This window comes from Microbispora bryophytorum (assembly GCF_043197435.1).
In the GTDB taxonomy this organism is placed as follows: Bacteria; Actinomycetota; Actinomycetes; order Streptosporangiales; family Streptosporangiaceae; genus Microbispora; species Microbispora bryophytorum.
In genome coordinates, this window is record NZ_JBICTF010000006.1 from 286,313 (window position 1) to 512,624 (window position 226,312).

Genomic DNA, 226,312 nt, shown 5'->3' on the forward strand with positions numbered 1-226,312 from the left:
CCTACTACGACGGGGTCCACCCGATGTCGGTGGCGCCCGCGGGCCCGGCCGTGGTGCTGTTCGAGAACAACGGATTCCTGGGCAGCCTGCCCGAGGCGCTGCGGCGGCTCAGCCGTGACGGCCGGGTGTGCGGCGTCTACTGGAACGTGGAGGGCGACAACAGGCTCAGCTACGCGGCCGACGGCGCAGTGCTGGTCAACCTCGACGCGATGTTCTGGGACGAGTGGACCGGCGACGACGTCGCGGTGCTCGAACCCGAGTTGCGTGCCATGACCGACCTGCTCGCCGGGGACGAGGACGACTGGCAGGCCGCCGCGATGACCGTGGTCGAGCTGGTGACGGGGGTGCGCCTCACCGCCGAGTGGCTGTCCGGAGCGCATCCCTACCTCACCTTTCAGTGGCCCCTGGCGACGGAGCCGCCCTCACCCGAGGAACTCGCCGCATACCGGAACGACCCGGAGGTGAAACTGAGGGACGCGGTGCGGGCCGCGCCGGAGTCGCGGCAGTTCACCGCTCTCACACACCTGGCAGGGCTGCTCGCCACCCGGTTCCGCCTGGGCGAGTTCCCCGTCGTACGAGACGTCCTGGTCGACCTCGCGTCGGGGCGGCGCGCCGGGGCGCAGCGGGTCGTGGAACTGCGTGAGCAGCTCGTGGCGCCGCTGGCCCAGGAAGTTTTCACAGACGACGATGACGACGATGACGACATGGACGACACGGACGACCCGTCGTTCGAGCAGGACCCGGCGTGGCAGCGGATGCAGGCGGCGATCGCCCTGCAGATCGCCGCACGCGGACCGAAAGGCGCCGCCCTGACGGACGTCGACATTCCGATGGTGTTCGACGCCTACCATCACGCCGGTCTGGCCCTGGGCGACGACTGGCCGGCGGTCCGCGAGACCATTCGCGGGATCCTGTCCGGCACCGACGCCTGACCGCCGCGCACGCGGCTACGCCTCGTCTGCGGCGTCGTCGATCGGGCGGCCGAACGTGACCGCGTCGCGGACGGCGCCCGGCACGGTGGAGCGAAGAGGCGCGTCGGGGCGCAGACCGAGCGCGTCGTTGACCGTCGAGAACGCCACGCGGAGCGCCACGAACACGGTGATCGTGAAGATCTGCGCATCGTCGAATCCGGCGTCACGCAGCTCCTGCACATCCGCCGCGGTGGTGCCGTTGGGGTCGCGCGCCACCTTCCGGGCCCACGCCGCCATGGCCCGCTCGCTGTCGCTCAGGCCGTCGTCGACGCCCCTGAGCACCCCTGCGGCGGTCCGCGCGTCGCTCGCCTCGGCCAGCCTGCCTCCCCACACGAGTGAGCAGTAGGAATCGCCGAACGCCGACGCGCAGGCGGTGACGAGTACGGAACGCTGACGCGGGCTAAGACGGTCCCCGGTGTTCACCTGCCGCAGCAGGGCGAACAGCCCGGTCACCGTCGCCGGTTGATAGGCCCACAGGCGTGAGACGCTCATCACGTAACCGACCTCGGCGACGTCCTCGTCGAAGATCTGCCGGGCCTCCGCGCTGACGTCGGGCACGCCGAGAAAACCGATTCTGTCCATGGTCTCTCTTCACGGGTCGTCGCTCGCTTGCGAGGCAAGCGTCGCCGTTCGCCGGCCCCGGCTCATCCGTGCGACGCACGGATTTTCGTACGGACGCGGTCTCGGTGTCGCCTCCTTCGTATCGCCGGGCGCCCGTGCCGAAGGACAATGCGGGGATGAGGCACCACGAGGGCGGCCTGCCCGACCGGCTGGCTCGCGCCGGGGTCACCGTACGCGAGGCCGAGGTTCTCCGGGCGGTCGCGGAACGGCTGCGCAATCGCGAGATCGCCGAACGGCTGCACGTCTCGGTGCGCACCGTGGAGAGCCACATCGCCGCCCTACTGCGCAAGCTCGACGCCCCGGATCGGGCGGCGCTGGCCGAGACGGGTGCGCGACTGCGACGTTCCGCACGGACCGGCTCCGCGCTGCCCGCGCCCCTGACCAGCCTCGTCGGCCGGGCGGAGGAGACGAGCGAACTCCTCGCGCTGCTCGGCTCCCATCGTCTCGTCACACTCGTCGGTCCGGGGGGTGTGGGCAAGACCCGGCTCGCGCTCCACGTAGCCGAATCCGCAGGGGCCGAATCCGCAGGGGCCGAATCCGCAGGGGCCGAATCCGCAGGGGCCACGGCCCGCGCCGACCGGTTCCCGGGAGGCGTCCGGATGGCCGATCTCGCTCCGGTGGAGCCGGAGTCCGTCGGCGACACCTTCGCCCGGGCGCTGGGCGTCGTGCCGGAGCCGGGATGGCCGCTACGCGACATCATGCGGGAGGTCGCCGCGGTTTCCGGTTGCCTGCTGCTCGCGGACAACTGCGAACACGTCGTCGCGGAGGCCGCCGAGATCGTCGCCGACCTGCTCGGCGCCGGCGGCACGCTGCGGGTGCTCGCCACCAGCCGCGAACCGCTCGGCATCCCCGGCGAGGTCGCCTACCAGGTGCGGGCGCTGCCCCTGCCCGCCACAGACGCGTCCGAGCGGGCCGAGAGCATCGCGCCCTACGACGCCGTACGCCTGTTCGTCGACCGGGCGACGGCCGCGTCACCCGGCTTCGCCCTCACCGACGCCGTCGCCCCGGCCGTCGCGGCGCTGTGCCGGCGCCTCGACGGGCTGCCGCTGGCCATCGAACTGGCCGCGTCGCGGCTGCGCACCTTCGGGCCGGTCGAGCTCGTGGAGCACCTCGACCGGCGTTTCGAGCTGCTGTCCGCCGGAGCCCGTACGGCCCCGCCGCGGCACCGCGCCCTGCGCAGCACCATCGACTGGAGCTACCGGCTGCTGGACGACGGCGAACGAGCCTTGTTCGAGCGGCTCGGTGTGTTCCCCGCCGACTTCGACCTGGCGGCCATCGAGTCGGCATGCGGGGGCGAGGATCTCGGCGGCGAAGCCGTGATCACGCTGCTGCCCAGGCTGGTGGACAAGTCGCTCGTCGCCACTTCAGGGCGCGGCACCGGGCGCTACCGGCTGCTCGAGTCGATCCGGGCGTACGCCGCCCAGCGGCTGGCCGGCTCGGGTCGTGAACCGGCCGCGAGGGGCCGTCACGCCGCCCACTACCTCGCCTTCGCCGAGCAGGCGGCCGAGCGATTACGCACCTCGGAGCAGCGCGCCTGGCTCGACCGCATGACCGCCGAGCAGCCGAATCTGCACGCCGCGCTGGCACACGCCATCGGCACCGGCGACGTCGAGTCCGCATGGCGGATGATCGCCGCGCTGCAGCGGTTCTGGGACGTCACGGGACGGCGCCGCGAGGCCCACAAGTGGGTTAAGCAGGCGCTGGCCGTCGCCGACCCGCCCGCCACGCCCGCCGTCGTCGCCGGGCTCACCGAGGCCTGCCTGATCCTCGACTCCCGGGACGCTCGCGCCGCGTTCGACCTGGCCCGTAAGGCGGCGAGCCTGGCAGCCGGCCTCGACGGTCTTACCCGTGCCAGGGCGGCACGCGCGGTCGGGACGAGCGCCACCTGGATCCGGCCGGAGCTGGTCGCCCCGGCGTTGCAGGAGGCGCTCGCCGGGTTCGGCGACGAGCATCCGTGGGACAGCGCGCTGACGATGCAGGACCTCGCGATCGCCACGGCCGACCTGAGCCGGGCGCTCCAGTGGGGACGAGAAAGCGCGGCGTTCTTCCGCAGGGCCGGCGATCAGATATGCGCGGCCAACACCTTGTACGTCATGGCGCAACGGTCGATGTCGGCCGGCGTCGCCGACGACGAGGTGCAGGAGTGGCTCGGCGAGAGCCACGCCCTGGCCGAGGCCGCGGGCAGCGAGGCGGACATCGCCCACGCGGTGGTCGGTTTCGCGCAGTTGGCGTGGCTGCGGGGCGATCACGACCGGGCCGCCGAGCTCATGACCGAGTGTCTGCCCACCCTTCGCCGGCTCGGTGACCGCCGCTGCACGGGCCGGGCGCTGCACATGCTCGGTCAGCGGGCGTACGAGAGGCAGGAGCCGGCCCGGGCCGAAGAGCTGTTGCGCGCCAGTGTCGAGGCCGTCGCGCTCGCCGGCCAGTCGTTCGTGCTCGTGTCGGCGATCGAGGCCCTGGCCGCCGTGTACGCCGCGCAGCGGCTCCCCCGCAGCGCCGCCGTGCTTCTCGGCACGGCGCACAGCGTGCGCGAGGCGGCCGGCGCGCACATGCGCCCCCGGCGACCACCCGACCAGGAGCTGCGCCACGCTCTCGTACGGGTCCTCGGCGCCGGGCCCTTCGACAGCGCACACACCCGAGGTGAGCGCCTGTCGCCGGCGGCGGCGCTGCGGCTCATACCGCTCGACGAGCGACCTCTCCTCACGACGCCGTGACACGGCCTCCCACGCGGCGCAGCGCCTCGGGCGTGAGGTCCTTGAGGGTGGGGTATCCGTCGACGGCCATGATGAGGTCCGCTTCGGCCAGTATCGAGCGCAGCACGTGCACGACACCGTCGACGCCGCCGACCGCCAGCGCGTACGCGTACGGGCGGCCGATCCCCACGGCGGTGGCGCCCAGCGCCAGCGCCTTGACGACGTCGGCGCCGCTGCGCACACCCGAGTCGAACAGGACCGGCAGCCCGTCGGCGGCCTCGACCACGCCGGGCAGGCACTCCAGGGCGGGCAGTCCTCCGTTGGCCTGCCGTCCCCCGTGGTTGGAACAGTAGACGGCGTCCACGCCGTGGTCCTTGGCGCGACGGACGTCCTCGGGGTGGCAGATGCCTTTGAGCATCAGCGGCAGTCTGGTCTGCGACCGCAGCCAGTCCAGGTCGTCCCACCTGAACGGTCCGCCGAAGATCGGGAATCTGCGCACGAACGCCTCGGTGGTGTCCTCGCCGGGTCGCAGTCCCCGCCGGAACACGGGGTCGCTGGTGTAGTTGCTCAGGCATCCGCTGGGCACCTGCGGATAGCTCGATGCGCGCAGGTCCCGGGGCCGCCAGCCGGTGACCCAGGTGTCCAGGGTGACGGCGATGCCCGTGAAGCCCACCGCCTCGGCGCGGTGCACCAGGCTCGCGGCCAGGTCCCGATCGGGCGGCGTGTAGAGCTGGAAGAAGCCGGGCGTGTCGCCGAGCGCCGCGGCCACGTCCTCCATCGGATCCGCGGAGAGGGTCGCCGCGAAGAACGGAACGTGCGTACGCGCGGAGGCTCGCGCGCACGCGAGGTCGCCGTGGCCGTCCTGGGCGCACACCCCGATCACTCCGATGGGCGCCATGAACACCGGCGAGGGCAGCCGCGTCCCGAACAACTCGATCGACATGTCGCGCTCGGCGGGAGCGACCAGCATGCGCGGATACAGGCCCCAGTGCGTGAACGCCTCGCAGTTGGCCCGCTGGGTGTGCTCGTCGCCGGCGCCGCCGGCCACGTATCCCCAGACCTTCGGCGGCATCGCGGCCGACGCCCGCTCTTCCAGCTCCGCGAAGGTCATCGGATAAGGCGGCTGATGGCCGGTCTGTCCCTGGGCGTACAGCTCGTCCTGATACTCCGCGAAACTCATACGTGCGCGTTACCCCTGGCCGGATGCACTACCCGAGCCGGGCGGCCAAGTATGCGGAAAGGAGCCGGTGGCCCGTCCGCGGCGGACGCATCAGGAGGCGGCCGAACAGGACGAGTTCAGCTCCTTGTCGAACCAGTCGATCGTGCGGCGCAGGCCGGTGACGGGATCGACGCGCGGACGCCAGCCGAGCCGCTCCTGCGCGAGCGAGGTGTCGGGACGGCGGACGGCGGGGTCGTCCACCGGCCGCTGGACGAACCGGATCGGGGAGGACGAGCCCGCCAGATCGCGGATCGTCTCCGCCAGCTCGGTCATCGACATCTCCGCCGGGTTGCCGATGTTCACCGGCCCGGCGAAGTCGCTCTCGGCCAGCGCGAGCACGCCGTCGATCGTGTCGTCGACGTAGCAGATCGACCGCGTCTGGCTGCCGTCGCCGGTCACGGTGATCGGCTCGCCCAGCAGCGCCTGACGGATGAACGTGGGGATCGCCCGGCCGTCGTGGGGCCGCATCCGCGGGCCGTACGTGTTGAAGATCCGCACGATCGCGGTGTCGGCGCCCCGCGAGTCGCGGTAGGCCGTGGACAGCGACTCGGCGAACCGCTTGGCCTCGTCGTACACGCTGCGCGGCCCGACCGGGTTGACGTTGCCCCAGTACGTCTCCTTCTGCGGGTGTTCCAGCGGGTCGCCGTACACCTCGCTGGTGGAGGCGAGGACGAACCGCGCGCCCTTCTCGGCGGCCAGCCCGAGGGCGTGCAGCGTCCCCATGCTGCCGACCTTCAGCGTCTCGATCGGATGGCGCAGGTAGTCGGCGGGAGACGCGGCCGAGGCGAAGTGCAGCACCAGGTCGACCTGGCCCGGAACGTGGACGAACCCGGTGAGGTCGCACTCCACCAGCCGGAAGGCCGGCCGCCCGATCAGATGCTCGACGTTGCGCGGCGACCCGGTCAGGAAGTTGTCCAGGCAGACGACCGCCGCACCACGCTCCACCAACCGTTCGCACAGGTAGGAGCCGAGGAACCCGGCTCCCCCGGTGACCACGACACGGGATCCCTTCACCGCACTCCCACCCTTCGCAACCTTCCGACGGCGTCGAGCACCTCGGGCACCCCGATCTCGAGCAGCCCCTCCGACGGCCGGTCGCCGTGCGGGTCGCCCCTGCGCCCGGCCCACAACGCGATGTGCGGGCGGCCCGGCGGCGGCCCCCACAGGGCGGGCGGCACCGGGCCGTAAAGGATGACCGAGGGCGTGCCGACGGCGATGGCCAGATGCGACATGCCCGTGTCGCCGCAGACGACGAGCGCCGCGTGCGCCGTCAACGCGGCGAGCTCGGGCAGGTTCGTACGGCCGGCCAGCACGGACTCCTCCGGCAGACCGGCGAGCACGGCGACGTGCCGGGCCAGCGCGATCTCGGTCATGCCGCCGGTGACGACGACCCGGTGGCCCTGGCCGGCCAGTTCCGCGGCCACCTGGGCGAAGCGGTCCGGCGGCCACTGCCGTGCCCGGAACGCCGCCCCCGGGTGGATGATCACCTCGCCGCCGGCGAGCGGGCTCGGCCCCGGGTCGCGCAGCGCGAGGTCCTCCGGGTCGGCCGGGACGCCGTACCACTCCAGCAGGGCGCACCACCGCCGCCTCTCGTGCGTCTCCGGCTCCCAGGGCGGCCCGTCCGGGCCCGGCACCAGGTGGTGGGCGTGCGTGAGCATGCGGCCCGGCCGGGTGCGGCGCAGCGCCTGGATGCTCTCCGGGCCGCTGCCGTGCAGGTTGACCGCGACGTCCGGCGACTCGTACGGCACGGGCCCCGGCCCGGACACGTCGAGCAGCTCGTCGACGCCGCCGATCAGCGGCAGCAGCCCGCCCAGGTAAGCAGGGGCGGCCAGCACCAAATGGTGCTCCGGGTGCGCCCGCCGCAGCGCCCGCAGCGCGGGCACCGAGGTCAGCAGGTCGCCGAGCCCGAGCCCGCGCAGGGCGAGCAGGACCGGTCTTCGCGGATCTTCTAGGGCCATGACGTCTCCGTGGAGGCGCACACGACGAGCTCCCTGACCTCGCAGTCCCGCGGCTGGCCGAGCGCGAACAGGATCGCCGAGGCGACGTCCTCCGGCTGGTTCAGCCGGGCGTCGGGGCCGGGCTTGTACTGGTCGGGGCGGTCGTCGAAGAAGTTCGTCCGCATGCCGCCGGGGATCAGCAGGGTCACTCCCACCTGCCCGGCCAGCTCGGCCGCCAGGGCCCGGGTGAAGCCCACGACGCCGAACTTCGAGGCGCAGTAGGCCGTCGCGTCGCCGAGCGCGCGCACCCCGAGCGTGGAGGCGACGGTGACGACCCTGCCTCCCGACTCGCGCAGATGCGGCAGGGCCGCCCGGACCACCGCGGCGGTCCCGAGCAGGTTGACCCCGATCACCCGTTCCCACTGCTCGGCGGCCACGTCCTCCAGCCGTCCGCAGGCGTCTATGCCCGCCGCCGTCACGACGCCGTCGAGCCCGCCCGCCCGGTCGGCGAGCTCGCGCACGGCCCGCTCGGCCTGCTCACGGTCGGCCAGGTCGGCCCGGACGTGGTCGAACCCGCCGTCCGGCTCGTTCACGTCCACGACCAGCGGACGTCCGCCCGCCTTGGCGACCGCCGTGGCGGTGGCCCGGCCCAGGCCGGACGCGCCACCGGTGATCAATACGTTTCCCACCATTGAGGTCGATCCCTTCGATAGGCGGCCGATGTCACGAAGCGGCTCGGGCGGCGGCGATCAGGCCGGTGGTGGAGTAGCCCGGCACGGTCGGCAGGATGACGACCTCCCCGCCGGCCCGGCGCACGGCCTCGGCCTCCGGCATCGACCGCTCGTCGTAGTCGCCGCCCTTCACCCACACGTCGGGGCACAGGCGCTCGATGACCCACGACGGCGTGTCCTCGCCGAAGACCGTCACCGCGTCCACGCAGCCGAGCGCGCGCAGCACCTCGACCCGGTCGCGCTCGCTCACCAGCGGCCTGCCCGGCCCCTTGAGCCGCCGGATCGAGTCGTCGGAGTTCACACAGACCACCAGGGCGTCGCCTAACGCCCGGGCCCGCCGCAGCAGGCTCACATGCCCAGCGTGCAGCAGGTCGAAACATCCGCCGGTCGCGATCAGGCGGCCTCCTGCGGCGCGCACGGCGGCGGCCACCTCGAAGCCGGACGCGCCGGGCGCGAACGGCGCCGGCGACTCGCCGGCGGGACAGTGCCGGTCGGGATGGTGCTGTCGAGAATGGTGCAGGCGCAGCGCGGCGGCCCCGCCCTCCGCCACGAACCTGGTGGCCTCGCCGACCGCGCGGGCGACGGCGTCCTCCGTGGACGCGCCGTCCGCCAGTGCGAGCGCCGCCGCCGCCGCGAAGCGGTCGCCCGCGCCGCAGGCGTCCGGGCCGGACGCGACGTGCGGGACGGGGACCGGTCCGAACCTGCCGCCGCGGCGGGCCAGCATCGCGCCGCGCTCCCCCAGGGTGATCGCGACGGCCTCGGCGTCGAGGTCGCGCACCAGCCTGCGGGCGGTGCGCTCCGGTGAGACGTACGGCTCCTCGCACATGCCGCGCGCCTCGGCCTCGCTGGGCGTGACCAGCGCGCATCCCGGCACGGGCAGCGAACCCCGGGGATGGGGGTCCCAGACCAGCGGCACGTCGAGGCCGCGCAGCGGCTCGCGCAGCAGGTCGGCCACGCCGCGCCCGTAGTCGGCGACCAGGACCGCGCTCGCCGCGCCGAGGGCGTCGGCCGCGCGGGCGAACGCGGAGGCGGAGGCCACCTGGCCGGGCCGCCCCATCGCCCGCCCGTCGCCGGTGTCGATCCTCACCAGCGTCTGCCCGCGGGCGCGGACCCGCGTCTTGCGCACGGTCGTGCCGCGCAGCGGCAGCCGCACGATCTCGACGTAGGGCGACAGCAGACCCTCCAGGCAGCGGCCGGAGGGGTCGTCGCCCAGGGCGGTGATCAGCACCACCCGCGTGCCGTCGCGGGCGGCCAGCAGCGCCGCGAGCCCCGCGCCGCCAGGACGGCGGTGCTCCGCCCGCCCATCCACGACGGGGACAGGGGCGTCGGGGGCCAGCCGGTCGGCGGTGCCCTCGACGTCGACGTCGAGCAGGGAGTCTCCGACGATGACAAGTGGTCCGCTCACGCGAGAGCCTTCTCGATCACGTCACAGAGCATGTGGATCACCGTGAGATGCACCTCCTGGATGGTCGCGGTGTCGTCCGCGGGCACGGTCAGGGCCTCGTCGCACAGCTCGGCGAGTGGGTTCGGCCCGGGGCCGGTCAGCGCCCAGGTCGTCAGGCCGCACTCGCGGCCGGCCTCGGCCGCCTCGGTCACGTTGCGGCTCGTCCCGCTGGTCGACAGGCACATCAGCACGTCGCCGGGGCGGCCGTGCGCCCGCACCTGCCGCGCGTACAGCTCGGCGATGCCGAAGTCGTTGCCGATGGCGGTCAGCGACGAGGTGTCGGCGTGCAGCGGGATCGCGGCGTACGGCCGCCGGTCGACGCGGTAGCGCCCGACCAGCTCCGCGGTCAGGTGCTGCGCCTCGGCGGCGGAACCGCCGTTGCCGCAGGCGAGCAGCCGTCCGCCGCCGCTCAGCACGGCCGCGAGCTTGTAGCCCCAGGCGTGGATCTTGGGCGTCTCCGGGTCCACCGCCGTCAGCGCGGTGCTCAGCCGGGCCAGATGAGGATGCATCGCTCAGCCTCCCGCGGCGGCGAGGGCGCCCAGGCGCCCGCCGGTCAGGTTCCGGAACACGGACTCGGTCTGCTCGGCGATCCTGGGCCAGCCGTAGCGGGCGCGGGCCCGCCGGGCCCCTGCGGCCGACAGCGCCGCCCGCAGGCCGGGCCGGACCAGCAGATCGCAGAGCGCGCGGGACAGCGCGCTCGGCCGCCGGGGCGGCACGAGCACGCCGCATCCCGCGACGGTGTCGAGGTGGCCGCCGACCGCCGAGGCGACCACCGGCACCCCGCAGGCCAGGGCCTCCAGCGGCACTATGCCGAACGGCTCGTACCACGGGACGGTCACCAGGACGTCCGCGGAGCGCATGAGGGCGGGCACCTCGGCCCGGCTCACGCTGCCGATCAGCCGGACCCGGTCGCCGAGGCCGAGGCCGTCGGCCAGCGTGCGCAGCCGCGTCCCCTCCTCGTCGCCCGGGTCGCCGCCCGCGATCACGAGCTCGGCGCCGGGCACCTGCCGCATCGCGCGCACGACGGTGTCCACCCCCTTGCGCGGCACCATGCGGCCGATGCTCAGCACCCGGAGCCGGTCGCCGCGCGGGGCGGCCGGGCCGTCCGGGTGGAACAGGCCGAGGTCGACGCCGCACGGCACGACCGCGATCCGGTCGCGCGGCACGCCCATCGCGACGAGTTCGCCCACCTCGTCGGAGCAGGTCGCGATGACCGCGACCGCCCGGCGGCCGATGTCGCGCTCGATCGCGAGCCGGCTCGGCGGGCTGGTGTCGGCCTCGCCCTGCCAGCGCCGCTTCACGGTGCCGAGCGCGTGGTAGGTCTGCACGACCGGTATCCGCAGAGGCTCCGCCGCCGTCAGTGTGGCCAGCCCGCTCATCCAGAAGTGCGCGTGCGCCACGTCGGGCGGCTCGGCCTTCCACCTGCGGGCCAGGTGCTCCCCGAACTCGGGCATGTGCGGCAGCAGCTCGTCCTTGGGCAGCGGCTCGGCCGGTCCGGCCGGCACGTGCTCGACGGTGACGCCGGGCGCCATGGGCACGGTGTCCGGCTGGCCGGGGGAGGTCCGCCGCGTGTGCACGACGACCTCGTTGCCCCGTTCGGCCAGGGCCAGGGCCAGCGCCGCGACGTGCACGTTCTGCCCGCCGGCGTCCACACCGCCGAGGGTCGCCAGCGGGCTGGCGTGCTCCGACACCAGGGCGATCCTCATGGCACCCTCTCCTTCACCGCCTCTTCGGCCGGGATGAGGCGGCGCACCGCGTCGACCACCTGCTCGCCGCCGATCGAAGTCAGGCACGGGTGACCGGGCAGGGGGCAGATCCTCGCCCTGCTCCCCCGGCAGGGGGCGCCCTGGTCGCCGAGCACCACCGTGGGCACGCCGTACGGCGCCCAGCGGGCGGCGGGCACGACCGGCGCGAACAGGCTGACCACGGGCGTGCCGACGGCGGCCGCGAGGTGGGCCGGGCCGGTGTTGGCGGCGACCACCGCCGACGCCCCGGCGAGCACGGCGGCGAGCTCGGCGAAGGTGGTCGCCCCGCCCAGATCGAGCGGGAAACCGGGGCCGAGAGGGAAACCGGAGCCGAGCGCCGGCCCTGAGACGAGCGCGGTCAGCGCCCGCTCGCCCGGACTGCCGGTGACGACGACCCGCTCGCCCGCGGCCAGCAGCGCCTCGACCGCCTCCGCCCACCTCTCGGCGGGCCACGCCCTGGCCGGCGCGGTCGTGCCGGGATGCACCACCACGTAGCCGGGCGGACCGGTGAGGTGCTCCACGTCCGGCAGCGGGCCGCGCACGGCGAGCCGCCCGTCGTCGCCCGGCGGGAGGTCGAAACCGGCGGCGCGGGCGAGGCCGAGCATGCGCTCCGGCTCGGGGACGTCCACGCTCTCGTCCACGACGTGACGCACGTCGAGCAGGGAGCCGGGGTAGTCCTCGCTGATCGCGGCGATCCGCGGCACTCCGGCCAGCCGCAGCAGCAGGGCCGCCGGCAGCGCCGACTGGTGGAAGGACGTGAAGACGACGGCCACGTCCGGGCCGACGGCGCGGACCTGCTCCACCAGGCGGGCCGCGTGCTCGGAGGTCATCGGGACCGGTTCGGGGTCGATCCACGGGGCGCGCCACTCCAGGACGCGGTCGACCCCGGGCAGCAGTTCGGCCGCGGCCCTGCCGTGCGGGCCGGCGAGCATCACGACCTCCCGCGCCCCGGCGGCGACGGCGCGCACGGCGGGCCCCGCGAGCAGCACGTCGCCCGCGTTGTCGGGCCGGACCACCAGAGCGGTCCCGATCACGAGCGCCTCCCCGTCGTGCCCGTCCGCACCCTCGCCTCTCCTGCGATCCGCTGCGCGCAGGCCACCGGTGGGATGACCACGCTGGTCACGGCCATCCGCACGATCTCCTCCGGCGTACGCGGGCCGGGGGCGATGCGGGCGCGGGCGAACTCGGCCGTGAGGCCGAGCCACGCCAGCCCGGCGGCGGCGGCGAGCCGCCTGCGGCGACCCCCGGTGGCGGCGAGCGTGAGCGCGAGCAGGCCCATGCCGGTGGTGAGGGCGTGCCGCCTGAGCCTGCCCGGGTGGCCGCCGATGATCACCCGCCAGTCGGGGCCGTGCACGTGCCGCATGAGCGCGTCGGACGCGTTGCCGCGCTGGAGGCGCACGCTCGACCAGAAGCCGTCGTCGCGCACCGGGTGGCGGGTCAGCCGCTCCCCCTTGACCAGCGAGAACCCCGCGCGCTCGACCCGCAGCGCGAGATCGGCGTCCTCGCGATACGCCCCGGGGAAGCGCTCGTCGAACCCGCCGGTCGTCTCCAGGGCGGTCCTGCGATACGCCATGTCGGCGGTGATCCAGTGCGCGCCTGCCAGGCCGGCGGTGTTGCGCTCGGCGTCGGTCGGGCGGCGGTCCGCGGGCAGCGGCACCTCCAGCCGTCCCTGGCTCCCGCCGACGTTGTCCGGCAGGCGGGCGAGGTCGTCCGTCAGCGCGCGCGCCCAGCCGGGGCCGGGCACCACGTCGTCGTCGAGGAACACCACCCACGGCGTCGTCGCGGCGCGCCATCCGGCGTTGCGCGCGGCGGCCGGGCCGCGCCCGCCCGACCTGAGCACGCGCACGCGGCCGGGCACCGGCAGCGGCTCCGGACTCTCGCCCGGCCGGTCGTCCACCACGATCACCTCGGGCCCGTGACCATGAACGCGGCCGACGGCGGCGAGTGTGGCGGCCAGGCTCGGCCGGCCGATCGTCGGGATCACGACCGTGACGGCCGGTCCCGTCTCTCGGTGCGGCTCCCCGGGGGAAGCCGCGTTCATCTCCCGGGTCGTCTCAGTCGTCATCCGGCGAACACCGCCCCCCTGCGCACGACGTACGGACCGAGGACGAGCACGTCCACCGGGGCCGAGCCGAAGCACTCCAGCGCGTCGCGGGGGTCGTCCACCATCGGGCGGCCGGCCGTGTTGAGGCTCGTGTTGACCACCACCGGCAGCCCGGTGCGCGCCTCGAACTCCTCAAGCAGCCGGGCGAGCAGCGGGTCGCGGCCGCGCTCGACGGTCTGGATCCGGGCCGTGCCGTCGACGTGCACCACCGCGGGGACGCGGTCGCGCCACTCCGGCCGCACGTCGTGGACGAACAGCATGTACGGGCTCCGCATCGGGCCTCTGCCGAAGATCGTCGGGGCGCGTTCCGCCAGCACCATCGGGGCGATGGGGCGGAACTGCTCACGGCCCTTCACGTCGTTGAGCCGCTCGGTGTTGCGGGGGTTGCCAGGGTGGGCGAGCAGAGAGCGGCGGCCGAGCGCGCGGGGGCCGTACTCGGCGCGTCCCTGGAACCAGGCGACCACGCGGTCGGCCGCGAGCTCGGCGGCGACGGTCGCGGCGAGGTCGGCGGGGCGTTCGTACGGCACGCGCGCGACGTCGAGCCAGGCGCCCAGCTCCTCGTCGGTCCACCCCCGCCCGAGGTCGGCTCCGGGCATCGGCGTGACGGGGTCGCCGCCGGCCTGCGCGAGGTGCAGCGCACCCCCGAGCGCGGTGCCCGAGTCGCCCGCCGCGGGCTGCACCCACACCTCCTCGAACGGGCCCTCGGCGAACAGGCGGGTGTTGGCGACGCAGTTGAGCGCCACTCCCCCGGCCATCGTGAGGTGGCGCGCCCCGGTGCGCTCGTGCAGCCACGTGGCGAGGTCGAGCAGCACCTCCTCAAGGCGGATCTGCACGCTCGCGGCGAGGTCGGCGTGGTCGGCCGTCCACTTCTCGCCCTTGCCGAGCGCCTTGGCGTAGACGCTCCAGTCGATCGCCTCGACCCGGAAGCCGCCGTCGCCCGTCGGGTAGATGAGCTCGCGCATCTCGCGCAGGAAGCGCGGCTCGCCGTAGGAGGCGAGGGCCATCACCTTGTACTCGTCGCTCGACCGGAGGAAGCCGAGGTGCTGGGTGAGGTCCTCGTACATCAGCCCGAGGGAGTGCGGCAGCGCCTGGCTCGCCAGGACGGTCAGCTCGCCGTCCCGGTAGTGCCCGGCCAGGTGCGAGACGGCCTCGCCACGGCCGTCGCAGACCAGCACCGCCGACTCGCGGTAGGGCGCGGCCAGCCCGGCCGACGCGGCGTGCGCGATGTGGTGGGGGACGAACCGCACCTGGGCGGCGTCGAGGCCGGGCAGCGCGGTGGCCAGGAAGGCGGGAGCGCGGAGTGCGTAGGCGGTGCGCAGGTCCTCCCAGCGCTCGTCCTGCCCGGGGCCTGCGGGAACCACGAGCGCGGGGTCGTAGGAGTAGGCGACGCCGTCGAGGTCCTCGGGCCGCAGGCCGGCCTGTTCGAGGCACCACGCGGCGGCCAGCTCCGGCAGCTCCCAGGCGGAGAACGGGACCGGGCGCTTGCCGTGCTTGCGGCGGCTGAAGCGCTCTTCCTCCGCTGCGGCGATCACCTCACCGTCCACGACCAGCGCGGCGGCCGGATCATGGAAAATCGCGTTTATCCCCAAGAACCGCATCGGTTTCCCTCCGTGGCGCAGTGGAGGTCTGGTTACCGAGAGAAGCGCTTCCAAACACTGCTTTGTAGAGAAGTCGACGTGAGTGGGGGATGCACTCAATAACTACTACTCCGCGTAGTCGCGGGCGGAGTTGTGGCAGTGTTTGCCGATCTGTCCCTCGGGTAGCCCGGCGGGCGATTCGTGCAGGAGGTTCCTTGTGCCACAGGCCGCTCGTCCACCCGCCGCGGTGCTTTTCGACCGCGACGGAACGCTCATTCACGATGTTCCCTACAACAGTGATCCCGAGCGCGTGCGGCCCGTCGCCGGGGCCCGGGAGGCGCTCGACCGGCTGCGCGCGGAGGGCATCCCCATCGGGATCGTGACCAACCAGTCGGGGGTCGCCAAGGGCCTGATCGCCCCGGAGGACCTGCGCGCCGTGAACGACCGGGTGGACGCCCTGCTCGGCCCCTTCGAGGTGTGGGAGATCTGCCGGCACGACGACGGCGACCGCTGCGACTGCCGCAAGCCCGCGCCCGGTCTCGTGCTGCGCGCGGCCCGGCGGCTCGGCGTGCGTCCGGAGGACTGCGTGGTGATCGGCGACATCGGCCGGGACGTGGAGGCGGCCCGTGCCGCCGGCGCCCGGGGCATCCTCGTGCCGACCCCGGTGACGCTGCCGGAGGAGGTGGCCGCGGCCCCCGAGGTGGCGCCCGACCTCACCGCGGCGGTCGATCTGGTGCTCGGGGGGCATTCAGCTCATAGCGGAGGATGAAGAGGAGAGGGCCAGGGCAGGTGGGTGAGGCGCCCGCGGACGGAGGGCAGCGGTGTGGCGACACGGTGTTGCGACACGGTGTGGCGAGGTCGGCGGAACGACGGACGGGGAGCGACGCGATGAAGATCATGGTCTGGCATGTCCACGGTTCGTGGACCACCTCCTTCGTGCACGGGCGGCACGACTATCTGGTGCCACTCACCCCCGACCGCGGGCCCGACGGGCGGGGCCGGGCCGACACCTATCCCTGGCCCGGCACGGTGCGGGAGGTCCCGTACGACCGGCTGGCCGGCGAGGACGTCGACGTGGTCGTCTACCAGCGGCCGCACGAGCTCGGCCTGGCCCGCGAATGGCTGGGGCGCGACGTGCCCGGCGTCTACGTCGAGCACAACACGCCCGCGGGGGACGTGCCCAAGACCCGTCATCCGCTGGCCGACCGCGACGACATCCCGATCGTCCACGTCACCCACTTCAACGACCTGTTCTGGGACTCCGGCCGCGCCTCCACCCATGTCATCGAGCACGGCGTCGTCGACCCCGGCTACCTTTACACGGGTGAGCTGGCCCATGCCGGCGTGGTCGTCAACGAGCCGATCAGGCGCTGGCGGGTGGCGGGCACCGACCTGCTGCCCACGTTCGCCGCGACGGCCCCGCTCGACGTGTTCGGCATGAAGGTGACGAACCTGCCCGCCAAACTCGGCCTGTCCGGGGAGATGGAGGCGTTCGAGGACCTGCCGCAGGCCGTCATGCACGCGGAGCTGGCCCGGCGCCGGGTCTACCTGCACCCCTACCGGTGGACCTCGCTCGGACTGTCGCTGATCGAGGCCATGATGATCGGCATGCCGGTCGTCGCGCTCGCCACCACCGAGGCCGTGGAGGCGGTGCCGCCGGAGGCGGGGGTCGTCTCGACCAAACTGCCGACGCTGCTGCGGGCGCTCGACCGGTACGCCAACGAACCCGAGCTCGCCGTCCAGGCGGGCAAGGCCGCCCGCGCGGCCGCACTGGCCCGCTACAACCTCGACCGCTTCCTCGCCGACTGGGACAGGCTGCTCGGCTCGATCGTCCCGGGATGACTCCGCCGCGGGCACGCCGCAACGGAAGAGCCGAAATCTAGAAAGTTACTGTCCGTAATATGGTACAAACCATGTCAATGTTTCCATTGAGGCGATCAGTGCTTAAATAGCAATAGATCGCGGGATTGCCTTCTCCTCCACCATCAGGCCGGACTCCGTCTGAGGCAACACGATCGTTTGAGCGAGGCGTATCGAGAGGAGGTCCAGTGGGCGAAACCCCTGGGCACCGCGCGTGACGACGGTCCGGAATTCGCCGAGTCTGGGGTTTCGATGGAGAACGCGTCGTTTGGGGTCGCACTCCGGAATCTACGCAGGGAACGTGGCCTGTCCCTGGCATCCCTGTCGGCGTTGACCCATTACAGCAAGGGCTACTTGAGCAGGATCGAGACGGGCGAACGCCCGCCGACGCCGCTGGTGGCCAGGCGCTGCGACGAGGTGCTCCGGGCCGAGGGCGCCCTTGCCGGGCTCGTTCCCGCGCGACATCGGCATCACGGACGTTTCCTTCGTCCGGCGCAGCTTCCGGCGGCCCCGCGCGCCTTCGCCGGCCGCTCGGCCGCGCTCGCCGAGATCGAGGACGCTCAGCTGGGCCATCAGGTGGTGATCGTCTCCGGCCCCGCCGGTGTGGGCAAGACGGCGACGGCGCTGCACTGGTCCCATCGCGCCGCCCGCCGATTCCCCGACGGATGCCTGTTCGTGGACCTGCGCGGCTTCGACCCGACCGGCACTCCGGCCGAGCCGGCCGACGTGCTCGCCCGGTTCCTCCGTGATCTCGGGTGCTCCCCCGCGTCCATACCGGCCGGCCTGGAGCCGCGCTCCGTCCTGCTGCGCACCCTTCTGGACGGCAGACGTACGCTGATCGTCGTCGACAACGCGGCCACGTCCGGCCAGGTACGTCCGCTGATCCCCGGCTCGGCCGGATGCCGGCTGGTGGTGACCAGCCGGAGCCGGCTGTCCGGCCTGGTCGCCAGGGACGGCGCCGCGCGCGTCGTGCTCGCGCCGCTGCCGGAGCACGAGGCGCTGGACCAGCTCAGCCGTGCCATCGGCGGCCGGCGCGTCGTGGAGGAGCCCAAGGCCGCGGCGGAGATCGCCAGGAGGTGCGGCTATCTTCCGCTGGCGCTGCGGATCGCGGCGGAACGGGCGCAGGCACGCCCGTCGCTGCGGCTGACGACTCTCGCCGCCGAGCTCGCGGCCACCCGCGGGATGCTGGACCTGCTGGCCACCACCGAAGACGAGGCGACCACCCTCCGTTCGGTGTTCTCCTGGTCCTACCGCACGCTCGATCCGGACACCGCTCGCATGTTCCGGCTGCTCGGCCTGCATCGCGGAGGCGATCTCGCTGTTCCGGCGGCTGCCGCGCTGGCCGGGATCGGCCACCGGCACGCGCGGCGTCTGCTCGACGCGCTGGCCGCCGTCCACCTGCTGGAGGAGACCGGCGGCGCGCGATACCGCTTCCATGACCTGGTCCGGCTGTACGCCGCCGACTGCGCCGAGGCCGACGAATCGCCCGAGGACCGGTCCGCCGCGGTGCGCCGGCTGGTCACGTGGTATCTGCACGCCGCCGCCGGCGGGCGGCCGGCGGCGTCCGCCGGTGGTGACGACGGTCCCGGCTGGTTCGACGCCGAGTGCGGGCGTCCGGCCGCGGCCCATGACGACCTGGACGATCTCGACCAGGCACTGGGATGCTGCGAACAGGCCCTGGCGATCCTGCGGCGCGTCGGCGACCGGGCGGCCGAGTGTGCGTGCCCGAACCACCCGGACGACATCTGACACCCGCTGGGTGATCTCCTCCTCGTCGCCGGTCTCCGTCCTCAGGCGTTCCTCCTGGCGAAGAGGCGGGCGCCGAGCGCCAGGCAGCACGCGGCGGTGGCGAGGGCGACCCCGGCGCCCGCCACGACGACCGAGCTGCCGTAGTCGCCGTACAGGGCGGTACGCATGCCGTCGATGACGTAACGGAACGGAGTGAGCCGGGAGAGGATGTCGAGCCATTGGGGCGCGAGCGTCATCGGGAGCAGGATCCCGGACAGGAGCAGCAGCGGGATGGCCGCCGCGTTGAGCAGGGGGGTGAACGACTCCTCGTTGCGCACGAGCAGGCCGAGCCCGTGGGACAGGGCCGACAGCCCGACCGCGATGGCCGCGACGAACAGGAACATCAGGAGAAGGCCGAGGGCGGGAGCGCGCAGGCCGAACGCGTACGCCACGGCGAGCAGGACCGCCGTCTGGACGAGCAGGACCACGGTGTCCCTCATGACCCGGCCGGCGAGCAGGGCGAACCGGCTCACCGGGGTGACCCGCATCCGCTCGAACACACCCGATCGCAGGTCGGCGATGATGGACAGGCCCGCGAACAAGGGCCCGAACAGGCCGAGCTGGATCAGCAGGCCGGGCACGAAGAAGCGCCATGCCGCCCCGGCCGGCAGGCCGTCGACTCCCGCACCGGCCACCCTGACCAAGAGCGGGCCGAGGAACGCCAGGTAGAGCGCCGGCTGGAACAGGCCGATGACCGGCCACGCCGGGGAGCGCAGCGACAGCCGCATCTGTCGCGCGAAGATCAGCAGGCTCGCAGGGATGAGGGACACGCAAGCTCCTCCACGGTCGGGGACCGCCGCAGCGCCACGGTCACGAATGGTTCTCGCTGAGCGAGGACCCGGTCAGGGCAAGGAAGACGTCGTCCAGCGTCGGCCGGGCGATGTTGACGGATCGCAGGTCGAGGTCCGCCTGGTCCGCCGCCCGCAGCAGCCAGACGAGCGCCTTCTCGCCGCCGCGCGCCGTGAGCCGGACGGTCTGCCCGGACACGGCGATCTCGTCCAGACCGGGGCACTCGGCGAGCACCGCCTTCGCCCGGTCGGCGTCGCCGCCCAGGGTCAGGCTGATCACGTCGCCGGAGATCCGGCGTTTGAGAGCGTCGGGGGTGCCCTCCGCGATGATCCGCCCGTGGTTCATCACCAGGATCCGGTCGCAGAGCGTGTCGGCCTCGTCGAGGTAGTGCGTGCTGAGGAAGACCGTCGTGTCGAAGTCGTCCCGCAGCCGGCGGATGTGCGTCCACAGGTCGCTGCGGCTCTGCGGGTCCAGGCCGACGGACGGCTCGTCCAGGAAGACCAGCGGCGGCTGGTGGACGAGCCCGAGGGCGATGTCGGTGCGCCGCCGCTGCCCGCCCGACAGCGTCCTGATCGGCCGGTCCGCGAGCCCGGTCAGATCGAGGCGCTCGCACAGGTCGGCGGCACGGCGCACCGCGTCCTGCTTCGCGATGCCGTACAGCCGCGCCTGCAGGATCAGCTCCTCGGCCACCCGGCAGTTGCCGTCGGTGCCGCCGGACTGCGCCACGTAGCCGATGCGCCGGCGGACGGCGCCGGGGTCGGTGTTCACGTCCGCGCCGACGACGACCGCCCGGCCCGCGCTGGGTTTGAGCAGCGTGGTGAGGATGCGCAGCGTCGTGGTCTTCCCGGCGCCGTTCGGCCCCAGGAACCCGATGATCTCGCCGGGACGCACCTCGAAGTCGACGCCCCGGACCGCCTCGACCTGCTGGCGGCCGACCCTGAACGTACGGGTCAGCCCGGTGGCCTGGATGATGGGCACGGCCGCTCCCGATGTGCTCATGACCAGCCCGCCGCCACCGCGACGACCAGATCGCCCTTGTGTGTTATCGAGACGTCGAGATGCCGCACGCCGGCGGCGTCGGCGGCCGTGCGGGCGGCGCCGAGCAGCGTGACCTCGGGCGCTCCGGAGGAGGCGCGGGCGACCACGATCTCGCGTGGCGCCACGCCCTGGAACAGTCCCATCCGGAACGCCTTGAGCACGGCCTCCTTGGCGGCGAACCGGCCGGCCAGGAACTCTACGGCGCGCGCGTCCGACAGACTCTCGGCCTCCGAGAGTTCCGCCGGGGCGAACGCGTAGCCGTCGAACCAGCGGCGCGCACGCAGCCGCTCCAGCTCGCCGACGGACATCAGGTCGACACCGACACGCATCACATCACCCCTTCGACGGCACGTCCGGGACGGGCGTCCCGGTCTCGCGGCGTGAAATAGTCATCCCTCAACAGCCCCTGGAAGACGCCGCGGCGGTGGATGTTCCCGGTGCCCTCCATGAACTCGAACGCGCGTACGTCCCGGTAGAGCTTGTCCAGCCACGGATGCTCGACCAGCGACGCCGGGCCGAGCAGCCGGGCGGCCAGCATCGTGGCGTCCTCCGCGAGGTGCGCGGCGCGCATCTTGACGCCGCTGACCCGGAACGTGTTGGGCGAACCGGCGTCGATCTCCGCCGCGACCTCGTGAAGGAGGCGGCGCAACCGGCGGATCCGGTCGGCCAGGGCGTCGATCCGGGCGCGGTCGGCGCCGGCGAGCGCGGGGCGCTGCTCCAGCACGTAGTCGCAGGCCGCCCGCCCGGCACCCAGGGCGAACGCGGCCACACTCGGCCGGAACCACAGCATGGCCTGGAGCGCGCCCTGCAGCCCGCGCCGGCTGCGTGGCCGGTCCCGGCCGAGTATCCGCTCGGGCGGGATGTACATGCCGTCGAACCGCAACCGGCTGATCCGCGCGCCGCGCAACCCGATGATCGGGAGCGTCTCGGCGTGGAAGCCGGGATCGCCAGTGTCCACCATGACGGCCTCGATTCCCCACGGTCCCGGGGCCCGCCTGCAGAACACCACTCCGGCCCGCGCGTGCGCGCCGTTGCCGATGTACATCTTCTCGCCGGTCAGCACCCAGCCGTCGCCGCCGGGGGCGGCGTCGAGGCGGGTCGTGAGCTCGGTCGCCGCCGAGCCCTTCTCTGGTTCGGTCAGCGCGAAGAAGGCCCACGAGGGCCAGTCGGCGGTCTTGGTGAAGAACCAGTCGCGCTGCGCCTCGTCGGCCAGGGCGCGCAGGACCGCGGTCGACAGGGCCGGACCCGGGCTGGCCAGCGTCATGCCCGGGTCGCCGTAGGCGAGCCACTCCGCCGCGAGTATCCACTCCGCGCACGAGGCCTCGGCGGGCACGAAGGACGGCAGGAGATCCCCGCCCCCGGCGTACCGGGCCGGGGTGAGCATGTGCTGCTGGACGCGCACCGCGGGCAGGTGCAGGAACCGGGAGACGGCGTCCGGATCGGCGTCGAGCTCCTCGCCCGGTCCGCGCAGATCCCGCGCGGCCTCCCGGAGGAAGTGTTCGAGCTCGCCCGCCCGCCCGCCGTACCTGTCCGGGTGGTACGCCGAGGCCGTCCGGCCGGAGTCAGACATCGCCGTCACCCGCCTCGGGCTGGAGGTAGACGTTCCCCGTCACCTCGGCCAGGTACAGATCGACGCCGGGTCCCTCGGCGAGCATGCTGTAGCCGCCGAGGAGGCGGAGCAGGACCCGCCCCGCGCGGGTCAGGCGCATGTGGCGAGCCCAGCGGACGTCACGGCCCGTCTCCTCCGCCGGTTCCGCCGCCGCCTCCTGCAGCTCCATCGCGACATCGGCCAGGTCGGCCTGGAGCTGAGGCCGCGTCAGCAGGCTGGTGCCCTCGCTGGCCCGCTCGCCCAAGCGTGCGATCGTGTGCGTCAGCGTCCGGTGGACGACCTCGCGCTGCAGGGTGAGCAGCCCCTCGCCGAACCGGCCGGCCGTCACGTCGTCCCGGGCGCTGCCGCCGGGTGCGGGCACGCACGCGAGCCCGAAGCGGGTGAACCTCCGCGTCCCGTCCCCGCCGAGCGCCCGCGCCGACGCGAGGACGCGTCCGGAGGGCGAGGCGACGAAACGATCGGACGCCACGTCGGCGTGCAGGGCGTCGAGCAGGGCCGGATAGTCTCCGAACCCACCGGTCGTCGATGCGCCTGTGGTCAGTGCGCCCGTCGTCACTGCGCCTGTCGTCATGGGTGCCCTCCCCGCCTGTCTCCGGCGGCGACGGCACGCTCGCGACGGGTGAACGTCGCCACGTGGCCGGCGCCGGTGCGCGGATCGACATCGCCGAACACGATCGTCCGGTAGGCGTCGCGCCACTCCTCGTGGTGTCTGGCGAACTCCAGCCAGACACCGGTGCAGTAGGAGCCGGGAGGCGCCTGGTGGGCCTTCGGCCCGGCCGGCCCCAGGTCGAGGGAGTCACCCCACGAGCCGGTCACCACCAGCCGGTCGCCGGGCCGCTCGTCGCCCGGCAGTCCCGGCGGCTTGTCGAGCAGGGCGGCGAGGTCCGCGGTGGTGGGCGGCGAGTGCGGGCCCGAGGAGCCGACCCCGGCCAGCTCCCAGCCGCCGGCGGGTCCGAGCGCCAGCAGCACCGCCGAGTCCACCAGGCCGCCGTCCTGGACGAACGGCTCCGGGTAGGGGAACGACGTCTGTTCGAGGATCAGCAGGACAACGCTGCGGCAGCGGCCGGAGCGCAGGTAGGCGTCGGCGATCCGCAGTGCCGTGAACGGGGCGCCGAGTCCCTGCTCGGAGACCGCGAAACTCAGGGGACGGCCGTCGAACACGCGGGTGAGGTGCGCCGCCAGGGTCTTCTCCGGCGCGTGCGGGTCGGGCAGCGCGTAGGCGACGATCAGCAGGTCCGGGGCGGGCAGCGGGCCGGGGGCCTCCCGCAGCACCCCCTCCGCGAGTTCGAGGAAGGTGGTGTTGCTCCCGCCCGCCGCGTACGACGGATCGAACCGCATCCCGTACGGCGCGAGCACGCCCTGGTTGAACTCGAGGATGTCGGGTTCGAAGTGGCACGGACGGGCGGCCCGCGGCACGTAGGCGACCGCGGTCTCCAGTGACAGGGACATGACCGTGCGTCAGCCGGCGTTGCCGGTGGCGACCAGGTCCACGAGCCCCTGAAGGTAGTCGACTAGGGTGCCGACGGTCCGGAAGCTGTCCATGTCCAGGCCCTCGGGGTCGATCTCGACGTCCATCGTGTCCTCTACGGCCATGAGCAGTTCGAGGATCGACGTGGAGTCCAGCTGGAGGTCGTCGAACAGCCGGGTGTCCTCCGTCACGCCGGGGATCTCCCGCTGGAGGACCTCGCCGATGGACCGGACGACGGCTGCGACGATCTCGGATCGGGTCATTGCCGGGTTTCCCTTCTCACTGTGGGACTGATCACTGTGGAGCTGTCTCTGCGGTGCCCGTCTCCGGGCCGCCGGCCGCCATAGTCGGTGGGTCGACGAGGATCTGCCGGCCCAGCAGGTCCTCCACCGTGTCGCGGTGCCGGACGAGGTGTGCGGTGGCGCGTGAGACGAGGACCTCGGCGGGATAGCCGTGGCTAAGGAACAGCACCGGTGACGAGGTGGGTCCGTAGGCGCCCGAGCGTTCGACGCCGATCAGGTCGCCCGGCCGCACCTCGGGCAGGGCCACCTTGCGGCCGAGCACGTCGTCGGGGGTGCACAGCGGCCCGGTGACGGTGTACCGGCGGTCGGCGAGCGCGTCGTGGTGGTCGATCGACCGGATGGGGAAGTTGCGCTTGACGAAGCCGCCCACCCCGACGGCGGCCATGTGGTGGTTCATCCCGCCGTCGGTGACGACGAACCACTCCCCCTTGGACTGCTTCACGTACCGGGCCCGGACGACGTACGTGCCGCAGCGGCCCGCGAGGTAACGGCCGAGTTCCATGATCACCCGGCAGCCCGGGTGCTCGGCCGCGAATTCCGCGACGACCGCGTTGACCCCCTCGGTCAACTGGTCGAGATCGAGATCCTTCTCGTTCTCGAAGTACGCGATGCCGAGGCCTCCGCCGATGTCGACGGTCTCGAGCGGGAAACCGAGCTCGGCGCTCAGCTCGCGCGCGGCGGCGAGAATGCCGGCGGTGTTCTGGACGATGCCGTCCGGGTCGAGGATGCGGGTGCCCATGTACGCGTGTATCCCGATGACGCGTACGTTGCGCAGGGCGCGCAGCGCCGCCCCGCTTCGCAGCAGCAGCTCGTGGTCGATGCCGAACTGCCGGGGCTTGCCGCCCATGGACAGCCGGGCGCCCTTGGTGCTGAACGCCGGGTTCACCCGCAGCAGGGCCCGGGTCCCCGGGCGGCTGATCCGGTCGAGCGCGGCCAGCTCGTCGAGCGACTCGCAGACGACGGCCGCGATCCCGTACTCCAGGCAGGCCCGCAGCTCCTCCTCGGACTTGCCCGGCCCGAGGAAGATGACGTCGGACGGCTGCGCCCCGGCCCAGCGCGCCGTGGCGAGCTCCGCCAGGGAGGACACCTCGAGGCCGGCGCCGAGCGACCGCATGACGGCGCAGACGCTGACGTTCGGGTTGGCCTTGGCTGAATAGAAGACGTCGACGGCCGGATGGAGGCGGCGCCGGAGCGCGGTGTAGGTCTCGGCCAGCACCTCGGCGTCGTAGACGTACAGGGGGGTGCCGAACCGATCGGCGAGATCCGCGACCGGGATGCCCTGGACTGCGTACGCGTCGGTCATGAGCCCTCCCTGGGCTGTAGCACACCGGACAGGGCGGCCCGAGCGGCTTCGTCGAGCGCCGCCAGCCGGTCGTGGTCGGGAGCGGTGAGCAGGGTGTAGAGCCGGCCCTGGTACGGCGGGCCGTCACCGGTCCCGGCGTTGACGGTGCCGGCGTTGACGGTGCCGAAACAGGTGACGACGACCCGGCCGCCCGGCGCCGGGGACAGCAGCGGGCCGAGGACCCGGCGCAGGTCGTCGAAGACGATCGGCGCCGCGGTCCGCACCGGATAGTGCCGGGCCAGGGCGACGTGACCCGGCTGATGGAACAGCTCGGTCATCCCGCCCTGGTAGGTCGACATGTTGAGCCTCGCGTTGATCTCCAGAACGGGGTGGACCCGTTCGTCTTCCGCGACGATCGCGTCGATGCCCGCCACCCCGAAGAACCCGTCGGCGGCCAGCCGGCCGCCGACCTCCGCGGCGGCGCGGCGCAGCAGCGCGTGCTGGTCCGCGCCGAGATCGGGAGGCATGAGATGCCCCTGGTGGACGCCGCGCTCGGTCAACGCCTGCTTGACGAAGTCGAACCGCACGTCGCCGCGGCGGTCGACGGTGATCTGGTAGTTCAGGTCGGCGCGCTTGGGGATCCAGCGCTCGACCACCACCGCGAGCCGGTCGTCACCGGTGCGGGCCGCGCGCCGCTCCACGATGCGCAGCAGCCGGTCGGCCTTGGCCGGGGTGTCGAGCACGACCAGGCCCTTGCCGGAGACTCCGTAGGCGTCCTTGACCACCACCGCCCCCGGGACGCCGGCGGCCTCGGCGAGCGCGTCCCGCAGCTCGCCGAGCGACTCGCAGCACCATCCGGGCACGGCGGGCAGCCCGAGCTCCTCGGTGATCCTGCGGCTGTAGATCTTGCTGTTGACTCGCTCGAACGTCGTCGCGTCCGGCACGGCCAGCGGCACCTGGGCGGAGACCGCCAGTTTCTCCTCGGACTCCGAGGTCCCCATCGGCATGAGCCGTGCCCCCCGCCGGCCGAGAAGGCTCAGCCGGTCGAGCGCGCGCGGAGAGTTCAGCAGATCCTCCGCGGTCGGCCTGTCCTCGGTGGTCGTCTCCGGCACGAGCACCGCCGGGAGGCCGACCCCGAGATCCTCCTCCAGGTAGCGGAGGTAGCCCTCGTCCGGCGCGTGTTTGACGACGAGGACGTCGCCGGGCCCGGCGAGCAGGATGCCGAGCTCCTCCATCCGCTGGACGATCGCCGTGGGCGTCGCCGCGGGCGCCGGCAGGCCGACATGGTGCCGGGCCCACTGCGCCTCCACCTCGAAGTTGCACAGGAACGCCAGAGGCGTGGCCGGGTCCCCGGTCAGCGCGGTCTTCAGCCGCCGGAGGTAGTCCGTGCTCTCACGTGTCACAGCGTGTTCCCTCCTATCCGCCGATCACCATCGCGGCGTACGTCGCGCCCAGGCCGACGGCGGCGAGCAGGTACACGCCGTCGTCGCGCAGCCGGCCCTCGTCACGCATGCTGGCGAGATTGATGAACGGATCCGATCCGAAACAATGGCCATATCGGGGCACGTTGTCGAGATATATTCGCTCGACCCCGAAACCCAGCTCCCGAATCACGCCCCGCCACGACGAGTTGTTCACGTTGTGCGGCACGATCATTGTTATTTCCTGCGGGCTCAGGCCCGCCTCGTGAACGGCCTGGCGAATGATCTCGACGACGGCCGGCGTGTAGGAGGTGAAGAATTCCGCGAGCACGTCGGGTTGCGGGCGGTACAACTGCGCGTATTCGCCACGGGTCCGCACCGCGTACGACCGGATGCGCCGGCCGGCGCCCGCCACGCCAACCAGGCAGGCGGCCGACCCCTCCCCCATCACCGTCGTGTTGGGGATCACCGAGAAGATCCGCGACGACGCCTTCTCCCCGGTCACAACGAGGGCGCGCCCGTCGGTGTCTCCGTCCGCCAGCAGCAGTTGCACCGCGATGTCGACGGCGGCCAGCCCGCTGGCGCAGTTCTGCTGCGTGACCGCGAACGCCTCGGCCCTGGGCAGGTCCAGCCTGCGGCACAGCTCCTGCGCCGTGCTGACGTGCGCGGGCGCGACGTCCGGGGCGGTGTGCGCGTAGACCAGGTAGCGGATCCGGTCGCGGTCGGCCGCGGTGGGGACGAGTGCCCGTGCCGGCGCGACGAGCAGATCGATGAGGTCGAGGTCCGGATCCATGGGCAGCCGTGCCAGACCGTGGACGCGCTGGAACACCCGTAGCTGGTGCCGGTTGATCCCGAGCCGGTCGGCCACCTCCTCGATGGCGACCGACCGGCTCGGGACGAAACCCTGCACCGCCTCTATGGCCGGGACGGGGGCGGTGGGCATGAAACGCGCCTCCACTGCTCACGTGATCGAAACGATGCACACGCTAGGCCCGACCACCCCCGGAGCAATATTGGGGTTTTCCCTACCGTTGCCCGCCGGACGGCGGGACGGGAGATGTAGGGGTTTCCCCAATAGGCCTCCGATCCGCCGGATAATTACTCTCCGCATGAAATTCGTCGAACGCCCGGGTGCTGAGTGCTCAGGAGGCGGCATGGGTGACCTGACTTTCACCGAACGCATGCTTGTTAAATACGCCGGAGAACGCGCGGTGGAGGCGCCGTTGACACTCGGGCAGATCAACACCCTGGAATGGCTCGGCGACGACACGCGGGCCGGGCTGTACCGGATGATGGAGTGGGCCGTCACGGTGCCGGACGGGACCACGCTGGACGACGTGGCCGAGACGCTCGCCGTCCTGGTCGAGCGCCACGAGTCGCTGCGGACGTCCTGCGTCACCGGCGATTCGGCACGCCAGCGCGTGTCGGGCTCGGGCCAGGTGGCCGTCGACGTGTACGAGACCGCGGCCGGCGCCGGCTCGCCCATCGACCCGGTGGAGGTCACCGATCTCATCTCGGCGCTCCAGGCCAGGCCCGTGGACGACGTGGGGGATCCGATGCTCCGCGCGGCGGTCGCCGTACGCGACGGCGCCATCCGGCTGGTCCTCATCGCGTGCAGCCACCTGGCGGTCGACTGCGAGAGCCTGGCCGTGGTCGTCCGGCAGTTCAACTGGTTGATCCGCCATCCCGCCGAGCGCCGCGCCGGGCCGCTCACGCACCAGCCCGTCGACCAGGCGGCCGCCGAGCACTCCCCACGCGGCCGGCGCCGCGCCGAGGCGTCGCTCCGATACTGGGGGCAGCACATGTCGCGGATGCCGCAGAGCGTGTACGCGATGCCCCGGCCGACCGGTGGCGGCGAACGCGAGGTGCGCCACGACTACGCGGTGCCGGGCGCCGCCTCCGGCGAGGGTGACCCGCTCGGCTGCTGGCTCGACTCGCCCGCGCTGCGGCTCGCGCTGCCGCACATCGCGGCGCGCACCCAGACCACCCTGCCCATGGTGCTGTCGGCCGCCTTCTGCGCGGTGCTCGCCTGGCGCACCGGCAGCACGGACCTGGTCTTCGCCTCGCTGGCGAACAACCGGATCGGCCGGAACCTGCACGACTACGTCGGCACCCTGGCGCAGGACACCCTGCTCGCGGTCGACGCCGGCACGACCAGCTTCGACGAGCTGATCCGGCGGGCCGGCAGCGGGACGCTCCGGGCGGCCATGCACGGGCTGTACGACGTCAAGCTGCTCCAGAGCCTGCAGTCCGAGATAGGCGACCGCCGCGGCGTGCTGTTCCAGCGGGACTGCGCCTGCAACATCAACCTCTTCGACTTCGACGGCGAGACCCGGCCGGCCGGGCCGCCGGAGGCGGCGCGGGACGCGCTCGCCCGGACCGCCCTCCGCTGGCACGTGCCGCCGTACTTCCGGGTGCTGCTCCTGCTGCGGGTCATCGACTCCGACGGCGAGCCGCTGCTCGGCCTCACCACCGGCCACGCCGATCTGGTGCCCGCGGCCGAGATCGAGTCGCTGCTGCTCGGGATCGACCGGCTGCTGGCCGCGGCCGCCACCGGGGACGTGGATCTGCGCCGGATGACCGAGATCACCGGGCTGACACCGGTCACCCGCGGCCCGGAGTGGCAGCGGGTGGACGGCTGCTGGATCGAGTTGCCGGAGGTGCAGCGACTGGTCGACGACGCCGTCCGGGTCCCGGCCCGGGTGATCGCCGTCCCGGACGACGACGGCCGCCCCGTCCTGACCGCCTACATCACCGCCGGCGGCCCCGTCCGGACACCGCGGGAGGCCCATGACGCCTGCATGAGCCTGCTGACGGGCCGGTACACCGCGATGGCTCCCGGCCGGTACGTGATCTGTGCCGGGCCGCCCGGCGATCCGGACGACCCGGCGGCCTGGCGCCGCAGACCCGTCCTCGCCGAAGGCGACGGCCGGGAGGAGCAGCGGTGAGCCACGCCGAACCGATCGCCGTGCTCGGCCTGGCCTGCAGGCTTCCCCAGGCGCCCGACCCGGACGGATTCTGGCGGCTGCTGCGGTCGGGCACGGACGCGATCACCGATCCGCCTCCCGGCCGGCCGGAGGCCGCACCGGGACACCGGCGAGGCGGGTTCCTCGAAGGGATCGACGAGTTCGACGCCGAGTTCTTCGGGATCCCGCCGATCGAGGCCGCCGCCATGGACCCGCAGCATCGGCTCATGCTGGAGCTCGCCTGGGAGTCGCTGGAGAACGCCCGGATCGCGCCCACCTCGATCAAGGATCACCCGGTCGGCGTGTTCGTCGGCACGATGTCCGGCGACTACGACACGGTGCTTCACCGCAACGGGCCGTCCGGGATCACCCACCACACCCTGACCGGCTCCAACCGCGGCGTCATCGCCAACCGGATCTCCCACCACCTCGGCCTGCGCGGGCCGAGCTTCGCCGTGGACAGCGGCCAGTGCTCGTCGCTGCTGGCCGTCCACCTCGCCTGCGAGAGCCTGCGCGACGGGGAGGCGGAGCTGGCGATCGTGGGCGGGGTCAACCTGACCATCGTGCCCGAGAGCACGGTCGGCGCGGAGCGGTTCGGCGCCCTGTCACCCGACGGCCGCTGCTTCACCTTCGACTCCCGCGCCAACGGGTACGTGCGCGGCGAAGGCGCCGCGGCCGTCGTCCTCAAGCCGCTGCGCCTCGCCGAGGCCGACGGGGACCGCGTCCACTGCGTGATCCTCGGCAGCGCCGTGAACCACGACGGGAGCGCCGGCGCTCTCACCGTCCCGAACCGCGAGGCGCAGGAGCGGGTGATCGAGCTCGCGACGCGCCGCGCGGGCGTCGGCCGGACCGAGGTCCAGTACGTCGAGCTGCACGGCACCGGCACCCGGGTCGGCGATCCGATCGAGGCGGCCGCGCTCGGCGCGGCCCTGGGGACGGGGCGGCCGGACGGCGACCGGCTGGCGGTCGGCTCGGCCAAGACCAACGTCGGGCACCTGGAAGGCGCGGCCGGAATCGTGGGGTTGCTCAAGGTGGCCCTCAGCCTCGCCCACCGGGAGCTCCCGCCGAGCCTCAACTTCGTCACGCCGAATCCCGCGATCCCGCTGGAGCGGCTGGGCCTGCGGGTCCAGACCGGGCTGTCCCCCTGGCCGAAGCCCGACCGGCCGCTGGTGGCGGGCGTCTCCGCGTTCGGCATGGGCGGCACCAACTGCCACGTCGTGCTGGGCGAGGCTCCGGCACGGCGTCCGGCGCGGAGTCCGGCACAGCGTCCGGCACGGCGTCCGGCGGCGCGCGCCGCCGCCGACGGCCTGCTCCTGCCGTGGGTGCTGTCGGCGAGGACCGGGCAGGCCCTGCGCGCCCAGGCCGGACGGCTCATGGAGTTCGCCGAGGCCGACCCGCGGCTCCTGCCGATGGACGTCGGGCGCTCGCTCGCCGTGACGCGGGCGCCCCTGCGGGAGCGCGCCGTCATCCTGGGCGCCGACCCCGCGGAGTTCCTGACCGGCCTCGCGGCGGCGGCGCAGGGCGCACCGGCCGGGAATCTCCTCCGCGGGGACGCCGGCGAGGAGGCCGGGCTGGTCCTCGTGTTTCCCGGGACGGCACCCGGCGACGTCCTCGACCGGCTCACCGCGCCGGGCGGTTCGATGGACGCGGCCACGCCCCTCGGGCGGATGTTCCGCCGCCACCTGGACGAGTGCGCCGAGGCGCTCGCGCGGCTCACCGGCCGCTCGCCCCTCGACGTGTCGCGGAGCGCGCCCGGAGCGCCCCGCTCCGAGATGCCGGAGGCCGCCCGGTCCGCGTCGTGGGCCGTCGCGGTGGCGTTCGCCGCGACGCTGCGGTCGTTCGGCGTCCGGCCCGACGCGGTCGTCGGCCACCTCGACGGAGAGATCGCGGCCGCCTGCGCGGCCGGTCTGCTGAGCCTCGACGAGGGCGCCGAGCTGATCGCCGGCGGCGCGGATCGCGGACGTGGCACGCCCTCCCCGGCCCTGCCCGGCGACGGCGCGATCCCCTGCCACTCGACGCGTACGGCCGGCCTGCTCGACCGGGCCGCCGTCGGCTCCGCACCCGCGGACGCCCCCGATCGGCTCGGTCCACTCGTCGGCGCCCTGGTCCGCGAGGGACACCGGGTCTTCATCGAGGTCGCGGCGGAACCCCTGCTGAGCGGCGCGATACAGGCCGCACTCGACGCGTCCCGCGAGAGCGGCACGGACGGCGGCACGGACGGCGGCACGGACGGCAGCACGGTCCTCGCCGCCGGGCCCGACCGCGCCGGTGTGCTGCGCTCGATGGCCCTGGCCCACGTCCACGGGGCGGACGTCGACTGGTCCGCCGTCTTCGCGGACGAGGCGGCCCTGGTCGACCTGCCGACCTACGCCTTCCAGCGCACGTCGCACTGGATCGCGCCGGCCGCCGGGGCGACCGGCCCCGGCCACTCCCCCGCCGCGGCCACGCCGCCGGCCGGCGACGCCGGCGCGTGGAGGCACATGATGTCCGGCCTGCCGGAGGCGGAACGGCGCGAAACGGCGATCGCGCTGGTACGCGCGCAGGTCGCCGGCGTTCTCGGCCATTCGTCGCCGGAGGCCGTCGCCGTGCGGCACACTTTCGGCGACCTCGGCCTCGACTCCGTCACCGGCGTCGAGCTGAGCCACCGCCTGAGCGCCGCGACCGGGCTGCGCCTGCCGGAGACGCTGATCTTCGACCATCCCACGCCGATCGCGCTCGCCGAGTATCTGGCCGAGCATTCGGCCGGGCATCTGGCCGCGCCTTCGGCCGGGCTGACGCCGCACGCCGCGGACGACCCCGCGCCGCCGGCCACCACTGCCGCCGCCACCGCCGCCGCCGCGGCCGAGGCCGGCGAGCCGATCGCCGTAGTGGCGATGGCCTGCCGGTTCCCCGGCGGCGTACGCTCGCCGGAGGATCTGTGGCGGCTGGTGGAGTCCGGCGTCTGCGCCGTCTCCGGTGTGCCCGCCGACCGTGACTGGCAGATCCCCGCCGTCGGCGGCTTCCTGGCGGACGCGGCCGGCTTCGACGCCGGCTTCTTCGGTATCTCGCCGCGCGAGGCGCTGGCGATGGACCCGCAGCAACGGCTCATGCTCGAAGTCACCTGGGAGGCCCTGGAACGGGCCGGGATCCCCGCCGAGACGCTCGCGGGCAGCGACACCGGCGTCTACGTGGGCGCCATACCGCAGGAGTACGGCCCGCGCGCGCACGAGGGGCCCGACGAGCTCAAGGGCTACCTCATGACCGGCGGCACCGGCAGCGTCATCTCCGGCCGCATCGCCTACACGCTCGGCCTCGGCGGCCCCGCGGTGACCGTCGACACGGCCTGCTCGTCGTCGCTGGTCGCGGTGCACATGGCCTGCCAGGCGCTGCGACTGGGCGAAAGCGATCTGGCCCTGGCCGGCGGCGTGACCGTCATGGCCTCTCCCACGATGTACACCGAGTTCGGACGGCAACGCGGGCTCGCGGCCGACGGCCGGTGCAAGCCGTTCGCCGCCGCGGCGGACGGCACGAGCTGGGGTGAGGGCGCGGCGCTGCTGGTGCTCGAACGGCTGTCCGACGCGCGGCGCAACGGCCATCCGGTCCTGGCGCTGGTCCGCGGCAGCGCCGTCAACCAGGACGGCGCCAGCAACGGGCTGACCGCGCCCAGCGGCCTCGCCCAGCGGCGGGTGATCCGCGCGGCCCTGGCCGCCGCCGGGCTCGGACCCGCGGACGTGGACGCCGTCGAGGCGCACGGCACCGGCACCTCGCTCGGCGACCCGATCGAGGCCGAGGCCCTGCTGGCCACCTACGGCCGGGACCGGCGGGCCGACCGGCCGCTGCTGCTCGGCTCCGTGAAGTCCAACATCGCGCACTCCCAGGCCGCCGCCGGCGCCGCGGGAGTCATCAAAATGGTCATGTCCATGCGCGCGGGACTCCTGCCCAGGACCCTGCACGTCGACGAGCCCACCCCCCGTGTGGACTGGTCCTCCGGCGCCGTCCGGCTCCTGACCGAGCCGGCCGCCTGGCCGGACACCGGCCGCCCCCGCCGCGCGGCGGTCTCGTCCTTCGGCATCAGCGGCACCAACGCGCACCTCATCGTCGAGCAGGCCCCGGCCGCCGGGCCGCCGCGGACCGCGCACGCCGACGACGACCCGCCCGCGGCCTGGCTGATCTCGGCCAAGACCGAGCCGGCCCTCCTGGCGCAGGCGCAGCAGCTCAGGGACTACGTGGCCGCCCGACCCGGGCTCGACACCGACGCCGTCGCGCACGCCCTCGCGTCGGGCCGCACCGTCTTCGAGCACCGCGCCGTGATCACGGCGGCCGACCGATCGGGCCTGCTGGCCGGCCTCGGTGCGCTCGCCGCCGGTGAGTCCGCTCCCGGCGTGCTCCGCGCCGCCGGCCCGGTCGGCAGGACCGCCTTCCTGTTCGCCGGGCAGGGCAGCCAGCGGCCCGGCATGGGCCGTGAGCTCTACGAGGCGTCCGCGGTCTTCGCGGCCGCGCTCGACGAGGCCTGCGCGCACCTCGACGCACACCTGGACCTGCCGCTGCGCGACGTCATGTGGGCGCCCGCCGGATCGGCCCGCGCGGAGCTGCTCGGCCAGACCCGCTACACCCAACCGGCGCTGTTCGCCCTGGAGACCGCGCTGTACGCGATGGCCCGGGAGCGTGGCATCACCCCGGACTATCTCATCGGCCACTCGATCGGCGAGCTCGCCGCCGCGCACGTCGCGGGCGTGCTCTCCCTGGCCGACGCCGCCACGCTGGTGGCCACCCGCGGGCGGCTGATGCAGGAGTTGCCGCAGGGCGGCGCGATGGTGTCCATCCGGGCCTCCGAGGACGCCGTGCTCGGTCTGCTCGCCGGGCACGAGGACAACGTCGGCCTGGCGGCCGTCAATGGCCCGGCCTCGGTCGTCGTCTCCGGCGACACCGACGCCGTGCTCGCCGTCGCCCGGCGCTGCGCGGAGCTGGGCTGGGCGACCCGGCGGCTGGACGTCAGCCACGCCTTCCACTCACCGCACATGGACGGCATGCTCGACGGCCTCGTCGACGTCGCGGCCGGCCTGACCTTCCGGCCGCCCGCGATTCCCGTCGTCTCCAACCTCACCGGCCGGATCGCCACCCCGGAGGAGCTGTGCTCGCCCGCGTACTGGGCGCGGCACGCGCGCGAGGCGGTGCGTTTCCTCGACGGCGTCCGCCGGCTCGCCGAGCAGGGCGTCACGTCCTACCTGGAGCTGAGCCCCGACGCCGTGCTCGCCCCGCTCGCACGGACCGCGCTCACGGCCCCGATCCACGACGGCGCGGCACCCGAACCAGGCGCGGCGCCGGCGGTCATGGCCGTCCTGCAGCGCGGGCGCCCCGAGGCCGAGACCGCCGACCGGGCCGTCGGCTGGGCACGCGCGCGCACCGCCGGCGTCACGCGGCCCCCGGGCCGCGCAGGGCGGCCGGACGCCTGCACCGACCTGCCGACCTACCCCTTCCAGCGCCGGAGGTACTGGCTGACCGGCACGTCCGGATCACGGCCGTCCCCGGCCGGCCCCGCCGAAGCGCGCTTCTGGGCCGCCGTCGGCGACGGCGACCTCGGCGCCGTCGCGGACGCGCTCGGGATCGCCGGCGCGGACGAGCGGTCGTCGCTGCGCGCCGTCGTGCCGATCCTGTCGGACTGGCATCGGCGGCAGCGCGGGCAGGCGGCCGCCGACGGGTCGCGGTACCGCGTCGCCTGGCGGCCGATCCCCATGACGGCGGCTCCCGCTCCACGCGGCACCTGGCTCGTGGTGGTTCCGGCCGGGTACGCCGGCCACGAGTGGGTGACCGCGTGTGCGAGCGCCCTCGGCGACGGAGGCGCGGACGTCCGCGTGATCGCCGACGGCGACGGCGACGGCGAGACCGGCCCGGAGGCGCTCGCGTCGCGGCTGCGCGCCGCGCTCGGTGACGGCGCCGCGGCGCCGGGCGGGGTGCTGTCGCTGCTGGCGCTCGACGACCGCCAGGACCCGCGTCACCCGGAGATCTCGCGCGGCCTGTCCGCGTCGCTGACGCTGGTGCGGTCCCTGGCCGGCGCCGCGCTCGGCGCCCCGCTGTGGCTGCTCACGCGGGGGGCGGTCGGCACCGGTCCCACGGATCCGGTGGAAAACCCCGCCCAGGCGCAGATATGGGCACTCGGCCGATCCTTCGCCCTGGAACACCCGCGGCTGTGGGGCGGCCTGGTCGACCTTCCCGCCGACATCCGGTCCGCGCATCTGGTGCGTACGGCCCTGACCGCACCGGGTCACGAAGAGGAGATCGCGATACGCCCCGCCGGGCTGTTCGGACGCCGCCTGGTGACCGCGCCGCGGCCGGAGCCGGCCGCCGAGCCCTGGCGTCCCCGCGGGACCGTCCTGGTCACCGGCGGTACCGGCGGCCTGGGCGCGCACGTCGCCCGCTGGCTGGCCGCCGCGGGCGCCGGCCATCTGGTGCTGGTCAGCCGCCGGGGCAGGTCCGCGCCCGGCGCCGAGGCCCTCGAAACGGAGCTCACCGCGGCCGGCGCCGCCGTCACCATCGCCGCCTGCGACGTGGCCGACCGCGCCGCGCTGGCCGGCCTGATCGCCACCGTGACCGCCGGGCACGGCCCCATCAGGTCGGTTTTCCACACGGCGGGCGTCGGACGGCGCGTACCGATCGCGGAGCTCACGGCGGATGAGCTCGCGGCGGCCTGCACCAAGGCGGCCGGCGCCGCCAACCTGGACGACCTGCTCGGCGAGAGCGCGCTGGACGCGTTCGTGCTGTTCTCCTCGATCGCCGGCGCCGGCGTGTGGGCCACCACCGGCCAGGCCGCCTATGCGGCGGCCAACGCCTTCCTCGACGCCCTGGCCGAGCGGCGCCGCGCGCTGGGCCGCACCGCGACCTCGCTCGCCTGGGGACTGTGGGCCGGGCCGGGAATGGGCGCGGACCCCGCGTTCGCCCGCCACCTCGCCCGGCACGGCGTCGAGGCGATGCCGCCCGAGCGGGCGATCGCCGCCCTCCAGGCCGCCCTGGACGACGACGCCACCTGCCTGACCGTCGCGGACATCGCCTGGGAGCGGTTCGTGCCGCCGTTCACCGCGGGGCGCACCCGTCCGCTGCTCGACGACCTCGCGGCGGCGCGGGAGGCGCTGAGCCCTCCGGCGGACGCCCCGGACCAGGCGTCCGGTCCGGGGCTGCGGCAGGAGCTCGCGGCCCTGCCCGCCGTCCGGCGGCGCCCGCGGATCCTGCAGGTGGTGCTGGGCCACACGGCGGCGATCTCGGGCGACTCCGCCGGGGCGACCGACCCGAGCCGGCCGTTCCGCGACCTCGGGTTCGACTCGCTGATGACCGTCGAGCTGCCGGAACGGCTCACCGCCGCCACGGGCCTGGCGCTTCCCGCCACGCTCGCCTACGACCACCCGACGCCGGCCGCGGTCGCCGATCACCTGTACGCCGAGCTCACCGGCGAGCGCTCCCCCGTCGCGGGCCCGGCCGGCGCCACCGCCGCGTCCGAGGACCCCATCGCGATCGTCGCCATGTCCTGCCGGTATCCGGGCGGCGTGCGCTCCCCCGAGGACCTGTGGGACCTGCTCGCCGCCGGCACCGACGCGGTGTCGGAGTTCCCCGCCGACCGTGGATGGGACCTCGACGGCCTGTACGACCCGGAGAGCGCGCGCCCCGGCACGTCGTACACGAACCTCGGCGGCTTCCTCCACGACGCGGGGGAGTTCGATCCCGCGTTCTTCGACATCACCCCGCGCGAGGCCGTCGCGATGGACCCGCAGCAGCGGCTACTGCTCACGCTCACGTGGGAGGCCCTGGAGCGCGCCGGAATCGACCCCGCCACCCTGCGCGACAGCGACACCGGCGTCTTCGTCGGAGCCTCGTCGCACCAGTACGGCGGCGGCGGCGCGCACGTTCCCGAGGACGTCGCCGGTCACCTGCTGACCGGCACGGCGGCGAGCGTGAACTCCGGCCGCGTCGCCTACAGCCTCGGCCTGCGGGGACCGGCCCTGACGGTGGACACCGCGTGTTCGTCGTCCCTGGTCGCCGTGCACCTCGCCGTCCGGGCGCTCCGTTCCGGGGAGTGCGGCATGGCACTGGCCGGCGCGGCCGCGGTGATGGCCACTCCCATGGTCTTCACCGAGTTCAGCAGGCAGCGCGGGCTGGCCGCCGACGGCCGGTGCAAGCCGTTCGCCGCGGCCGCCGACGGGACGGCGTGGGGTGAGGGGGCCGCGATGCTCCTGCTCGAACGGCTGTCGGACGCCACCCGCAACGGTCACCGGGTCCTCGGACTCATCCGCGGCAGCGCCGTCAACCAGGACGGCGCGAGCAACGGGCTGACCGCGCCCAACGGGCCGGCGCAGGAACAGGTCATCGGCCAGGCCCTCGCCGCCGCCGGGCTCGAACCGGCCGAGGTGGACGTCGTGGAGGCGCACGGCACCGGCACCACGCTCGGCGACCCCATCGAGGCCGGGGCGCTGCTCGCCGCCTACGGCCGGGACCGGGACGCGCGGCTGCCGCTGCTGCTGGGATCGGTCAAGTCCAACATCGGGCACACGCAGGCGGCGGCCGGAATGGCCGGCGTCATCAAGCTGGTCATGGCGATGCGACACGGCGTGCTGCCGAAGACCCTGCACGTCGACTGGCCCACCCCGCACGTCGACTGGTCCTCGGGGGCGGTCCGCCTGGTGACCGAGCCGACCGCCTGGCCCGGCACGGGCCGGCCGCGCCGCGGCGCGGTCTCGTCGTTCGGCATCAGCGGCACCAACGCCCACGTCGTCATCGAGCAGTCTCCGCCGGAGGAGGCGCCCGAGCGCGTGTCCGGGACGCGTCCGGAGGAACCGGTCCCGGTGCCGTGGCTCGTCTCGGCGCGGTCCGAGACGGCGTTGCGGGCGCAGGCCGGCCGGCTGCGGGAATTCGCCCGGCGTCGCCCGGAGCTCTCCCCCAATGACATCGCCCACGCGCTCGTCACCACCCGGCACGCGTTCGAGCATCGCGCCGCCGTGACCGGCCGGACCCACGCGGAGCGCGTCGAGGCGCTGGACCGTCTCGCCGCCGGCGAGGAGCATCCCGGCATCGTGCGCGGGGTCGCGAAGACCGCGCCGACGGCCTTCCTCTACTCCGGGGGGAGCGCCGGGGAAAGCGCCGGGGAAAGCGCTGGGCAAACCGGTGCCGCGCTCGACCTGTACGACGCGTTCCCCGTGTTCGCCGCGGAGTTCGACGCCGCCTGCGCCGCGCTGGACGTCCATCTGGACGCGCCCCTGCACGACGTGCTCCGCGACGCCCCGGACACGCTCAGGGACGGCCGCTCCGCCCACGCGTACGCCGCGCGGTTCGCGCTCGACGTCGCGCTCACCCGGCTGCTCGAACACCTCGGACCGGTGCCCGAGCACGTCCTCGGCGTCGGAAGCGGCGCGCCGGCCGCCGCGTACGTCGCCGGCGCCCTGTCCCTCACCGACGCCGCGGCTCTGGCCACCGCCCTCGGCCGGCTCAGCCGGCGGCCCGGCGAGGAGGCGGCGCTCGGCGAGTTCCGCGCGATCGTCGAACGCATCCGGTTCGGCGAGCCCGCCATGTCGATGGTCTCCCCCTCGACCGGCCGGCTCGTCACCGCCGCGGATCTGGCCGTCCCCGAGCACTGGACCGGCCGGGAGGCGACCGCGCCTTCCGACGTCGTCCGGCTGCTCGCCGAGAGCGGGGCCGGCCGCGTCATGGTCCTCGGTCCCGCCGCGTTCGCCGACCAGCCGGACACGGCGATCCCGGTCGTACGGCCGGGGCACGGCGCGGTGCGGGGCCTGACCGCCGCGCTGGCCGACGCGTACTGCCAGGGCCAGGCCGTCATGTGGCGCGACCTCCTCCCCACCGAGACGGGCGCGCCCGTCGACCTGCCCACGTACGCCTTCGACGACCGGCGGTTCTGGCTGCCGGTCTCCGGCCGCGGCCGGGCCGCCGACGGACCGCCGGCGGCCGAGCGCCATCCCCTGGCCGACCAGGCCATCGAGCTCGACGACGGCGGCATGCTGTTCACCGGTGGCTTCTCGGCGCGCACGCAGCCGTGGCTCGCGGACCACGAGGTGCACGGTCATGTCGTCGTGCCGGGTGTGACGTTCCTGGAACTCGCCGCGTGGGCGGCCCGGCAGAGCGGCTGCGCCGGGGTCGTCGAGCTGACCCACAAGGCTCCGCTGATCGTGCCGCAGGACGGCAGGGTCGAGCTACAGCTGCGGACCGGGCCCGCCGACCCTGCCGGGCGGCGGGGGTTCTCACTGCGGTGCAGGAGCGAGACCGCGGCACGCGGGCGTCCCTGGTCGCAACTGGCCACCGGCGTCCTCGGACCGGCCGGGACCTCCGGCGTGCCGTCACCGCACGCCGTCGTCCCCGACGGCGCGGTCCCGATCGAGGTCGGCGACTTCTACCAGCGGTTCAACGCCCACGGCCACTACGGCTGGGGTCCGGTGTTCCAGAGCCTGCGCGCCGCCTTCCGGCACGGCGACCATCTCTACGCCGAGCTCCGGCTGCCGGAGGACCCGCGCCTTCGCTCCGGCCCGTTCGACCTGCATCCGGCCCTGCTGGACGCGGTGATGCACGGGCTCGGCCTCGACGGCGCGCCGGAGTCGCTCATCGACCTGATCAGCGACGGCGGAGACGGGACCCTACGGCCGCGCATCCCGTTCATCTGGAACGGGGTCGCCGTATCCGGGCACGGCGCGCGCGAGCTGCTGGTGCGGATCTCACCCGCCGGCCCCGGCGCGGTGTCGATCACCGCGTGGGACGAGGCCGGCCGGCCGGCGGTCGTCGTCGAGTCGCTGGTCATGCTGCCCGTCTCGCCGAAGCAGCTCGGAAGTTCGTCCGGCCGCCGGGGGGCGTTGCACCGCGTCGCCTGGCAGGTCGCCGAGCCGCCGCGCGAAAAGCCGCGCCCCGTCGTCACGGTGCCCGGTGGCGAACCGTCCGCCGCGCGGGCGGCGATCGCGGCGGAGGCGGAGCCGCCGGCCGCGGTGGTCGTCCCGCTGCCGCCGGACGACATGACGCCCGCCGCCGCCCGCCGCGCGACCCACCGCACGCTGGAGATCGCCCAGCGGTGGCTCTCCGACGACACCCTCGCCGGCGTCCGGCTGGTCTTCCTCACGCGGCACGCGGTCGCCGCCCTCCCCACCGACCCGGTCGAGGACCTCGCCAACGCGGCGTCATGGGGCCTGATCCGCTCGGCCCAGGCCGAGAATCCGGGCCGGTTCACGCTCGTCGACCTCGACCGGACGCCCGAGTCCGAGGACGCGATCGCGGCGGCGGTGGCCACCGGTGCGCCGCAGGTCGTCATACGCAACGCGACCCTGTACCGGCCGGAGCCCACGCAGGTCCCGCTCATCACGGGCCGGACCGGCCGGCCCCTCGACCCGGGCGGCACCGTGCTCGTCACCGGGGGAACCGGCGGTCTCGGCGCGCTGTTCGCCCGGCACCTCGTCACCGAACACGGCGTGCGCCACCTGATCCTGGCGAGCCGCCGGGGCGACGCCGCGAAGGGCGCCGGCGCGCTCGTCGCCGAACTGGCCGGCCACGGCGCCGAGGTCAGGGTCGTCGCCTGCGACGTCGCCGACCGCGCCGCCGTGCAGGCCCTGCTCGCCGCGGTCGCGGCGGACCACCCGCTCACCGCGGTCGTCCACGCCGCCGGCGTGCTCGACGACGCCGTGGTCACCGCGCTCTCCCCGGAGCAGGTCGACGTCGTCATGCGGCCCAAGGCGGACGGCGCGTGGCATCTGCATGAGCTCACCCGCGGGCTCGACCTGGACGCCTTCGTGCTGTTCTCCTCCGTGGCGAGTGTGCTCGGCACCGCGGGCCAGGCGAACTACGCGGCGGCCAACGGTTTTCTCGACGCCCTCTCCCACCACCGCCGCGCCCTCGGACTGCCCGCGACGTCACTCGCCTGGGGGCTGTGGGACACCGACGGCATGGGCGGCGGCCTCGGGCAGGCCGACCTCGAACGGATGCGGCGCGCCGGGATCAGGCCGCTCTCGGCGGAGGACGGACTGGGGCTGTTCGACGACGCCCTCACGGTGGCCGAACCGCTGCTCATGCCGGCCGATCTGGACCTCGCGGCGACACGTACCGAAGGGGTGACCTCGCGGGACCCCGCGGCCACGCCGATGCCGTCGGGCCTGTCGCCGGACGAACGCGACGCGTTCCTGCTCGACCTGGTCGTGGGGCACGTCGCCGAGGTCAGCGGCCATTCCGACGACGTGATCGAGCCGGACGCCACCTTGTTCGAACTCGGCCTGGACTCGCTCATGATCGTGGAACTGCGCAACCGCCTGGCCTCCGCCAGCGGGCTGGCGCTGCCCGCGAACGTCGCGTTCGACCATCCGACGCCCGCGGCCCTGGTCGATCACCTGCGCGACCGGCTGCTCGGGGAGCGCCGGCCGGTGGACGCGTGACGTCACGAGGACGGCGCGTCCACGCACACGTCGGTTTCGGGCACGGGGTAGTGGAACCAGCCGCGTTCCGCCGCCTGTGCCCCGGCCTGGAACCGGCTGCGGGCGCCCAGCCGGTTCATCAGGTCGGCCGTGATCCGGCGGCACGTCCTGGTGGAGATCCCGAGTTTGCGCGCGACCACCTCGTCGGTGTGCCCCTCGTACAGGAACCTCAGCAGTTCGCGCTCCTGGCCGGTGAGGCCGTGGCGGTCGCGTGCCCGGGGCGCGCCGAAGTCCCGGCCGCGTTCCCACAGCAGGTCGAACAGCGTGCGCATCGCCACGACCATGCCCGCGCCGCGGACCAGCACCGCGCCCAGCGCGGTGTGCTCGGAGTCGACCGGGACCATCGCGACCTCCCGGTCCACGATGATCATCCGGATGGGCAGCACGGGAACGGTGCGCACCCGGGCGCCGAGCCGGGTGAGCCGGCGGGCATAACCCGACGTGGCCGGATCCCGATCGATCGTGTCGAGGCAGAGGGCGCGCACATCCACCCCGCGTTCCAGCATCTGCCTGTCCGCCGACCGGCTCGCCGTCATGCTCTCGGCGGACTGCGCGCCGATCGGCATCAGGGACAGGAACTCATGGCGCGCGTCACGCGCCAGTTGCACCGACCGCTCTCGGACCGCGTCGATGTCCGCGAGGCGTTCGAGGACATCGCCGGACGCGTGACGGGTGATCGCGTACTCGGCCGCCAGCACGGCGATCGCCGCCCGGCTCTCCGCGATCTGGTTCTGCTGCCGGACCAGCTCGGCCTCTTGGTGTTTGACGAGGGCTTCCAGCGCGATCTCCGGGCTCACCGGGCACAGCGCACCCGGGCTCTCCCGCGACGGCCGCAACAGCGAGAGCCGTTGCAGACAGTCCAGTGCGGCCCGGACGTCGTCCTCGTTCAGGTCCAGCCGCAGCCCCAAATCGGCGACCGTGCTGTCCGGCTCCGCCAGGACGGTAAGGTAAACCGATTCGCTGGTAGCGTCCAAACCGAAACCCTGGAGCACGCTGTTACGGCAATGCCTGCGAATCAACATGCCATTTCCCTCGCACACCGCCGGCAGTTCGCTGTATCGCGTCACATGGCAGTTATCCGGCGCTGAGCATCGCGGCAGCCTGCCAGGCACCGTCATATTAAGGCTGCCCTGCCAACTCGTCTCCGCGGCGCCGGTTGCCATCTGCTTTGGCAACCGGGCAGGTCGGCGGAGCGTGTGGACCGGTCCGACGGGAAGTCGTCAAACGCTCACGGAGCGTGGACGCGCGGGTGGCGACGCCATTTCAGGAGCGGGCGGCGGCTGACAACATCCTGCCAGGACACCTCTTGCCAGTCGGCGGCCGCTGACATTCCGGCGACCATTCTGTAAAAGTTGTGGGAGCGCTCCCATTGCAATCCGCCGATCGTTTCACAGCTGCGCCCGAAAGCCGGCCAGCAAGCACCGGACAAGAGTGCGAGGCAGTTGAGTGACAGATATGAGTGCGCTGCCGCGGTGGTATCCGGCGCCCGGAAACACGGCTGCCGCCGCGGCGCCGGATCGATGTCGGCCGACGGGTCCGCTCATCGGACGGGAGGCACAACACCGGGAGATCGAAGCCGCCGTTTCCCGCTTGTCGAAGGGCCGCCCCGCGCTCATCGAAATCAGCGGGGATCCCGCGATGGGCAAGACCGCGTTACTCGCCGAGGTGACACGCGTCGCACGGGTGGCGGGAATCGCCGCGTTCACCGGCCGGCCGCACCCGGCCGACGGCGATCTGGCGTTCGGAGCGATCGTCGACGCTCTGGACGGTCCGCTCTCCGCCACGCGGAGCGGACGGCTCGAAGGGCTGACGGCGGTCCATCTGGACGTGCTGGCGGCCGTCTTCCCCTCCCTGGCCGCGGGCGCCGGCGCGCCTCCGGAGGCCACGGCGCCCCACCGCACCGGTCACGCCGTTCGCGTGCTCCTGGAGGTGCTCGCCGCGTCCCGGCCGATCGCCCTCGTCCTCGACGATCTGCATCACGCCGACGCGGGCACCGTCGACGTGGTGTCCCGGCTGATGGCCACGCCGCCGCGCGCCCCTGTGCTCCTGGCCTTCGCGCACCGCCCCCGGCAGGCGTCCCCGCGACTGCGCGCCGCCGCGGACACGGCGCGGGAGGTCACCCGTCTGCGCCTGCAACCGCTGGCCGAAAGCGACGCCCTCACTCTGGTCGACGAGGACCTGCCCGCGGAATGGCGCAGGGATCTGTATCGCGCGAGCGAGGGCAATCCGGGTTATCTCGGAGCCCTGACCGATCTGCTGCACGGCGGCCCGCCCGGCATCGACGAGGCCGACATCGCCCCGGTGCCGCCGTGGTTCGCCTCGCTCGTGACCACCGAGGTCGCCCGCCTGTCGGCCACGGGGAGACTGGTCGTCGCCGCGTGTTCCGTGCTCGGCGACCCTCTCACCGTGCCGTTGGTGGCCGCGGTCGCCGAGCTAAACGAGCAGGACGCCTATCCGGCCATCGACGAGATCGCCTCCCACGACCTCATCCGTCTCGTGGCGGGCACCGGGCGGTTCGAGTTCCGGCACTCGCTGGTGCGTCGCGCCGTCTACCACGACGTGAGCCCCGGCTGGCGGCTCGGCGCCCACGCGCGGGTGGCTCGGCTGCTGACCGGCCGTACGTCCGGCGTCGCCGGGAGTGCGATCGAGGGGGCCGTCGAGAGGGCGCCGCACGTCACGCGGATCGCCACCTCGCGCGACCTCGGCGCGGCCGCGCTGCTCGCCGCGGCCGCCGACGACATCGAGACGGCGTGTCCTCGGCGGGCGGCCCAATGGCGGCGGGCGGCCCTCGACATGCTTCCAGGTGATCTTCCCGGCGATGACGACGAGCGTGCCGGCGGCCGCGTCGGCCTGCTGCTCGCGCTCGGCAGAGCCTGCGCGTCGGCGGGGCAGCCGGAGCAGGCGTCCGACGCCTTGGCCGAGGCCCTGCGGCTGCTCCCCCCCGGCGTCCACGGCCTGCGCGCCGCGGTGGTCGCGGAGCGCGCCCACCTTCTGCACGACCTGGGCCGATCCGGCGAGGCCCGCGTCCTGGTGGGCGCCGAACTGGCGCACACCCGGCATGAGGCCGATCGCGCGGCCCTGTCGTACGAGCAGGCGTGGCTCGAAACGGTGAGCGGTGACCCCGCCACGGCGTGCGACGACGCCGCGCGGGCCGGCCGCATGGCCGATCGGCTCGATCTGCGCCTGCTGGACTGCGCGGCGCGAGGGACTCTCGCCGTCGCGGCGGTGCTCTCGGGGACACCGTCGGCGGGAAGACTCGACGAGCTCCCCCGAGCCGCCGCGGTCCTCGGCGCCCTCACCGACGACGAACTGGCCATGCGCCCCGACGCGCCGCTGTGGATCGGCTGGGCCGCGCTTCTCCTCGAACGCCCGCACGACGCGATACAGCATCTCGATCGCGCCGTGACCGTCAGCCGGTCGGCGGGCCGGTGGGCCGTCGAATGCCACGCGCTGGTGGCGCGGGTCATGGCGCTGTGCGCCGGCGACCGGCTCACGGCGGCCCAGGAGAGCGCCGACGAGGCCGCGCAGGCGGCCTGGCGGTCGGGGAGCGCCACGCTCCGCTCCTACGCGCAGGCGGCGCGCTGCCTGGTCGCGGCCCGCATGGGCGACCTCGACACCCTGCGACACCGCCTGGCGGCCTCCGGCCCGCCGGTGGTGCGTGGCTGGCCCGGGGCGCTGGCCGCCGAGATGGTCGCGGAGGCGAGGCTGGCCGCGGGCGATCCCGACGGCTGCCGGAGCCTTCTCGAGATCGCCGGTGAAGAACGCGCGGCGGGTCCGGCGGCCGGGGTCCGGCGATGCGGGCTGCTCGCCCGCGCGGCGCTCGACGCGGGGCGGCCCGACGTGGCCGGCCGATGGGCCGCCGCGGCCGAGGCGCTCGCCGCCCGGTTCGAAGCCCCCGCGCCGGCGGCCGTCGCGCTGCTCACCCGAGCACAGGTCCTTGCCGCCGCCGACGCGACGGCCGGAGCGAAGGCCGCGTCCGACGCCGCCGCCGCGCTGGACGCCGCCGGGCTGACGTGGGACGCGGCGCGGGCCAGAAGCGTCGGGGAGGCGCTGCGGCGCTGCGGCCCGCCCGGGGACCGGCCGGGCGCCGCCCCCCTCACCGAACGCGAACGGCAGATCGCCGGGCTGGTCAGTGAAGGGCTGAAGAACCGGGAGATCGCCGACCGGCTCTACGTGACCCAGAAGACCGTGGAGATGCACCTGTCGCGCATCTTCGCCAAGCTCGGCGTGTCCAACCGGGTCGGCGTCGCCCGCGCGCTCTACGCGACGTCCGTGAAGCCGGGGTGACGCGCCGCCGCGACACCGGCGTCCCGCGGCCGGGCGGACCTTGATTGTTTACCGAAGACGGGGCACCGCGAGGGCAGGTGATCCGATCCGGGTGGGAAAAGGCTCCTCATGATGCGCAACCTGGTGAACGGCGCCGTCGGCGGCGCGCTCGCGACGGCCGTGTACAGCGCGATGCTGATGGCGGCGGACAGGGCCGGCCTGCTGGAGGAGCCGCCGCCGCGGCGGTTCGCGCGGCTGACCCTCTCCGGGCGGGACAAGCCCCGGAGGGGGGAGAACGTGCTGGGCACGATCGCGCACTTCGCGTTCGGCTCCTCCTGCGGCTCGATGCTCGGCCTGCTTTCGGCCGGACAGCGGGTGCCCGTTCCGATCGGCACGGCGTACGGGTTGCTGGTGTGGTATTTCGGCTACCAGGGCCTCGCGCCGAGCATCGGCGCCTACCCGCCCTTGCCGAAGGACCGCGCGGGACGCCAGGCCGCGCTGCTGGCGGGACACCTGCTGTGGGGCACCGCGCTCGCCCTCGCGCTCAACCGGCTGCGTAGCGAGAAGGCGCCGATGACCGCCGGGCTCGCGCCCCGAGCGCGCGAGCAGGTCCGGCGCATCATGCCCACCCCCGAGCCCGTCCCGGCGCGGTGACGTTCACCAGAACCTGACTTCCGGATATTTCGCCGACGGCCCGTCCAGCAGGGGCCGGCGCCTGCCCTTCAGGTGGGTGTCGAGGAAGGCGGTGACGTAGTCCCGGGTGATCCGGAGGGAACGCTGTCGTGCTCATGGACGTCCGGATGCCCGGCATGGACGGCCTGACCACCGCGGGGCGGCTCCTGCGCGCCGCCGGCGCCCCGAAGGTGGTGATGCTGACCACCTTCGATCTGGACGAGTACGTCCACGAGGCGCTGCGTCTCGGCGCCGTGAGGTTCCTCCTCAAGGACACCCCGCCACGCGAGCTGATCACCGCGGTCCGCACCGTCGCCACGGGGAACGCGATGCTCTCCCCGGCCGTTCTGAAGCGGCTCATCGGCTCGTTCGTCCACAAGGCGCCCTCGCGTGCCGAGGCCGCGCGCGAGCGGCTCGCCGCCCTCACGGCCCGGGAGGAGGACGTGATCAGGGCGCTGGCGCGCGGCCTGTCGAACGCCGAGATCGGACGGGAGCTGAAGCTGTCGGAGCCGACGGTGAAGGCGCACGTGAGCCGGCTGCTCGCCAAGCTGGGCCTGGCCAACCGAGTGCAGGCCGCGATCCTCGTCCACGACGCCGACCTCTCCTGAGGCCGGCGTTTCCCCATACGAAAGTAGGGACTGACGCCCGCCGATCGTCCGATGTGCCGTGACCTGCCGAGTGTCTAGTTTCATGCCGTGTCGGCCCTGACCCCTGTGCCGGGGATGCGCCAGCGTCCCATCCGGGACCTCCCGGATGTCCCCGATGCTCCCCGGCCGACACGGTGTACCCAAGCCCTGACGGACGATCGGAGTCACGCTGATGTCGCACGCGATCCTCGACCTGGTCCAGCAGGTGATGTCATCGCCCTGGTTGTATGTGGCGCTGTTCGCCCTGGCGCTGCTCGACGGGTTCTTCCCGATCGTGCCGGCCGAGACCTCGGTGATCACCGCCGCGGTGTTCGCCGCGTCGGGCGAGACCAACCTGGCCCTGGTCATCGTGGTCGCGGCTCTCGGCGCATGCGCGGGTGACCACGTCTCCTACCTGATCGGCAGCAGGTCGGCGGGCAGGCTGCGGGAGAAGAAGCCGTTCGTCTGGGCGCGGAGCGCGCTGGCCGAGCGGGGTGGTCTCGTCCTGGTCATGGCCAGATACATCCCCGGTGGACGCACCGCGACGACGCTCACCATGGGCGCCGTACGGCATCCGCTGCGCTCGTTCACGTTCTTCGACGTGATCGCGGCGTGCTCGTGGGCGGTGTACTCCGGGCTGATCGGCTTCTTCGGCGGGACGGCGTTCGAGAGCGACCCGATCAAGGGTCTGCTCCTCGGCCTCGCCATCGCGCTGTCGATCGCCGCGCTCGCCGAGCTGGTGAGATGGCTCAGGAAACGACGCGCCGCCCGGCTCTGCCTGGAGCGTCTTCCCGCTCACGCGGCGGCGCGCAGGTAGGCGAGCACGGCGAGCACCCGGCGGTGGTCGTCGGCGTCCGGAGGCAGGTCGAGCTTGGCCAGGATGCTCGCGATGTGCTTGGCGACGGCCGCCTCGGAGACGAACAGCGCGCGGGCGATCGCGGCGTTCGACCGCCCCTCCGCGACGAGGGCGAGCACCTCGCGCTCGCGCGGCGTGAGCCGGGCCAGCGGGTCACGGCGCCCGCGCAGCAGCTGCCGGACGACCTCGGCGTCGATCACCGTGCCGCCGCCCGCGACCGTCGTCACCGCGTCGGCGAACTGCGTGACCTCGCCGATCCGGTCCTTCAGCAGGTAGCCGACGCCGCCCCCGCCCGAGGGGCGGGCCTGGTCGAGCAGTTCGGCGGCGTAGGTCTGCTCGACGTACTGGCTGAGCACCAGCACCGCGAGGGACGGCCGCGCCGCCCGCAGCTCCAGCACGGCCCGCAGTCCCTCGTCGCTGTAGCCGGGCGGCATGCGCACGTCGGCGACCACCACATCCGGGTCCTGCTCGGCGACCGCCGCGATCAGCGCGGGGGCGTCGCCGACGGCCGCGACGACGCTGTGCCCGAACCGCTCCAGCAGGCCGGCGAGGCCCTCCCGGAGCAGCACCGAGTCTTCGGCGATCACCACTCGCACGGGATCTGCGCCCTCACCGTGGTCGGGCCGCCGCACGGGCTCTCGACGGTCAGTGTGCCGCCGACGGCCGCCACCCGGTCGGCGAGCCCGGTCAGGCCGGTGCCGCCCGCCGGGTCCGCTCCCCCGATCCCGTCGTCGGCGATCTCCAGCACGAGCCTCCCCCGGCGCAGCCGGCCGCGCACCGCGCAGGAGCCGGCCCCGCTGTGCTTGGCCACGTTCGCCAGCGCCTCGCAGGCGACGTAGTAGGCGGCGGCCTCCACCCGCTCGGGCAGCCGCCGGTCCAGCTCGACGTGCACCTGCGCGGGCACCGGCGACCTGCCGGCCACGTCGCGTACGGCGGCGGGCAGCCCGCGGTCGGCGAGCACCTGTGGATGGACGCCGCGGATCAGCTCGCGCAGCTCCGCGAGCGCCTGCCCGGCCAGCTCGCGCGCCTCGTCGAGCCGCACGGCCGCGGGCGAGGCCGGCGGAAGGTCGAGCCCGGCCAGGCCGAGCTTCATGGACAGCGCGACGAGCCGCTGCTGCGCGCCGTCGTGCAGGTCGCGCTCGATGCGGCGGCGCTCGGCCTCGAAGGCGTCCACCAGCCGAGCCCGCGACCGCGCGATCTCCCGCATCTCGGCCTCCTGCGGGACGATCATCGCCCGCGCCATCGCCGCCCTGGCGCCCGCCCAGGCGGTGAGCGTGTACGCCGCGACGGGCACCAGCAGCAGCCCGACGGCCGAGGCGACGAAGGTCTGCCCCAGCGTGGCCTCGCCTTCGGGAGCGGTCGGCTGCACGACCGGGGAGAGGATCAGCACCGCCGGCCCGGCGATCGCGGCCGCCACCACCAGCAGGTCGGCCCACCAGAGCGCGACCAGCGCCACGAGGGCGTGCCCCGCCTCCCGCCACCCCGGCCACCAGCCGTCCGGCAGTCCGCGCACCGGCTGCCGGTCCGCGAGGCGCAGCCGCCATCGCTCGAACCTGGCCATGGGCGTCAGCAGCACGGCGGCCACCACGAGGGACAGCGGCGCGGCCGCCAGACTGCCCACCACACGTACGGGCGCCAGGACGGCGGCGAACGCGAGGCTGGGGACGACCCCGGCCAGCAGGTACGCCAGAGACCTCCACGGCCAGGCCGAGGCGAGGAAGCGCTGGGGTGGTCCGCCGAGCGCGTCGAGTGCGGTCCGGGGCACAAGGGTCACGGGGGCGGGGGCGAGAAGCGGGGTGGCCACGGCACCGACGGTAACCGCCGGGCGCGCCGGTGTCGGTAGTGCTGGGGATACCTCTGGTTCTCGCCCCAGTGCCAGTGCCTCGCGGTCCCGCCGCCGGTTGGCTGAGCGACATGACACAGACCGGCATGACACCAACCGGCATGACACAGACCGGCATGACACAGACAACCGGGCAGGCGGTCCTGCTCGACGAGGTCCGCGTGGTGTACGGCTCCGGGCCCGGCGCGGTGACCGCTCTCGACGGCGTGACCCTCGGCTTCGGCCAGGGGACCTTCACCGCCGTGATGGGGCCCTCGGGCTCCGGCAAGTCCACGCTGCTGCACTGCGCCGCCGGGCTCGACCGGCCGACGTCCGGGACCGTGCTGATCGGCGGCACCGACCTCGGCCCGCTGGACGAGAGGGCGCTGACCCTGCTGCGCCGGGAACGGGTCGGTTTCGTCTTCCAGGACTACAACCTGGTCGACGCGCTCACCGCCGAGGAGAACGTGGCGCTCCCCCTCCGCCTGGCCGGGCGCCGCCCCGGCCGGGCGGAGGTGCGCGACGCGCTCGCCGAGGTCGGCCTGGAGCGGCGCGCCGGGCACCGGCCGGCCGAGCTGTCCGGCGGCGAGCGGCAGCGGGTGGCGATCGCCCGCATGCTCATCGCGCGGTCACTCGCCGCGCGATCAGGGGGAACCGGGCCCGCCGTGCTCTTCGCCGACGAGCCCACCGGCGCGCTCGACAGCGCGGCGTCCCGCGTGGTCATGGAACTCCTGCGCACGCTGGTCGACGCCCGCGGGCAGACCGTCGTCATGGTCACGCACGACCCCGCCGCGGCGGCGTACGCGGACCGGGTCGTGCTGCTGGCCGACGGCCGGCTCGCCGGGGAGCTGGGCCGGTCGAGCGCCGCCGAGATCGCCGCCCGCATGGCTCTCCTGGAGGAAGGATGCTGAGCCCGTCCCTGCTCCGCTCTCTCCTCCACGGCCGGTGGACCGGGCTCGCGGGCACCTTCGTCGCGCTCTGCCTCGGCGCCGCGGTCCTCACCGCGAGCGCGCTGCTGCTGACCTCCGCGGGCCCGCGGGTGCCCGCGCGGTACGCCGCCGCGCCCCTGCTCGTACGCACTCCCGGCACGCCCGGGGACGGCAACGCCTTCGCCGAGAACCGGCCCTGGTCCCCGGAGACGGTGGAGGCGCTGGTCCGCGCGCTGACGTCGGTGCCCGGCGTCGCGGCCGCCGTCCCCGACCGCGCCTTCTACGCCCAGGCCGTCGTCCGGGGTGGACCGGCCGGCGCGCACGAGGCGCGAGGCTGGAGCACCGCGGCGCTGGCGCCGCACCGGCTGGTGGCGGGCAGGCCGCCGGTCCGCGCCGGAGAGGTGGTGCTCGACCGCGCGCTCGGCCTCGCGCCGGGCTCGCCCGTCACGCTGCTGACCGCCGGGGGACCCGCGCCGTACACCGTCAGCGGGCTCGCCGACGGCCCCGGGCCGTACGTCTCGGACGGCGAGGCCGCGCGTCTCGGGGGCGGAGTGCGCGTCATCGGACTGCTCACCCGGCCGGGGTTCGATCGTGCCGCTGTACGGGCCGCTGTACGGGCCGCTGTACGGGCCGCCGTGGGGGACGCCGCACGCCGCGTCGCCGGCGGCTCCGGGCAGGTGCTCGCCGGGCCGGACCGGGCGGCGGCCGAGCCCGCGGCCGACGCGCGGACCCGCTGGATCGGCATGCAGGTGCTGACCGCGATGGCGCTGCTCGGCGGGTTCGTGTCGGTGTTCGTGGTGGCCTCCACGTTCGCGTTCCGGGTCACCCAGCGGCGCCGGGAGTTCGGTCTGCTGCGGGCGGTCGGCGCGACCCCGCGCCAGGTGCGGCTGATCGTGTACGGCGAGGCGCTCGCCGTGGGAGCCGCCGCCGCGGCGGCCGGGGCGCTGCTGGGTGCGGTCGTCGCGCCCGCCGTGGGCGGGGTGCTCGTCGCGGCGGGCTTCGAGCCCGCGTCGTTCGGCGTGCGGCCGGCCCCGCTGCCCGTGGCCGGAGCGGTCGCGGCCGGGATCGCGGCGGGCCTGCTCGGCGCGTGGTCCGCCTCGGGCAGGGCCGCCCGGGTCCGCCCGCTGGAGGCCCTTCGCGACCACGCGGCGGGCGGCACGCCGATGACCCGCGTGCGGTGGGTCGCGGGCGTCGTGTCGCTCGCGGGCGGCCTGGCCCTGGCGGCGGCGAGCGGGTCCGCCGCCGAGGACGCCCTGGTGAACGACGTCCTGCTCGCCGCGATGGCGCTGATCGCCGGGCTCACCCTGCTCGCGCCGGTCGTCCTCCCGGCGCTCGTCCGCGTCCTGTCGTGGCCGATCTCCCGGCCGGCCGTGGGCATGCTGGCCGCGCGGAGCGCGATGACGGCCGTGCGGCGCACGGCCGCGACGGCGGCCCCGGTGCTGCTGACGGTGGGCTTCGCCGTCCTCGTCACCGGCATGGTGCGCACGACCGCCGCGGCGTACACGGCGGGGCGGGCGGCCGACGTCTCCGCGGCGGCGGTGCTCGTGCCCGACGGCGCCCCCGGCCTGTCGGACGCGGCGCTCGCGGCGGCGTCGGCCCCCGCGGCGATCACCGCTCCGCTGCCCACCACCGTGTACGGCGACCGGCCGCTCACCGCGCTGGGCGACGGTGACCTCGCCGGGGACGAGGCGGCGGTCGCCGAATGGGTCGCCCGGGACCACGGCTGGCGGAAGGGAGACGTCGTGCCGCTCACCTTCGAGGACGGCAGGGCCGTGCGCCTGCGGATCGCGGCGGTCCTGCCCGGCGCGCCGGCGGAGGTGCTGGTCGCCAGGGACACGGTCCGGGCGCACGACCCGTCGGCGCTGACCGCCGAGGCGTACGTGTCCCGGCCGGCCGGGATGGTCTTCCCGGGGGCGCGGACGGTGAGCGTCGCCGACCGCGCGGCCGGCGACCAGGCGGAGGAGGACCGGCTCGTCTGGCTGTTCACGCTCCTGCTGGTCGGGGTCTCGGCCGGTTACTCGGGCCTGGCGATCGTCAACACGCAGGTCATGGCGGCGTCGGCGCGGGCACGCGAGTTCGCGGTCCTGCGTCTGTCCGGCGCGACGCGGCGGCAGGCGACCGCGGCGGCCGCGGCCGAGGCGGCGCTCGTCACCGGGATCGGCAGCCTGCTCGGTCTCGCCGTGGCCGTTCCGGCGCTGCTCGCGATGCGCGCCGGGCTGGCGCAGAAGTCCGGCGCGGACGTTCCGCTGGTCGTCCCCTGGCCCACGGTCGCGGCCGTCGTCGCCGCCTGTCTCCTTCTCGCGGCCGGAGCGAGCGCGATTGTCACAGGAAAAACAGCATTCACTTCCGTCAGGACACCATCCAGGCCGTCTACCTGCGCAGACGCTTGATCGGGCAAAAGGAACGTCGATCCTTCGCCTTGTTCTCGCAAGTATTGCGATCCCACACGTTCAGATGGCCCGATTTCCGGACACGCCTTATTAACATTCTTTTCCTGAGCATTGCACAACGGACACGAACGGAGGGGTCATGGCGGGCCGGCATATGCCTTCCCTTTTACGCCCGCGCTCGATCCAGGCGCGGACCGCCCTGATGAGCGCGGTCCTCTCCCTCGTCTTCCTCACGGTGATCGGTTTCAGCCTGGACATCGCCATCCGCAACCGGATCCACGACCACCTCTTCATGGAAACCCAGCGGGTGGCCACCGACTGGATCTCCTCGATGGGCTCCGGCGGCGTCCCCGAGCCGCCCGCCACGCACAAGGACCTGGTGCAGCTCGTCGACTCCCGCAACCGGGTGATCACCGCCAGCCGGGCGGCGCGCGGCCTGCCCCCGCTGACCACACCCTTCCCCACGGGCCAGGACCCGCTGCAGTACCGGATCGAGTGCCCGGATGAGGGCCGGTGCGTCGTGCTCACCGCCGTACGGCTCCTGCCGATGCAGTCCCGGCTGTTCTGGGACGGCGAGCCGCACGCCGTCTACGCGGGGAGGACCGAGCCCGGCCTCCTGGCCTCGCGACGGCTGGAGCTGTTCATCGGGATCGGAGTGCTGCTGATGACCGCCGGATGGACCTGGGCGAGCTGGCGCGTCGCGGGCCGCACGCTGCGCCCGGTCAGGGAGATTCGCGAGAGGGTGACCGAGATCAGCGTCCGCGACCTGACCCTGCGCGTCCCCCAGCCGTCCGGGCGCGACGAGATCGCCGAACTCGCGCGGGCCTCCAACCACCTGCTCGAACACCTCGACACCTCGGTGCGCCAGCAGAAGCACTTCGCCTCGATGGTCTCCCACGAGCTGCGCAGCCCGCTCGCCGGGCTGCGCACGCAGCTGGAGGAGGCCCTGCTCTACCGCGAGGAGACCGATCCGTACGAGACGATCCGTACGGCGGTGCGCACCACGGAGAGGTGCCAGGCGATCATCGACGAGATGCTCACGGTCGCCCGCGTCCGCACGGCCGCGACAGGCGAACCCGAGCTGGTCAGCCTCGGCGCGCTCGCGCGGGAGGAGGCCGCCGCCCGGACGGACGGCGTGCCCGTGCACGTCGATGTCGAGGACGAGGTGACCGTCCTCGGCAACCGGGTCCAGCTGTGCGGCGTGCTGACCAACCTGATGGTCAACGCCCAGCGCCACGCGTGCAGCAGGGTCGACGTCACGGTGGGGCGGGCCGGGGGCGAGGCGATCATCACCGTGCTCGACGACGGCGACGGCATCGCGCCGGAGGACCGCGAGCGGGTCTTCGAGCCGTTCGTCCGTCTGAAGGAAGGCCGCCGTCGCGACCCCAAGGGCACCGGGCTGGGCCTCGCCCTGTGCCGCGTCACGGCCGACACGCACCACGGGACGCTGCGCGTCGAGGACTCCCCGCGCGGCGCCCGCTTCGTCCTGCGCCTGCCGCTGCCCGCGGGCGTGTCACCCGTGGGCGCCGGGCAGGCGCTCAGCCGGTGACACCGCGGCCAGGGTCACCGCGAAGTCGGCGGCGCCGTCGGTGTACCAGCGGCAGACCGCGAACCCGGCCCGGGACAGCTCGTCGAGCACGCCCTCCCTGCGGAACTTGGCGCTGATCTCCGTGCGCATCTCCTCGCCCTCGGCGAAGGCGACCGTGAGGCCGAGCGCCCCGATCGGGACCTCCATGGGCCGCGTGGCCCGCAGCCGCATCTCGATCCAGTCGTTGTCCTCGTCCCACAGCGCGACGTGCTCGAACGCCTCCGGCTCGAAACCGGCGTCCAGCTCCCGGTTGAGCACGTGCAGCACGTTGCGGTTGAAGGCGGCCGTCACACCTCCCGGGTCGTCGTACGCCGCGACCAGCCGCCTCCTGTCCTTCACCAGGTCGGTGCCGAGCAGCAGGGTGTCGCCCGGCCGCAGCGTGGCGCGCAGCTCCTTGAGGAACACCTCCCGCGCGGCGGGAGGGAGGTTGCCGATCGTGCCGCCGAGGAAGGCCACCAGCCGCCGGCCGGTCCTCGGCAGCAGCGCCAGGTGCTGCTCGAAGTCGGCGCGCACCGGCCGCATGTCGAGGCCGGGATAGCGTACGGCGAGCCGCTCCGCCGCCGCCTCCAGCGTGACGTCGTCCACGTCGACCGGCGTGTAGGCCCGCAGCGTGCCCGCGTTGGCCAGCGCGTCGAGCAGGAGCACGGTCTTCTCGCTGGTGCCCGAGCCCAGCTCGACGAGCGTGTCGGCGCGGCTCAGGCCGGCGACGTCGACGGCGCGGCGGCGCAGGATCTCCAGCTCGCGCCGGGTGGGGTAGTACTCCGCCAGCCGGGTGATCCGGGAGAACAGCTCGCTGCCCGCCGCGTCGTAGAACCACTTGGGGGGCAGCCACTTGGGTGACGAGGTGAGCCCGGCACGTACGTCGCTCTCCAGAGCCTGGCGCAGGTAGTCGCCGCCGAGATGGTCCGTGACGCTCATGGTCGCCTCTCAATCGATGGGTGTCACCGAAACGCCGTCGGGGGACGCGAGCAGCAGGCTTCTGTCGGGCACGGCCCGCCAGCCCGGCCGGTCGTCCAGCGGCTCGCTCGCGACGAGCACCCCCTCCTCCAGGTGGGTGAACAACGTGTCGCCCCACGCGACCGCGGCCAGGTGGGAACCTCCCGTGACGAGCAGGTTGAGCCGGGCCTCCGGATCGCCCTCGGCGGCCGCGCCGACGACGGCGGACAGGACGTCGGCGAGCGGCAGGCCGTCCCGCAACCGGGTGAACACGGCCGCGGCGAGCCACGCCGAGTCGCACACGCTCTCCGCGTCGGCCGCGAGGGGCCGGACGGCCTCGCGCCCGACCCTGCCGTTGTGGCTGAGCAGCCAGGGCCCGTCGGCGAACGGCGCGGTGGCCGTCTCCTCGATCGGCATCCCGGCCGTGGCCGACCGCACCGCCGCGATCAGGCAGGTCGAGCGGGCCGCCGCGGCGAGGCCGGGCAGGTTGGCGTCCGCCCAGACGGGCACCGTACGGCGGTAGCGCACGGGCCGGGACCCGTCGTACCAGCCGAAGCCGAACCCGTCGGCGTTCACCGTGCCGTACTTCTGCAGGCGCGGCGCGTACGACTGGCGCAGCAGGCCGTGCTCGGGGTCGCTGATGAGCGTGGTCAGGGACCGCGCGGGGCCCAGCCACGCCGCGTGGCGGCACATTTCGTCACTCCTCCGAGCGGGCGCAGCGGAACCCGGCGAAGATCTGCCGCCGGATCGGGTAGTCCCAGTTGCGGAAGGTCGTGCGGACGGCGGAGGGATGGGTGGCCCACGATCCGCCGCGCAGCACCCGGTGGGTCTCCCCGAAGAAGACCTTGCTGTACTCCTCGTAGGGGAAGCACCGGTAGCCGGGATAGGGCTGGAACCAGGAGTCGGTCCACTCCCACACGTCCCCGATGAGCTGCTCGACGCCATAGGGGCTCGCGCCGTCCGGGAAGGCCCCGGCGGGGGCGGGCCGGGCCGCGCGGTGGCCGAGGTTGGCCCAGCGCCCGTGGTGGCCGGGGTCGGCCTCTCCCCAGGGGTAGGTGCGGCCGCCGCACGCCTTCTCCCACTCGGCCTCGGTCGGCAGGCGCTTGCCCGCCCAGCGGGCGTACGCGTCCGCCTCGTACCACGAGACGTGCTGCACCGGCTCCTCCGGCGGCACGGGCTCCTCCCGGCCGAACCGGACCCGCCACCAGACGTCGCCGTCGCGCGTCCAGAACAGCGGGGCCTCCACGCCGTTCCGCTCGACCCACTCCCAGCCCTGCGGCAGCCACCAGCGCGGGTCGCGGTAGCCGCCGTCCTCGACGAACTCCAGGTAGGCCCCGTTGGTGACGGGGTGGCGGTCGATCCGGTAGCCCGGCAGGTACAGCCGGTGGGCCGGCCGCTCGTTGTCGTAGGCCCAGGCCACGGTGTCGGTGCCCCCGCCGGTGCCCATCGTGAAGACCCCGGCGGGGATGTGCACCTCGGGATCGGCGCCGGGCCGGCCGGGCGGCAGTTCCCCGTCGCGAACCAGGCCTGGCCGCCGGGACAGCTGGAGCGTGGCGAGCATGGTCTCGTCGTGCTGGTGCTCGTGCTGCAGCACCAGCCCGAAGACGTAACCCCCGGACCGCAGCGGGTCGGGGGCGGTCAGGTCCACCCGGTCGAGCACGTCGAGCACCCGGCCGCGCACGCCGGAGATGTACTTCCTCGCCTCGGCCGGGTCGAGCAGCGGGAGCGACGGCCGGTCCTTGCGCGGATACTTGAACGCGTCGTAGAGGTGGTCGATCTCCGGGCGCAGCGGTTCGATGCCGCCCACCTCGCGCAGCACCCACAGCTCCTCGTAGTTGCCGACGTGGGCGAGGTCCCAGACCAGCGGCGACATCAGGAGGGAGTGCTGTCGCACGAGCATGTCGTCGTCGGCGTCGGTGTAGGCGAGCGACCGCTCGCGTACGGCGGCGAGCTCGGCCGCGATCCGCTCCTTCAGGCCGGTCGGGCCGGTCAGGCCGGCGGCGCCCAGGGCGGCGTCGAGATCGGTCACGCGAACATCTCCTCCATCTGGTCGGCGGCCGGCGATCGGCCGGATTCGATGTGCCGAGAGGCGAACGCGCGGACCCGGGCGACCAGCGAGGGCTCGGCCCCGAGGCGGGGCAGGGCCTCGGCGGCGGCGGCGAAGCAGACCGAGGCGGAGCGGCGCAGGTCGGGGTCGGCGAGACCGAGACGGGCGGCGTCCGCCCACCGGTGGGCGCTCGGCCGGGCCGCCTCCATCGCGATCCCGGCGGCCCTGTCGTCGGTGACGAGCGCGTGGACGACGGCCACGCACACGGGCCACTCGGTGGCCCCCTGCGCGTCGAGGTAGCGCACCTCCAGCCAGCCCCGGGGCCGTACGGGCGGGAAGAGCGTGGTGGCGTGGTAGGCGAGGTCGGCGTGCCCGGGGGGCCGCCCGGCCACGCGGGCGAAATCGCGGAACGCCGAGCCGTCGAGGACCGGCCGGAGACCGCCGGCCTCCCGGACCAGCATGAGGCGGGCGTCGAGGAGGTAGCGCGCCCAGTCGCCGGCCGGGTCGCCGCTCTGCGCGACCGGCGCGGTCCTGCTCGGGTCGAGCCTGCCCCACACGGCCTGGCGTCCGCAGGCCCACCCGTCGGCGGGCGAGTTGGCGAAGGCCGCGACCAGCACCGGGCCGAGCACGTGGGCCCGTTCCCAGCGGGCGTGGTGATCCTCGCCGAAGTCCAGGTTGACCTGGATCGACGCCGTCGAGCACATCATCGTCAGGCCGTGCGGCCGCTCCAGGACGGCGGCCATCGCCTCATATCTGGGCTCTCGTAACTGCCGCAGGCGCGGGCGCAGGGTGTCCAGGCCGCGGCCGCCCAGGCGCAGCCCGGCCCGGGCGAGCGCGAGCCGTACGGCGTCGACGTCGGCGGCGAGCTTCGCGACGGCGGCGGGCAGGACGTCCGGCGGGGCGGACAGTTCGAGTTGCCCGCCGGGCTCGAACGTCACCCGGCTGCCGCCCGGAAGGGCGGGGAGCGCGCTCGCGGTCCGGGCGATGGGGACATGAAGGGCGGGGTTGTCCGCGTCGAAGACCAGGAACTCCAGCTCGACGCCCAACCGGTCGGAGGTGACCCCGCGGAAGCAGTCCCGGGCGTACTTCTGCACGTCGGTCTTCTGCACGTCGGTCATTCGCCCCCCATCGGGCCGATGTTTACGCGACTCAGTCGTGCCGAGTCAACTTTCCCCGTAATGCCCCCTTTCAACCTGAAACCCACGGAAACGGCGCGTTGACACAGGTCACGCGGGGGCGGCGGAAGGAGTTCGTACCGGCATACGGGGACTCCGCCGACATCGACGAGAGCCCATGGTGGCCGTACGGGACAGCAAGGACCGCTCGGGCCCGGTCCTGGCCTTCACTCCGAGCGAGTGGAGCGCCTTCGACCGCGTCCAGGCCGTGCGTTACGCCTGCGAGCCAGGCGTCGTCCGCCCCCGGAACGCCCCTCCGTGAGCCGGTAGCGTAGGTGCACATGACAGCTTTCGACTCCACCTCGGGTGCGTACGGCATCGGCCTCGCCACGATCGCCGCGGACGGCACCGTGCTGGACACCTGGTTCCCCTTCCCGGCGCTGGGCGAGCCCCCGGCCGTGGGCACCGAGCCGATCGCGGGCGACGACCTCGGCGAGGGCATGGCGGACCTGGTCGGCCCCGACCCCGCCCGGGGCGTCGAGGTCGTGGCCGTGCGCACCGGCATCGCCGACCTGTCGGCCCCGCCGGCCGACGCGCACGACGTGTACCTGCGCCTGCACCTGCTGTCCCACCGCCTGGTCCGGCCGCGCGCGCTCAACCTCGACGGGATCTTCGGGCTGCTGGCCAACGTCGTGTGGACCAACCACGGCCCGTGCAGGGTGGAGGGCTTCGAGGAGGTGCGGCTGCGCCTGCGCGCCCGGGGCCCGGTGACCGTGTACGGCGTGGACAAGTTCCCCCGGATGGTCGACTACGTGCTGCCGGCCGGGGTGCGGATCGCCGACGCCGACCGCGTACGGCTCGGCGCCCACCTGGCGAGCGGCACCACCGTCATGCACGAGGGCTTCGTCAACTACAACGCCGGCACGCTCGGCGCCTCCATGGTGGAGGGCCGCATCTCGGCGGGGGTCGTCGTGGGCGACGGATCCGACGTGGGCGGCGGCGCCTCGATCATGGGGACGCTGTCCGGCGGCGGCAAGGAGGTCATCTCGATCGGCGAGCGCTGCCTGCTCGGGGCCAACTCCGGCATCGGGATCTCGCTCGGCGACGACTGCGTGGTGGAGGCCGGGCTGTACGTCACGGCGGGCACCAAGGTCACGCTGCCGGACGGGACGGTCGTGAAGGCGAGGGAGCTGTCGGGCAAGTCGGGTCTGCTGCTGCGCCGCAACTCGACGACAGGCGCGGTCGAGGCGGTGTCGCGCGACAGCAGGGGCATCGAGCTCAACGCGGCGCTGCACGCCAACGACTGACCCACCCTGAGATGACCCTGAGTCTGCCCTGAACTTGGGCTTCAGCCCTGGGAACGGCGGGAGGGCGGACCGTACGGTGAAGGCATGGGACGCATTCTCCTCATCGCCGCCGCCGTCATCGTCGGGTTCTTCCTTCTCGGTTCCGTCATCGGGCTCCTCTTCGGCGCCCTGAAGTGGGTTCTGATCATCGGTGCGATCGCGCTGATCGTGTCGGTGGTGTTCAAGCTCACCCGGAGCAGCAGGTCGAACCACTACTCCTGACCGGCCCCATGGCCGGAGAACAGGACCGGAGAACAAGGACCGGAAAACAAGGACCGGAAAACAGGGGCGGGCCCCGCCGCGGATGCGGCGGGGCCCGCTGTCACTCGCGCCTCGTGTTACGAGAGGGGCGGGTAGGCGTTCTGCATGAGCTGCTGGAACTGGGCGGAGAACCAGTGGCCCGAGACCGGAGCGTTCGGCAGAGCACCGGACATGTTGTTGCCGTTCAGGCTGTTACCGGTGTAGGTCGGGTCACACATCCGGTCGAAGCCCTTGCCCTCGTCGTTCTCGATCGCCGAGCTGGCACCGTCGGACTCACCCGGCGGCTTGATCCAGACGTAGGCGTCGAAACCGGTGGCGGGGTTCGCCCTCGGCCGCTCGCCCATACCGGCGCCGGACTGGTTGCACCAGTTGCCGGCGTGGATCCGGCGGTCGACGCGCGACTCGTTGACGAAGGTGTCCACGTTGGTGGACGTGCTCGGCCCGGTCGGACGGGCCGAGCCGCCCCAGCCGTTGCGGGAGGTGTCGACCAGCATGCCGATGGTGTTCGGGAAGCCCTTCGCCACCAGGGCGTTGCGGAGACCGGTCGCGAAGGACGACTCGTCCACGTACCAGTTCCAGTCGATCCAGTGGGACTGGCGCACCGACTGGCCGTTCACCGTGGTGTTGATGTTGAAGTACGGCTCGGTCAGCGCGGAGGCGTTGGCCGTGTTGACGATGAAGCCGTCAATGCTGTTCACACCGGCGGTGGTGCCGGTGGCGACCTGGTGGAAGAGGTTCACCATCGGCTGGAAGTTGGTGTCCCAGCCGAGCCAGGCGTGGTGAGCCGCGTCCACGTAGGTGTACACGTTGCTCATCGCGTGCAGCTTGTTCAGCGCGTACTGCACACCCTGGACGTAGGCGCCCGAGGACTGGGCCTCCTGGCACGCCTGGAAGTTGTTGACGTTGGTGATCAGGTTCGGCAGCGAGTCGGGCTCGATGATCGTCACGATGCGGAGGTTCGAGTACTTCGAGTCGGCCATGATGCCGGCGATCACGTCGATGTACTCGCTCTTGTACCGTGCGAGGCCGTTCTGCGAGACCTTCAGCTCGCCGTTGGAGGCGAGCGCCGAACAGTCGCGGTTCGGCAGGTCGTAGATGACGACCTGGATCGTGAGAGGCGCGCTGCCGTTGGCCGCGTCCTGCTCGACCGCCTCGTCGAGGTGGTCACGCAGGCCCATGCTGTTGTTGCCGGCCGAGCCGGAGCTGATCGCGGCGATGCGGTCCAGCCAGATCGCCGTGGAGACGTTGGCCACCCGCGAGCCGCCCGGCTCGGATCTCGCGCTGGCCGACCAGTCCGGGTTCACGTAGCCCGTGGCGCCGGCGTACGGGTTGTCCACGTGGGTCCCGGGCGGCTGCGGCGAGGCCGACGGGGAGGGGGACGCCGACGGAGAGACCCGCGGCGAGGGCGAGGCCGACGGGGAGACCCGCGGCGAGGGCGAGGCGGACGGGGAGACCCTGGGGGAGGGCGAGGCGGACGGAGAGGCCGAGGGCGACGGCGACGGCGACGGCGACTGCGGGGTGCCGTTGCAGGACACACCGTTGATCTTGAAGTCGGTCGGCGCCGGGTTGCTTCCGGACCAGGTGCCGTTGAAGCCGATGCTCGTCGAGCCGCCGGTGGACAGGGACTTGTTCCAGTCCATGGCGGTCACGGTCACGTTGCTGCCCGACTGGCTCCAGTTGCCGGACCAGCCCTGGCTGACCTTCTGGCCGCTGTTCGGGAACGTGAAGGCGAGGGTCCAGCCGTTGAGGGCGTCGCCCAGGTTCTGAATGGTCAGGTTGACGGACATGCCGCCCTGCCACTCACTGGCGGAGTAGTTGACTTTGCAGGAGACCGCGGCACTCGCCGAGGTGGCGGTTGCGACGGCCGCCGTGGAACCGAGCGCGAGCACGGCCGCCGCGACCAGGCCGCGGCGCACCGTGGAGCTCACGGCTCCCGGTCGGGGGGTGGATCTCATTGGGAAGGTCCTCCTGGCGATGAATTCTGCGCTTGGGAGCGCTCCCACGAACCATAGGCACCACCTCCGGCGCCGTACAGAGACGCGTCAAGGGCGGATGTGCGGATAAGTCGCGCCCCGGCGTTCACCCGGCGTCCGAGCAGGGATTCCGTCGCGCCGTTACGGCTGAAGTCACCTGCGTGTTTCGTGAAAGTTTCACCCATTCGCAGCGAAACGCGTGGCCAGGGGCCGGATATCCCCGTCCAGACCGCTCCCGACGTGCGGCGGCGGGAAACCGGACACGCCGGTGCGACCCGGCGAATGCGCGCGCCCCGGAAGGCGATGCGGGGAACACCGCCCCTCCCTGCTCACAAGGGGATGCGGGCCGGCGGGTAACATCCGTGAGTCACACATATCGCGAATGGGGATCGTCATGACCGTCAAAGTGACCGTCACCGGCGCAGCCGGCCAGATCGGTTACGCGCTGCTCTTCCGCGTCGCCTCGGGCCAGCTCCTCGGGCCTGACATCCCGGTGAAGCTCAGCCTTCTGGAGATTCCACAGGCCGTCAAGGCGGCCGAGGGCACCGCGATGGAGCTCGACGACTGCGCGTTCCCGCTGCTGCAGGGCATCGAGATCTCCGACGACCCGGCCAAGGCCTTCGACGGCGCCAGCGTCGCGCTGCTCGTCGGCGCCCGCCCGCGGACGAAGGGCATGGAGCGCGGCGACCTTCTCGAGGCCAACGGCGGCATCTTCGGCCCGCAGGGCAGGGCCATCAACGAGCACGCGGCCGACGACATCCGTGTGCTCGTCGTGGGCAACCCCGCCAACACCAACGCGCTCATCGCGCAGTCCGCGGCCCCCGACGTGCCGGCCGAGCGGTTCACCGCGATGACCCGCCTCGACCACAACCGCGCGCTGTCGCAGCTCGCGGCCAAGTTGAACGTGCCGGTGGCCGAGATCAGGAAGATGACGATCTGGGGCAACCACTCCGCCACGCAGTACCCGGACCTCTTCCACGCCGAGGTCGGCGGCAAGATCGCGGCCGAGCAGGTCGAGCAGGAGTGGCTGCGCGACACCTTCATCCCGACCGTCGCCAAGCGCGGCGCCGCCATCATCGAGGCGCGCGGCGCGTCCTCGGCGGCGTCCGCGGCCAACGCGGCGATCGACCACGTGCACGACTGGGTGAACGGCACCCCCGAGGGCGACTGGACCTCGGCCGCCATCCCGTCCGACGGCTCCTACGGCGTGCCGGAGGGTCTCATCTCCTCCTTCCCGGTGGTGTCCCGGAACGGCCGCTGGGAGATCGTCCAGGGCCTGGAGATCGACGCGTTCTCCCGCGAGCGGATCGACGCCTCGGTGAACGAGCTGGTCGAGGAGCGCGACGCCGTGCGGGCTCTCGGTCTCATCTGACGAACGCGCACACGCGAGGGGCGGGCCCGCACGGGCCCGCCCCTCGCGTCGTCCCGGGTTCCCCGCGCGTGGTACGGCTCCGCCTGCCTGGGCAGTTGACGGGCATGGACGGGATGTACGACGTGGTGGTGCTCGGGCTGGGACCCGGCGGGGAGGACGTCGCGGGACGGCTCGCCGAGGCCGGCCTCAGCGTCGCCGGCGTGGAGGCCGGCCTGATCGGGGGCGAGTGCGCCTACTGGGGCTGCGTCCCCTCCAAGATCATGGTGCGCGCCGCGGGACTGCTGGCCGAGGCGCGGCGGGTGCCCGGCATGGCCGGCTCGGTCCGGGTCTCCCCCAGGTGGGCCCCGGTGATCGAGCGGATCAGCGCAGAGGCCACCGACGGCTGGAGCGACGACGCCAGGGCGGAGCATTTCGAGAGCGCGGGCGTCCACCTGGTGCGTGGCCGCGGCCGGATCACCGGGCCGCGGGAGGTGACCGTGGACGGCCGGGTGCTACGCGCGCGGCGCGGGATCGTCCTCGCCACCGGGACCAGCCCCGCCATCCCCCCGATCGACGGCCTGGAGGGCACGCCGTACTGGACGAACCGGGACGCCGTCGCGACGCGGCAGGTGCCCGAGTCGCTGATCGTGCTCGGCGGCGGGGCGGTCGGCTGCGAACTCGCCCAGGTGTTCGCCCGGTTCGGCACGCGGGTGTCGGTCGTGGAGGCCGCCGACCGCCTGCTCGCGCAGGAGGAGCCGGAGGCCGGCGTGCTGCTGGCCCGGGTGTTCGCCGGCGAGGGCCTCGAAACGCACACCGGCGTCGCGGCCGAGCGGGTGCGGCACGACGAGGACGGCTTCACGCTCACGCTGGAGGACGGCCGGACCCTTCGCGCCGTACGGCTGCTGGTCGCCACCGGGCGCAGCACCGACCTGGCCGCGATCGGCGCCGGCGACGCCGGCCTCGACGAGAACGCCCGGTTCGTCGCCGTGGACGGACGGATGCGGGCCGCCGACGGCGTGTGGGCGGTGGGCGACGTCACCGGCCGGGGGGCGTACACGCACGTCGCCGTCTACCAGGGCAGGATCGCCGCCCGCGACATCCTCGGCGAGGGCGGCCCGCCGGCCGACTACCGGGCGGTGCCCCGGGTCACGTTCACCGACCCTGAGGTGGCCTCGGTCGGCCTGACGGAGCGGGCGGCCCAGGAGGCCGGGATCGACGTGCGGACGGGCATCGCCTCCGTCAGCGAGTCGGCCCGGGGCTGGATCCACGGGGCCGGGCACGAGGGCTTCGTCAAGCTGGTGGAGGACGCGCGGCGCGGCGTGCTGGTCGGCGCCACGAGCGCCGGGCCGGCCGGTGGGGAGGTGCTCGGCGCCCTCGTGGTGGCGGTGCAGAACGAGATCCCCACGGCGCGGCTGCGGCACATGATGTACGCCTATCCGACCTTCCACCGGGCCATCGAGGACGCGCTCGAAGCGCTCGGCGGCCAGGCGTACGCGGCGGACCTGTGACGGAACCGGCCTCGCCGCCGACACGGACAGGGCCACCAGCGCCGCCATGTCGGAGACGACGGTGATGCGCTGGGTGAGCCCGGCCGGCACCGCCCCGGGGTCGAGATGCAGCATCTGGAAGGCGTACGGCAGGACCACGAGGAGCAGCGAGCCGAGCGCGACGGCGCACAGCGCGCGCACCAGGCGCGAGTGGGTGGCCCGGGCGACGAGCAGCCCGGCCACCGGCAGGCTGGCGAAGGCGACGAAGGCGGCATAGCGGTGGATGTTGCCGGAGAGCGACAGTGGCAGCCCCAGCGGGTCGGTCGGGAACCCGGCCACCAGCAGCAGACAGGCGCTCCACATGCCCACCAGTAGCGTCGCGCGCCGTTCCAGCCGCCCCAGCCGGTCCAGCCGTACGGCCAGCACGGCCGAGCCCACGGCGATCGACGTCAGCGAGGCCGGCAGCAGCCAGCCCTGCGGCGCGTAGAAATACTGGCTGATCGTCGCCGTGAGCGGGTCGAGCCCGCCCACCAGATGTAACGCGAGCATCGCGGTGGCTCCGAGTGCCACCAGTGCGTATCCCAAGACCATCCCCATGGCTCTTCACTGTGGCCGCGGGGAGGGCGCGGGCCCATCGGAGATCCACCCGAGCCGCCCCTGAGGGATCCCCTAGGGATCTCAGGAGACGTCGGCGGAATCGGCCGGGGCCGTCTCAGGGGTGGAGGCGCGGAACCAGCGGCAGCCGTACCCGCCCATGGGGAAACGGGCCCGCCCGGAGTCGGAGATCTCGACCGTGCCGTCCACCAGCAGGTCGGTCAGCACCTTGGACGAGTCGAGCCCGTCCAGCGTGATCTCCACCTCGACCTCGGTCTCGGCGAGGTTGTGCACGGCCACGACCGTCTCGCCGTCGCAGTCGGCCCGGTGGGCGAACACGGCGTCCACGCCGGCGTCGAGCACGGTGTACTCGCCCCACGCGAACTCCGGGCAGTCGCGGTAGTGCCGGATCAGCCGGGTGATCCACGACAGCAGCGAGTCGGGGTCGCGCTCCTGCGCGCTGACGTTGACCTTCTCGGGTCCGTAGTCCCCGGTGGGCATGGGGATCTGCACCTTGGAGGGGTCGGCGTCGCTGAAGCCGCCGTTGCGGTGCGGGGTCCACTGCATGGGGGTCCGGACGGCCTGGCGGCCCTCCAGCTCCAGGTTCTCCCCCATGCCGATCTCCTCGCCGTAGAAGAGCACCGGGGTGCCCGGCAGGGAGAACAGCAGGCTGTAGACCATCTTGATCCGTTCCAGGTCGCCGCCCAGCATCGTGGGCAGGCGCCGGCGCAGGCCCCGGCCGAACAGCTGCATGTCCTTGTCCGGGCCGAAGGCCGCGAAGACCTCCTCGCGCTCGGCGTCGTTCAGCTTGTCGAGCGTGAGCTCGTCGTGGTTGCGGACGAACGTCGCCCACTGGGAGTCCTTGGGCGCCTTGGGGCGCTCCCGCAGGGCGGCGGCCAGCGGGCCGGCGTCGTTGCGGGCCAGCGACAGGTACGTCCGCTGCATGGTGATGAAGTCGAAGCACATGGTGATCTCGTCGCCGAGATCGTTGCCGAAGTATCGCACCAGGTCGTCGTACGGCAGGTTCACCTCGCCGAGGAGGATGGCGCTGCCGTCGCGGCGGCTGAGGAAGGCCCGCAGGCAGGCGAAGAACTCGTGCGGGTCGGGCAGATCGCCGCTGTCGGTGACCTGCTCGACGAGGAACGGCACGGCGTCCATCCGGAAGCCCGAAAGGCCCAGCTCCATCCAGAACCCGAGGATCCGGGAGATCTCGTCCTGCACCTCGGGGTTCGCGGTGTTCAGGTCGGGCTGGAACCGGTAGAACCGGTGGTAGTAGTACTGCTCGGTCTTCTCGTCGTACTCCCAGAGGCTGTCCTCCTTGTCGGGGAAGACGATGCCCTTGGGATCGTCGGGCTCCGGCTTGTCGGACCAGATGTACCAGTCCCGATAGCGGGAGTCCCGGCTGGAGCGCGCCTCCTTGAACCAGGGATGTCTGTCGGAGGTGTGGTTGACCACGAGATCGGCGATGACCCTGATGCCGCGGTCCCTGGCCACCCGCATGAACTCGACGAAGTCGCCGAGCGTGCCCAGGCGTGGATCGACGTTGTAGAAGTCGGTGATGTCGTAGCCGTCGTCCTTGTCCGGCGTCGGGAAGAACGGCATCAGCCAGATGCACGTCACGCCCATCCGGTCCAGATGGTCGATGCGCTGGATCGCCCCCCTGAAGTCACCGATCCCGTCGCCGTTGCCGTCGGCGAAGGTCTCGATGTCCAGGCAGTAGACGACCGCGTTCTTCCACCACAGATCGGAGGTCATGCTCAGTCTCATGACCGTTCCCGATGCCCGGCAAAGGGACGGTAAAACATCGGGCCCGCGCCGCCGGAGCGGCGCGGGCCGACGTGGTACCGCCGGCGCGGCCGGTCACAGCCGCGATGTCACCGTGAGTCACGTCTTAGAGCGGCGTGACCTGTTCGGCCTGCGGTCCCTTGTTTCCCTGAACGGTCACGTAGCTGACTCTCTGGTTCTGGTCCAGCGTCCGATAACCGTTCGAAGTGATCGCCGAATAATGAACGAACACGTCAGCGGTGCCGTCGTCCGGAGCGATGAAACCGAAGCCCTTTTCGGCGTTGAACCACTTGACGGTGCCTTCAGACAACTGCTTCTCCTTCTTGGAAGCTACGCCATGTTCCCAGGTCGGGAGCATGAGGCTGCGTAGCGGATTCGTCGCGCGACCGCGTGAGACGCTGAAATGCGCGCATATCCGCCGCCGGGGCGAACCCGGGTGCGCTTTTTACAAACCATGTTTTCAGGGATTGTCCACTGCGACACTCACAGCCTGTACGGACAGTACCCGCGATTACCCGAGGCTATGCCGGTGCCGCCATGTACCAGCGAGCGTGCCCGTCACCGCGCGTGAGCGAGTCGAGCCGCCGGGGCAGCTCCTGCCGGGAGAACGGGTCGCCGGAGGCGTTCCGGATATGGATGCCCACGGCGTACATGTCCCGCACCTCCATCAGCGTGCCGTAGCCGGGCCACAGCCGCAGGTCCGAGCCGTACGCGCGGGCGAACTCGTCCACGTCGGACGCCGACAGGCCGAAGCGGCGCTGCCCGTGGTAGGTGTGCACCAGGTCCCACTCACGGGGACCGACGGCCACGCCGTCCCAGTCGCACAGCACCACGTGCCCGTCCTGGCAGCGCAGCAGGTTGTCGATCCAGGCGTCGCCGTGCAGCAGCACCGGCGAGCCGGTGTCCAGGTCGCGCCAGCGCCCGGTGAGCTCCTCGATGCGGTCGCTCAGCCAGGACCGCTGGGTGGCGGTGAGCACCTCGGCCCGGTGCTCCACCGCGTGCCGCACCTCGGCGAGGGGGTCGGTGAGCGTCCGCAGCCCCACCGGCGGCACCGGCTCGCGGTGCAGGCTGCGCAGCACCCGGCCGAGCTGCCGGGTCGTCGGGCGGCCGCGGGAGGGGACGTACCGCCAGAAGGTGACCACCCGGCCGTCGTGCACGATCGGCTGGTCGACCTCGTCGGCGGGCCGCACGGTCGGAAAGCCCCGGTCGGCGAGCCAGCGGGCGACCTCCACGACCACCGGCAGCCGGGTCAGCGCGTCCGGCGCGGTCGCGATCCGCACCACCATCTCCCCGTCGGCCGCTCTGTTGCCGGCGACAGCGTTCCCGCTCAGTTTGAAGACCGCGTTGCTGCGCAACCGCAGGAGCCGCGCGCCCCGGGCGTCTATTCCGATCTTCGCGCAGACCTCACGCAGGACCCGGAACGCCTCCTCCGCCAGCGGTGCCGTCTCCATCGTCCTCATGGCGGTTTCAGGCGTTCTCGGCGGGCTCGGCGGTCTCGGCGACGGCGAGGTCCGCAGCCGGGAACAGCCCGCTGAGTGCCAGCGTGGGCGACGACTCCGACAGCACCCGCCGCAGGCGCCGTACGGCGGGCAGCGCGGGGTCGGCGTCCGCCAGCAGGGCCCTGGCCCGGGTGACGACGATCGAGGTGCGGTGTTCGGCGGGCACCTGCCGCAGCGCCTCCGCGGCGATCCTGCACGACTCCTCGTGGTCGCCGTGCCTGGCCAGGTGGCTCGCCTGGTCGAGCAGGATCAGCGCCGGGTCGATGGTCTGGAAACCCGGAGGGAACCCGTCGATGCCCTGCACCTGCTGGGCGTCCCCCAGCTCGATCAGGGTGCCGGTGCGGTAGAACTTCATCCGCTTCTCGGTGAAGACGAAGGCCAGGTCGTCCTGGCTGATGCCGCGCATGCGGGCGAAGATCTGCTCCGCCTCGGCGAGCGCGATCCTGGCCGCCTTGCCGTCGCCCATCCTGGCCAGCGCGCGGGCCTCGGCCGCCGCCGCCAGCGCCGCCGGCGAGCTGGGGGCCGAGCCGGCCAGCATCCGCGCCTCGCGGGCCAGCCGCACCGTCTCGTTCAGGTCGCCGTAGTAGTAGAGGAGCATGGTCTGCTGGGCCCGCACGAGCGCCCGCAGCCGCAGGTCGCCCACGTCGTCGGAGGCGGCGCGGGCGGTGCCGTACCACGCGTGGGCCTGGCGGGTGTCGCCCAGCTTCATCAGCGCGTCGGCGGCGAGCAGAGTGAGCATCGTGGTCGCGGTGAGAAGGCGGCGCTGCACCGACGACGGCTGGCGGACCGCGCTCAGCCGGCGCACGTCGGAGATCTCCAGCATGACCCGGCTGAGCATCGGCGTCGGCGGGGTCGTCATGTACTCCCTGCGGTAGCGCAGCACCTGCTCGTCCAGCCGGTCGAGCTGGTCCTCGTTCACCGTGCCCGCGGCCAGCGTGCGGTCGAGGTCGTGGCGCAGGCCCTCGACCTCGGCGAAGAACCGGCCGCTCGGCGTGCCCATCAGCATCGCCTGGTGGAACAGCGCCCGGCGCTCCGCGTCGTCGGCGGCCGGGTCCTCGGCCCTGGCCTGCTCGGCGGTCTGGCCCGGGCCCACCACGACGATCTTCTGCCCGCCCTGGTCCTCGCAGTAGTCGGCGGCCAGGCCGAGCCTTACGGCGTTGCCCCGGTAGAGCCGGGCCAGCAGGTCGATGGTCTGCGGGCGCGGGCGGGCCCGGTTGTTCTCCCAGGCGTTCAGCAGGTCGATGCTCGCCCGCGGGTGGCCGAGGTTCTGCTGCTCGCACAGGTGCTCCAGCTCCTCGATCGCCTGCCGGGCCGACCACCCGCGGCCGAGCCTGTGCGCCTTCAGCAGGCTGACGCCGCAGCACCCGTGGATCGCCTGGACCGTCTGCCAGAGCGTCCACTGCCGTAGTTGTGCCTGTTCGCGCCAGCGACGCGCGCAAGCGGGTGAGTGCTCTCCGCGGGCCATGTGCACGCCCTCCAGTGGTGAACCGATCCCCGTTCAGGTTGTTTCCCCAAGGTAAACGCGCAGGCACACAACCCCCGGGACTGTTATGCCTTCGTGTTCGCGAACCCGCGTGTCTTCCACGGAATCCCGGTGGGTTACCTGGTTATTGCACGGTTTCGGGAGATCGGGGCGATTGCCGGTGGGTCGTTGCGGGTTCACCCTTTCCGGTGATAGGTCCTGACGTTCCGGAGGCTGACCATGACGACGGTAGAACGCAGCGAGGCGATGGACCACCTGGAGCGGCTCGCCGCGCAGCTCGAGGCCCACTCCTTCCAGGTGCGCCTGACGGCGCCCGCCGGCCTCTATCCACGTCTGCGCGTCGTCAACCCCATGGAGCCCACGATGGCCGAGGACGTGCTCGCCTCCAGCGGCGGCGACGGCGAGTGGTGGTACTGGCTGTCCTGGGCCGGCCGGATCGGGCACGCCTCCGACGTGGTCACCGCCGCCGAACGCATCGCCAGCGTCCTCCACGTGATCCGCCGCTGAATCGCCGGATCGCCGGGGGTCACGCGAACTTCGACTTCGGGCGGTCCTGGAGGACGCCGTCGACGTACACGTCCACCTTCTCGTCGTAGAAGGCGACCAGCCCGGCGATCTTCTGGGACTCCGGGAGCGGCGTGGGGTACGACCAGACGAGATCCCTGCCGGACTCCTCCTCCCCGACCGACCAGTACACCGCGCGGCCCTTGTACGGGCAGTGCGTGACGGTCTCGGACGGGCGCAGCAGGTCCAGCCGCACGTCGGTCTTCGGCAGGTAGTAGCGCGGCGGCAGACCGGTCTCGAACAGGATGCGCGGGCCGCGCGAGTCGGCGACGGTCACGCCGCCCACCTCCACGCGGACGTGGCGCGAGCTGGGCAGGATGTCCACCCGCGTGTACGGGTCGCGGGCGTGGACGAAGACCTCCTCGTCCTCCTCGAACCAGTTGTCCACCGCGTTCCAGTCGAACCGGACGTGGCCCCGGATCTGCTCCAGCGGCGCGTCGTCTCCGTACACCAGGGCGGCGCCCGCCCGGCCGGCCACGTCGTGGACCGCCGCCTCGCCCCTGCTGGGCGAGTGCCGCGTCTCCCCGGTGGCCTTCAGCTCCTCCACCCGGACGTCGTCCGCCGGGAAGTAGTAGGCCGGGTAGTAGGGAACCTCCCAGACCAGCAGGGCCCGGGTGGTGTCGGCCACCGCCCGCCCCTCGACGTAGACACGCACGCGCTTGGCCGTCGTCTCCACCCGGACACGGCCCCGTTTCGTCTCCTCCATGCCTGCGCCAACCGACGGGCGGATCGTCCTTATTCCCCGGCCTCACAATCGCCATTTCCCGGTGTGCGGGGCGGGGCCGGCCCGCGCTATCGACAGCGAGCGGATAAGTCGCTTACCCTCGGCTAGGTGGGTCTTCGCCTTCACGATACACATCGCCGCGCCCTCCGCGATTTCGTCCCCCGAATTCCCGGAACGGTGTCGATTTATCTCTGCGGTCCCACCGTCGTCGTCCCGCCACACCTGGGACAGCTCAGATCTCAGGTGAATTTCGACATCCTGCACCGCTGGCTGAAAAGCAGTGGATACGAGGTGTTGCTCTGCCGGAACGTCACCGACATCGAGGACAAGATAATCCACAGGGCCATTTCCGAGGGAGTTCCCTGGTGGCGGATCACCGATCCCGTCCACCGCGCCTTCGTCCGCACGTACACCGCCCTGGGATGCCTTCCGCCCAGCGTGGAGCCGCGGGCGACGGGACACATCCCGGAGATGATCGAGATGGTGGAGCAGCTCGTCGCGTCAGGGCACGCCTACGAGTCCGACGGTGACGTCTATTTCTCGGTCGGCTCCTACCCGCATTACGGGTCCCTCTCCCGGCAGCAGACAAGGCATCTGCGAGCGGCCGAGGACAACGAGCACGGAAAGCGCGACCCGCGCGATTTCGCGCTGTGGAAGAGCGCCAAGCCCGGCGAGCCGGTGTGGAACTCACCCTGGGGCGACGGGCGCCCGGGGTGGCACCTGGAATGCTCCGCGATGGCCCGCAGATATCTGGGCACGGAATTCGACATCCACGGCGGCGGAGCCAATCTCATATTCCCGCACCACGAGAACGAGATGGCCCAGTCGCGGGCCGCCGGGGATTCGTTCGCACGCTTCTGGCTGCACAATGGACCGGTGACGCACCGGGGCGAGAAGATACGCAAACATCTCCGCAACCCACTGGCCGTCCCGGCCCTGCTCGACCGCGTACGGCCGGCCGAACTCCGCTATTACCTGGCGGCCGCCCATTACCGGTCGCCGGTGGAATTCAGCCCCGACGCCCTCGATGAGGCGGCGGCCGCCTTCCGGCGGATCGAGAGGTTCGTGCTGCGGGTGGCCTCAGACGCCGCCGCGTCCCTTCCCCCGCAGTTCAGCGAGGCCATGGACAACGACCTGAACGTGCCGCAGGCCCTCGCGGCCGTCCACGGCGCGGTGGCCGAGGGCAACGCCGCACTGGCGTCCGGAGATCACCGGAGGGCGGCCGGGAAATGCCGCGCGGTCCGGGCCATGCTGAATGTGCTCGGCCTGGATCCGCTCAACGACAGCTGGCATCGGGAATCGCATCTCCAGGAAGTCGCCGGGGGCGTGCTCCGGGTGGTCCGGAATCTCGCCGCCGCCAGCGCCCGGCAGGGAGATCACGAGCGTGCGCGGATCACCGAGCAGCACATCGAGAGGGCGCTCGCTAAACGGCGCCAAATCGAGCACCCCGCGCTTATCAGATAGATCTTGGTCGTCCAGCGGCCTCCCTGGAGCAGGGACACGACCACGGCGTGACGCGTCGCCCCGACGGGCCGCCGGCGACGCGCGGATGACCGGCGGGCGCATGTTACAAGAACAAGAACTGACGCGCGGAGGATAATTTCGGCCGATTCATGGGAATCATGACGGCACCAACTGACGGACACCGCCGAAAGGAGGGCCCCGATGAAGAAGGTGCAGATCGTGCCGCGACCGCGGCCACCGAGAACTCCCGCTCCGGTCGACCTGCGCACCCCCTCAGGAAGGGTCCTCCCCTTCTAACCGGGCACGCCCCTGGCCAGCTCGTAGCAGTGGGCGAAGCCCTCCAGGACCGCGGGCCAGGAGCAGCGGACCGGCTCGGTCTCCCTGTTGTGCTCGGCGATCGACTGACGCAGGGCGGAGTCGCGGGCCAGCCGCGCGACCGAGGCGACGAGATCGTCGAACGTGCGGCCCAGCAGGCCCTCCTTTCCCGGCCTGACGAAGTCGGCCACGCCGCTCTGCGCCCGTGCCACCACCGGCACGCCGGCCGCGCGGGCCTCCAGCGCGGCCAGGCCGAACGACTCACGCGGAGCCGGAGCCACGAACACGTCGGCCCCGGCCAGCAGGTCCTTGATCTGCTCCCGGCTGTACCTGCCCGGCAGCGACACCCAGCCCATCCGGCGGGTCCGCAGGTAGCGCTCCATGCGCCCGCGGGCCGGGCCGTCGCCCACGATCGTGGCGCGCATCGCGATGTCCCTCGGCACCCTGTTGCGCACCGTCTCCAGCAGCTTGAGCAGCCGCAACGGCTGCTTGCGCGGCGCCAGCCTGCCGACCGCCACCACATGGACGACGTCGTCCGCCGGCCCGTCCCCGGCGTCCCGTACGGCGTCGGGCCCCGGCCGCCACGAGGTCACGTCCAGGCCGTTCGACACCACCTGTACGGGCACGCGGGGCCCCGCCACGGCGCGGATGGGGCGCGCGGCGGCCTCGCTGACGGCGGTGAGGACCAGGCCCCAGCGCCGCCACGCGAAGGCCGCCTGCAGCGCCCGGTAGACGCCCCGGGTGACCGGATCCCACATACTGTGGACGGTCGCGACCACCGGCAGCCCGGACCGGACCGCCGCGCGCACTCCCATCCAGGCGAACGGCGAGACCGCCCCCGTGTGAACGTGCACCACGTCGAAACGTCCGCTCGCCATGATCCGGAGGAGGTGGGCCGTGCCGCGCGGATGGACCGGCAGGTCGAACGGGAGGTTCGCGACCACCCGGTGCACCCCGGGCAGCCGCTCGCCCGGCGTCGCCGTCGCCACCTCGACCGTGTGGCCCGCCTCCCGCTGGGCCCTGACGAGGTCGGCGACCTGCACCTCGATCCCCCCGAGGCGCGGCAGATAGCAGTCGCTGACGTGAAGAATCCTCACCGGTTCAGCCTGGCAGAGCGCGCCACGCCCATCAAACCGCACGCCTGTTCCGACTGCTCACAGGGAGGGCGACGTCACGCGACCCGGGCCACGTGGGATCATGGGCGGAACTGGCCGCGAGGGGCCTGACGAGTGGAGCACGCGATGACGACGTTCCGTGGGGCGCGATGAGGACGGCGGTGTTCTTCCACGCCCATCCCGACGACGAGGCGCTGCTGACCGCCGGGACCATGGCCATGCTTGCCAACGAGGGGCATCGCGTGGTGCTCGTCGTCGCGACGGCCGGCGAGCGCGGCCTCGCGGAGCTCCCCCACGGCGAGGAGCTGGCCAGAGCCCGCATGGACGAGTTGCACCGGTCTGCCGCGGCCCTGGGCTGCGCCCGGGTCGTGCTGCTCGGCTACGGCGACTCCGGCCTGGCCATCGACGGCGGCGTGGCCGACGACCGGCCGGACAACGCGTTCATCGACGCCGACATCGAGGAGGCGGCGCAGGCGCTGGCCTCGGTGCTCAAGGAGGAGACCGCCGACCTGCTCACGATCTACGACCCGGCCGGCGGCTACGGCCACCCCGACCACGTGCAGGTCTACCGGGTCGGAAGCCGGGCCGCCGAGATCGCCGGGACGCCCATCGTGCTGGAGGCGACGGTCGACCGCGACCTGCTGCTCAAAGGGGTGCGGCTGGCCTCCCGGTTCTACCCGGCGATCGACGTGCGGAGCTTCGAACGGGCCTACTCGCCCCGGGACGCGATCACCCACCGGGTCAACGTGCGCAAGTACGCCAAGGCCAAGCGGGCGGCGATGGCGGCCCACGCCAGCCAGGCCACCGGCGGCGACGGCGACCGCACGCTGGGCGCCATGCTGAAGATCCCCGGGTTCGCCTACCGCTTCGTCTTCGGCACCGAGTGGTACGTACGCCGCGGCCTGCCCCGCGGCACCCGCCTGCGGCATCCCTTCGACGGCAGCCCGCAGGCCACCCCCTAAGGGTCGTGATCCTCCGCCGGGAGGATTCCGCCGCCCCCCGGGCCCGGCAGACTGGAGGGGACCGACACCGGACTGGGGGCGTACGCGGGTGAACAGGAAGTGGCTGCAGATCACGCTGTCTGTGGTGTCGCTCGGGCTGGCCGCGGCGCTGGTGCTCTATCTCCCGGAGATCGTGCACACGCTGACCGGCGCCACGGTGAGCTGGACGGAGATCGGCCACCGGTTCGGCGGTCTCGGGTGGCAGATGATCGCGCTGATGGCCGTCCTGTGGCTGGCGAGCCTGTGGGCCTACACCTTCGTGATGACCTCCGCGCTGCCCGGCCTCACGCACACGCAGGCGCTCACGCTCAACGCGGCGGGAAGCGCGGTCAGCAATCTGCTGCCGTTCGGCGGGGCGGCGGGCGTGGCCCTGACGTTCGGCATGACCCGCGGCTGGGGCTTCGCCAACCGGCCGATCGTCGTCTACACGCTGGTCACCGGCATCTGGAACTCGCTGTTCCGGTTCATCCTGCCCGCCGTGGGGATCGTGTGCCTGCTGATGGCGGGCGAGACCACCGATCCCACGGTCACCAAGGCGGGCTGGGCCGGGGCCGTCTCGATCCTCGTCCTCGTCGCCGTGGTCGCCACGGCGCTGTACTGGGACCGCGCGGCCGCCGTCCTCGGCCGCGTCCTCGACGGGCTCGTACGGCTCGCGCCCCGGCGGTTCCGTCCGGCGGAGCACGCGGCGTCGACGGCGATCGAACGGCTGCGCAGGGACACGGCCGACATCATCCACAGCCGGTGGGCGGGCCTGTCGCTCGGGATGGTCGCCTTCCTCGCCCTGCAGTGCCTGATCATGGCCGCCTGCCTGGTCGCCACCGACTCGTACCCGGGGCCGGCCGAGACCGTCGCCGTCTTCGCGCTCAGCCGCGTCCTCACCACCGCCCTGGTCACGCCCAGCGGAGCGGGGATCATGGAGGGGGGCGTCGCCACGCTGCTGATCGGGGCGTTCGGCCAGCCCGCCGGCGGGGCCACCGCGGCCGCCGTGCTGTTCGGCTTCTGGACCTACACCATCGAGATCCCCTGGGGCGGGCTCGCGCTCGGCGGGTGGGCCCTGCTGCGCAGGCGGGGGGCCCGCGCAGCGAACGCGGAGGCGGGAACGGCCGCCTCCCCGCACCGCACCCGGGTCCGCTGATCAACTGCGAGTCACTGCGCCGATCTCCTAAACTCGCGGGGCGAGAAGGTGAGGATGTCCGGGTTGGTGAATGCCTTGTGCCCCTTCGCGGGCGCGCATACGGTGACGCCTGGGATAGGACGACCAGCGGCGGCCGGCAGGCACGGCGCACGACAGCGGAGGAGCGCCCGATGAGCCCCCCGACGAGCCCGGTGGCGTTCCGGGTCCTCGGGCCGGTGGGGGCGCACGACGGCACCGACGAGCTCGACCTCGGCGGGCTGCGGCAGCGCGCGGTGCTGGCCCGCCTCCTCGCGGCGCGCGGCCAGGTCGTGCCCGTGGACACCCTGCTGTTCGACCTGTGGGACGACGACACCGCCAAGGGCGCCCAGTCCGGGTTGCAGGTCTACATCTCCCGGCTGCGCCGCGTGCTCGAGCCCAACCGCCCGCGCGGCGGCCCCAACCGCCTGCTCGTCACCGTCGCGTCGGGATACGCCCTGCGCGCCGCCCCGGAACAGGTGGACGCGCTCCGCTTCGAGGCCATGGTCCGCTCGGCCGGGGAGCGGCTGGAGGAGAGCCCCCAGGCCGCCAGGGCCCGGCTGGATTCGGCGCTCGCGCTGTGGCAGGGCACGCCGTACGCGGACTTCGCCGACCAGTCCTGGGCGGAGGCGGAGGTGGCGCGGCTGAGCGAGCTGCGCCTGGTGGCCAGGGAGCGGCACGCCGACGCCGGGCTGCGGATGGGCCTGCACGCCGAGACCGTGCCCGATCTTGAGGCGCTGACGACCCAGCACGCCCTGCGTGAGGAGGGCTGGCGGCTGCTCGCGCTCGGGCTGTACCGGTGCGGGCGGCAGGGCGACGCGCTCGCCGCGCTGCGCCGGGCCCGCACGATCCTGTCCGACGAGCTGGGCATCGACCCCGGGCCTGCGCTGCGGAAGCTGGAGTCGGACATCCTGGCCCAGGCCCCCGGGCTCGACCTCGTGCTCCCCTCGCCCCGGCGGCCCCCCGAGATCACCGCGACCTGGCCGCCCCGGCCGGTCGCCACCGGCGACGCCCCGCCGCTGGAGCCCGAGCCGTTCGTCGGGCGTGACGCCGAGCTGGCCGCGCTCGCCGCCGCCGCGCCCCGCGCCCAGGCGGGCCGGTTCACGGTCACCGTGGTCAGCGGCGATCCCGGCGCGGGAAAGACCACGCTGGTGCGGCGGCTGTTCGAGCGCCTGGAGGGCGACGGCTGGATCGGCGCGACCGGCGGCTGCCCCGACAGCACGGCGACCCCGCCCGGCTGGGCCTGGGTCGAGGTGCTGCGCGCCCTGGTCGCCCGCAGGGGTGCGGGCGAGTACGCCGCGCTGCTGGCGCCGCTGCTCGACGACGCCGCTCCCGACATCGCCGACGACGAGGCGTCGGGCGGTTTCCGGCTGCACCGGGCCGTCGGCGGCTACCTGTCGGCCGTGGCGCGCGAGGCACCGTTGCTGATCCTGCTGGAGGACCTGCACTGGGCCGACGACCAGACGCTCGCGCTGCTGCGCGCGCTGCCCAGCCTGCTCGCGGCCAGCCGCGTGCTCGTCGTGGTGACCTGCCGCGACGGTGAGCTGAACGACCAGCAGCAGGACGTGCTGGCCGCGCTGGCCCGGCTCGACCCCGTACGCGTGGGGCTCGGCGGCCTCGACGACGCCGCGGTGGCGGAGCTCGTCCGGGCGACCTGCGTGCACGAGGTGGACGACGAGGTCGTCAGCACGATCGTCGAGCGGGCCGGGGGCAACCCGTTCTTCGTCAAGGAGACGGCACGGCTGTTCGAGGCCGAGGCCGACATCTCCGAGGTGCCCTCGGGCGTGCGCGACGTGCTGCGGCGGCGGATCGCCCGGCTGCCCGAGCGGGCCCAGCAGGTGTTGCTGCAGGCCGCCGTGATCGGCCGCGACGTGGACGTGGACGTCCTGGTCGACGTGTCCGGCGACGAGGACGCCGTGGTGGACGCGGTCGAGGCGGCGCTGCTCGCCGGGCTGGTGACCGAGCCGGGGCCCGGCCTGCTCAGGTTCGACCACGACCTGGTCAGGGACACGATCTACTCGGACGCCTCCCGGTTGCGCCGTTCGCGCCTGCACGCCGCGGTCGCCTCGGTGATCGAGCAGCGCAGCCCGAACGACGTGGCCGCGCTGGCCCACCACTACGACGCGGCGGGCACGGTGGAGACCGCCGCCAAGGCCGTGCGGTACGCCGGGCTGGCCGCCGAGCAGGCCGAGCGCAGGTTCGCCCACCGGGAGGCCGCCACGCTCTGGCAGCAGGCCATCACCGCCTTCGACCGGGCCCGCGCGGGCCGCGGATCGGTACGCGACCGGCTGGAGCTTCAGCTCCGGATGATCAGAGCGCTGGCGCTGTGTGGGGACATGACCGCCGCCCGCGCGCACCGGGGCGAGGCGATGTCGGTCGCGCTGCCCCTCGGCGATCTTGAGCTGACCGCCCGGGTCGCGGCGGCGCTCGCGGTGCCGCACAAGGGCATCGCCCGCGACTTCACCCGCACCGCCTGGGAGATCGTCGACGTCACCGAGAAGGCGCTGGTCGAGCTGCCGCAGGGCGAGCAGTCGCTGCGGGCCAGCCTGCTCGCGACGCTGGCCCTGGAGCTGGAGGGGTCGGCCACCGAGCGCGGCTACCAGGCGTCGCTGGAGGCGGAGGAGCTGGCCAGGTCCAGCGGCGACCCCGCGCTGCTGGCGATGGCGCTGAGCGGGCGGCTGCGGCAGTCGTACACGCTGACGCAGGTCGACGAGCGCGAGACCATCGGCCGTGAGCTGCTGCGGGTCGGGGCGGAGTCGGGCCAGATCGCGGTGCAGACGCTGGCGCACCTCGTGCTGCTGGAGTGCGCGGCGGCCCGCGGCGACTTCGCCGAGGCCGACGAGCACCTCGCGCAGGCCGAACGCCTCGGGCGGCAGTACGCCCTGCCCGCCCCGGCGGCCGTCGGCGCGTGGTACGCCGGACAGCGGTTGATGATCACCGGGGACTACCCGGGGGCCGAGCGGGCCTACCGGAACGCCGCGCGGCTGACCGCGCGGGCCGGCATGCTCGAAGGCCGCCAGGACCTACCGCTGATCGCCACGTTCTGCCTGCACCTGGTGGACGGGCGGGCCGCCGAGATGACCGAGCCGCTGGGCGAGGCCCACCTGCGCGGCGCGAAGTGGACGCTCGACGCCTACGCGGTGGCGCTCGCCTCGGCCGGGCACGTGCGGGACGCCCAGGTGGTGGCCACGAGCCGGGAACCGGTCCGCACCGACTTCCTCTACGAGCTCGCCCTCAACTGGCGGGCGCTCGCCGGGATGCTGCTGGACGACGAGGACCGGATGCGGGAGGCGTACGAGAAGCTGGCGCCGTTCCACGACCGCATCGCCGGGGCCGGCACCGGCGTGGTCGCCCTGTGGCCGGTGGCCAAGACGCTCGGCGACCTCGCCGTACGGCTCGGCCTGCCGGCCCGCGACCACTACGAGAAGGCGCTGGCCGTGGCCGAGCGGGTGGGTGTGCCCCGCTGGGTCGCCGAGGCCCGCGGGGCCCTCGCGAACAGGTGAGTCAGCAGGTGAGTGAGCAGGTGAGTGAGCAGGCAGGCACCGAAAGGGCGGATTGATCAGTCGCTGACATCGGCGTGCAATCAGGGCGTTGGGGGGCGCTAGGGTAAGGCTCGCTGATGGCTGCCCCGACGACCGGCGGTGAGAGCACGTGCGGATCCCCGACCCTACGGCCGCCTCCGTGTTCGGCCTTCCTCTGTGGCTGGTCGTCGCGGTCGGCGCGGTCGCCCTGTTCGGCGCGTTCCAGGTGTACTACTGGGTCGGCCGCAGGCTCGGCGAGGCGCTCTACCGCTCGCGGGTGGGCCGCAGGATCGGCCGGGAGCGGATCGAGCGCGTGGAGAACGTGGTGCGCCGGTGGGGCGCGCTCGCCGTCTACGGCTGCTTCTGGGTGCCTGGCCTGCGGCACACGCTGCCGTGGGTCGCGGGGGCGCTGCGCGTGAACTACCGCTGGTATGTGGTCGCCAGCGCGCTCGGCTGCCTGACCTGGGTGCCGGTGGCGTCCTTCGGCCTCTACTCGCTGCTGTGGGCCTGGCTGTCGCTGGCGGCCCGGTCCCCCGGGCTCGCCGCCGCCGTCGTCGCCGTCGTGGCCCTGGCCGTCGCCCTCCTCCTGCGGCGCCGCAGGAGGGGCGGGAACGGGGACGCGCCCGCCGCGCCCGAAGCCGTGCGATCATGTCGAGATGCGTAACGGGGTACTCATCGCGCTGACCGCCGCCCTCGTCACGGCAGGGACCGCGGCCGTGCCCGCACAGGCCGCTCAGGCCGCCCAGGCCGCGCAGGCTCCGCCGGTCACGGCCCGGGAGGCCTACCTGGTGGACACCACGCAGGGAACGGTCCAGTTCGCCAAGCGCGAGACGCGCCGGGTGCCGATCGCGAGCCTGACCAAGGTCATGACCGCCTACGTGGTCCGGCGGCAGGCCAGCCTGAACGACGTGGTGACCGTCACCGCGGCCGACATACGGCACGCGACGGCCGGCGGGGCCACGACGGCGGGCCTGCGGGCGGGCGAGCGGCTCACGGTGCGCGACCTGCTCTACGGGCTCATGCTCCCCTCGGGAGCCGACGCCGCGCACGCCCTGGCCGAGCGGTACGGCCCCGGGACGGCGAAGTTCGTCGCCAGGATGAACGCCGCGGCGCGGGCTCTCGGCCTGCGCGACACCCGCTACGCCAACCCCGACGGGCTGCCGTCGAAGGGATACTCCACCGCTCGCGACCAGGCGACGCTGGCCGTGGCGGCGCTGCGCGACCCCGTGATCGCGTCCGTGGCCAAGACGCCCAAGCGGGTGGTCGGGAAGTCGGCCGTCCACCGGGCGCACGTGTGGCGCAACACCAACGACCTGCTGGACGACGGCGCGGTGGGGCTGAAGACCGGCTTCACCAGCCAGGCGGGCTACTGCCTGTCGTTCGCCGCCGTCCAGGACGGGCACACGTACGTGGGCGTCGTGCTGGGCGAGCGCAGCGAGAAGGCCAGGCTGGCGACCGCGCGCAAGCTGCTCGACTGGGCCGAGACGGGAGCCTCCGAGGAAGCAGAGCCCGGGGTCACGATCCCCTGAGCAGGCCGTGGCAGGCGATGGCGGCGGCGGCCACCACGTTCAGGGAGTCGACGCCGAGGTCCATCGCCTGTGCGCTCATCGGGATGCAGACGGGCTGGTCGGCATCGTGCAGCCAGTGGGACGACAGCCCGTCGCCCTCCGAGCCGAGCATCAGCGCGACCCGTCCGGACAGCGGGGCCTTGTCCAGCGGCACGGCCGACTGGTCGGGCGTGAGCGCGAGCAGGCGGAACCCGGCCGCCCTGAGCTCCGCCAGGCCGCCGTGCCAGTCGGTCATCCGGGCGTACGGGATGGCGAAAACCGCCCCCATCGACACCTTGACGGCCCTGCGATAGAGGGGGTCGGCGCAGCGCGGCGACAGCACGATCGCGCCGACGCCGAGCGCCGCCGCGCAGCGGAAGATCGCCCCCACGTTGCCGTGGTCGACCAGGTCCTCCAGGACGAGGATCCGCGACCCCGCGTCCGCGAGGAGCTCGCCGACCGAGGGAAGCGGGGTGCGCTCCATCGCGGCGAGCGCGCCCCGGTGCACCTGGAAGCCGGTGATCCCCTCCATCACGCGGTCGGAGACCACATAGACGGTGGCCTCACCGACGACGTCGGCCAGCGCGTCGAGCCACTTGGCCGTGGTCAGCACCGAGCGCACCGGATGGCCCGCGCCGATCGCCCGCCGGATGACCTTCTCGCCCTCGGCGACGAACAGCCCGCGCTCGCTCTCGACGCTCTTGCGCAGGTCGACGTCGCGCAACCGCACGTAGTCAGACAGCCGCGGATCGGCGGCGTCATCGACCGAAATGACCACGGGCCTCAGCGTACGGCCAGGTAGAACACTCGCGCACACCCGGGCGCAAGATATGACTTTTGCCAGTATCGTTCCCTAAACCTGTTACGGCCAGTCGACACCGGAGAGAGCACCGTGGGCGGACGACACCGCACAGACGAACTCGATGGCGGCTTCGACCCCCAGTACGAGCCCCCGCCGCCGCCGCGGCGGCGAGCCGGGCGGGGGACGGTGTTCGTCCCACTGGCCGGAGCGGTCGCCTTGGCCGTGCTCCTCGGCGTCGCCGCGTACGTGGTGGTGAACAAGAGCCCTGGCTGCGCCGGCGAGAAGATCCAGCTGTCGGTCGTCGCCGCGCCGGACATCCAACCCGCCATCCAGAAGATCGCCACCAGGTTCGGCAAGTCGGGCAGGGCCGTCGACGGCAGGTGCGTCGCCGTCACGGTCAAGGCCGCCGAGCCGGCCGACGTCGCCAACGCGATGGCGGGCACCGGTCCCACCAGCGGCAAGCTGGACCCCGACCTGTGGATCCCCGACTCCAGCCTGTGGCTGAGCGGCGTCAAGAACGCGCCCGAGCCCACCGGGAACGCCGCGAGCACCCCCGTCGTGCTCGCCGCGTCCAAGACCGGCGCGGGCAAGCTCCAGTCGGCCTTCAGCCCGAGCTGGACCGGCCTGATGAGCGCGGCGAACGCCGCCAACCCCGACGGCCTGGCGCGGAAGGTGCGCGTGCTCGCGCTCGATCCCACGCAGAACGCCTCCGGCCTTGGCGCGCTGCTCGCCGGGGCCGCCGTGCTCAAGCAGGGAGGCGGCAGCGAGGAGACGCTCGTCGGCGTGCTGCGCCAGTTGTCGGAGTCCACCGTGTCGACCCCCGACAGCTTGTTCGCCACGCTGACCAAGGCCGCGGCCCGCATCCCGGTCGGCGTGACGTCCGAGCAGGCCGTGTGGTCGTACAACACGACGACGACCCCCTCGAACCCGGCGGTCGCGCTCTATCCGGCCGAGGGCACGGTCAGCCTCGACTACCCGATCATCGTCACGGCGAAGGACGCCGCGACGCGCAAGGCCGCCCAGGCCCTGGCGACCGAGGTGACCTCGCCCAACGGCAGGAAGACCGTCCAGGACTACGGCTTCCGCGCGCCCGACGGCAAGGGCGGCAGCCTGCTGAAGCCCGACAACGGCGTGAGCGCCAAGAAGCCGGCCGCGATCCCGCTGCCGGACGCCGCGACCGTCACCCGCCTCTCCCAGGCGTGGCACCAGATCAAGCTCGGCACCAGGCTGCTCGCCCTCATCGACATCTCCGGGACCATGGCGCTGCCCGCCGACAAGACCGGCGTCACCCGGATGCGCGCGATCGCCGACCTCACCGTCGAGGGCCTGAAGCTGTTCCCCGACAAGGCGGAGATCGGCATCTGGGCCTTCTCCGACAACCTGCGCGGCGAGGGCGTGGACTGGAAGCCCGTCGTGCAGATCGGGCCGCTGGCCCAGCAGATCAACGGGGTGACCCGCCGCGACGTGATCAACCAGGCGCTGCAGCGGGCGCAGGCCATCCCCACGGGCAACACCGGCCTGAACGACACCCTGTGGGCCGCCTACCAGAAGATGACCAAGGAGTACGAGCCCGACAAGGTCAACACGATCCTGCTGTTCACCGACGGCGTCGGCAACGACGACCCGAACGGCGGCATCTCCAACACCGAGATCCTGTCCAAGCTGAAGGACGCCTACGATCCCAAGCGGCCGGTGAGCCTCCTGATCATCTCGTTCAACACCCAGAAGGACGAGGACCAGGCGCAGATGACCTCCATCGCCAAGGCGACCGGCGGCGCCGCCTACTTCCCGCAGACCATCCTGGAGATCCGCAACATCTTCCTCAAGGGCATCGCCCGCCGACTCCAGTAACAGCAGCCGCTGTTTTCGCAGGTCATACCCGTTGGGCATGACCCTGTGATCCGTAAACGACGCCAGAGGGGACGGCGTCCCACTCGTGTGGGGACCGGCAGAACCAGGTTCCGTCACACGGGGAGGAATGTTCGTTGCCCGAATGGCCCGGCGTCGGGCGAGCCGACGACCACCGACTGCTGGAGGCGCTGCGCCGCGGCGCCGACGCCCAGGCCCCGGCCACGCTGTACGACGCCTACGCCGACCGGCTGAGCGACTACGCGTACGCGCTGGTGGGCGATCTCGACGCGGCGGAGCGTGCGGTGCACGACGCGCTCGTCGCCGCGTCCTGCTGCGCCGACCGGTTGAAGGAGCCGGCCCGGCTGCGGGCGTGGCTGTACGCACTGACCCGGTTCCACAGCGCCAGCCGAAAGAGTGCCACCCAAAAGAGCGCCACCCGGAAAAGCGCCGCCGGACCCGTCATCGCGGTGGAGGAGTCCGCGGACCCTCCACTCGCCGCGCTGGTGCGGGAGGCGCTGGAGGAACTCGGCGACAACGAGCGCGAGGTGCTCCAGCTCGCCGTACGGCACGGCCTGACGACGGCCGAGATCGGATCGGTCCTCGGGCTCGCCTCCCGGCAGGTGTCGGCGCGGCTCACCCGGGCCCGCGACCACCTGGAGAACGCCGCCGCGGCCCTCGTGCTGGCCAGGGCTGGCCGGGCCCACTGCCCGGAGCTGTCGGCCCTGGTCGACCACGGCGTGGGCGCCGCATGGCAGGACGGCCCCCTCGGTCCTCCCGTGCGCAAGCGGTTGAGCAAGCACATCGCGGCCTGTGAGATCTGCCGCGAGGGCCGGGGCAGGCACGTGTCGGCCGCGCGGCTGCTCGACATGGTCCCGGTCGCCTACCCCCCGCTCTCGCTGCGCCGCCGGGTGATCGAGTCCGCGCTCCAGGCCGACCGGCGGGGCGCCGCCACCGCCGCTACCACCGCTGCCACCACCGCCGCTACTGCTGCCGCCGCCGCTGCCACCACCGCGTTCGACCGGCGCGGTTTCCCCGCGACCACCGGCAGGCAGGCAGGACACGGGCGGCCAGAGCAGGGGCGGGCAGGGCACGGGCGGCCAGAGCAGGGGCGGGTCCGCTCCCGCCCGCTGCGGACCGCTCCCGTCATGCTCGCCGCCGTCTGCGTGTTCGGTGCGGCCGGCGGGCTCGCCCTGGTCTCCGGTCAGGCTCCGGCCGGGCGGCTCGACGCGATACACGTGCCTCCCACGTCGGCGCCCGCGGACCCTGCCCCCGAGGATTCGGCCCCCGGAGATCCGGTGCCGGACCCGGAGGACAGTGACCTGCCCACCGCGACCCCCACCGTCACCCACACCGCGACCCCCGCCCCATCCGGACACGAGACACCAACACCGGACGCTTCCCCCCGATCGGCCGCGACCGCCCCGCCCCACACCAACGCACCCTCGGGGCGGTCGCGGCCCACTCCCACCCGTACGCGACCCGCGCCCAAGCCGGCGCTGACGGCGCTGTGCCCGGGAGACCTGGGCGGCGCGACGGGCGCATCGGTCACGCTGGCCGCGCGCAACGCCGTGATCGAGTGGACGGCCGTCACCTCGGGCGGGATCGCGGTCTCGCCCCGGCACGGCAGGCTCCGCGCGGGCGCGAGCGGCCGGATCACGCTCACCGTCGTCGATCCCGGCGTCGCGGGCAGGGGCGTGGTGACCTTCACGTCCTCAGCCGGCCGGCCCTCGTGCCGGATGGCCTGGGACGGCCAGGAAGGGAACGACGACGAGGCCGGGGCTGGGCCCGGCCCGACCTCCGACATCACGGCCGGTCCCCCCTCCGATTCCGGCGGCGAGCCGGGCGACGGCCCGCCTTCGGCCGGCGAAGCCGCCGCCACGCCCGCCGGCTGACGCATCCGTCACAGCATCACCAGTTGTTACACCCTTGTCGGAAGATTGGCGCTCGCCAGTAACAATCAGGATTCGCGAGGTGTCAGCGGAAGTTTGAAAGGGGAAAAACGACGCGACCGAGGATTTGAGGGGGCATTGTGGCCCAAGCATGGCTGCCCGGCGCAAGCCGACTTCCCTCCCCCGGGGACTCCGGAGCGATGCTCGGAGGAGCCCCGAGGACCGTCTGGTTCATCTGGCCCGCCGACCCCCAAGGGGTCTCGGCCAGATCCGTCGCCCAGCGGCTGATCCAGCTCCGCCGGCCCTCCCACCTGGTGTGGAACCCGGTGACCGGGGAGATCGTCCAGTTGCTCCCGCCCATCAGGGCGGGCGGCGGGCTCGCCGCGGACCGCGGCAGGAACGGACGGGTCTGTGTGCAGATCCAAGTCATCGGCTCGGCGAGGGAACCGTTCACCGACACCAAACTCGACGGTCTGGACGACATCCTGGCCTGGCTCGACTCCTGGGAGGTGCCGCGCCGCTGGCCGGCCGGCCCTCCACTGCCCTATCCGCACTCCCTGGCCGCCGAGCGCAGCAAACGGCTGTGGGCCCTGGGCGGCCACTTCGGCCACTCCCAGGTGCCCGGCACCAGGGAGGGAGACCCGGGATCGATCGACATCGCCCGCATCATCGGCGAGGAGGCGCTCAACCTGAAGGTCCCCCTGTCCGGAAGTGAGCTCAGGCTTCTGCAGGGGGTATGAGCTCCCGGATCACCGCGCACCCGCGCCGCACGTCGGCCCGGGAGGCCGAGCCGTAGCCCAGCACGAGGCCGTGCACCCGAGGCGGCCCGTGGTGGTGGGCCTCGGTCGTGTCCAGGAGCACGCCGCGTTCCCCGGCCCGCCGTACGAGGCCGGGGACCACGCCGGCGGGCAGGGCGACCATGACGTGGAGCCCGGCCGTGTCACCCCGCACGTACGGCCCGAGCTCCTCGACGATGACGGCCCTCCGGCGGGCGTACTCCAGCCGCATCCTGCGCAGGTGCCGGTCGAGGTCGCCGCGTTCCAGCAGGGTCGCCACGGCCCGCTGGACCGGCCCCGACGTGCGGTCGGCGAGCTGCGTCCGGCGCTCCGCCACGGCGTCGAGCAGGTCCGCGGGGGCGACCAGCCAGCCGAGCCCGACGTCGGGACCGAGCGACTTCGACAGCGTGCCGAGCAGCACCACCCGCCCGGGGTCGAGCCCGTAGAGCGCGGGCAGCGGCGCGACGTCGTAGCGGAACTCGGCGTCGTAGTCGTCCTCGACGACGATCGCGCCGGTCCTGCGCGCCCAGGCGAGCAGCCGCTCCCTGCGCGGGATCGGCAGCCTGCCGCCGACCGGGAACTGGTGCGCGGGCGTGGTGTAGAGCACCCGCAGGTCGTCGGGGAGCGCCTCGACGATCACGCCCTGCTCGTCCACCGGGCAGGGCACGACCTCCGCGCCCCGGGAGGCGAAGATCCGCCGGGCGGCCCGCCAGCCGGGCTCCTCCACCCCGGCCCGGGTCCCCGGGCCGAGCAGCGTGGCGGCGATCAGGTCGAGCCCGTTCCCGGTGCCCCTGGTGACCATGACGTTCCCCGCGCCCACGGGCACGGCCCTGGCCCTGCGCAGGTGGTCGGCCAGCAGTTCGCGCAGCTCCGGATGGCCGTAGGGGTCGGGGAACGCGTTCAGCGCCAGCTCGCCCGCCGAGCGCCAGGCCCGCCGCCAGGCCGCCGTGTCGTACCCGAACACCCACGGCCGCCCCGGCCGCAGGTCCACCCATCCCGGGGGCGCCGGCTCGCGACGGACGGCTCCGCGGACGTCGACCGCCCGCGCGCCCGGCTTTTCGTACGGCAGCGCGTCGTCGGCCACGTAGGTGCCCGAGCCGTGCCGCCCGTCCAGCCACCCCTCGGCGTACAACTGCTGGTACGCGTCGGTCGCGACGGTCCTGCTGACCCCCAACAGGGCGGCGAGGGCCCGCGTGGACGGCAGCCGCTCCCCCGCCCTGAGCCGGCCGGTGCGCATGGCCTCCCGCAACTGACCGGCCACCTGGACGGCCAGCGGCACCGGGGACTCGCGGTCCACCGCCAGCGGCAGATCTATGGTCAGGCGCACAGTGTTCCCCGCACAGTGTTCCCCCGCAGAGTGGTCTCCCAGTATGGGCACTGAGTGGACGTGTTCCGGCAGTCCACTTCGGCCTAACGTATCGGACATGCTCTCCACAACCGCCCGTACCACCCTCAGGCGGTCGAAGGACCGCGCCCGCACCGACCGCGCCGACCTGTACGCGATCCTGGACGCTGGCCTCGTCTGTCATCTCGGCGTGCTGGCCGGCGGGTCCCCCATGGTGATCCCCACCGCCTACGGCCGGATCGGCGACACCCTCTACCTGCACGGCTCCACCGGCGCGACCTCGCTGCGGGCCGCGCTCGGCGCCCCGGTCTGCGTCACCGTGACCCACCTCGACGGCGTCGTGCTGGCGCGCTCCGCCTTCCACCACTCCGTGAACTACCGGTCCGCCATGGTCTACGGCCTCGCCCGGCTGGTGGACGACCCCGAGGAACGGCTCGCCGGCCTGCGGGCCGTCACCGAGCAGCTCGCCCCCGGGCAGTGGGACGCCGTACGCCTGCCGGACCGCAAGGAGACGGCCGCCACGGCCGTGGTCGCCCTGTCTCTGGAGGAGGCGTCGGTGAAGGTCAGGCAGGGGCCGCCGAAGGACGACGAGGAGGACTACGACCTGCCCGTCTGGGCGGGCGTGCTGCCGCTCACCGTGTCGTGGGGCGCTCCCGAGCCCGACCCGCGCCTCGCGCCCGGCATCCCGGTTCCCCCGCACATCGGGAACCGTCAGCCGCGGCTGTAAGCGACCTGCAAGCGGTTTCACCGACACTGCGGCCGAGCCTTCATCAGCCGGCCGGCGAGCGGCGCCTCCACGATCGCCCGGCAGACCGATCCCGACATTCATTCTGACTAAACGGTGACTTTTCAACGTAATCGTAAAGTCGCCACTAAACTTCGGTCTCGTCATTTGGCGGGGGCCCCAGGCGATGAGGAGACAGACCGTTATGCACGGCCAGACGGGCGCCTGGCGCGTCCCCGGCTATACGGAAGTTCGTGAGCTCGGCACGGGGGGCGCCGGGCGAGTGATGCTCGCGCGGCATGACGCCGACGACATCCCTGTGGCGATCAAGTACCTGTCCGACGAGATGATGGCGGACCTCCACTTCGTGGCCCGGTTCCGGCACGAGGCCCGCCTGCTCGCCGCCATGGATCCCAGCCCGCACGCGGCGCGCTTCTACGAGTACGTCGAGACCGCGCGCGGCGCCGCCATCGTCATGGAGCTCATCGACGGCGTCTCGCTGCGCGCGATGCTCCGCTCGGAGGGCCCGACCGGTCCCGAGGCCGCGCTCACCGTGCTCAAGGGCTCACTGCTCGGGCTGGCCGTGGCGCACTCCATCGGCGTCGTCCACCGCGACTACAAGCCCGAGAACGTCATGGTCGAGGCCGACGGCGCCAGCAAGCTCGTCGACTTCGGCATCGCGGCGCAGGCCGGCGAAGGGGTCAGGGCGGCCGGGACACCGCCGTACATGGCGCCGGAGCAGTGGTCGGGCGGGAAGGCCGGGCCGGCGAGCGACGTCTACGCCGCCACCGTCGTCTTCTTCGAGTGCCTCACCGGCGGACGGCCGTTCCGGGCGCAGAACATGGCCGCGCTGGCCCGCCAGCACCAGGCCACCCCTCCTCCGGTCGACGAGGTGCCGCCCCCTCTGCGCGACCTCGTGGAGCGCGGCATGGCCAAGCGGCCCGAGGAGCGGTTCGCGTCGGCCGAGGAGTTCGTGCGGGAGCTCGAAATCGTCGCCGCGGGCGCGTACGGCCCGGCCTGGGAGGAACGCGGACGGCGCCGGCTCGCGGCGCTCGCCGGGCTGCTTGTGCCGTTCTTCCCGCTCAAGGAGAACGTCTCCGAGACCGGCACCGCACTGGCCGAGACGAAGCTCGGCGGGCTGCTGAGCCGGACCCGCATGAAGATCGGCCTGACCCTGGCCGGGATGGTCGTGATCGCGGGCGGAACGGTGGCGCTGGTCCAGACCATGAGCGGCGGCACGACTCTGCAGGCCGGGACGACGATCGCGACGCCGCCCGCGGTCGATCCCTCGTCGATCGAGGTGGAGGACGACTCCGCCGACGACCCCACCGAGGACCCGGAGGATGCGACGCCCGCCCCGGCGACCCCCACCCCTGCGGGCACCAGCCCGGCGGCCACCAGCCCCGAGCCGAACCCCTCGCCGCCACCGGTCGTCCAGCCCAGCGCGACCGGCCGGGCGACCCCCCGGCCCTCGGCGAGCGCGAAGCCGAAGCCCACGCCGACCATCAGGCGCACCCCCAGGCCGAGGCCCTCGCCCAAGCCCGTGCCCTCGGAAGACGCGGTCACGGTCGACCCGCGCGGCAACTCGCAGACGACCCCGCGGCCCAGCCCCGCCCAGACCAGCAGGCCGCCCACGACCCGGCCCACCACACAGCCGACCACCCGGCCCACGACGCGGCCCACCACCCGCCCCACGACAGACCCCACGCCGACGACCCAGCCGACCCGGCCGACGACGCCGCCCAGCACCCCCGACGGCCAGCCGACGCTGACGCGCTCGTCCGGGTCGTCGGTGATCCTGTGAGCGCGCTCACCGCGGCTGACATCACCAAAGGCGGCCGTAGATGCGAGAAGGCCTGACGGTCGCGGGGCACCGGCTCACCGGCCGCACCCGGCCCAGCGAGGTCGGCACCTGGGCGGACGCCGTCTCCCCGGACGGGCGGCCGTCCGGTGTGCTGCGGTTCGATCCCGCGGCCGTCGCGACGGCCGCGGCACGCGAACGGCTCGTCGCCGCGGTCGGCGCCGACGTGCGGCTGCAGGAAGGCGGGCCGATCGGGCTGCTGCCCGTGATCGACCTGGTGGCCGCGCGTGACGAGGTCTGGCTGATCACCGCACGGGCGACGCCGGCCGTCGCCGACCTGATGGCCGCCGGCCGCCTGGACCCGGGCGGCGCGGCGACCGTGCTCCTGGAGACCGCGCAGGCGCTGCTCGCCGTGCACGCCGCCGGGCCGGCCCACGGCTCGCTGCACGCCGGCACCGTCGTGATCGGGGAGAACGGCTCGGTGCTGCTGGCCGAGCGCGGCCTGCTGCGGGCGCTACGGGGCGAGACCGCGTCCGCGGAGCAGGACGTGGCGGCCTGGGCCGCGCTCGCCGGCGCGCTGGCCGCGCACTGCGGTCAGGGACACGCGGCGGCGGCGCTGCGGCGCGCGTCCGGCGCCGCGGCCCACGGGCTGGCCGCCGCCCGAGACACCCTGCTCGCCGAGCGCGACGCGTTCCCCGGCATGGGCCGGGAACGGCTGGCTCACTCGGCACACAGCGCGGCATACGGCTTCGCCGCGCCCGTGTCCCCTGCGTCCCCCGAGCTCCCCGCCGGCCCGGCGGCCGGCTCTTCCGGCGGGGAGGCGGTGACCCTGCTCGACCTGCCTAACGCTGGGGACGGCCCCGGCGACGTGATGATGCGGTTCGGGCCCGGGGTCCCGACCGAGACCACGGCGGCGCAGATCTGGCGGGCCGGGCAGACCCACGACGCCGTCACGGCCGCCCACACCGGCGGTCCGGCCCCCCGGCGGCGCCGGAGGCGTACGACGGCGTGGGCGGGGACCCTGCTGCTGGCGATCCTGATCGCGGCCGTGATCCTGTGGCTGCGCCAGGCGCCCGGCGCACCGCTCGCGGTGAGCGACGTCGACGTCAAGGCGCCCAAGAAGACGGTGCACTGCGACGGCAGAGCCGATTTCGTGGGGGTCGTCACCACCAACGGCGAGGCCGGCACGCTCCGCTACCTCTGGATCCGCAGCGACAACCGCGAGCCGCTGGAGCAGGAGCAGCAGGTCTCCTCGGGAGACACGTCGGTGGACCTCCCCCTGCACTGGAAGGTGACCGGACCGGGATCGTTCAAGGGCACGGCCACACTCCGCGTCCTGTCCCCCACGACGACGGGGAAGCCGATCCAGGACAAGGCAAGTTTCACCTACAAATGCTGATTTCATTAGTGTGGCGCGCATGACGACGACGCCCGCCGGCTGGTATCCGGACCCGTACGGCTCCCCTCTTCTCCGTTGGTGGGACGGCACCCAGTGGACCGACGCCACCCACGCCCCCGGGCAGGAGGCCGGAGCGCCGCCCCAGGCCCCTCAGCAGGCTCCGCCCCAGGCCCCGCAGCCGGCCCCGCAGTGGGCGCAGCCCCAGTGGGGACCTGCGAACCAGACGGCGCAGCTCCCGATGCCCGAGTTCGGCGCGCCGCGGCGTACGGCGCCGGTCTGGCCGTGGATCGTGGGCGGCGTCGCAGCCGTGGTGGTGCTCGCGCTGGTCATCGGCGGTGCGGTCATCGTCCTGCGCGATCGCGCCGGCTCGACCCTCGCCCGGCCGGAGACCACCGCGACGGCCCCGCAACTCGACCAGACCGTGCCGCCCGAGCAGGAGCCGCAGCAGTCCGCCCCGCCGCTGCCCCAGCTTCCCCAGCCGTCCGGTGACCGCATCAAGGACCCGGTGACCGGCCTGTCGTACGCGTACCCGGGCGACAAGTGGCAGGTGCCGGAGTCGAAGAACGTCAACGACCCGTCCGACCCGAGGATGCCGCTGTGGACGAGCGGCTGCCTGGCGACCTCCCAGGCGAACTACGACGGCAGGGGCGGCGACTGGGTCGGCAGCATCTACGCCGCCGAGGTGCCCCAGTTCTTCCCCTACAGCGGCCCGCAGAGCTTCGGGCAGCTCTCCCAGACGCTGCTACTCGCCTACGACCCGATCTTCTACGGCATCCAGCACGAGCGCAAGGTGCTGCGCAGCGAGGCGACGACCGTGAGCGGCAAGCAGGGCTGGGTGATCGAGTTCGAGATGGACTTCACCAAGGTCGCCGAGGCCAACGGCCTGAAGTGGAAGAAGGAGAAGGGCGCGATCGTCCTGGTGGACCGCGGCCAGAACGCCCGTCCCGCGATGCTGTACGTCTCGGTGCCGGACAACCTGGACCAGTCGATCATCAAGCGCGTGGAGGACTCGCTTCAGTCTCAGTGACGTCCCCATTTACCCTTCCGCATTACTCTTGAGCCATGACTGACCCGCTGGTCTGGATCGACTGTGAGATGACCGGGCTCGACCTCGGCCGTGACGCGCTCATCGAGGTGGCCTGTATCGTCACCGACGGCGAGCTGAACCAGCTGGATGAGGGCGTGGACGTCGTCATCAAACCCCCTGCCGAGACGCTGGAGCAGATGTCAGAGGTCGTGCGGGAGATGCACACGGCCTCGGGGCTGCTGCGGGCGCTCGCGGCGGGGGTGACCCTGGCGGAGGCCGAGGCCGTCGTGCTCGACTACATCCGCTCCCACGTGCCCGAGGCCAAGAAGGCGCCGCTGTGCGGCAACTCCATCGCGACCGACCGCGCGTTCATCGCCCGGGACCTGCCTCTGGTGGACGCCTTCCTGCACTACCGGATGGTCGACGTTTCGTCGATCAAGGAGCTGGCCCGCCGCTGGTATCCCCGGGTCTACTTCGCCTCCCCCGAGAAGCAGGGCGGGCACCGCGCACTGGCCGACATCACCGAGAGCGTCCGGGAGCTGCGCTACTACCGCGCCGCGGTCTTCGTGCCGCAACCCGGGCCCGACTCCGCCACCGCCCGCGAGGTCGCGGAGTCCGTCTCCGGGTCCTGACGAGGAGGGCCGAGCGGTATTACAGGCGCGGAGGACTCCGAAATACCGCTACACTTTCTTCGTACGCCGCGCACGGCGGACATGGTGGGTGTAGCTCAGCTGGCAGAGCGCCAGGTTGTGGTCCTGGATGTCGTGGGTTCAAGTCCCATCACTCACCCCGATACGAACGGCCGGTCCCGACGGACCGGCCGTTCGTTTTTTCACGAGCGATTATAACCCCCGTGTATACACTCGATGTATAGTCCGGGACATGACCGTTCCCCTCGCGTTGCTCGGCCTCCTGGAACGGGAGCCGAGCCACGGATACGACCTGAAACGCGACTACGACGCCTTCTTCGGCCGGGGCAGGCCGCTGCCCTTCGGGCAGGTGTACTCCACGCTCGGCCGCCTGGCCAGGGACGGCAAGGTCACCGGGCAGAGCGAACCGGGCGACGGGCCGGACCGCAAGCGCTACGCCATCACCCCCCTGGGCCGGCAGGAGGTCGCCACCTGGCTGGTCGAGCCGGTCGCGGCCGAGCCGTACCTGCAGACGGTGCTGTTCACCAAGGTCGTGCTGGCGCTGATGCTGGGCCGTGACGCGGCCGGCTACCTGGACGCGCAGCGCGCCACGCACATGCGGCGCATGCGGGAGCTGACGGAGATCAAGCGCGGCGGCCCCCTGACCGACGCCCTGCTGGCCGACCATGCCATGTTCCACGTGGAGGCGGACCTGCGGTGGATCGACGTCACCCAGGCCCGGCTGGGGGCCCTGGCCGAGATGGTGCGCGCCTCATGATCATCGAGGCTCGGGAGGTCAGCCGCTCCTACGGCAGCACGCCCGCGCTGCGGGAGGCGAACCTCTCGGTGGCCGCGGGCGAGGTCGTGGCGATCATGGGCCCCAGCGGGTCCGGCAAGTCCACGCTGCTGCACTGCCTGGCCGGCATCTTCACGCCGGACACCGGAGAGGTGTGGTTCGACGGACGCCGCCTGGACACCCTGGACGACGGCCGCCGCAGCGAACTGCGGCGCACCGCCTTCGGCTTCGTCTTCCAGTTCGGCCAGCTCGTGCCGGAGCTGACGGTCACCGACAACGTGATGCTGCCGCTGCTGCTGGGCCGCACCAGGAGAAGGCACGCCGAGCGGCGGGCGGCCGAATGGCTGGAGCGGCTGGAGCTGGCCGGCCTGGGCGGGCGGCGCACCGGAGAGCTGTCGGGCGGGCAGGCGCAGCGCGTGGCCATCGCGAGAGCACTGGTGACGCGGCCCCGGGTCGTGTTCGCCGACGAGCCGACCGGCGCGCTGGACACGCTCACCGGCGAACACGTGATGGACCTGCTGGTGGGCCTGGCCCGCGAGGAGGGCGCCACCGTCATCGTGGTGACCCACGACGCCCGGGTGGCCGCCTGCGCCGACCGGGAGGTCGTGGTGCGCGACGGCCGGGTCTGCGACCCGTACGCGACCGGGGCCGTCCGATGATCCGGCTGGGCCTGCGGCTGTCGCTGAGCAGCGGCAGGGAGGCGGCGGCCAGGCTGGCGCTGATCGTCGTCGGAGTGGCGGCCGGCGTCGCGGTGCTGCTGGCCACGCTGTCGCTGTTCAACGCCTTCCAGGCTACCGGCGGCCGTCCCTGCTGGGAGTGCACGACCGGCTCGGCGCCCAGCGGCTGGGCCCTCGACCCGTCGGCCGACGGCGCGTTGTGGAGCTACCGCGAGGACTTCTACGCAGGCCGGACGATCAAGAGGCTGGACGCCGCCGCGCTCGGCACGCGGGCGCCGGTCGTCCCCGGCCTGTTCCGCATGCCCGGCCCGGGGCAGTACGACGTCTCGCCCGCGCTGGCCGGGCTGCTGGACTCGGCGCCGCGTGCGGAACTGGCCGACCGCTTCCCCGGCACGCGCGCCGGGCTGATCGGCGACGCCGCGCTGTCCGGGCCCGACGAGCTGGTCATCGTGGTGGGACGGACGCCGGACGAGGTCGCCGCCATGCCCGGCGCCCGGCAGGTCGACGTGGTCGGCGCCGAGCCGGCGATCGACGACGGGGCGGACGTCTACCGGTTCGGCTTCGGCGTCGCCGCCGTCGGGCTGATCGTCCCGCTGATGGTGCTCGTGGGCACCGCCACACGGCTGGCCGCGGCTCGCCGCGAGACCCGCTTCGCCGCCATCCGCCTGGTCGGAGCCACCACCCGGCAGATCAACGTGCTCGCGACGGTGGACGCCGCGCTGGGCGCGCTGGCCGGCGCGATGGCCGGCCTCGCGATCTTCCAGCTCGTACGGCCGGCCGTGGCCGGGGTGCGGATCACCGGCGCCCGGTTCTTCCCCGAGCTGGTCACCCCGCACCTCTGGCAGTACGCGGCCGTGCTCGGCGGGGTGCCGGTCGTGGCGGCCTGTGCCGCCCTGTGGTCCCTGCGCCGGGTGCGGATCTCGCCGCTCGGCGTGGCGAGGAAGACCACCGCGTCCCCTCCGCGAGCGTGGCGGGTGGTCCCGCTGCTGGCGGGCCTGGGGATGTTCGCGGGCCCGGTGTATCGGAACGGCAAGCCCGACGAGCTGCTCGCCGTCGTCGCGCTTGTGCTGATCATGGCCGGGCTGATGCTGGCCGGCCCCTGGCTGACCATGGTCGCCGCACGTCTGACCGCCCGGCTGACGCGGGGCGGGGCGACGCTGCTGGCCACGCGGCGCCTGGCCGCCGATCCGAAGACCGCCTTCAGGTCGGTGAGCGGGCTGGTGCTGGCGGTGTTCATCGGGACGACGATCGCGGCCCTCGTGCCGGCCGTGGTCGCCGGCCAGCAGAAGGTGGCCGGGGGCACGCTCAACGACGTTCTGGGCGCGACGTTCGCCCGGCCGGGCGTCTCCGGCCTGTCACCGCGGGCGGCGACGGAGCTGCTCGACCGGTTACGCGCCCATCCGGGCGTGGAGGTGCTGCCGATCTACGCCAGGCCGGACATCGAACGCGTCCCCCCGGGGCCCGACGGCCCGCCGCCCGCGCCGTACGTCGTCGAGTGCGCCGGGCTGGCCCTCTTCCCCGTGCTGGGCCGGTGCCCCGAAAGCACGCGCGCCGTGGCGGGCAACTTCGCCCGCATCGTCGGCGCCGACAACCCCCTCACCGTCGACAGGCTCCTTCCGCTGGCGGGCCCGGCCAGCCCGCCCGCCGTCGCCGACGGGCTGGACATGGCGGCCATCATGATCACCACACCCGATCCGGCCACACTGGAGCGGCTGCGCACCCTGCTGGCCGGTTACACCGTCGAAGCGCCGATGACCTTCGCCGAGGTCGCCGAGGTCAGGGCGGACCTCTACACCCGCGCGGAGAACGTCGCGCTGGCCATGGTCGGGCTCACCCTGGTCGCCGGCGCCTGCGGCCTCGTGGTGGCGGCCGGCGGCGGGCTGGTGGAGCGCAGGCAGCCGTTCACCCTGCTGCGGCTGGCGGGCACGCCCACGCGCACCCTGGCCGCGGTGGTGCTGCTGGAGTCGGCGCTGCCGCTCGTGCTGGCCGCCGCGCTCGCCGCCGGCGCCGGCTTCGGGGTGGCCGAGCCGCTCATCGACGCCCTCGCGATGAGGAGCGCGTCGATCGCGATCCCGGGCCCCGTCTACTTCGCCTCCCTCGGCGGGGGCCTGGCCGCCGCCCTCCTGGTGATCCTCACGACGCTGCCGATGCTGCGGCGCATGACCATGCCCGACAACGCGCGTTTCGAATAGGAGCCCCCCATGAAGCTCAGGCCACTCGTGATCGCGCTGGCGTTACTCGCACCCGCCGTCGCGACCGTACCCGCGGCGGAGGCGGCCGACGCGGGATACTCGGCGACGATCCGGCGCACCGAATACGGCATCCCGCACATCACCGCCAAGGACTACGGCGGCCTCGGATTCGGATACGGCTACGCCTTCGCCCAGGACAACCTGTGCACACTCGCCTCCTGGGTGGTGACGCTGCGCGGCGAGCGCTCCCGCTACTTCGGGCCGGAGGCCGAGTCCGACGACCCCAAGCCGGTCGCCAACCTCACCAGCGACGTCTACTACAAGAGCGTCGCCGCCTCGGGCGTCGTACGGCGGCTGCTGGCCCGGCCCGCGCCGGTCGGCCCGAGCGACGAGCTGCGCCGCCTAGTGGACGGCTATGTCGCCGGATACAACCGCTACCTGGAGGACACCGGGGTGGCGAACCTGCCCGATCCCCGATGCCGGGGCAAGGCGTGGGTCGGCCCGATCACCGCCACCGACATGTGGAACAACCTGCTCGACTTCAGCCGGATGGTCTCCAGCTCCGGCCTGAAGGAGGCCATCACCGGCATGGCCGAACCCGAGAGACCGAAGCCTGAGCCGCCGCCGGCGGCGGGCAGCAACGCCTGGGTGCTCGGCCGTCAGGCCACCCGCGGAGGCGGCGGCATGGTGCTGGCCGACCCGCACTTCCCGTGGCAGGGGATCCGCCGCTTCTACCAGGTCCAGCTCACCATCCCCGGCGTGCTCGACGTCTCCGGCGGCAGCCTGTACGGCACCCCCGTCGTCCAGATCGGCCACAACGCCGAGGTCGCCTGGACCCACACCGTCTCCCACGCCCAGCACTTCACCGTCTACCGGCTGAAGCTCGCGGGCGGCCACAGCTACCTGGTGGACGGCCGGGCGGAGCCCATGGGCGAGCAGGAGGTGACGGTCACGCTGCCGGATGGCACCGTCTCGGTCCACACACTCCTCACCTCCCGCTACGGCCCGGTGCTCGCCACCGGCCACACCGACGAGGCGGCGTACGCGCTGGCCGACGCGAACGCCGCCAACCTGCGGGCGGCCGACGAGTGGCTGGCGCTGGCCAGAGCGGGCGACCTCGACGAACTGCGCACGGCCCAGCGGACCTACCAGGGGATGCCGTTCGTCCACACCCTCGCCACCGACGCGAGCGGGACCGCCTACTTCGCCGACACCTCGGTCGTCCCCCACGTCACGGACGCCGAGGCGAAGCGCTGCGCCGAGCCCTCGCCGGATCCCGGCCTCGATGCGTACGTCCTGGACGGCTCGACCTCCGCGTGCCTGTGGGGCAGGGACGGCGACGCCGTCGTGCCGGGCGTCTTCGGGCCCGGCAGCCAGCCGAGGCTGGTCCGCGCCGACTACGTGGCCAACTCCAACAACACCTATTGGATGACCAATCCGGCGAAGCCGCTCACCGGCTATGCCCAGGCGTACGGCAAGACGGGCACGGACCTGGAGCCGCGCCCCCGGGTCAGCCTCGACATGATCGCCCAGCGGCTGTCCGGGACCGACGGGCTCGGCGCGCCCGGCTTCACGCTGGAGACGTTGCAGGCCACGGTGCACGGCAAGCGCAACCTCACCTTCGAGCTGATGCGCGACGACCTGCTGAAGCTGTGCCGTGCACACCCCGAGCTAAGCCACGAGGCGTGCCGGACGCTGAGTGAGTGGGACGGGCGGGCCACCCTGGACGGCGAGGGCGCCGTCCTGTGGCGCGAGTTCTTCTCCCGGCTCGGCCGTCCCATGTGGCGGGTGCCGTTCGACCCCGAGCGTCCGCTGACCACTCCGCGAGGGCTGAAGATCGACGACCCGGCGGTGCGGCAGGCCCTCGCCGACACCGTGGAGTTCTTCCGGTCCAACCGGATCCCGCTGACGCTCACCCCGGGGGAGGCGCAGAGCTACTCCTCGATCCCGGTTCCCGGCTGCACCGAAGGGGAGGGCTGCTTCGACCGGGTGCGCACAGGCGGGCCGCTGGGCACGGACGGACGCTACCCGGAGGTGAACACCGGATCCAGCTTCATGATGGCCGTCGAGCTCACCCCCGCCGGCCCGCGCACGCGGACCGTCCTCACCTACTCCCTGTCCGCCAACCCCGCGTCACCCCACCACGCCGACCAGACGGCCCTGTTCTCGCGCGGCGAGTGGGTGACTGAACGCTTCACCGCGGCCGAGATCGCCGCCGATCCACAGCTCGAAATCATCACGATCCATGAGGAGCCTTGACCCGGGCAAGTCAGTGCATTTTTCCCCAAAAGTGGACGTTGCAGGTTATGCTGCCTCACAACCGCCGTGCGGGGGCCCCGGCGATCTCTGATCGTCTTCTACGGAGGCCGGATGAGAATCGACGACCGCACCACGCCGGGACACGACCTGGGGCTGAGCAAGCGGGAAGCCGAGGTCATGGAGCTGATCGCGACCGGTCACTCCAATGGCGAGATCGCGCGCCTGCTGTTCCTCAGCGAGAAGACCGTGAAGAACCACGTGAACCGCATCTACGCCAAGCTGGGCGTGGATTCGAGGATGACGGCCATCTGCCGCTGGCGCGGCGAACCCGCGCCACCGGCGCCGTCAGCCCCCGGCCAGATCCCCGGCCAGATTCCCGGTGAGGACGGCGCGCAGGCCGGCCAGGCCGTACTCAAGCTCGTCCGGCTGGACGGACAGGGCAGGGCGTAGCCGTACGGACCGCTCTCCGCAGCGCAGGACCAGGATCGCCCGTTCCTCCCGGAGCCGGGCGACCAGCCCGGCGGGGTCGGGAACGTCGAAGGCGCACATCAGCCCGCGCCCGCGGGCGTTGGCGACCAGGCCCTCGGCCTCCAGACCCTGGAGGGCGCCGAGCAGCTTCTCGCCCAGGATGGCCGCTCTCGGGATCAGGGCGTCCCGCTCGACGATCTCCAGCATCCGGCGGGAGCGCAGCATGTCGACCAGGCCGCCGCCCCAGGTGGAGTTGATCCTCCCGCTGACCTGGAACACGTTGTCGGGCACGAGGTCCACCCTGCGGCCCGCCATGATGCCCCCCACCTGGACCTTCTTCGCGAAGGCCACGATGTCGGGGGCCAGGCCGAGCTGCTGGTACGCCCAGGGGGTGCCGGTCAGTCCGACGCCGGTCTGCACCTCGTCCACAACGAACAGGGCCTCGTACTCGTGGCAGAGCGCCTGCATCGCCTGGAGGAACTCGGGGCGCATGTGGTTGTCGCCGCCCTCGCCCTGGATCGGCTCGGCGATGAAACAGGCGATGTCGTGGCGGAACCGCTCGAACGCCTCCCTGGCCTGCGCCAGCGCCCGTTCCTCCGCCCTCTCGACGTCCCCGAAGTGGATGGCGGGGACGTCGACGCGCGGCCAGCAGAACCGGGGGAACCGTTCGGTCTTGACGGGGTCGGTGTTGGTGAGTGAGAGCGTGTAGCCGCCGCGGCCGTGGAAGGCCCGGGTGAGGTGGAGGACGCGGGTGCCGAGGCCGGGGTGGCGGCCGTGGGCCTCATTCCAGCGGCTCTTCCAGTCGAAGGCACACTTGAGCGCGTTCTCAACGGCCGCCGACCCGCCCTCGACGAAGAACAGGTGCGGCAGTTCGGGGTCGCCGAGCACCCGCCGGAACGTCTCCACGAACTCGGCGAGGTGGACGGTGTACATGTCGGAGTTGGCCGGCTTGTTGGCGGCCACCCGGCCGAGCAGCGCGACGAACTCCGGGTCGTCGGCGAAGGGGTTCACCCCGAGCGGCGACGACGCGAAGAACGTGTAGAAGTCGAGATACCTCCGGCCGTCCCGGGCGTCGACCAGCCAGGAGCCCGCGCTCCTGTCCAGGTCGAGCACGAGACGGTAGCCGTCGACGAGCAGGTGCCGTGCGAGGGCGTCGTGCACGGTGGTGGGGTCCATTTCGCCTCCGCGTCATGCTGGGAAACGAGATGATTCCCTCACATCGGGTCATCTATGTGAAGGGTTTCCGCATAGATAGCACCTCAAGTGGACATTTTTCAGGCCGCAAGGGTAGGTTCGCCGCGGCGTACGCCCGGCGGTGACGGTTCACAGAGCCTTCAGGAAGCGGGCGGCGATGGGGACGGCGGCGCCACGGCCGGTGCCGCCGTGCTCGACGAACACGGCGAAGGCGAGGTCACCCTGGTAGCCGATGAACCAGGCGTGGTCCTGCCCGCCCTTCCCGTCCTCTGCGGTGCCGGTCTTGCCCGCGACCCCCTGCGGCAGCTCGGAACCGGCGGCGGTCCCATCGACCGTGACCGCACTCATCAGCGAGCGCAGTCCCTCCGCCACGTTGGACGGCAGGGGCACGCTCTGCGGCAGTTCCCCCTGCGACGCCTCGTCGGCCAGCGGGCGGGCCGGCCGCCACTCGCCGCTCTCCACCGCGGCGGCGACCAGCGCCATGCACAGCGGGGTCGCCTCGACCGTGCCCTGTCCGAAGGAGTCCTCGGCGAGCGCGTCCTGGTTCTCCGGCCGCCGCATGCTGCCGCACGTGCTCGCGCCGGCGCTCTCCTCCGACACGCCGAAGCCGAACGCCCTGGCCTGGTCGACCAGGGTGTCACCGTTCAGCCGCTCGATCGTCAGCCTGACGAACGAGGTGTTGCACGACAGGGCGAACGCCTGCCGCAGGGTGACGGTCCCGTGGTCCTCGTTTTGGTAGTTATGGATCGGTCGATTGAAGGGAATCTGGTAGACCGCCGGGCACTCCACTGTGCTGTCCGGTGACAGTCCGCCGCTGAGCAGCGCGGCCGCCGTGACCGTCTTGAACGTCGATCCGGGGGGGTACTTGCGCTCGAACGCCGCCCGGTCGCCCAACCGGTCGGCGACCGCGAGGATCTCCCCCGTGGACGGCCGTACGGCCACGAGGGCGCCCCGCTGCACGCCGTCGAGCGCCCGCGCCGCCGCGGCCTGCGTCGCGTAGTCGATCGTGGTCCGTACGCCGACCGGCCGCTTCTCCGGCTTGTAGGACAGGACGGTCTTCGCCGGCATGCCCGGGTTGTCGACCTCCAGCGCCCATCCCACGGCCACACCCGTCGTGGGCGCCACCCCCTGGTTCATCAGGTTGTCGAGGTAGGCGTCGGCGCCCGAGTTCTGCGGGAGCTCCCGCCCCGTCCTCGTCACCGGCCGCAGCGGCCCCGCCTCCGGCTCGGTCCTGACGAGGCTGCCGCCGGGCTGGATCTCCGGATGCAGGACGGACGGCGTCCAGACGACCTTCCACGTGAGGTCGCGCACCGCCAGGCGCAGGCTGGAGTCGAAGCGCCAGGTGCCGGCGTCCTGCTCGTCCCGCTCCTGCGTGAAGGGGATCTCGGCCGTCTCGTCTCCCGTGCGCACGAGGTTGCCGACCGTGATCCGCAGCGACTTGGAGAGAGCGGCGTCCTCGAACTCGCGGTGCTCGTCCGCGAAGTCGTCCGGGGGATCGTCGACCAGATCGCGCATGGCGTCGTAGTCGCTCTTGACCCAGGCCTGGAAGTAGGCGGCGGCCGTCTCGTCCGGAGAGCCTTCCGGGGAACTCACCGGGGACGGTTCCGGAGACGAGCCGGGGCGGAGCTGCAGCGTCTGCGGGCCGCCGGGTGCGGGTGTCCCCCGCGGCGCGGCGACGAAGTCCGCGTCCGACGATTGCCTGCCGGACACAATGAGTCCGGCAACGCCGAAGACGAAGATGGCCGCGGCGACCACGACGAGGGCGAGCAGGGCCCTGTTCCGCATACGGTTCTCATATCACGCGAAAGGAGTCATAGGTGGCAAGGAGCAGAGAACCGTTGCCAGGCCGCTATCCGGTGACCTTCGGCGAGGTGGAGCTCCTGCGCGACCTCGACCGGCCCGACGGGTGGATGGTGATCAGGGACGGCGTTCCCCAGTCGTACGTGGACCTGACCGATCCCACCTATCTCGACTTCTCGTACACGCAGCTCATGGCGAGCGTGATCGACTGCCTGCCCGAAGGCCCGCTCGACGCCGTCCACATCGGCGGCGGAGCATGCACGGTCCCGCGCTACATCTCCGCGCGACGGGCCGGCTCCCGGCACATCGTCGTCGAGCCGGACGCCGGGCTGGTCCAGCTCGTACGCGACCAGCTCAACCTCAAGTCGGTGCCCCGGCTGAAGGTGCGGGTGATGGACGGCCGTGCGGCGACGACGGACCTCAGGGACGACTCGGCCGACCTGTTCGTGCTCGACGCGTTCTCGGGCGCGACGATGCCGGTCGAGCTGGCGACCGTCCAGTACATGACGGAGATCGCCCGCGTCCTGCGCGCCTCCGGCGTGGCGCTGATCAACGTGGCGGACGGAAAGGGCCTGCCCTTCGTGAAGCGGGTCGCCTCCACGGTGAGCCGTGTCTTCCCGCACGCCGCGCTGCTGGCCGAGCCCGGCATCCTGCGCGGGCGCAGGTTCGGCAACGTCGTCCTGACGGCCTCGTCCGGTGACCTGCCGATCGAGGCACTCACCAGGAAGGCGGCGGGCGGCCTCACCCAGGCGCGATGCTTGGCGGACGAGGACCTGAGCCGCCTGGTCGCCGGTGCCGCTCCCATCCACGATGGGGACGCCGTCCTCGCCCCCGTCCCTCCGCCCGGACTGTTCGACTAGCTTGGTGTTCATAGGCTTTGGCCGGGTTGGTCACTGCGCCGGAAGGAATCTCCGGTCCTCGCGAAGCCCGCTCCGCTGGGCCCTCGCTCCGGTCCTCGCTCCCTTCCGCTCCGCTCCCTCGCCGCCTCCCACTCTGCTCCGTTCCTTCGCTGTCTCGCTCCCTCCCGCTCCGCTCCAGCGGCCCGATGAGCTTTGTGGACAGTGCACCAGCGACCCTCGTGCCCTGGTCGTCATTTCCGTAGCCGTCGAATGCGGGTCGGCTGGTAGGTGAAGGCCCAGCGGTCGGTGCCGGTCTTGTGGCGGGTGTAGCGGTCGGGGTGCTGGTAGCGGTCGCGGTTGTGGAACTGGCAGGCGGGGCCGAGGAGTTTCAGGTCGGTGAGGCCACCGGTGCTCCAGTTGTCGGCGTGGTCGATCTGGCACATGGTGGCGGGCAGGGGGCAGCCGTCGATCCAGCAGGTGGCGTAGCGGGCGTAGACGGCCCGTCGCTGGGCTGGGGTGGCCAGGCGGACCTTGCGGCCCATGTCCAGCACCTGCCCCTCGGCGTCCATCACCAGCCGCACCAGCGCGCTTGTGCGTGCCAGGCGATGCACGCTGGCGAGGGGCAGCATCTGCCCGGTCGCCAGCAACAACCCCGGCGCGGTGCCCAGCAAAGCTCCCGGCACCGCCCCCAGCGCTGCCCTCGGCCCCGGCTCGCCCGGCGCTGCCCCCGGCAGCGTCCCTGACGCTGTTCCCGATGGCGTCCCCGCTTGTCTCCCCGGCGCTGTTCCCAGTGGCGTTCCCGCTGCCCCCGGCTCCGGCGCGCCCGGCGGTGCTTCCGGCCCTGCGCCCGGTGCTGTTCCCGTTGTCCCCCACGTGCAGGAGCACCGGGCCGCGCCGCCGCACCCGCACGCGCTCCGCCCATCTGCCGCGTCCTGATGCGCCCAGCCCTGCTGATCCCGGCCCTGCTCATCACTGCCTGGCTCATCGAAGCCGGGCTCATGGCGGCCTGGCTCACGACGGCGGTCCGGTTCGTGGCGGCGCTGCTCACAGCGCATGTCGCTCTGGTTCTCAGGCGTGCCCTGCGCATGCCGGCAGTCCCCCGCAGGCTGGTGCCCAGCGTGAGTGTGATGCGCAGCGGCGTCCTCAGGGGGAGGGTCCGGCCATTGCGCTGCGCAGGAATGCGCTCCGCTCGGAGGCACCGCGTGTGGAGGTGCTGCTTGTGGAGATGCTGCGTGTGGAAGCGCGCTACCGCCGTAGGCAGGCCATGCTGGTGCACATTCGGGGTCTGTTTCAGCTTGGGCCGCCGCATGGTCGCGGTCTGCGGCCTTAGCGGGTGCGGTGTCGTCGCCCTCGGTAGACGCGAGGTCAAGGTCGGTGCCCCCGGCAGCAGCGTCCGCGACCGCATCGGCTGCTGCCCCGGCATCGGCTGCCGGAGTGGCTGCTGTCTCGGCATCAGCATCGGCTGCCGGACCGGCTGCGGTCTCAGCTTCGGCAGTGCCGGGGTCACGCGGCCGGTAGGGGCCCTCACCCTGATCAGGTGCGGCAGCACCGGTCATGCCCAAGTCGCCCAGGTCGCCGGGGGCGGCGTCGCTGAGGTTGCGGCGATCGTCGTCGCCGGGGATGGCGTCGTCGACGTCGCCGTCTTCCACCGGGCAGTGCCCGTCAACGCTTCCGGTGTCGCCGCAAAGGCCGGTGTCCTCGCTGTCCCAGCCACCTTCGGCACTGGTCGCACCCTCGGCGCCCTGAGCGTCCTGGCCGTCGCCGGCACCCTCGCCGCCCTGCGCGCCCTCGGTGCCCTCGCCGTTCTCGGCGTTCTCGGCGTTCTCGCTGTCCCGGCCGCCCTCGGCGTCCTCGGTGCCCTGCGTGTCCTTAGCGTTCCCGCTCCCCCAGCCATCCTCGGCGTAGTCCACAGCCTGGCCGTCCTCGGTGTCCTCGGCACCCTGCGGGCCCTCAGCGTTCTCGCCGCCCTTGGTGTCTTCGGCGTCCTGGGTATCTTCGGTGGGTTCGGGGTGGTCGGGTTGGGGGTCGGTGGGGAGGGATTCGGCGTTGACCAGGACCAGAAGCTCAGCGACGATCTTCTGCTCCATCAACGCGATAAACGCATCCGCCTGGCGGACCCGCAGCGGCCGATCATCGCCCTCCGCACGCGGCTTGGCATAAGCATCCAACAGCGCCCGCAACCGCGCCGCCGCCTCACGCGGCAGATAAAACTCCCCCTCCAAGCCCCCACCCGCAGTGGGGCGGACCCGCAGAAACCGCCGCCCGTAATCGGCCCGCTCGTCGCGGTCTTCACCATCAGGGTCCAGCACCGCCCGCAGGTAGCGGCCGGCCTTGGCCACCTCCGCCGGCCCCGCCTTGCCCGCCAACTCCAGCAAAATCGGCTCGGCCAGCCCCGCGTGCTCATCACTCAACCGCGCGGTGGCCGTGCAGATCGCCTCCACCACCCCCGCCGAAAGGTCCCCGGCGGCGAACTTCTCCCGCACCCTCGGCAGACGCGCCAACTCCACCGCCAAGGTCAGCAGACGGCCCGCTCCCGCCACGCTCATCCCGGCGGCGGTGCGCAACCAGCTACGGGTGGAGGCATGCCCATGCTGTTTGGCCTGCCCCGCCCGATGCACCTGCCCCACCCGATCCGCCAACGCGCACGTGATCCGATCCCGCGCGAACAGCAAATCCTCGGCCTCGGCCACGCAGATGTCCGCATCGCCCGGCAACACCGCCAACGCCAACGCCTGCGCCGACTCACGCAACGAACCCACGAGCACCCACGACGACCGGCCCTTGCCCTGACCGGGACCGGGACCGGCCTGACAACCACCGGCACTCCGGCCACCGCCTGCACCACGGGCGCTCCCGGCACCGGCACGAGCACCAGCGCTGTCGACGCTGTCGCCGCTCGTGGCACCGGGCGGGTCGTCGCCGACGCCCTCACCGTCGGTGAGCCCGCTGCCGGTGCTGCTGGCGCTGCTGCCGGTGCTCTTGGTGCTGCTAGAGCCGTTGGTGCTGGTGTCGGCCTTGGTGCGGCTCGGGTGCTGCGCCGGCTGGGGGTCGGCGATCGGGAAGTGCTCGCGGGCGAGCGAACCTTCCGACGACCACAGAGGGGAATCGGCGGTCAGCCGATCCCACCACTCTCCAGAGCTATTCGAACGACGAGAGTGCTCAGGATCGAGGTCGAACAGATCCATCACACCCTCCTCAAGAAATTCGAAAACCTGTGTGAATTCTTTCACTCTCCGTGAGCATGCGGCAAGCCCACCAGCCGATAAGCTGGAATCACAGGCGCGACAGGATTCGGACCTGTCACCCTCCGTCACCGGCGACGGCCCGCTCGTACGACCGGAGCGTCTCGACGAACACGCGCCGCTGCTCACTCGTCAGCGGCTCCAGCGCACTGCGCCAGGCACAGGCGCCGCGAGCGAGCCAGGCGTCGACCGCCTCCCGATTGGTCTCGGCGATGCTCACGATCGTGCGGCGGCGGTCCGCCTCGTCCTCGCGCCGGTTCACGACACCCTTGCGGCTGAGGTCGCCCACCATCAGGCTTACGGTGGCCGGGGCGACCTCCAGCCGGGCGGCGAGTTCGTTCACCGTAAGTGGACCGTCGAACAGCAGATAGGACAGCAGCGACAGATGCCGTGGCGCCAGGTCGAGCGTCCGGAGCGGCTCAGGGACCGGCATGCGCTTGGCGCGGCCCACCAGACGCGGCATCAGCAGCAGGAGGGTTCGGACCCCCTCATCCAGACTCAGCCCCTCATCCGTTGACATACGTTGATCTCCAAAATACCTTTGCTGCCAAAGCAAATACTTATGAGGCTCGGGAGCTATCGTCGCATGTCCGAATGGAACGACAAGATCATCCAAGAGTTCCGCGCGAACGCCGGCATGGTCGGCGGACCGTTCGAGGGGTCACCTCTGATCCTGCTGACGACCACCGGCGCAAGAACGGGCGCCGCCCGGACGAACCCGGTCGCCTGCCTGCGTGACGGGGACAGAATCCTTGTGTTCGCCTCCTACGCGGGCGCGCCACGCCACCCGGACTGGTATCACAACCTGCTCGCCAATCCCACGGTGACCGTCGAGGCGGGCGACGGCACGGCGATCGAGACGTTCACCGCCACGGCCGTACCGCTGACGGGCGAGGAACGCGACCGCATGTACGCCCGGCAGGCCGAGCTGAGGCCGATCTTCGCCGACTACCAGGCCCGTACCTCCCGCGTGATCCCGGTCGTCGCCCTTTACCGGTAAGACCGCGAACGTGGCCGGGCGATCGCCGACGAGCCGGTGCGGATCCACGACGGGCTACGGGCGGAGAACGAGCGGGGCTTCCCCCTGCTGGAGCAGGCCTCCCCCGGACTGCCCTGCTCTACGACTGCGGCGATCCGGCCTCGTGGTCCGCCGCGATGGCGTCGATGCGTGCGGCGAGCTTGTAGTCGAGTTCGGTCAGGCCGCCGGCGTCGTGGGTGGTCAGCGCCAGGTGGAGGGTGCGCCATCGGATGTCGATGTCGGGATGATGGTTCAGGGCCTCGGCCTGCTCGGCGATGTCGTTCACGATCGCGATGGCCGTACGGAAATCTCGGGCGACCACGGTCCTGCGGATCGTGTCTCCCTCGCGGCGCCACTCGGAAGCCTCGTACATGGCATCAGGACATCACGAAACACGGCCGATTGTGTAGATTCGCCCGCGTGAACGAGCAGGTGAACGAGCAACCCGGCGAGCAACTGGACGAGCTGCGGCGTGAGCTGTGCGACTACGGCCGGCGGGCGGCGGCCCTCGGCCTGGTGATCGGGACCTCGGGCAACCTGAGCGTCCGGGAGGGCGACCTGGCTGTCGTCACACCCTCGGGCGTGGCGCTCGACCGGCTGCGCCCGGAGGACTGCCCCGTTGTCGACCTCGGAGGACGGGTGGTGGAAGGGGAGCGCACGCCCTCCTCGGAGACGCCGATGCATCTCGCGCTGTACGAGGCGACCGTAGCCCGGGCGGTGGTGCACACCCACTCGGTCTTCGCGACCGTGGTCGCCTCGACCATGACCGAGCTGCCGCCGATCCACTACAACGCCCTGCTGCTCGGCGGCGCCGTCCGCGTGGCCCCGTACGCGACGTACGGCACGCCGGAGCTGGCGCGCAACGTCATCGCCGCGATCGGGGGCAGGCAGGCCGCCCTGATGGCCAGCCACGGCGCGGTGACGATCGGCGCCGGCCTGGAGCAGGCGTTCGAGGCGACCCGCCTGCTGGAGTGGCTGTGCGAGGTCTACGTCCGCGCTCTCGGCGTGGGCCGGCCCGCGGTGCTCACCGAGGACCAGCTCACCGCCGTCATCGAACGCGCCTTCAGCGGCTAACCCAGCACGACCTTCCGGGCGAGGCCGAGCGGGAGCCCGCCCGAGCCCGCGATCGTGTCGTGGAAGGTCCGCAGATCGCCCGTGTAGTCCGCCCTGATGCGCTCGATCTCCAGCGCTCCGGTGAGGTAGGAGGGCGCCTGCGTGGGCCAGGCGCAGTAGCGGCTGACCTCTCCGGCCGCGGTGCCCGGCGACAGCGACGCCTTCGTGGTCAGGAACTCCTCCGCCTGCTCGATGGTCATGTCGTCGCAGTGCAGCGCGGTGTCCACCACGATCCGGGCCGCCCGCCAGATGCGGCAGTCGAGGTGGGCGAGCTCGGTCTGGGGCGTGTCGAAGTAGCCCTGCTCGTGCATGAGCTTCTCGACGTAGAGCCCCCAGCCCTCCACGAAGTAGGGCGTACGGAAGATCTTGCGGGCGCGGTGCGGGTTGCCGGCCATCCAGGACAGGTGCCAGTGGTGGCCGGGGTACCCCTCGTGCACGCTGATCGAGGGCATCTGCGGTCGCGAGTTGGTCCGCAGCCGCTGCCGCACCTGCTCCTCGGTGAAGCCGTCCGGCGTGTACGGCACGAAGAAGACGCCGTCCCGCGAGGACGACAGCGGCGGCGGGGCGAGGTAGCTGGCCACGGCGATGATGGGCCGCTGGAACTCCGGCGAGGGCTCGACCCGGCACACCTCCCCCTCGGGGAAGGTCACCAGCCCGCGGTCGCGGACGAACTCGCGTGCCCGCAGCGTCTCGGCCTCGTACTCGGCCCGCATGGCCTCCAGGGTCGGCGGGTGGTCGTCCATGAGCGACTCCATCGCCGCCCGCCAGCTGCCGGAGCCGAGGCGCGCGGCGACCTCCGTCATCCGCGTGTCCAGCTCGGCCCAGGCCTGACGGCCCTTCTCGTGCAGCTCGGCGGCGCCGTATCCGAGCATCTCCCGCTCGCGCAGCAGCGCGGAGTAGAGCTCCTCGCCCATCCGCCAGGTGCCGCGGGCCTCGAAGCCCTCCAGGAAGCGGACCAATCCGTCGAAGGCGTCGGCGGCGGGCTCGGCTGCCCGCGCCAGCCGCGCCCGCAGCTCCGGGTCGCCGACCAGCGAGGGCAGCGTCTCGGTCAGGAAGCGGCGACCCGTACGGGCCTGGTCGAGGCCGCGCTTGACGAGCAGGTCGGCGGCGAGCTCGGGGTCCAGGTTGGCCTGACAGGCGGCGAGCACGGCCGGCACCTCGGCCAGCCGCGCGACGGCGGCGTCGACCAGCTCGGCCTCCGGCTTGAGGCGCTGGTGAAACGGCGTGAACATCGACGCGAAGACCCAGCTGAGGTAGGCGGCCGGTTCGCGCCGCCACTCCGGCCAGCGGGCCTGCGCCACGGCGCCGCGCAGGTTGGCGGCGACCAGGTCGCGGTCGATCTCGTCCCCCGGGTCCTCGGGAGTCGCCTCCGACAGCTTGCGCAGCCATTCCTCGGCCGCCCGCTCCCGTCCTGTGAAGGCGGCCTCGCTGAAGTCGCCCAGCGTGCGGTCGTACCCGTCGGCCCCGAGCAGGGTCGCCATGACCGGGTTCTCGGCCAGGTACCAATCAATGAACTCGTCCACCAGCGTCATAGCGCCCGACTCTATCCGCGACACTTGGGTGGAAGCCCCTAGAAAAGGAGCGATTGGTGCCCCTGCAGATCACCGGAGCCCCCAGCGACCCCGACCTGATCCGCCTGCCGTGGGACGTGCCCCTCGAAGAGTGGCCCGTCCACCACCTGGTGACGCTGCCGCGCGGCATCTCCCGCCATGTGGTGCGCTTCGCCCGGCTCAGCGGCCGGGTGTACGCGATCAAGGAGATCAGCACCAGGTATGCCAAGCGGGAGTATCAGCTGCTGTGGGACCTGGCGCGGCATGACGCCCCCTCCGTCGAGCCGGTCGCCATCGTCACCGGCAGGACCGCCCCGGACGGCTCCGAACTGGACTCCGCCCTGATCACGCGGCACCTGCAGTTCTCGCTGCCCTACCGCGCGGTGCTGTCGGGCTCGGTGCGGCCCGACACGCTGACCCGCCTGCTCGACGCGCTCGCGGTCCTGCTCGTACGGCTCCACCTGACCGGCTTCTACTGGGGCGACTGCTCGCTGTCGAACACGTTGTTCCGCCGGGACGCCGGGGCCTTCGCGGCCTACCTGGTGGACGCCGAGACCGGCGAGCTCCATCCGGCGATCAGCGAGGGCCAGCGGTCGCACGACATCGACGTGGCGCACGTCAACATCTACGGCGAGATGCTCGACCTGGAGGCGGGCGGCCTGCTGCACCCGACCATCGACCCGCTGGCCTTCGCCGAACAGCTCGTCGAGCGCTACCAACGGCTGTGGGACGAGCTGACCGAGGACGAGATCATCGAGGAGGTCGACTGGCACCGTGTGGACCAGCGGGTGCGCCGCCTCAACTCGCTCGGCTTCGACGTCGCGGAGATGATGGTGCGCCGTAAGGCCGGCACCTCCCGCCTGATCGTCCGCCCGAAGGTCGTGGACTCCGGGCACCACCAGCGCCGCCTGCTGCGCCTGACCGGCCTCGACGTGGAGGAGAACCAGGCCAGGCGGCTGCTCAACGACCTCGACTCGTTCCGGGTGTCCATGGGGCTGCGGCACGAGGACGAGGCGATCGTGGCCCACCGCTGGCTGGCCGAGGTGTTCCAGCCCGTGGTGAACGCGATCCCGGCCGACCTGCGGCGCAAGCTGGAGCCGGCCCAGCTCTTCCACGAGGTGCTCGACCACCGCTGGTACATGTCGGAGGCCGCGGACAAGGACGTCGGTCTGGAGGCGGCGGTGCGGTCCTACGTGGACAACGTCCTGGTGCACAAGCCCGACGAGAAGGCCGTCATCGTCACGTCAGATCCCCTGTCTCCGTAGAAGCTGTCTCCGTAGAAGCTGTCTCGGTGACGAGGCCCGCCAGGTAGGCCGCGGCGTCCGGGATCCGGTCCTCGCCGAAGACCCGTACGCCGTTCAGCTCCAGCAGTGCCGTCGTCACTCCCTGCCCGGGTGTGGTCCTCCCCCGGTGGCCGCCGTCGTAGATCCGGAGCGACCCGCACGACGGGCTGCCCTCCTTGAGGATCGCGACCCGTACGCCGAGGGACCGGGCGACGGCGAGGGCCCGCCGCGCGCCGGACAGGAACGCGGCGGTCACGTCGTCGCCCTCCGGCGTCAGGATCCGCGCCGCTCCCGCCAGGACGGCCGCGCCGCCCGCGCCGCCCTCGATCTCGGCGGGCGGCCGGGGGACGGGCAGCCCGCCCTCGACCTCGGGGCAGAACCGCACCAGCCGCCCCTCCGCGCGCCAGCGGGCGAGCAGGTCGTCGTCGCTGGTCTTGGCTCCGCCGTCGTACCTCACCCGGCTGCCGAGCAGGCAGGCGCTGACGAGAATCCGCTCCACGCCTCCCATTCTGGCCGCCGTACGTCGGTGCACGTGCCATCCCGATACGAAGAAATTTCATGAAAATCGGGATTACCATTCCGGGAGGAACAATTCTTATTCCTCGGGACTAATCCGTTTATCCCCGCCGTTTCCGGCTCGGGTAATCCGTCCACCTGCTCCTCTAGTGTTGGCCGCGCTATACCGGCGAGGCGAGGAGTGACGAGTTGATCGGGATAGAGGACTGCCTCTCCGAGGCCATGTCGATCCCGGGCGCGCTCGGCGCCATTCTCGTGGACCACACCAGCGGCATGGCCGTCGCGGGAAAGGGGATTCCCGATCCCGGAAGGGCCGCCGCGGGTCTCAGCGAGGCGTATCGCGCCACGCTCGACGGGATCGCGATGGCCTCCGAGGAAAGGGGCTTCCGAATCGAGGATGTGATCGTCACCACGGGCTCGGCCTATCACCTGGTGCGGCCCATGGAAATGATGTTCGACGGCCCGCTGCTGCTGTGCGTGCAGTTGGACGTGGAGCGGTCGAACCTCGCCCTGGCGCGGCGGCGGCTGCGCACCATCACAGACGAGCTGGTCGCCTCCTGATGGGAGCCTGACCGATGGCCGCCCCCACTCTCGACGTCGTGCTCACCGGCCTCGCCCACGACGAGGCCACCGGCTCACTGCGGGTGGGCAAGGAGGGCACGGTCTACTTCTCCCACGGCCGGGTGTCGTACGTGGAGTGCACGGCCACGCCCGGTGTGGAGGGCCTGCTCGGCGCGTCGGGCCGGATCAGCGTGACCGGGGTCCGCCACACGCGGCAGGAGGCCGGGCCCGGCGGCGACGGCGGCGCCCTGCTCGTGGATAGAGGGGTGCTCAGCCGCGGCGAGCTGGAGTTCTGCATGTTGTCCGCCACGCTCGACGCGGCGTTCTTCCTGTTCACGTCGAGAACGGTCCGGACCAGGTTCAGGGAGAACGGCGCCCACTGGCTCGGGATCCACTGGTTCTTCGACGTGCCCGGGCTGCTGCGCGAGTGCGCGAGGCGCCGGGCCCGGCTGGAGCGCGCCTGGCCCTCGGCGGAGCTGGACGCGCGGCCGGTGACGCCCCTGCGGCAGATCCCCGGCACGCGGGCGCTGCTCACCCCGCTGCAGTGGGAGCTGCTGCTCGCCGCGGACTCGGCCGCCACACCGGTCGAGCTGGCCCGCCGCCTCGGGCGTCCGGCCTATTCCACGCTGCTGGCCGTACGGGAGCTCGCGGCGGCCGGCCTGGTGGTGACGGGCGAGACGGCGGCGCTGCCTAAGCGCACGCCGAAGGCACCCGCACCGCCGCCCGCACCGCCGCTCGCACCGCCGCTCGCACCGTCGACGCCTCGGGAGGGGCTCCAGCGGACCGGCTCGGGGCCACCGCAGGTGAACGGCGACGCGACCGACGTGAACCTGCTGCTCAGACTGCGTGACGCGCTGGAGGCGCTGTAGTGATCGGGTGGCTCAAGCGGGCCGGAAGGGGTGTCTCGGTGGATCTGCGCCACGACATACACGAGGAACTGGTCGTCCTGCGGCAACGGGCGCCCGAGATCACGGGAGCACTCACCTGCACGATCGACGGCATGCTCGTGACGACGGACCTGGCCGCCGACACCGAGCAGACCGCGGCGCTCACGTCGGCGCTGCTGTCGTTGAGCCGGAAGATGACCGACCTCGCCAGGATCGGGCGGTTGGAGGAGACGCTGATCTCCGGCGCCCAGGGACACACCGCGTGCTACGCCGCGGGCCCCACGCTCGTCCTCACCGTTCTCGCAGGTCAGGGAGCCAATCTCGGCCTGCTCCGGATTGAGGGACGCAGGGCGGCGGACAAGATCGCCGCCATCGTCGAACGCGGATGACAAACCAGAACAGGAGAAGAGACATGGCGAACATGGACGTCTCACTGAAGGAGATGCTCACCATCGACGGCGCGGTCGGCGCGGCGGTGGCCGACTACGGGAGCGGAATGGCGCTGGGCACGCTCGGCGGCTCCAAGGACCTCGACCTCCAGGTGGCCGCCGCGGCCAACACCGAGGTGGTCAAGGCCAAGCTCCGCGCGATCGACGCGCTCAAGCTCAACGACGGGATCGAGGACATCCTCATCACGCTGGGCACGCAGTATCACATCATCCGGCCGCTGACCGGACGCGGCGGCAAGGGCCTGTTCCTCTACCTCGCCCTCGACCGCAACCGGGCCAACCTCGCCATGGCCCGGCACCAGCTCCGCACGATCGAGGACAAGCTCGAAATCTGAACCCCGTCCGGTCACCCCCGTCCGGTCACCCCCGTCCGATCAGCCCCGTCCGGTCAGCTCTGCGATCGCCTCCGCGATGACCGGCCAGAGCGGGCGGGGCAGGTCGTGGCCCATCCCCGGGATGGTCAGCAGCTTCGCGCCGGGGATGGCGTCCGCGGTCGCGGTCCCGCCTTCGAGGGTGACCAGCGGATCGTCCTCACCGTGGATCACCAGCGCGGGCACCGAGAGCCCGCGCAGCCCCTCCGTACGGTCGCCGGAGATCCGGATGGCGGTGAACTGCCGGGCGGTGCCCGCTGGGTCGAACGCCCGGTCGTAGGACTCCGCGGCCATCCTGGTGACGCGCTCGACGTCCATCTCGTAGCCGGGAGACCCGATGACCCGTGCGGTCGCGACGGCGCGGGCGATCGCCTCGTCGCGGTCCTGCGCGGGGGGCGCCATCAGCACGGTCGCGGCCTCCTCGGTCGCCCGCCCCACGCGGGGCCCGGGTGTGGACATGATCGAGGTCAGCGTACGGACCCGGGCGGGGTGGCGGATGGCGAGGGCCTGGGCGATCATGCCGCCCATCGACGCGCCCACCACGTGGGCGCTCTCCCAGCCCAGCACGTCCATCAGGCCGGCCGTGTCGTCGGCCATGTCGTCCAGCCTGTACGCCGGGGCGGGCGCGAGGCCGTCCGCCGGGGTGAAGTGGGTGGACAGTCCCACGTCCCGGTTGTCGAACCGGACGACCTGGTGGCCGGACTCCACCAGAAGCTCGATGAGCCCCTCCGGCCAGCCGATCATCTGTGCTCCGAGCCCCATGATGAGGAGGACCGGACGCCCCCCGGGCTCGCCGAACACCTCGTAGCAGATCTCGATGCCGTTCGCCGTCGCACGCATGCGAGCAGATTTTCATTCGGTTTGCCCTGCCGCAAGCGGCACATGGCCAGATCTGTACGGTTAAGTGGTGTGGTGTCGGAAATGACCCGCCGACGGCGGATACTCGTTCTTCTCATCTGCTGCATGAGCCTGCTGATCGTGTCTCTCGACAACACGATCGTCAACGTCGCCCTGCCGTCGCTCGGACACGACCTGCGCGCGCCGGTCTCCGGCCTCCAGTGGACGGTGGACGCCTACACGCTGACGCTCGCGAGCCTGCTGATGCTGGCCGGCTCGACGGCCGACCGGATGGGCCGCCGCCGCACGTTCCAGATCGGCCTGGTGGTCTTCACGGCCGGGTCGCTGCTGTGCAGCCTCGCCCCGAGCCTGGGCTGGCTGGTGGCCGCCCGGATCCTCCAGGCCATAGGCGGATCGATGCTCAACCCGGTGGCCATGTCGATCATCACGAACACGTTCACCGACCGCAGGGAGCGCGCTCAGGCGATCGGCGTGTGGGGCGGCGTGGTCGGCGTCAGCATGGCCCTCGGACCGGTCGTCGGCGGCCTGCTCACCGACACGGTGAACTGGCGGGCCATCTTCTGGATCAACGTGCCTATCGGCCTGCTCGCGCTGTTCCTGACGTGGCGCTTCGTCCCGGAGTCCAAGGCGCCCTCGGCACGCAGGACCGACCCGGTCGGGCAGGTGCTGGTCATCGTCCTGCTCGGCACGCTCACGTACGGGATCATCGAGGGACCGGCCGCGGGCGCCGCCGTGAGCGCGGCCTGCTTCGCCGTCGCGGCGGCGGCCCTGGCCGCGCTGGTCGTCTGGGAGCTGCGCAGGCCCCAGCCCCTCATCGACATGCGGTTCTTCCGCAGCGCGCCGTTCTCGGGCGCGGCCGTCATGGCGGTGTCGGGCTTCGGCGGCCTGGGGGCCTTCCTGTTCCTCAACACGCTCTACCTGCAGAGCCACCGCGGGCTGTCCGCCCTCGCCGCGGGGCTGTGCACGCTGCCGGTCGCCTTGATCACGGTGATCGTGGGGCCGCTGTCGGGACGGCTCGTCGGCACCCGCGGCCCCCGTCTGCCGTCCGTCGTCGCGGGCGTGTGCCTGGCCATTGCCGGGGCGCTGATGTCCCAGGTGACGCTCACCACGCCGCTCCCCCTGCTGCTCGGGATCTACGCGGTCTTCGGTGTCGGGTTCGCCATGCTCAACCCCCCGATCACCAACACCGCGGTCTCCGGGATGCCGCTCGCGCAGGCGGGCGTGGCCGCCGCGGTCGCCTCGACCAGCAGGCAGGTCGGCCAGTCCCTCGGCGTGGCCATCGCGGGGTCCGTGGTCTCGGGGGCCGGCGCGGCGTTCGTCCCGGCCGCGCACGCGGCCTACCGCGTCAACGCCCTGTACGGGCTGATCGTGCTGGCGGTCGCCCTCCTGACCACCGGCCGCTGGGCCAGGGCCACCGCCGAGCGTACGGCGGCGCGGCTCGCCGAAAGCCCGCAGGTCACCCTGTCACGGGGGTGAAGCCGGCCGCCGCGAGGACCTTGCGGCCCTCGTTGGACAGGACGAGGTCGACGAACTCCCGGGTCAGGGCGAGGCGCTCGGTCCCGGGGACGGTCGCGATGAGGTAGTCCTCGACCGCGCCGGACGTCCCGGCGAGATCCACGGCCTCCAGCGCTCCATCCGCCGCTCCCGCCGCTCTGATGTCCGTACGGTAGACCAGCGCCGCGTCCGCCTCGCCGAGCCGCACCTTGGCCAGCGCCTTCGCGCCGTCCCGCTCCCCCCCGTTCTGATCGGGGCCGTTCTGATCGGGGCCGACCGGCGTGACCGTGACTCCGGCCGCGGCGAGTGCCGTGCGGGCGCCCGCCCCGCACGGCGCCGACTCGGCGCACAGGGCCACCCTGACGCCGGGAGCGGTCAGGTCCTTCAGGTTCGTGACGTGGGCCGGGTTGCCCTTCGGCACGGCGATCTGAAGGCTGTCACGCGCGAAGACCCGCGGGCTGGGCGCCCCCGACTCGCGCATGGCCGCCGTGCCGGCCGCGGCGAACAGGTCGGTCGGCGCGCCCCGGACGATCCGCTGCGCCAGCGCGCCGCTGCCGCCGAAGTCGAAACGGACGGCGACGCCGGGGTGGGCGGCCTCGAACGTCTTGCCGAGCGAGCCGAACGTCCCGGTGAGCGAGGCGTCGGCGAACACGGTGAGCGTCTGCGTTCCGCCGCCCCCGCAGCCGATCGCCGCGAGCAGCACCAACGCGAGCGCCACGCAGGCCGGCGGTGTGACATGGTTCACCTTGGGATATATGCCCTAAGAAGGCGTTTAGAGGTCATCTCTGGCGAAAGACTCTCTATTGGACATAAACCGACTGAGCGAGGAGAGACACCTTGAGCGTCAACCCTTCCTCCAGAATGCGTGAGAGCAGCCAGCCCTGGCTCCACCAGAGGGGCACCGAGATACAGGCGTTCGGGACGGTACGGGACTTCCCGGTCGGACTGCCGCGGGACACCCGCGAATACTCCTGTCAGCGGCTCAACCAGATCCTGGCCGACACGCAGATTCTCTACAACCTGTACAAGAAGCACCACTGGCTCATGCGGGGGCCGACCTTCTACCAGCTTCACCTGCTGCTCGACAAGCATGCGAGCGAGCAGCTGCCGATCATCGACGACATCGCCGAACGCATCCAGACCCTCGGCGGCGTCGCGGTCGGCGATCCGCGCCAGGTGGCGGAGATGACCGTGATCCCGCGTCCGCCGGACGGCGTGGAGGAGGTGCCCGCCATGCTCTCCCGGCTCCTGGAGGCGCACGAGATGATCCTGGTCGCGGCGCACGACGCCGCCTCCCGGGCGGACGAGATGGGCGACGACGGCACCAACGACCTGCTCGTCTCCGAGGTCATCCGCACAGGGGAACTACAGGCGTGGTTCCTCGCCGAGCACCTCGTGGACACGCCGCTGGTCCGCACCTGACCCGCGTTCGCCGCCCGGGCGTCACCCTGTGATGCTCGGGCGGCCGTTTTCGATGTGTCCCATCAGCCGCCTGGCGAACCCGTCGTGCCCCGCCACGCCGATCATCAGGTCGTACCACCCGGTGGGTGCGTGCCAGTCGACGCGGGCGGTGTCTCCGGGCGCGATCCGGACCGTGCGCGCCGCGCCTCCGTACGCCAGCGGGGTGACCGACACCTCGACGGGGAAGGCGCCCGGGTCGGTGCCCGGGTTGGTGTCCAGGTTGGTCACGGCGACCACGAGGGCGCGGGCGGCGGCGTCGATCGTGCCGGTCACCTCCACCGGGTCGGCCGTCCCGCCGCGGAACTCCCGGCGGAACCCGTTCGGCCCGACGAGCACCAGGTCGTACGACGGGCACGGGAAGTAGACCACCTCCTCCGCCGCACCGAGCACGTCGAAGTGCATCGGCTTGGCGACTTCGCCGAGGTGGCCGTACAGGATGAAGTGGGCGGAGGCCGCGCCGGAGTTGCGCATCGCGATCTCGACGGATCGCCCGCGCACCACCGCCTCGGCGTCCGGCTGGTAGGGCAGGGCGCGGGCGGGCTTGACCCCCGGTTCCTGGACCGGCATCCGCTGCTCGGCCGGCACCTGGGGATACCACCGATCCCCCGCCGGAGACGGCCGGGGGCCGGCTGCGGTCTCCACGGGAGGCGGGGCCGTGGGCATGGCGGTGGGTGTGGCGGTGGGTGTGGTGAAGTCGAACGCAGAGGTGAGGTCGCCCGCCACCCGGCGGCGCCACTCCCCGATGGGCGCCGTGATCCCGAAGCGGCGCTCCAGGAACCGTACGGTCGAGGTGTGGTCGAACGTCTCCGAGCAGACGTTGCCGCCCACACTCCACGGCGACACGACGATCATGGGCACGCGGACGCCGAGGCCCATCGGACGCCCGCCGACGAACTCCTCCGGGGTGCCGTCGGGCGGCACCGGCGGCGGCACGTGATCGAAGAATCCGTCGTTCTCGTCATAGGTGACGAACAGGGCGGTACGCGCCCAGACCTCGGGGTGGGACCCCAGTGCGTCGAGCAGCTGGTGGACCACCCGTCCGCCCTCCACGGCCGACGACCCCTCGGGGTGCTCGGAGTCGGCGAGCGAGGGCACGACGTACGACACCTCGGGCAGGCGCCCGGCGGCCACGTCGGCGGCGAACCACTCCCCCAGGCCACCCGTGGGAGCACGGCGCAACGCCCGGTCGTAGAGGTCCCGGTCGGCCGGGTCCAGTGCGGCCACCCGCTCCGCCAGCTCCGCGAGCAACGGCGCGGGGTCCTCCGCCGCCCGGACCTTTCCGTAGAACGAGCGCATGCTGCCCAGCCCGATCCGGTCCATCACCGCCGCGAACGGCCGGAAGAACTCCAGGTTGTTGCACTCGTAGTTGTCCCACTCCTGGTACACCTGCCAGGTGTGCCCGGCCCGCGTCAGCAGCTCGGGCACGGTGACCCAGTCGTAGCCCGGATGCCCCTCCGCCCCCTCGGACGCGACGTTGTCCAGCGCGCGCTGCCGGGTGCCCGGCTCGTAGCCCGTGTAACCGGACACGTGGTAGTTGCGGTTCGGGGTCGTCGAGGTCAGCAACGAGCAGTGGTAGGCGTCGCAGATCGTGAACGTGTCGGCCAGCTCGTAGTGGAAGGGCAGGTCGCGCCGGTCGTAGTAGGCCATCGAGCCGGGCCCCTTGCCGGGCACCCAGGCGTCGTTCCAGCCCATGGCCCAGGCGTTCTGGGTGCCGAGCCAGGTGTGGTCGTGCGTGTCGAGCAGCATCGGGTCCGCCCCCGCCCGCTCGGCCGCCTCCCGTACGGAGAAGGGCAGCACGCCGTCCTGCTCGAAGATCGGCCGCCAGGCCCGGGTGGACACCGCGTTGCGGTCACCGAACCCCCGCACCCCGCGCATCCGGCCGAAGTAGTGGTCGAACGAGCGGTTCTCCAGCATGACGAAGACGACGTGCTCGACGTCGGCCAGGCTCCCCGGCGGGACCGGCCGGGCCAGCGCCCGGAGCAGGGAAGGCGGCAGCGAGGATCCGGCCGGCATGGACGCCCCTTCAAGAGGAATCAGACGAAACGCCCACAACCTAACAAGGCCTCCGCTGGTTGCGCACAGCCGGCGCCTCGATGCGGCCCGCAGGCGGCCGGGGCCGCCCGTCTGTCGTGAAGGGCCTCGTCTGGGTAGGACCTACGGGGTGGAGACCCTGACGGTCGCGGTGGACGCGCAGGCGAGCCCGGAGCGGGTCTTCGCCGTACTGACCGACTGGCCCCGGCAGCAGGAGTGGATGCTGCTGACCCGCGCGTGGGTGGTGGCCGGTGACGGGCACAGCAGGGGCAGCAGGCTCGCGGCGGCCACCGGGGTCGGCCCGCTGTCGTTCGTGGACACGATGGACGTCACCGGCTGGCGTCCGCCACACGAGGTGGAGGTCCGCCACACCGGCCGTGTCGTACGCGGCGTCGGGCGATTCCACGTGCTGCCCCGTCCGGACGGCGGGAGCAGGATCGTCTGGGAGGAGAACCTCCACGTGCCCCTCGGCCTGGCCGGGCGGATCGGCTGGCGGGTCGCCGGCCCGGTGAGCGCGGTCTTCCTGCGGGTGTCCCTGCGCCGCCTCGCCGCCCTCGCCCTGCGTGCCTAACCGAGCGCCATGTCGAAGAACCGGCGCTCCAGGGTGGTCGCCCGCCGGAAGACGTCGAGCACCCGGGCCCGGCCGTCCTCGTCGAGGCCGGGGCCGAGCCGGTCGAGCTCGCCGCGCAGGAAGCCCACCCACGCCTCGAACTCCGGCCCGCTGTGCAGTTCGATCCACTCCCGGTGGACGAAGCCCTCCGGGAATTCGATGATCCGCGAGGCCCAGCCGAGGTAGGTCCATTCGGCCACGCACAGCACCGCCAGGATCAGCGGATAGTCCTGGCTGAGGCGCACCTCGTCCATCAGGGCCCGGAACTCGCCCGTCACCGGCTGTGCGGGCGGGGCCGGCTCGCCGCCGAGCTCGGCGAGCGCGCGGTGGAAGTAGCTGTGCTCGGTGTCGGCGACGGTCTGCCCCAGGAAGCGGCCCACGGCCACCCGCGCCTCGAAGGTGTCGGCCGCGGCGACCGCGGCGCCGAGCAGCGCCGTGAAGGCGTCCACGAACTGGAAGTCCTGCTCCAGATAGCGGCGCATGTCGGCGGTGCCGCTCCCGATCGCCTCCGCGAAGGGGTGCGTGACCACCGCCGCCCAGTCGGGCTCGCTCCGCGACCGCAGCCATTCACTGAACGGCGTCCTCGATTCCTCGGTCATCCGGCATCTCTCCCCGTGTCCCGGCGTGAACGTTTCACGATGATCTCAAAGAGCCGCCGTCCGTCTCCACCTGCCCCAGCCGGGGCGGCCGACGGGGCGGGCGGAAACCCGCGCGGGCGAACCGTTGACCGGTGCTGAACACGTCCGTACTTTGATGCGTGTTGTTCCTCCCCATGAATGCTGTTCGCATTCATGAACGCCTCTCTGTGGGACCAGGAGTTCGCCCCCTCGGTCAGGGGTCCTGCACAACCTGCAAGGAGCTCGGCTTTGACAACCAGAACAAGAACCAGAACCGGAGTCGGGGTGATCGGCACCCTTGCCGGGGTCGCCGCCCTGGTCGGCGGCGTCTTCGCCGGCGTCTCCAACGCGGCCCCCAGTACGGGCGCCTACCGGATCGTGAACGGCGCCAGCGGCCTGTGCCTCACCGTTCCCGGCGGCAGCACCTCCGACGGCGTGCAACTCACGGTTTCCAGCTGCAACGGCGCGAGCAACCAGACCTGGAACCTGTCGGCCCAGGGCAGCGGCTTCCGCCTGGCCGCGGGCAACAGCGGCAAGTGCGCCGGCGTGAAGGACGCCTCCACCTCCGCCGGCAAGGCCGTCCAGCAGGAGTCCTGCACCGGCGCCTCCTCCCAGACCTGGGAGCCGACCGCCTCAGGCTCGAACTACCGCCTCGTCAACGCCAACAGCGACAAGTGCCTCAACACCACGGACAACTCCACCTCCTCCGGCGCACTCGCGCAGCAGAACTCCTGCGACTCGGTGTCCACCAAGCAATGGACCCTCCAGCCCGCCGGATCCCAGCCGTCCTCCACCCCCACCGTCACACCGACGAGAAGCCCGTCGCCCACGCCATCGCCCACACCGTCGCCCACGCCCAGCACCACGCCCACGGGCGGCCCGACCACCCCGCCCACCACCGGGCTGATCGGCTGGGCGACCCAGGGCGGCGGCACCACAGGCGGCGCGGGCGGCGGCACGACGACGGTCACCTCCCTGACCGCGCTCACCACCGCCGTGAAGGGCGACACCGCGAAGGTCGTCCAGGTGAACGGCACCTTCAGCTGCTCCGAGGACGTGCGGGTGGGCGGCAACACCACCATCGTCGGCGTCGGCGCGAACTCCGGGCTGACCGGCTGCGGCCTGAACATCCGTGACGTCGGCAACGTCATCGTGCGCAACATGAAGATCTCGAAGGTTCAGGCCGGGAACGGCAACGGCGACGCGATCCACCTCGACAACGCCAAGCGCGTGTGGCTCGACCACAACGACCTGTCGAGCGACACCAGCCATGGCACCGACTACCACGACGGCCTGCTGGACATCACGCACGGCTCCGACTACGTCACCGTCTCCTGGAGCAAGCTGCACGACCACGTCAAGTGCTCGCTCGTGGGCCACAGCGACAACAACAGCTCCGAGGACACCGGGCATCTGCGCGTGACGTACCACCACAACGCATTCCAGACCTGCGCCCAGCGCAACCCGCGGGTGCGCTTCGGCAACCCGGTGCACGTGTTCAACAACTACTACTACAAGGACCCGTCCTTCACCGACTACAGCTACGGCATCGCCTCCACCTGCGGCGCGGGGGTGCTCGTCGAGGGCAACTACTTCGAGAACATCGCCGAGCCCACCCACACCGCCGAAGGCTCGTCGCCGGGCGGGTCGATCGTCGCCCGCAACAACTACTTCGTTAACTCGGGCACGCCGCAGACCTCCGGCAGCGTCGCCTCCATCCCGTACTCGTACACGGTGGACAACCCCAGCGGCGTCAAGGCGAACGTCCTCGCCAACGCCGGCACCGGCAAGATCTGAGTCCACGAGAAGCCCCAGAGGCCGCGGCACCCCCGCCGCGGCCTCCCCCGTGTCTCAACCACGCGCCGCCGGTCGCTGGTGCTTCGAGACTCGGTACGCCTCGACGGACTTACGTGAGGACCTCCAGATCCCGTCGGATCCCTGGACGGCTTTGAGACGGCCGCGCTGAGCAGCCTGCCGGAGTGCCGCGAGGCTGAACTCCTCGTCGACGAGCGCCGCCAGTGGGACCAGCCGGGCAGGCCCGGCGATATTCGGGACGATGAAGCGATTGAGGTTGTCCTCCATCGCACGTGCGATCAATTCACCCAGCGCACCGTAGTCCCCGTCGTCCGCTCGGCGCAGTGCTGCGAGGTAGGAGGAACGCTGTCGCTTCAAAATGATGATCGGAGGGTAGCGAAGCCGGACGAGAACGAGATTCACGACGAGACGTCCGGTACGACCATTGCCATCGAGGAAGGGGTGGATTCGCTCGAAGCCGTTGTGCAGTCTGGCCAGTTCCTCGGGCAGGGGATGCTCAAGCTCTCCACCCCCCTCGATCTGCTTGCCCAGAGCGCGCACGTCCGCGACCCACTGACCGACCTGCTCGGGCACCAAGGGCCAGGGCGGCGGCGTCATCCCTTCGGAAAAAGGCATGATGTCGTGCTCGCGGAAGTGTCCCGGCCCCTCTCGATCCGTCGCGTCCGGATGTGGCGCGACATCCCATACCGGAGTCATCGCCGCGTGGTGCACCCTCCGGACCTCGTTGATCGTGATGAGGTTTCCGTCATGCCAGGCATCCGGCTCCAGCGCCTGCCCGTAGACCCACTGCGCCGCCGTGGCATAGCCGCGTACCTCGTTGTACTCGCGGAGGGCTTTCGCTCCCACCGCCCTGCCCTGGTCGAGAAGCGCTCGAACCTCACGGAGCACAAGGGTGTTCCCCTCGAGGGCCGTGGAGTGATGGGCCTCCTCGTGCCAGATGTCGTTCCAGATCTCCTGGGCCTCGCGGGGGTTGGGCAAGCCTCCGAGCCGGTCGTTCAGTTCGGCGAGCGCCATATCCAGACGTGCGTACACCGTGGTCCGGCTCGGCCTGCCCCTGCCCGCCACGCGCCACCTCCCGCACTTGATAAGTCTCACCCGAAGCTAATTGAACTTATCAAGTTGCCACACATTGTGATGGGAACATTGCGGATCGTGAGGATACGCGGGGCGATCGTCAGCCGTCGAGGGCGGCGCGTTCGGCGTCGGTGAGCAGGCGGGAACGGATCAGGAAGCGCACGCCCTCGGGCGCCTCCAGGGAGAAGCCGCTGCCCCGGCCGGGGACGACGTCCACGGTCAGATGCGTGTGCCGCCAGCGCTCGAACTGGCTCGCCGACATCCAGAACGTGACCGGCTCGTCGACGCCCTCGACGGTCAGCGAGGCGAGCAGCACGTCCGAGGAGCCGGTGCGGAACTCGCCCTCCGGGTAGCACATCGGGGCGCTGCCGTCGCAGCAGCCGCCGGACTGGTGGAACATCAGCGGGCCGTGGGCCGCCCGCAGCCGCCGGATGAGGCCGGCGGCCGCAGGGGTGAGGTCCACGCGGGACATCTCGGGCATCAGAAGAAGCCGAGCTTCGAGGGCGAGTAGCTGACCAGCAGGTTCTTGGTCTGCTGGTAGTGGTCGAGCATCATCTTGTGCGTCTCCCTGCCGATGCCCGACTGCTTGTAGCCGCCGAAGGCGGCGTGGGCGGGATAGGCGTGGTAGCAGTTCGTCCAGACCCGCCCGGCCTGGATGGCGCGGCCGGCCCGGTACGCCTTGTTGACGTCCCTAGTCCACACGCCCGCCCCGAGGCCGTACAACGTGTCGTTGGCGATCTTTATGGCGTCGTCGAAGTCGGTGAACGAGGTCACCGAGACGACCGGCCCGAAGATCTCCTCCTGGAACACCCGCATGTCGTTGGCGCCCTCGAAGATCGTCGGCTCGACGTAGTAGCCACCCGACAGCTCGCCGCCGAGGTCGGCGCGGTGCCCGCCGGTGAGCACCGTGGCGCCCTCCTGCCGGCCGATGTCGAGGTAGGACAGGATCTTCTCCAGCTGGTCGTTGGACGCCTGGGCGCCGACCATGGTGGCCAGGTCGAGCGGGTGGCCGCGGACGATCTTCTCCGTACGCTCGACCGCGGCCTCCAGGAAGCGCCGGTAGTGGCCCTGCTGGATGAGCCCCCGGGAGGGGCAGGTGCACACCTCTCCCTGGTTGAGCGCGAACATCGTGAAGCCCTCCAGCGCCTTGTCGAAGAACTCGTCGTCGGCGGAGGACACGTCGTCGAAGAAGATGTTGGGGCTCTTGCCGCCCAGCTCCAGCGTGACCGGCTTGATGTTCTCGCTGGCGTACTGCATGATCAGCCGCCCGGTGGTGGTCTCCCCGGTGAACGCCACCTTCGCGACCCGCGCGCTGGAGGCCAGCGGCTTGCCCGCCTCGACGCCGAACCCGTTGACGATGTTGAGGACGCCCGGCGGGAGAAGGTCGGCGACCAGGCTCATCCAGTAGTGGATCGACGCCGGGGTCTGCTCGGCCGGCTTGAGGACCACGGCGTTGCCGGCGGCCAGCGCCGGCGCGAGCTTCCAGGTGGCCATCAGGATCGGGAAGTTCCACGGGATGATCTGCGCGACGACGCCGAGCGGCTCGTGGAAGTGGTAGGCGACGGTGTCGGCGTCGATCTCCGACAGGCTGCCCTCCTGGGCCCTGATCGCCCCCGCGAAGTAGCGGAAGTGGTCGATGGCCAGCGGGATGTCGGCGGCCAGCGTCTCCCGGATCGGCTTGCCGTTCTCCCAGGTCTCCGCGACGGCGAGCCGCTCCAGGTTCTGCTCCATGCGGTCGGCGATCCGGTTGAGGATGTTCGCCCGCTCGGCCGCGGACGTACGCCCCCAGGCGGGCGCGGCGCCGTGCGCGGCGTCCAGCGCGCGCTCGACGTCCTCGGCCGTGCCGCGCGCGACCTCGGTGAAGGTCTGACCGGTCACCGGCGTGGGGTTCTCGAAGTACCGCCCCCGCTGCGGCGGGACGTACTCGCCGCCGATCCAGTGGTCGTAACGCTGCTCGTACGCCATGACGGCGTCCGGCTGTCCCGGCGCGGCGTAACGGGTCATGAGATGGACCTCCCGGACAGGGTGTGGGTCTGACGCCCCGGACGTTAGCCGCGGGCACGTTGCCGACACGTTGCGTCCTTCCGCGCGTCCTTCCGCACACAGCCTCCGGTCGGCTTGGTCAGAAACTCGGTTATGGACGGTCAAATCTCCCCTAAGATCAGCCGTCATGATTTCGGAAACGTTTTCCGTCTCCCGGAGGAACGCCCTTCGCCTGCTGGCGGGCGGCGCCGCGGCGGGGCTGGCCGGCGGGCTCCCCACGTCACCGGCGAGCGCGGCGGCCCGCGCCTGGAGCGTCACCGGCCGCAGCGCGACATCGCTCAAGCCGTTCGACGACACGCTGAAGCGCTTCATGACGGACCGGGCGATCCCCTACGCGTCCCTGGCCGTGGTCCGCAAGGGCAAGCTCGTGCTCGCCCGGGGCTACAACTGGACGGCGGACACCTCGTTCTCGGCGGGACCCACCTCGCTGTTCCGCATCGCGAGCCTGAGCAAGCCGGTCACCGCCGCCGCGGTGCTGAAGCTGGCGCAGGACGGCAAGCTCAGCCTCTCGGCCAAGGTCGCGCCGCTGCTGGGGCTGAGCACGACCGCCGACCCCCGCCTCGCCAACGTCACCGTGACCCACCTGCTGCAGCACCTCGGCGGGTGGGATTCCGCGGTCTCGGGCGACCCGATGTTCAGGGACCAGGTCATCGCCTCGGCGCTCGGCGTCTCTCTGCCGATCACGCAGGCGCACATCGTCAAGCACACGTCCGGCCTCAAGCTCGACCACGCGCCGGGCACGACATACGCGTACTCGAACTACGGGTACGTTCTCCTGCAGAAGATCATCGAGAAGGCGAGCGGGGTCTCCTACGCGAGCTACGTCCAGAGCAAGGTGCTGACGCCCCTCAAGATCAGCCGGATGACGCTCGGCAGGACCGCGAAGAGCCTCCGCAAGTCGGGCGAGGCGCCGTACTTCTCGCAGTACACCGGCAAGAGCGTGATCGACACCTCCGGCTCCGTGGTGCCCTTCCCGTACGGCGGGTTCAACCTCGAGAACATGGCCGCGCACGGCGGCTGGCTCGCCACGGCCGTCGACCTGGCCAAGTTCACCACCCTCTTCGACGCGGCCGGCGTGCTGACCTCGGCGTCGATCTCCAAGGCGTTCGCCAAGCCGTCGATCGGAGTCAACCCCGATGGCTGGTACTACGGCCTCGGCTGGCAGGTCCGCCCGGTCACCGGGGGCCTCAACACCTGGCACACGGGGTCGCTGGCCGGCACCTCCACACTCATGGTGCGGCGCTACGACGGGCTGAGCTGGGTCGTGCTGTTCGACCAGCGCGACGACGCCTCGGGGCTGAACTACGGCGCCATCGACTCCCTTCTCCACACCGCCGCCAATTCGGTGAAGTCCTGGCCCACCAACAACCTGTTCTCCACGTACGGTCTGTAAATGTGGACGACGTCTGGGACCTGGTGGTGGTCGGCGCCGGGCCGGCGGGCTCGGCCACCGCGCTGCGGGCCAGGCAGCTCGATCCCGGCTGCCGGGTGCTGCTGCTCGACCGGGCGGCCTTCCCGCGTGACAAGGCGTGCGGCGACGGCATCGCGGCCCACGCGCGGCAGGAGCTCGCGCTGCTCGGGCTGCCCGGCCTGCTCGACGACCACCGCCCGACGCCGCGCCTGTCGGTGACGTCCCCCGGCGGAGCCCACGTCTCGGCCGTCGTCGCGCGGCCCAACCACGTGGTGCCCCGCCGGGTCTTCGACGCCCGGCTGGTCGAGGCGGCGCGGGCGCGCGGCGTGGAGGTGCGCCGCCACCGCGTGCGTACGCTGACCGCCCTCGGCGGGCACATCGTGATCGACGGCCACCTGGTCGCCCGGGTGGTCGTCGCCGCCGACGGCGCCAACTCGTCCGTACGGCGGCTGATCGGCGTACCGCCGAGCCCGGACCGGCACACGGCGATCGCGGTGCGCGGGTACGCCGACGTGCCGCCGGACGACGACGAGCAGGTCATCGTCATGCGGAGCGAGGCCTGGCCGGCCTACGCCTGGTCGTTCCCGGTGGGCGACGGCACGGCCAACGTCGGCTACGGCCTGCTGCTGCCGACGCTGAGACAGACCGGGCTGCCGGGCCGCGAGATCCTGCACGGGCGGCTGGCCCGGCTCCTGCCCCTGCTGGGTGAGATCAGCTCGCCCGTCCGCGACCTGCGGGCACATCACCTGCCGCTGTCGAGCGGGCGGCCGGTGCCGGGGGCGGGCCGGGTGCTGCTGGCCGGCGACGCGGCGAGCCTCGTCAACCCGCTGACCGGCGAGGGCATCTACTACGCGCTGCTGTCGGGGCGGCTTGCCGCCGAGGCGGCGATCGGTTCGCCGGACCACCCGCTGCGGGCCTACCGGCGCGGGCTGCGCGGGGCGCTCGGGCGGCACCTGCGCACCACCGACATGCTCGCCCTGGCCGCCCGCTCCCCCGGCTTCATCGACGCGGCGATCACCGTCGCCGCCCGCCGCACCGAGGTGTTCGACCTGCTCGTCGACGTCGGGCTCGGGGCGGGCACCGTGCCGCCGCGCCTGGCGGCGGCCGTCGCCCTCCGCTGGCTTCGCGACCTCACCTGAGCCCTCTCACCGGGACGGCAGGCCGTACTCCGCGTCGAGGTCGCGCACCCGCCTGCCTGCCCGCGCCCGCGCCGGGGATCCGGCGGGCAGCGCGGCCAGCAACGCCTGCCAGGCGACGATGTCGTCCCTTCCCCACGGCGCCCGCGTCCATCGTTCGAGCAGCGCGGGGTCGCGCCGGGCCACCAGCAGGTCGCGTACGCCGTCGTCCAGCAGGCGGCGCTGCCAGACGACGCCGGGCGCGTCCGAGCCGGGCAGGAGCGGCCCCCGGTAGGCCCGCAGCGCGGCGTCGGGGTTCGCGTCGGCCAGGTGCTCGGCGAGCGCCTGGAAGTCGGCCCGCACCGGCACCCGCAGCCGGTACGGACGGGAGTCGAGCAGTGGGCCGAGCCGGTGGCGCAGCCGGGACAGCTCCGCGCGGAGTGTGACGGGGTTCAGCATGCGGTCGCCGTACAGTTCCGCGCTGAGCTGGTCGCTGCTCAACCCCCCGGGGTGGCAGGCCAGCAGCACGACGATCTCGCTGTGCCGGGGGCCGAGCCTGATGCGGCGCGGGCCCTCGGTGAGCACGGCGTCGTCCCGGCCCAGTGCCGTGAGCGTCACGGCGGACGCCGGGCCCGCAACGGGAAGCGTCGCCCCGCGGTTGGAAGCAAGGTGGGCCTCGGCGGCGCGGGCCGCCGCCTGGACGAGGGCCAGGCTGTAGGGGCTGGCCAGATTGTCGCCGCCGGTGACGTCGACCGCGCCGAGCAGGCGGCCGGTGTGCGGGTCGTGGACCGGCGCGGCGGCGCAGGTCCACGGCTGCACCGGCACCGCGAAGTGCTCGGCCGCGAAGATCTGCACCGGGTGGCCGACCGTGAGCGCGACGCCGGGGGCGTTGGTGCCCGCGTGGGACTCGTCCCACCGGGCCCCGGCGACGAAGTTCATCCGCTCGGCCCGCGCCCGCGCCCCGCGATGTCCCTCGACCCACAGCAGCCGGCCGGCCGCGTCGCACACCGCGAGCAGGTGCCTCCCGTCGTCGGCGATGCCGCCCAGCAGATCGCGGAACAGCGGCAGCACCTTGGCCAGCGGGTGCGCGCTGCGATACTCCTCCAGCCCGGCGTCGGTCAGTTCGAGCGGCGCGAGCGCGTCGGGGTCGACGGCACGGGCCGACCGCCGCCACGAGTCGGCGACCACCGCCCGCACCGGACCGTCGATCGGGCCGTCGATCGCCCCGGCCGACAGGAAGCGCTCGTGAGCGCGGCGCAGCTCACCGGCACGCTCCGTCGCGTCGGCCCCGGATTCAAGCGCGAGCCATGGGTTGGTCACGGCGCCCTCACTCTCCGCGTCTTCAGGCGCCATCGTCACCCACGCCCGGGCGCGCGACAAGGGCCCGTCGACCGCGAGGACCCTCCTTCACGCGCTCCGGCGGGCGCGTGCCATGGCGGCCAGGCGCGTGCGCTGCTCCGGGGTGAGACGCGCCAGCCGCTCGCGCGGATCCGGCCGCGTCATGACCGCGTCGGTCCCGATGAGCGCCTCGGCGTGCTCGGCCGCGACACGCACGGAGTCCTCCGACGCCGCGTCGGCCGCGAGCGGCGCGATCCGCTCCCGGTATCCGCCGCCGGCCGCGCCGGGGGCCGCGGAGTCCAGGGCCCGGGCCAGCAGGTCGGCCGTCCGGTCCTCGGTCCAGTGCGTCACGGGCAGCCAGGTCGCCACCCCGGCGCGCTCCAGCCGCTCGGCGTTGTCCGGACGGTCGACGCCGTGCGCGAGCAGCACCTGCGGGGTCGCCGAGGACAGCGCGCGGGCGAGTGTGCCGATCCCGCCGTGATGGACGACCGCGGCGACATGGGGCATGACCGTCGCGAACGGCGCCGAGGGCACCCACTCCACCCCGTCGGGCAGCGACTCGGGCTGGAACGACGGGTGCCGGTTCACCAGCAGGGCCTTCCTCCCGATCCGCCGGCACGCCCGCGCCGCCACGTCGTAGAACCGATCGTGCAGCACCTGCCCGGTGCCACCGGTGATCAGCACCGGTGGCTCGGCCCAGTCCGGGACCGTCCCCTCCGCCGTGTCGCCGAGCACGAACCCGCAGCGGACGACGCCCGCCGGCGCCGGGAGGCCCGCCGCGTCGAACCATTCCGGCCACAGCGCGAGCTGGGTCTTGGCGCTCGTCAGGTAGGCGACCCAGTCGCGCACCGGCCGCAGGCCGAACTCCTGGAAGACGTCGTCGTACCCCTGCCCGAGCACGCGTCTGAAGAGGTTCCCGAGCACCGGCAACGAGACGTACTGGTGGGGTGTGACGGACACCAGCGCGACCGGCACCCCGCGACGCTCGGCGGCCATCAGCGCGGCGATGCCCGAGGTGTGCCGGGCGACCACCACGGTCTCCCCCGGCCGGTAGTGCGCCTCGATCATGCGGACCTCGTCGGCCAGCAGCTCGAACAGGCCGTTGCGCCGGTAGAGCGCGAGCACGCCTTCGGGGTCTTTCAGGGGATCGAGCATGTAGCGCCGGGCGTCGTCCAGGTGCCGGTCGTAGCCCTCCGCCGTGTCGATCGGCAGGTGCCGCAGGCCCGCTGCCGCGATCCGGTCGGCGAACCAGGAGTGCGTCATCACGACGACGTCGTGGCCGCGCGCGGCCAGCTCGCGCCCGATCCGTACGAACGGGAGCACGTCGCCGTTGGTGCCGTGGGTGCTCAGCAGCATCGTGGCCATGCGGATCAGCCGTTCCCCGAGTCGAGCAGGGCGTCGATCTCCTCGTCCGACAGGCCCGCGAGCTCGTCGAGCAGCCCGGCCAGCTCCTCGTCGTCGGCGTCGGCCAGTTGCCGCTCCTCGATCGCCTTCGCGACCTCCGCGACGGTGAACGAGGTGGTGTAGAGCGTGTCGAAGGGCAGCTCGACGCCGAACTCGGCGCGCACCCGCGCCATGAACTGCACCAGCCGCAGCGAGTGGCCGCCCAGCTGGAAGAAGCCGTCGCTCACCGAGGTCGGCGCCACGTCGAGCAGCTCGGCCCACATCCGCATGACCGCCGCCTCGACGGGGCTCGCTCCGGCCACCTCCGTCACGGGACGGGCCGCCCGCATGGCGTCGAGGATCGCGTCGGCGCCGGTCAGCCGGGTCGCGATCCGTTCGACGGCCGCCCAGCCGGCGGAGGCGGCGGGTTCGACGGGTCCGGTGGTCCCGGCGGGCCCCGCTGCCCTCTCCTCAGCAGGGCCCAGCGTGTGGACGACGGCCGCCGCGTCCGCCGCGCCGAGGACGTACCAGGCCTCCTCCTCGCCGGACGGCTCCACCGTCGCCGGCAGGGCGGCCAGGAAGTCCCTGGCCGGTTGGTTGCGCTCGGTCGCCCGGAAGGCGAGGGCCACCCGGGCCAGCCCGCGCTCCCGCGCGAGCGCCCCCAGGTGCGCGAGCATGCGGTGCTCCACCCCGCGCCCGAGCGCCCGGCAGCTGAGCAGGAACGCGCCGGCGCGCAGCGTGTCCCCCTCCGTACGCACGTCGGTGAGGCCGACGACGCCGTAGTCCCCGAAGCGGTCGCGCACGTCCACGACGAACTTCTCCTCGCCGTCCAGGCGGCGCGCCCCCGAGAGGTTGAACTGGTTGGTCCGCTCGGCGAGCTGAACGGCCCGGACCTCGTGCTCGGGACCGGCGGGGGTGATGGTCACCCGCAGGTCGAGCGCGGCGAAGAAGTCGGCGAGGGACATCTCGCCCCTGGCCTGCTCTCGCTGCCGCTCCTCCTGGTAGCGGCGGGTGCGCTCGCGGTCGGCCTCGGTGACCGCGGTCAGGTCGAGCGGCCAGCAGTGGCGGAGGAAGGCCGCCGCCTCCGCGGCGCCGGCCGGGAGCCGGAGGGTCAGCACCTCGGGGCAGCCGGCCCGGACCTCGGCGCACTCGACCGGGCTGTCGTCGAGGAAGACGAACGAGTCGAGCCCGAGGTCGAGCTCGGCGGCGAGCGAGCGCAGCGACTGAGACTTGGCCTCCCACCCGACGCGCATCGCGGCGACGTCGTCCAGGCCGACCGGCAGCTCCGGATGCCGGGCGAACACCTCGCGGACGTCCTTCTCCTCGTTCTTGCTGCACAGGCACAGCAGCCTGCCCGCAGCGACCTGGCGGGCCAGCTCCCGCCAGATCTCCAGCCGCTGCGGGCCGATGACCACGCCGTCGGGGCCGTCCTCGCCGACCACGCCGTCCCAGAGTGTGCCGTCGCAGTCCACAGCGACGACCTTGGGACGCGGGGTGGTCATGGCGTGCAGGCGGCGGGCGGCCGCGGCGGCCAGCGCGGCGAAGTAACGGTCGGTGTAGGGGACGTTGCCGGTCCGGTCGGCGAAGGCGTCGTGGACGGCCTCCGGCGCCGGCTCGTACGGCTCGGCGGAGGTGAGCACGGAAACGGCCCGGTCGCCCTCGAACGCCCGGGCCAGTCTGGAGGCGAGGCGCGCGTGGGCCTCGGGGGAGCCGTGCTCGGGCGACGGAGGGCAGACGACGAGCACGTGGGGCGTGCCGGTCGCGCGCGCCGAGGTGCGCAGCGCGGCGACGAGGTCGGTGGCCACGGCCTCCACCTGGTCGAGCCCGTCCTGCCCGGCGGCCAGATCCCCTGCGGCCGAATCCTCGGCGACCAGATCCTCCGCCCGGACCAGCACGACGGCGGCGCCGGCCCGGCCGAGCACGCTGCCCGGGTCGAGGAGCGAGGGGAAGACCTGGTCGTACGGAGCGAAGGCGACCTCCCCTTCGACGCCGATTTCGGCGAGCCAGAACCTCAGCGCGTCCCCGAGCGGCTCGGCGGTGAAGGTCGCGGCGACCCCAAGTCCGATCTTGTTCACTGCGGTTTCCCTTTCGAGAGCGCGATCAGTCGGACATGGCCACGAGGATCCGGCGGGAGCCGGTGAAGGGCCTGCGGCCGTGCCCGACCAGCACGTTGTCGATCAGCAGCAGGTCACCGTTCCGCCAGTCGACGTCCACCGCGTTGTCCAGGCCCCGGTCGCGCACCTGGATCACGTACTCACCGGGGATCGGGGCGCCGTCGGGGAACGTCACCGACTGCGGCAGCTCCTCCGGCGGCATGAGTTCGGCGAGCATGGCCGCGGCCTCGTCGCCCAGCGAGGCGGGGTGCCACTGGTCGGCCTGGTTGAACCACACCTCGGTCCCGGTCACGGGGTGCCGGGTGGTGGCGGGCCTGATCTGGGAGATCCGCACGCCGCCGTCGGGCCGCCACTGCCAGTCCGCTCCGATCCGGTCGAGGAACCCGGCCACCTCGTCGCGGTCCTCGGTCTCGAACGTCTCCTGCCAGCTCTTGCCGAGTCCCCGGCCGGCGTGCAGGTTCTGGGTGTAGCGCACGCCCTTGGCGAAGGCCTCCCTGACCTCGTCGTCGAGCGACTCCAGCCAGCGCACGCCGTCCACGACGGGGGTGGCCCCGCCGGTCTCGGCCGCCTTCTCGCAGTAGAACAGCAGCCGCGAGGGCCAGGTGGCGGAGTACGACAACTCGTTGTGCATGGAGATCGTGTACTCGGGCGGGTACTCGGTCGAGGTGTAGACGTTGCCGCCCACCTTGGTGCGGGGCGAGTTGCCGTGGACGTAGGCCAGCCGGTTGGGCAGCAGCAGGTCCATGACGGGACCGAGGGTCTCGGGCGTCACGCCGAACCCCCGGAAGACGAGCGCCTTCTCCCGGACCAGCAGGTCGCCCAGGTTCAATCCGCGCAGCCGTTCCATCAGCCCCTCGGGTGTGGCGGCGGAGCCGTCCGGGGTTATTTCCAGAGGCTTCCAGAAGTCGTCCATGCGTCCTCCTTCTGCGCGGGATCAGGCCGCGGCCGAGCACGGGGAAAAGTCGAATTAAGGAGGCAGGCGGGCCCTCGAATAGGCGGCGCCCCTGCGGAAAGAGATTCCGGCGGCCAACATAGAACCCGAATCGGGTCACGCGCAAGAAACATGTTTCATCCGTTTTCTCGACGGTGTCAGTCAAATTATCCGACACCCATCTGTGTCCGCCGGCAATGCTGACGACCACTCATGTTCTGCACGCCACAGCCGATGACGGAAGGTCGATTTCCCAATACTCTTCGCACCTGACCGCAGGTAGAAGTGAGGCTTGCGTTACCCAGCGTGCATCACGTATCGTAAAACAATCCCTTTCGTGGGAGCGCTCCCATGCACGTCGGCCCGAAACGCGGCGAGAGACGCGGCAAGATCCCGCGGAATCGATGATCAAGCGTTTTCTGGTTCAACCACTTTTCTGCGTGGTCAGCTGGTCCTGCGCATGAATTGCGCAGAGAGGAGAACGCTCGGTGACGATATCGCCGACGACTGAAAACGAGCATCTAATAGCGTCGCTTTCCCCACGCAGGCAGGAGGCCCTGCGCCGGCTCCTCGCCGCCAGAGCCGCCAGGGCCGCCGCCGCGGACGCGATCACCCCGCGCGGCGGGGGACCCGCTCCCTGCTCCTACGAGCAGACCCAGATGTGGCTCGGCGCCCGCTTCGCCGAGGGCGCTCCTGCGCCGAACGCCACGATCGGCCTGCGGCTCACCGGCCCGCTCGACACCCGGGCCCTGACCGTCGCCCTCGACAGCCTGGTCGAACGCCACGAGATCCTGCGTACGGTCTACGAGGGCGACGGGCACGAGCCCCGCCAGATCGTCCTCGACCCCGGACCGGCGCCGCTCGACGTCGTCGACCTGCGGGAGCTGCCGGAGGCCGAGCGGGAGGCCCGGGCCCGGGAGATCACGTCCAGAGCCGCCGTGGAACGCTTCGACCTGGAGACCGGGCCGGTCCACCGCACGACGCTGGTCCGCCTGGCCGACGAGGACCACGTGCTGATGTTCGTCTGCCACCACATCGCCTGCGACGGGTGGTCGGTCGGCATCATCGTGGACGAGCTGACCAGCGTGTACGCGTCCGCCCACGAGGGCCGGCCCGCCGAGGTGGCCACGCCGCCGCTCCAGTACGCCGACTACGCGGCCTGGTCGCGGCGTGAGCTGACCGGCGAGCAGCGCGAGCGGCGGCTCGCCTACTGGCGCGACCGGCTCGACGGCGCGAGCGCGGTGGAGCTTCCCATCGCACGGGACGGCCAGACCCTCACCGAGGGCAACCGGAGCGACTGCCACCTGTTCACGCTGCCGGACGAGGTCCTGCGGGCGCTGCAGGAGGCCGGCGGCGCCGGAACCACCCCGTTCGTGGCCCTGCTCACGGTCTTCTCGATGATGCTCGCGCGCTACACCGGGCAGGGCGACCTGACGATCGCCACGGTGGACGGCGGCCGGCGCCGGGTGGAGCTGGAGCCCGTGCTGGGCTGCTTCGTCAACGCCCTGCCGCTGCGCGCCGACCTGTCGGGCGCCGCGTCGTTCCGGGAGGCGGCGGCCGGGGTGCGGCGCAGGCTCGGCGAGGCGCTCGCCAACCACCTGCCGTTCTCGGAACTGGCCGGGGCGCTGAGCGACCGGGACGCCCGCAACTTCTCGCTGTCCACCGTCGGCTTCTCGCTGCGCGTCTTCCGCGACCAGCGCGGGCGCTGGCCCGGGCTGGAGGCGTCGGTCTGGGAGCACGAGGTCGACGACTTCACCTACGACCTCGCGCTGCTCGTGCACCTGAACGGCGCCGGCGACCCCGAGCTCTACCTCACCTACCAGAAGGACCGGTTCGACGCGGACTCCGTCGTCCGGATGGCCGGGCACTACCGGGCGCTGGCCGAGCGGATCGCCGCCGCCCCGGACACCCCACGGGCCGACCTGGAGCTGCTCACCGACGCCGAGCGCGACGTGGTGCTGGGCGCCTGGAACGACACGGCCCGGCCGTACCCGGACGTGGCCCTGCCCGAGCTGCTGGAGCGCCACGCGGACTCCGACGCGGTCGCGGTCCGTTTCGAGGGCCGCACGACCACGTACGCCGAGCTGCACGCCCGCGCCAACCAGGTCGCCCACCTGCTGCGCGAGCGGGGCGTCGGCCCCGAGGACACGGTGGGCGTGCTGCTCGACCGGACCCCGGACCTCATCGCCTGCCTGATGGGCGTGTGGAAGGCGGGCGCGGCCTACCTGCCGATGGATCCCAAGTTCCCCGCGCAGCGCGTCCGCGACATGCTGTCGATCGCCGCGACCCCGCTGGTCCTGACCTCGGCGGGTTACGCGCAGCTGTTCGACGGCGTCCGCATGGACGGCGCGGACGTGGACATCGTGGACGTGGACATCGTGGACGTGGACGGCGGCCTGCTCGACGCGCAGCCGCGCGACCCGGCCGGCGTGCCGTACGACATCGACCGGCTGGCCTATGTGATCTTCACGTCGGGGTCCACCGGCAAGCCGAAGGGCGTGCAGGTCACCCATCGCGGGCTGGTGAACCACGTGTGGTGGGCGGTGGAGGACCTGGCGTCCCAGGGCGACGGCGGCGCCCCGCTGTTCGGCTCGGTGGCGTTCGACCTCGTGGTGCCCAACCTGTGGGCGCCGCTCGTCACCGGTCAGCGGGTCACCGTGCTGCCGCAGGACTTCGACATGGGCGAGCTGGGCGCGCTGCTGGCGGCGGGCGGGCCGTACGGCTTCATCAAGTGCACCCCCGGCCACCTGGAGGTGCTCGGTCACCAGATCGACGCCCGGCAGGCCGCGGCGCTCGCCGGGAAGATCGTCGTGGCGGGCGAGGCGCTGCCCGGCTCGATGGCCAACCGGTGGCTGGAGATGCTCGGCCCGGGCCGGTTGATCAACGAGTACGGCCCCACCGAGGCGTCCGTCGGGACGTGTATCTATCCGGTGCGGGACGCCCAGCTCGTGGAGGTCGTCCCGATCGGGCGCCCGCTGCCCAACATGCGGATGTACGTCCTGGACGCCAACCGGCGGCTGCAGCCGGTCGGCGTGCCGGGCGAGCTGTACGTCGGCGGCGTGGGCGTCACCCGCGGCTACATGAACCGGCCGGACCTCACCGAGGAGCGGTTCCTTCCCGACCCCTTCCATCCCGCTTCCGGGGATGGGGGCGGGCGGATGTACCGCACCGGCGACCGGGTGGCCTGGACGCGCGACGGGAACGTGGCCTTCCTCGGCCGGTTCGACGACCAGGTGAAGATCCGCGGCTACCGCATCGAGCTGGACGAGGTGCGCGCGGCCGTCCTCGACCACCCCGGCGTGCGCGACGCGGTCGTCACCGTGCACGCGTTCACGCCGGAGGACAAGCGGCTCGTCGCCTACTACGTCCCCACAGGTCCGGAGTTGTCCGAGCTGGCGGAGCACTGCGCGACACGGCTGCCGGAATACATGGTCCCGTCGGTGTTCGTGCCGCTGGAGACCATCCCGCTCAACGCCAACGGCAAGGTGGACCGCAAGGCGCTGCCCGATCCGGTGGTCCGGGTGGGCGACGACCTGGCCGAGCCGACGACCGAGACCGAGATCGTGGTGGCCGGCGTCTGGCGGGAGGTCCTCGGCATCGAGGCCGTCTCGATCGACAGCGACTTCAACGCGCTCGGCGGCCACTCGCTGCTGCTCATCCGCATGGTCGCCAAGCTGCGCCAGGCGCTGCCCGCCGACGGCTACCAGGTGACCGTGCTCGACGCGATCGCCAACCGCACCGTGCGGGACCTGGCCGCGCTGATCGACGCCGCCCGGCAGGCGCCGGAAGACACCGAGGACGGCCCGCGCGGCCTGCTGGTCGAGCTCACCCGGCCGGTCAAGGCGCCGACGCTGTCCCTGGTCTGCATCCCGTACGGCGGGGCCAGCGCGATGGTCTACCAGCCGCTGGCCGACGCGCTGCCGGAGGGCCACTCGCTGTTCGCGGTCGCCCTGCCCGGCCACGAGCTGGGCGTCGAGGAGAGCACCATCCCGTTCCACGAGGCCGCCCAGCGGGTCTGCGACGAGGTGGTCGACCGCGTGCGCGGCCCCGTCGCGCTGTACGGCCACTGCGTCGGCAGCGCGCTGACCGCCGAGATCGCGCGGCGGCTCGAGGCGGCCGGGCGGCGCGTCGAGGCCGTCTACACGGGCGGCAGCTTCCCGTTCGCCACCCCGAGCAAGGGCTTCAACGGCCTGCTCGGGCGGATCTTCCGCAGCAAGGCGCTGGACAACGCCAACGCGCACGCCAACTGGCTGCGTGCGATGGGCGCCGACCTGCAGGATCTCGATCCCGAGCAGGTCGACCACATCATCCGCACGATGCGGGTGGACGCGCGGGCCGGTGAGGACTACTTCAGCGAGCTCGTGGAGCAGCAGAGCCCGCAGCTGCGCGCCCCGGTGATCTCGATCGTCGGCGACCGCGACGCGCTGACCGACTTCTACCAGGAGCGCTACCGCGACTGGCACTGCGTCTCCGAGACCACCGCGCTGGTCGTGATGGCCGAGGCCGGCCACTACTTCCTCCGATACCGCGCCGAAGAGCTGGCCGCGATCGTCACGACCGCCCACACCACGGTGGATCGTCCGCAGGAGTGGCACGTCCCCGAGCCCGGCGCGCCGGCGACCTGGTGGCGGCAGGCCGTGTCCGACGACCGGCGGGCCGACGTCGCCGGGCCGCAGCCCAGCCTGGGCCGGTTCTTCACGGTGGCGACCGGTCAGATCGTCTCCATGATCGGCGCCGTGATGACCGAGTTCGCCGTGCCGATCTGGGCGTACCTGAAGAGCGGTTCGCTGGTGCAGTTCGGGCTGTTCGCCATCATCGGGCTGGTGCCGGGGCTCGTCCTCGCGCCGCTGATCGGCGCGCTCGTCGACCGGTACGACCGCAAGCGGGCGATGCTGGCGGCCGACGGCATCTCCCTGGCCGTGCAGGCCGCGCTGCTCGCGCTGATGACCGCCGACGTGCTGAACATGCCCCTGCTGTACGGCCTGCTGGTGCTGCTGTCGATATCGGTGACCCTGCAACGGGTGGCCTGGCAGTCGGCGGGCCCGCAACTCGCGCCCAAGCATTACCTGCACCACGTCGGCGGCGTCGTCCAGCTCGGCAACGCCGTGGCCCAGCTCATGGTCCCGCTGTTCTCCGTCGCCGTGCTGGCGTTGATCGGCATCGAGGGCATCCTGACCGCCAACGTGATCTGCTACGCGATCGCGTTCGGCGTGACCCTGCTCGTGCGCTTCCCGGCCACGATGGCCTGGCGGCGCAGGGAGACCGTCTCCGCCGAGATCCGCGCCGGCTTCCGCTACCTGCTGCGGCGGCGGGGCCTGCGGGCCATGGCCTTCACGATGTTCATCGTGAACTTCTTCCTGTTCACCGGGTTCATCATGATCTCGCCGCTGGTGCTGTCGGTCGGCGAGCTGGCCGACACCGGGCGGGTGGCGCTGCTCGCCGGGATCGGGGCGGTATGCGGCGGCGTGATCATCACGCTGTGGGGCGGCCCGCGCGACCGCCGGATGTTCGGCATGCTGGCGGCCGCCGGCGTGCTCGGGATCTTCTGCGCGATCGCCGGTCTGCGCCCGTCGCTCATCCTCATCACGGTCGGCGCCTTCGGTATGTCGCTGATGATGACGATCAGCGACGGCATCTGGCTGACGATCATCCACTCGAAGGTGCCCCAGCGCTACCACGCCCGGGTCATCTCGATCAACCGGATGCTCGCGCTGTCGACCCAGCCGGTCGGCCTGGCCGTACAGGCCTGGCTGGTGGGTCTGGTCTTCGAGCCGCTGATGCGGCCGGACGGCCCGCTGGCCGGCACGGTCGGCACGGTGATCGGGGTCGGCGAGGGCCGCGGCATCGGCCTGCTGTACGTGGTGTGCGGCCTGGCCATCGCGCTCACGATCACGCTGGCCCTGCGTCACCCGGCCCTGGCGAGGTTCGACCAGGAGACCCCGGACGCCGAGCCGGACGACCTGGTCGGCCTGGAGACGCTGCGCAGCCGCCAGGAGGCGAGCGTTCCGGCGCAGCGGGTCCCGGCCGAGCTCTGAGGTGCGCTGACGGAGGAATGCCATACGGGCCGCCGGGTACGGCGGCCCGTATGGACGAGAAGAAGATGAACCCGAAGCAGCTCGCCGAGGAGCTGGCGACCAACGCGCAGGACGACCCGCGGTTCAAGAACCGGACGCCCGGCATCCGGGCCACTCGGCAGGGGTCGGTGGAGCAGGCGGACCAGGACGCCGCCGGCATCGTCGGCGGCAAGGGGATCTCGGGCGGCGGGGCCTCCGGAGGAGGAACGTTCGGGCAGCCGCCGACCGGACGGCTCGACGACGACCAGCTCGCCGACACGGTGGCGGGCACCGGCCTGCCGCCCGACGACGAGGAGGACGAGGGCGACCGGTGACCGGCCGGGCACGGCCGGTCTGTCTCACGGCATCCCGAGCGGCCTCACGGAATGGCTGGCGGCCTCACGGCATCGCGAGCGCGAGACCGGTGCCCGCTCACGCGTCCTCGGGCTTGCGCCGCCGGTTCATCGCGAGCCATCCGGCGTCCCAGGCGGCGTACCTGCGGTGATCCAGACGGCGGCGGACGAGGGCGAGGCACGCCAGCAGGGCCGTCAGCGACAACGCCGCCGTGGCCGTTCCCGACGCGACGCCGTCCGCGACCGTGTCGATCCGGCTCCGTGGGCCGTCGCCCGGCCGGCCCTCGCGATCCAGCCAGATCCGCACGGGCGTGCCGGCCTTGGCCGCCGAGGAAACCGGCGCCTGGCCGGTCACCGTACGGCCGTCGGCGGCCGTCCAGGCGACGCCCGTACGCAGCCGCGCGGCGGTGCCCTCCACCGCGACCCAGGTGGCCGCCGGCGCGTCCCGCGTGACGGTGGCCGTCACCCACCGCCCGGAATGCTCCTCGGCCACGCCGCTGCGATAGACGGCGGCGCCCACGGCGAACGCCGCGACCGCGCTCAGCACGGCCAGGATGAGGAAGGCCAGGACGGCCACGAACTCGACGCGGTCGGTTCCGCGCCGTAACGGATTGCCGTCGGGCAGGTAGCGCCGCATCCGCATCGTCACCGGGCCGGATCGCATCGCGTCACCCCTCCTCCTTCTCGTGCGCAGGGCCGGAAGGCCAGGGTCTCGGCCGGCACGTGGTTGTCCGCGGCGGCGGAGTGGAGTCGCGGCGCGTCATACAGAGGCCGTCGTGGACCACCTCGTCGACGACCTGGCGCAGCCGCTCCGTCTCCGCAGACTCGGGCATGCCTTCTCCTTCCGGTCTGTCCTTACCCCCCGCGGTGCGGATCCCACGCCCCGACCAACAGCTCGGCTCACAGATCGGCTCGCGGATCGGCTCACAGATCGGCTCACAGATCGGCGACGAGAAGCCGATATCCGGCGTCGTACTCCTCCATGCCAAGCAGGTCGCGGTGGCGCTCGTGCCAGCGGCCCGACTCCAGGTCGGCCGCGAGCCGGTCCAGGGCCGGCCGTACGATTCAGGCGAGCCAGTCCAGCCACTCGCCGTGCGGCCCGGCCATCGCGAGCGGCTCCCCGTCGAGGGCGGGCAGGAACGCCAGCCGCCTCTCCGGCAGGTCGGCCGTCAGTTTCGGAAGAAGGAAGGGCAGCCGGGGCGAGCCCTCGTTGGAGATCCACCGCACCGGCAGGTTGCGTACGAGTGCGACGAAGCGGTCCCGCGCCTCGGCGTCCAGGTAGGGCATGACCGCGCTGTGGAAGACGACGACCGTCGCCCCGGCTGGCGCGGCGGCGACGAGATCGGGCAGGGCCGCCGCGGCGTCCCCGCGCACCAGGCGCGGCGGGTCCTGCCGCGCCATCCGCACCGCCCCGCGCAGCCGCGCGAGCCGGTCGGTCTGTTCCGGCCACACCAGGCACTCCAGCCAGCGCACCGCCTCGTCGTCGCGTACGTCGACGGGGTCGAGGTCCAGCCCGGCCCGCCACACGACCTCGGGGAGGCGCTGCGGCACCGGCACCTTCCCGTTCGTCCGGCAGGTGAGCAGGACCGGGCTTCCGGCCGGCCCGATCTCGGGGCCGTCGTCGTAGCGGTAGCGGTAGCGGTCGGGGTAGAGGCACAGCCCCGCCGAGGCGCCCACCTCCACCAGGGCCAGCGGCTGCGGCAGCCTCGCCAGCACCGGCAGCAGGCTCGCGCACCGGCCCGCCTCGTTGGTCTGCGTCCTCCGGGCGAGCATCGTCTCCCGCACCTCGGCCCAGTGGCTCGCGGTCCACTCCCGGAAGCGGCCGAACTCGTCGTACGGCCCGCCGAGGAAGCGCACGGCGGCCAGCAGCAGGTTCGGCTGCCGCTTCGGCTCCGGCAGACCGTCGATCAGTTCGAGCAGCCGGGGGTCGGCGGCGATTCCGAGGGCGAGCGCCTCGTAGGCCGGGCTGTGTCCCCTGACCTCGCGCTCCGCGAAGTACCGGTACCACTCCGCCGTCTCCATGCCCGCCTCCCCGAGGAACGCCGAAGACCCCATCAAATCAGCCCAGATTGGAGAACATCCCGCGGGGTCTCCGGACGCTACTGCCGTATTCCCCCTTTCCCGGACTGGGCTATCGCGGTCACCAAGAGCCACACATTCGTCGAGGGATTGCGTCCCTTGCGGTTGGGCGTCATATGGTCGGGGTCGGCCAGTTGGGCACGGCGTTCGGCTCCCAGATGGTCGTGGTAGGGAAAAGCCGCAGGGAGATGCTTGTCGTAGTTCGGCAGCCGCGCCGCGAGCTTCCGCTGGATATCTCTGCTGGTGAGGGCGGCCAGGCAGTCCTGGAAGTGCCACAGCAACCAGATCTCGAAGCAGGGACGGGAGATCAACAACTTGACCTCGTTCGCATGCGCCGCCCGGATCGCCTCGCTCAGAGACGCATGGTCGTCGACGTCGACGACCGCCCACGTCTCGTCGTAGGCGAGGAACGCGTCCCGCTGCCGCCGTGCGTCGCCGCGCGCCTTGTCACGACGCCGAATCGCCTCTTTGACCACACTCAGCGGATCCTTCCCGCAGCCGTCGACGTCGCAGCGCCCAATGTCGACAGGGACCGCCTTGAAGTGATCCTTGACTCCGTTGAAGTACTGAACCTCGGTGACCACTCCCTCGCAGATGACGAGGATGCGTTTTTTTGGATATCTCCGGGCCGAAGGCCGTTCCAGGCGTGGGGGACTACGCCGAGGGCTCATCCAGATCGGGTTCCATTTCTCGGAAGATTTCGCGAATCTTGTCGAAATTCAGGTATGGCACAGCACCATAGCGCCCCTGGAGGTAGCCGCGCTCGATGTTCTCATCGCTCCTCGGTCGGAAATCGGCAAGTGAGAAAAGGGTGGTGGCGCCGCTCACGTCCTTCTCCGTGAACCAGACCTCGTCCCGGTTCAGAATCTCGTCGTCGAGCATGGTGCCGAGCAGAGTCGTGTCGTGGGACGCGAAGAACAACTGCGCGCCGTTCCGATTGATCTCGGGGTCCTTGAACATCCGGATCAGAGTCGAACCGAGCACGGGATGCAGGCTGGAGTCGATTTCGTCCACCACCAGCACGTGACCCGCCAGAAGCGTCACCAGGGTGTAGCCCAGCATCGACAGCCAGACGCGGGTGCCCGCACTCTCATCTCTGATGTTCAGGGTGACGTTCGTCCCGGCCCGATGCAGGCGTATCTCTTTCTCGAACTGCTCCTCGCCGGGGAAGTTGACGCCGCTCTCCATCGCGACTTGTCGTACACGCCGGAAATTCGCCAGCATATTGGGCGGGATCTCGCTGGGTACCACCTCTGCCGACTCCAGGCCCAGATCGGCCAGTCGCAGGAGTTCGTTGACGTCCCTGGCCGCCCGAGGGTGCTCGAGAAGTTTCATGGTCACCGAGAGCCGGTCCTGCTCGTCGAGGTCGTCCTGCTCAGCGAAGTGAACATTCCTCACCAGCGTCTCGTAGAGGGCACCCAGCAACGGGTGATTGTTCGAAGCCGCCGAGGAGAGGTAAAGGGCGTTGCCTCTGGTGAGCTTCGCGATCCGAGCGGTCTCCCCGCCCAGGGACCGACCGAACCTGTAGTCCTCAGGTCCGTTCCGTTCGAACAACGTCCTGGGCCGTCCGGCTGGAAAGGAGTACAGCCACTCGCCGCGGACGTTGTCGTCGTCGACCTCGAAGCCGTAGGAATAGCGCACTCCCTCCGTGAGGAAGTCGATTTCATAGAAGGAGGGGGTATCCGGGCCAACCTCGTCGAGCAGGAACGGGCGTCGCGGCACCCCTCCGCCCGGCGCCCACTTGGTGTGCGAACTCTTCACCGCCCAATTCATCCACCGTAGAGCGTCCAGCACATTGGACTTTCCCGACGCGTTCGCCCCGTAGATCCCCGTCACGGCGACGCTTCTGGGGATATCAGCGGCCCGCGGCTTCGGCTCCCCCCGCCTCGGCACGGCGACGAACGACAACGTCTGCTCGTTGCGCAACGACCGGTGGTTGGCCACCCGGAAGCGTAGGAGCACGACCGATCACCTCTTCGTAGGAGCGCAAGAACCATACAGTTTCGAGGCTCACTACGGAGAGATTCCCCGCTGAGGTCACTTCAATTGCGATCAAAACGTCGGTGCGCCGGCCACGCCGAATTCCGACGGTCACTCCCTGACGTGCCGCACCGGCAGAACCAGGGCTTTCAGGCCGGTCGGTCCCAGACCCACAGGCGCTCGCCGTCCTCGATGTGGTCGGTGGGCAGCAGGCCGATCCGGCCGGCCACCGTCATGGACGCGTGGTGATCGGGATGGATGTGGGCCTCGATACGGGCGACACCGCGCGCACGCAACCATCCGGCGAGCGCCGCCGCCGCCTCCGAGGCGTACCCCCGGCCCTGCCAGGCGGTCCCCACGACCCAGGCGACCTCGGCCCGCCGCCCCTCGTCCTCCACCGTCGCCTGCACGTAGCCGACCGCGCGCCCGTCGGCGTCGCGGCGGATGATCCAGTTGAGCCACTCCTGCCGCCCGTCCGGAGACCGGCGGGCTTCGAGCGCGGCATACCGGGCGCGGAGTTCCGGCAGGGTGGGCGCGGCTCCGCCGATGAAGGCGTACAGCTCCTCCCCCGCCAGCACCTCCGCCATCTCGTCCGCGTCCTGCGCGGTCAGCGGCCGGAGTGTGAGCCGCGCCGCCGAGATGGTCTCCATACGCAGAAGTCTCCCCCGTCCTGGCCCGCACGCCCAACGGCATTTCCCCGGCGGCCGGATAAACCGATCGATTCCCGGCGGGCACGGCGGACATCATGGCGGGCATGAAGCACCGCACGGGTTCCGAGCGTGCCCGCCGGGACGCGCTCGTCGAGCTGCACGGCTCACTGGACCGCCGCTACCGGCCGGAGGACGTCGCCGAACTGGTCCTCCAGGCGCTGGCCGGACGGCTGTCGGGCCGTGAGCGCCTCGTGCTGGGCCGTGCGGCACAGCACTCCTCGCGCGGCTCCGCGTGGTTCACCTCGATGTCGAGCGACTACGCGCGTCCCGTCGGCGGAGCGCGTCAGGTGGCGGCGGCAGCCAGGCTGTTCGGCGTTCCGGCGGAGGTGGACCCCGACGACCCCGAGTCCCTGCTGGCGTACGCGAGAACGGCCGGCCGCACGATCGCATGGGCGCCCGACCGGACCGACTTCCTGGCCGACCGGCTCAACCGCGAGGCCAGGGAGGCCGCCGGGATGGACCTGTCGAAGCGGCAGTACAACCGCCGGTTCCGCATGCTGCGCCGCATCGCCGCGAAGGCGGGGACGCTCGAGGCCGAGTGGGACAAGCGGCGGCTGCTGCTGATCGGTGTCACCGGCTTCGGCGCGAGCATCCCGCTGGAGAGGTTCGTCGCGGACCCGGACGCCGCCTGCTTCGTCGCCTACTCCACCGCGCGCCGCAAGCTGCGCCGCGAGTTCAGCCTCTCCGGGCGGGACAACCCCTTCGACGAGATCGCGGAGGTCCTGCTCCGCCGGTGCGGAGACGACGCGGACTGGTGGATGATCGCGCAGGTCCGGCCCACACCCGACGTGCTCGGCCGCCTCACCGACGGAGAGCGGGGGCTGCTGCTCGGTCAGTGGTCCGCGGTCATGCGGCACAGCGCCCGGCTCCTGGGCCCGCGCTGGCGGCCGACCACCGACCGGGCGACGATGGTCGTCCGGCGCGGCGACGACTCCAGCACGTGGAACGCTCTGGCGAGCGCTTACAACGCGGCCCGTGCCGGGTGGCTCGCGTGCCTCGCCTCGCTGGACGCCCTGGAGTTGCTGGACGCGTCCTGCCCCGGCAAGGCGATGCGGCTGATGGCCGCCGATCTGGCGGCCTGGCACCGCTCGGCCGGTGGCGACGTCGATCCCGGCACCCGGGTCTGGGCCGCGCTGCCGCCGCCTTGGGAGGTGCTGGACGGCACGGCGTCCTGCACCCGCGCGGACGTCGAGGTGGCCTGCCGTACGGCGGGGCTCGATCCGGAGAAGTCGGGCTGGACCGCGCCCGCGCCCAAGCACCGTGTCGCGGTGTTCCGGCTCACCCCCGAGCTGGTGCACGGAGTCGCCGTGGCCGATCCGGTCTGGGCGGCCCTGCTGCGCCGCGCCGGGGTGTTCAGCGGCCGGACCGTCCGGCCCGACCTGGCTCCGGAGGCCCTGCACGGGCTTCAGGGCGGCGTCGTGACCGGCGACCTGCCCTCCGCCGTGGGGCCGGATCAAGCCGTGGGGCCGGATTAATCCGTGGCGCGGCCGGGGCCTGTCGAGCAGACTGGAACCCGGCCTCGTCGTAGCTCAGTGGTAGAGCGCCCGGCTCGGGGCCGGGTGGACGCCGGTTCGAGCCCGGCCGGCGAGGACCTCCATGAACGGATCATCTGGCACCTGCGAATGACCAGCAAGATCGATACAGTGCGCCGGTGATCAGATCACGGTGGGCACGTGTCTTATGGCCGGCGCTCGTGGCCGCGCTCCTGATGGCCGGGCTCGCGGGCGAACCGGACCTCATGGAGGAGACGGTGATGTGCTCCTCCATGTCCATGGGCGGCACCGTGTCGCTGTCCTGTGACGATCCCGAGTTCGAAGCCGAGATGAAGGCCAACGCCCTCACTCCCGAGGAGGCGAAGAGCATCGGGTGCCCGCCGGTGCAGTGGGACGACGAGGCGAAGCTCAGCCCCGATCTGGGGCAGGACCCGAGCCTCGTGAGCGCCGAACCCACGTACACCCCGCGTACGCCCGATCCGGCGATCGCCGCGCGGGTGAACCAGGCGTGGGACCGGATCGAACGCTGGCTGGGCGCGCACGCCTCGGCCACGCTGCGCAAGCTCAAGTTCGGCGCCGACCCGCAGAACCTCGCCGGATGGGAGACGAACCACAGCCGCCGCCTTCCCGACGACCTGTACGTCTCCTATCTCCGGCATGACGGCGCCGACGGCAACCTGGGCGCGGGGTTCCAGCTCCCGCCCTCGTACGGCCTGCTCGGTCTTTTCGAGATCGACTACATCAACTGGGGGAACTGCCAGGACCTGGTGATGGAGGGCGACCTGGACGCGGCCGACCCCGAGAACGGGACATGGCACGGCAGCTTCCTGGCCGTCGGCAGCGACGGCTCCGGGCGGGAGCTGTTCGTCGAGCCGCGGACGGGCCGGGTGGGCGAGGCCAGGGCGCAGGAGAACGTGACGTATGACGGCCCGATGGGCTGGCCGTCACATCTGACGATGCTGGAGGCGCTGGCCGGCGCGCTGGAGCGGGGCGAGGCGCTGCGGGACTGGCACCCGGTCGTCACCGCGGGCTGCGAGTTGCGCTGGGCCGAGGAGCCCGCGCCTGTGCGGCAGGGCTGCGCCGGCGGTCCCCGGCCGTCCCCCACCCCGACGCCCACCGTGGAGCCGCCCCCGGAGAAGCCGACGGCCGAGGAGTTGCGGGCCGGCGGGTGCCTGCCGTCCCGTCGTACGCCCGGCCGTACGACCCGGGCGCGCGTGCCGGGGCCGCGCGTCACCGCCGAGGTGAACGCGGTGTGGCGGCGCATCGAGCGGTGGCTGGCCCGGAAGGCGCCCGTCACATACAAAAGTCTGCTGCCACCGGCCCGCCCCCTGGACATCGCCAGGTCGGAAGCGGCGATGGGGCTGCGCTTCCCCGACGACCTGCGCGCCTCGCTGCTGCGGCACGACGGCGCCGGCTCATGGGGGTTCGGCCCCGCCCCCTTCTACGAGCTGATGTCCGCCAAGCACATCCGCAGCGAGTGGAAGCTGCTCTGCGACATCGGTGGCGACTCGCTCGGCTACTGGTGGGACGGCCATCTGGTCCCCTTCGCCTACGCGAACGACGGTGGGAACCTCTTCGTCGACACCCGCACCGGGGAGACGGGCGAGTTCTTCAACGAGGAGGGCCTCACCCAGGAGGGCGACGTCGTGTGGCCGTCCTACCTGGCGCTGCTGAAGGCGACCGCGAGGTCGCTGGAGACCGGCAGGCCGATCCGCGGCTGGCGGCCGAAGGTCGTCAAGGGCGAACTGGACTGGGAGAGCACACGGGGTTGAGCGCCCCCGAACTTGAGCTACCGGCCGGCGGCGGTCACGGCAGCCGGGCGGCGATGCCGTCGAGGACGAAATCGAGCCCGATCGCGAAGCGTTCGTCCGGCGTGGGACCCGCCGGATGGGTGAGCCATTCCGTGAGGTGGGGCAGGCCGCCGTCGGCGGCGGCCAGTTCGCGCAGCGTCGCGATGGCGGCGTAGAGCCGGGCGTCGTCGTCCAGGCCCTGGCGCCGCTCCTGGCGGGCCTCCTCGCTCTCCTGCTGGGCGCTGCCGAGAACGTGCCGATCGATCAGCGCCGCATAGGTCATGGCCTCGCCCACAGTCGCCCCCCGCCGTACGAGGACGGCGAGCATGAACTCCAGCCGGCGCATCATGTGCGGACCGGCCGGAGGGCGGGCGTGGACCAGCACGGCGAACCAGGGGTGCCGTGACGTCATCCGCCGGGTCTCCAGGGCGAGCGTGCGCAGGTCGCCGCGCCAGTCGCCGCCGGGCTCCCCCGGCAGCGAGACCTCGGCGGTGGCCGCGTCGAGCATGAGGTCGAACAGGCCCTCCTTGCTGTGCACGTGCCGATAGAGCGCCATCGGCGAGTACGGCCCGAGGCGGGCGGCGACCGCCTTCATCGTCAGCCCGTCCAGCCCGGCCTCGTCGGCCACGCCGATCGCCGCCGCCGTGATCTTCTCCCGGTCCAGCCCGCGCCGGCGCGGCGACTGCTGCGTCCAGATCAGCGGGAACTCGTTCGTCTCTCCCTCGCCCATGCCGTAAGTTTACGACATACACTTCATGTGTACGACATAAACTTACCGACATCGGAGGTACTGATGGCGCAGGCGACGCCCGACGCGTACGAACCGCGTGGGATCCGGCTGGGCATCGTGAGGGGCGTCAGCTACGGCCTGTTCGGCCCGCCCGGCACGTTCGTCCCCCAGGCTCGATCGCTGGGCGCCGGGATCGTCCGGGCATACGTGTACTGGAGCCAGGTCGAGCCCGAGCCGGGCCGCTACCGCTGGGACGTGGTCGACGCGTTGCTCGCCCAGCTCGACGGCGACGAGGAGGTGTGGATCACGCTGTGCTCCAGCTCCCCCTGGGCGACCCGGACGCCGACCGACTTCCTGCCGCCCTCCCCCGCGCACGACCTGGACGCCTACGCCGAGTTCGTCCGCCGGGTGGTGCGCCGCTGCGCCGGGCGGGTGCACTACTGGCAGTGCGACAACGAGCCGAGCAACACCGACCTGCTGTGGGCGGGAACCGCCGACGAGTACGTCGCGCAGCTCAGGGTCATGCACGCCGCGGTCAAGGAGGCCGACCCCGCGGCCGCCGTGGTGCTCGGCGGGTGCGGCTACGACGTGCTCGGCAGCGAGGCGGGAAGCGAGCCCTGGCGCTTCTTCGAGCAGGTGCTGTCCGGGGGCCGTGACGCCTTCGACCTGTTCGACGTGCACCTGTACGGCGACGCCGCCGCGGTCCCCGCCCATATCGAGGCCGTGCGGGAGCTGATGCGGGCGCAGGACTGTCTCAGGCCGGTGGTGGTGGGCGAGTACGCCGCGCCCGTGCCGTTCGAGTTCCCCGACGCCCAGGCCGTCATGTACGAGGTGTTCGCCGAGGCCTTCGCCGGCGAAGCGCCGGTGCAGAGCACGAGCCAGCCAGCCGTGCAGAGCACCGATGAACTGGCCGCCAGGGCGCGGCAGGACACCCCCGAGCGACGGGCCATGGCCGCGTTGTACGCGCGGATGCCGGAACTGCCGCCCCGGTTGCAGATGTTCATGGAGGGGTGCCCGCCCGAGCTGGAGGCCGGACGCCACCGGATCAACTGCCGCCAGCTCGTCGCCTGCACCCTGGAGGCGCTCGCCGCGGGGGTCCGCCGCACTCTCTACTGGAACCTCGGGCCCGAGGTTCCTGGGCCGGCCGACCCGCTGCAGATCATGCATCTGATGTTCGGCAAGCTCGCCATGCTCGGCTACCGGGACCGCGAGCTCGCCGTCCGGCATCCGGCGGCGGACACCTTCGCCCTGCTCGCCGCGCAGCTCGCCGGGGCCCGCCGGGTGACCCGCGTCCGGTCCGCCGACGCGCCCGGCCTGTACGCGTTCGAGGTCGAGCGCGCCGGACAGGGGCCGCTGCTCGTGCTGTGGAACCGTCGCGACCCGGCCGACGACACGGCGCGTGACACAGCCGACAACACGGCCGGTGACACGGTCGGCGGGGAGGACCGGCCGCCCGTCGCCGTCTCCTGGCCCTGGCCGGCGTCCGCCGCGACCGCCGTGGACGCGTTCGGCGAGCCGCGCGTCGTCGAGGTCCGCGACGGGATGCTGCGCCTGGCCGTCTCGGACACGCCGGTGTTCGTCAGCCGGGAGAGCTGAGCACAGCTTCACAACGCTCTCCGACCCGTCGTGAACCACTTCTGTCACACAGCAGGATCAAGGTGATGTCGATCACATAAAGGGATCTTGTCGGCATACAGGCATGCATGGAACTTTGCGGAGGATTTCCACACCCCCTTCTGGAGGCTCTCCGTGCTGTTACGAGCAGCCATCGCCGCGGTCGCCCTGACCGCCATCGGCGCGGTCCCGGCCCACGCGGCCGACGATCCGGCCATCACCGTCGACCAGGGACGCACCCAACCGGTCTTCTCCTACGCCGACGCCGTTCGCGAGCACGTCTACGTCGAGTCGAGCGTCGACAGCGACTCCGACGGCCGCCTCGACCGGGTCAGGGTCGACATCATCAGGCCAAAGGAGTCGGGGCCCGGGCTCAAGGTGCCGACGATCATCGACGAGAGCCCCTACTACGACAACTCCGGGCGCGGCAACGAGTCCGAGCGCAAGACGTACGACGCGGCGGGCGAGCCCCTCAAGTTCCCGCTGTTCTACGACAACTACTTCGTGCCGCGCGGCTACGCCGTCCTCAACGTCGACATGGTCGGCACCACGAAGTCCGACGGCTGCCCCGACGTCGGCGGCAAGGCCGACGTGCTGGGCGGCAAGGCGGTCGTCGACTGGCTGAACGGCCGCGCCCCCGCCTACCACGACGACGGCTCCACCGCGGTGGCCGACTGGAGCACCGGCAAGGCCGGCATGATCGGCAAGTCGTACGACGGCACGCTGGCCAACGCGGTCGCGGCGACCGGGGTCGAGGGCCTGGAGACGATCGTCCCGATCTCCGCCATCAGCTCCTGGTACAAGTACCAGCGCTCCAACGGCGTCATCTACAACTACAACTACATGTCGTACCTGTCCCGGGCCGTCGACACCGACCCGGCCGCCAAGTGCGCGGCGAAGCGGGCTCAGCTGGACGTCGACGCCGACGACACCACGGGGAACTACAACGGCTTCTGGGCCGAGCGCGACTACGTCGCCGGGTCGCTCGGCGACGCGTCGAAGGTGCACGCCAGCGTCTTCGTCGTGCACACGGTCAACGACCTGAACGTCAAGCCCGACAACTTCTCGGTGTGGTGGCAGGCGCTCGCCGACCGGAACGTGCCGCGCAAGATCTGGGTCGGCCAGTATCAGCACGTGGACCCCTTCGACTTCGAGGGGCGCCGTGACCTGTGGGTCGACACGCTGCACCGCTGGTTCGACCGCTGGCTGCTCGGCGTGGACAACGGGATCATGCAGGAGCCGCGCGCCGACGTGCAGGTCGGCCCGGCCGAGTGGGTCACCCAGAAGGACTGGCCGACGCCTGCCGCCTCGACCCACTTCTTCCGTCCGTCCGCCGACGGTTCGCTGAACCTCAACCCCGGCAAGAACGGTGAGACCGCGAGCTTCACCGACATCCGTCAGTCGGAGGACGCGATGGTCGCCGACGTCGGCACGGCCAAGCCCGGACGGGTCTCCTTCACCACCGGTGAGCTGCCGCGCGACCTGCGCATGTCGGGCACGCCCGAGGTGGACCTGCGGGTCTCGCTCGACAAGCCGACCTCGAACCTGACCGCGCTTCTCGTCGACTTCGGCGAGGACACCCGAGTCGACTGGCGCCGTGGACAGGGTGTCACCACCCTCGCCGAGGAGGACTGCCACGGCGACGGCACCGCCGACGACGACGCCTGCTACAAGAAGGTCGTCACCAACCTGGCCACGCGTCCGCTGGAGGTCGTGGCCCGCGGCTGGATCGACGCGCAGAACCGCGGCTCGCTCTCCGCGTCGTCGCCGCTGACCCCCGGCACGTACGCGCAGGTCAAGTGGAAGACGCTGCCGCAGGAGTACGTCTTCAAGAAGGGCCACAGGATCGGGCTGGTGATCGCCGGCACCGACTCGAACTACAGCGGCGAGCGGGCCACCGGCACGACCGTCACCGTCGACCTGCACAAGAGCCGGGTGGAGATTCCGCTCGTGCTCGGCGTCGGCCACGCGCTGAACGGCGGCGACATCGTCAAGGACAAGGGCGCCTGGCACGGTCCCCAGCAGATCGACCTGCCGGTGCCGGACAACAAGCTCTACTGATCCCCTGACCGCCTTCTGACGCGGCGCCGGGACCCTCGTCCCGGCGCCGCGTCCGAGCGGTCCGGCACTCCCCGCCTTCGCCGTGGTGTTTGGACCCCTCCTGATCGGCAAACTGGTAGATCCAGGGTCAAGCCGACGGGAGAGGTCACCGTGCGTTTCCACGCCGACCTGCACATGCACTCCAGGTACGCCTACGCGTGCAGCAAGAACAGCGACCTGGAGCAGCTGACCTGGTGGGCCCGGCGCAAGGGCGTCACGCTCATGGGCACGGGCGACCTCACCCACCCGGCCTGGCTGCGCCGGCTCCGTACCGCTCTCGTGCCGGCCGAGCCCGGACTGTTCCGGCTGCGCGACGACCTCGACCGCGAGGTCGCGGCGACGCTGCCGGGCAGCGTGGCCGCCGCACCCGTGCGGTACATGCTGTCGGTGGAGATCTCCACCGTCTACTCCCAGGGCGGCCGCTCCCGGAAGATCCACCACCTCGTCTACCTGCCCGGATTCGACCAGGTCGAGGAGTTCGGCCGAGGGCTCGCCAAGGTCGCCGACCTCGGCGTGGACGGCCGGCCCACCGTACGCATGAGCTCGCGCGACCTGCTGGAGGCCGTGCTTGCCTGCGGCCAAGGCGCGTACCTGGTGCCGGCGCACGTCTGGACGCCGTGGTTCGGCGTGCTCGGCTCGAAATCGGGATTCGACAGCATCGAGGAGTGCTTCGGCGACCTCACCGAGCACGTCTTCGCGCTGGAGACCGGGCTGTCCGCCGACCCCGCCATGATGTGGCAGGTCTCCGGCCTCGACGGATATCGGCTGGTCAGCTATTCGGACGCCCACTCGCCGCCCATCGTCGGCCGCGAGACCACGGTCTTCGAGACCGATCTGGACTACTTCGCGATCGAGCGGGCCCTGCGCACCGGCGCCGGCGTGTGCGGCACGACCGAGTTCTTCCCAGAGGCGGGCAAATACCACGTCGACGGCCACCGCAAGTGCCACGTGCGGCTCGACCCGGAGCAGACGCGCAAGCTCGGCGGGCTCTGCCCGATATGCGGCAGGAAGCTCACGGTCGGCGTGCTGAGCAGGGTCGAGGACCTCGCGGACCGCCCGGCGGGCAGGAGCCCAGAAGGCGCGGCGGGCTTCCGCAACCTCGTCCCGCTCCCGGATCTCGTGGCCGAGACCCTGGGGGTGGGCCCGAAGAGCAAGAAGGTGAGCGCGGAGACCGACAGACTCGTTGCCGCGCTCGGGCCCGAGCTCGCGATCCTCGGCGACCTTCCCCTCGACGCCATCGCCGGCTGCTCACCGCCGCTTGCCGAGGCGATCGGCCGTCTGCGGAACGGCGACGTCACCAAGGACCCCGGCTACGACGGCGAGTTCGGCCGAATCCGCACCCTCGATCCGTAAGGCGGCCGGCCCGATGCACTATCAGGCGGCGTGCGCCTCGAACCACAGCGACCCCACGTCATGACCGGGGGTCAGGCGGACGTCGGCGTCGAGAGCGGCGGCCAGAAGCCGGAGCAACGGCACCGTCGGCGCCGTACCGCCCTCTTCATCGTGCTGCCTCGTCTACTCGCTTGAAGTCACTGTCGCCGAGGTCGTCGAGCCACTTCCGGACTTCTGGTTCGATCTCGAAGCCATACAGCACGAGCCCGGCACCGCGGACGCCGAACGCCTCCAACTGCTCGCGTCCCTGCACGCCACCCGGGTAACGCGGAAAGCCCAGGCCGAACGGCCTGGGCTCTCCGAGGTGGTGCGCCGCCAGGGACTCGAACCCCGGACCCGCTGATTAAGAGTCAGCTGCTCTAACCAACTGAGCTAGCGGCGCAAAGCCCTTAGAGGTTATCGCACGCCCCAGGACAGTCCAAATCAGAGCGGTCGAAATCGGGCTAGAGTAGAACAACATTCGGTATCAGCGGTTGGGAGCGCACATGTGGTTCGCCTCGCCTGACGAGGTCCGGGGACGGCTGACGGCCGTCGACTACCTTGCCGACGACGGCATCGCGACATCGGTGTTCCTGGCCGGGGCACTGGGCAAGCCGCTGCTGGCCGAGGGACCGGCGGGGGTGGGCAAGACCCAGCTCGCCAAGGCCGTGGCGGAGGCCACCGGCGCCCGGCTCATCCGCCTGCAGTGCTACGAGGGCCTGGACGAGGCGCGGGCGCTGTACGAGTGGAACTACAAGAAGCAACTGCTGCGCATCCAGGCCGACGACGGCGCCTGGGACGACATCTTCTCCGAGGAGTTTTTGCTGGAGCGCCCCCTCCTGAAGGCGATCAGGAGCGAGGAGCCCACCGTGCTGCTCATCGACGAGACCGACAAGGCCGACGTCGAGGTCGAGGGGCTGCTGCTGGAGATCCTGTCCGACTACCAGATCACGATTCCCGAGCTGGGCACGATCACCGCCGCGCGCCGGCCGTACGTCGTGCTGACCTCGAACGCGACCCGCGAGCTGTCGGAGGCGCTGAAGCGGCGCTGCCTCTATCTGCACCTCGGCTACCCCACGCCGGAGCGGGAGCGTGACATCCTGCTCGCCCAGGTGCCCGGACTGCCCGCGAGCATCGCCGACCAGCTCGCCCGTACGGTGGCCACGCTCCGGGCGCTGGAGCTGAAGAAGTCGCCGTCGATCGCGGAGACCGTCGACTGGGCGCACACCCTGCTCGCGCTGGGCCGTACGGAGCTGGACGAGGCGCTGATCGGCCAGACGCTGGGCGTGGTGCTCAAGCACAACTCCGACCAGGTGCGGGCCGCCAAGGAGCTCGGCCTGCCGTCCCGGTCATGACGACTCCGGCGTCCCTCGTGGACCGGCACGTCGGGTTCGTCCACGCCCTGCGGGAGGCCGGGCTGCCGGTCTCCCCGGCCGAGGGGCTCGACGCGGCCCACGCGCTCATGGTCGTCGACCTGGCCGAGCGGGAGACGCTGCGCGAGGCGTACGCCGCGACGCTGGTGAAGCGGCCCGCGCACCGGCCGGGGTTCGACCTGCTCTTCGACCTGTGGTTCCCGCCGGTGATCGGCGGCACCCAGGAGGGCCCCGAGGAGAGCACTGCAGAGAGCACGGCAGAGGGCACCGCGGAGGGCGCCGCCGTCGTGGAAACCGCCGCACTGCCCGAGCTGCCGGAGCTTCGCGAACGGCTGGCGGAGCTGTTGATGGGCGACCCGGCCGATCCCGCGTTCCGGGAGTTCGCCCGGGCGATGGTCGGGCGGTTCGGGCAGGTCCAGGCCGCCCCCGGCAGGCAGTCGTGGTTCTCCTTCCCGGTGCTGCGCGCGCTGTCGCCCGAGACGCTGGTGGCCCGGATGCTGACGGCCATGCTCGACGAGCGCGGCGGCCTGCCGGAGAAGGTCGCCCGGCGGCACATCGCGCGGACCATCGAGGCGTTCACGGAGGCGGTCGCCTCCGACGTACGCCGGAGGATCGCCGAGGAGTCGGGCATCGAGAAGATCGCCAGGTCGGCGGTCCGGCCGCCGATCGACCAGGTCGACTTCCTGCGCGCGTCCAAGGATGAGCTGGCCCGGCTGCGCCGGGAGGTCTACCCCCTCGCCCGCCGCCTGGCCACCCGGCTGTCCATCAGGCAGAAGCGGGGGCGGCGCGGCCGGCTCGACTTCCGGCGCACCGTGCGGGCCTCGCTGTCCACGGGCGGTGTGCCGCTCACCACCCACCTGCGCCCGCCCCGCCCGCACCGGCCCGAGCTGGTCGTGTTGTGCGACGCCAGCGACTCGGTCTCCACGTTCTCGCACTTCACGCTGTTGCTGACGTTCGCGCTGCGGGAGCAGTTCACCAAGGTGCGGGCGTTCGCGTTCGTGGACACGGTGGACGAGATCACGGACCTGTTCGCCCCGGGTGCGGACGTGCTGGACGCCATCGCCCGCCTGACCGAGACGGCCGACATCGTCAGGTTCGGCCGCACCGACTACGGCCACGTCTTCGAGCGCTTCGCCGAACGCTTCCCGGACGCCGTGGGCCCCCGGACGTCGCTGCTGATCCTGGGCGACGCCAGGTCCAACTACCAGGTCCCGGCGCTGGGCACGCTGAAGCGGCTGGCCGGGCAGGCCAGGCACGCCTACTGGCTCAACCCCGAGCCCCGGGCCCGGTGGGACACCGGGGACTCCCTCGCCACGCCGTACGGCTCGGTCGTGCCCATGCACGAGTGCCGCAACGTCGCCCAGCTCGCCGCGTTCGTCGAGACGCTGGCTTCATAGACACCGGCTTCATAGACACCGGCCTGAATCGAGACCCTTCGCCTGAATCGATTCCGGCCCGCGCCCGCGTGCTCAGCTCATGCGGCGCAGGATGCGGGCCGCCGTACGGGCCAGCAGGTCGATCTGCTCCTCGGTCAGCTCCATGGATCCGTGGGTGCGGATCCAGCGGGTCACCCTGCCCGGGTAGGAGACGGTCAGTCCCTCCCCGTGCAGCACTCCGCCTCTGGCCTTGATCTTCCCGCCGTGCACGGCGAGCACCGGGGCGATGGAGAGCTCGATGCCGGTCTCCTTGGTCAGCAGCGCGGCCATCGACCCGGCGGCGGAGATGAGGCCCTTGGCGACCGAGGTGCCGAACTTCTCGTCGAAGAACAGCCGCTCGCCGTAGCGTGCGATCAGGGTGTCGGGCGACCACGCCTCGTTGTCCACGATCCACAGGCCGCCCGGCCCGATGACGAGGTGGTCGATCGACGCCTCTCCGGGCACGGCCCGGCCGTCCATCACCCGGTAGCCGTGCCGGCGCAGCCCGAGACGCAGCAGCCGTCCGGTGCGCACCTCGCCGCGGCGCCTGCCCCGCCACACCGCCGTACGCTCGTGCAGGCGCCAGGCGATGAACAGGTCGGTGCCGCCCGCGAGGGCGGCCAGGCCGAGGCCCGCGGCGAACATGTTCAGCCCGAGCCGCGAGCCCACCAGGTTGCCGATGACGAACCCCGCGAAGGTGACCGCGGCCCGGACCCGGATCCGGTTCTTGCGTCCGGCGAACCAGAATGTCTCGTACAGGTTCTGCGGCGAGGCGCCGGTGAACTTCTCGTCCTTCGGGACGTAAATGGACCCATTGGGCACGCGAACCCCCCACACTAGGCATGCGGCTTTCTCCGGGATACCCGAGCGGGAATCCCAACCCTCCTAAGGTGAGGGAAGTAGCGCAGTTACGCCAGTGCCGACGCTAGACCGACCAGTCGGTATGCTTGAACCGAGAGACGAAGGAGGTCGGTATGGCCCGCCGCGCAACCGGAGAGCACCGCGTAACGGGGGATCGCGTCAACGGGGAGCGCCCCGCCGGCGGGTCCCTGGAGGAGCCGGTGCGGCAGCGCCTGCTCGCCGAGGCCACCCGGCTGTTCGCCGGGCGGGGTTTCGAGAGCACGTCGGTGCAGGAGATCGTCGCGGCGGCCGGCGTCACCAAGGGCGCCATGTACCACTACTTCGACTCCAAGGACGACCTGCTCCACGAGATCTACGCCCGGGTGCTGCGCCTGCAGATGGAGCGCCTCAACCGGTTCGCGGACGCGGAGGGCCCGGTGGCCGAGCGGCTGCACGCGGCGGCGACCGACGTGGTGGTGACCACGGTCGACAACCTGGACGACTCCAAGATCTTCTTCAGGTCGATGCACCAGCTCACGCCGGAGACGTACAAGAGCGTGCGGGCCGAGCGGCGGCGCTACCACGAGCGGTTCCGCGACCTCGTCGCCGAGGGGCAGCGCGACGGCGTCTTCCGCGCCGACATCCCCGCCGAGATGGTGGTCGACTTCTTCTTCGGCTCGGTGCACCACCTCGGCACCTGGTATCACCCCGACGGCCCGCTGACCGGTCAGGAGGTCGGCCGTCACTTCGCCGACCTCCTGCTCAACTCCCTGCGGCCCTGACCAGGAGAAACCTGCTCAGACCGGCGCGGGGAGGTCGGCCGGGCCCGCCAGCGCGTCACGGTGGTCACCCGGCGTGCCCAGCGCGATCTGGTCGGCCTTGGCCCGCTTGAGGTAGAGATGCGCCGGGTGCTCCCAGGTCATCCCGATGCCGCCGTGGAGCTGCACGCACTCCTCCGCGGCGTGCACCGCCACCGCTGCGCAGTGGGCCTGCGCCACCGCGACGGCCACCGCCGCGTCGTCGCCGAGCGGTCCCGCCGCGGGCGCCTCCGCCAGCAGGGCGGCCGCGTTGCGGGCCGCCGCCCTGGCCCCCACGACCTCCAGCCACAGGTCGGCCAGCCGGTGCTTGACCGCCTGGAACGACCCCACCGGCCGGGCGAACTGCCTGCGTTCCTTCACGTACGCCACCGTCGTGGTGAGGCACCACTCGGCGACCCCGAGCTGTTCCGAGGCGAGCAGCCCGGCGCCGCGCATCAGGGCCTCCCACACCCACGGCACCTCCAGCCCCTCGGCCCTGGCGACGACCCTGGCCGGCGCCGACGCGAAGGACACGGTCGCGATGGGCCGGGTCAGGTCGAGCGAGGGGACCGGCGTCACCCGGACCGCGGCGGACGCCTCCACCGCGCACAGCCCCACGCATGGTTCCGTCTTCCGCGCCAGCCGTACCGGGACGAGCAGGACGTCGGCGGCCTCCGCGCCGATCACCCCGGTGACCGTGCCGGTCACCGTGCCGTCCTCGCCGAGGGTCGCGCCGTTCTCATGGCAGGGGGCCGCGGGCGCGTACGGCGAGGCGGCGAACGACACCGCGAGCGTCGCCGTCGCCTCCCCGGCGGCCAGCCGTCCCAGCAGCTCCTCCGCGACGTTCCCGCCCGCTTCCTGCCCGGCGGCCGTCAGCAGGGCCTGGGTGGCCAGGACGGCGCTGCTCAGGAACGGCACGGGGGCCACGGCGCGGCCCAGCTCCTCCAGCACGACGGCGGCCTCGCGGGCCGAGGCGCCGCCTTCCCGGGAGGCGGAGCCGCCGAGCTCCTCGGGGATCAGCAGCCCGGCCACGCCGATGTCGCGGGCCAGCGCCTTCCACAGCTCCGCGTCGTACGGCGTGCCGGCCGCCGCGGCCGAGTCGGCACGGTCGAGCACGGCGGACGGGGAGCACTTGTCGGCGAGCAGTTCGCGCACGGCGGCCCGCAGCTCCTCCTCCACCTCCGTGTACAGCAGCGTCATCGGGGGAGGTCCTTCCAGGCGACGTCCTTGTCGGCGCGCGGCTCGGCGGGCAGGCCGAGGACGCGTTCGGCGATGATGTTGCGCAGGATCTCGGAGGTGCCACCCTCGATCGAGTTGCCCTTGGCGCGCAGGTAGCGGTAGCCCGCCTCCCGGCCGATGAAGTCGACCGTGTCGGGGCGGCGGAACGTCCAGTCGTCGTAGGCCAGGCTGTCCTCGCGCAGCATCTCGACCTCGATGCCGGACAGCTCCTGGTGCAGCCGGGCGAAGGCCAGCTTCATGCCCGACCCCTCCGGCCCCGGATGCCCGGCGGCGAGCTGCTCGCGCAGCCGTACGGCCGTCAGGCGCATGACCTCCGAGTCGACCCAGAGCCTGAGCAGCCGCTGGTGCAGGTCATGGGTACGCAACTCGGGCCGGGACCGCCAGGTCTCGGCGACGACGCCCATCATCGTGCGCCGAGCGGGGGCGCCGCCGATCGCCACCCGCTCGTTCATCAGCGTGGTCTGCGCGACCCGCCAGCCGTCGCCCACCTCGCCCAGCCGCAGCGCGTCGGGCAGCCGCACCCCGGTGAGGAAGACCTCGTTGAACTCGGCCTCACCGGTGATCTGGCGCAGCGGGCGCACCTCGACGCCGGGGGCGTGCATGTCGCACACGAAGTAGGTCAGCCCGCGGTGCTTGGGCATGCCCGGGTCGGTGCGGGCCACGAGGATGCCCCAGCGGGCGGTGTGCGCGCTCGACGTCCACACCTTCTGGCCGTCCACCACCCACTCGTCGCCCTCTCGTACGGCGCGGGTGGCCAGCGTGGCGAGGTCGGAACCGGCGCCGGGCTCGCTGAACAGCTGGCACCACACCTCCTCCCCCGTCCACAGCGGCCGCAGGAAGCGCTTGCTCTGCTCCTCGGTGCCGAACGCGAGGATCGTCGGAGCGGCCATCCCGAGGCCGATGCCGATCCGGCCCGGCTGGTTGTCCGGCGTGCCCTTCAGCTCCCGGTCGGCCACGGCCTGCAGACCCCGCGGCGCGCCGAGGCCGCCGAGGCCCTCGGGAAAGTGCACCCAGGCCAGCCCGGCGTCGAACCGGGCGCGAAGGAACTCCAGGCGGTCCATGACCGCCGGGTCGTGCTCCGCGAGGAAGGCTCTGGCGCGCTCGGCGACCGACGCCTCATCCCATGTCACCCGCACATCACCCCATGTGTTTCTTGAGTTCGCGGTAGGCCAGCGACCGCTTGTGGACCTCGTCCGGGCCGTCGGCGAACCGCAGCGACCGCGCGCCCGCCCACAGCGCCGCCAGCGGGAAGTCCTGGCTGATCCCGCCGGCGCCGTGCGCCTGGATGGCCTTGTCCAGGATCCACTCCACCGTCGCCGGGCCGGCGATCTTGATGGCCTGGATCTCGGTGTGCGCGCCCTTGTTGCCGGCCGTGTCCATCAGCCAGGCCGTCTTCAGCACCAGCAGCCGCAGCTGCTCGATGCGCACCCGCGACTCGGCGATCCAGTCCTGGATCACTCCCTGCTGTGCCAGCGGCCTGCCGAACGCCTCCCGCGTCAGCACCCGGCGGCACATCAGCTCGACGGCCCGCTCGGCCATGCCGATGAGCCTCATGCAGTGGTGGATGCGCCCCGGCCCGAGCCGCGCCTGGGCGATGGCGAACCCGCCGCCCTCCTCGCCGATCAGGTTGTCCACCGGCACGCGTACGTCCTCGAACACCACCTCCGCGTGGCCGCCGTGGTCGGCGTCGTCGTAGCCGAAGACCGTCATGCCGCGCCGCACGGTGAGACCGGGGGTCTCGCGCGGGACGAGCACCATGCTCTGCTGACGGTGCTTGGGCGCCTCGGGATCGGTCTTGCCCATCACGATGAAGACCCGGCAGCCGGGATTCATCGCGCCGGTGATGAACCACTTGCGGCCGTTGACGACGTACTCCCCGCCGTCCCTCCTGATGGAGGTCGCGATGTTCGTCGCGTCGGAGGAGGCGACGTCGGGCTCGGTCATCGCGAAGGCCGACCTGATCTCCCCGGCCAGCAGCGGCTCCAGGTACTCCTTGCGCTGCCACTCGCTGCCGAACTCCGCCAGCAGCTCCATGTTGCCGGTGTCGGGGGCGGCGCAGTTGGTGGCGGGCGGCGCGATGGCGGGCGACCTGCCCATGATCTCGGCGAGCGGCGCGTACTGCAGGTTGGTCAGTCCCGCGCCGCGTTCGCCGGGAAGGAAGAGGTTCCACAGGCCGCGCGAGCGGGCCTCGGCCTTGAGGTCCTCCAGCATCGGCGGCGGGCTCCATCCGCTGCCGGCCGCCTGTTCGTGGAAGGCGTGCTCGGCCGGGTAGACACACTCGTCCATGAACTCCAGCAGCCGTTCCCGGTAGCGGTTCGTGGTCGCGTCGAACCCGAAGTCCATCAGACCTCCATCAGCCCGCGGGCGACGATCGGGGCGACCTGGTCGCCGACCTCGGCGAAGCCCTCCCCCACCGTGAGCCCCTTCGTGTATCGGAAATGGATGCCCTCGGCGATCACCGCGAGCTTGAAGCAGGCGAGGCCGACGTACCAGCCGAGCCGGGACAGGTCGCGGCCGGACGCCTCCCCGTAGTGGGCCGCCAGCTCGGAGCTGGGCGGCACCTCCCCCGCCGAGCCCCGGTCGAGCGAGGAGACCTCGCCGTACAGGAGGAAGAGCGCCAGGTCGGTGAGCGGGTCGCCGAGCGTGGACATCTCCCAGTCGAGCACGGCCCGCACCTCGCCGTCGGCGACGAGCGTGTTACCCAGCTTGAAGTCGCCGTGCACGATCGCCGGTCTGCCGGAGGCGGGCACGTCGCGGGCGAGCCGCTCGTAGAGGTCGTCGATGCCGGGCACCTCGCGGCTGCGCGAGGCGTCGAGCTGCCGCTTCCACCGGGCGACCTGCCGCTGCAGGAAGCCGTCGGGCCTGCCGAAGTCGCCGAGACCCACGCTCTCGGGGGCGATCGAGTGCAGCTCGGCCAGCACGTCCACCAGCCCGTGGGCGAGAGCCGGCGTGAGCGGCGGCTGCCCGCCCACGACGCACTCCATCACGTAGAAGGGCGCGCCGACGATCTCGGGGTCCCGGCACAGGTGGTAGGTGCGCGGCACCGGGACGCCGGTGTCCTGAAGCGCGTTCATGACCCGGTATTCGCGGCCCATGTCGTGCGCCGTCGCCAGGACGTGCCCGAGCGGCGGCCGCCGCACGACGTAGGTGCTCGTGCCGTCCCTGACGACGTACGTCAGGTTGGACTTGCCGCCCACGATGAGCTCCGCGGTGAGCGGCCCCGCGGTCAGGCCCTCGCGCTGGAGGTGCTCGGCGAGGCGGGTGAGGTCGAGGCCGGGCGGGTCATCGTTCACGCCGTCAGCGTACCGACCAGACGGTATGTGTGTCGACACGGTCACGGCCAAGTGGTCCTCGCCGTTCCGCCCCAAGTGGCCATCCGCTCGCACCGTACGCCGCCGATACCGTCGGGCGCATGACCGCGAAGATGCCCGCGCCGACCGTGCTCGACGGCCGCGTCGTACGCCTTGAGCCCCTCGCCCCCGGCCACGTGCCCGACCTGTTCGCCGCGGCGGGGGACGAGGAGGTCTGGCGGCACCGGCCGGAACCCGTGCCGCGGGCCGAGGACGACATGCGCCGCCTGGTGGACACGCTGCTCGCCGACCCGCGCACCACCCAGTTCGCGGTGGTCCTCAAGGAGACCGGCCGGGCGATCGGCTCGACCGGCTTCTGGGATGTCGGCGGCTTCAACGAGAGCGTGGAGATCGGCTCCACATGGTACGGCAGGGCCTACTGGCGCACCGCCGTCAACACCGAGTGCAAGGTCCTGCTGCTCGACCACGCCTTCGCTCTGGGGTTCGTCCGCGTGGTGCTGAAGACCGACATCCGCAACCTGCGGTCGCAGGCGGCCATCGAGCGCATCGGCGGCGTCCGCGAGGGCGTGCTCCGGAGGCAGTACCGCCGCACGGACGGCACCTGGCGCGACAGCCCTCTGTATTCGATCCTCGACGACGAGTGGCCCGCGCACCGCGCCCGCCTGCTGGCCTCCCGCGAATAACACCCCGGCGCCTGTCGATCCGGCGGCTTGTCGTTCGTGTAGGGGGTGAGACCGACGGACGACGGTGAAGGAGACACGGCATGGGCAAGGTCATCGCGATCGAACACCTGACGCTTGACGGTGTGATGCAGGCGCCCGGAAACCCCGAGGAGGACCTGCGCGGAGGCTTCCGGCACGGCGGCTGGGCGAGCCGGCACCAGGACCCGGCCATGCAGGAGGTCATGGGCCGCCACATGACGAGCGCGTGGTCCCTGCTGGCCGGCCGGACGACCTACGAGCAGTTCGCGGGCTACTGGCCCAAGCAGCCGCCGAACCCGTTCAGCGAGGCTCTCGGCCGCGCCCGGAAGTACGTGGCGTCCACCACCCTGACCGAACCCCTCGCCTGGGAGAACTCCGTGCTCCTCGGAGGCGACGCCGCTGACGCGGTGAGCCGTCTGAAGGAGGAGCTGCCGGAGAACCTGGTGGTGTTCGGCAGCGGGGTCCTGGTCCGGTCGCTGCTGTCACGCGACCTCGTCGACACACTGGTTCTTCTCGTCTATCCGCTTGTGCTCGGCTCCGGCCGCCGGTTGTTCCCGGACTCGGGCTCGGACCTGCCGGCCTTCCGGCTGGTCGAATCGACGGCGACCGGGACGGGAGTGATCGTCACCGTGTACCGGCCCGCCGGACGGTGACCTGGGGTATCCGCGCGATCGCTTCGGGGGCGACCGGCGGCCGGCGGCCGGACGCTTCGGCGAGGCCGCCGGGGCTCACGTGCCGGAGACGACGCGGAGCAGCTCCCGGAAGGCGGCGCCGAGTTCGTCGAGGTCAGGCACGTCCCCCGCCCCCACGATCGCGTCGAACAGCATCCCTTCGACGTAGGCGACCATCTGCCGCCCGTGCCGCACCGGATCGGGCGAGCCGGCGGCGGCCAGCACCGCGATGGCCTGCTCCCGGAACCGGCGCCCCACCTCGTCGTAGATCGTGCGCAGCTCGGGGCGCCGGGTCGCCTCCAGCGCCAGCTCGTACCGCGCGATCGTGGTCTCCCGGTGCACGGTGATCGCCGCGTGGACCGTCCTCGCCAGGAGATCCGCCAGCGGGGCCACCTCGCCCGCACCCTCGGGCATCCCGCCGTCCGGTGGCGTCGCGGCGGCGAACACGGCCTCCTCGCGCTCGGCGAGCCGGGCCAGCGTGAGCTCCAGCAGCGCCGCCCGTGTGCGCGCGTGGTTCGAGGAGGAGCCCGGCGGCAGCCCCGCCGCCTCGTCCACCGCCCGATGGGTGAGGCCGCGCATCCCCCGCTCGGCCAGGATCGCGATGGCCGCGTCCGCGACGACGGCCGCACGCTGACTGCTCACCCCCTCATCGTAGGGGCGGACTACACCTGTAGTAATCTCACTACAGGTGTAGTAACGGGAGGCGGGCATGGCGCACGCGGTGGTAGTCGGAGCGGGCATCGGCGGGCTGACGGCGGCCCTCGCCCTGGCGCACAAGGGCTGGGAGGTGACGGTCCTGGAACGGGCGGCCTCGGTCGAGCCGGTGGGCGCCGGGCTGGCGGTCGCGCCCAACGCGCTGCGGGCGCTCGACGTGATCGGGGCCGGGGACGACGTGCGGAAGCTCTCCGCCATCCAGGGCCGGGGCGGCGTCCGGCTGCCGGACGGCCGATGGCTGGCGCGGACCACCGCCGAGGACGCCGCCGCCCGGTATGGCGATCCCATCGTGCTGCTCACCCGCGCGGCGCTGGTCGGCATCCTCGCCGGACGCCTGCCGCAGGGCGCCCTGCGGGTGAACAGCCGGGTCGAGTCCGTGGACCCCGCGACCGGCCGCGTCACCGTGGCGGGGGCGACGGAGACGATCGAGGCCGACCTGGTCGTGGCGGCCGACGGAATCCGGTCCCGGACCCGCTCGGCGCTGTTCCCCGGGCATCCCGCACCGGTCTACACGGGCGTGACGAGCTGGCGGGCGATCGTGCCGCTGCCCGGCGTGACCGGGGCCTCCGAGACCGTGCCTGCCTCCGAGACGTGGGGACGCGGGCTGGTCTTCGGGGTCATGCCGCTCGCGGGCGGTCAGGTGTACTGCTACGCCACCGCGGCGGTCCCGGCGGGCCTGCGCGCGGCGGACGAGAGGGACGAACTGCTCCGGTTGTTCGGCCGCTGGCACGACCCGATCCCGGCGCTGCTGGACGCCGCCGACCCCGCGGCCGTGCTCCGCCACGACATCCACAGCCTCGACACCCCGCTGCCCGCCTTCCACGCGGGACGGGTCGCGCTGCTGGGCGACGCGGCCCACCCCATGACGCCCAATCTCGGGCAGGGCGCCTGCCAGGCCATGGAGGACGCGGTCGTGCTCGCCGAGCGCGTCTCCCCTGGCGATCTCGCCGCAGGGCTTGCCGTCTACAGCAGGGAACGGCTGGCGCGGACGACGCCGATCGTGCGGCGGTCGCGGTCGATCGGCCGGCTCACCCGATGGCGCAACCCGCTGGCGGTAGCCCTGCGCGACGGCGCGATGCGGGCGGCGGGCCGGTTGGGGCCCGACGTCGCGTCGCGCCAGGGTGACCGGGTCTTCGCCTGGTCACCCCGGAGTTGAGGAGGTCAGGCCACCTCGGACGCGACCACCGGGCCGCCGATCCTGTCCGGCTCGGCCGGTACGGCGGCGGGCTTGGACTGGTCGGGGGTGAGGCGGCCGAGCGTGACCGTCCCGGCGATGAGCAGCCCGGCCGCGAGCAGCGCGGGGACCGCCTTGCCCGCTTCGGTGGGCAGCGACTCGCCCAGCAGCACCGCTCCGGCGGTCACCGAGGTGATGGGGTCCACAACCTGGACCCCGGCGTAGGCGATGCCGAAGTAGCCCACGGCGTACGACTTCTGCAGCAGCACCACGGCGCAGACCAGCAGCACCGGGATGGCCAGGGTGAACCAGTGGAGGAGGTGGCCGAGGTCTCCTTGGAGCCCTCCGCCGACGACCCGGACGAAGGTGGACACGGTAGCGGTGACCGCTCCGGCGCCGACCGCCATCAGCAGCGCCTTCGCCGGGCCCTTCAGCCGCCGGGCCGCGGTGAACGTGACGGCGACCACCAGGGCGACGCAGCCGATCAGCTCCAGGGCGTGCGCGTCGGACAGGACCGGAGTCACGTTGTGCGCCGGGACCAGCAGCATGAGGCCGAGCAGGCCGACCGCCACCGCGATCGAGCCGGCGATCTCGGCCCGGCGCGGGCGTCTGCCGTGCAGCGTCGCGGCGAGCGGCACCGCGAACACGAGGGTCGCCACGCTCACGGGCTGGACGACGACCAGCGGAGCAATGCTGAGGGCCACCGCGTGCAGGGACGCCCCGGTGAAACCGATGACCCCGCCGATCCACCAGCGGGGCCTTCTGACGAGAGCCAGGGTCGCCCCCTCGCTCACCGCTTCGAACTGCTGGAGCGCCGCACCCAGGGCGTATCCCAGCGCGCCGACGAGAGCGATCGCCATTCCCACCCAGGTCATGCGCGCCCGCCGGTGTGTCGAGAAATCACCACGCAAGCTTAGTGGGACCCGGCACGCGTCACGGGAGCCGGTGACACAAGTGGGGCTTTACGGGTCAGCCACCCTGTTACCGTCCTGGATCACCGGGCCCGTTTCAGGACCTCTCGGGACACACGCAGAAAAGGTGGCCCTCCGGGTCGGCGAGCACCACCCAGTCGCCCGGCTGGAACTCCGGCTTGGTCGCCCCGAGCGCGACGTACTCCTCCACCGCAGTGGCCACGTCGGGCACCCGGAAGTCGAGGTGGAACTGCTTGTCCGCGCCGGGCCAGGAGGGGGCCTCGCGGTCGGGCACCCGCTGGAAGTAGATGCTCGTCGCGCCGTCGCCGATCCCCGCGTACTCCTCTTCGGCGTACTGCACGGGGAACCCGGTGATCTGGGAGTAGAACTCGGCGAGCTTCTTCGGCTCGGCGCAGTCGATGGTCACGGCGATGAGCTTCGCGATCGTTGTCATGGTGGCCATCCTTCCGCGTATACCTGTCAGGGAGTGTCAGGTAGGGGGCGCCGTGGAAATCGGCGTCACTAGTGGGACCATGAATCGGGCATGTGGAACCAGTCCGGCAAGCGAGTCGTTGGAGCGGATGTGGCACGGGTAGGCGAATGGATCAAGCGGTTCCTGGACAAACCAGGAAGCGTCGATCTGGCCCCCTTCCAGCGGATCGTGGCCGAGGCCGGCACGCTGGAGGCCGAGGTCTCCCGGCGTGCCGCTCTGCGCCCCGCGGCCCTCGATCCCGGCTGGGTCGGCTCGGCCGACTTCTGCGCCGTGATGCGGGAGGCCGCCCACCGGTCGCTCGGCCAGCGGCCGTACGACGTGCAGCTCGTGGGCATGCTCGCCATGCTGGAGGGCCACGTCGTGCAGATGTCCACCGGCGAGGGCAAGACGCTCGTCGGCGCGCTGACGGCGGCCGGGTCCGCGTTGCGCGGCGCCCGGGTGCACGCGGTCTCGGTCAACGACTACCTCGCCCGCCGCGACGCGGAATGGATGGGCCCGCTGTACGAGACGCTCGGCCTCGCGGCCGGGTGGATCGCCGAGACCTCCACCCCCGAGGAGCGCAGGGCGGCCTACGCCTGCGACGTCACGTACGGAGCCGTCAGCGAGCTGGGGTTCGACGTGCTGCGCGACCGCCTGTGCACGGACCCGGCCGAACTGGTCGTGCCCGCCCCCGACGTCGCGCTGGTGGACGAGGCCGACTCGGTCCTGGTGGACGAGGCCCGCGTGCCGCTTGTGCTGGCCGGCACGGCCGACCCCGGCACGGCGCTGCCCGAGATGGCGGCCCTGGTGCGGCGGCTGTCGCGCGGCTACCACTACACGATCGACGAGGAGGGGCGCAGCGTCTTCCTCACCCCCAAGGGCACCGACACGGTCGAGAAGGCCCTCGGGGTCGACCTCTACGAGCACCCCGGCGTGGTGACCCAGGTCAACCTCGCCCTGCACGCCCACGCACTGCTGACCAGGGACGTCGACTACATCGTGAGAGACGGCCGGGTCCACCTGATCAACTCCTCGCGCGGCCGGGTCGCCGTGCTGCAACGCTGGCCGGACGGGCTGCAGGCGGCCGTCGAGGCCAAGGAGCACCTGCCGGCGTCGGAGACGGGCGAGATCCTCGACTCGCTCACCGTGCAGAGCCTCATCCGCCGCTACCCGCAGGTGTGCGGCATGACCGGCACCGCGATCGCCGTGGCCGATCAGCTGCGGGAGTTCTACGACCTCAGGATCGCGGTCATCCCGCCCAACAAGCCGTGCGTACGGGTGGACGAACCCGACCGGGTCTTCGCCACGCTGGAGGACAAGGAGCGGGCGCTGCTTGAGGAGATCGAGACCCGGCACGCCGCCGGGCAGCCGATCCTCGTCGGCACGCTCGACGTCGCCGAGTCCGAGCGCCTGGCCGAGGCCCTGGAGGCCAGGGGGCTGAGCGCGGCCGTGCTCAACGCGAAGAACGACGCGCAGGAGGCGCAGATCATCGCGAAGGCCGGCCGGCGCGGCGCGATCACGGTCTCCACGCAGATGGCCGGGCGCGGCACGGACATCCGGCTCGGCGCGGGCGACCCGGACGAGGAGCAGGAGGTCGCCGCGCACGGCGGGCTCTACGTCATCGGCACCGGGAGACACGAGAGCAGCAGGCTGGACGACCAGCTGCGCGGCCGCGCCGGACGGCAGGGCGACCCCGGCGGCTCGGCGTTCTTCGTCAGCGGCGAGGACACGCTCCTCACCGCGTACGCGCCGGACCAGTCGCTTCCCCCGGCCGGCCGCGACGGCGTCGTGCACGCCGCGGACGCCGCGGGGCTGGTGGCACATGCCCAGCGCGTGGCGGAGGGCGTCAACCTGGAGATCCACCGCAACACCTGGCGCTACACGCGGATCCAGGAGCGCCAGCGGGCGGAGGTGCTGGAGCAGCGCGACCGCGTCCTGTACGGCGACGCGGGGGCGCGTGCCCTGGATCAGGCCTGCCCGGAGCGCTACCGCGAGCTGTGCGAGACGGCGGGCGAGGAGACGGTCGAGCGGGCCGCCCGGCAGATCGTGCTGTATCACCTCGACCGCTGCTGGACCGAGCACCTCGGGTTCCTCGCCGACCTCCGCGAGGGCATCCACCTGCGGGCCCTCGGGCGCATGAACCCGCTCGACGAGTTCAACCGCGAGGCCGTTCCGGCCTACCGGGCGATGCTCGACGAGGTCGGGCGGCGTTCCAAGGAGACCTTCGAGAAGGCCGACGTCACCCGGGACCTCGCGGAGCAGGGTCTCAAGCGGCCCACGGCCACCTGGACCTATCTCGTGCAGGACAACCCGTTCGGCTCGGAGTGGGACCGCGTGCTCAAGCGCGTGGCCGGGTCGCTCAAGCGCCGCAAGCGGTAGAGGTCCGCGGGCCGCCGGGGCGCGGCGGCGACCGCGTCCCGCTACTGCCTGCGGTGGCGGCCCTGCTGGTGCGAGCCTCTGTGGGCGTGGGCGTGGGCGTGGGCGGGTCGGCTCAGCACGGCCTTGGCGCCCACGGCGACGAGCGCGCACACCACGATCGCGACCGAGAAGGCGGGAGCGGCCGCCTCTGCCGACTGTCCGTCCACGGCCGACACGGGGGCGAACGCGGGGGAGGCCGTCACCTGGCCGTGCCTCGCCGCCTTCACGGTCTTCTGCGCGGTCGTCGGGGTGCTCTTCTGCGTGGTGTTCCCGGCGGTCAGGGCGGGGTTCGCGGAGAGGTTCACAGAAGAGCTTGCGGCAGGGTTCGCGGCGGCCTCGGCCTGCGTGTCCGGCGAGGCGGGCGTGTCCGGCGTGTCCGGCACATCCGCTGAGACGGGCGTGTCCGGCGCAACGGCCGCGGAGGCGGCGGAGGCGGCGGGGGCCGGGCTCTCCTTCACGCCGGCCGTGGGCAGGGGGGCGGAGTCCTGCGGCGCGACGGCAGCGGAAGCGGCAGCAGCGGCAGTGGGGGCCGCAGCGGGAGCGGGAGCCCTGGTGGGGCAGGGCGGCGGAGGCTTCGGCTGGTCCTTGACCCCGTACGCGCCCGTGGAAAAGGGCTTGGGCTCTCCCGTCTTGCCGCGGCCCTTGCCCCACTGGGTGATCACGTACTTCACCGGGATGTGGCCGAGCCCGCCCGCGTCCTCGACGGAGAGCGAGCCGGTGTCCCATTTGCCGCCGGTCAGGTCGGCGAACGTCTTGCCGTCGAGGTCGAGCATGACCCCGCTGCTGGAGGGAACGCCGGGGCCGCGGTCACCGATGAAGAAGTCGGCCTTCTTCCCCTTGTAGACCACATAGCCCTTGGTGCCCATCGGCCAGCTCGGGCTGGCGGCCAGGCCCTCCTGCATCGGCTCGCCCGACGCGGGGGCGCCGGTGTCGCCGTTGACGCCCGATCCGTCGTCCCAGAAGTACGACGCGGTCGTCTTGCCGGTGTACAGGACGGTGCGGCCCTCGGCGGTCGGGCAGCCGACCTCGGGAACGGCGGCCGCGTCGGCGCCGTCGGTGGATGTGTGCTGGGAGCCCGCCGGAACGGAGCGGGCGGAGGCGTCCTGCCGATGTGGGGACTGCCGATGTGGGGACACGGCGAACGCGTGGTGCGTCTCATCCTTCGCCGGGCTCATCTGCTCCCGGAGGACGTTCTGGGGGTCCGCGTAGCTGGAAATGGGGGATCTCCTGACTGGTCACGGCTGGGTAACCGGACACTAAGCCAAGAACACCCCAAATCTCGACATCTGAGGCGAAAGTTTTACTTTCTGGACGAACTCCCCATCAAGTGGCAAAGTCAGACATGACGCGCCCCCCTTCCCCCGGGGGGCCGGAGAGGGAAGGAGGGCACGCCACGTATCGGGATCAGGACGAGAGCAGGCGAGCCCGCAGCCCGGCCCCGAAGGCGGTCGGGGTGCCGTTGTAGTCGCTGATCAGTGACGGGCCGGTGGAGCAGTCCCAGGCGTTCCAGGTCCAGCCGAGGTAGGACAGGCCCTTGGCGTCGAACCAGTTCATGACCTGGTCGATGAACCCGTGCGAGCAGGTGTTCTCACCGATCTCCCCGGCCACCAGCGGGACCTGGGCCGCCACCGGCGCGAGCTGACTGTCCCAGCACGAGGCGCTGACGCAGGAGTTGAAGTTGTACACGTGCCACGCGGCCGCCAGGTTGTTCCGCGAGTCCGTGGGCTTGTACTGCAGCCACTGCGACAGGTCGTTGGAGTAGGCCAGGCCGCCCAGCATGATGATGTTGGTCGCACCGGTGCCCCGCACCGCGTTCACCAGGGACTGGAAGCCCGCCACCTGGTAGGGGATGCCGGAGCAGGTGCCGCCGTCGCGCCAGCAGGCCCACCCCGAGGCGGCGCTCCCGGTGGCGCGCTCCGGATAGGGCTCGTTGAACAGGTCGAACACGACCTCGTCCCGGCCCTTGAACGCGTTCGCCACCCCTGTCCAGAACTGCGGGGCATACTGCGCGTCCGGCATCGGCTTCTGGCAGGAGGCGTGGACGTCGGAGCAGCCCGAGGAGTTGCCGGTGTACTGGCCGTAGTTCCAGTGCATCTCGACGATCGGGGTGATGCCCTTGGCGACCAGCCGGTCGACGTACGCCTTGACCTCGTTCTGGTAGGCGGCGCCGCCGTAGGAGGACTGGATGTTGCTCAGGCCGAGCCAGCACTCCTCGTTCAGCGGGACGCGGACCGCCCGGACGTTCCACGCCTTCATCGCGTCGATCGCCGCGTTGTCGACCGGGCCGTCCCAGACGCCGCGGCCCTGGACGCACATGAACTCACCGCCCGACCGGTTGACCCCGAGCAGCCGGTACGGCGTGCCGGTCGCGGCATTCACGATCTTGTTGCCCGACACCTTCAGCTTCGGCGCCGTCCCGGTGGACGGGCTGGCGGAAGGACTGGGAGACGGACTGGGCGATGGGCTGGGTGATGTCGAGGGCGAGGGGCTGGGAGAGGGACTGCGCGACGGGCTGGGCGACGGGCTCGGCGACGGGCTGGGCGAGCGGGAAGGCGAGGCCGACGGGGACGGCGACGGCGACGGCGTGCCGCCGTTGCAGGCGACGCCGTTCAGCGTGAAGCCGGTCGGCGCCGGGTTGCTTCCGGACCAGGATCCGTTGAAGCCGATGCTCGTCGAGCCGCCGGTGGACAGGGACTTGTTCCAGTCCATCGCCGTCGCGGTCACGGTGCTGCCCGACTGGCTCCAGGTGGCCGACCATCCCTGGGTGACCTTCTGACCGCTGTCGGGGAACGTGAAGGTGAGCGTCCAGTCGCTCAGGGCGTCGCCCAGGTTCTGGATGCCCAGGTTGGCGGACATGCCGCCCGGCCACTGGCTGGCCGTGTAGGTGACCGTGCACGCCACCGCGGCCTGGGCCGCCGGCGTGTTGCCCACGGCGAGTCCGCCTGCGGCCATCAGCCCCAGGGCGGTGAGGATCGCGCCTCTGCGTCGCATGCTCCGTCCTTCCATAGAAGACCGGAGCGAAGCGTCGTGAACTAGACCGGTTAAGTCAAAGGTGCGCCGGGCGCCACCCCCGCTGAGCTGGGCGCGCCCGCCGCGCACAGGTGAAATTTTCAGCCGGGATCCGGCCCGGCGCGCCGCCTCCGGGGCGCCCGCCGCCGGCCGCCGTCAGGACGCCCCCGCAGCGCTCGACTCTCTGACGAAGTGCCCGCGGCAGTGGGTGCAGCAGAAGCCGTGGGTCTGCCCGTCGCGCTCCAGGATCACCGCCTCTTCCAGCGGCACGGTGGCGCCGCAGACCGGGTCGACGACCATGCCGTCGGGCACCTGCGCGGCCGATCCGGTCTTGGCCTCCTCGATCAGGGCGAGGAAGTCCGAGGATCGCCACACCCGCCCGCGCAGGCCGTAGCCGCCCTCCGGAAGACCGATCACATTCACCACGACACGCGGCTCGGAGCGCCCCTCCGCCTCCGCGAGTTCGGCGGTGATCCGGGAGACGAGGTGCTCGCTCATCTCCCTGCCCCACAGCCCGACGACGACGTTCACCACATACCAGGGGTCCTGGGAGCCGTCGAGCGGGGTGTCGAGCAGGGTGTCGCCCGCGATCCAGATCTCCTCCTCACGGACCACCACGTGGGAGAGCGAGTCGAACAGATCCATGACACCGGGGTCCACGGCGGGGGTCGTGCCGTCGCCGGGCGACAGCAGACTCCGCGCCGTGAGCCGCCGGGCGAGCACCCGGCGCTCCCACTCGTCGAACATGCCCTTGGGCACCAGCAGCTCGACAAACAACATCGTCGCTCCGTCCTTCCCGGGAAGGGTCTCTGGGAAGATCGTGCCGCGACGAAACCGCGCTGTCGTCGCACCGGGGAGGGCTCTCCCGACTACCGTGCCGGACGCACTGGGCGGGCGCGCTACGCCGCAGGGAGTAGTCCGCCCCCACCCCGTCCGGCGCCTGCGCGCTCCTGGCTATGCCTGGTCGCCGCGCAGGACGGCGGCGGGGATCGGGATGGCGGGGAACGGGTTGTCCGGCAGGAGGATCAGCCGGCGCGGTGTGCCGGTGCGCTCCGTGGCGTCCAGGTGCAGCAGGGCCGTCCCGATGCCCGCGGCTCCCACCATGTATCCGGTGTCGGCCGTGACCTCTCCCGGCCGCAGCCGCCGATAGGCCTGATACCAGCGGAAGCCGGCCTCGTCGCCCGCGGTCGCGCGCCCGATGAGGTCGATCGCGAGCGTGCGCGCGAAGTCGAGGTACGGCTCGTGCCCCGTGGCCGCGTACAGGCCCACGAAACACTCGATCAGCCCGGCCGTGCCGCAGCACAGGCAGGCCACGTCCCAGTGACCCGAGGGCCGGGCGCCGGGCACGCCGCTGTGCATGATTCCGTGCGCGAGCCGTTCCATCCAGTCGAGATCGCCCGGGTCGCCGGTGACCCGGTGCAGCTCGTGGAACATGCGGGCCACGCCGGCGGATCCGGAGCAGAAGCCGAGGTAGTGGAGCCGGCGCCCCTGCGGGATGTGGTGCGGCACGAGCGCGCACCTGTCGGTGACCTCGCTGACCGTGCGGACGAAGTCGGCGCCCCTGCGGGCCGCCGCCAGGAACCGCTCGTCGCGGGTCACGCCGTACAGGCGGGCGAGCAGGAACGCCGTGCCCGCCGTCCCGGACAGGAACCCGGGGGTGACGGCGTCCACGGGCAGGTCGGGGACGGCGTCGCCGCCGAAGCGGTGCCCGGGGACGACGAGACCCGCGATGCGCTCCCCCGCCTCGATGGCCACCTCCTCGTACGCCGGGACGCCGAGGATGCCGGACGCGTGCAGCAGCGCGAGCACGATCCCCCCGTCACCGCGCTGCGCCGGGTCGCCGGTCCAGCCGATGCCGTCGCCGAGGGGCCGGGCGTCGCGGACGAGGCGGTCGGCGGCGGCGCGGGCCGCTCCGAAGATCTCCTCGTCGCCCGTCGCCCACCCCGTCTCCGCCATCGCGAAGATCAGACCGGCGCGCCCGTGGTAGAAGGTCGGGTCGCGCTGCTCGGGCCAGGTGACGGCGAGTCTGCGCGCTCCCGCGAGCGCGTCCTGGAGGTACGCCTCGTGGCCGGTGGCGGCGGCGAGTTCGAGGAAGAACAGCACGACGCCGGCCGCGCCGGCGTAGAGGGACGCGACGTCACCGGCCCCGGCCGACCGTCCCCGTGGATCGGGGTTGGCCCGCCATCGCCGTCCCAGGTCGTCGTCGATCGCCGCCGACCGCACCCAGCGCGCGGCCGTGACGGCGGCGGTGACGGGTGTCTCGCGGGGCCAGGTGCTCATCACCCCAGTCTCCCACAAAGCTGGTAGGAAATTAAGGCTACTGCTCTTCCACTCGGAAGCCTACGGGGAGTCGTGCGCCCATCACACCGTCCGCGGGGAAACGTCCGGGTGAGGCGCCGCGAGAACCGGGGTCGGCGGCGGCGCGGACGGGAGTCCGAGCAGCGTCCTGGCGTGGGCGATCGCGGCCGGCGTGTCCGGAAAGACGAGCCCGTCGCGGCGGAGGTGGTCGGCCACCCCGAGCCCGCCGAGAACCTCGTCGTGGCCCGGCCGGATGCCCGACAGCAGCACGGTGATCCCTTTCCCCTCCAGCCGCCTGATCGCGTCGCCGAGGACGCCCGCGCCGGTGGCGTCGATCGTGGACACCCGCGACATGCGCAGGATGACCACCCGCACGTCGGCGACCTCCGACAGCTCGAGCAGGAAGCGGTGGGCCGCGCCGAAGAACAGCGGGCCGTCGAACCGGTAGGCCACGATGTGCTCGGCCAGCAGGCGCCGTTCCTCGTCGCCGTGGTCGCCGGTCTCCAGCGGGACCTGCTCGATCTGCGCGCTGCGCGCGACGGCCCGCAGAGCGAGCACGATCGCGACGCCGACGCCGACCGCGACCGCGGTGACGAGGTCGAAGACGACGGTGACGGCGAAGGTGAGGACCATCACCGCGGCGTCGCCCCGGGTGGAGCGGGCGATGGCGCGCAGCGAGCCGACCTCGACCATGCGGACCGTCGTGGCCAGCAACACCCCGGCCAGCGCGGCCAGCGGGATCCGCCCGACGAGGCCGCTCGCGCCGAACACGATGACGGCCAGCACGACGGCGTGCGCGAGAGCGGCCAGGCGGGACCGCGCGCCCGAGCGGACGTTCACCGCCGTACGGGCGATCGCGGCGGTGGCGGGGATGCCGCCGAACAGCGGCGAGACGACGTTCGCCAGGCCCTGCCCGAACAGCTCGCGGTCGGGGTCGTGCCGCTCCCCCACGCTCATGGCGTCGGCGACCGAGGCGCACAGCAGGCTCTCGAGGGCCCCGAGGGCGGCCACGGCGAGGGCCGCCGGGAGCAGCGAGGTGACGGCGCCCGGGTCGAGGAAGCCGATCGACGGCGCGGGCAGCCCGGCCGGCAGCGTTCCGATGCGGGCGACGTCCAGCCCTGCGGCCTCGGCCACGACCGTGGCGACCACGACCGTGAGGAAGGAGAACGGCACCGCGGGCCGCCATCGCGCGCCCAGCAGCATGACCCCGGCGACCACGAGCGCCATCGCGATCGGCACCGGACGCGGGTCGCGCGCGAAGTTCGCGAGCGCGTTCCCCGCCGCCTGCCACACCCGCTCCCCCTCGCCGGTCACGCCGAGTGCCGCGGGCACCTGCTGGAGCGCGATGACGACGGCGATGCCCGCCGTGAACCCTTCGATGACGGGAGTGGGCATGTAGCGGGCGTACCTGCCGACCCGGGCCAGCGCGAGCACCAGGAGCACGATCCCGGCGAGCAGGCCGACCGCGAGCACCCCGCCCGGGCCGTGACTGTGCACGATCGGGACGAGGACGACGGTCATGGCCCCCGTGGGCCCCGACACCTGGAGGTTGCTGCCGCCGAAGACGGCGGCGATCGCGCCCGCGACGACGGCGGTCGCCAGGCCGGCCTGCGCGCCCAGCCCGGAGCCGACCCCGAAGGCCAGCGCGAGCGGCAGGGCCACCACCGCGACCGTGAGCCCGGCGATCAGGTCCCGGCCGGGGCTGCGGCGGGCCGGTCGCCAGTCGGCGGGCGAGGGCAGCAGCCCGGCGATTCGGCCGTACAGCCGCTCGGCCGCGCCGGTCACTCGGCCGCCTCCGCCTGAAGCTCGGCCAGCAGCTCGCCCTGGCCGGTGATCATGTCGGTGAGGATCCGCCGGGCCGCCGCGAGCAGGTCCACGACGTCGGGGGTGGCCAGCGAGTAGACCACCGTGCCGCCCTCCCTGACCGCGCCGACCAGGCCGGTACGGCGCAGCACGGCGAGCTGCTGGGACAGGTTCGACGCCTCCACCTCGATCTCGTTGAGTAACTCGCGGACCGGGCGAGGCCCGTCCCGGAGGAGTTCGAGCACCCGGATGCGCACCGGATGTCCCAGGGTGCGAAAGAAGTCGGCCTTGGCCTGATAGAGCGGGACGGGCATCGGGCTCACTCCGCCTCTTCCTCCGCCTCCGGGTTGATCCCGTGGTCGGCGGCCAGACGCTTCAGGTTGTCCAGCCGGCCCGAGGCGATCTGGACGCCGTGCTCGTCGCCGCTCTCGCGTGCCCGCCGCAGTTCCTCGCGCGCCTCCGCGAGCCGGGCGCGCAGCTCCGCCGTGAACTCGTGCATGTCGTCTTCTCCTCCGTCGGCGGAGCCCAGGATATTCACAACATGAAGAATTCTTCAATTCAGCAGCACCGCAACCGCGTCGAGGGGCGTGAGACGGGTTCAGGCGGGGCGCGGCGTGAAGGAGCGCTGGTCACGCCGCAGCGGATGACCCTCGGGGATCTCGACCAGCACGATCGGCAGGCCGTCGGGGTCCTCGATCCACATCTCCACCAGCCCCCACGGCTCCAGCCGGGGCGGGCGGGACACCGGCACCCCGGCCTCCACCAGCCGGGCGTGCTCCCTCTCGACGTCGCGCACCTGCAACCAGATCGCGGGCCCCTCCCGCACGTCGCCGGTGCGCGGCGAGACCTCGACGAACCCCTGCCCCAGGAAGAACACCACCCCGGGATCCTCGGCCGGGCCGAACTCCCGGTTGACGGCCAGGCCCAGGAGGTCCCGGTAGAAACGACGGCTCGCGGTCCGGTCGGCCGCGCGCAGGAGTATTCGGCTGCTCAGCACTTCCACGTGACGGTCGTGCCCATTCTGGGCATGCGGTTGGGGATGGATTACGGCAAGCGGCGGCCAAGGCTTCCGGGCCCTTAGTCCTTCCGTCGAGCGACGGAGGTCGGTGCCGCCGGAGGGGCCGGGAACGGCACACTGGTCGCCGACACCCGTTGTGGATCATCGTGGAGGTTCGCATGACTGAAGACACGGCTCCCGCCGGCATGCCGCGCCTGACCAAGCTCGACCACGAGGAGTGCCTGCGGCTGATCTCGCCCGGCGGCGTGGGCAGAGTCGCCTTCAACAACCCGGCCGGGCCCGTGATCCTGCCGGTCAACTACACGATCGAGCAGGGCGCCGTCCTGTTCCGCACCGCTCTCGGCGGCCCGATGGACTCCGACCTGCGCACGGGGATCGAGGGGGCCGACTTCATGGTGGCCTTCGAGGTGGATCACATCGACGAGAGCACCCGGGAGGGCTGGAGCGTGCTCGTGCGCGGCGGGGCCCACCACATCACCGGCGACGTGAACAAGAGCGCCGTGGAGTCGTGGCCGGGCGGCGACCGTCCGCTCTACATCCGGATCTCGCCCAACGAGGTCAGCGGCCGGCGCATCCAGCACACGTGATGGACGCCTGGGTCGTGGCCCGGCCGGGGCCCGTCGCGACGCGGCCGCTGGAGCGGGCCGTGCTGCCGGACCCGGTGCCCGGGCCCGGGGAACTGCTGGTCCGCGTCGAGGCGTGCGCGGTCTGCCGCACCGACCTGCACCTCGCCGAGGGCGACCTCCCCCCGAGACGCCCTCGTACGGTTCCCGGGCACGAGGTCGTGGGACGCGTGGCGGGGCTCGGCCCGGACACGCCAGGACCGCCGGTCGGCAGCCGCGTGGGGGTGGCCTGGCTCCGCTCGACCTGCGGCCGGTGCCGCTACTGCCTGCGCGGCGCGGAGAACCTGTGCCCGGCGTCCACCTACACCGGCTGGGACGCCGACGGCGGGTACGCGCAGCTGCTGACCGCCCCCGCGGCGTACGTCTACCCGCTGCCCGAGGACACCCCGGCCGAGACGCTCGCCCCGCTGCTGTGCGCCGGGATCATCGGATATCGCGCGCTGGCCCGCGCCGACCTGCCCCCGGGCGGACGGCTCGGCATCTACGGGTTCGGCGCCTCGGCCCACCTGACCGCCCAGATCGCGATCGCCGAGGGCGCGACCGTCCACGTGATGACGAGGTCGCCGGCGGCCAGGGAGCTCGCGCTCCGGCTGGGCGCCGCCTCCGCCGCGGGCAGCGCCGACCCGCCGCCCGAGCCCCTGGACGCGGCCATCCTGTTCGCGCCGGTCGGCGACCTCGTGCCGGTCGCGCTGGCCGCGCTCGACCGGGGCGGCACGCTCGCGGTGGCGGGTATCCACCTCACCGACATCCCGGTGCTGAACTACCAGCGCCACCTGTTCCAGGAGCGCACGCTGCGCAGCGTCACGGCCAACACCCGTGACGACGGGCGGGAGTTCCTGCGGCTGGCGGCCCTCCACCATCCGCGGGTCACGACGACGCCCTACCCCTTCGACGGCGCCGGACAGGCGCTGGCCGACCTGGCCGCCGACCGGGTCGAGGGGGCGGCCGTCCTGCTCATGGACAGGTGACGGACGGCACCGGCTCCAGATGGAACAGGCCGCCCTTCACGTCCGCCGGGTCGTCTACCTGGTCGCCGGCCGGACGCGCCCTCCTCCCGGCCAGCGCCATCAGCACGTCGGTGGTGGTGACCAGGCCCCACAGGACGTCGTCCGGGCCGAGCACGGGGACCGCGCCGCAGTCGGCGTCGGCCATCAGCGCGGCGACCTCGGACAGCGGGGCGTCCGGGGCGACCCGGGGACAGCGCCGCCCCTCCACGAGCGTGCGCACCACCGCCTGCGACTGCTCGGCGGGGCCGCCCGACCAGTGCGCGGCCACGTCCTCCCGCCCGAGAACGCCGACGAGCCGGCAGCAGGCGTCGACGACCGGGAGGTGGTGGACACCGGCCCGCCACATGAGCTCCCAGGCCATCAGCGGCGACTCCTCCGGCTCCACCGTGACGAGCGCCCGGGTCATCACCTCGGCCGCGGTCGTGGTCTCGACGCTCATCGGTCCCGCCCGCCTTCCGCCGGGCCGGTCCGCCGGAGCGCGCCCGCGGGGACGGCCCGGCCCACGTCGTCGATCTCGTACGTGATGGAGGAGTCGACGTCCACCACACCGTCCGCCTGCCAGACCTCTTCCATCAGGGCGCGGAGCTGGGAACGCCGCTCCACGTCGCCGTCGAGGTGGACGATCCCGTCCTCGACCCGTACGGCGCAGTGCCGGGCGTAGCGCGAGGCCACTTCGAGAATGTCGTCACGGAGGTCCTCCGGGGGCCGGCAGAACGCTCTGATCAGGTCGGACCGTTTGACCAGCCCGGTGATCCGGCCGGTCTCCCCGTCCACCACGGGCAGCTCCTTGATCCCGTTGCGGTGCATGAGACAGGCCGCCTGCCGCAGCGGGGTGTCCTCGGTGACCGTGATCGCGGGGCTGCTCATGATCTGGGCGGCGCGGTGGCCGCTCGCCTTCCTGCGCTCCCTGCGCCGGGACGGCCCCTCGACGATCAGATCGGCGGGCCGCCTGTCGAGGTCCTTGAGCAGCAGGTCGTCGTCGCTCACCATGCCGATCACCCGCCGGTCCCCGTCCACGACAGGGACGGCCCCGACGTGGAACCGGCACATGGCGGTGACCACGTCGGAGAACGAGGCCGTCGCCTCGACGGCGACGACGAACCGGTTCATGACGTCGCGGACGGTCATCGGCATAGCGACCTCCTTCGTCCCCCGATCACGGCCACGCCCCGATAACGGCCACGCTCCGATCACGGCCACGCCTCCAGCCTTGGCCATGACCGGAGGCGGGGCGACCGGCGAACGTCCCCCTACGGTGGGACCTATGTCCCAGGTGTGCCATTCAGCCGAGAGCCGCCAGTACCGTGTGAGTTGTGCAGAATGCCGCGATCCTCACCGTCGATGACGATCCTTCCGTCTCCCGGGCGGTGGCTCGTGACGTACGCCGCCGATACGGCGACCGCTACCGGGTGATCCGAGCCGAGTCCGGCTCCAGCGCGCTCGACGCGCTACACGAGATCAAGCTGCGCGGCGAGCAGGTCGCCGTCATGCTGGCCGACTACCGGATGCCCCAGATGAACGGCATCGAGTTCCTCGAAGCGGCCATGGACGTCTTCCCGCTGGCGCGCAGAGTGCTGCTGACCGCCTACGCCGACACCGACGCCGCCATCAGCGCGATCAACATCGTCGACCTCGACCACTACCTGCTCAAGCCGTGGAACCCGCCGGAGGAGAAGCTCTACCCGGTGCTGGACGCGCTGCTGGAGGCCTGGCTCGCCACCCCCGCCGTGACGATGCCGGAGACCAAGGTCGTGGGTCATCGCTGGTCGGCGCACTCGTTCACGGTGCGCGACTTCCTCGCCCGCAACCTCGTGCCGTACCGCTGGCTGCGGGCCGACGAGGCCGAGGGCGGACGCCTGCTGACCGCCGCCGGGATGAGCGAGGCGGACGTGCCGGTGGTGATCACCACGGACGGCAAGGCGCTGGCGCGGCCCACGGAGGCCGACCTCGCCGCGCACGTCGGCATGGCCACCACCCCGGCCTCGGACCTCTACGACCTCGCCGTGATCGGCGCGGGCCCCGCCGGCCTCGGCGCCGCGGTGTACGGCGCGTCCGAGGGACTGCGCACCCTGCTCGTGGAGCAGCGGGCCACCGGCGGTCAGGCCGGGCAGAGCAGCCGGATCGAGAACTACCTGGGCTTCCCCGACGGGGTCTCCGGCGCCCAGCTCACCGACCGCGCCCGCAGGCAGGCGCTGAAGTTCAACACCGAACTGCTCACCACCCGGGAGGTCGTCGGCCTCGAACGGAGCGGTTCGGCCACCCTGCTGCACTTCGGCGACGGCACCGCGGTGACGGCGCACACGATCGTGCTGGCGACCGGCGTGTCCTACCGGCTCCTGGACGCGCCCGGCCTGGCCGACCTGACCGGCAGGGGCGTCTTCTACGGCGCCGCCGCCACCGAGGCCCCGAGCTGCGCCGGGGAAGAGATCTACATCGTCGGCGGCGCGAACTCGGCCGGGCAGGCGGCGGTGTACTTCTCCCGGTACGCCGGCAAGGTGCACATCCTCATCCGGGGAGACGACCTCACCCGGTCGATGTCGCAGTATTTGATCGATCAGATCGAGGCCATCCCGTCGATCGAGGTCCATCCGCGCACGCAGGTGGTCGGCGGCGAGGGCCGCGACCACCTGGAGCGCCTGATCCTGTGCGACGGGCGGACCGGCCTGACGACCACCGTGGCGACGTCGTGGCTGTTCGTCTTCATCGGGGCGGAACCGCGCACCGAATGGCTCGGCGACGTTGTCGCCCGTGACGCGTCCGGCTACGTGCTGACCGGCTCCGACCTGCTGGCGGACGGCCGCCGCCCGGCCGGATGGACGCCGTCCAGAGACCCCTATCACCTGGAGTCGAGCATGCCCGGCGTCTTCGCGGCGGGCGACGTGCGGGCCGGATCGGTCAAGCGCGTCGCCTCGGCCGTCGGCGAGGGCGCCATGGCGGTCTCGCTCGTCCACCGTTATCTGGAGGCTCCATGACCGACCATCCGCATGAGCCGACGCTGCCGCCGGACGAGCTGCGCACGCTGTTCCTGTTCGAGGCGCTGAACGACGCGCAGCTCGCGCGGTTGTCGGAGGCGGGCCGGGTGGAGCGGCGGCTCGCCGGAACCCGCGTCTACGAGGAGGGCGACCCCGCCACCTGCTTCTTCGTGCTGCTGGGCGGCACGGTCGCGATGAGCAGGCGGGTGCAGGGCGACGAGGTCGAGGTGAGCCGCACCGCCCAGCGCGGCGTGTACGGCGGCGCCACCCAGGCGTACATCGCCGGCGAGTTCTCCCAGCTCTACATGAACACGCTGACCGCGGTCACCGAGGCGGAGTTCTTCGTGGTGCCGGCCGAGGTGATCGCCACGTGCGTGCGCGAGTGGTTCCCGATGGCGATGCACCTGCTGGAGGGGCTGTTCCTCGGCATGCGCGCCACCCAGACGATCGTCGGCGAACGGGAGCGGCTGCTCGCGCTCGGCTCGCTGTCGGCCGGCCTGACGCACGAGCTGAACAACCCGGCGGCCGCCGCCGTGCGGGCGACGTCCGCGCTGCGCGAGCGGGTGGCGGGCGTGCGGCACAAGCTCGCCATGATCGCTGACGGGCGGCTGGACGGCAGCCAGTTGCACGACCTCGTGGAGCTCCAGGAGGACGCGGTCAAGCGGTCGGCCTCCGCCCCCGACCTCACGCCGCTGGCACGCTCCGACGCCGAGGACGCGGTCGCCGACTGGCTGGACGAGCACGACATCGTCGGCGGCTGGGACCTGGCGGCGACGCTGGTGGCCGGCGGCCTCGACGCGTGCTGGCTCGACCAGATCGCCGACGCGGTGGGCGAGGAGAACCTGGAGTCCGCGGTCCGGTGGCTCACCTACACGGTGGACACCGAGCTGCTGATGTGCGAGATCGACGACGCGGTCAACCGGATCTCCGGCCTGGTCGCCGCCGCCAAGCAGTACTCCCAGCTCGACCGCGCCCCGCACCAGACGGTCGACGTGCACGACCTGCTCGACGCCACGCTGACCATGATGCAGGGCAAGATCCCCGCGGGTGTCCGCACGGTCAAGGAGTACGACCGGTCGCTGCCGCCCGTCCCCGCGTTCGCCGCGGAGCTCAACCAGGTGTGGACCAACCTCATCGACAACGCGCTCGGCGCGATGGACGGCACGGGCACCCTGACCCTCGGCACCCGGCGGAAGGACGGCTACCTGATCGTCGAGGTCGGCGACACCGGCCACGGCATCCCGCCCGAGGTCCGGCCTCGCATCTTCGAGCCGTTCTTCACCACCAAACCCGTCGGCGAGGGCACCGGCCTGGGTCTGGACATCTCCTATCGGATCGTGGTCAACAAGCACCACGGGGACATCAGGGTGGATTCGCGTCCGGGCGACACACGGTTCCGGGTCTACCTGCCCGTGGACCAGGCCGCCCCGCAGGCCGCCCGATAAGGCCGCTCGATAAGGCCGCTCGATAAGGCCGGCCGTACGGCCCGGTCGTACAGTGTGGGCATGGGCATGGTCAGCACCGTGGGTCTCGTCCTGCACCCGCAACGCGACTCGGAGGAGGCGATCGAGACGATCGTCGAGTGGGCGCGCAAGCGGGACTGCGCGGTGCTGGGACTGCCCGACGAGGTCGGGCGCATCGACTGCAATGCGATCGCGGTGGACACCCCGGCCCTGGTCCGGCGGTCCGACCTGCTCGTCAGCCTCGGCGGCGACGGCACGATGCTGCGCACGATGCGCCTGATCGCCGGGCGGCCGACCCCCGTCCTCGGGGTCAACCTGGGACGGCTCGGCTTCCTCGCCGAGATCGACGTGGACGAGCTGGCGCCCGCCCTGTCCGCGATCGACGAGCACAGATACACGGTCGAGCCGCGCATGGCGGTCCGGGCGACCGGCCACGACGGCCGGATGGTGACCGCGTTCAACGACATCGCCCTCGTCCGCATCCCCGGCGACGGGCTCGCGGCCGTGGCCGTCTCCGTCTACGGTGAGCCGTTCGTCCGGTACGCCGCCGACGCCGTGATCGTCTCCACCTCCACCGGATCAACCGCGTACAACTTCTCGGCGGGAGGCCCGATCGTCTCCCCCTCCGTCGAGGGGTTCCTCGTCGTCCCGGCCGCCGCCCACTCGGCGTTCAACCGGGCGCTGGTCCTGTCGGCCGACGAGGAGGTGACGCTCGACGTGCTCCCGACCAGCGGGCAGCTCGCCCTGGAGGTCGACGGCACCATCGGCGGTCACCTGTCCCCCGGCGACCGGCTCACGGTGACCGCGTTGCGCGCCGCCGCCCGCGTCGTACGGCTCGGGACGACCACCTTCTACGAGCGGGCCCGCCGCAAGCTCCGCGTGAACGGCAGCGCCGAGGTCGACTGAGCCGCCGGTCCATACGCCCGCTGCCGACACCCGCTGCCGACGCCCGGGGCGGCGCACGCGTGCGGGCCCCGGGACCGCGTCGGCGAGAGGGCTACAGCAGGCTCCCGATCTCGGACAGCTCCTCGGCGGTGAGCGCCGGTGCGGCCAGGGCGGCGACGTTCTGTTCGAGCTGCCCGACCGAGCTCGCCCCGATCAGCACGGACGTAATTCTCTGGTCACGCAGGATCCACGCCAGCGCGAGCTGCGCGAGCGACTGACCGCGCTCCCGGGCGACCTTGCCGAGGCCGCGCAGGGTCTCCAGCAGATCGGGGGTGAGCCGGTCGCGCTTGAGGAAGTGGCCGATCGCCATCCGGGAGTCGGCCGGCACCTCGCCGTCGAGATAGCGTCCGGTGAGCAGGCCCTGCGCCAGCGGCGAGTAGGCGATGCACCCCGCCCCAGCCCGCTCCAGCGTGTCCAGCAGGCCGTCCTCCACCCAGCGGTCCAGCATGGAGTAGCGCGGCTGGTGGATCAGGAGCGGGGTGCCCAGCTCGCGCAGCACGGCGGCGGCCCGCTCGGTCTGCTCGGCGGAGTAGTTCGAGATGCCCACGTAGAGCGCCTTGCCGGAGCGCACCGCCGTGTCGAGGGCGCCCATCGTCTCCTCGATCGGGGTGTCCGGGTCGGGCCGGTGGGAGTAGAAGACGTCGACGTAGTCGAGGCCCATCCGGCTCAGCGACCGGTCGAGGCTCGCCAGCAGATACTTGCGCGACCCCCACTCGCCGTACGGCCCGGGCCACATGTCGTAACCCGCCTTCGTCGAGATGAACAACTCGTCGCGGTAGGGCCGGAAGTCGGCGTGCAGGTGGCGGCCGAAGTTCTCCTCCGCCGAGCCGTACGGCGGGCCGTAGTTGTTGGCCAGGTCGAAGTGGGTGATGCCCAGGTCGAAGGCCCGGCGCAGAACGGCGCGCTGCGTGTCGAGCGGGTGGCCGTCGCCGAAGTTGTGCCACAGCCCGAGGGAGATCTCGGGGAGCAGCACGCCGCTCCTTCCGCTGCGCCGATACCGCATGTCGTCGTATCGGGCGGGGGCGGGGACATAGGGGTGCGGGGTCATTCGTGACCTTTCTTGCGCGACGTGGCCGGTGCTTGCCGCGGCCTTACTCAAGGACTACCAGCAAACCGCACCTGTCAACGGCCCGCCCACCGCCCCCCGGCCCGAGGCCCGCGCAAGCCCTCAGCGCACGCCCGCCGGGCGGAACTGGACGCTGATGCGGGCGCCGCTCACCTTGGCCGACTTCGGGATCGCGTGCTCCCAGGTGCGCTGGCAGCTCCCGCCCATGACGATGAGGTCGCCGTGGCCCAGCTCGTGCCGCAGCGCCGGGCCTCCCCCGCCGCGGGGGCGCAGCAGCAGCGGGCGCGGGGTGCCGACCGACACGATCGCGACCATGGTGTCCTGCGTGCTCCCCCGCCCGATGGTGTCGCCGTGCCAGGCGACGCTGTCCCTGCCGTCACGGTAGAGGCACATCCCGGCCGTGCGGAACGGCTCGCCGAGCTCCTCCTCGTAGTGGGCGTTGAGCGCGTCCCTCGCCTGGACCAGCACCGCATCGGGAAGCTCCTCGTCCTCCTCGTAGAACTTCAGCAGGCGCGGCACGTCCACGACCCGGTCGTACATGTGCCTGCGCTCGGCGTGCCAGGGGACCGCCTCCAGCAGGCGTTCGAAGAGCGCGTCGGCCCCCTCGATCCAGTGCGGCCGGACGTCGATCCAGGCGCCGCGCTCCAGTGAGGTGCGCCGCACCGACGAACCGAGCGGGCCGACGCGGACGTCTTCGTCCAGTCCGGGAACACAGTCCAGCAGCGAAGCCTGAAAAGCCGTCATGACGCCATCATATTAGAACACCTATTCGATCATGCTGCGGGCGAGGAGGAGCGCCTTCCCAGCCGCCACAGCGCCACGGCCAGCCACACCGCGCCGAGTGCGATCAGCACGCCATGAGCGACGCGGATCGCGGGCGTGGCGAAGAACTGGGGGATGAAGAGCAGGAACCCCGCGGCGAGCGGAGCGGCGCTCCAGCGGGGGAGCGTCCCCGACCGCGCGGCGGCGATCGCGGCCAGCAGCGCGCCGGCCCCGAGCAGCGCGAGCCCGATCAGGAACATCGCGGCCGCCGCCGGGCCGTACCGGAACTCGTCGGCCAGCGCCAGCAGGGACGCGTCGCCGTCCCGCACCGCCCTCGCGGCGATGACGTTCAGCCCGAAGACCTCCGCGCCGTAGTACGGCAGGGTCAGCCCGGCGCCGATCCACGTCACCACGGCGGCACGCAGCGCGAGCGGACGGTCCAGCACCGGGTCCAGCAGCAGGTGCAGCCCGAGCACTCCCAGCGCGAGCAGGACGAACCCGGCCACCGCGAACAGGTGCGCCGCCATCCAGGCCGGCGACGCCATCGCGGCGGCCCCGGACAGCGACGTCTCGTCGGAGTACGGCCGGACCGCGGGATACAGGACGAACAAGATCCCGGCCCCGAGAAAGGACAGGCCGGTCAGCCGGGCTCGGACAGGCAGGACGGAGGTCATGGCGGCTCCCATCGTCGGGACGACGAACGGAGCCGGATCATCGCCCCGTTACGAGAGCAATGCTCTCTTCACAGAACAGCGATGTCAATATAAACCCCTGCTTTCGCCGCTGTCCGCGGGGCGAAAGCAGGGGTTCCAGGCCGTCCGAATCGACCGAGCTCGTCACACCACGTCGAGGTCGAGCCCCGGCGGCAGGCCGGTGACGGTGGCGCGGCCCGCCGCGTCCACGGCGACGCTCACCTCCGCGCCCGCCACCCGCAGCCCCTGGGCCGCCAGCGCCCCGAGCGGCGCCCCGGCCATGGGCCGCAGCAGCACCCGCCCCGCCGGAACGTCGGGATACAGGCCCAGCGCGGCGTGCGCGACCGCCACCGCCGCGGCGGCCGACCACGCCTGGGGACGGCAGGCCGCCGGGTAGGGCATGGGCCTGCCGACGCCCGGGTGCGGGCCGGCGCCGTCCCCGGCGTACAGCTCGGGCAGCCGGTAGCCGAACGCCTCCCCGGCGGCGAGCAGCCCTTCGGCGAGCCCGGCCGCCTGCGCGGCGAACCCGGCCCTGGCCAGCCCGCCGAGCACGATCGCAGTGTCGTGCGCCCAGATCGAGCCGCAGTGGTAGGACAGCGGGCTGAAGCCGCCGTCGCCGGACGACATCGTGCGCAGCCCGTAGCCGCCGCTCATCATCGGGGCGGCCAGCAGCCTCGCGACCTGGGCCGACTCCGCCTCCGACAGCAGGCCGGTGCCGAGGAGGTGGCCGATGTTGCTGGTCAGCGCGTCCACCGGCCGCTTGTCGGTGTCGAGCGCGAGCGCGGGGAAGCGTCCGTGCGGGCCGTCCACCCAGAACCGGGCCCGGAACCGCTCGGCCAGCGCGTCGGCGTGCGCGTTCCATCGCTCGGCGCCCGGGCGGCCGAACGCGTCGAGCAGCGACGCCGCGTTCCTGGCCGCCTCGTACGCGTAGCCCTGCACCTCGACGAGCGCGATCGGCGGCTTGGCCTGGCTCCCGTCGCGGAACCGGATGGAGTCGCCGGAGTCCTTCCAGCCCTGGTTGGCCAGACCGCGGTCGGAGGTGTCGATGTACTCCACGAACCCGTCGCCGTCGGGGTCGGCGTAGTCCGCGAGCCAGCCGAGCGCGGCCTCCATGTGCGGCAGCAGCGCCGCCACCTCGCGCTCGGGCATTCCCCACCGCCAGGCGTCGTGCAGGAGGCTGATCCACAAGGGGGTGGCGTCGATCGTGCCGTAGTAGGCAGCGGGCAACCGCAGGCCGTTGCCCTCGACGGTGAACTCGTGCCGCCGCAGCTCGTGCATGATCTTCCCCGGCGCCTCGCCCGAGGCCGGGTCCACCCGCGTGCCCTGCCGCCGGGCGAGCACCCGCAGCGTGCCCGCGGCGAGGTCGGTGCCGAGCGGCAGCAGCATCCGGGCGGCCCACAGGCTGTCGCGCCCGAAGAGCGTGAGAAACCACGGCACCCCCGCGCCGAGGAAGGTGTCCTCGGGAGCGCCGGTCTCCGCGAGCCGCAGTGACCGCAGATCCTCAAGCGACTGGTGCAGCAGCCGGGTCAGACGCCGGTCGGCGGCGGTGACCTCGGGCTTGCTCCACTCCAGCGTCCTGGCCGGTGCGACGACGACGGCGGCGGGGTCGTCCACGACGACCTCCCAGCGCAGCGTCGCGGTCCCGCCTGGGGGCAGGAACAGGTCCCAGCTCAACCGGCCGCCGCCGGTCTCCGCGCGGGCGTCCTCGCCGACGGCCGTGACCCGGATGCCGCCGTTTCGCCACGACAGCCCGCCGGGGTCCCTGTGGCCGGGCTCGGCCGGGACGGTGTCGCCGCCCGACTTGACCACCTCGATCGGCGCGAAGTCGCAGCTCAGCTCGACGGTGACCGATGCGGTCACGGCCACAGAGGCGGTTGAGGTGATCTCGACGTGCTCGCTCATGCCGCGCGCGCCGACCACGCGGACGCGTTCGAGCCGCACGGTCGGGTCGGGGTGGGGGTCGCCGAGCCAGCGGGCCAGCGAGACGAACCTGGTGCGCCCGGCCTCCTCGTGGACGTGGCCGATGGCCTCGGGCTCGCGGCCGTCGACGAGCAGCCTCGCCTGCGACAGCGCCCGGTGGTCGGCGTGGAAGAGCCCCTGGACGCCGAAGGGGCGGATCTGGCCGTCAGCGCCGCTCAGCGCCCCGGTCGGCGCCATGACGGTGCCGACCAGCTCGTGCAGTGGCGGTTGCAGGCGATACGCCGTGGCGGCGGCGAACTCGCTGCCCGGACCGGGCGTGGCTCCGACGAGCACCGATGGGCCCTCCTGGATCGAATCGTCCCGGCCTTGACCTTGACATGTGGTCGCCGGGGGTGCACATTGCGAAACATTCAGTTTATTTTGATCGATCTAATCATGCCCTACTCCTCCTTGAACGTTCAAACCCCCAGAAGGGCGGATCATGACCGAAAAGGTGACAATCGGCGATGTAGCCCGGCTCGCCGGTGTATCACGCCAGACGGTCTCGAACGCCCTGAACAGCCCGGATATCGTCCGCGAGGAGACCAGGCAGCGGGTGCTGCGGGCGGTCGAGCAACTGGGCTACCGGGTCAACCAGGCCGCCCGGCAGATGCGTACGGGCCGGTCCCGGCTGATCGCCATCCGGATCGAGCCCGACCGCGACGGCATCAACGGCTCAGTGCTCGACCGCTTCCTGCACGGCCTGACCGACTCGGCCGCGCGGTCCGGCTACCGGGTGCTGCTCTACACGGCGGACGACGACCAGGCCGAGGTCGACACGTTCGAGGACCTGCTCGGCGCGTACGAGCCGGACGCGTTCGTGCTGACCAGCACCCACCACGGCGACCTGCGCACCGCCTGGCTGCTGGACCACAAGGTGCCGTTCGTCACCTTCGGACGCCCCTGGAGCGCGGACTCCGCGAGTGCTTCGCACGCGTGGGTGGACGTGGACGGAGCGGCCGGCACGGCCGCGGCCACCCGTCACCTGCTCGACGCGGGCCATCGCGTGATCGGCTTCCTCGGCTGGCCGTCCGGCTCCGGGGTCGGCGACGACCGTCGCGAGGGCTGGGCGCGCACGCTCGCCGCGGCGGGCGTCGACCCCGCCGGCCTGAGCCGGGCCACCAGCGACGGCGTGGCCGACGGCGAGAAGGCCGCCCACGACCTGCTGCGGTCGGACCTCGGGGTGACCGCGCTCGTCTGCGTCAGCGACTCGCTCGCGCTCGGCGCGCTGCACGCCGCCCGCTCCCCCGGCCTCGCCTGGCAGCCCGGCAGGGGGCCCGGGGGCGGGGCGGCGGAACGGCCGGTCGCGGTGATCGGCTTCGACGACACGCCGGTGGCCAAGGCCGTCGGCCTGACCAGCCTGAGCCAGCCGCTGGCACAGGCCGCCGCGCACTGCGTGGCGCTCCTCACCACACTCCTCGACGGCCAGGCGGACCCCGGCGAACCGCCGGCGAACGTGCTGCTCGAACCCTCGCTGGTCGTCCGCCAGTCGGCGTGAACCGGCGCGTCCTCCCCCTCAACGAAGATCGGGAATCCTCATGAAGAACAGAACCGTGCGGACGGCGGTGCTCGGCGCCGCCTGCGCCGCGCTCCTTTCCTCGGCCGCCTGCGGCAGCGGTTTCGACGACAAGGCGGCCGCTCCCGCCCAGCAGAGCGGCGGCCCGGCCGACCTGCAGATCCTCATCGGCTCCTCGGGCGACGCGGAGACCGCCGCGGTGAAGGACGCCGCCGCGGCCTGGGCGAAGAAGTCCGGCTCGACGGCGACCGTGACCCCGGCGCAGGACCTCGCCCAGCAGCTCGGCCAGGCGTTCGCGGGCGACAACCCGCCCGACGTGTTCTACGTGGACGCCTCCCGGTTCGCCGACTACGCGAGCGTGGGCGCGCTGGAGCCGTACGCCGACAAGCTGTCCGGGGCGTCGGACTTCTACCCGAGCCTGCGCACCACGTTCACCTACGACGGCACGTTCTACTGCGCGCCGAAGGACTTCTCCACCCTCGCCCTGGTGATCAACGACGATATGTGGGCCAAGGCCGGGCTGGGCGAGGGCGACGTGCCGACGACCTGGGACCAGCTCACCGCGGTGAGCGAGAAGCTCAAGGCCGAGGGCGTCACGCCGCTCGCGATCGCCGACACCCGCGACCGGGTCGGCGCGTTCCTGGTGCAGGCGGGCGGCTGGATCACCAGCCCCGACGGCAAGCAGGCGACGGCGGACAGCCCGGAGAACCTCAAGGCCCTGCAGTACGTCCAGTCGCTGCTCAAGGACAAGCTCGCCCAGTTTCCGAGCCAGCTCGACGCGGGCTGGGGCGGTGAGGCCTTCGGCAAGGGCAAGGCCGCGATGACCGTCGAGGGCAACTGGATCAAGGGCGCGCTGAAGGCGGACTTCCCCGATGTGAAGTACAGCGTGCACGAGCTTCCGGCCGGCCCCAAGGGCAAGGGCACCCTGTCGTTCACCAACTGCTGGGGCATCTCCTCGAAGAGCAAGTACAAGCAGCAGGCGATCGACTTCGTCGAGGCGATGACCACCGTCGACCAGCAGATGGCCTTCGCCCGGGCCTTCGGGGTCATGCCCTCGCGGCAGTCGGCGAAGGACGTCTACACCAAGGAGTTCCCCGCCGACGGCCCGTTCGTGAACGGCGCCAACTACGCCCAGGGCCCGGTCAACGCACCGAAGATGGACAGCGTCCTGGCCGACTTCGACACCGGTATCCAGAAGCTCGCCTCCAGCGACCCGAAGGCGCTGCTGGAGCGCGTGCAGAAGAACACCCAGGCCGCCCTCGGCTGACACGAGAGCCGACGCGAGAGCTGACGCGAGACGGTGCGGGTCCCGGCCGGCCACGGCCGGGACCCCGCCGACCGGAAGGAGTGACCGTGGCCGACACCGCACCCGCCCCCGCGCCCGTCTCCCCACGGGCCGCGCGGCCCGGGCCCCGGCTGAGCGCGGCCGTACGGGAGAACATCGCGGGCTGGCTGTTCGTGGCACCGGTGGTGGTGATCCTTGGCCTGTTCCTGCTGCTGCCGATCCTGATGGCGATGTGGGTCAGCCTCACCGACTGGAACGGCCAGGGCAGCCCGTTCCGCTCGGGCGTGCCGTTCGTGGGGCTGGACAACTACACCCGGCTGTTCACCGAGGACGGCCTGGCCCGCCAGGACTTCATGACCAGCGTGCGCAACAACTTCTACTACGTCGCGATCGTCGTGCCTGCCCAGACAGTGCTGGCGCTGGGCCTCGCGGTGATCGTGAACAGCAGGATGCTGAAGGGGAAGACGTTCTTCCGCGCCGCGTTCTTCTTCCCCTCGGTCACCAGCTCGGTCGCGATCAGCGTGGTGTTCCTGTTCATCTTCGCCAACTCGGGCGCGGTGACCGGCCTGCTGAAGCTGTTCGGGATCGACGGCCCGCAGTGGTTCTCCGACTCTCGGGGCGTGCTCCACCTGCTGCTCGGAGGGCTCGGCCTGGTCGATCCCGCCGATCCGCCGGCGGCGCTGACGGGCGGCGGGCCGTTCGGGCTCTCGTGGTGGGAGTGGCTGTCCGGGCCCAGCGTGGCGATGTGCACAATCATCATGCTGGTCGTCTGGACGACGTCAGGAACGTTCATGTTGATGTTCCTGGCCGCGCTCCAGGACATCCCGGTGACGCTGGAGGAGGCCGGCATGCTCGACGGCGCCGGGCGCTGGCAGCGGTTCCGGCACATCACGCTCCCACTGTTGAAGCCCACGCTGTTCCTGGTGCTGACGCTCGGTCTCATCGCGACCTGGCAGGTCTTCGACCAGGTCTACGTGATGAGCAAGGGCAACCCGGCCAAGACCACCCTCACCCCGGCCTTCCTGTCGTACCAGACGGCCTTCGGGAGCTTCGAGTACGGCTCGGGGACGGCCATCTCGTTCGTGCTGTTCGCCATCATCGTCGTGCTCGCGCTGCTCCAGCGGTGGATCATGCGCGACCGCGACCCCGCCCGCCGTACGAGGAGGTCGTGACCGTGAAACGCCGGGACTCCCGCTCGCTCGCCTCCACCTTCGCGGGCTACTTCGTGCTGGTCTTCTTCGCGCTGGTCTTCATCTATCCCTTCGTGATCCAGGTCGCGAACTCGATCAAGACCGAGCCGGACGCCGCCGCGAACGCGCTGTCGCCCATCCCTCATCCCTTCACGACCGGCGGCTACGAGAAGGTCTTCCTCAACACCGACCTGCCGCTCTGGCTGGGCAACTCGGTGCTGGTGACGATCCTGGTAACCGCCGGGCGGGTGCTGCTGTGCTCGATGGCCGGGTACGCGCTGGCGCGGATCCGCTTCCGCGGCCGCAAGGCGCTGTTCTCCGCCGTCATCGGGGTCATGGCCGTGCCGCCCGTCGTGCTGTTCGTGCCGAAGTTCCTGGTGCTCAACCAGTTCGGCATATACGACAGCTACACGGCGCTGGTCCTGCCCCTGATCGTGGACGCCGCGGGCGTCTTCATCATGAAGCAGTTCTTCGAGTCGGTCCCGGTGAGCGTGGAGGAGGCCGCGCGCATCGACGGCGCGGGGGTGTGGCGGACGTTCTGGTCGGTGGTGCTGCCGATGGCGCGACCGGCCCTGATCACCCTGACGATCATCTCCTTCCAGGGCAGCTGGAACGAGTTCGCGCACACACTCGTGGCGGTGCAGAGCCCGGAGCTGTTCACGCTGCCGCGAGGAATCGCCGACCTGGTCAGCGGTTCGCTCGGCAAGGGCACGCAGTATCCGCTCAAGCTCGGCGCCGCCGTGCTCGCCACGATCCCGGTGGCGGTCATCTTCGTGGTGTTCCAGCGCTACTTCGTACGCGGCGCCAACGAGGGCGCGGAGAAGGGCTGACGGACCGGCCCTGCACGGGCCGGTCCGGTGACCTCCTTCAGCGGCCGTCCAGCAGGCGGACCTGGTGAACCAGCAGCGTGCCGGCCGGATCGGGCGCGAGGCGGTACTCGCCGCGGTACCACCAGCCGCCCTGGGCGGCCAGCAGGTCCGGCCCCACGCCGCGCACCTCGCACAGGAGGGTTCCCGCCAACGTCACGGCATGCCGATCCGGGTGTTCTGGAACGACGCGAAGCGCCAGCCGTCGCCCGCCCTGACCGCGGTGAACGTCATGATCGAGTCGCGGCCGGGGTCAACCGTGCCGTCCGGCAGGCCCGAGCCCCCGGTGGTCACGACCAGCGCCGCGTCCGGGCGCAGGAAGCGGATCTTCCGCAGCGGCGGTGCCGCGGCGGGCTCGCCCAGCCGGGACCCCTTCAGCGGGCCCTCGAACAGCGCCCGGTGGCTGTCCTCGATGGCCCGGCGGCCCTCCATACGGGCCCCGAAGAACGTCACATAGTCGGCGTCCTCGGTGAACAGCCCGGCGAAGGCGGCGGCGTCTCCGTCGTTCCAGGCCGCGGTCAGCGCGTCGAGCAGGCGGTGGATGTCGTCGGACATGGTTACGCCCTCCAGAGTGGCGGCGCGGGTGCCCAGCGCCCGCTCCGCCTCGGGGACCGGAAGGCATCCGATCAGCGACACCGCGGCCAGGAAGACCTTGGTGTCGCCGTCCCGCTGTTCCAGGAGACGGCGGAGCCTGGTGCCCAGCTCGGCCCGCCCCTCCTCCGTCAGCTGGTAGACCGTACGCTCCGGCCGGCGGCCCTCCCTGCTGGTCTCCACGGGGGCGATGAGCTCCTCGCGGGCCGGCGGCATGCGGGCGGCGCCGACCGACGAGGCGCGACGCCTCGGCCCCACCCCCGCACCCGCTGTACCGGTGTACCTGCTGCACCCGCCGGAGAGCCGGAAAAAGGCCGCTCCCGCATTCATCTCGGGAGAGACATTTCCCAACAAAACGCCATTTGGCCTACATCAGCATTGCCATTTGTTGCTGAACAGATATTTACAGCGGTAACCATGCGGGAGCGGAAGCGCGTCCAACACCGTTACAACCCGTCACCACGAAACGGCCCGAGCCGCAGCGAGGAGAAGGCCCACCGATGAGCGATCAGACGTCCGAGGCCCTTGTCGCACCCGAGGCGACCCCAGCCGCCACCAGGGAGGACAACGACGCACGCGGAATCCGCAAGGCATCAGCGCCACGGACCATGCCGAAATGGGAATCCGAGGCGCGTACTCGCATTCGCACGGCGATCCGCCGGTACGGCAAGCCGCTCAGCGACCTCATCGCCCGCGACGCCAACGAGGGCGACACCCGGCTGCTCATCACCGATTTCCTCTGCGAAGGACTGGGATACGACAAATACGACGACCTCACGACCGAATATCAGGTCAAAGGGGAATTCGCCGACTACGGGATCCGCGTGGACAAGCAGCTCGCCGCGTTCATCGAGGTCAAGCGGTGCACACAGAAACTGGGCGTCAAGCACCTGCGGCAGGTGCAGATGTACGCGGTGAACGAGGGCGTCGAATGGATGGTGCTGACGAACGGGCAGGTGTGGCAGGTCTACCACCTCACCGGCGGCCTCCCCGTCGTCATCGACCTGGCCCTGCAGGTCGATCTCCTCGACGAAGGCGGGCTGACCGGGAAGGCCGACGCGCTCTTCTACCTCAGCAAGGAGGCGTTCAAGCGCCGCCTGATAGACGACCTGTGGAAGGCCCGCGCGGCGACGGCCCCCAAGTCCCTCATCCGAGCTCTCCTCACGCCGGTGATCCTCGACGCCGTACGTAAGGAACTGCGGCGGCAGACGGGACACAATGCGGACGAGAAGGAGATCGAGCGCATCCTCCAGGAGGAGGTCCTTCGGCCCGATCTCCTCGTCTGAACAGCGGAGGGCCGGCCTGATGGACCTGTCGCGGCCCTCACCGATCGCGCAGGCGCCGCTGCCGGCGCCTGCGCGGTCCACGTCGTCGACTACATCAAGGACCGTCTCCGGCACGGCCGCTGACCGCGCCGCGGCCCCCGGTCACCCGGCGGCGGCGCGGTCGGCGGCGAACTCGGCGATCAGCTCGGCCTGAGCGGCCAGAGCGGCGTCGAGGGCCTCGGGGTCGTCGGCGTCGAGCGTCATCGCGCATCCCATGCGGATCGCGTCGAGGTCCACCGGCCCTCGCCTGGTCGCCCACCAGCGGCCGACGTCCGACCGCCAGATGATCCAGCCGGTATGGACCCGTGCGATGTCCTCCAACGTGGTCATGTCACCCATCTCCAACGGCTGCTCGCGGAAGTGGGCCAAGCTAAGCGCTTTTGAAGCGGTTGGAGTATCAGCCAGGGGACGTCCAATCACAGCCGGTAGCCGCACGAACACAGAATCTCCCGTAGTGTCAGCGTGTCACGCTGACACAGCGTGCTTGCGGTCGTGCGAGGAGAGGTGCGACATGCCGGCCAACCACCGCCATCCGCCGAACCGCCGGCTCGCGTGGGAACGCCTGCAGCGCGGGTGGTCCTACGAGGAGCTGTGCGAGCGCATCCGTACGTCCATGCGGTCGTGCGACGAGAAGGACACCGGCCTGACGGCCAACACGGTGCGGCGGTGGGAGACCGGGGAGCGGTGGCCGGATCCGCGCTACCGCAAGCATCTCGTGACGATTTTCGACAAGCCCGCGAGCGAGCTGGGACTGCTCACCCCCGACGAGATGGCCATGCGGCCCGTCACAGAGGTGGTGGACGAGATACGGAGGCTGCTGAGCATGTTCGTCGCAGATGGCATCGACCGCTCCACGTTCCTGCGGGGGCTCTTCGGCGCGGGCGTGCTCGCCCCGCTCCTCGGTGAGGGCGGCGAGCGTCTTCCCGTGGCGGTGGAACGCGGGCGCGGGGTCGACGCCGAGTCTGCCGAGGCGTTCGCCCGGGTCGTCGACAAACAGGCGGCCCTCTACTGGACCTCGCCGCCGGACGACATCTTCCAGGCGTCGGTCGCGCACACCAGGCTCGGCATGAGCCTGCTGCGGGGGGCGCCGGAGGGGGCGGTCAGGCAGACGCTGGCCGAGGCGGCCGCCCGCTCGGCCCTGTTGTCGGGCAGGGTCGCCTTCTTCGACTTGAACGACGGTCCCACCGCGGCGCGGCTCTACCGGATGGCCCTGTCGGCCACCCGGGAGTGCGGTGACCATCCGCTCGCCGCCGCCGTGCTCGCCCACGCGGCGTTCGTGCCGGGGTTCGAGGGCAACCGTACGGACGCCCTGGGCCTGCTGGACGCGGCGTTCGCACACGCCTGGCACGGCGTCGGCCCGCTCACGAGGGCATGGCTGCACTGCGTGGCGTCGGAGATCTCGGCCCGCTGCGGCGAGCCGAAGGAGTGCATGCGCCACATCGACCGCGCCGACCAGATGGTGGACGCGGACGGCGACGATCCCCCGTGGCTGGACTTCTTCGAGCGGGCCAGGCTCGACGGGTTCGCCGGCTACAGCGCGCTGACCGCGGGCAACCACGAGGAGGCGACCCGCCGGCTGCGCAAGGCGCTCGACGAGCTGGGGCCGAACGGCGGCAAGCAGCGCTCGGTGCTGCTCGCCGACCTCGCCGCCGCCCACGCCCCCACCGACGGCGACCAGGCCGCCGAACACCTCAAGCAGGCGGTCGACGCGCTCGACGACCAGTGGTACGCGATCGGGCACGACCGCGTCCACGGCGTGCTGAAGGTCCTGCCACCCGCGGGGCAGACGCGGGCGCTGAGCGAACGCCTGACCGACCTCGGCCGGTCCCGTCACCCCGAACTCACGATGTGACGACGGCCCCCGCCCGCCACGCCGCGTGCAGCGCCTCGATCTCGCCCGGGGTGCTCTCGCGGGCGATGTACGGGATGTCCAGCAGGTGGCGCGTCTCGGCGGCGGACAGGCGCTCGCGCACGACGGCGGAATCGTCGAGCACCTGGCGGTAGAGCGACGCCCCGTCCATGCAGAACACGTCGACGAGCACGATCCTCCCGTCCACCGCCCGGCGGACGTTGCCGCGGTTGAGGTCGATCCCGTCCCACCACGGCATTCGCGCCCGCCATTCCTCGTCCACGGCGAGGCCGGTGCGCCGTACGGCGTCGAACGCCTCGTCGCCCGCCCCCTCGCGCCACCGCCGGGCGACCTGCTCCGCCTCGGCCTGCTCGACCGGAGCCAGGAACTCCAGGACCGTGAGCAAGCCGCCGCCGTCGAGCGCCTCGGCGAGCGCCACCCGCGGCAGGTACGGATTGTCCGGGCAGCGGCGGCACAGCTCCAGGAAGGCGGGGTACGCCGGGTCGAAGGGGCAGACGCGCGCCGCGAGCAGGCCGCCCGGCGAACGCAGCCCGACGGCCCAGTCACCCACCCCGCACGGCGTCCAGCCGAGCCTGACGAGGTCGGTCAGCGCGTCCCGGTGGCCTGCCGTCCCCCATGTCCGGCCGCGCAGCGGCACGAGGTCGGCGTCGTGATCAACTGTCACCCCGGCAACTCTAAATGCTCGTCGCCCGGCTGAGCTTCTCCCAGCCGTCCAGGTCGGCGCGGAGCGTCTCGTGGTGGGCGCGGATGGAGTCCACCGCATCGTCGCCCAGGGCGAGCCGCAGCGGAGGCTCGTCGTGGTCGAGGACCTGGAGGATCGCCTGCGCGGCCTTGGCCGGGTCCCCCGGCTGAGCGCCGTCCATCTCGTCCACCGAGGCCCGGGTCGCGCCCGTGGACACCCGGTAGGCGTCGATCTGCTCCGAGCGGTGCATGCGGTAGCCGCCGAACTCGGTGCGGAACGCGCCCGGCTCCACGATCAGCACCCGTACGCCGAAGGGTGCGACCTCGGCGGCGAGCGCTTCCGACATTCCCTCCAGGGCGAACTTGGCGGCGCAGTAGGCGCCGAACCCCGGCATGCTGAGCTGCCCGCCCATAGAGCTCATCTGGACGATCGTCCCGCTCCTCTGCCTGCGCAGATGCGGCAGGACAGCCTTGGTCACGGCCACCGCCCCGAAGAACATGATCTCCATCAGCACGCGCAGATCGGCCATGTCGAGCTCTTCGACGGCCCCCACCGACCCGTGGCCCGCGTTGTTCACCACGACGTCGATCCGGCCGAAGGCCGACAGGGCCGCGGCCACTGCCGCGTCTATGGACGCGGCGTCGGTGACGTCCAGGCGGGCGGTGCGCACCCGCTCGCCGCCCATCGCCTCCAGGTCCGCCAGCGTCTCGGGGCGTCGCGCCGTCGCCATCACCCGGTCACCGGCGGCCAGGGCGGCCTCGGCCAGCTCCCGGCCGAAGCCCGCCGAGCATCCGGTGATCAACCACACCCGTCCGGTCATGGTCCCGCTCCTCGTCTTCGTGATCAGTGCGACCACTCTTTCTGGAGCGGGGCACGCGTGGCCAACACTCGTCTCCTGCAGCGGTTACAGTCGGAGCCTGTGACCCCCGAGCTGCGTCATCTGCGGTACTTCGTCGCTGTGGCCGAACATCTGAGCTTCACCGTCGCCGCACGGGAGCTGCACATCGCCCAGCAGTCGCTGTCGCAGCAGATCGCGGCGCTCGAACACGCCCTCGGCGCGCGGCTGTTCGACCGCGACACCCGGGGCACCCGCCTGACCGAGGTCGGCCGCGTGTTCCTGCCCGAGGCGCAGGCCGTCCTGGCTCGCGCGGACGCGGCCCTGGAGACCGCCAGAAAGGCGATGCGCGGTGAGATCGGCCGGCTTCGGGTCGCCTTCCTCGTCTCCACCGCGAACTACATGATGCCGCCGGTCGTCCGCGCGTTCCGGGAGCGCTATCCGGACGTCGAGCTGCTCGCCGAGGCGGTCGGCATCGCCGGCCTTGTAGCGGGCCTGCGCGAGGACCGGTACGACGCGGCGTTCACCCGGCCGCCGCTGGTCGGCGACCTGGTGACCGCGACGCTGGTCGCCGAGCCCGTCTGCGCGGTCCTGCCGGCGGGCCACCCGCTCGCCGGGCGGGCCGAGCTGCGGCTCGCCGATCTGGCCGGCGAGCCCTGGGTGCTCACCCCGCGCGGCTCGTGGGAGCCGTGGCACCGGAAGTACGACGAGGACTTCCGCGCCGCGGGCTTCGAGCCGCGGGTTGTACAGCGGGCCGACGGCGTGCCGAGCCTGCTCGGCCTGGTCGCCGCCGGAGTCGGCGTCACCCGGCTCGCCCGGTCGGCACACAGCCTCCGGCGCAGCGGGGTCGTCTTCGTGCCGCTCGCCGATGAACGGGCCGAGACCGTCATGGCCTGGCATCCCGCGCGCGACCGGCAGGCCGTACGGAACCTGCTCGGCGTAGTGGCGGACCTGGCCGCCAAGATCGACCTCACCGAGGCCGGTTGAGCGATCAGTCGCCGTTGTGCTTGCGGATCAGGGCGGGCAGCTCGGCCAGCGAGTCGACGTGGAACAGGCACGCGCGGGCGGCCGGCTCGTCGCGGAGGATGTGGCCCCAGGGACCCCGCCGTACGAGGGCGGTGCGTAACCCGGCCTTCTGCGCGGGCCGGATGTCGTTGTCGAGGCGGTCGCCCACGTAGAGGACGGACTCCGCCGGGCAGCCGGCCTCCGCCACCACGCGGTCGAAGAAGGACACGTCCGGCTTCTCCACACCCCAGCCGTCGGAGGTGCCGATCACGTCCACGGGCAGGTCCAGGGCGCGCAGGATGGTCTCGGCACGGGCGGTCTGGTTGCCGGCGAGGCCGACGCGCAGCCCCATATCCTGCAGCTCGGCCAGGCAGGGCCGGGCGTCGGGGTAGAGGTTCTCCTCGCCGAACGTCTCGGGCCGGCCTTCCCGGGCCCGGCGCTCCCGCTCCTTGTGGAGGTCGAAGCCGGGCCGGAAGTGCTGGAAGGTGTCCCGGTAGTCGCCGCCGCGCGCGATCACGGCGCCGAACACGGCGGAGAAGGTGTGCCGCGGGACGCCCAGCCAGTCGGCCCAGGTGCCGTACTCGTGGGTCTCGTCCACCAGGGTCTCTCCGACGTCGAAGAAGACCGCCTCCAGCCGCATCGGTACCTCCCGTCTCTCACGCTGCATGCACCTTACGCGGTTTCGGCCGACCCCCACTGCCCCATCGGACAGGGCCGAACCCACCGAGGCGACCGAAGAGGATTCGGCTTCGGCATGGACAGGAGACAGGTGCCGGAGACAGGCTGAAGAGCAGTACGCCTCACGAGCCTTGGGAGCCCCGATGAGCCTGTCCGACCTGCAACCCGTGCCCGCCGATCAGCTCACCTTCCGGCTGCCGCCGAAATTCGACACCGTGGAGGAGGAGCGGCGCCACCGCAAGGAACGGCTCGCGGCGGCGCTGCGCCTGTTCGGGAGGTTCGGCTTCGAGGAGGGGGTGGCCGGCCACATCACGGCCCGGGATCCGGAGCACACCGATCACTTCTGGGTGAACCCGTTCGGCATGTCGTTCAAGCAGATCAAGGTCGGCGACCTGATCCTGGTCAACCATGAGGGCCAGGTGGTGGAGGGCCGCCACCACGTCAACCAGGCGGCGTTCGCCATCCACTCGATGGTCCACCAGGCCAGGCCCGACGTGGTCGCGGCCGCCCACTCCCACTCCGTGTACGGCAAGGCCCTGTCGGCGCTGGGCACGCTGCTGGAGCCGCTGACGCAGGACGCGTGCGCGTTCTACGAGGACCACGCCCTGTTCGACGACTACACCGGGGTGGTCGTGGAGACCGAGGAGGGCCGCCGCATCGCGCAGGCGCTGGGCTCGCACAAGGCGGTGATCCTGCGCAACCACGGGCTGCTGACTGTGGGCGACAGCGTCGAGGCGGCGGCCTGGTGGTTCATCACGATGGAACGCAGTTGCCAGGCGCAGCTCGCGGCCAAGGCCGCCGGGCCGACGGTGCCCATCTCGCACGAGAACGCCAAGCTCACCCACGGCCAGATCGGCAACGACGTCGTCGGCTGGATCAACTTCCAGCCCCTGCTGGACCAGATCCTCGCCTCCGACCCCGATCTCCTCGATTGAGCCTGCCGGACCGAGCCTGCTGAACCGACCCTCCTCAACCAAGCGCGGGCGCCGGGAAGATCGGCCCTGCGCGACCCGTGAAGGCCGCTCCGGGAGGTGCCGGGGCTTTAGATGCGGCTCCGCGTCAACGGCCTCCCACGATCTTCCCGCGGGCGTCGAGGACGGCCCGGTCGGCGGCGGCACGGCCGGAGATCCAGCCCTCCCGGTTGCTGACCGCGCCCGCGCCGATCAGGGTCAGCGTCGGGAAGAGCTCCTCGACTCTCGCCTCGACGGCCTGTTCCCGGGCCGCCAGCACCGGCAGCAGGTCGCGTCCGGCATCGGCGGCGGCCTCCCGCACCGCCTCCCCCGCCGCCTCCCGCAGCCGTTCGCCGATCCGCTGGGCGTACGCCGCGAGGAACGACTGCCGGAACGACCGCGTGCGGGAACGGCCGGAGCCGTCCCGGCGGGATCCGGCCAGCCGCAACGCGGTCGTGGCCTGCACCAGCAGGGAGGTGAACAGCACCTCCACCGCGGCCAGATCCGCGGGGAACCCGAGCACGGTGGCGAAACCGAAGTGCCGGCTCCACACCGAGCGGCAGTGGTTGGCCGAGGCGATGACGTCCAGCAGCATCGCCTTGGGGCCCTCGTAGGGCGCGTCGACGCCCAGCCGGCGTCCCCCCGGCAGGCCGGCTCCTCCCGGTCCGGCCGTCCGGGAGGCGAGCAGCGCCGCGTCGATGCTGTGCCGGGCCATCAGCGCCTGGGCCGCGGCGGTGAACGTCTCGGCCTCCGCCTCGAACTCGGTCGACTCCGCCTTGGCCAGCAGGGCCCGCACCCGGGCGAGCATCCGCTCGTCGACGGCGCCGCTCCGGACGCCGGGCGTACGGCGGGCCGCTCCGGGCACGGGGCACAGCCGCTCCAGCGGCGGCAGCGTGGCGAGCAGATGGATCACCCGAAGCGCGCAGGCGACCATCGCGGTCCGGTCGCCGTCCTCGCGGAGGAACTCCTCGTCGCGGCCCCACCACACCGTCGCGCCGACCGCGTCGAGCTGGTCGAGCCAGCGGTCGTCCACGGTCGCCGCGGCGTAGGCACGCATCTCGGCCGCGACGGCGTCGGTCACGAGGCGGACGTGCCGGGCCTCCAGCCGCCGGCTCACCAGTCGGACCACGTCGGCGGGCTGCCAGCCGCCGTGCCAGGCGAGCGTCACCTGCCGGTTCAGGGCGTCGAGCAGGGCCCGGTCCACGACCTGGCGCAGCCCCTGGCCCTGCGCAAGGACCGTCACGCAGCGCCGGAACTCGGTCTCGTCGCGACGGCGCCGCGCCTCCAGCGCCGCGGACAGCAGTCCGGCCACCACTTCCTCGGCAGCCTGTCCCGCAGAGCCCGACGACGACCAGGGGAAGCTCCAGGCGGCTCCTTCCGGCGGTCCGAGACTCCACCGCCGCCGCGCGCCCTCCCGCTCTGCGCCGCTCATCCGCTCGCCCTCCCCCGATCGGCACCCCCGGGATCCTCGACGGCCGCCCGGTCGGTCGTGCGAGCGATTCTGTCAGCCCCGGCCATCTGCGCCGTGACGTTATCCACAGGCCGGCGGGAGTGGTGGTCAGGCGGAATCGGGTAAGCGGCAGCGTTCCCGAAGGCCCCGCAGGGGGTCTCACCGATCTCGAAAGGCGCCACCGACATCCACCCACCGGATGGTCACGCGTACGACCGGACGGACTGCGGCGAGTAACGTACCTCTCCGGGCATTTACTTGGGGCTTTCGACCAGATTAAATCTTTATTTCCGGATACGAAGTGATCTGGGCCACATTGGTGCCGTGCCTGATCGCGCGAGGAGTGGTGCCCGATGGTGTTCGCGCTGGCGAAGCGGATGATCTTCGCACTTGGGCGGGGATTCGTACGGCTTGGACGGTACTGGGCCACCCAGTTCGGCCTCGCCTACACGCTGGTCTGGGGTCCCGACGCGCCCGATCTGGCGCGCGAGCAGGAGGAGGCCGAGCACTGGGACTGGTCGATCCCCTACCACTGGTACGAGACCTCCCGCTGACCGCCGCGTCGGCCGGAGATGCGAAAGACCCAGGTCAGCCATGCCAACCTGGGCCTTCTTCGTGGTGCGCCGCCAGGGACTCGAACCCCGGACCCGCTGATTAAGAGTCAGCTGCTCTAACCAACTGAGCTAGCGGCGCCCGCACCACAAGAGTAGCGGCATCCGGAGGTGCTCCGCGCCACCGGCGCGCTCGTCGTCGCGGAGGAGGCGCGGCCAGATCATGTCCTGCCCTTACGTGTCCGGGATGTTCCCCTTCTCACCTTCGGGTACGTGGAGTGACGACGAAGGGAGTGAGCACCATGACACCGGATCTCTGGTCGTATTCCGACACCGTGTCGGGCACGGGACAGCAGATGGACATCGCCGGATACGACGTACAGGCCGTGGACGGGAAGATCGGCTCTGTTGACGAGGCCACCTACGAGGCCGGCCAGAGCTACATCGTCGTGGACACGGGCCCCTGGATCTTCGGCAAGAAGGTCATGCTTCCGGCGAGCGTGGTGACGAGGATCGACTTCCAGGACAACAAGATCTTCGTCAGCCGGACGAAACAGGAGATCAAGAATGCGCCGGAGTTCCACGAGACGGCGATGAGCGACCCGGGCTACCGGGACCGTGTCGGGGAGTACTACGGGCGTTTCCCCCGCACTTCGTCCATGTGAGTGACATGCGAGTGGTATTGCGAGTGATATGAGGGAAGGGGCCGCGCCGGCACGGGGCGGCCCCTCTCCACGCCGACGAGCCGGACCCCGCCCGGCCCCTCCTCCGCCCGGACCGGGACGAGGCCGGCTGTCAGGGCCAGGTGCCGTCCGGCCCGGTCGTCGTCGGGGCGATGATGTGCAACCGCTCCAGGAGCGTGACAAACGTCGAGGCGTACGGCGACGGCGCGGCGACCGAGGCGACCCGGTCCCAGTCCACCTGCTCCCGCATGGCGCGGACCATGGGCAGCAGCGAGCCGTAGTCGCAGGTGTGCTCGGACAGCGGCAGTATCCAGGAGATCACGAGATCGGTGGCTTCGAGGACGGGCAGGCTCAACGCGGCGGTGTTGATCGGCTGTGCCCGGGCGATCATGGCCTCGGTCACGGGCCTGTCGGCCAGCGAGAAGATCAGGTCGACCAGGACCCCTTCCTCGTCGAATGCCTTGACCAGCCAGTCCTCCGGTGGTTTCGCGGTCCGGAAACCCAGGCTCTCCAGGGTTTTCAGCGCGAGCGGGACGTCTTCCTCGACCAGGGCGAAGTCGACGTCGTGCAGTGATGGCGCGGCGCCTCTCGCGTAGCCGGCGCAGCCTCCGGCCAGGGCGAACCGCACCCCGGCCTCCTTGAGACCGGCCCCGGCGCGCTTGAGCGTCTCAAGAATCGCGTCGGTGACTTCATGACTGTGACTACCCACTCACGTCGCTTGCCCAGCCATGTTCGCCGCAAACAATCCCGGGTAGGGCGCGCTCATGACCGAGACCCTTCAGGAGATCAAGCGCGAGTACGAGGGGGAGGACAACCGTCCGCTGGCCTCGTACACACGGGTTCTCGCGGTGTACGGCGGGGCCGTCACGGTGCTGCTCGCCGCGGCGAGGCTGACGGGCCGCCAGGCCCCCGAGAAGATCAAGGTGATGGACCTCATGCTCATGGGGCTGTTCACCCACCGGCTCTCGCGGACGCTCGCGAAAGACCCGGTCACCAGCCCCATCCGCGCTCCCTTCACCCGTTACGAGGGCCTCTCCGGCCCGGCGGAGCTGAGGGAGAAGGTCCGCGGTCACGGGCTGCAGCACGCCGTGGGCGAGCTGCTGACCTGCCCGTTCTGCCTGTCCCAGTGGACCGCGACGGGGTACGCGGCGGGCACCGTGTTCTTTCCCCGACTGACCCGGCTGGCCGGGGCCACCATGGCGGCCGTGGCGATCTCCGACTGGCTTCAGCTCGCGTACGCACGTCTTATAAAGAAGGCCGAGGAATGAGCGAGGTCCTTGAGCCTCTGGAGAACACCGACGAGAGTCGGAAGGAGCGCGTCGATCGCGAGCTCGGCGAGCTGCTGCAAGGTCTGCGCGTCGCCGCGACGGGCGTGCAGGTGCTGTTCGCGTTCCTGCTGACGCTGCCGTTCTCCTCCGGTTTCGGCAAGATCGACATGACCGGGAACTGGCTGTTCTACCTGGCGGTCGTCAGCGCGGCGGTGGCGTCGATCTGCACGATCGCCCCGGCGACGCAGCACCGGATCCTGTTCCGGTCGGGGCTCAAGGAGCTGCTGCTGCACCGTGCCAACCGGCTGGGCGTGGCCGGCGGTCTGGCCCTGGCCGTGTCCATGACCTGCTCCACCGCCCTGGTTCTGGACGCGCTGACCAGCCCCGGGCCCGCCGCGCTGGTCGGCGCGGGCGTGGCACTGCTGTGCGCCTGGCTGTGGTTCGTCCAGCCGCTCCTGTCGCTGCGCCTGGTCAAGAACGAGAACGACTAGAAAACAAGAAGAGCGCGACCGCGGTGCCCGCGGCCGCGCTCTCGTCGTGTCAGCGCCGCAGGCGCGGCAGGATCTGTGTCGAGTAGAACTCGAAGAACCCCTCCTGCTCCTCGCCGATCTGGGAGATGTAGACCTCGTCGAAACCGGCGTCCACGTACGCCCGGATCGCGTTCAGGTGCGCGTCCGGGGAGGGTCCGCAGGGCGTCGACTGGGTGGCGGCCTCCTCCGTGACGAGCTGTGAGAGCTGCTCGAAGTGCCGCGGCAGCGGCAGGAGCTGGGCGGCCTCGCCCGGGATCCCCTGGTTGGGCCAGAGCCTGTGGACGGTCCTGCGCGCGTCGGCCTCCTCGTGCGCCCAGCACACCTTCAGCCCGGCCGCGCACGGCTTGCCCTCGCCGCCCGCCTTGTGGAACGCCTCGACCATGTCGGCGGCGGGCGCCGTGTGGATGTAGCCGTCGCCGAGCCGTCCCGCGAGATCGACGGACTTGGGCCCGAAGCCCGAGATGTAGATCGGCGGGGGCCGGTCGGGCAGCGAGTACAGCCGGGCCGTGTCCACCTCGTAGAACTCGCCGTGGTGGGTCACCAGTTCGCCCGTCCACAGCTCCCGGATGACGTCGACGGCCTCCTCCAGCATGCGCTGGCGCTCCTCGGCCGGGGGCCACTGGTCCCCCAGGATGTGCTCGTTCAGGGCCTCGCCGGTGCCGACCCCCAGGCGGAACCTGCCGTCCAGCAGGATCTGGGCGGTCGCCGCGGCCTGGGCGATGATCGCCGGGTGGATGCGGATGAGGGGGCAGGTGACCGCGGTGGTCACCGGCAGCGACGTGGCCTGCGAGATCGCTCCGATGACGGACCACACGAGCGAGCTCTCGCCCTGCTCGTCCAGCCACGGGTGAAAGTGGTCGGAGATCCACAACGCCTCGAAGCCGGCTTCCTCGGCGAGTTTCGCCTGACGTACCAACTCCTTGGGGTCGTGCTCCTCGCTGGAAAGGAAATATCCGAAAGTGGTCATGTATCACCAGATGCCCGAATATTGTCAAGCAAACGTAACGATAGGTGCGTGAGGAGCAAATTCGATCGAGGCCAGGGCTCGGTGATGTTACGAGACCCTTCGCAGGGGCAGTGGAGGGCCATGGCTACTCTGCTTTGGATCATCGCCGTGGTACTGGTCATCGCCGGGATCTACGTCATCCTGGCCCGTCGGGACATCCTCTGGGGGATCGTCCTCATCGTCCTCGGATTCCTCGTCGGCCCCGGGGGCGTCAGCATCTTCAATCCCTAGTCGCAACCTCACCCACTAGTCGCAACCTCGTCCACGCTGATCGCGGACATCGAGACGGCGACCGGCCGAAGAGCCGGTCGCCGTCTCGATGGCGACATCATCGGAACCGCATCGGAACAGCGAATCAGCAATGGTCGCCGTTCAGGCAGTAAACGGTGTAGGCGTGCTTGATGACCGGAAGGGCGACATTACGCACCCGGATACCTCCGGGAGTGACGCCCTTTTCCGTGCCGGCGTGCGCGTGACCGTGAATGAAAAGATCGGCGCCCTCGGCGTCGGCCGCCTCCGCCAGCATGTAACTGCCGAGGAACGGATAGATTTCCGGCGGCTCGCCCATCAGCGTGTCCTTCACAGGCGAGTAATGGCTGAGCACGATCTTGTGGTCGGCGTCCAGCTCCTTGAGCGCCCGCCGCCACCGCTCGGCGATCTCCTTCGTGTGCCGGACGAACGCCTTGGTCTCCGGCTCGCCGAACTCGCTGGCGCACTTTCCCGCGAAACCGCCGCCGAAGCCCTTGCCGCCGGCGACTCCGAGCCGTACGCCGTCGATGGGGACGACCGCGCCCTCGTCATCGAGGACGGTGATGCCGGCGTCGCGGAGGAGATCGACGATCTCCTCGTTCCGGTCGGAGTGGTAATCATGGTTGCCGAGCACGGCGACGACGGGGATGGGCAGGCCGCTCAGCTCCTCGGCGACCACCCGGGCCTCGGAGATCGTGCCGTGCCTGGTCAGGTCGCCTCCCACCAGCAGCACGTCAGCACGGCGCTCGATGCCCTCGATCTTCTTGCGATAGTGGCCGCGCAGGTCCTCGCCCAGATGGATGTCCGCGACGGCGGCGATCCGCATCTCCCTCACAGATGCTCCTCCTCTCCCGGCTCCCGCACCTCCACCAAGGTGATCTCGTTGTGCACGCGCAGGCCCGGAGTCGCCTCGCGGGCGACGTTCTCGATCTGGTGCCGCCGCTCGTCACAGGAGACCTCCCCGCGCAGGTAGACCTCTTCTCCTCGCACATCCACCCGAATGCCCAGTTCGGTGGTCCGGTCGTCCTCCGCGAGAGCCCGCTGCACGCGGGCCGCGACATAGTGCGGCGTCTCCATCTCTTCCCCTCGTGTCCCCCTCGGTTCCGTATGCCTAGCGCTGCCCGGCCCTTTCCAAGCGAAACCCCTGGTTTGACCGGCGCGAGGGTGGATATGGTTATTGAGATTCCGGTGCCTAAGACGCAGGTACCTCCTCGGCGTGAGCATGCCGTGACGGAGGAGCGTCTTGAGAACGTGTCACCGGATTTCCCCCCAACCTGACCGGAGCGCCCCGGGCACCGGCGGCATCGCTTTCCCCACCTCCCTCACGGGCACTGCCTCCACCGGCCCCCATCTCGCCGCCCGTCCCCCGCGGGCCGCCGCCGGAAGCCGGCGCGACCGCCTTCGCGCCGGCTGCTCCCGCACGCCGCGTCCCGCCGCCGTCCCCATCGCCGGGCCCGCACACCTCGACTCCCTGATCCCCGAGCCGGGTACTCGCCACTGCCGCTCTTGGAGGAACCCCCAGTGAAGATCGCCATGGTCTCGGAGCACGCCAGCCCACTCGCCACCCTCGGCGGTGTCGACGCCGGCGGCCAGAACGTGCACGTCGCCGCCCTCGCCCGGGAGCTCGCCCGCGCCGGTCACGAGGTCACCGTCTACACCCGCAAGGACCGCGAGGGCCTGCCGGAAACCGTCGCGTTCGGCCCGGGTGTGGACGTCGTCCACGTCCCCGTGGGCCCCGCCTCCGAGATCTCCAAGGACGAGATCCTTCCCTGGATCCCCCACTTCGGGAAGTGGCTGCACGACCGGTGGCTGTTCGACCGGCCGGACATCGTGCACAGCCACTTCTGGATGAGCGGGCTGGCCGCGCTCGCCGCGGCGGAGAAGCTGCGCATCCCGGTCGTCCACACCTACCACGCCCTCGGCAGCGTCAAGCGGCGTCACCAGGGGCCGGCGGACACCAGCCCGCGGGACCGTATCGAGGCCGAGGCCGAGATCGGGCGGCGCGTCGACGGCGTCATCGCGACCTGCAACGACGAGGTCGACGAGCTGATCCGCATGCGTGTGCCGCGCCGCGCGACCCGGGTCGTCCCCTGCGGAGTGGACGTCACCGCCTTCCACCCCCACGTCGAGCCGCTGGAGCGGCCGGAGCGCCCGCGCCTGCTGTCGGTCGGCCGGCTCGTGCCGCGCAAGGGCCTGGAGACCACCATCAGGGCGCTGCAGCACCTGCGGGACGCCGAACTGGTCATCGCGGGCGGTCCCCCGGCGGCCGAGCTGCACCACGACCCCGAGGTCACCCGGCTGCGCTGGCTCGCGGCCCAGGCGGGCGTCTCCGACCGGATCCGCTTCCTCGGCCGGGTCGAGCGTGACACGCTGCCCTCGCTGATGCGCTCGGCCACCGCCGTCGTGTCCGTGCCCTGGTACGAGCCGTTCGGGATGGTGGCGCTCGAGGCGATGGCCTGCGGCGTCCCGGTCGTCGCCTCGGCGGTCGGCGGTCAGAAGGAGACGGTGGTCAACACCGTGACCGGGCTTCTCGTGCCGCCCCGCAAACCCGTCGTGCTGGCCAAGGCGCTGCGCAAGCTGCTCGACGACCGGGTGCGGCGCACCGCGTACGGCATCGCGGGGGCCGACCGGGCCCGCGCGAGGTACGCCTGGAGCCGCATCGCCGCCGAGACCCTGGCCGCCTACGACCGGGTTCTGTGCACCCGGGAGCTGGAAAGGAGAGCCTCTTGATCCTGCCCGTCTCCGAGGTGAGCCGGTGACGTCGACGGCCCTCGTGCTGCGCTCTGACGGCATCGGGGGCCTGCTCACCGTGGTGCCCGCGCTGCGCGCCCTGCGCCGGCACGGGCTGCGCGTCGTCCTGGCCTGCCCGCCGGAGCTCAGCGAGCTCGCCGCGCTGACCGGCGCGGTCGACCGGATCCTGCCCGCGTACGGGCTCGCGCCGCTGTCGTGGCCCGGGCCCGGCGAGGAGGACGCCGATCACCCGCCGCTCCTGCCGGACCTCGGCGTCAACCTGCACGGCCGCGGGCCGCGCAGCCACCGCGTCCTGCTGAACCTGCGCTATCGGGGTGAGGGGAGGAGGCGACTGTGGGCGTACGCCAACCCGGACGTTCCCTGGATCAGGGGGCCGTGGTGGGACCCGGGTGAGAACGAGGTGCTGCGGTGGTGCCGGCTGCTCCAGTGGCACGGCGTGCCGGCCGATCCGGAGGACTCGGCGCTGCCCACTCCCCTGATCGCGAGTCCCGCGCCGGGGGCCGTCGTGATCCACCCCGGCGCGGGCGGCGCGTCGCTGCGCTGGCCCGCCGATCGGTTCGCCGAGGTGGCCCGGACGCTCACGGACGAGGGCCTGCCCGTCGTGATCAGCGGCAGCTCTCGGGAGCGGCCGATGGCCCTGCTCGTGGCGACCCGGGCGGTGCTGCCGCCGCAGATCGTGCTCGCGGGCCGCACCTCGCTCCGGGAGCTGTGCGCGCTGGTCGCCGGGGCCCGGCTGGTCATCAGCGGCGACGCCGCGATGACGCGGCTCGCCGCCGCCTACCGGACGCCCTCGGTGCTCGTGTCCACGGCCGGCGGTCGGCACCCGATCCTGCACGAGGTGGGCGGCTCCGCCCCCCTGGACGCCGCGGTCCCGGCCTCCCGCGTGGTCAACGCCGCCGTGCGGGCCCTCGGCGCAGGAGTTCGATGACCGCCTCCTCGACCGGCCCGTGGGTGGCGAGCCGGCCCTCGCCGGTGTCCTCACCCAGCCGTTCGAGGGGGATCGTCCGTCCCTTCTCGTACAGCGCCACGATGCGCGGATCGACATAGGAGGCGCGGCAGACCGACGGCGTGTTGCCCAGATACTCCGACACCTCCTTCATCACCCTGGAGACCGCCCGCCTGCGCCCCGCGCCGCTGCGTACGGGGCGGGAGACGGCGAGCCCGACGGCCGCCAGAACCGTGGCGTGCCAGGTGCGGAAGTCCTTGGCCGAGACCTCGGTGCCGAACGCCTCCTTCAGGTAGGCGTTGATGTCGGCGCTGCGCACGTCCACCCAGCCGCCGTCGGCGCGGTAGCGCAGCAGTTCGCCCCTGCGCCCCTTCGACAGCGCCGTCAGCACCTCGCACACGTCGGCGTCGGCCAGCACCTGCTCCCGCTCCTTGCGGCCCTTGGCCAGGTAGCGGCACACGACCTCGCCGTCACCACACTTCACGTGCGACGTCTTCAGCGTGGCCAGGCCGTAGGAGTCGGTGTACTCCTCCCCGCCGACGCGGAAGAAGCCGATGTCGAGCATGCGCGCGGCGGTGGCCAGGACACGCTCGCGGCTCAGCTCGTCACCGCGCAGGTCGCGGGTGACCCGCTGCCGGAACGCGGGGAGCCGCCGGGCGATCTCCAGCACGTGGTCGAACTTGGCCTCGTCCTGCTGTCTGCGCCACTCGTCGTGGTAGCGGTACTGCCGCCGGCCCGCCGAGTCGGTGCCCACGGCCTGGAGGTGGCCGTTCGGATGGGCGCAGATCCACACGTCGGTCCAGGCCGGGGGAATCGCGAGGGACTTGATCCGGTTCAGGGTGGCCCGGTCCTTGACGGGCCGCCCGGAGGCCCACAGGTAGCTGAACCCGCGTCCGCGGCGCCTGCGCCGGATGCCCGGCTCGCCCGGGTCGCTCGGCCGCAGGTCGACGGGCGGTGTCTCGAAGACCTTCGCCTTCTCCGCCACGGTGCTCATCGCCACGGTGCTCATCGCAGCAGGTCCCACGCCTGTTCGAGCACGTCGTCCACGCTCACGTCGCCCACCCACGAGACGTCGCGGTGGCCGCACTCGCGCATGCCCTCGGACCATGCGGGGAGCCCGCAGATCGGGCAGCCGGACGTCCAGGAGATCAGCGGCCGCTGGTGTCCCCTGCTCAGCGGACCCCAGTTGATCATGTTGCCGCACCAGTAGATCCCCACCGTGGGCGTGCCGGTCGCCGCCGCCAGGTGGCGCGGCCCGGTGTCGTTGGAGACGAGCAGGTCGCAGGCGGCGTACAACGCGGTGAGCCCCCCGAGGGACAGCTCGCCGACGACGGCCTTGGCCGGGGTCTGCATCTGCGCGACGACCTTCTCGACGACCTCCCGCTCCTCCTCCACGCCGGTCACCACCACCGGCCGTCCGAGGCGGTCGGCGACCTCGGCGAAGCGCTCCGGCGGCCATCTCCTGCGCCGGTCCCCCGCGCCCGGGTGGATCGCCACCAGCCCCCGGGGCACCTTGCCGAGCGTGCGGTTCAGCTCGGCCCAGTCCTCCCTGACGACCGCGATCCTCGGCTCGATCTCGTTGGTGGCCGCGCCGAGCAGCCCGGCCACCTCCAGGTAGCGCAGGGTCTCGTGCTGGTAGTGGACGTAGGGCACCCAGCGGTCGAGCGGCGCAGCGTCGGGGGCGCGCAGGCCGGCCGTCACCCGCGCGCCGAGGCGGCTGATGAACGGATTGGAATCGCGTCCGCCGCCGTGCATCTGGACGGCCAGGTCGAACCTGCGCCGGCGCAGGTCCTCGAACAGCTCCTCGGGGGCGGCGCTCCCGTCGGGCGGGGAGGAGACGCCGGAGATGGGCGGCAACGCCACCACCTCGTCCACCGGTCCCGGGCGGCCACGCATGAACCGCGCGTGCCATTCGCGGCCGAGCAGAGTGATCCTGGCGGCGGGATACGCCCGCCTGAGCGCCTCGATGGCGGGCAGTGCCAGCAGCAGGTCGCCCAGCGCGTTCGCCCTCAGCACGGCGATCCGCTCGACTCCTTCGACGAGCAGCGCACTCATGGGCAGGACACCCCCCATTCGTCCGGCCCGCCGGTCGACCACCGGCGGAACACTCGTGTGGCGCGACGTCTGATCCCGGTTACCCCGGTGCGGCGGCCCCAAACCGGACGGCCGGGCCTGCCGTGCCCGTTGTTTCCCCTGCGTCTGCGGGGGTAGCCGCCGAAGTATGACGGAAGAGACGCTCAACCGTTTCGGTGAAGTCACAGCCGTCGTCGTCGGGGACGTGATGCTCGACTCGTGGCTGCGGGGCCACACGAAGCGCATGGCCCAGGAGGCCCCGGTGCCGGTGGTGACCGTCGAGCAGATCGAGGATCAGCCGGGCGGGGCCGCCAACACGGCCGTGAACCTGGCCGCCCTGGGCGCACGGGTCCACATGGTGGGGATCACCGGCGCCGACCCCGCCGGGGCGACGCTCAACGCGACCCTGGGACGGCTCGACATCGAGGGCCTGGTCATCGTGCGGAGCTGGCGGACCTCGGTCAAGCGGCGGGTGCTGACCGACGGCCAGATCGTGGCGCGGTACGACGAGGAGGACGAGGCGCCGCTGCCGGAGGCGGCCGAGCGCGAGCTCATCGAGCAGATCACCCGGCTCGCGGCGGATGCGGACGTCATCGTCGCCTGCGACTACGGCGGCGGGGTGTGCACCCCGAACGTCCGCCGGGTGCTGTGCGACCTGAGCATCGACCGGAGCGAGGGATCGCGCCGCGCGCCGATCCTCGTGGTGGACGCCCACGACGTGGCCGCCTGGCGGGACTGCCGGCCGACGGCCGTGCTGCCCAACTACGCCGAGGTACGGCGGCTGCTGGGCGAGGGGGACGACCACGACCGGGTCGCGTTCCTGTCCGCCCGCTCGGAGGACCTCGTCGAGGCCACCGGAGCCGGCCTCGTGGTCACCACGCTGGACGGCGAGGGCACGCTGCTGCACCGGCGCGGCAGGCAGCCGCACCGCACGTACGCGACCGCCGCGCCCGACACGATGAGCATCGGCGCGGGCGACACCTTCACGGCGGCGTTCTCGCTCGCCCTGGCGGCGGGCGCGGAGCCCGAGCGCGCCGCCGACATCGGCCAGGCGGCGGCGAGCGTGGTGGTGCGCCGTCAGGGGACGGCCGCCTGCTCCCACGAGGACCTGCTGCGGGCGCTGCGCCCCGACATCGCGCTGCCGCCCGAGCGGCTGGCCGCGTGCCTGGAGCGCGACCGCGCCGAGGGCAGGCGGATCGTCTTCACCAACGGCTGCTTCGACGTGCTGCACCGCGGCCACGTCGCCTGCCTTGAGGAGGCGGCCCAGCTCGGCGACGTGCTGGTCGTCGCGGTCAACAGCGACGACGGCGTGGCCCGGCTGAAGGGGCCGCAGCGCCCGATCAACCGGTGCGAGGACCGGGTGGCGGTGCTCGCGGCGCTGGGCTGCGTGGACTACATCACCGTCTTCGACGAGGACAGCCCCACCGAGCTGCTGCGGCTGGTCCGGCCGGAGGTGTACGTCAAGGGCGGCGACTACCACCCCGACCTGCTGCCCGAGGCGGAGCTGGTCAGGGAGCTGGGCGGACAGGTGCGGGTGCTCGGTTACGTCCCGGACCGCTCCACCACGGCGATAGTGAACCGGATTCGAGGGTAGAGGGGCCTCCATGACCGAAGAACAACGTTCGCCCACCGGCAAGCCCATGGTGGAGGGGACGCCGATGGACGTGATCCGCGTCCGTATCGCGTCGTTCGCCCTGGTCTTCTGTTTCGCCGTTCTGGTGCTCTCCTTCGTCGGGCGCATCTGGGTGCTGACCGGGATCGTCGTGGCGATCATGGCGATCATCGGGATCTACATGGCGTTCGCCGTACGCAGGCAGAAGAGGCTCGGCGGCGGGCCGCAATCGAGAGGATGACGAGGTGAGCCTGAAGGACAAGGTCGTCGTGGTGACCGGCGCGAGCGGCGGGGTGGGCCGCGCGGTGGTCCGGCAGCTTGGAGCGGAAGGCGCGAAGGTCGCGCTCATCGCACGTGGAGAGGCCGGCCTCGCCGGCGCCGCCGTGGACGTCGGGGCCGAGGGCGGCACCGGGAAGACCTTCGCCGCGGACGTCTCCGACTACGACCAGGTCCGCCAGGCCGCCCAGCGGGCCGAGGCCGAGCTGGGCCCGATCGACGTGTGGATCAACATCGCGTTCACGACGGTGTTCGCGCCGTTCCTGGAGATCACTCCCGAGGAGTACGAGCGCGAGACCAAGGTGACCTATCTCGGCTACGTCTGGGGCACCCGGGTGGCCCTGGAGCTGATGAAGCCGCGTGACAAGGGCGTCATCGTGCAGGCGGGCTCGGCCCTGGCCTACCGGTCGATCCCGCTGCAGTCGGCGTACTGCGGCGCCAAGCACGCGATCGTCGGGTTCACCGAGTCGGTGCGGACGGAGCTGCTCGCCGAGGACTCGGGCGTCAAGATCACAGTGGTGCAGCTCCCGGCGCTCAACACCCCGCAGTTCGACTGGGGGCTGAACCGGATGCGGAGGCACGCGCAGCCGGTGCCGCCGATCTACCAGCCGGAGGTGGCCGCCGACGCGCTCGTCTACGCCGCCGAGCATCCGGAGCGCAAGGAGTACTGGGTTGGCGGGATGACCGCGGCCACGATCCTGGGTCAGCGGGCGGTGCCCGCCCTGCTCGACCGCTACCTCGCGAGGACCGGGGTGAAGTCGCAGCTCACCGGCGACAAGGCGCCGACCGGGATCTCGAACCTGTGGGAACCGGCGGACGAGGACAAGGACTACGGAGCGCACGGCGGCTTCGACCGGCGGTCGCGCGGCCGCAGCCTGCAGCTGTGGATGTCGCAGCACCGCCGCCTGGTCTCCCTCGCCGGTCTCGGGCTCGCCGCCGTCGCCGGTTTCGGCCTGCGCCGCCGCTGAGGATCCCAAAGTCCCGACATATCGGGGCATGAGCCTTTCGCGGTGATACGAAGGAGCGTACCGGGGTAGTCGGGGGCGATGGACGAGCTTGACTACCGCTTCCTGTGTGAACTCGCCGCCCAGCTCCGGGTGGACTCGGTCCGGGCCGCCGCGGCCGCCGGCTCGGGCCATCCGACGTCCTCGATGTCGGCGGCCGAGCTGATGGCCGTGCTACTCGCGCGGCACCTGCGCGTCGACGTCGCGGATCCGGCCAACCCGGCCAACGACCACCTTGTCTTCTCGAAGGGCCACGCCTCCCCTCTCCTTTACGCGATGCTCAAGGCCGCCGGGGTCGTCACCGACGAGGAGTTGCTGACCTTCCGCAGGCGCGGCAGCCGTCTGGAGGGCCATCCCACGCCGCAGGTGCCGTTCGTCGACGTGGCCACGGGTTCGCTGGGCTTCGGCCTGCCCGTGGGGGTGGGGCTGGCGCTGACCGCGCGCAGGCTGGACCGCCTGCCGTACCACGTCTGGGTGTTGTGCGGCGACAGCGAGCTCGCCGAGGGATCGATGTGGGAGGCGTTCGAGCACGCCGGGCACGAGGGGCTGAACAACCTCACCGTGATCATCGACGTCAACCGGCTCGGCCAGCGCGGCCCGACCCGGCACGGCTGGGACCTCGGCGCGTACGCCGCCAGGCTCGGCGCCTTCGGCTGGCACACCATCGAGATCGACGGCCACGACCCCGGCCAGATCGACTACGCGCTCGCCGACGCCCGGGCCACCCGCCGCCGCCCGACCGCGATCATCGCCAGGACCTGCAAGGGCCGCGGCGTGTCGGCCGTGGAGAACCGCGAGGGCAAGCACGGCAAGCCGCTGGAGGACGCCGAGCAGGCGCTCGGCGAGCTCGGCGGGACGCGTTCCCTCACCGTCGAGGTCAGCCCGCCCGACGCCCCGGACACGCCGTACCGGTACGCCGACGGGTCGCTCGACCTGCCGGGATACGAGGTGGGCGAGCGGGTGGCCACACGGACCGCCTTCGGTGAGGCGCTGGCCGCGCTCGGCACGGCGCGGGGCGACGTCGTCGCCCTCGACGGAGAGGTGGCCGACTCGACCAAGCTGGAGGCCTTCGCCAAGGCGCACCCGGAGCGGTTCTTCGAGTTCTACATCGCCGAGCAGCAGATGGTCGCCGCCGCCATCGGCATGGCCGCCCGCGGCTGGATCCCCTACGCCGCGACGTTCGCCGCCTTCCTCACCAGGGCGTACGACTTCGTCCGGATGGCGGCGGTGAGCCGGGCCGGGATCTGCCTGGTGGGGTCGCACGGCGGGGTGTCGATCGGCGAGGACGGCCCCTCCCAGATGGGCCTGGAGGACCTCGCGGCGTTCCGCGCGGTGCACGGCAGCACCGTGCTGTACCCCTGCGACGCGAACCAGACCGCCCGGCTGGTGGCGGACATGGCCGCCATGGAGGGCGTCCGCTACCTGCGGACGACCCGGGGCGAGACGCCGGTGATCTACGGTCCCGGCGAGGAGTTCCCGGTGGGCGGCTGCAAGATCCTGCGCACCGGCGGCCATGCGACCGTCGTGGCCGCGGGCGTCGCCGTGCACGAGGCCCTGGCCGCCGCCGACCTGCTCGCCGAGGACGGCGTCTGCGTCACCGTGATCGACGCGTACTCGATCAAGCCGCTGGACTCGGCCGAACTGGTCGACATGGCCAGGGCGACCGGCAGGGTCGTCACGGTGGAGGACCACTGGCCGGAGGGCGGGCTGGGCGACGCCGTGCTCTCGGCGCTCGCCGACGCGCCGGTGCCGGTGCGCAAGCTGGGGGTCTCGCGCATGCCCGGCAGCGCGACCGCACAGGAGCAGCTGGAGGACGCCGGCATCGACAGGGGCGCCATCCGCGAGGCCGTCCTGTCCCTGCTCCGCTGAACGCTCCGGGGAAGGCCCCGGTGAAGGCCCTGGTGAACGCTCTGTTGGAGGCTCAGTTGGACGCGTGCCGCCTGGAGCCGCCGTCCACGTGAAAGCGCCGCCGGCGGCCCCTTCTCAGGGGCGGCCGGCGGCGCATGGAAGAGATCAGCGAGCCTTGGCGGTCGCCTTGCGGTTGGCCTTCTTGATGGCGTCCACGAGCTCGTCCTTGGTCATCCTGGATCGCCCGGAGATGCCGAGGCGGCCGGCCACCTCGTAGAGATGCTGCTTGGAGGCGTTCGCGTCGACGCCCTCGGCCGTCTTGCCCTGCTTCGGCGTGCCCTTCTCCGCCTGCTCGTCCGACGGTCCGCGCCCCTTCTTCCTCTCCCAGTGGTCACCCACCTTCTCGTAGGAGTGCTTGAGCGCGGCGAACGCCGTACGGTGGGCGCGCTGGCCCTCGCCGTACGTCTCGACAGCGGAGTCGTGCGCCTTGATCCACGTCTCCTGGGCCCCCTTGGGTGAGCGCTCCAGGGTCGAGGGCAGTTCCTTACGTCCTGGCATGGTCCATGCCTCCCTTCAGACCGTCGGAAGTCCGTCGGAGGGGGTCATCAGATGGTGGGGTCGTCGTAGCGCCTCTCCTCGTACACGTGACGGCGGGTGGCGGCGGCGTCCACGGGGGCGGCGGCGGTGACGGTGGTCCTGCGGCGGACCGTCGTCAGGCGCCAGATGCCGAAGAGCAGCCCGGCCAGACCGCCCACCATGAGGATCACCCCGATCACCTGGATGTCGAGGCCCGCGATGGTGAAGTCGACCGCCCAGGTGAGGATGGCCCCCAGCATGATGAGGATGATGCTTCCGGCGATGGTCATGGCGTTCCTCCTTCGCCTTCTGCTCTATCCCCTCCACGGATTCCAAACGTCGCATGCGGTACCCCGCATAGGGCAGCATGCAAGTCATGACCGATACCCCCATTGTGGTGATGGGACTCATGGGCGCGGGGAAGAGCACCGTCGCCCGGCAGCTCGCCGACGCGCTCGGCCGTCCCATGCGCGACAGCGACGCCGATCTGGAGGCCAGGTACGGCACGACCGCCGCCGCGATGGCCGCCGGTGTCGGCGCGGACGAGCTGCACGCCCGGGAGGCGCTGGTGCTGCGGGAGGCGCTGGCGGACCGTCCCACCCCTGTCATCGCGGCCGCCGCCAGTACGGTCGAGGATCCCGAGACGCGCCGGGCCCTGGCCTCCGCCTTCGTGGTCTTCCTCGACGGCCCGCCCGAGGTGCTGGCCGAGCGGATGAAGTCGAGCCCCCACCGCCCCCACTTCAAGCCCGACCTCGTACGCATGCTGACCGAGCAGCGCGACCTGCGGCTGCCGCGGTTCCGTGAGGTGGCGGACCTGACTGTGGACCCCTCCACGAACACACCTGAGGAGATCGCGGCCACGGTGCTCGCGCGTCTCGACAGCGCGAAGACCCGCTGAAACGCCCTGCGGAGATGACGAACCCGCCCGGCCCTGGGGGGTCATACAGGCGGGGTCAGCCGACGGCGATGCGCATCTGGTGCGGGACGACGGGCAGCGGCGACGGGCAGCCCGCCCCGGCGAGGAACCACACGGTCTTGCCGCCCCGGCCCGAACCGGCCACTCCCCAGTCGTCGGCGAGTTCGTCCACGATGAGCAGGCCACGGCCGCCGATGGAGTCGAGGTCCGCCTCGCGCTGGTTCGGCACGCCCTCGCCCTGGTCGAAGACCTCGCCGTACACCCAGGTGCCGTTGCTGCCGAGCCGCAGGGTGAAGACGTTCCCGCCGTGCCGTACGACGTTGGAGGCGAGCTCGCTCACGATGAGGGAGCAGTCGTCGACGAGCTCGTCCAGCCCCCATCGGCCGAGCTCGCGGCGGACCAGGGCGCGCGCCTCGGCGACACTCGCGCCGACGGCGGGCAGGAGGCATTCCGCGGTCCAGACGGGGGCCGGGTTGACCGGCGCCGTACCGAAGGGGAGAGTCACGCGCGCCTCCTTAGGCTCATGGGAGCGCTCCCACGGCTCAAGATACGGCACGCAACGTGGTCATGTGAATTCATAGAAACAAGATTGTTTCCGGTCAATGCCCGATCCGTGGTGGACGCGAAGGAGAAAACGCCGGCGGTCTCGCGCGCCGCGCCGCGAGTGCGCACGTCAGCGGCGCCCCATCCGACACTCCCGGCCCGTGCCGTCCGGCTGGGGACACGCCCGCGCGGTCGGCGCCGATCTGAAAATAAGTGAAATACGCCCATCCCTGGCCTTCATTGCGCCCAGACCGAATCTTCGCGCATGCCCCGTCATGAGATATAAGTACCTGTTCGTCCCCACGCGCCCTCACACCCGAGCACAGTGACTCACCCGAACACGGTGACTCACCCGAGCGCGGTGATCCCCCAGCGGTGGGCGACCCGCTCCCCCGGGGCCAGGCGCGCCAGGCACTCGCCGGTCGCGAAGGCGTTCGGCGGGCAGCTCATCGGCTCGACCGCCACACCGGCCCGCCGGTACGGCTCGGCCAGCGTGTCCCCGGTGAAGACCTGAAGCCATTCGACGCCGGGCGCGGCCCACAACTCCACGCCCCGGGAGCCGTCGGCGGCCCGGAGCCGGGCCCGCACCAGCCCGTCGCCGTCGCGCCGCAGGGATGTGTAGGGGGTGTCGAGCACCGTGCCGCCGATGCGGCGTCCCTCGCGGAAGTCGTACTCCGTGCCCTCGACGGGGCGGCGGCCGACCGGGATCTTCTGCTCGTCCACCGGGGTCCACTCGGCCGCGGGCACCTCCAGCACGGCGTCGTCCACCGTCTTGTCACCGAGGGTGAGGTAGGGGTGCGCGCCCATGCCGTACGGCGCGACGCCGTCCCCCACGTTGGCGGCCGACACCTCGACCTCCAGGCCCGCCTCCCCCAGGGCGTACGACGCCGTCAGGTCGAGCACGTGGGGATAGCCGAGCTGGGGGAACAGCCGCAGCCCGAGCCGGATCGAGGCGTCGTCCCGGTCGAGGACCGTCCAGGGCATCAGGCGGGCGAAGCCGTGCGCGGCGTTGCCGGTCCCGGGCTCGGTGATCGCGAGCTGCCGGCTCTCACCGTCGAAGTCGTACCTGCCGTCGCGCACCCGGTTGGGCCAGGGCAGCAGCAACTGCCCGGCGCCGCCCACCGGCCGCGCGTCCGCGGGGTACGACATGACCAGCGGCCGTTCGTCGTAGGTCAGGGCGCGCAGGCCCCCGCCCACCTCGGTGACGGTCGCCGCGTATCCGTGCGCGGCGATCGTGTGCTGCGTGCCGGTCGGGGGAACGGGTTCGCGAACCGCTGGTTCTGTCATGAGAGGGATCTTCCCATCCGTCCCAGGACACTCACAGAGGGCGCTCTCGGGCTGTGAGCCCGGCGGACCGGGCCCACGTCCTGGGCGTCACGAGGAGAGCGTCTGGCCCGTCAGTCCCTCCTGCGCGGTGAGAAGCGCGCGCAGCTCCTCCGCGCTCTCGCCGCATGCGGTCATGATCAGGCCCCGGTCCATCTCGATCCGGGACAGCGACCGGGTCAGCCGGGTCGCGTACCAGCGGCCGGCGTCGCTCCTCCAGATCGACCATCGACCGGCGTACTCGCTGCTCAGTTGTCTCCAGGCAGCGTCCTCGGCTGAGAACCGCACTGGTCACCACCTCCAGGCTCGGTGCCGGGAGACAACGGTGTGCTCATCCGGACACGATTGGTAGTGAAAAGCGGTCTCCCCCTTCGGGCGGTGCCGCCACCCCGGCATCGGTGAAGATCTTCCGCCGGTTGCGGTGACTTCACCACGACTTGATCCCTGTTCCTCCCGTACCACCCGTGTCATGCCCGGCCCCGGAACGACGCTGGTGTTCGCGGGGCAGGGGTGGCCGGGTGTACGGCGACGCCCGCGGCAAACGTCCCCTCTCGGGTCACACCGGACACGGTTTTACTACCTTGCCGGACGGAAAGTCAGGGGAGAGATTCAAGAGAACCGATATCCAGCGAAGGGAAGGTCACCCATGCCCGGACTCCCTCGGCTGCCGTTCGAGCGGCCGGACGTCCTGGAGATATCCCCCGGCTTCGGCGAGATGCGGGTCAGAGCGCCGATCACCAAGGTCACGACCGCCATGGGCGACGAGGCGTGGCTGATCACGGGCTACGAGGAGATCCGGCAGGTGTTCGCCGACGACAGGTTCGGCCGCTCCCACCCAACCCCCGAGACCGCGGCCCGCCTGTCGAACAACGCCCTGCTCGGCGGCCCGACCGGCGAATACGCCACGGAGCGGTCCGTCCACAAGGAGATGCGGCGCCTGCTCGGCCCCGCGTTCTCGGCCCGGCGCATGCGGAGGTTGTCGGACCGCATCGGGGCGCTGGTCGGGACCCTGCTCGACGGGCTCGCCGAGCAGGGCCCGCCCGCGGACCTGCACGCCGGCCTGTCGCTCCCGCTGCCGATCCAGGTGATCTGCGAGCTCCTCGGCGTGCCGTACGAGGACAGGGACAGGTTCCGGGCCATGGCCGAGGCGATGACCGACCTGACCCACCCCGAGCGGTCCGCCGCGGCCCAGATGGAGATGAACGCCTACACCTACGAGATCGTGAAGGCGAAGCGCGACGACCCGGGCGAGGACGTCTACTCCGACCTGGCGAACGCCTCGCTGCCGGAGGACGACGTCGCCAGGATCGCGGGCGGCCTGCTGTTCGCCGGCCACGAGACCACGGTCAACCAGATCGACTACGGCGTGCTGCTGTTCCTGCGCAACCCCGCCCAGCGCGACGCGCTGCTGAGCGACCCCTCCCTCGTGGACGGCGCGGTCGAGGAGATCATGCGGGTCGCCTCGCCGAGCGAACACGGGCTGGTGCGCTACGCGCACGAGGACGTCGAGGTCGCGGGCGTGCCGATCCGGGCGGGCGAGCTGGTCATGCTGTCCACTCCGGCGGCCAACAGGGACGAGCGCGCCTACCCCGACCCCGACATGTTCGACATCCTGCGGTCCGATCCCCAGCCGCACGTCGGGTTCGGCCACGGGCCGCATCACTGTCTCGGGGCGTCCCTGGCGCGGATCGAACTCCGCGCGGTCTTCGGCTCCCTGTTCACACGCTTCCCCACGCTGGCGCTCGCGGTGCCGTACGAGGAGCTGCAGGCGCACACCGACAGGCTGGCCGGAGGGTTCCCCGCGCTGCCCGTCACGTGGTGAACGTC

At 72.2% G+C, this 226,312-nt stretch carries 196 protein-coding genes, 4 tRNA genes and 1 pseudogene (1 of these 201 only partly in view); 95 read left to right on the forward strand and 106 right to left on the reverse strand.

From position 1 onward, the window contains the following. Nucleotides 1-932 carry the 3' portion of a DUF6461 domain-containing protein gene (locus ACGFIB_RS22145; RefSeq protein WP_393374547.1) on the forward strand. It extends 205 nt beyond the left edge of the window, so only the last 932 of its 1,137 coding nucleotides appear in the window; its start codon lies beyond the left edge, outside the window; its stop codon occupies nt 930-932. A gap of 15 nt (nt 933-947) precedes the next feature. Here ACGFIB_RS22145 and ACGFIB_RS22150 read toward each other — a convergent pair whose 3' ends face one another. Beyond that, nucleotides 948-1,553, reverse strand: a complete 606-nt coding sequence (locus tag ACGFIB_RS22150; RefSeq protein ID WP_393374550.1) for a carboxymuconolactone decarboxylase family protein — start codon at nt 1,551-1,553, stop codon at nt 948-950. A gap of 155 nt (nt 1,554-1,708) precedes the next feature. Between ACGFIB_RS22150 and ACGFIB_RS22155 the strand changes: the two genes are divergently transcribed. Next, nucleotides 1,709-4,306 (forward strand): ATP-binding protein, encoded by a 2,598-nt coding sequence (locus ACGFIB_RS22155; RefSeq protein ID WP_393374553.1) that lies wholly within the window; start codon nt 1,709-1,711, stop codon nt 4,304-4,306. Here the strand turns inward: ACGFIB_RS22155 and ACGFIB_RS22160 are convergent. The 10 genes from ACGFIB_RS22160 to ACGFIB_RS22205 form a co-directional block, all read right to left on the reverse strand. After that, entirely contained in the window at nt 4,293-5,465 is a 1,173-nt protein-coding gene (locus ACGFIB_RS22160) for an alpha-hydroxy-acid oxidizing protein (RefSeq protein WP_393374555.1), read from the reverse strand. The two genes, ACGFIB_RS22155 and ACGFIB_RS22160, sit on opposite strands and share 14 nt — an antisense overlap. 90 nt (nt 5,466-5,555) lie before the next feature. Then, entirely contained in the window at nt 5,556-6,518 is a 963-nt protein-coding gene (locus ACGFIB_RS22165) for a UDP-glucuronic acid decarboxylase family protein (protein WP_393374558.1), read from the reverse strand. Next, on the reverse strand, nt 6,515-7,462 hold the full coding sequence (locus tag ACGFIB_RS22170; RefSeq protein ID WP_357264370.1) for a glycosyltransferase family 9 protein: 948 nt from the start codon (nt 7,460-7,462) through the stop codon (nt 6,515-6,517). Before ACGFIB_RS22170 ends, ACGFIB_RS22165 begins: the two co-directional genes overlap by 4 nt. After that, the gene (locus tag ACGFIB_RS22175; RefSeq protein WP_142573766.1) at nt 7,453-8,133 is read right to left on the reverse strand and encodes an SDR family oxidoreductase; all 681 of its coding nucleotides are present in this window, start codon (nt 8,131-8,133) and stop codon (nt 7,453-7,455) included. The genes ACGFIB_RS22170 and ACGFIB_RS22175 overlap by 10 nt, the downstream gene beginning before the upstream one ends. A gap of 31 nt (nt 8,134-8,164) precedes the next feature. Then, the gene (locus tag ACGFIB_RS22180) at nt 8,165-9,577 is read right to left on the reverse strand and encodes a PfkB family carbohydrate kinase (RefSeq protein ID WP_393374563.1); all 1,413 of its coding nucleotides are present in this window, start codon (nt 9,575-9,577) and stop codon (nt 8,165-8,167) included. Continuing rightward, a complete protein-coding gene (locus tag ACGFIB_RS22185) occupies nt 9,574-10,125 on the reverse strand; it encodes a D-sedoheptulose-7-phosphate isomerase (protein ID WP_357264367.1) in 552 nt (183 codons plus the stop codon). The genes ACGFIB_RS22180 and ACGFIB_RS22185 overlap by 4 nt, the downstream gene beginning before the upstream one ends. A 3-nt stretch (nt 10,126-10,128) precedes the next feature. Then, nucleotides 10,129-11,322: a glycosyltransferase gene (locus ACGFIB_RS22190; protein ID WP_191049724.1), complete on the reverse strand. Its 1,194-nt coding sequence runs from the start codon at nt 11,320-11,322 to the stop codon at nt 10,129-10,131. After that, on the reverse strand, nt 11,319-12,395 hold the full coding sequence (locus ACGFIB_RS22195) for a glycosyltransferase family 9 protein (protein ID WP_357264364.1): 1,077 nt from the start codon (nt 12,393-12,395) through the stop codon (nt 11,319-11,321). The genes ACGFIB_RS22190 and ACGFIB_RS22195 overlap by 4 nt, the downstream gene beginning before the upstream one ends. Beyond that, the gene (locus ACGFIB_RS22200) at nt 12,392-13,426 is read right to left on the reverse strand and encodes a glycosyltransferase family 2 protein (protein ID WP_393374568.1); all 1,035 of its coding nucleotides are present in this window, start codon (nt 13,424-13,426) and stop codon (nt 12,392-12,394) included. Before ACGFIB_RS22200 ends, ACGFIB_RS22195 begins: the two co-directional genes overlap by 4 nt. Beyond that, nucleotides 13,423-15,063 (reverse strand): carbamoyltransferase family protein, encoded by a 1,641-nt coding sequence (locus tag ACGFIB_RS22205; protein ID WP_393374571.1) that lies wholly within the window; start codon nt 15,061-15,063, stop codon nt 13,423-13,425. Before ACGFIB_RS22205 ends, ACGFIB_RS22200 begins: the two co-directional genes overlap by 4 nt. Before the next feature lie 196 nt (nt 15,064-15,259). Between ACGFIB_RS22205 and ACGFIB_RS22210 the strand changes: the two genes are divergently transcribed. The 3 genes from ACGFIB_RS22210 to ACGFIB_RS22220 all read left to right on the forward strand — a co-directional run bounded on the left by ACGFIB_RS22210 (nt 15,260) and on the right by ACGFIB_RS22220 (nt 18,651). Next, nucleotides 15,260-15,811, forward strand: a complete 552-nt coding sequence (locus ACGFIB_RS22210; protein WP_393374574.1) for a D-glycero-alpha-D-manno-heptose-1,7-bisphosphate 7-phosphatase — start codon at nt 15,260-15,262, stop codon at nt 15,809-15,811. A 119-nt stretch (nt 15,812-15,930) separates the two neighbouring features. Further along, nucleotides 15,931-16,884 (forward strand): glycosyltransferase, encoded by a 954-nt coding sequence (locus ACGFIB_RS22215; protein WP_393374576.1) that lies wholly within the window; start codon nt 15,931-15,933, stop codon nt 16,882-16,884. Between the two features lie 270 nt (nt 16,885-17,154). Beyond that, a complete protein-coding gene (locus ACGFIB_RS22220; RefSeq protein ID WP_393374579.1) occupies nt 17,155-18,651 on the forward strand; it encodes an ATP-binding protein in 1,497 nt (498 codons plus the stop codon). 41 nt (nt 18,652-18,692) lie between these two features. Here the strand turns inward: ACGFIB_RS22220 and ACGFIB_RS22225 are convergent, their stop codons facing one another. Genes ACGFIB_RS22225 through ACGFIB_RS22270 form a run of 10 tightly spaced genes read right to left on the reverse strand, consistent with a single transcriptional unit; the run spans nt 18,693 to nt 27,542 of the window. Beyond that, nucleotides 18,693-19,460, reverse strand: a complete 768-nt coding sequence (locus tag ACGFIB_RS22225) for an ABC transporter permease (RefSeq protein ID WP_208762366.1) — start codon at nt 19,458-19,460, stop codon at nt 18,693-18,695. Between the two features lie 40 nt (nt 19,461-19,500). Beyond that, nucleotides 19,501-20,451 (reverse strand): ATP-binding cassette domain-containing protein, encoded by a 951-nt coding sequence (locus ACGFIB_RS22230; protein ID WP_142574020.1) that lies wholly within the window; start codon nt 20,449-20,451, stop codon nt 19,501-19,503. A 23-nt stretch (nt 20,452-20,474) separates the two neighbouring features. Then, entirely contained in the window at nt 20,475-20,846 is a 372-nt protein-coding gene (locus ACGFIB_RS22235) for a holo-ACP synthase (protein ID WP_142573781.1), read from the reverse strand. Next, entirely contained in the window at nt 20,846-22,087 is a 1,242-nt protein-coding gene (locus ACGFIB_RS22240; protein WP_393374582.1) for an acyl-CoA dehydrogenase family protein, read from the reverse strand. Before ACGFIB_RS22240 ends, ACGFIB_RS22235 begins: the two co-directional genes overlap by 1 nt. Further along, a complete protein-coding gene (locus ACGFIB_RS22245) occupies nt 22,080-22,697 on the reverse strand; it encodes a hypothetical protein (RefSeq protein WP_393374585.1) in 618 nt (205 codons plus the stop codon). The genes ACGFIB_RS22240 and ACGFIB_RS22245 overlap by 8 nt, the downstream gene beginning before the upstream one ends. After that, complete coding sequence (locus ACGFIB_RS22250; protein WP_393374588.1) at nt 22,694-23,575, reverse strand: hypothetical protein; 882 nt, start codon at nt 23,573-23,575, stop codon at nt 22,694-22,696. The genes ACGFIB_RS22245 and ACGFIB_RS22250 overlap by 4 nt, the downstream gene beginning before the upstream one ends. A 9-nt stretch (nt 23,576-23,584) precedes the next feature. Next, nucleotides 23,585-23,857 (reverse strand): acyl carrier protein, encoded by a 273-nt coding sequence (locus ACGFIB_RS22255; RefSeq protein WP_142573789.1) that lies wholly within the window; start codon nt 23,855-23,857, stop codon nt 23,585-23,587. A 31-nt stretch (nt 23,858-23,888) separates the two neighbouring features. After that, nucleotides 23,889-25,199, reverse strand: a complete 1,311-nt coding sequence (locus ACGFIB_RS22260) for a type III PLP-dependent enzyme (RefSeq protein ID WP_393374592.1) — start codon at nt 25,197-25,199, stop codon at nt 23,889-23,891. Further along, nucleotides 25,196-26,581, reverse strand: a complete 1,386-nt coding sequence (locus ACGFIB_RS22265) for a preATP grasp domain-containing protein (protein WP_393374595.1) — start codon at nt 26,579-26,581, stop codon at nt 25,196-25,198. The genes ACGFIB_RS22260 and ACGFIB_RS22265 overlap by 4 nt, the downstream gene beginning before the upstream one ends. A 13-nt stretch (nt 26,582-26,594) precedes the next feature. Next, nucleotides 26,595-27,542 carry a ketoacyl-ACP synthase III family protein gene (locus ACGFIB_RS22270; RefSeq protein ID WP_142573795.1) on the reverse strand — a complete coding sequence of 316 codons (948 nt, stop codon included), beginning with the start codon at nt 27,540-27,542 and terminating at the stop codon, nt 26,595-26,597. Nucleotides 27,543-27,753: 211 nt separating this feature from the next. On the opposite strand from ACGFIB_RS22270, the gene ACGFIB_RS22275 reads away from it, so the two are divergent. Beyond that, nucleotides 27,754-29,547 carry a condensation domain-containing protein gene (locus tag ACGFIB_RS22275; RefSeq protein ID WP_167748378.1) on the forward strand — a complete coding sequence of 598 codons (1,794 nt, stop codon included), beginning with the start codon at nt 27,754-27,756 and terminating at the stop codon, nt 29,545-29,547. Beyond that, nucleotides 29,544-41,942 (forward strand): type I polyketide synthase, encoded by a 12,399-nt coding sequence (locus ACGFIB_RS22280; protein ID WP_393374598.1) that lies wholly within the window; start codon nt 29,544-29,546, stop codon nt 41,940-41,942. The genes ACGFIB_RS22275 and ACGFIB_RS22280 overlap by 4 nt, the downstream gene beginning before the upstream one ends. Nucleotides 41,943-41,944: 2 nt before the next feature. Here ACGFIB_RS22280 and ACGFIB_RS22285 read toward each other — a convergent pair whose 3' ends face one another. Continuing rightward, complete coding sequence (locus tag ACGFIB_RS22285; RefSeq protein WP_357249834.1) at nt 41,945-42,955, reverse strand: LuxR C-terminal-related transcriptional regulator; 1,011 nt, start codon at nt 42,953-42,955, stop codon at nt 41,945-41,947. Between the two features lie 481 nt (nt 42,956-43,436). Between ACGFIB_RS22285 and ACGFIB_RS22290 the strand changes: the two genes are divergently transcribed. From ACGFIB_RS22290 to ACGFIB_RS22305, 4 genes are all read left to right on the forward strand, one after another. After that, nucleotides 43,437-46,268 (forward strand): helix-turn-helix transcriptional regulator, encoded by a 2,832-nt coding sequence (locus tag ACGFIB_RS22290; RefSeq protein ID WP_393374601.1) that lies wholly within the window; start codon nt 43,437-43,439, stop codon nt 46,266-46,268. A 108-nt stretch (nt 46,269-46,376) separates the two neighbouring features. Next, the gene (locus tag ACGFIB_RS22295) at nt 46,377-46,901 is read left to right on the forward strand and encodes a DUF6789 family protein (protein ID WP_357249840.1); all 525 of its coding nucleotides are present in this window, start codon (nt 46,377-46,379) and stop codon (nt 46,899-46,901) included. A gap of 134 nt (nt 46,902-47,035) precedes the next feature. Next, complete coding sequence (locus ACGFIB_RS22300) at nt 47,036-47,527, forward strand: LuxR C-terminal-related transcriptional regulator (protein WP_393375078.1); 492 nt, start codon at nt 47,036-47,038, stop codon at nt 47,525-47,527. A 211-nt stretch (nt 47,528-47,738) separates the two neighbouring features. Next, nucleotides 47,739-48,362 carry a DedA family protein gene (locus ACGFIB_RS22305; protein ID WP_393374604.1) on the forward strand — a complete coding sequence of 208 codons (624 nt, stop codon included), beginning with the start codon at nt 47,739-47,741 and terminating at the stop codon, nt 48,360-48,362. Here the strand turns inward: ACGFIB_RS22305 and ACGFIB_RS22310 are convergent. Then, nucleotides 48,341-48,997, reverse strand: coding sequence for a response regulator (locus tag ACGFIB_RS22310; RefSeq protein ID WP_229689721.1), 657 nt, complete (start codon nt 48,995-48,997; stop codon nt 48,341-48,343). The two genes, ACGFIB_RS22305 and ACGFIB_RS22310, sit on opposite strands and share 22 nt — an antisense overlap. Then, nucleotides 48,985-50,205, reverse strand: coding sequence for a sensor histidine kinase (locus ACGFIB_RS22315; protein ID WP_393374608.1), 1,221 nt, complete (start codon nt 50,203-50,205; stop codon nt 48,985-48,987). The genes ACGFIB_RS22310 and ACGFIB_RS22315 overlap by 13 nt, the downstream gene beginning before the upstream one ends. A gap of 155 nt (nt 50,206-50,360) precedes the next feature. Here ACGFIB_RS22315 and ACGFIB_RS22320 point away from each other — a divergent pair, with 155 nt between their 5' ends. The 3 genes from ACGFIB_RS22320 (at nt 50,361) to ACGFIB_RS22330 (ending at nt 55,091) form a co-directional block, all read left to right on the forward strand. Continuing rightward, nucleotides 50,361-51,134, forward strand: a complete 774-nt coding sequence (locus ACGFIB_RS22320; RefSeq protein WP_393374611.1) for an ABC transporter ATP-binding protein — start codon at nt 50,361-50,363, stop codon at nt 51,132-51,134. Further along, a complete protein-coding gene (locus ACGFIB_RS22325; protein ID WP_393374613.1) occupies nt 51,128-53,542 on the forward strand; it encodes an ABC transporter permease in 2,415 nt (804 codons plus the stop codon). Before ACGFIB_RS22320 ends, ACGFIB_RS22325 begins: the two co-directional genes overlap by 7 nt. Before the next feature lie 202 nt (nt 53,543-53,744). Further along, on the forward strand, nt 53,745-55,091 hold the full coding sequence (locus tag ACGFIB_RS22330) for a sensor histidine kinase (RefSeq protein WP_393374616.1): 1,347 nt from the start codon (nt 53,745-53,747) through the stop codon (nt 55,089-55,091). On the opposite strand, the gene egtD is transcribed toward ACGFIB_RS22330, so the two are convergent. Genes egtD through ACGFIB_RS22350 form a run of 4 tightly spaced genes read right to left on the reverse strand, consistent with a single transcriptional unit; the run spans nt 55,056 to nt 59,231 of the window. Further along, nucleotides 55,056-56,048, reverse strand: a complete 993-nt coding sequence (gene egtD / locus ACGFIB_RS22335; RefSeq protein WP_357249861.1) for an L-histidine N(alpha)-methyltransferase — start codon at nt 56,046-56,048, stop codon at nt 55,056-55,058. The genes ACGFIB_RS22330 and egtD overlap by 36 nt on opposite strands. A gap of 9 nt (nt 56,049-56,057) precedes the next feature. After that, nucleotides 56,058-56,759, reverse strand: coding sequence for an ergothioneine biosynthesis protein EgtC (gene egtC / locus ACGFIB_RS22340; RefSeq protein WP_357249864.1), 702 nt, complete (start codon nt 56,757-56,759; stop codon nt 56,058-56,060). Between the two features lie 4 nt (nt 56,760-56,763). Further along, nucleotides 56,764-58,095, reverse strand: a complete 1,332-nt coding sequence (gene egtB, locus ACGFIB_RS22345; protein ID WP_393374620.1) for an ergothioneine biosynthesis protein EgtB — start codon at nt 58,093-58,095, stop codon at nt 56,764-56,766. Further along, a complete protein-coding gene (locus ACGFIB_RS22350) occupies nt 58,092-59,231 on the reverse strand; it encodes a glutamate-cysteine ligase family protein (protein ID WP_393374622.1) in 1,140 nt (379 codons plus the stop codon). Before ACGFIB_RS22350 ends, egtB begins: the two co-directional genes overlap by 4 nt. A gap of 175 nt (nt 59,232-59,406) precedes the next feature. On the opposite strand from ACGFIB_RS22350, the gene ACGFIB_RS22355 reads away from it, so the two are divergent. The 3 genes from ACGFIB_RS22355 to ACGFIB_RS22365 all read left to right on the forward strand — a co-directional run bounded on the left by ACGFIB_RS22355 (nt 59,407) and on the right by ACGFIB_RS22365 (nt 60,796). Further along, nucleotides 59,407-59,550, forward strand: coding sequence for a DUF397 domain-containing protein (locus ACGFIB_RS22355; RefSeq protein WP_142573818.1), 144 nt, complete (start codon nt 59,407-59,409; stop codon nt 59,548-59,550). Between the two features lie 19 nt (nt 59,551-59,569). Then, nucleotides 59,570-60,535: a 2,3,4,5-tetrahydropyridine-2,6-dicarboxylate N-succinyltransferase gene (dapD, locus tag ACGFIB_RS22360; protein ID WP_357264300.1), complete on the forward strand. Its 966-nt coding sequence runs from the start codon at nt 59,570-59,572 to the stop codon at nt 60,533-60,535. 84 nt (nt 60,536-60,619) lie between these two features. Continuing rightward, nucleotides 60,620-60,796, forward strand: coding sequence for a hypothetical protein (locus ACGFIB_RS22365; RefSeq protein WP_167748377.1), 177 nt, complete (start codon nt 60,620-60,622; stop codon nt 60,794-60,796). A gap of 116 nt (nt 60,797-60,912) precedes the next feature. Here ACGFIB_RS22365 and ACGFIB_RS22370 read toward each other — a convergent pair whose 3' ends face one another. Beyond that, nucleotides 60,913-62,790, reverse strand: a complete 1,878-nt coding sequence (locus ACGFIB_RS22370; protein ID WP_409348771.1) for a glycoside hydrolase family 6 protein — start codon at nt 62,788-62,790, stop codon at nt 60,913-60,915. Between the two features lie 412 nt (nt 62,791-63,202). Here ACGFIB_RS22370 and ACGFIB_RS22375 point away from each other — a divergent pair, with 412 nt between their 5' ends. Together ACGFIB_RS22375 and ACGFIB_RS22380 are read left to right on the forward strand one after the other, a co-directional pair. Then, nucleotides 63,203-64,180 (forward strand): malate dehydrogenase, encoded by a 978-nt coding sequence (locus ACGFIB_RS22375; protein ID WP_357016999.1) that lies wholly within the window; start codon nt 63,203-63,205, stop codon nt 64,178-64,180. A 104-nt stretch (nt 64,181-64,284) separates the two neighbouring features. Further along, the gene (locus ACGFIB_RS22380) at nt 64,285-65,667 is read left to right on the forward strand and encodes a dihydrolipoyl dehydrogenase family protein (protein ID WP_142574027.1); all 1,383 of its coding nucleotides are present in this window, start codon (nt 64,285-64,287) and stop codon (nt 65,665-65,667) included. Between the two features lie 81 nt (nt 65,668-65,748). Here the strand turns inward: ACGFIB_RS22380 and ACGFIB_RS22385 are convergent. The 5 genes and pseudogenes from ACGFIB_RS22385 to ACGFIB_RS22405 all read right to left on the reverse strand — a co-directional run. After that, nucleotides 65,749-66,243 (reverse strand): annotated as a pseudogene (locus tag ACGFIB_RS22385) (DUF998 domain-containing protein); the annotation flags it as partial. Nucleotides 66,244-66,324: 81 nt separating this feature from the next. Next, a complete protein-coding gene (locus ACGFIB_RS22390; RefSeq protein ID WP_357249876.1) occupies nt 66,325-67,995 on the reverse strand; it encodes an alpha-amylase family protein in 1,671 nt (556 codons plus the stop codon). Nucleotides 67,996-68,131: 136 nt separating this feature from the next. Beyond that, complete coding sequence (locus ACGFIB_RS22395; RefSeq protein ID WP_030511616.1) at nt 68,132-68,335, reverse strand: cold-shock protein; 204 nt, start codon at nt 68,333-68,335, stop codon at nt 68,132-68,134. Nucleotides 68,336-68,546: 211 nt separating this feature from the next. Then, nucleotides 68,547-69,476 carry a phosphotransferase enzyme family protein gene (locus ACGFIB_RS22400; protein ID WP_393374631.1) on the reverse strand — a complete coding sequence of 310 codons (930 nt, stop codon included), beginning with the start codon at nt 69,474-69,476 and terminating at the stop codon, nt 68,547-68,549. A 16-nt stretch (nt 69,477-69,492) separates the two neighbouring features. Further along, the gene (locus ACGFIB_RS22405; protein WP_223853869.1) at nt 69,493-70,989 is read right to left on the reverse strand and encodes an XRE family transcriptional regulator; all 1,497 of its coding nucleotides are present in this window, start codon (nt 70,987-70,989) and stop codon (nt 69,493-69,495) included. A gap of 237 nt (nt 70,990-71,226) precedes the next feature. Between ACGFIB_RS22405 and ACGFIB_RS22410 the strand changes: the two genes are divergently transcribed. Continuing rightward, the gene (locus ACGFIB_RS22410) at nt 71,227-71,514 is read left to right on the forward strand and encodes a hypothetical protein (RefSeq protein ID WP_142573831.1); all 288 of its coding nucleotides are present in this window, start codon (nt 71,227-71,229) and stop codon (nt 71,512-71,514) included. Nucleotides 71,515-71,533: 19 nt separating this feature from the next. Here ACGFIB_RS22410 and ACGFIB_RS22415 read toward each other — a convergent pair whose 3' ends face one another. Then, a complete protein-coding gene (locus ACGFIB_RS22415) occupies nt 71,534-72,277 on the reverse strand; it encodes a DUF427 domain-containing protein (RefSeq protein WP_357249882.1) in 744 nt (247 codons plus the stop codon). A gap of 126 nt (nt 72,278-72,403) precedes the next feature. On the opposite strand from ACGFIB_RS22415, the gene cysS reads away from it, so the two are divergent. Further along, nucleotides 72,404-73,759 (forward strand): cysteine--tRNA ligase, encoded by a 1,356-nt coding sequence (cysS, locus tag ACGFIB_RS22420; protein ID WP_357249885.1) that lies wholly within the window; start codon nt 72,404-72,406, stop codon nt 73,757-73,759. 293 nt (nt 73,760-74,052) lie between these two features. Here the strand turns inward: cysS and ACGFIB_RS22425 are convergent, their stop codons facing one another. Continuing rightward, a complete protein-coding gene (locus ACGFIB_RS22425) occupies nt 74,053-75,171 on the reverse strand; it encodes a glycosyltransferase family 4 protein (RefSeq protein ID WP_357264283.1) in 1,119 nt (372 codons plus the stop codon). Nucleotides 75,172-75,338: 167 nt separating this feature from the next. Here ACGFIB_RS22425 and ACGFIB_RS22430 point away from each other — a divergent pair, with 167 nt between their 5' ends. The 5 genes from ACGFIB_RS22430 (at nt 75,339) to ACGFIB_RS22450 (ending at nt 82,390) form a co-directional block, all read left to right on the forward strand. After that, nucleotides 75,339-76,151: a PIG-L deacetylase family protein gene (locus tag ACGFIB_RS22430; protein ID WP_142573840.1), complete on the forward strand. Its 813-nt coding sequence runs from the start codon at nt 75,339-75,341 to the stop codon at nt 76,149-76,151. 88 nt (nt 76,152-76,239) lie between these two features. Beyond that, nucleotides 76,240-77,325: a lysylphosphatidylglycerol synthase domain-containing protein gene (locus ACGFIB_RS22435; RefSeq protein ID WP_393374637.1), complete on the forward strand. Its 1,086-nt coding sequence runs from the start codon at nt 76,240-76,242 to the stop codon at nt 77,323-77,325. Nucleotides 77,326-77,495: 170 nt separating this feature from the next. Next, on the forward strand, nt 77,496-80,843 hold the full coding sequence (locus ACGFIB_RS22440) for a BTAD domain-containing putative transcriptional regulator (RefSeq protein ID WP_357264280.1): 3,348 nt from the start codon (nt 77,496-77,498) through the stop codon (nt 80,841-80,843). 148 nt (nt 80,844-80,991) lie between these two features. After that, nucleotides 80,992-81,525, forward strand: a complete 534-nt coding sequence (locus ACGFIB_RS22445) for a DedA family protein (protein ID WP_142573846.1) — start codon at nt 80,992-80,994, stop codon at nt 81,523-81,525. Beyond that, nucleotides 81,518-82,390, forward strand: coding sequence for a D-alanyl-D-alanine carboxypeptidase family protein (locus ACGFIB_RS22450; protein WP_393374640.1), 873 nt, complete (start codon nt 81,518-81,520; stop codon nt 82,388-82,390). The genes ACGFIB_RS22445 and ACGFIB_RS22450 overlap by 8 nt, the downstream gene beginning before the upstream one ends. Here the strand turns inward: ACGFIB_RS22450 and ACGFIB_RS22455 are convergent. Further along, the gene (locus ACGFIB_RS22455; RefSeq protein ID WP_393374642.1) at nt 82,377-83,186 is read right to left on the reverse strand and encodes a TrmH family RNA methyltransferase; all 810 of its coding nucleotides are present in this window, start codon (nt 83,184-83,186) and stop codon (nt 82,377-82,379) included. The two genes, ACGFIB_RS22450 and ACGFIB_RS22455, sit on opposite strands and share 14 nt — an antisense overlap. Before the next feature lie 114 nt (nt 83,187-83,300). Between ACGFIB_RS22455 and ACGFIB_RS22460 the strand changes: the two genes are divergently transcribed. The 3 genes from ACGFIB_RS22460 to ACGFIB_RS22470 all read left to right on the forward strand — a co-directional run bounded on the left by ACGFIB_RS22460 (nt 83,301) and on the right by ACGFIB_RS22470 (nt 87,690). Next, entirely contained in the window at nt 83,301-85,061 is a 1,761-nt protein-coding gene (locus ACGFIB_RS22460; protein ID WP_357249901.1) for a substrate-binding domain-containing protein, read from the forward strand. Nucleotides 85,062-85,195: 134 nt separating this feature from the next. Continuing rightward, a complete protein-coding gene (locus tag ACGFIB_RS22465; protein WP_393374644.1) occupies nt 85,196-86,953 on the forward strand; it encodes an RNA polymerase sigma factor in 1,758 nt (585 codons plus the stop codon). A gap of 197 nt (nt 86,954-87,150) precedes the next feature. Then, on the forward strand, nt 87,151-87,690 hold the full coding sequence (locus tag ACGFIB_RS22470) for a hypothetical protein (protein WP_142573858.1): 540 nt from the start codon (nt 87,151-87,153) through the stop codon (nt 87,688-87,690). Here ACGFIB_RS22470 and pdxR read toward each other — a convergent pair. Further along, a complete protein-coding gene (gene pdxR, locus ACGFIB_RS22475) occupies nt 87,668-89,053 on the reverse strand; it encodes a MocR-like pyridoxine biosynthesis transcription factor PdxR (RefSeq protein WP_393374647.1) in 1,386 nt (461 codons plus the stop codon). The two genes, ACGFIB_RS22470 and pdxR, sit on opposite strands and share 23 nt — an antisense overlap. Before the next feature lie 97 nt (nt 89,054-89,150). On the opposite strand from pdxR, the gene ACGFIB_RS22480 reads away from it, so the two are divergent. The 11 genes from ACGFIB_RS22480 to ACGFIB_RS22530 all read left to right on the forward strand — a co-directional run bounded on the left by ACGFIB_RS22480 (nt 89,151) and on the right by ACGFIB_RS22530 (nt 101,025). Continuing rightward, a complete protein-coding gene (locus ACGFIB_RS22480; protein ID WP_142573862.1) occupies nt 89,151-89,798 on the forward strand; it encodes a pyridoxamine 5'-phosphate oxidase family protein in 648 nt (215 codons plus the stop codon). Between the two features lie 202 nt (nt 89,799-90,000). Beyond that, nucleotides 90,001-91,599, forward strand: a complete 1,599-nt coding sequence (locus ACGFIB_RS22485) for a serine/threonine-protein kinase (RefSeq protein WP_393374650.1) — start codon at nt 90,001-90,003, stop codon at nt 91,597-91,599. Nucleotides 91,600-91,639: 40 nt separating this feature from the next. Further along, a complete protein-coding gene (locus ACGFIB_RS22490; protein ID WP_357249916.1) occupies nt 91,640-92,995 on the forward strand; it encodes a protein kinase family protein in 1,356 nt (451 codons plus the stop codon). A 19-nt stretch (nt 92,996-93,014) separates the two neighbouring features. Further along, complete coding sequence (locus tag ACGFIB_RS22495; protein ID WP_393374653.1) at nt 93,015-94,022, forward strand: DUF2510 domain-containing protein; 1,008 nt, start codon at nt 93,015-93,017, stop codon at nt 94,020-94,022. A gap of 35 nt (nt 94,023-94,057) precedes the next feature. Next, complete coding sequence (gene orn / locus ACGFIB_RS22500) at nt 94,058-94,654, forward strand: oligoribonuclease (protein ID WP_357249923.1); 597 nt, start codon at nt 94,058-94,060, stop codon at nt 94,652-94,654. A gap of 84 nt (nt 94,655-94,738) precedes the next feature. Next, a tRNA-His gene (locus tag ACGFIB_RS22505) sits at nt 94,739-94,811 on the forward strand. Between the two features lie 93 nt (nt 94,812-94,904). After that, nucleotides 94,905-95,429: a PadR family transcriptional regulator gene (locus ACGFIB_RS22510; RefSeq protein WP_142573870.1), complete on the forward strand. Its 525-nt coding sequence runs from the start codon at nt 94,905-94,907 to the stop codon at nt 95,427-95,429. Next, on the forward strand, nt 95,426-96,106 hold the full coding sequence (locus ACGFIB_RS22515) for an ABC transporter ATP-binding protein (RefSeq protein WP_393374656.1): 681 nt from the start codon (nt 95,426-95,428) through the stop codon (nt 96,104-96,106). The genes ACGFIB_RS22510 and ACGFIB_RS22515 overlap by 4 nt, the downstream gene beginning before the upstream one ends. Continuing rightward, nucleotides 96,103-98,316: an FtsX-like permease family protein gene (locus ACGFIB_RS22520; protein ID WP_393374658.1), complete on the forward strand. Its 2,214-nt coding sequence runs from the start codon at nt 96,103-96,105 to the stop codon at nt 98,314-98,316. Before ACGFIB_RS22515 ends, ACGFIB_RS22520 begins: the two co-directional genes overlap by 4 nt. 9 nt (nt 98,317-98,325) lie before the next feature. After that, nucleotides 98,326-100,575 carry a penicillin acylase family protein gene (locus tag ACGFIB_RS22525; RefSeq protein WP_393374661.1) on the forward strand — a complete coding sequence of 750 codons (2,250 nt, stop codon included), beginning with the start codon at nt 98,326-98,328 and terminating at the stop codon, nt 100,573-100,575. A 111-nt stretch (nt 100,576-100,686) separates the two neighbouring features. Next, nucleotides 100,687-101,025, forward strand: a complete 339-nt coding sequence (locus ACGFIB_RS22530) for a helix-turn-helix domain-containing protein (RefSeq protein ID WP_142573878.1) — start codon at nt 100,687-100,689, stop codon at nt 101,023-101,025. Here the strand turns inward: ACGFIB_RS22530 and lat are convergent. Both lat and ACGFIB_RS22540 read right to left on the reverse strand, forming a co-directional pair. After that, nucleotides 100,921-102,219 carry an L-lysine 6-transaminase gene (gene lat, locus ACGFIB_RS22535; RefSeq protein WP_191049665.1) on the reverse strand — a complete coding sequence of 433 codons (1,299 nt, stop codon included), beginning with the start codon at nt 102,217-102,219 and terminating at the stop codon, nt 100,921-100,923. The two genes, ACGFIB_RS22530 and lat, sit on opposite strands and share 105 nt — an antisense overlap. A 147-nt stretch (nt 102,220-102,366) precedes the next feature. After that, entirely contained in the window at nt 102,367-104,022 is a 1,656-nt protein-coding gene (locus ACGFIB_RS22540) for a penicillin-binding transpeptidase domain-containing protein (RefSeq protein ID WP_393374664.1), read from the reverse strand. A gap of 32 nt (nt 104,023-104,054) precedes the next feature. Between ACGFIB_RS22540 and ACGFIB_RS22545 the strand changes: the two genes are divergently transcribed. Then, the gene (locus tag ACGFIB_RS22545; protein WP_229689714.1) at nt 104,055-104,897 is read left to right on the forward strand and encodes a spermidine synthase; all 843 of its coding nucleotides are present in this window, start codon (nt 104,055-104,057) and stop codon (nt 104,895-104,897) included. Nucleotides 104,898-105,127: 230 nt separating this feature from the next. Here ACGFIB_RS22545 and ACGFIB_RS22550 read toward each other — a convergent pair whose 3' ends face one another. Beyond that, nucleotides 105,128-108,061, reverse strand: a complete 2,934-nt coding sequence (locus ACGFIB_RS22550) for a DUF222 domain-containing protein (protein ID WP_393374667.1) — start codon at nt 108,059-108,061, stop codon at nt 105,128-105,130. A gap of 115 nt (nt 108,062-108,176) precedes the next feature. Then, on the reverse strand, nt 108,177-108,638 hold the full coding sequence (locus ACGFIB_RS22555) for a MarR family winged helix-turn-helix transcriptional regulator (protein ID WP_393374670.1): 462 nt from the start codon (nt 108,636-108,638) through the stop codon (nt 108,177-108,179). A 66-nt stretch (nt 108,639-108,704) separates the two neighbouring features. Here ACGFIB_RS22555 and ACGFIB_RS22560 point away from each other — a divergent pair, with 66 nt between their 5' ends. Next, nucleotides 108,705-109,118 (forward strand): nitroreductase family deazaflavin-dependent oxidoreductase, encoded by a 414-nt coding sequence (locus ACGFIB_RS22560; protein ID WP_142573888.1) that lies wholly within the window; start codon nt 108,705-108,707, stop codon nt 109,116-109,118. A 118-nt stretch (nt 109,119-109,236) separates the two neighbouring features. Here the strand turns inward: ACGFIB_RS22560 and ACGFIB_RS22565 are convergent, their stop codons facing one another. After that, nucleotides 109,237-109,509, reverse strand: coding sequence for a 4a-hydroxytetrahydrobiopterin dehydratase (locus ACGFIB_RS22565; protein WP_393374673.1), 273 nt, complete (start codon nt 109,507-109,509; stop codon nt 109,237-109,239). A gap of 47 nt (nt 109,510-109,556) precedes the next feature. Here ACGFIB_RS22565 and ACGFIB_RS22570 point away from each other — a divergent pair, with 47 nt between their 5' ends. Then, nucleotides 109,557-110,210, forward strand: a complete 654-nt coding sequence (locus tag ACGFIB_RS22570; RefSeq protein ID WP_393374675.1) for a class II aldolase/adducin family protein — start codon at nt 109,557-109,559, stop codon at nt 110,208-110,210. Here the strand turns inward: ACGFIB_RS22570 and ACGFIB_RS22575 are convergent. After that, nucleotides 110,207-111,781, reverse strand: a complete 1,575-nt coding sequence (locus tag ACGFIB_RS22575; RefSeq protein WP_393374678.1) for a DUF885 domain-containing protein — start codon at nt 111,779-111,781, stop codon at nt 110,207-110,209. The genes ACGFIB_RS22570 and ACGFIB_RS22575 overlap by 4 nt on opposite strands. A 56-nt stretch (nt 111,782-111,837) precedes the next feature. Between ACGFIB_RS22575 and ACGFIB_RS22580 the strand changes: the two genes are divergently transcribed. Further along, nucleotides 111,838-113,064, forward strand: coding sequence for a DUF4032 domain-containing protein (locus ACGFIB_RS22580; RefSeq protein ID WP_189104972.1), 1,227 nt, complete (start codon nt 111,838-111,840; stop codon nt 113,062-113,064). Here ACGFIB_RS22580 and ACGFIB_RS22585 read toward each other — a convergent pair. Beyond that, nucleotides 113,039-113,581, reverse strand: coding sequence for a DUF523 domain-containing protein (locus ACGFIB_RS22585; RefSeq protein WP_393374680.1), 543 nt, complete (start codon nt 113,579-113,581; stop codon nt 113,039-113,041). The genes ACGFIB_RS22580 and ACGFIB_RS22585 overlap by 26 nt on opposite strands. Nucleotides 113,582-113,787: 206 nt before the next feature. Between ACGFIB_RS22585 and ACGFIB_RS22590 the strand changes: the two genes are divergently transcribed. Genes ACGFIB_RS22590 through ACGFIB_RS22605 form a run of 4 tightly spaced genes read left to right on the forward strand, consistent with a single transcriptional unit; the run spans nt 113,788 to nt 115,830 of the window. Continuing rightward, the gene (locus tag ACGFIB_RS22590) at nt 113,788-114,159 is read left to right on the forward strand and encodes a roadblock/LC7 domain-containing protein (protein ID WP_142573895.1); all 372 of its coding nucleotides are present in this window, start codon (nt 113,788-113,790) and stop codon (nt 114,157-114,159) included. 14 nt (nt 114,160-114,173) lie between these two features. Beyond that, complete coding sequence (locus tag ACGFIB_RS22595; RefSeq protein WP_393374683.1) at nt 114,174-115,028, forward strand: MarR family transcriptional regulator; 855 nt, start codon at nt 114,174-114,176, stop codon at nt 115,026-115,028. A gap of 38 nt (nt 115,029-115,066) precedes the next feature. Then, nucleotides 115,067-115,435: a roadblock/LC7 domain-containing protein gene (locus ACGFIB_RS22600; RefSeq protein ID WP_142573898.1), complete on the forward strand. Its 369-nt coding sequence runs from the start codon at nt 115,067-115,069 to the stop codon at nt 115,433-115,435. 23 nt (nt 115,436-115,458) lie between these two features. After that, nucleotides 115,459-115,830 carry a hypothetical protein gene (locus ACGFIB_RS22605; protein ID WP_142573901.1) on the forward strand — a complete coding sequence of 124 codons (372 nt, stop codon included), beginning with the start codon at nt 115,459-115,461 and terminating at the stop codon, nt 115,828-115,830. A 39-nt stretch (nt 115,831-115,869) separates the two neighbouring features. Here ACGFIB_RS22605 and ACGFIB_RS22610 read toward each other — a convergent pair whose 3' ends face one another. Next, entirely contained in the window at nt 115,870-116,706 is an 837-nt protein-coding gene (locus ACGFIB_RS22610; RefSeq protein ID WP_357267194.1) for an alpha/beta fold hydrolase, read from the reverse strand. Nucleotides 116,707-116,787: 81 nt separating this feature from the next. Here ACGFIB_RS22610 and ACGFIB_RS22615 point away from each other — a divergent pair, with 81 nt between their 5' ends. Beyond that, a complete protein-coding gene (locus ACGFIB_RS22615) occupies nt 116,788-118,200 on the forward strand; it encodes an MFS transporter (RefSeq protein WP_393374687.1) in 1,413 nt (470 codons plus the stop codon). Here ACGFIB_RS22615 and modA read toward each other — a convergent pair. After that, nucleotides 118,181-118,963 (reverse strand): molybdate ABC transporter substrate-binding protein, encoded by a 783-nt coding sequence (gene modA, locus ACGFIB_RS22620; protein WP_393374689.1) that lies wholly within the window; start codon nt 118,961-118,963, stop codon nt 118,181-118,183. The two genes, ACGFIB_RS22615 and modA, sit on opposite strands and share 20 nt — an antisense overlap. A 116-nt stretch (nt 118,964-119,079) precedes the next feature. On the opposite strand from modA, the gene ACGFIB_RS22625 reads away from it, so the two are divergent. Further along, nucleotides 119,080-119,640, forward strand: coding sequence for a Dps family protein (locus ACGFIB_RS22625; RefSeq protein ID WP_191049924.1), 561 nt, complete (start codon nt 119,080-119,082; stop codon nt 119,638-119,640). Nucleotides 119,641-119,661: 21 nt separating this feature from the next. On the opposite strand, the gene ACGFIB_RS22630 is transcribed toward ACGFIB_RS22625, so the two are convergent. Then, on the reverse strand, nt 119,662-121,692 hold the full coding sequence (locus tag ACGFIB_RS22630; protein ID WP_393374691.1) for a phosphocholine-specific phospholipase C: 2,031 nt from the start codon (nt 121,690-121,692) through the stop codon (nt 119,662-119,664). Nucleotides 121,693-121,840: 148 nt separating this feature from the next. On the opposite strand from ACGFIB_RS22630, the gene ACGFIB_RS22635 reads away from it, so the two are divergent. After that, nucleotides 121,841-122,281: an SRPBCC family protein gene (locus tag ACGFIB_RS22635; RefSeq protein WP_229689711.1), complete on the forward strand. Its 441-nt coding sequence runs from the start codon at nt 121,841-121,843 to the stop codon at nt 122,279-122,281. Here ACGFIB_RS22635 and ACGFIB_RS22640 read toward each other — a convergent pair. Then, complete coding sequence (locus tag ACGFIB_RS22640) at nt 122,278-122,919, reverse strand: TenA family protein (RefSeq protein WP_357249972.1); 642 nt, start codon at nt 122,917-122,919, stop codon at nt 122,278-122,280. The two genes, ACGFIB_RS22635 and ACGFIB_RS22640, sit on opposite strands and share 4 nt — an antisense overlap. 267 nt (nt 122,920-123,186) lie before the next feature. On the opposite strand from ACGFIB_RS22640, the gene ACGFIB_RS22645 reads away from it, so the two are divergent. Continuing rightward, nucleotides 123,187-124,734 (forward strand): pectate lyase family protein, encoded by a 1,548-nt coding sequence (locus tag ACGFIB_RS22645; protein ID WP_393374695.1) that lies wholly within the window; start codon nt 123,187-123,189, stop codon nt 124,732-124,734. A gap of 54 nt (nt 124,735-124,788) precedes the next feature. Here ACGFIB_RS22645 and ACGFIB_RS22650 read toward each other — a convergent pair whose 3' ends face one another. From ACGFIB_RS22650 to adh, 3 genes are all read right to left on the reverse strand, one after another. After that, on the reverse strand, nt 124,789-125,784 hold the full coding sequence (locus ACGFIB_RS22650; protein WP_393374697.1) for a Fic family protein: 996 nt from the start codon (nt 125,782-125,784) through the stop codon (nt 124,789-124,791). Between the two features lie 142 nt (nt 125,785-125,926). After that, complete coding sequence (locus ACGFIB_RS22655) at nt 125,927-126,298, reverse strand: DUF779 domain-containing protein (protein ID WP_142574040.1); 372 nt, start codon at nt 126,296-126,298, stop codon at nt 125,927-125,929. Nucleotides 126,299-126,306: 8 nt separating this feature from the next. After that, complete coding sequence (gene adh, locus ACGFIB_RS22660; RefSeq protein WP_142573919.1) at nt 126,307-127,830, reverse strand: aldehyde dehydrogenase; 1,524 nt, start codon at nt 127,828-127,830, stop codon at nt 126,307-126,309. A 166-nt stretch (nt 127,831-127,996) separates the two neighbouring features. On the opposite strand from adh, the gene ACGFIB_RS22665 reads away from it, so the two are divergent. After that, nucleotides 127,997-129,262 (forward strand): serine hydrolase domain-containing protein, encoded by a 1,266-nt coding sequence (locus ACGFIB_RS22665; RefSeq protein ID WP_393374700.1) that lies wholly within the window; start codon nt 127,997-127,999, stop codon nt 129,260-129,262. Nucleotides 129,263-129,264: 2 nt separating this feature from the next. Beyond that, entirely contained in the window at nt 129,265-130,419 is a 1,155-nt protein-coding gene (locus tag ACGFIB_RS22670; RefSeq protein WP_393374703.1) for an NAD(P)/FAD-dependent oxidoreductase, read from the forward strand. A 6-nt stretch (nt 130,420-130,425) separates the two neighbouring features. On the opposite strand, the gene ACGFIB_RS22675 is transcribed toward ACGFIB_RS22670, so the two are convergent. From ACGFIB_RS22675 to ACGFIB_RS22690, 4 genes are all read right to left on the reverse strand, one after another. Then, a complete protein-coding gene (locus ACGFIB_RS22675) occupies nt 130,426-131,715 on the reverse strand; it encodes a GAF domain-containing protein (RefSeq protein ID WP_357261025.1) in 1,290 nt (429 codons plus the stop codon). A gap of 87 nt (nt 131,716-131,802) precedes the next feature. Continuing rightward, complete coding sequence (locus ACGFIB_RS22680) at nt 131,803-133,098, reverse strand: glycosyltransferase (protein ID WP_357251467.1); 1,296 nt, start codon at nt 133,096-133,098, stop codon at nt 131,803-131,805. Between the two features lie 5 nt (nt 133,099-133,103). Next, nucleotides 133,104-135,191 carry an HAD-IIIC family phosphatase gene (locus ACGFIB_RS22685; RefSeq protein ID WP_393374706.1) on the reverse strand — a complete coding sequence of 696 codons (2,088 nt, stop codon included), beginning with the start codon at nt 135,189-135,191 and terminating at the stop codon, nt 133,104-133,106. A 25-nt stretch (nt 135,192-135,216) separates the two neighbouring features. After that, nucleotides 135,217-136,143, reverse strand: coding sequence for a TauD/TfdA family dioxygenase (locus tag ACGFIB_RS22690; RefSeq protein ID WP_393374709.1), 927 nt, complete (start codon nt 136,141-136,143; stop codon nt 135,217-135,219). Nucleotides 136,144-136,649: 506 nt separating this feature from the next. Between ACGFIB_RS22690 and ACGFIB_RS22695 the strand changes: the two genes are divergently transcribed. Then, entirely contained in the window at nt 136,650-142,196 is a 5,547-nt protein-coding gene (locus ACGFIB_RS22695) for a non-ribosomal peptide synthetase/MFS transporter (protein WP_393374712.1), read from the forward strand. Nucleotides 142,197-142,246: 50 nt separating this feature from the next. After that, nucleotides 142,247-142,549 carry a hypothetical protein gene (locus ACGFIB_RS22700; protein WP_357251479.1) on the forward strand — a complete coding sequence of 101 codons (303 nt, stop codon included), beginning with the start codon at nt 142,247-142,249 and terminating at the stop codon, nt 142,547-142,549. Between the two features lie 97 nt (nt 142,550-142,646). On the opposite strand, the gene ACGFIB_RS22705 is transcribed toward ACGFIB_RS22700, so the two are convergent. The 6 genes from ACGFIB_RS22705 to ACGFIB_RS22730 form a co-directional block, all read right to left on the reverse strand. Continuing rightward, nucleotides 142,647-143,231 (reverse strand): Rv1733c family protein, encoded by a 585-nt coding sequence (locus ACGFIB_RS22705; RefSeq protein ID WP_142573937.1) that lies wholly within the window; start codon nt 143,229-143,231, stop codon nt 142,647-142,649. A gap of 4 nt (nt 143,232-143,235) precedes the next feature. After that, nucleotides 143,236-143,400, reverse strand: a complete 165-nt coding sequence (locus ACGFIB_RS22710; protein ID WP_393374715.1) for a hypothetical protein — start codon at nt 143,398-143,400, stop codon at nt 143,236-143,238. 232 nt (nt 143,401-143,632) lie between these two features. Next, on the reverse strand, nt 143,633-144,622 hold the full coding sequence (locus ACGFIB_RS22715) for a DUF2332 domain-containing protein (protein WP_357261004.1): 990 nt from the start codon (nt 144,620-144,622) through the stop codon (nt 143,633-143,635). Nucleotides 144,623-144,666: 44 nt separating this feature from the next. Next, nucleotides 144,667-145,317 carry an RloB family protein gene (locus ACGFIB_RS22720; RefSeq protein WP_357251491.1) on the reverse strand — a complete coding sequence of 217 codons (651 nt, stop codon included), beginning with the start codon at nt 145,315-145,317 and terminating at the stop codon, nt 144,667-144,669. Beyond that, the gene (locus ACGFIB_RS22725; protein WP_393374718.1) at nt 145,301-146,608 is read right to left on the reverse strand and encodes an AAA family ATPase; all 1,308 of its coding nucleotides are present in this window, start codon (nt 146,606-146,608) and stop codon (nt 145,301-145,303) included. Before ACGFIB_RS22725 ends, ACGFIB_RS22720 begins: the two co-directional genes overlap by 17 nt. 167 nt (nt 146,609-146,775) lie before the next feature. Further along, nucleotides 146,776-147,276, reverse strand: a complete 501-nt coding sequence (locus ACGFIB_RS22730) for a GNAT family N-acetyltransferase (RefSeq protein WP_393374721.1) — start codon at nt 147,274-147,276, stop codon at nt 146,776-146,778. 104 nt (nt 147,277-147,380) lie between these two features. Between ACGFIB_RS22730 and ACGFIB_RS22735 the strand changes: the two genes are divergently transcribed. From ACGFIB_RS22735 to ACGFIB_RS22745, 3 genes are all read left to right on the forward strand, one after another. Beyond that, on the forward strand, nt 147,381-148,811 hold the full coding sequence (locus tag ACGFIB_RS22735) for a hypothetical protein (RefSeq protein WP_393374723.1): 1,431 nt from the start codon (nt 147,381-147,383) through the stop codon (nt 148,809-148,811). Nucleotides 148,812-148,854: 43 nt separating this feature from the next. Then, a tRNA-Pro gene (locus tag ACGFIB_RS22740) sits at nt 148,855-148,926 on the forward strand. Nucleotides 148,927-148,987: 61 nt separating this feature from the next. After that, entirely contained in the window at nt 148,988-150,601 is a 1,614-nt protein-coding gene (locus tag ACGFIB_RS22745; protein WP_357251501.1) for an SMI1/KNR4 family protein, read from the forward strand. Between the two features lie 34 nt (nt 150,602-150,635). Here the strand turns inward: ACGFIB_RS22745 and ACGFIB_RS22750 are convergent, their stop codons facing one another. Continuing rightward, a complete protein-coding gene (locus ACGFIB_RS22750) occupies nt 150,636-151,349 on the reverse strand; it encodes a TetR/AcrR family transcriptional regulator (RefSeq protein ID WP_393374726.1) in 714 nt (237 codons plus the stop codon). 63 nt (nt 151,350-151,412) lie between these two features. Here ACGFIB_RS22750 and ACGFIB_RS22755 point away from each other — a divergent pair, with 63 nt between their 5' ends. The 3 genes from ACGFIB_RS22755 (at nt 151,413) to ACGFIB_RS22765 (ending at nt 156,416) form a co-directional block, all read left to right on the forward strand. Then, a complete protein-coding gene (locus ACGFIB_RS22755; protein ID WP_393374729.1) occupies nt 151,413-152,945 on the forward strand; it encodes a hypothetical protein in 1,533 nt (510 codons plus the stop codon). A gap of 153 nt (nt 152,946-153,098) precedes the next feature. Next, the gene (locus tag ACGFIB_RS22760) at nt 153,099-155,024 is read left to right on the forward strand and encodes a Xaa-Pro dipeptidyl-peptidase (RefSeq protein WP_393374732.1); all 1,926 of its coding nucleotides are present in this window, start codon (nt 153,099-153,101) and stop codon (nt 155,022-155,024) included. A 150-nt stretch (nt 155,025-155,174) separates the two neighbouring features. Then, nucleotides 155,175-156,416 carry an endonuclease Q family protein gene (locus tag ACGFIB_RS22765; RefSeq protein ID WP_393374734.1) on the forward strand — a complete coding sequence of 414 codons (1,242 nt, stop codon included), beginning with the start codon at nt 155,175-155,177 and terminating at the stop codon, nt 156,414-156,416. 145 nt (nt 156,417-156,561) lie between these two features. Here ACGFIB_RS22765 and ACGFIB_RS22770 read toward each other — a convergent pair whose 3' ends face one another. Beyond that, entirely contained in the window at nt 156,562-156,708 is a 147-nt protein-coding gene (locus ACGFIB_RS22770) for a hypothetical protein (RefSeq protein WP_393374736.1), read from the reverse strand. A 52-nt stretch (nt 156,709-156,760) separates the two neighbouring features. Beyond that, a tRNA-Lys gene (locus tag ACGFIB_RS22775) sits at nt 156,761-156,837 on the reverse strand. A 103-nt stretch (nt 156,838-156,940) separates the two neighbouring features. On the opposite strand from ACGFIB_RS22775, the gene ACGFIB_RS22780 reads away from it, so the two are divergent. Both ACGFIB_RS22780 and ACGFIB_RS22785 read left to right on the forward strand, forming a co-directional pair. Next, nucleotides 156,941-157,789, forward strand: coding sequence for an AAA family ATPase (locus ACGFIB_RS22780; RefSeq protein ID WP_357260980.1), 849 nt, complete (start codon nt 156,941-156,943; stop codon nt 157,787-157,789). Beyond that, a complete protein-coding gene (locus tag ACGFIB_RS22785) occupies nt 157,786-159,204 on the forward strand; it encodes a vWA domain-containing protein (protein ID WP_393374739.1) in 1,419 nt (472 codons plus the stop codon). Before ACGFIB_RS22780 ends, ACGFIB_RS22785 begins: the two co-directional genes overlap by 4 nt. A gap of 72 nt (nt 159,205-159,276) precedes the next feature. Here ACGFIB_RS22785 and ACGFIB_RS22790 read toward each other — a convergent pair whose 3' ends face one another. Continuing rightward, on the reverse strand, nt 159,277-160,044 hold the full coding sequence (locus ACGFIB_RS22790) for a nuclease-related domain-containing protein (RefSeq protein WP_142573963.1): 768 nt from the start codon (nt 160,042-160,044) through the stop codon (nt 159,277-159,279). A gap of 152 nt (nt 160,045-160,196) precedes the next feature. Here ACGFIB_RS22790 and ACGFIB_RS22795 point away from each other — a divergent pair, with 152 nt between their 5' ends. Further along, on the forward strand, nt 160,197-160,844 hold the full coding sequence (locus ACGFIB_RS22795; RefSeq protein ID WP_142573964.1) for a TetR/AcrR family transcriptional regulator: 648 nt from the start codon (nt 160,197-160,199) through the stop codon (nt 160,842-160,844). Between the two features lie 15 nt (nt 160,845-160,859). Here ACGFIB_RS22795 and ACGFIB_RS22800 read toward each other — a convergent pair whose 3' ends face one another. The 4 genes from ACGFIB_RS22800 to ACGFIB_RS22815 are packed head-to-tail and all read right to left on the reverse strand — an operon-like array spanning nt 160,860 to nt 165,391. Continuing rightward, the gene (locus ACGFIB_RS22800) at nt 160,860-162,059 is read right to left on the reverse strand and encodes an acyl-CoA dehydrogenase family protein (RefSeq protein WP_357251525.1); all 1,200 of its coding nucleotides are present in this window, start codon (nt 162,057-162,059) and stop codon (nt 160,860-160,862) included. Next, nucleotides 162,056-163,228, reverse strand: a complete 1,173-nt coding sequence (locus ACGFIB_RS22805; protein WP_393374743.1) for an acyl-CoA dehydrogenase family protein — start codon at nt 163,226-163,228, stop codon at nt 162,056-162,058. The genes ACGFIB_RS22800 and ACGFIB_RS22805 overlap by 4 nt, the downstream gene beginning before the upstream one ends. Nucleotides 163,229-163,235: 7 nt before the next feature. Then, entirely contained in the window at nt 163,236-164,441 is a 1,206-nt protein-coding gene (locus tag ACGFIB_RS22810) for an acyl-CoA dehydrogenase family protein (protein WP_142573970.1), read from the reverse strand. Further along, nucleotides 164,441-165,391 carry a phosphotransferase family protein gene (locus ACGFIB_RS22815; protein ID WP_393374746.1) on the reverse strand — a complete coding sequence of 317 codons (951 nt, stop codon included), beginning with the start codon at nt 165,389-165,391 and terminating at the stop codon, nt 164,441-164,443. The genes ACGFIB_RS22810 and ACGFIB_RS22815 overlap by 1 nt, the downstream gene beginning before the upstream one ends. A 119-nt stretch (nt 165,392-165,510) precedes the next feature. Here ACGFIB_RS22815 and ACGFIB_RS22820 point away from each other — a divergent pair, with 119 nt between their 5' ends. Both ACGFIB_RS22820 and ACGFIB_RS22825 read left to right on the forward strand, forming a co-directional pair. After that, the gene (locus ACGFIB_RS22820; protein ID WP_393374749.1) at nt 165,511-166,092 is read left to right on the forward strand and encodes a GNAT family N-acetyltransferase; all 582 of its coding nucleotides are present in this window, start codon (nt 165,511-165,513) and stop codon (nt 166,090-166,092) included. 80 nt (nt 166,093-166,172) lie between these two features. Beyond that, nucleotides 166,173-166,763, forward strand: coding sequence for a dihydrofolate reductase family protein (locus ACGFIB_RS22825; protein ID WP_393374752.1), 591 nt, complete (start codon nt 166,173-166,175; stop codon nt 166,761-166,763). A gap of 75 nt (nt 166,764-166,838) precedes the next feature. On the opposite strand, the gene ACGFIB_RS22830 is transcribed toward ACGFIB_RS22825, so the two are convergent. Next, a complete protein-coding gene (locus tag ACGFIB_RS22830) occupies nt 166,839-167,423 on the reverse strand; it encodes a TetR/AcrR family transcriptional regulator (RefSeq protein ID WP_393374755.1) in 585 nt (194 codons plus the stop codon). Between the two features lie 67 nt (nt 167,424-167,490). On the opposite strand from ACGFIB_RS22830, the gene ACGFIB_RS22835 reads away from it, so the two are divergent. Continuing rightward, a complete protein-coding gene (locus ACGFIB_RS22835) occupies nt 167,491-168,651 on the forward strand; it encodes an FAD-dependent monooxygenase (RefSeq protein WP_393374758.1) in 1,161 nt (386 codons plus the stop codon). 5 nt (nt 168,652-168,656) lie between these two features. Here the strand turns inward: ACGFIB_RS22835 and ACGFIB_RS22840 are convergent, their stop codons facing one another. Further along, nucleotides 168,657-169,544 (reverse strand): DMT family transporter, encoded by an 888-nt coding sequence (locus tag ACGFIB_RS22840; protein WP_357251543.1) that lies wholly within the window; start codon nt 169,542-169,544, stop codon nt 168,657-168,659. 133 nt (nt 169,545-169,677) lie between these two features. Next, nucleotides 169,678-170,034, reverse strand: coding sequence for a VOC family protein (locus ACGFIB_RS22845; RefSeq protein WP_191049616.1), 357 nt, complete (start codon nt 170,032-170,034; stop codon nt 169,678-169,680). Between the two features lie 129 nt (nt 170,035-170,163). On the opposite strand from ACGFIB_RS22845, the gene secA2 reads away from it, so the two are divergent. Further along, on the forward strand, nt 170,164-172,431 hold the full coding sequence (secA2, locus tag ACGFIB_RS22850) for an accessory Sec system translocase SecA2 (RefSeq protein ID WP_393374762.1): 2,268 nt from the start codon (nt 170,164-170,166) through the stop codon (nt 172,429-172,431). 41 nt (nt 172,432-172,472) lie between these two features. Here secA2 and ACGFIB_RS22855 read toward each other — a convergent pair whose 3' ends face one another. The 8 genes from ACGFIB_RS22855 to ACGFIB_RS22900 form a co-directional block, all read right to left on the reverse strand. Then, nucleotides 172,473-173,645, reverse strand: a complete 1,173-nt coding sequence (locus tag ACGFIB_RS22855) for a hypothetical protein (protein WP_393374765.1) — start codon at nt 173,643-173,645, stop codon at nt 172,473-172,475. Between the two features lie 229 nt (nt 173,646-173,874). Beyond that, nucleotides 173,875-175,461, reverse strand: a complete 1,587-nt coding sequence (locus tag ACGFIB_RS36705) for a cellulase family glycosylhydrolase (RefSeq protein ID WP_409348772.1) — start codon at nt 175,459-175,461, stop codon at nt 173,875-173,877. 174 nt (nt 175,462-175,635) lie between these two features. Beyond that, on the reverse strand, nt 175,636-176,259 hold the full coding sequence (locus ACGFIB_RS22875) for a hypothetical protein (protein ID WP_393374768.1): 624 nt from the start codon (nt 176,257-176,259) through the stop codon (nt 175,636-175,638). A gap of 174 nt (nt 176,260-176,433) precedes the next feature. Further along, a complete protein-coding gene (locus tag ACGFIB_RS22880) occupies nt 176,434-177,759 on the reverse strand; it encodes a lanthionine synthetase LanC family protein (protein WP_357251557.1) in 1,326 nt (441 codons plus the stop codon). 81 nt (nt 177,760-177,840) lie between these two features. Further along, nucleotides 177,841-179,562: a SulP family inorganic anion transporter gene (locus ACGFIB_RS22885; RefSeq protein WP_357260939.1), complete on the reverse strand. Its 1,722-nt coding sequence runs from the start codon at nt 179,560-179,562 to the stop codon at nt 177,841-177,843. Beyond that, the gene (locus ACGFIB_RS22890) at nt 179,559-179,894 is read right to left on the reverse strand and encodes an ArsR/SmtB family transcription factor (RefSeq protein WP_142574046.1); all 336 of its coding nucleotides are present in this window, start codon (nt 179,892-179,894) and stop codon (nt 179,559-179,561) included. The genes ACGFIB_RS22885 and ACGFIB_RS22890 overlap by 4 nt, the downstream gene beginning before the upstream one ends. Before the next feature lie 5 nt (nt 179,895-179,899). After that, nucleotides 179,900-180,079, reverse strand: coding sequence for a hypothetical protein (locus ACGFIB_RS22895; RefSeq protein WP_142573994.1), 180 nt, complete (start codon nt 180,077-180,079; stop codon nt 179,900-179,902). A 99-nt stretch (nt 180,080-180,178) separates the two neighbouring features. Beyond that, complete coding sequence (locus tag ACGFIB_RS22900) at nt 180,179-180,583, reverse strand: VOC family protein (protein WP_142573996.1); 405 nt, start codon at nt 180,581-180,583, stop codon at nt 180,179-180,181. 173 nt (nt 180,584-180,756) lie between these two features. Between ACGFIB_RS22900 and ACGFIB_RS22905 the strand changes: the two genes are divergently transcribed. Together ACGFIB_RS22905 and ACGFIB_RS22910 are read left to right on the forward strand one after the other, a co-directional pair. Beyond that, the gene (locus ACGFIB_RS22905; protein WP_357251563.1) at nt 180,757-181,185 is read left to right on the forward strand and encodes a pyridoxamine 5'-phosphate oxidase family protein; all 429 of its coding nucleotides are present in this window, start codon (nt 180,757-180,759) and stop codon (nt 181,183-181,185) included. Further along, nucleotides 181,185-182,189: a zinc-binding alcohol dehydrogenase family protein gene (locus ACGFIB_RS22910; protein WP_357251566.1), complete on the forward strand. Its 1,005-nt coding sequence runs from the start codon at nt 181,185-181,187 to the stop codon at nt 182,187-182,189. Before ACGFIB_RS22905 ends, ACGFIB_RS22910 begins: the two co-directional genes overlap by 1 nt. Here ACGFIB_RS22910 and ACGFIB_RS22915 read toward each other — a convergent pair. Further along, nucleotides 182,176-182,667, reverse strand: a complete 492-nt coding sequence (locus tag ACGFIB_RS22915) for a CBS domain-containing protein (protein WP_357251569.1) — start codon at nt 182,665-182,667, stop codon at nt 182,176-182,178. The genes ACGFIB_RS22910 and ACGFIB_RS22915 overlap by 14 nt on opposite strands. Then, nucleotides 182,664-183,362 (reverse strand): CBS domain-containing protein, encoded by a 699-nt coding sequence (locus tag ACGFIB_RS22920; RefSeq protein WP_357251572.1) that lies wholly within the window; start codon nt 183,360-183,362, stop codon nt 182,664-182,666. Before ACGFIB_RS22920 ends, ACGFIB_RS22915 begins: the two co-directional genes overlap by 4 nt. Before the next feature lie 179 nt (nt 183,363-183,541). Here ACGFIB_RS22920 and ACGFIB_RS22925 point away from each other — a divergent pair, with 179 nt between their 5' ends. The 3 genes from ACGFIB_RS22925 to ACGFIB_RS22935 are packed head-to-tail and all read left to right on the forward strand — an operon-like array spanning nt 183,542 to nt 187,569. Beyond that, nucleotides 183,542-185,200, forward strand: a complete 1,659-nt coding sequence (locus ACGFIB_RS22925; protein WP_142574006.1) for an NAD(P)/FAD-dependent oxidoreductase — start codon at nt 183,542-183,544, stop codon at nt 185,198-185,200. Beyond that, entirely contained in the window at nt 185,197-186,645 is a 1,449-nt protein-coding gene (locus ACGFIB_RS22930; protein ID WP_357251575.1) for an ATP-binding protein, read from the forward strand. The genes ACGFIB_RS22925 and ACGFIB_RS22930 overlap by 4 nt, the downstream gene beginning before the upstream one ends. A gap of 60 nt (nt 186,646-186,705) precedes the next feature. Next, nucleotides 186,706-187,569, forward strand: coding sequence for an NAD(+)/NADH kinase (locus ACGFIB_RS22935; protein WP_189104969.1), 864 nt, complete (start codon nt 186,706-186,708; stop codon nt 187,567-187,569). A 91-nt stretch (nt 187,570-187,660) separates the two neighbouring features. Here the strand turns inward: ACGFIB_RS22935 and mgrA are convergent, their stop codons facing one another. From mgrA to ACGFIB_RS22955, 4 genes are all read right to left on the reverse strand, one after another. After that, entirely contained in the window at nt 187,661-188,656 is a 996-nt protein-coding gene (gene mgrA, locus ACGFIB_RS22940) for an L-glyceraldehyde 3-phosphate reductase (RefSeq protein ID WP_357260932.1), read from the reverse strand. 120 nt (nt 188,657-188,776) lie between these two features. Then, nucleotides 188,777-189,418 carry an alpha-ketoglutarate-dependent dioxygenase AlkB gene (locus ACGFIB_RS22945; RefSeq protein WP_191049601.1) on the reverse strand — a complete coding sequence of 214 codons (642 nt, stop codon included), beginning with the start codon at nt 189,416-189,418 and terminating at the stop codon, nt 188,777-188,779. 29 nt (nt 189,419-189,447) lie between these two features. After that, the gene (locus tag ACGFIB_RS22950; RefSeq protein WP_357251585.1) at nt 189,448-190,110 is read right to left on the reverse strand and encodes a hypothetical protein; all 663 of its coding nucleotides are present in this window, start codon (nt 190,108-190,110) and stop codon (nt 189,448-189,450) included. 162 nt (nt 190,111-190,272) lie between these two features. Then, nucleotides 190,273-192,381 (reverse strand): amylo-alpha-1,6-glucosidase, encoded by a 2,109-nt coding sequence (locus tag ACGFIB_RS22955; protein ID WP_393374777.1) that lies wholly within the window; start codon nt 192,379-192,381, stop codon nt 190,273-190,275. Between the two features lie 148 nt (nt 192,382-192,529). On the opposite strand from ACGFIB_RS22955, the gene ACGFIB_RS22960 reads away from it, so the two are divergent. The 4 genes from ACGFIB_RS22960 to ACGFIB_RS22975 all read left to right on the forward strand — a co-directional run bounded on the left by ACGFIB_RS22960 (nt 192,530) and on the right by ACGFIB_RS22975 (nt 196,908). Beyond that, nucleotides 192,530-193,585: a LacI family DNA-binding transcriptional regulator gene (locus ACGFIB_RS22960; RefSeq protein WP_393374779.1), complete on the forward strand. Its 1,056-nt coding sequence runs from the start codon at nt 192,530-192,532 to the stop codon at nt 193,583-193,585. Nucleotides 193,586-193,625: 40 nt separating this feature from the next. Further along, entirely contained in the window at nt 193,626-194,870 is a 1,245-nt protein-coding gene (locus tag ACGFIB_RS22965; protein WP_393374782.1) for an extracellular solute-binding protein, read from the forward strand. An 86-nt stretch (nt 194,871-194,956) separates the two neighbouring features. Continuing rightward, the gene (locus ACGFIB_RS22970; RefSeq protein ID WP_393374785.1) at nt 194,957-196,060 is read left to right on the forward strand and encodes a carbohydrate ABC transporter permease; all 1,104 of its coding nucleotides are present in this window, start codon (nt 194,957-194,959) and stop codon (nt 196,058-196,060) included. Beyond that, a complete protein-coding gene (locus ACGFIB_RS22975; protein WP_393374788.1) occupies nt 196,057-196,908 on the forward strand; it encodes a carbohydrate ABC transporter permease in 852 nt (283 codons plus the stop codon). Before ACGFIB_RS22970 ends, ACGFIB_RS22975 begins: the two co-directional genes overlap by 4 nt. A gap of 37 nt (nt 196,909-196,945) precedes the next feature. Here ACGFIB_RS22975 and ACGFIB_RS22980 read toward each other — a convergent pair whose 3' ends face one another. Together ACGFIB_RS22980 and ACGFIB_RS22985 are read right to left on the reverse strand one after the other, a co-directional pair. Beyond that, nucleotides 196,946-197,104 carry a hypothetical protein gene (locus ACGFIB_RS22980; protein WP_393374791.1) on the reverse strand — a complete coding sequence of 53 codons (159 nt, stop codon included), beginning with the start codon at nt 197,102-197,104 and terminating at the stop codon, nt 196,946-196,948. Further along, a complete protein-coding gene (locus tag ACGFIB_RS22985; protein ID WP_393374794.1) occupies nt 197,101-197,793 on the reverse strand; it encodes an SgcJ/EcaC family oxidoreductase in 693 nt (230 codons plus the stop codon). The genes ACGFIB_RS22980 and ACGFIB_RS22985 overlap by 4 nt, the downstream gene beginning before the upstream one ends. A gap of 242 nt (nt 197,794-198,035) precedes the next feature. Here ACGFIB_RS22985 and ACGFIB_RS22990 point away from each other — a divergent pair, with 242 nt between their 5' ends. Beyond that, a complete protein-coding gene (locus tag ACGFIB_RS22990; protein WP_393374797.1) occupies nt 198,036-198,821 on the forward strand; it encodes a type I restriction enzyme HsdR N-terminal domain-containing protein in 786 nt (261 codons plus the stop codon). Between the two features lie 141 nt (nt 198,822-198,962). Here ACGFIB_RS22990 and ACGFIB_RS22995 read toward each other — a convergent pair whose 3' ends face one another. Then, nucleotides 198,963-199,190, reverse strand: a complete 228-nt coding sequence (locus tag ACGFIB_RS22995) for a hypothetical protein (protein ID WP_191049594.1) — start codon at nt 199,188-199,190, stop codon at nt 198,963-198,965. Nucleotides 199,191-199,371: 181 nt separating this feature from the next. Between ACGFIB_RS22995 and ACGFIB_RS23000 the strand changes: the two genes are divergently transcribed. Beyond that, complete coding sequence (locus ACGFIB_RS23000) at nt 199,372-200,712, forward strand: helix-turn-helix domain-containing protein (RefSeq protein ID WP_393374800.1); 1,341 nt, start codon at nt 199,372-199,374, stop codon at nt 200,710-200,712. Here ACGFIB_RS23000 and ACGFIB_RS23005 read toward each other — a convergent pair. Both ACGFIB_RS23005 and ACGFIB_RS23010 read right to left on the reverse strand, forming a co-directional pair. Continuing rightward, nucleotides 200,702-201,394: a hypothetical protein gene (locus tag ACGFIB_RS23005; RefSeq protein ID WP_357251615.1), complete on the reverse strand. Its 693-nt coding sequence runs from the start codon at nt 201,392-201,394 to the stop codon at nt 200,702-200,704. The genes ACGFIB_RS23000 and ACGFIB_RS23005 overlap by 11 nt on opposite strands. Nucleotides 201,395-201,404: 10 nt before the next feature. Further along, nucleotides 201,405-202,232: an oxidoreductase gene (locus ACGFIB_RS23010; protein ID WP_357251618.1), complete on the reverse strand. Its 828-nt coding sequence runs from the start codon at nt 202,230-202,232 to the stop codon at nt 201,405-201,407. A 99-nt stretch (nt 202,233-202,331) separates the two neighbouring features. On the opposite strand from ACGFIB_RS23010, the gene ACGFIB_RS23015 reads away from it, so the two are divergent. Then, complete coding sequence (locus ACGFIB_RS23015; RefSeq protein WP_142571924.1) at nt 202,332-203,234, forward strand: LysR family transcriptional regulator; 903 nt, start codon at nt 202,332-202,334, stop codon at nt 203,232-203,234. Between the two features lie 4 nt (nt 203,235-203,238). On the opposite strand, the gene ACGFIB_RS23020 is transcribed toward ACGFIB_RS23015, so the two are convergent. Continuing rightward, the gene (locus tag ACGFIB_RS23020) at nt 203,239-203,892 is read right to left on the reverse strand and encodes an HAD family hydrolase (protein ID WP_393374804.1); all 654 of its coding nucleotides are present in this window, start codon (nt 203,890-203,892) and stop codon (nt 203,239-203,241) included. A gap of 181 nt (nt 203,893-204,073) precedes the next feature. Between ACGFIB_RS23020 and ACGFIB_RS23025 the strand changes: the two genes are divergently transcribed. Continuing rightward, nucleotides 204,074-204,865: a class II aldolase/adducin family protein gene (locus ACGFIB_RS23025; RefSeq protein ID WP_142571926.1), complete on the forward strand. Its 792-nt coding sequence runs from the start codon at nt 204,074-204,076 to the stop codon at nt 204,863-204,865. Between the two features lie 124 nt (nt 204,866-204,989). Here ACGFIB_RS23025 and ACGFIB_RS23030 read toward each other — a convergent pair whose 3' ends face one another. Further along, entirely contained in the window at nt 204,990-206,312 is a 1,323-nt protein-coding gene (locus ACGFIB_RS23030; protein ID WP_393374807.1) for a DUF2786 domain-containing protein, read from the reverse strand. Between the two features lie 371 nt (nt 206,313-206,683). On the opposite strand from ACGFIB_RS23030, the gene ACGFIB_RS23035 reads away from it, so the two are divergent. Next, nucleotides 206,684-206,884 (forward strand): hypothetical protein, encoded by a 201-nt coding sequence (locus ACGFIB_RS23035; protein WP_142571928.1) that lies wholly within the window; start codon nt 206,684-206,686, stop codon nt 206,882-206,884. 62 nt (nt 206,885-206,946) lie between these two features. Here ACGFIB_RS23035 and ACGFIB_RS23040 read toward each other — a convergent pair. Beyond that, a tRNA-Lys gene (locus ACGFIB_RS23040) sits at nt 206,947-207,023 on the reverse strand. A 160-nt stretch (nt 207,024-207,183) separates the two neighbouring features. On the opposite strand from ACGFIB_RS23040, the gene ACGFIB_RS23045 reads away from it, so the two are divergent. Further along, the gene (locus ACGFIB_RS23045) at nt 207,184-207,546 is read left to right on the forward strand and encodes a PRC-barrel domain containing protein (RefSeq protein WP_142571929.1); all 363 of its coding nucleotides are present in this window, start codon (nt 207,184-207,186) and stop codon (nt 207,544-207,546) included. Between the two features lie 130 nt (nt 207,547-207,676). Here ACGFIB_RS23045 and ACGFIB_RS23050 read toward each other — a convergent pair whose 3' ends face one another. Then, nucleotides 207,677-208,273, reverse strand: coding sequence for a nucleotidyltransferase family protein (locus tag ACGFIB_RS23050; protein WP_142571930.1), 597 nt, complete (start codon nt 208,271-208,273; stop codon nt 207,677-207,679). Nucleotides 208,274-208,328: 55 nt separating this feature from the next. Here ACGFIB_RS23050 and ACGFIB_RS23055 point away from each other — a divergent pair, with 55 nt between their 5' ends. Both ACGFIB_RS23055 and ACGFIB_RS23060 read left to right on the forward strand, forming a co-directional pair. Continuing rightward, complete coding sequence (locus tag ACGFIB_RS23055; protein ID WP_142571931.1) at nt 208,329-208,832, forward strand: DUF1360 domain-containing protein; 504 nt, start codon at nt 208,329-208,331, stop codon at nt 208,830-208,832. Beyond that, a complete protein-coding gene (locus tag ACGFIB_RS23060; RefSeq protein WP_191049580.1) occupies nt 208,829-209,323 on the forward strand; it encodes a DUF6328 family protein in 495 nt (164 codons plus the stop codon). The genes ACGFIB_RS23055 and ACGFIB_RS23060 overlap by 4 nt, the downstream gene beginning before the upstream one ends. Before the next feature lie 49 nt (nt 209,324-209,372). Here the strand turns inward: ACGFIB_RS23060 and ACGFIB_RS23065 are convergent, their stop codons facing one another. Continuing rightward, entirely contained in the window at nt 209,373-210,329 is a 957-nt protein-coding gene (locus tag ACGFIB_RS23065; RefSeq protein WP_393374812.1) for a TIGR03557 family F420-dependent LLM class oxidoreductase, read from the reverse strand. 120 nt (nt 210,330-210,449) lie between these two features. Here ACGFIB_RS23065 and ACGFIB_RS23070 point away from each other — a divergent pair, with 120 nt between their 5' ends. Beyond that, nucleotides 210,450-210,599, forward strand: coding sequence for a GPGG-motif small membrane protein (locus tag ACGFIB_RS23070; RefSeq protein ID WP_167530303.1), 150 nt, complete (start codon nt 210,450-210,452; stop codon nt 210,597-210,599). Nucleotides 210,600-210,723: 124 nt separating this feature from the next. Here the strand turns inward: ACGFIB_RS23070 and ACGFIB_RS23075 are convergent, their stop codons facing one another. Both ACGFIB_RS23075 and ACGFIB_RS23080 read right to left on the reverse strand, forming a co-directional pair. Then, complete coding sequence (locus ACGFIB_RS23075) at nt 210,724-211,443, reverse strand: metallophosphoesterase family protein (protein ID WP_142572108.1); 720 nt, start codon at nt 211,441-211,443, stop codon at nt 210,724-210,726. Nucleotides 211,444-211,448: 5 nt separating this feature from the next. Then, the gene (locus ACGFIB_RS23080; protein WP_142571934.1) at nt 211,449-211,694 is read right to left on the reverse strand and encodes a BON domain-containing protein; all 246 of its coding nucleotides are present in this window, start codon (nt 211,692-211,694) and stop codon (nt 211,449-211,451) included. Between the two features lie 444 nt (nt 211,695-212,138). Here ACGFIB_RS23080 and ACGFIB_RS23085 point away from each other — a divergent pair, with 444 nt between their 5' ends. Together ACGFIB_RS23085 and ACGFIB_RS23090 are read left to right on the forward strand one after the other, a co-directional pair. Continuing rightward, entirely contained in the window at nt 212,139-213,347 is a 1,209-nt protein-coding gene (locus tag ACGFIB_RS23085) for a glycosyltransferase (RefSeq protein WP_357246056.1), read from the forward strand. Between the two features lie 25 nt (nt 213,348-213,372). Beyond that, nucleotides 213,373-214,296 carry a glycosyltransferase family 9 protein gene (locus ACGFIB_RS23090; protein ID WP_393374814.1) on the forward strand — a complete coding sequence of 308 codons (924 nt, stop codon included), beginning with the start codon at nt 213,373-213,375 and terminating at the stop codon, nt 214,294-214,296. On the opposite strand, the gene ACGFIB_RS23095 is transcribed toward ACGFIB_RS23090, so the two are convergent. Together ACGFIB_RS23095 and ACGFIB_RS23100 are read right to left on the reverse strand one after the other, a co-directional pair. Continuing rightward, a complete protein-coding gene (locus ACGFIB_RS23095; protein ID WP_357260875.1) occupies nt 214,256-215,323 on the reverse strand; it encodes a DNA topoisomerase IB in 1,068 nt (355 codons plus the stop codon). The two genes, ACGFIB_RS23090 and ACGFIB_RS23095, sit on opposite strands and share 41 nt — an antisense overlap. After that, nucleotides 215,320-216,369, reverse strand: a complete 1,050-nt coding sequence (locus ACGFIB_RS23100) for a glycosyltransferase family 9 protein (RefSeq protein ID WP_208762262.1) — start codon at nt 216,367-216,369, stop codon at nt 215,320-215,322. The genes ACGFIB_RS23095 and ACGFIB_RS23100 overlap by 4 nt, the downstream gene beginning before the upstream one ends. A 166-nt stretch (nt 216,370-216,535) precedes the next feature. Between ACGFIB_RS23100 and rfaE2 the strand changes: the two genes are divergently transcribed. From rfaE2 to ACGFIB_RS23120, 4 genes are all read left to right on the forward strand, one after another. After that, nucleotides 216,536-217,981: a D-glycero-beta-D-manno-heptose 1-phosphate adenylyltransferase gene (gene rfaE2 / locus ACGFIB_RS23105; protein ID WP_357246064.1), complete on the forward strand. Its 1,446-nt coding sequence runs from the start codon at nt 216,536-216,538 to the stop codon at nt 217,979-217,981. Between the two features lie 10 nt (nt 217,982-217,991). Further along, nucleotides 217,992-218,240, forward strand: a complete 249-nt coding sequence (locus ACGFIB_RS23110; protein WP_357246067.1) for a hypothetical protein — start codon at nt 217,992-217,994, stop codon at nt 218,238-218,240. Between the two features lie 10 nt (nt 218,241-218,250). Then, nucleotides 218,251-219,243 carry an SDR family oxidoreductase gene (locus ACGFIB_RS23115; protein WP_142572110.1) on the forward strand — a complete coding sequence of 331 codons (993 nt, stop codon included), beginning with the start codon at nt 218,251-218,253 and terminating at the stop codon, nt 219,241-219,243. Between the two features lie 78 nt (nt 219,244-219,321). Continuing rightward, the gene (locus tag ACGFIB_RS23120) at nt 219,322-221,148 is read left to right on the forward strand and encodes a transketolase (protein ID WP_357260872.1); all 1,827 of its coding nucleotides are present in this window, start codon (nt 219,322-219,324) and stop codon (nt 221,146-221,148) included. A 144-nt stretch (nt 221,149-221,292) separates the two neighbouring features. Here ACGFIB_RS23120 and ACGFIB_RS23125 read toward each other — a convergent pair whose 3' ends face one another. Further along, a complete protein-coding gene (locus ACGFIB_RS23125; protein WP_142571941.1) occupies nt 221,293-221,685 on the reverse strand; it encodes a ChaB family protein in 393 nt (130 codons plus the stop codon). 47 nt (nt 221,686-221,732) lie between these two features. Beyond that, nucleotides 221,733-221,993, reverse strand: a complete 261-nt coding sequence (locus tag ACGFIB_RS23130) for a DUF6458 family protein (protein ID WP_142571942.1) — start codon at nt 221,991-221,993, stop codon at nt 221,733-221,735. A gap of 86 nt (nt 221,994-222,079) precedes the next feature. On the opposite strand from ACGFIB_RS23130, the gene ACGFIB_RS23135 reads away from it, so the two are divergent. Beyond that, nucleotides 222,080-222,601, forward strand: a complete 522-nt coding sequence (locus tag ACGFIB_RS23135) for a shikimate kinase (protein ID WP_357246073.1) — start codon at nt 222,080-222,082, stop codon at nt 222,599-222,601. A gap of 55 nt (nt 222,602-222,656) precedes the next feature. Here the strand turns inward: ACGFIB_RS23135 and ACGFIB_RS23140 are convergent, their stop codons facing one another. The 3 genes from ACGFIB_RS23140 to ACGFIB_RS23150 form a co-directional block, all read right to left on the reverse strand. After that, on the reverse strand, nt 222,657-223,124 hold the full coding sequence (locus tag ACGFIB_RS23140) for an ATP-binding protein (RefSeq protein ID WP_167748292.1): 468 nt from the start codon (nt 223,122-223,124) through the stop codon (nt 222,657-222,659). A gap of 386 nt (nt 223,125-223,510) precedes the next feature. Then, complete coding sequence (locus ACGFIB_RS23145) at nt 223,511-224,449, reverse strand: aldose 1-epimerase family protein (RefSeq protein ID WP_393374819.1); 939 nt, start codon at nt 224,447-224,449, stop codon at nt 223,511-223,513. A gap of 87 nt (nt 224,450-224,536) precedes the next feature. After that, nucleotides 224,537-224,773 (reverse strand): hypothetical protein, encoded by a 237-nt coding sequence (locus tag ACGFIB_RS23150; protein ID WP_139580002.1) that lies wholly within the window; start codon nt 224,771-224,773, stop codon nt 224,537-224,539. A 358-nt stretch (nt 224,774-225,131) separates the two neighbouring features. On the opposite strand from ACGFIB_RS23150, the gene ACGFIB_RS23155 reads away from it, so the two are divergent. After that, nucleotides 225,132-226,307 carry a cytochrome P450 gene (locus ACGFIB_RS23155; protein WP_393374822.1) on the forward strand — a complete coding sequence of 392 codons (1,176 nt, stop codon included), beginning with the start codon at nt 225,132-225,134 and terminating at the stop codon, nt 226,305-226,307. The last annotated feature ends 5 nt before the right edge of the window (nt 226,308-226,312 follow it).

Excerpts from the sequence above, each read along its gene's own strand:
- ACGFIB_RS22150 (WP_393374550.1), bottom strand. The coding sequence starts at position 1,553 with ATGGACAGAATCGGTTTTCTCGGCGTGCCCGACGTCAGCGCGGAGGCC.
- ACGFIB_RS22155 (WP_393374553.1), top strand. The coding sequence starts at position 1,709 with ATGAGGCACCACGAGGGCGGCCTGCCCGACCGGCTGGCTCGCGCCGGG.
- ACGFIB_RS22160 (WP_393374555.1), bottom strand. The coding sequence starts at position 5,465 with ATGAGTTTCGCGGAGTATCAGGACGAGCTGTACGCCCAGGGACAGACC.
- ACGFIB_RS22170 (WP_357264370.1), bottom strand. The coding sequence starts at position 7,462 with ATGGCCCTAGAAGATCCGCGAAGACCGGTCCTGCTCGCCCTGCGCGGG.
- ACGFIB_RS22175 (WP_142573766.1), bottom strand. The coding sequence starts at position 8,133 with ATGGTGGGAAACGTATTGATCACCGGTGGCGCGTCCGGCCTGGGCCGG.
- ACGFIB_RS22185 (WP_357264367.1), bottom strand. The coding sequence starts at position 10,125 with ATGCATCCTCATCTGGCCCGGCTGAGCACCGCGCTGACGGCGGTGGAC.
- ACGFIB_RS22190 (WP_191049724.1), bottom strand. The coding sequence starts at position 11,322 with ATGAGGATCGCCCTGGTGTCGGAGCACGCCAGCCCGCTGGCGACCCTC.
- ACGFIB_RS22200 (WP_393374568.1), bottom strand. The coding sequence starts at position 13,426 with ATGACGACTGAGACGACCCGGGAGATGAACGCGGCTTCCCCCGGGGAG.
- ACGFIB_RS22205 (WP_393374571.1), bottom strand. The coding sequence starts at position 15,063 with ATGCGGTTCTTGGGGATAAACGCGATTTTCCATGATCCGGCCGCCGCG.
- ACGFIB_RS22215 (WP_393374576.1), top strand. The coding sequence starts at position 15,931 with ATGAAGATCATGGTCTGGCATGTCCACGGTTCGTGGACCACCTCCTTC.
- ACGFIB_RS22220 (WP_393374579.1), top strand. The coding sequence starts at position 17,155 with ATGGAGAACGCGTCGTTTGGGGTCGCACTCCGGAATCTACGCAGGGAA.
- ACGFIB_RS22235 (WP_142573781.1), bottom strand. The coding sequence starts at position 20,846 with ATGCGTGTCGGTGTCGACCTGATGTCCGTCGGCGAGCTGGAGCGGCTG.
- ACGFIB_RS22240 (WP_393374582.1), bottom strand. The coding sequence starts at position 22,087 with ATGTCTGACTCCGGCCGGACGGCCTCGGCGTACCACCCGGACAGGTAC.
- ACGFIB_RS22245 (WP_393374585.1), bottom strand. The coding sequence starts at position 22,697 with ATGACGACAGGCGCAGTGACGACGGGCGCACTGACCACAGGCGCATCG.
- ACGFIB_RS22250 (WP_393374588.1), bottom strand. The coding sequence starts at position 23,575 with ATGTCCCTGTCACTGGAGACCGCGGTCGCCTACGTGCCGCGGGCCGCC.
- ACGFIB_RS22255 (WP_142573789.1), bottom strand. The coding sequence starts at position 23,857 with ATGACCCGATCCGAGATCGTCGCAGCCGTCGTCCGGTCCATCGGCGAG.
- ACGFIB_RS22260 (WP_393374592.1), bottom strand. The coding sequence starts at position 25,199 with ATGACCGACGCGTACGCAGTCCAGGGCATCCCGGTCGCGGATCTCGCC.
- ACGFIB_RS22270 (WP_142573795.1), bottom strand. The coding sequence starts at position 27,542 with ATGCCCACCGCCCCCGTCCCGGCCATAGAGGCGGTGCAGGGTTTCGTC.
- ACGFIB_RS22275 (WP_167748378.1), top strand. The coding sequence starts at position 27,754 with ATGGGTGACCTGACTTTCACCGAACGCATGCTTGTTAAATACGCCGGA.
- ACGFIB_RS22290 (WP_393374601.1), top strand. The coding sequence starts at position 43,437 with ATGAGTGCGCTGCCGCGGTGGTATCCGGCGCCCGGAAACACGGCTGCC.
- ACGFIB_RS22295 (WP_357249840.1), top strand. The coding sequence starts at position 46,377 with ATGATGCGCAACCTGGTGAACGGCGCCGTCGGCGGCGCGCTCGCGACG.
- ACGFIB_RS22300 (WP_393375078.1), top strand. The coding sequence starts at position 47,036 with ATGGACGTCCGGATGCCCGGCATGGACGGCCTGACCACCGCGGGGCGG.
- ACGFIB_RS22305 (WP_393374604.1), top strand. The coding sequence starts at position 47,739 with ATGTCGCACGCGATCCTCGACCTGGTCCAGCAGGTGATGTCATCGCCC.
- ACGFIB_RS22320 (WP_393374611.1), top strand. The coding sequence starts at position 50,361 with ATGACACAGACAACCGGGCAGGCGGTCCTGCTCGACGAGGTCCGCGTG.
- ACGFIB_RS22325 (WP_393374613.1), top strand. The coding sequence starts at position 51,128 with ATGCTGAGCCCGTCCCTGCTCCGCTCTCTCCTCCACGGCCGGTGGACC.
- ACGFIB_RS22330 (WP_393374616.1), top strand. The coding sequence starts at position 53,745 with ATGAGCGCGGTCCTCTCCCTCGTCTTCCTCACGGTGATCGGTTTCAGC.
- egtD (WP_357249861.1), bottom strand. The coding sequence starts at position 56,048 with ATGAGCGTCACGGACCATCTCGGCGGCGACTACCTGCGCCAGGCTCTG.
- egtC (WP_357249864.1), bottom strand. The coding sequence starts at position 56,759 with ATGTGCCGCCACGCGGCGTGGCTGGGCCCCGCGCGGTCCCTGACCACG.
- ACGFIB_RS22350 (WP_393374622.1), bottom strand. The coding sequence starts at position 59,231 with ATGACCGACGTGCAGAAGACCGACGTGCAGAAGTACGCCCGGGACTGC.
- ACGFIB_RS22355 (WP_142573818.1), top strand. The coding sequence starts at position 59,407 with ATGGTGGCCGTACGGGACAGCAAGGACCGCTCGGGCCCGGTCCTGGCC.
- dapD (WP_357264300.1), top strand. The coding sequence starts at position 59,570 with ATGACAGCTTTCGACTCCACCTCGGGTGCGTACGGCATCGGCCTCGCC.
- ACGFIB_RS22365 (WP_167748377.1), top strand. The coding sequence starts at position 60,620 with ATGGGACGCATTCTCCTCATCGCCGCCGCCGTCATCGTCGGGTTCTTC.
- ACGFIB_RS22370 (WP_409348771.1), bottom strand. The coding sequence starts at position 62,790 with ATGAGATCCACCCCCCGACCGGGAGCCGTGAGCTCCACGGTGCGCCGC.
- ACGFIB_RS22375 (WP_357016999.1), top strand. The coding sequence starts at position 63,203 with ATGACCGTCAAAGTGACCGTCACCGGCGCAGCCGGCCAGATCGGTTAC.
- ACGFIB_RS22380 (WP_142574027.1), top strand. The coding sequence starts at position 64,285 with ATGGACGGGATGTACGACGTGGTGGTGCTCGGGCTGGGACCCGGCGGG.
- ACGFIB_RS22390 (WP_357249876.1), bottom strand. The coding sequence starts at position 67,995 with ATGACCTCCGATCTGTGGTGGAAGAACGCGGTCGTCTACTGCCTGGAC.
- ACGFIB_RS22400 (WP_393374631.1), bottom strand. The coding sequence starts at position 69,476 with ATGGAGACGGCACCGCTGGCGGAGGAGGCGTTCCGGGTCCTGCGTGAG.
- ACGFIB_RS22405 (WP_223853869.1), bottom strand. The coding sequence starts at position 70,989 with ATGGCCCGCGGAGAGCACTCACCCGCTTGCGCGCGTCGCTGGCGCGAA.
- ACGFIB_RS22410 (WP_142573831.1), top strand. The coding sequence starts at position 71,227 with ATGACGACGGTAGAACGCAGCGAGGCGATGGACCACCTGGAGCGGCTC.
- ACGFIB_RS22415 (WP_357249882.1), bottom strand. The coding sequence starts at position 72,277 with ATGGAGGAGACGAAACGGGGCCGTGTCCGGGTGGAGACGACGGCCAAG.
- ACGFIB_RS22430 (WP_142573840.1), top strand. The coding sequence starts at position 75,339 with ATGAGGACGGCGGTGTTCTTCCACGCCCATCCCGACGACGAGGCGCTG.
- ACGFIB_RS22440 (WP_357264280.1), top strand. The coding sequence starts at position 77,496 with ATGAGCCCCCCGACGAGCCCGGTGGCGTTCCGGGTCCTCGGGCCGGTG.
- ACGFIB_RS22450 (WP_393374640.1), top strand. The coding sequence starts at position 81,518 with ATGCGTAACGGGGTACTCATCGCGCTGACCGCCGCCCTCGTCACGGCA.
- ACGFIB_RS22470 (WP_142573858.1), top strand. The coding sequence starts at position 87,151 with ATGCTCGGAGGAGCCCCGAGGACCGTCTGGTTCATCTGGCCCGCCGAC.
- ACGFIB_RS22480 (WP_142573862.1), top strand. The coding sequence starts at position 89,151 with ATGCTCTCCACAACCGCCCGTACCACCCTCAGGCGGTCGAAGGACCGC.
- ACGFIB_RS22485 (WP_393374650.1), top strand. The coding sequence starts at position 90,001 with ATGCACGGCCAGACGGGCGCCTGGCGCGTCCCCGGCTATACGGAAGTT.
- ACGFIB_RS22490 (WP_357249916.1), top strand. The coding sequence starts at position 91,640 with ATGCGAGAAGGCCTGACGGTCGCGGGGCACCGGCTCACCGGCCGCACC.
- ACGFIB_RS22495 (WP_393374653.1), top strand. The coding sequence starts at position 93,015 with ATGACGACGACGCCCGCCGGCTGGTATCCGGACCCGTACGGCTCCCCT.
- orn (WP_357249923.1), top strand. The coding sequence starts at position 94,058 with ATGACTGACCCGCTGGTCTGGATCGACTGTGAGATGACCGGGCTCGAC.
- ACGFIB_RS22510 (WP_142573870.1), top strand. The coding sequence starts at position 94,905 with ATGACCGTTCCCCTCGCGTTGCTCGGCCTCCTGGAACGGGAGCCGAGC.
- ACGFIB_RS22515 (WP_393374656.1), top strand. The coding sequence starts at position 95,426 with ATGATCATCGAGGCTCGGGAGGTCAGCCGCTCCTACGGCAGCACGCCC.
- ACGFIB_RS22520 (WP_393374658.1), top strand. The coding sequence starts at position 96,103 with ATGATCCGGCTGGGCCTGCGGCTGTCGCTGAGCAGCGGCAGGGAGGCG.
- ACGFIB_RS22525 (WP_393374661.1), top strand. The coding sequence starts at position 98,326 with ATGAAGCTCAGGCCACTCGTGATCGCGCTGGCGTTACTCGCACCCGCC.
- ACGFIB_RS22530 (WP_142573878.1), top strand. The coding sequence starts at position 100,687 with ATGAGAATCGACGACCGCACCACGCCGGGACACGACCTGGGGCTGAGC.
- lat (WP_191049665.1), bottom strand. The coding sequence starts at position 102,219 with ATGGACCCCACCACCGTGCACGACGCCCTCGCACGGCACCTGCTCGTC.
- ACGFIB_RS22540 (WP_393374664.1), bottom strand. The coding sequence starts at position 104,022 with ATGCGGAACAGGGCCCTGCTCGCCCTCGTCGTGGTCGCCGCGGCCATC.
- ACGFIB_RS22550 (WP_393374667.1), bottom strand. The coding sequence starts at position 108,061 with ATGGATCTGTTCGACCTCGATCCTGAGCACTCTCGTCGTTCGAATAGC.
- ACGFIB_RS22555 (WP_393374670.1), bottom strand. The coding sequence starts at position 108,638 with ATGTCAACGGATGAGGGGCTGAGTCTGGATGAGGGGGTCCGAACCCTC.
- ACGFIB_RS22560 (WP_142573888.1), top strand. The coding sequence starts at position 108,705 with ATGTCCGAATGGAACGACAAGATCATCCAAGAGTTCCGCGCGAACGCC.
- ACGFIB_RS22565 (WP_393374673.1), bottom strand. The coding sequence starts at position 109,509 with ATGTACGAGGCTTCCGAGTGGCGCCGCGAGGGAGACACGATCCGCAGG.
- ACGFIB_RS22575 (WP_393374678.1), bottom strand. The coding sequence starts at position 111,781 with ATGACGCTGGTGGACGAGTTCATTGATTGGTACCTGGCCGAGAACCCG.
- ACGFIB_RS22595 (WP_393374683.1), top strand. The coding sequence starts at position 114,174 with ATGGCCGCCCCCACTCTCGACGTCGTGCTCACCGGCCTCGCCCACGAC.
- ACGFIB_RS22605 (WP_142573901.1), top strand. The coding sequence starts at position 115,459 with ATGGCGAACATGGACGTCTCACTGAAGGAGATGCTCACCATCGACGGC.
- ACGFIB_RS22610 (WP_357267194.1), bottom strand. The coding sequence starts at position 116,706 with ATGCGTGCGACGGCGAACGGCATCGAGATCTGCTACGAGGTGTTCGGC.
- ACGFIB_RS22615 (WP_393374687.1), top strand. The coding sequence starts at position 116,788 with ATGACCCGCCGACGGCGGATACTCGTTCTTCTCATCTGCTGCATGAGC.
- ACGFIB_RS22625 (WP_191049924.1), top strand. The coding sequence starts at position 119,080 with ATGCGTGAGAGCAGCCAGCCCTGGCTCCACCAGAGGGGCACCGAGATA.
- ACGFIB_RS22630 (WP_393374691.1), bottom strand. The coding sequence starts at position 121,692 with ATGCCGGCCGGATCCTCGCTGCCGCCTTCCCTGCTCCGGGCGCTGGCC.
- ACGFIB_RS22640 (WP_357249972.1), bottom strand. The coding sequence starts at position 122,919 with ATGACCGAGGAATCGAGGACGCCGTTCAGTGAATGGCTGCGGTCGCGG.
- ACGFIB_RS22655 (WP_142574040.1), bottom strand. The coding sequence starts at position 126,298 with ATGTCCCGCGTGGACCTCACCCCTGCGGCCGCCGGCCTCATCCGGCGG.
- adh (WP_142573919.1), bottom strand. The coding sequence starts at position 127,830 with ATGACCCGTTACGCCGCGCCGGGACAGCCGGACGCCGTCATGGCGTAC.
- ACGFIB_RS22665 (WP_393374700.1), top strand. The coding sequence starts at position 127,997 with ATGATTTCGGAAACGTTTTCCGTCTCCCGGAGGAACGCCCTTCGCCTG.
- ACGFIB_RS22680 (WP_357251467.1), bottom strand. The coding sequence starts at position 133,098 with ATGGCCACGATGCTGCTGAGCACCCACGGCACCAACGGCGACGTGCTC.
- ACGFIB_RS22690 (WP_393374709.1), bottom strand. The coding sequence starts at position 136,143 with ATGGACGACTTCTGGAAGCCTCTGGAAATAACCCCGGACGGCTCCGCC.
- ACGFIB_RS22700 (WP_357251479.1), top strand. The coding sequence starts at position 142,247 with ATGGACGAGAAGAAGATGAACCCGAAGCAGCTCGCCGAGGAGCTGGCG.
- ACGFIB_RS22705 (WP_142573937.1), bottom strand. The coding sequence starts at position 143,231 with ATGCGATCCGGCCCGGTGACGATGCGGATGCGGCGCTACCTGCCCGAC.
- ACGFIB_RS22710 (WP_393374715.1), bottom strand. The coding sequence starts at position 143,400 with ATGCCCGAGTCTGCGGAGACGGAGCGGCTGCGCCAGGTCGTCGACGAG.
- ACGFIB_RS22715 (WP_357261004.1), bottom strand. The coding sequence starts at position 144,622 with ATGGGGTCTTCGGCGTTCCTCGGGGAGGCGGGCATGGAGACGGCGGAG.
- ACGFIB_RS22720 (WP_357251491.1), bottom strand. The coding sequence starts at position 145,317 with ATGAGCCCTCGGCGTAGTCCCCCACGCCTGGAACGGCCTTCGGCCCGG.
- ACGFIB_RS22730 (WP_393374721.1), bottom strand. The coding sequence starts at position 147,276 with ATGGAGACCATCTCGGCGGCGCGGCTCACACTCCGGCCGCTGACCGCG.
- ACGFIB_RS22735 (WP_393374723.1), top strand. The coding sequence starts at position 147,381 with ATGAAGCACCGCACGGGTTCCGAGCGTGCCCGCCGGGACGCGCTCGTC.
- ACGFIB_RS22750 (WP_393374726.1), bottom strand. The coding sequence starts at position 151,349 with ATGGGCGAGGGAGAGACGAACGAGTTCCCGCTGATCTGGACGCAGCAG.
- ACGFIB_RS22755 (WP_393374729.1), top strand. The coding sequence starts at position 151,413 with ATGGCGCAGGCGACGCCCGACGCGTACGAACCGCGTGGGATCCGGCTG.
- ACGFIB_RS22780 (WP_357260980.1), top strand. The coding sequence starts at position 156,941 with ATGTGGTTCGCCTCGCCTGACGAGGTCCGGGGACGGCTGACGGCCGTC.
- ACGFIB_RS22785 (WP_393374739.1), top strand. The coding sequence starts at position 157,786 with ATGACGACTCCGGCGTCCCTCGTGGACCGGCACGTCGGGTTCGTCCAC.
- ACGFIB_RS22795 (WP_142573964.1), top strand. The coding sequence starts at position 160,197 with ATGGCCCGCCGCGCAACCGGAGAGCACCGCGTAACGGGGGATCGCGTC.
- ACGFIB_RS22800 (WP_357251525.1), bottom strand. The coding sequence starts at position 162,059 with ATGACGCTGCTGTACACGGAGGTGGAGGAGGAGCTGCGGGCCGCCGTG.
- ACGFIB_RS22810 (WP_142573970.1), bottom strand. The coding sequence starts at position 164,441 with ATGGACTTCGGGTTCGACGCGACCACGAACCGCTACCGGGAACGGCTG.
- ACGFIB_RS22820 (WP_393374749.1), top strand. The coding sequence starts at position 165,511 with ATGACCGCGAAGATGCCCGCGCCGACCGTGCTCGACGGCCGCGTCGTA.
- ACGFIB_RS22825 (WP_393374752.1), top strand. The coding sequence starts at position 166,173 with ATGGGCAAGGTCATCGCGATCGAACACCTGACGCTTGACGGTGTGATG.
- ACGFIB_RS22835 (WP_393374758.1), top strand. The coding sequence starts at position 167,491 with ATGGCGCACGCGGTGGTAGTCGGAGCGGGCATCGGCGGGCTGACGGCG.
- ACGFIB_RS22840 (WP_357251543.1), bottom strand. The coding sequence starts at position 169,544 with ATGACCTGGGTGGGAATGGCGATCGCTCTCGTCGGCGCGCTGGGATAC.
- ACGFIB_RS22845 (WP_191049616.1), bottom strand. The coding sequence starts at position 170,034 with ATGACAACGATCGCGAAGCTCATCGCCGTGACCATCGACTGCGCCGAG.
- ACGFIB_RS22855 (WP_393374765.1), bottom strand. The coding sequence starts at position 173,645 with ATGAGCCCGGCGAAGGATGAGACGCACCACGCGTTCGCCGTGTCCCCA.
- ACGFIB_RS36705 (WP_409348772.1), bottom strand. The coding sequence starts at position 175,461 with ATGCGACGCAGAGGCGCGATCCTCACCGCCCTGGGGCTGATGGCCGCA.
- ACGFIB_RS22875 (WP_393374768.1), bottom strand. The coding sequence starts at position 176,259 with ATGTTGTTTGTCGAGCTGCTGGTGCCCAAGGGCATGTTCGACGAGTGG.
- ACGFIB_RS22880 (WP_357251557.1), bottom strand. The coding sequence starts at position 177,759 with ATGAGCACCTGGCCCCGCGAGACACCCGTCACCGCCGCCGTCACGGCC.
- ACGFIB_RS22890 (WP_142574046.1), bottom strand. The coding sequence starts at position 179,894 with ATGCCCGTCCCGCTCTATCAGGCCAAGGCCGACTTCTTTCGCACCCTG.
- ACGFIB_RS22895 (WP_142573994.1), bottom strand. The coding sequence starts at position 180,079 with ATGCACGAGTTCACGGCGGAGCTGCGCGCCCGGCTCGCGGAGGCGCGC.
- ACGFIB_RS22905 (WP_357251563.1), top strand. The coding sequence starts at position 180,757 with ATGACTGAAGACACGGCTCCCGCCGGCATGCCGCGCCTGACCAAGCTC.
- ACGFIB_RS22910 (WP_357251566.1), top strand. The coding sequence starts at position 181,185 with ATGGACGCCTGGGTCGTGGCCCGGCCGGGGCCCGTCGCGACGCGGCCG.
- ACGFIB_RS22915 (WP_357251569.1), bottom strand. The coding sequence starts at position 182,667 with ATGAGCGTCGAGACCACGACCGCGGCCGAGGTGATGACCCGGGCGCTC.
- ACGFIB_RS22920 (WP_357251572.1), bottom strand. The coding sequence starts at position 183,362 with ATGCCGATGACCGTCCGCGACGTCATGAACCGGTTCGTCGTCGCCGTC.
- ACGFIB_RS22930 (WP_357251575.1), top strand. The coding sequence starts at position 185,197 with ATGACCGACCATCCGCATGAGCCGACGCTGCCGCCGGACGAGCTGCGC.
- ACGFIB_RS22935 (WP_189104969.1), top strand. The coding sequence starts at position 186,706 with ATGGGCATGGTCAGCACCGTGGGTCTCGTCCTGCACCCGCAACGCGAC.
- mgrA (WP_357260932.1), bottom strand. The coding sequence starts at position 188,656 with ATGACCCCGCACCCCTATGTCCCCGCCCCCGCCCGATACGACGACATG.
- ACGFIB_RS22945 (WP_191049601.1), bottom strand. The coding sequence starts at position 189,418 with ATGACGGCTTTTCAGGCTTCGCTGCTGGACTGTGTTCCCGGACTGGAC.
- ACGFIB_RS22950 (WP_357251585.1), bottom strand. The coding sequence starts at position 190,110 with ATGACCTCCGTCCTGCCTGTCCGAGCCCGGCTGACCGGCCTGTCCTTT.
- ACGFIB_RS22960 (WP_393374779.1), top strand. The coding sequence starts at position 192,530 with ATGACCGAAAAGGTGACAATCGGCGATGTAGCCCGGCTCGCCGGTGTA.
- ACGFIB_RS22965 (WP_393374782.1), top strand. The coding sequence starts at position 193,626 with ATGAAGAACAGAACCGTGCGGACGGCGGTGCTCGGCGCCGCCTGCGCC.
- ACGFIB_RS22990 (WP_393374797.1), top strand. The coding sequence starts at position 198,036 with ATGAGCGATCAGACGTCCGAGGCCCTTGTCGCACCCGAGGCGACCCCA.
- ACGFIB_RS22995 (WP_191049594.1), bottom strand. The coding sequence starts at position 199,190 with ATGACCACGTTGGAGGACATCGCACGGGTCCATACCGGCTGGATCATC.
- ACGFIB_RS23000 (WP_393374800.1), top strand. The coding sequence starts at position 199,372 with ATGCCGGCCAACCACCGCCATCCGCCGAACCGCCGGCTCGCGTGGGAA.
- ACGFIB_RS23010 (WP_357251618.1), bottom strand. The coding sequence starts at position 202,232 with ATGACCGGACGGGTGTGGTTGATCACCGGATGCTCGGCGGGCTTCGGC.
- ACGFIB_RS23020 (WP_393374804.1), bottom strand. The coding sequence starts at position 203,892 with ATGCGGCTGGAGGCGGTCTTCTTCGACGTCGGAGAGACCCTGGTGGAC.
- ACGFIB_RS23025 (WP_142571926.1), top strand. The coding sequence starts at position 204,074 with ATGAGCCTGTCCGACCTGCAACCCGTGCCCGCCGATCAGCTCACCTTC.
- ACGFIB_RS23030 (WP_393374807.1), bottom strand. The coding sequence starts at position 206,312 with ATGAGCGGCGCAGAGCGGGAGGGCGCGCGGCGGCGGTGGAGTCTCGGA.
- ACGFIB_RS23035 (WP_142571928.1), top strand. The coding sequence starts at position 206,684 with ATGGTGTTCGCGCTGGCGAAGCGGATGATCTTCGCACTTGGGCGGGGA.
- ACGFIB_RS23045 (WP_142571929.1), top strand. The coding sequence starts at position 207,184 with ATGACACCGGATCTCTGGTCGTATTCCGACACCGTGTCGGGCACGGGA.
- ACGFIB_RS23055 (WP_142571931.1), top strand. The coding sequence starts at position 208,329 with ATGACCGAGACCCTTCAGGAGATCAAGCGCGAGTACGAGGGGGAGGAC.
- ACGFIB_RS23060 (WP_191049580.1), top strand. The coding sequence starts at position 208,829 with ATGAGCGAGGTCCTTGAGCCTCTGGAGAACACCGACGAGAGTCGGAAG.
- ACGFIB_RS23065 (WP_393374812.1), bottom strand. The coding sequence starts at position 210,329 with ATGACCACTTTCGGATATTTCCTTTCCAGCGAGGAGCACGACCCCAAG.
- ACGFIB_RS23070 (WP_167530303.1), top strand. The coding sequence starts at position 210,450 with ATGGCTACTCTGCTTTGGATCATCGCCGTGGTACTGGTCATCGCCGGG.
- ACGFIB_RS23075 (WP_142572108.1), bottom strand. The coding sequence starts at position 211,443 with ATGCGGATCGCCGCCGTCGCGGACATCCATCTGGGCGAGGACCTGCGC.
- ACGFIB_RS23080 (WP_142571934.1), bottom strand. The coding sequence starts at position 211,694 with ATGGAGACGCCGCACTATGTCGCGGCCCGCGTGCAGCGGGCTCTCGCG.
- ACGFIB_RS23095 (WP_357260875.1), bottom strand. The coding sequence starts at position 215,323 with ATGAGCACCGTGGCGATGAGCACCGTGGCGGAGAAGGCGAAGGTCTTC.
- ACGFIB_RS23100 (WP_208762262.1), bottom strand. The coding sequence starts at position 216,369 with ATGAGTGCGCTGCTCGTCGAAGGAGTCGAGCGGATCGCCGTGCTGAGG.
- rfaE2 (WP_357246064.1), top strand. The coding sequence starts at position 216,536 with ATGACGGAAGAGACGCTCAACCGTTTCGGTGAAGTCACAGCCGTCGTC.
- ACGFIB_RS23110 (WP_357246067.1), top strand. The coding sequence starts at position 217,992 with ATGACCGAAGAACAACGTTCGCCCACCGGCAAGCCCATGGTGGAGGGG.
- ACGFIB_RS23120 (WP_357260872.1), top strand. The coding sequence starts at position 219,322 with ATGGACGAGCTTGACTACCGCTTCCTGTGTGAACTCGCCGCCCAGCTC.
- ACGFIB_RS23125 (WP_142571941.1), bottom strand. The coding sequence starts at position 221,685 with ATGCCAGGACGTAAGGAACTGCCCTCGACCCTGGAGCGCTCACCCAAG.
- ACGFIB_RS23130 (WP_142571942.1), bottom strand. The coding sequence starts at position 221,993 with ATGACCATCGCCGGAAGCATCATCCTCATCATGCTGGGGGCCATCCTC.
- ACGFIB_RS23135 (WP_357246073.1), top strand. The coding sequence starts at position 222,080 with ATGACCGATACCCCCATTGTGGTGATGGGACTCATGGGCGCGGGGAAG.
- ACGFIB_RS23145 (WP_393374819.1), bottom strand. The coding sequence starts at position 224,449 with ATGACAGAACCAGCGGTTCGCGAACCCGTTCCCCCGACCGGCACGCAG.
- ACGFIB_RS23155 (WP_393374822.1), top strand. The coding sequence starts at position 225,132 with ATGCCCGGACTCCCTCGGCTGCCGTTCGAGCGGCCGGACGTCCTGGAG.